Annotated in this window: 198 protein-coding genes, 1 tRNA gene, 6 pseudogenes and 2 other annotated features (2 of these 207 running past the window's edge); of the genes and pseudogenes, 106 read left to right on the top strand and 99 right to left on the bottom strand. The window is 63.4% G+C overall.

What is annotated here, in order from left to right:
* The 4 genes from ACZ1JX_RS07860 to ACZ1JX_RS07875 form a co-directional block, all read left to right on the top strand.
* Positions 1-451, top strand: partial view of a nuclear transport factor 2 family protein gene (locus tag ACZ1JX_RS07860; RefSeq protein WP_465126196.1) — the 3' portion only. Its footprint begins 20 nt before the window's first position; the window shows 451 of its 471 coding nt (coding positions 21-471); the start codon falls outside the window, past its left edge; its stop codon occupies positions 449-451.
* Positions 448-2,319 (top strand): acetyl/propionyl/methylcrotonyl-CoA carboxylase subunit alpha, encoded by a 1,872-nt coding sequence (locus tag ACZ1JX_RS07865; RefSeq protein ID WP_465126197.1) that lies wholly within the window; start codon positions 448-450, stop codon positions 2,317-2,319. Before ACZ1JX_RS07860 ends, ACZ1JX_RS07865 begins: the two co-directional genes overlap by 4 nt.
* Entirely contained in the window at positions 2,319-2,783 is a 465-nt protein-coding gene (locus ACZ1JX_RS07870; protein WP_465126198.1) for a MaoC family dehydratase, read from the top strand. The genes ACZ1JX_RS07865 and ACZ1JX_RS07870 overlap by 1 nt, the downstream gene beginning before the upstream one ends.
* A 150-nt stretch (positions 2,784-2,933) precedes the next feature.
* Positions 2,934-3,161 carry a hypothetical protein gene (locus ACZ1JX_RS07875; protein ID WP_465126199.1) on the top strand — a complete coding sequence of 76 codons (228 nt, stop codon included), beginning with the start codon at positions 2,934-2,936 and terminating at the stop codon, positions 3,159-3,161.
* A 31-nt stretch (positions 3,162-3,192) separates the two neighbouring features.
* Here the strand turns inward: ACZ1JX_RS07875 and ACZ1JX_RS07880 are convergent, their stop codons facing one another.
* Complete coding sequence (locus ACZ1JX_RS07880; RefSeq protein ID WP_465126200.1) at positions 3,193-4,122, bottom strand: LysR family transcriptional regulator; 930 nt, start codon at positions 4,120-4,122, stop codon at positions 3,193-3,195.
* A gap of 123 nt (positions 4,123-4,245) precedes the next feature.
* Between ACZ1JX_RS07880 and ACZ1JX_RS07885 the strand changes: the two genes are divergently transcribed.
* The 5 genes from ACZ1JX_RS07885 to ACZ1JX_RS07905 all read left to right on the top strand — a co-directional run bounded on the left by ACZ1JX_RS07885 (position 4,246) and on the right by ACZ1JX_RS07905 (position 8,949).
* Entirely contained in the window at positions 4,246-4,968 is a 723-nt protein-coding gene (locus ACZ1JX_RS07885) for a pirin family protein (RefSeq protein ID WP_465126201.1), read from the top strand.
* 59 nt (positions 4,969-5,027) lie between these two features.
* Positions 5,028-5,444 (top strand): DoxX family protein, encoded by a 417-nt coding sequence (locus ACZ1JX_RS07890; RefSeq protein ID WP_465126202.1) that lies wholly within the window; start codon positions 5,028-5,030, stop codon positions 5,442-5,444.
* Between the two features lie 91 nt (positions 5,445-5,535).
* Positions 5,536-6,114, top strand: coding sequence for a nitroreductase family protein (locus ACZ1JX_RS07895; protein WP_465126203.1), 579 nt, complete (start codon positions 5,536-5,538; stop codon positions 6,112-6,114).
* A gap of 43 nt (positions 6,115-6,157) precedes the next feature.
* Positions 6,158-7,777: an NAD(P)/FAD-dependent oxidoreductase gene (locus tag ACZ1JX_RS07900; protein ID WP_465126204.1), complete on the top strand. Its 1,620-nt coding sequence runs from the start codon at positions 6,158-6,160 to the stop codon at positions 7,775-7,777.
* On the top strand, positions 7,774-8,949 hold the full coding sequence (locus ACZ1JX_RS07905; protein ID WP_465126205.1) for a BaiN/RdsA family NAD(P)/FAD-dependent oxidoreductase: 1,176 nt from the start codon (positions 7,774-7,776) through the stop codon (positions 8,947-8,949). The genes ACZ1JX_RS07900 and ACZ1JX_RS07905 overlap by 4 nt, the downstream gene beginning before the upstream one ends.
* Before the next feature lie 9 nt (positions 8,950-8,958).
* Here the strand turns inward: ACZ1JX_RS07905 and ACZ1JX_RS07910 are convergent, their stop codons facing one another.
* Positions 8,959-9,162, bottom strand: a complete 204-nt coding sequence (locus ACZ1JX_RS07910) for a hypothetical protein (protein WP_465126206.1) — start codon at positions 9,160-9,162, stop codon at positions 8,959-8,961.
* 324 nt (positions 9,163-9,486) lie between these two features.
* Here ACZ1JX_RS07910 and ACZ1JX_RS07915 point away from each other — a divergent pair, with 324 nt between their 5' ends.
* Together ACZ1JX_RS07915 and ACZ1JX_RS07920 are read left to right on the top strand one after the other, a co-directional pair.
* Positions 9,487-11,022 carry a sensor histidine kinase gene (locus ACZ1JX_RS07915; protein ID WP_465126207.1) on the top strand — a complete coding sequence of 512 codons (1,536 nt, stop codon included), beginning with the start codon at positions 9,487-9,489 and terminating at the stop codon, positions 11,020-11,022.
* 5 nt (positions 11,023-11,027) lie between these two features.
* Positions 11,028-11,711 (top strand): response regulator transcription factor, encoded by a 684-nt coding sequence (locus tag ACZ1JX_RS07920; protein ID WP_465126208.1) that lies wholly within the window; start codon positions 11,028-11,030, stop codon positions 11,709-11,711.
* 542 nt (positions 11,712-12,253) lie between these two features.
* On the opposite strand, the gene ACZ1JX_RS07925 is transcribed toward ACZ1JX_RS07920, so the two are convergent.
* Positions 12,254-12,601: a hypothetical protein gene (locus ACZ1JX_RS07925; RefSeq protein ID WP_156309599.1), complete on the bottom strand. Its 348-nt coding sequence runs from the start codon at positions 12,599-12,601 to the stop codon at positions 12,254-12,256.
* Positions 12,602-12,752: 151 nt separating this feature from the next.
* Between ACZ1JX_RS07925 and ACZ1JX_RS07930 the strand changes: the two genes are divergently transcribed.
* On the top strand, positions 12,753-14,312 hold the full coding sequence (locus tag ACZ1JX_RS07930) for a long-chain-fatty-acid--CoA ligase (RefSeq protein ID WP_465126209.1): 1,560 nt from the start codon (positions 12,753-12,755) through the stop codon (positions 14,310-14,312).
* Here ACZ1JX_RS07930 and ACZ1JX_RS07935 read toward each other — a convergent pair.
* The 8 genes from ACZ1JX_RS07935 to ACZ1JX_RS07970 are packed head-to-tail and all read right to left on the bottom strand — an operon-like array spanning position 14,309 to position 22,237.
* Positions 14,309-15,418 (bottom strand): alkene reductase, encoded by a 1,110-nt coding sequence (locus tag ACZ1JX_RS07935; protein WP_465126210.1) that lies wholly within the window; start codon positions 15,416-15,418, stop codon positions 14,309-14,311. The genes ACZ1JX_RS07930 and ACZ1JX_RS07935 overlap by 4 nt on opposite strands.
* Positions 15,415-16,269 carry a MaoC/PaaZ C-terminal domain-containing protein gene (locus ACZ1JX_RS07940; protein WP_054121297.1) on the bottom strand — a complete coding sequence of 285 codons (855 nt, stop codon included), beginning with the start codon at positions 16,267-16,269 and terminating at the stop codon, positions 15,415-15,417. The genes ACZ1JX_RS07935 and ACZ1JX_RS07940 overlap by 4 nt, the downstream gene beginning before the upstream one ends.
* Positions 16,266-17,180 (bottom strand): SDR family NAD(P)-dependent oxidoreductase, encoded by a 915-nt coding sequence (locus ACZ1JX_RS07945; RefSeq protein ID WP_465126211.1) that lies wholly within the window; start codon positions 17,178-17,180, stop codon positions 16,266-16,268. Before ACZ1JX_RS07945 ends, ACZ1JX_RS07940 begins: the two co-directional genes overlap by 4 nt.
* Positions 17,181-17,190: 10 nt before the next feature.
* Positions 17,191-18,369 carry an acyl-CoA dehydrogenase family protein gene (locus ACZ1JX_RS07950; protein ID WP_465126212.1) on the bottom strand — a complete coding sequence of 393 codons (1,179 nt, stop codon included), beginning with the start codon at positions 18,367-18,369 and terminating at the stop codon, positions 17,191-17,193.
* Complete coding sequence (locus tag ACZ1JX_RS07955; protein ID WP_465126213.1) at positions 18,366-19,241, bottom strand: HpcH/HpaI aldolase/citrate lyase family protein; 876 nt, start codon at positions 19,239-19,241, stop codon at positions 18,366-18,368. The genes ACZ1JX_RS07950 and ACZ1JX_RS07955 overlap by 4 nt, the downstream gene beginning before the upstream one ends.
* Entirely contained in the window at positions 19,238-19,693 is a 456-nt protein-coding gene (locus ACZ1JX_RS07960) for a MaoC family dehydratase (protein ID WP_054121301.1), read from the bottom strand. Before ACZ1JX_RS07960 ends, ACZ1JX_RS07955 begins: the two co-directional genes overlap by 4 nt.
* Positions 19,694-19,706: 13 nt before the next feature.
* Complete coding sequence (locus ACZ1JX_RS07965; RefSeq protein ID WP_054121302.1) at positions 19,707-20,906, bottom strand: acetyl-CoA acetyltransferase; 1,200 nt, start codon at positions 20,904-20,906, stop codon at positions 19,707-19,709.
* Positions 20,906-22,237 (bottom strand): OB-fold domain-containing protein, encoded by a 1,332-nt coding sequence (locus ACZ1JX_RS07970; protein ID WP_465126214.1) that lies wholly within the window; start codon positions 22,235-22,237, stop codon positions 20,906-20,908. The genes ACZ1JX_RS07965 and ACZ1JX_RS07970 overlap by 1 nt, the downstream gene beginning before the upstream one ends.
* Before the next feature lie 329 nt (positions 22,238-22,566).
* On the opposite strand from ACZ1JX_RS07970, the gene ACZ1JX_RS07975 reads away from it, so the two are divergent.
* From ACZ1JX_RS07975 to ACZ1JX_RS08010, 8 genes are all read left to right on the top strand, one after another.
* Entirely contained in the window at positions 22,567-23,730 is a 1,164-nt protein-coding gene (locus ACZ1JX_RS07975) for an acyl-CoA dehydrogenase family protein (RefSeq protein ID WP_054121304.1), read from the top strand.
* Between the two features lie 74 nt (positions 23,731-23,804).
* The gene (locus ACZ1JX_RS07980) at positions 23,805-24,284 is read left to right on the top strand and encodes a MarR family winged helix-turn-helix transcriptional regulator (protein WP_054121305.1); all 480 of its coding nucleotides are present in this window, start codon (positions 23,805-23,807) and stop codon (positions 24,282-24,284) included.
* Between the two features lie 25 nt (positions 24,285-24,309).
* Entirely contained in the window at positions 24,310-25,071 is a 762-nt protein-coding gene (locus ACZ1JX_RS07985) for an SDR family NAD(P)-dependent oxidoreductase (RefSeq protein WP_465126215.1), read from the top strand.
* 43 nt (positions 25,072-25,114) lie between these two features.
* Positions 25,115-25,906, top strand: a complete 792-nt coding sequence (locus tag ACZ1JX_RS07990) for an enoyl-CoA hydratase-related protein (protein WP_054121306.1) — start codon at positions 25,115-25,117, stop codon at positions 25,904-25,906.
* Positions 25,907-25,925: 19 nt separating this feature from the next.
* Complete coding sequence (locus ACZ1JX_RS07995) at positions 25,926-27,170, top strand: acetyl-CoA hydrolase/transferase C-terminal domain-containing protein (protein ID WP_465126216.1); 1,245 nt, start codon at positions 25,926-25,928, stop codon at positions 27,168-27,170.
* A 1-nt stretch (position 27,171) separates the two neighbouring features.
* Positions 27,172-28,101 (top strand): 3,5-dioxohexanoate:acetyl-CoA acetone transferase, encoded by a 930-nt coding sequence (kce, locus tag ACZ1JX_RS08000; protein WP_054121308.1) that lies wholly within the window; start codon positions 27,172-27,174, stop codon positions 28,099-28,101.
* Positions 28,085-29,506 carry an AMP-binding protein gene (locus ACZ1JX_RS08005; RefSeq protein ID WP_465126217.1) on the top strand — a complete coding sequence of 474 codons (1,422 nt, stop codon included), beginning with the start codon at positions 28,085-28,087 and terminating at the stop codon, positions 29,504-29,506. The genes kce (ACZ1JX_RS08000) and ACZ1JX_RS08005 overlap by 17 nt, the downstream gene beginning before the upstream one ends.
* Entirely contained in the window at positions 29,503-30,684 is a 1,182-nt protein-coding gene (locus ACZ1JX_RS08010; protein ID WP_465126218.1) for an enoyl-CoA hydratase-related protein, read from the top strand. Before ACZ1JX_RS08005 ends, ACZ1JX_RS08010 begins: the two co-directional genes overlap by 4 nt.
* On the opposite strand, the gene ACZ1JX_RS08015 is transcribed toward ACZ1JX_RS08010, so the two are convergent.
* The 4 genes from ACZ1JX_RS08015 to ACZ1JX_RS08030 all read right to left on the bottom strand — a co-directional run bounded on the left by ACZ1JX_RS08015 (position 30,681) and on the right by ACZ1JX_RS08030 (position 35,788).
* Positions 30,681-30,983, bottom strand: a complete 303-nt coding sequence (locus ACZ1JX_RS08015) for a putative quinol monooxygenase (protein WP_054121311.1) — start codon at positions 30,981-30,983, stop codon at positions 30,681-30,683. The two genes, ACZ1JX_RS08010 and ACZ1JX_RS08015, sit on opposite strands and share 4 nt — an antisense overlap.
* Before the next feature lie 70 nt (positions 30,984-31,053).
* Positions 31,054-32,247, bottom strand: a complete 1,194-nt coding sequence (locus ACZ1JX_RS08020) for an LLM class flavin-dependent oxidoreductase (protein WP_465126219.1) — start codon at positions 32,245-32,247, stop codon at positions 31,054-31,056.
* A 94-nt stretch (positions 32,248-32,341) separates the two neighbouring features.
* Entirely contained in the window at positions 32,342-34,735 is a 2,394-nt protein-coding gene (locus ACZ1JX_RS08025; protein ID WP_465126220.1) for a TonB-dependent receptor, read from the bottom strand.
* A gap of 399 nt (positions 34,736-35,134) precedes the next feature.
* The gene (locus ACZ1JX_RS08030) at positions 35,135-35,788 is read right to left on the bottom strand and encodes a TetR/AcrR family transcriptional regulator (protein ID WP_054121314.1); all 654 of its coding nucleotides are present in this window, start codon (positions 35,786-35,788) and stop codon (positions 35,135-35,137) included.
* 240 nt (positions 35,789-36,028) lie between these two features.
* Here ACZ1JX_RS08030 and ACZ1JX_RS08035 point away from each other — a divergent pair, with 240 nt between their 5' ends.
* The 4 genes from ACZ1JX_RS08035 to ACZ1JX_RS08050 are packed head-to-tail and all read left to right on the top strand — an operon-like array spanning position 36,029 to position 39,514.
* A complete protein-coding gene (locus ACZ1JX_RS08035; RefSeq protein ID WP_054121315.1) occupies positions 36,029-36,775 on the top strand; it encodes an SDR family NAD(P)-dependent oxidoreductase in 747 nt (248 codons plus the stop codon).
* Positions 36,776-36,800: 25 nt separating this feature from the next.
* Complete coding sequence (locus ACZ1JX_RS08040) at positions 36,801-37,772, top strand: DUF7064 domain-containing protein (protein ID WP_465126221.1); 972 nt, start codon at positions 36,801-36,803, stop codon at positions 37,770-37,772.
* Between the two features lie 24 nt (positions 37,773-37,796).
* Entirely contained in the window at positions 37,797-39,014 is a 1,218-nt protein-coding gene (locus ACZ1JX_RS08045) for a phosphotransferase family protein (protein WP_465126222.1), read from the top strand.
* The gene (locus ACZ1JX_RS08050) at positions 39,011-39,514 is read left to right on the top strand and encodes a hypothetical protein (RefSeq protein WP_054121318.1); all 504 of its coding nucleotides are present in this window, start codon (positions 39,011-39,013) and stop codon (positions 39,512-39,514) included. The genes ACZ1JX_RS08045 and ACZ1JX_RS08050 overlap by 4 nt, the downstream gene beginning before the upstream one ends.
* On the opposite strand, the gene ACZ1JX_RS08055 is transcribed toward ACZ1JX_RS08050, so the two are convergent.
* The 4 genes from ACZ1JX_RS08055 to ACZ1JX_RS08070 form a co-directional block, all read right to left on the bottom strand.
* Positions 39,511-40,368, bottom strand: coding sequence for an aldo/keto reductase (locus ACZ1JX_RS08055; RefSeq protein WP_465126223.1), 858 nt, complete (start codon positions 40,366-40,368; stop codon positions 39,511-39,513). The genes ACZ1JX_RS08050 and ACZ1JX_RS08055 overlap by 4 nt on opposite strands.
* A gap of 5 nt (positions 40,369-40,373) precedes the next feature.
* Positions 40,374-41,786 carry an aldehyde dehydrogenase family protein gene (locus ACZ1JX_RS08060; protein ID WP_231624928.1) on the bottom strand — a complete coding sequence of 471 codons (1,413 nt, stop codon included), beginning with the start codon at positions 41,784-41,786 and terminating at the stop codon, positions 40,374-40,376.
* The gene (locus ACZ1JX_RS08065; RefSeq protein WP_054121321.1) at positions 41,783-43,849 is read right to left on the bottom strand and encodes a PQQ-dependent dehydrogenase, methanol/ethanol family; all 2,067 of its coding nucleotides are present in this window, start codon (positions 43,847-43,849) and stop codon (positions 41,783-41,785) included. The genes ACZ1JX_RS08060 and ACZ1JX_RS08065 overlap by 4 nt, the downstream gene beginning before the upstream one ends.
* A gap of 78 nt (positions 43,850-43,927) precedes the next feature.
* Positions 43,928-46,525 (bottom strand): TonB-dependent receptor, encoded by a 2,598-nt coding sequence (locus ACZ1JX_RS08070; protein ID WP_197274294.1) that lies wholly within the window; start codon positions 46,523-46,525, stop codon positions 43,928-43,930.
* A 356-nt stretch (positions 46,526-46,881) separates the two neighbouring features.
* Here ACZ1JX_RS08070 and ACZ1JX_RS08075 point away from each other — a divergent pair, with 356 nt between their 5' ends.
* From ACZ1JX_RS08075 to ACZ1JX_RS08110, 8 genes are read left to right on the top strand one after another with little or no spacing between them, the layout of a single operon-like run.
* Positions 46,882-48,822, top strand: coding sequence for a flavin-containing monooxygenase (locus tag ACZ1JX_RS08075; RefSeq protein ID WP_465126224.1), 1,941 nt, complete (start codon positions 46,882-46,884; stop codon positions 48,820-48,822).
* Positions 48,823-48,825: 3 nt separating this feature from the next.
* Positions 48,826-49,590, top strand: coding sequence for a crotonase/enoyl-CoA hydratase family protein (locus ACZ1JX_RS08080; protein ID WP_054121324.1), 765 nt, complete (start codon positions 48,826-48,828; stop codon positions 49,588-49,590).
* Positions 49,587-50,447 carry a 3-hydroxyacyl-CoA dehydrogenase family protein gene (locus ACZ1JX_RS08085; RefSeq protein WP_156309601.1) on the top strand — a complete coding sequence of 287 codons (861 nt, stop codon included), beginning with the start codon at positions 49,587-49,589 and terminating at the stop codon, positions 50,445-50,447. Before ACZ1JX_RS08080 ends, ACZ1JX_RS08085 begins: the two co-directional genes overlap by 4 nt.
* Positions 50,448-50,474: 27 nt before the next feature.
* Positions 50,475-51,653 carry an acyl-CoA dehydrogenase family protein gene (locus ACZ1JX_RS08090; RefSeq protein WP_054121326.1) on the top strand — a complete coding sequence of 393 codons (1,179 nt, stop codon included), beginning with the start codon at positions 50,475-50,477 and terminating at the stop codon, positions 51,651-51,653.
* 19 nt (positions 51,654-51,672) lie between these two features.
* Entirely contained in the window at positions 51,673-53,193 is a 1,521-nt protein-coding gene (locus ACZ1JX_RS08095; RefSeq protein ID WP_465126225.1) for a long-chain-fatty-acid--CoA ligase, read from the top strand.
* On the top strand, positions 53,190-53,990 hold the full coding sequence (locus ACZ1JX_RS08100) for an ester cyclase (protein WP_465126226.1): 801 nt from the start codon (positions 53,190-53,192) through the stop codon (positions 53,988-53,990). Before ACZ1JX_RS08095 ends, ACZ1JX_RS08100 begins: the two co-directional genes overlap by 4 nt.
* Positions 53,987-54,913 (top strand): 3,5-dioxohexanoate:acetyl-CoA acetone transferase, encoded by a 927-nt coding sequence (gene kce, locus ACZ1JX_RS08105; RefSeq protein WP_054121329.1) that lies wholly within the window; start codon positions 53,987-53,989, stop codon positions 54,911-54,913. Before ACZ1JX_RS08100 ends, kce (ACZ1JX_RS08105) begins: the two co-directional genes overlap by 4 nt.
* A 3-nt stretch (positions 54,914-54,916) precedes the next feature.
* The gene (locus ACZ1JX_RS08110) at positions 54,917-55,708 is read left to right on the top strand and encodes a cyclase family protein (protein ID WP_054121330.1); all 792 of its coding nucleotides are present in this window, start codon (positions 54,917-54,919) and stop codon (positions 55,706-55,708) included.
* Position 55,709: 1 nt separating this feature from the next.
* On the opposite strand, the gene ACZ1JX_RS08115 is transcribed toward ACZ1JX_RS08110, so the two are convergent.
* Both ACZ1JX_RS08115 and ACZ1JX_RS08120 read right to left on the bottom strand, forming a co-directional pair.
* On the bottom strand, positions 55,710-56,378 hold the full coding sequence (locus ACZ1JX_RS08115; protein ID WP_054121331.1) for a glutathione S-transferase N-terminal domain-containing protein: 669 nt from the start codon (positions 56,376-56,378) through the stop codon (positions 55,710-55,712).
* A 7-nt stretch (positions 56,379-56,385) separates the two neighbouring features.
* Positions 56,386-57,156 (bottom strand): SDR family NAD(P)-dependent oxidoreductase, encoded by a 771-nt coding sequence (locus ACZ1JX_RS08120; protein WP_465126227.1) that lies wholly within the window; start codon positions 57,154-57,156, stop codon positions 56,386-56,388.
* 138 nt (positions 57,157-57,294) lie between these two features.
* On the opposite strand from ACZ1JX_RS08120, the gene ACZ1JX_RS08125 reads away from it, so the two are divergent.
* Genes ACZ1JX_RS08125 through ACZ1JX_RS08155 form a run of 7 tightly spaced genes read left to right on the top strand, consistent with a single transcriptional unit; the run spans position 57,295 to position 65,266 of the window.
* Positions 57,295-58,920, top strand: a complete 1,626-nt coding sequence (locus ACZ1JX_RS08125) for a flavin-containing monooxygenase (protein WP_465126228.1) — start codon at positions 57,295-57,297, stop codon at positions 58,918-58,920.
* Positions 58,883-60,535: a class I adenylate-forming enzyme family protein gene (locus ACZ1JX_RS08130; protein WP_465126229.1), complete on the top strand. Its 1,653-nt coding sequence runs from the start codon at positions 58,883-58,885 to the stop codon at positions 60,533-60,535. Before ACZ1JX_RS08125 ends, ACZ1JX_RS08130 begins: the two co-directional genes overlap by 38 nt.
* Positions 60,525-61,406 carry a cyclase family protein gene (locus tag ACZ1JX_RS08135; protein WP_465126230.1) on the top strand — a complete coding sequence of 294 codons (882 nt, stop codon included), beginning with the start codon at positions 60,525-60,527 and terminating at the stop codon, positions 61,404-61,406. Before ACZ1JX_RS08130 ends, ACZ1JX_RS08135 begins: the two co-directional genes overlap by 11 nt.
* A gap of 4 nt (positions 61,407-61,410) precedes the next feature.
* Positions 61,411-62,436, top strand: coding sequence for a phosphotransferase family protein (locus ACZ1JX_RS08140; RefSeq protein ID WP_465126231.1), 1,026 nt, complete (start codon positions 61,411-61,413; stop codon positions 62,434-62,436).
* Positions 62,433-62,900, top strand: coding sequence for a hypothetical protein (locus ACZ1JX_RS08145; RefSeq protein ID WP_465126232.1), 468 nt, complete (start codon positions 62,433-62,435; stop codon positions 62,898-62,900). The genes ACZ1JX_RS08140 and ACZ1JX_RS08145 overlap by 4 nt, the downstream gene beginning before the upstream one ends.
* Positions 62,901-62,904: 4 nt before the next feature.
* A complete protein-coding gene (locus tag ACZ1JX_RS08150; RefSeq protein WP_054121337.1) occupies positions 62,905-64,032 on the top strand; it encodes an Rv3169 family protein in 1,128 nt (375 codons plus the stop codon).
* Positions 64,033-64,048: 16 nt separating this feature from the next.
* Positions 64,049-65,266 carry an acetyl-CoA hydrolase/transferase C-terminal domain-containing protein gene (locus tag ACZ1JX_RS08155; protein ID WP_156309603.1) on the top strand — a complete coding sequence of 406 codons (1,218 nt, stop codon included), beginning with the start codon at positions 64,049-64,051 and terminating at the stop codon, positions 65,264-65,266.
* 8 nt (positions 65,267-65,274) lie between these two features.
* Here the strand turns inward: ACZ1JX_RS08155 and ACZ1JX_RS08160 are convergent, their stop codons facing one another.
* From ACZ1JX_RS08160 to ACZ1JX_RS08200, 9 genes and pseudogenes are all read right to left on the bottom strand, one after another.
* Positions 65,275-65,919, bottom strand: a complete 645-nt coding sequence (locus tag ACZ1JX_RS08160) for a TetR/AcrR family transcriptional regulator (protein WP_465126233.1) — start codon at positions 65,917-65,919, stop codon at positions 65,275-65,277.
* On the bottom strand, positions 65,897-67,195 hold the full coding sequence (locus ACZ1JX_RS08165; RefSeq protein WP_054121340.1) for a flavin-containing monooxygenase: 1,299 nt from the start codon (positions 67,193-67,195) through the stop codon (positions 65,897-65,899). Before ACZ1JX_RS08165 ends, ACZ1JX_RS08160 begins: the two co-directional genes overlap by 23 nt.
* A complete protein-coding gene (locus ACZ1JX_RS08170; protein WP_054121341.1) occupies positions 67,192-68,112 on the bottom strand; it encodes an alpha/beta hydrolase in 921 nt (306 codons plus the stop codon). Before ACZ1JX_RS08170 ends, ACZ1JX_RS08165 begins: the two co-directional genes overlap by 4 nt.
* Position 68,113: 1 nt before the next feature.
* Positions 68,114-69,709 (bottom strand): flavin-containing monooxygenase, encoded by a 1,596-nt coding sequence (locus ACZ1JX_RS08175; RefSeq protein WP_465126234.1) that lies wholly within the window; start codon positions 69,707-69,709, stop codon positions 68,114-68,116.
* Positions 69,706-70,803, bottom strand: a complete 1,098-nt coding sequence (locus ACZ1JX_RS08180; RefSeq protein ID WP_082364531.1) for a CaiB/BaiF CoA transferase family protein — start codon at positions 70,801-70,803, stop codon at positions 69,706-69,708. Before ACZ1JX_RS08180 ends, ACZ1JX_RS08175 begins: the two co-directional genes overlap by 4 nt.
* Before the next feature lie 86 nt (positions 70,804-70,889).
* Complete coding sequence (locus ACZ1JX_RS08185) at positions 70,890-71,636, bottom strand: SDR family oxidoreductase (protein ID WP_465126235.1); 747 nt, start codon at positions 71,634-71,636, stop codon at positions 70,890-70,892.
* Positions 71,633-72,313, bottom strand: coding sequence for a TetR/AcrR family transcriptional regulator (locus ACZ1JX_RS08190; RefSeq protein WP_156309605.1), 681 nt, complete (start codon positions 72,311-72,313; stop codon positions 71,633-71,635). Before ACZ1JX_RS08190 ends, ACZ1JX_RS08185 begins: the two co-directional genes overlap by 4 nt.
* 46 nt (positions 72,314-72,359) lie before the next feature.
* On the bottom strand, positions 72,360-72,824 hold the full coding sequence (locus ACZ1JX_RS08195; RefSeq protein WP_082364532.1) for an enoyl-CoA hydratase-related protein: 465 nt from the start codon (positions 72,822-72,824) through the stop codon (positions 72,360-72,362).
* 299 nt (positions 72,825-73,123) lie between these two features.
* Positions 73,124-73,300: pseudogene (locus ACZ1JX_RS08200) on the bottom strand (homogentisate 1,2-dioxygenase); the annotation flags it as partial.
* Between ACZ1JX_RS08200 and ACZ1JX_RS08205 the strand changes: the two are divergent.
* Positions 73,301-74,108 (top strand): annotated as a pseudogene (locus ACZ1JX_RS08205) (aldehyde dehydrogenase family protein); the annotation flags it as partial.
* 42 nt (positions 74,109-74,150) lie between these two features.
* Here the strand turns inward: ACZ1JX_RS08205 and ACZ1JX_RS08210 are convergent.
* Entirely contained in the window at positions 74,151-74,588 is a 438-nt protein-coding gene (locus ACZ1JX_RS08210) for a MarR family winged helix-turn-helix transcriptional regulator (RefSeq protein WP_231624932.1), read from the bottom strand.
* 81 nt (positions 74,589-74,669) lie between these two features.
* Between ACZ1JX_RS08210 and ACZ1JX_RS08215 the strand changes: the two genes are divergently transcribed.
* Positions 74,670-75,509, top strand: a complete 840-nt coding sequence (locus tag ACZ1JX_RS08215; protein ID WP_465126236.1) for a p-hydroxycinnamoyl CoA hydratase/lyase — start codon at positions 74,670-74,672, stop codon at positions 75,507-75,509.
* 229 nt (positions 75,510-75,738) lie between these two features.
* On the opposite strand, the gene ACZ1JX_RS08220 is transcribed toward ACZ1JX_RS08215, so the two are convergent.
* Complete coding sequence (locus ACZ1JX_RS08220; RefSeq protein ID WP_231624930.1) at positions 75,739-76,686, bottom strand: alpha/beta fold hydrolase; 948 nt, start codon at positions 76,684-76,686, stop codon at positions 75,739-75,741.
* Positions 76,687-77,240: 554 nt separating this feature from the next.
* Positions 77,241-77,314 (bottom strand) — tRNA-Met (locus tag ACZ1JX_RS08225).
* Between the two features lie 429 nt (positions 77,315-77,743).
* Between ACZ1JX_RS08225 and ACZ1JX_RS08230 the strand changes: the two genes are divergently transcribed.
* From ACZ1JX_RS08230 to ACZ1JX_RS08245, 4 genes and pseudogenes are all read left to right on the top strand, one after another.
* Positions 77,744-77,947: a mechanosensitive ion channel domain-containing protein gene (locus tag ACZ1JX_RS08230; RefSeq protein ID WP_465126237.1), complete on the top strand. Its 204-nt coding sequence runs from the start codon at positions 77,744-77,746 to the stop codon at positions 77,945-77,947.
* Positions 77,948-78,025: 78 nt separating this feature from the next.
* Positions 78,026-78,346, top strand: coding sequence for a hypothetical protein (locus ACZ1JX_RS08235; protein WP_465126238.1), 321 nt, complete (start codon positions 78,026-78,028; stop codon positions 78,344-78,346).
* Between the two features lie 67 nt (positions 78,347-78,413).
* Positions 78,414-78,611 (top strand): annotated as a pseudogene (locus ACZ1JX_RS08240) (transposase); the annotation flags it as partial.
* 74 nt (positions 78,612-78,685) lie between these two features.
* Positions 78,686-79,330, top strand: coding sequence for a transposase (locus tag ACZ1JX_RS08245; protein ID WP_465126239.1), 645 nt, complete (start codon positions 78,686-78,688; stop codon positions 79,328-79,330).
* 240 nt (positions 79,331-79,570) lie between these two features.
* On the opposite strand, the pseudogene ACZ1JX_RS08250 reads toward ACZ1JX_RS08245, so the two are convergent.
* Positions 79,571-80,032: pseudogene (locus tag ACZ1JX_RS08250) on the bottom strand (glycosyltransferase); the annotation flags it as partial.
* A gap of 702 nt (positions 80,033-80,734) precedes the next feature.
* On the opposite strand from ACZ1JX_RS08250, the gene ACZ1JX_RS08255 reads away from it, so the two are divergent.
* Positions 80,735-83,221, top strand: coding sequence for a putative Ig domain-containing protein (locus ACZ1JX_RS08255; protein WP_465126240.1), 2,487 nt, complete (start codon positions 80,735-80,737; stop codon positions 83,219-83,221).
* A 199-nt stretch (positions 83,222-83,420) separates the two neighbouring features.
* Positions 83,421-83,717 (top strand): annotated as a pseudogene (locus ACZ1JX_RS08260) (IS630 family transposase); the annotation flags it as partial.
* A gap of 25 nt (positions 83,718-83,742) precedes the next feature.
* Here the strand turns inward: ACZ1JX_RS08260 and ACZ1JX_RS08265 are convergent.
* The gene (locus ACZ1JX_RS08265; protein WP_465126241.1) at positions 83,743-84,024 is read right to left on the bottom strand and encodes a hypothetical protein; all 282 of its coding nucleotides are present in this window, start codon (positions 84,022-84,024) and stop codon (positions 83,743-83,745) included.
* A gap of 246 nt (positions 84,025-84,270) precedes the next feature.
* On the opposite strand from ACZ1JX_RS08265, the gene ACZ1JX_RS08270 reads away from it, so the two are divergent.
* Positions 84,271-85,499, top strand: a protein-coding gene (locus ACZ1JX_RS08270) for an IS3 family transposase (protein WP_465123188.1) whose coding sequence is annotated in 2 segments (ribosomal slippage) — positions 84,271-84,559 and positions 84,559-85,499 — 1,230 coding nt in all. Because the reading frame shifts where the segments join, the coding sequence is not laid out codon by codon here.
* Positions 84,552-84,666 (top strand) — a sequence feature (AL1L pseudoknot). Its footprint overlaps the gene before it by 115 nt.
* Before the next feature lie 135 nt (positions 85,500-85,634).
* Here ACZ1JX_RS08270 and xrtE read toward each other — a convergent pair.
* From xrtE to ACZ1JX_RS08335, 13 genes are all read right to left on the bottom strand, one after another.
* Positions 85,635-87,350 carry an exosortase E/protease, VPEID-CTERM system gene (xrtE, locus tag ACZ1JX_RS08275; RefSeq protein ID WP_465126242.1) on the bottom strand — a complete coding sequence of 572 codons (1,716 nt, stop codon included), beginning with the start codon at positions 87,348-87,350 and terminating at the stop codon, positions 85,635-85,637.
* Between the two features lie 72 nt (positions 87,351-87,422).
* Positions 87,423-88,439: a tetratricopeptide repeat protein gene (locus tag ACZ1JX_RS08280; protein ID WP_465126243.1), complete on the bottom strand. Its 1,017-nt coding sequence runs from the start codon at positions 88,437-88,439 to the stop codon at positions 87,423-87,425.
* 142 nt (positions 88,440-88,581) lie between these two features.
* The gene (locus ACZ1JX_RS08285) at positions 88,582-90,090 is read right to left on the bottom strand and encodes a hypothetical protein (protein WP_465126244.1); all 1,509 of its coding nucleotides are present in this window, start codon (positions 90,088-90,090) and stop codon (positions 88,582-88,584) included.
* Positions 90,091-90,125: 35 nt separating this feature from the next.
* Positions 90,126-90,764 carry a hypothetical protein gene (locus tag ACZ1JX_RS08290; RefSeq protein WP_465126245.1) on the bottom strand — a complete coding sequence of 213 codons (639 nt, stop codon included), beginning with the start codon at positions 90,762-90,764 and terminating at the stop codon, positions 90,126-90,128.
* A gap of 257 nt (positions 90,765-91,021) precedes the next feature.
* Complete coding sequence (locus ACZ1JX_RS08295) at positions 91,022-91,720, bottom strand: M23 family metallopeptidase (RefSeq protein WP_465126380.1); 699 nt, start codon at positions 91,718-91,720, stop codon at positions 91,022-91,024.
* Positions 91,720-93,102, bottom strand: coding sequence for an O-antigen ligase family protein (locus ACZ1JX_RS08300; protein ID WP_465126246.1), 1,383 nt, complete (start codon positions 93,100-93,102; stop codon positions 91,720-91,722). Before ACZ1JX_RS08300 ends, ACZ1JX_RS08295 begins: the two co-directional genes overlap by 1 nt.
* The gene (locus ACZ1JX_RS08305; RefSeq protein WP_465126247.1) at positions 93,099-93,782 is read right to left on the bottom strand and encodes a hypothetical protein; all 684 of its coding nucleotides are present in this window, start codon (positions 93,780-93,782) and stop codon (positions 93,099-93,101) included. The genes ACZ1JX_RS08300 and ACZ1JX_RS08305 overlap by 4 nt, the downstream gene beginning before the upstream one ends.
* The gene (locus tag ACZ1JX_RS08310) at positions 93,772-95,988 is read right to left on the bottom strand and encodes a GumC family protein (protein WP_465126248.1); all 2,217 of its coding nucleotides are present in this window, start codon (positions 95,986-95,988) and stop codon (positions 93,772-93,774) included. The genes ACZ1JX_RS08305 and ACZ1JX_RS08310 overlap by 11 nt, the downstream gene beginning before the upstream one ends.
* A 19-nt stretch (positions 95,989-96,007) precedes the next feature.
* Positions 96,008-97,243 carry an outer membrane beta-barrel protein gene (locus ACZ1JX_RS08315; RefSeq protein WP_465126249.1) on the bottom strand — a complete coding sequence of 412 codons (1,236 nt, stop codon included), beginning with the start codon at positions 97,241-97,243 and terminating at the stop codon, positions 96,008-96,010.
* A 47-nt stretch (positions 97,244-97,290) separates the two neighbouring features.
* Positions 97,291-97,917 carry a hypothetical protein gene (locus ACZ1JX_RS08320; RefSeq protein WP_465126250.1) on the bottom strand — a complete coding sequence of 209 codons (627 nt, stop codon included), beginning with the start codon at positions 97,915-97,917 and terminating at the stop codon, positions 97,291-97,293.
* A gap of 73 nt (positions 97,918-97,990) precedes the next feature.
* The gene (locus ACZ1JX_RS08325) at positions 97,991-98,596 is read right to left on the bottom strand and encodes a polysaccharide biosynthesis/export family protein (RefSeq protein WP_465126251.1); all 606 of its coding nucleotides are present in this window, start codon (positions 98,594-98,596) and stop codon (positions 97,991-97,993) included.
* Positions 98,597-98,858: 262 nt separating this feature from the next.
* Positions 98,859-100,484, bottom strand: a complete 1,626-nt coding sequence (locus ACZ1JX_RS08330) for a TolC family protein (protein WP_465126252.1) — start codon at positions 100,482-100,484, stop codon at positions 98,859-98,861.
* Positions 100,485-100,618: 134 nt separating this feature from the next.
* The gene (locus tag ACZ1JX_RS08335; RefSeq protein WP_465126253.1) at positions 100,619-101,926 is read right to left on the bottom strand and encodes an HlyD family type I secretion periplasmic adaptor subunit; all 1,308 of its coding nucleotides are present in this window, start codon (positions 101,924-101,926) and stop codon (positions 100,619-100,621) included.
* 75 nt (positions 101,927-102,001) lie between these two features.
* On the opposite strand from ACZ1JX_RS08335, the gene istA reads away from it, so the two are divergent.
* Both istA and istB read left to right on the top strand, forming a co-directional pair.
* Positions 102,002-103,528, top strand: a complete 1,527-nt coding sequence (gene istA / locus ACZ1JX_RS08340) for an IS21 family transposase (protein WP_277788710.1) — start codon at positions 102,002-102,004, stop codon at positions 103,526-103,528.
* Complete coding sequence (gene istB, locus ACZ1JX_RS08345; protein ID WP_086740912.1) at positions 103,518-104,297, top strand: IS21-like element helper ATPase IstB; 780 nt, start codon at positions 103,518-103,520, stop codon at positions 104,295-104,297. Before istA ends, istB begins: the two co-directional genes overlap by 11 nt.
* On the opposite strand, the gene ACZ1JX_RS08350 is transcribed toward istB, so the two are convergent.
* On the bottom strand, positions 104,286-106,358 hold the full coding sequence (locus ACZ1JX_RS08350) for a beta strand repeat-containing protein (protein WP_465126254.1): 2,073 nt from the start codon (positions 106,356-106,358) through the stop codon (positions 104,286-104,288). The genes istB and ACZ1JX_RS08350 overlap by 12 nt on opposite strands.
* A gap of 92 nt (positions 106,359-106,450) precedes the next feature.
* Positions 106,451-106,582, bottom strand: coding sequence for a hypothetical protein (locus ACZ1JX_RS08355; protein WP_465126255.1), 132 nt, complete (start codon positions 106,580-106,582; stop codon positions 106,451-106,453).
* Between the two features lie 301 nt (positions 106,583-106,883).
* On the opposite strand from ACZ1JX_RS08355, the gene ACZ1JX_RS08360 reads away from it, so the two are divergent.
* On the top strand, positions 106,884-107,132 hold the full coding sequence (locus ACZ1JX_RS08360) for a hypothetical protein (protein WP_465126256.1): 249 nt from the start codon (positions 106,884-106,886) through the stop codon (positions 107,130-107,132).
* A gap of 82 nt (positions 107,133-107,214) precedes the next feature.
* On the opposite strand, the gene ACZ1JX_RS08365 is transcribed toward ACZ1JX_RS08360, so the two are convergent.
* The 8 genes and pseudogenes from ACZ1JX_RS08365 to ACZ1JX_RS08400 form a co-directional block, all read right to left on the bottom strand.
* A complete protein-coding gene (locus ACZ1JX_RS08365; protein ID WP_465126257.1) occupies positions 107,215-107,760 on the bottom strand; it encodes a MucR family transcriptional regulator in 546 nt (181 codons plus the stop codon).
* 569 nt (positions 107,761-108,329) lie between these two features.
* Entirely contained in the window at positions 108,330-110,747 is a 2,418-nt protein-coding gene (locus tag ACZ1JX_RS08370) for a sensor histidine kinase (protein WP_465126258.1), read from the bottom strand.
* Positions 110,747-111,148, bottom strand: coding sequence for a response regulator (locus ACZ1JX_RS08375; RefSeq protein WP_465126259.1), 402 nt, complete (start codon positions 111,146-111,148; stop codon positions 110,747-110,749). Before ACZ1JX_RS08375 ends, ACZ1JX_RS08370 begins: the two co-directional genes overlap by 1 nt.
* Before the next feature lie 52 nt (positions 111,149-111,200).
* Positions 111,201-111,431: a hypothetical protein gene (locus tag ACZ1JX_RS08380; protein WP_465126260.1), complete on the bottom strand. Its 231-nt coding sequence runs from the start codon at positions 111,429-111,431 to the stop codon at positions 111,201-111,203.
* A 126-nt stretch (positions 111,432-111,557) separates the two neighbouring features.
* Positions 111,558-112,319 carry a response regulator transcription factor gene (locus ACZ1JX_RS08385; protein ID WP_465126261.1) on the bottom strand — a complete coding sequence of 254 codons (762 nt, stop codon included), beginning with the start codon at positions 112,317-112,319 and terminating at the stop codon, positions 111,558-111,560.
* A gap of 275 nt (positions 112,320-112,594) precedes the next feature.
* Positions 112,595-113,038, bottom strand: coding sequence for a hypothetical protein (locus ACZ1JX_RS08390; protein ID WP_465126262.1), 444 nt, complete (start codon positions 113,036-113,038; stop codon positions 112,595-112,597).
* Positions 113,039-113,114: 76 nt separating this feature from the next.
* On the bottom strand, positions 113,115-113,996 hold the full coding sequence (locus ACZ1JX_RS08395) for a hypothetical protein (RefSeq protein WP_465126464.1): 882 nt from the start codon (positions 113,994-113,996) through the stop codon (positions 113,115-113,117).
* A 150-nt stretch (positions 113,997-114,146) separates the two neighbouring features.
* A pseudogene (locus tag ACZ1JX_RS08400) lies at positions 114,147-114,206 on the bottom strand (hypothetical protein); the annotation flags it as partial.
* 516 nt (positions 114,207-114,722) lie between these two features.
* Between ACZ1JX_RS08400 and ACZ1JX_RS08405 the strand changes: the two are divergent.
* The 3 genes from ACZ1JX_RS08405 (at position 114,723) to ACZ1JX_RS08415 (ending at position 119,325) form a co-directional block, all read left to right on the top strand.
* Positions 114,723-116,540: a sensor histidine kinase gene (locus tag ACZ1JX_RS08405; protein WP_465126263.1), complete on the top strand. Its 1,818-nt coding sequence runs from the start codon at positions 114,723-114,725 to the stop codon at positions 116,538-116,540.
* A gap of 258 nt (positions 116,541-116,798) precedes the next feature.
* Complete coding sequence (locus tag ACZ1JX_RS08410; protein WP_465126264.1) at positions 116,799-118,946, top strand: ATP-binding protein; 2,148 nt, start codon at positions 116,799-116,801, stop codon at positions 118,944-118,946.
* A complete protein-coding gene (locus ACZ1JX_RS08415) occupies positions 118,939-119,325 on the top strand; it encodes a response regulator (RefSeq protein WP_465126265.1) in 387 nt (128 codons plus the stop codon). Before ACZ1JX_RS08410 ends, ACZ1JX_RS08415 begins: the two co-directional genes overlap by 8 nt.
* Before the next feature lie 13 nt (positions 119,326-119,338).
* Here the strand turns inward: ACZ1JX_RS08415 and ACZ1JX_RS08420 are convergent, their stop codons facing one another.
* The 3 genes from ACZ1JX_RS08420 to ACZ1JX_RS08430 all read right to left on the bottom strand — a co-directional run bounded on the left by ACZ1JX_RS08420 (position 119,339) and on the right by ACZ1JX_RS08430 (position 122,854).
* Positions 119,339-120,646 (bottom strand): sugar transferase, encoded by a 1,308-nt coding sequence (locus ACZ1JX_RS08420; RefSeq protein WP_465126266.1) that lies wholly within the window; start codon positions 120,644-120,646, stop codon positions 119,339-119,341.
* 58 nt (positions 120,647-120,704) lie between these two features.
* A complete protein-coding gene (nusG, locus tag ACZ1JX_RS08425) occupies positions 120,705-121,325 on the bottom strand; it encodes a transcription termination/antitermination protein NusG (protein WP_465126267.1) in 621 nt (206 codons plus the stop codon).
* Between the two features lie 644 nt (positions 121,326-121,969).
* Positions 121,970-122,854, bottom strand: coding sequence for a sterol desaturase family protein (locus ACZ1JX_RS08430; RefSeq protein WP_465126268.1), 885 nt, complete (start codon positions 122,852-122,854; stop codon positions 121,970-121,972).
* A 216-nt stretch (positions 122,855-123,070) separates the two neighbouring features.
* On the opposite strand from ACZ1JX_RS08430, the gene ACZ1JX_RS08435 reads away from it, so the two are divergent.
* The 10 genes from ACZ1JX_RS08435 to ACZ1JX_RS08480 all read left to right on the top strand — a co-directional run bounded on the left by ACZ1JX_RS08435 (position 123,071) and on the right by ACZ1JX_RS08480 (position 135,542).
* Positions 123,071-124,150 carry a putative urea ABC transporter substrate-binding protein gene (locus ACZ1JX_RS08435; RefSeq protein WP_465126381.1) on the top strand — a complete coding sequence of 360 codons (1,080 nt, stop codon included), beginning with the start codon at positions 123,071-123,073 and terminating at the stop codon, positions 124,148-124,150.
* A 28-nt stretch (positions 124,151-124,178) separates the two neighbouring features.
* Positions 124,179-124,994, top strand: coding sequence for an ABC transporter permease (locus ACZ1JX_RS08440; protein ID WP_465126269.1), 816 nt, complete (start codon positions 124,179-124,181; stop codon positions 124,992-124,994).
* Positions 124,991-125,749 (top strand): ABC transporter ATP-binding protein, encoded by a 759-nt coding sequence (locus ACZ1JX_RS08445; protein ID WP_465126270.1) that lies wholly within the window; start codon positions 124,991-124,993, stop codon positions 125,747-125,749. Before ACZ1JX_RS08440 ends, ACZ1JX_RS08445 begins: the two co-directional genes overlap by 4 nt.
* Positions 125,749-126,222 (top strand): CopG family ribbon-helix-helix protein, encoded by a 474-nt coding sequence (locus tag ACZ1JX_RS08450; protein WP_465126271.1) that lies wholly within the window; start codon positions 125,749-125,751, stop codon positions 126,220-126,222. Before ACZ1JX_RS08445 ends, ACZ1JX_RS08450 begins: the two co-directional genes overlap by 1 nt.
* The gene (locus ACZ1JX_RS08455; RefSeq protein WP_465126272.1) at positions 126,219-127,067 is read left to right on the top strand and encodes an urea amidolyase associated protein UAAP1; all 849 of its coding nucleotides are present in this window, start codon (positions 126,219-126,221) and stop codon (positions 127,065-127,067) included. The genes ACZ1JX_RS08450 and ACZ1JX_RS08455 overlap by 4 nt, the downstream gene beginning before the upstream one ends.
* Positions 127,068-127,081: 14 nt before the next feature.
* On the top strand, positions 127,082-127,714 hold the full coding sequence (locus ACZ1JX_RS08460) for an urea amidolyase associated protein UAAP2 (RefSeq protein WP_465126273.1): 633 nt from the start codon (positions 127,082-127,084) through the stop codon (positions 127,712-127,714).
* Complete coding sequence (gene uca / locus ACZ1JX_RS08465) at positions 127,711-131,319, top strand: urea carboxylase (RefSeq protein WP_465126274.1); 3,609 nt, start codon at positions 127,711-127,713, stop codon at positions 131,317-131,319. The genes ACZ1JX_RS08460 and uca overlap by 4 nt, the downstream gene beginning before the upstream one ends.
* Positions 131,316-133,085 (top strand): allophanate hydrolase, encoded by a 1,770-nt coding sequence (atzF, locus tag ACZ1JX_RS08470; RefSeq protein ID WP_465126275.1) that lies wholly within the window; start codon positions 131,316-131,318, stop codon positions 133,083-133,085. The genes uca and atzF overlap by 4 nt, the downstream gene beginning before the upstream one ends.
* Positions 133,086-133,103: 18 nt before the next feature.
* Positions 133,104-134,030, top strand: a complete 927-nt coding sequence (locus ACZ1JX_RS08475; RefSeq protein WP_465126276.1) for a Vgb family protein — start codon at positions 133,104-133,106, stop codon at positions 134,028-134,030.
* A 93-nt stretch (positions 134,031-134,123) separates the two neighbouring features.
* Complete coding sequence (locus ACZ1JX_RS08480) at positions 134,124-135,542, top strand: sensor histidine kinase (protein ID WP_465126277.1); 1,419 nt, start codon at positions 134,124-134,126, stop codon at positions 135,540-135,542.
* A gap of 21 nt (positions 135,543-135,563) precedes the next feature.
* Here ACZ1JX_RS08480 and ACZ1JX_RS08485 read toward each other — a convergent pair whose 3' ends face one another.
* From ACZ1JX_RS08485 to ACZ1JX_RS08500, 4 genes are all read right to left on the bottom strand, one after another.
* Complete coding sequence (locus tag ACZ1JX_RS08485) at positions 135,564-137,216, bottom strand: FAD-binding protein (RefSeq protein WP_465126278.1); 1,653 nt, start codon at positions 137,214-137,216, stop codon at positions 135,564-135,566.
* A 96-nt stretch (positions 137,217-137,312) separates the two neighbouring features.
* On the bottom strand, positions 137,313-138,701 hold the full coding sequence (locus ACZ1JX_RS08490; protein ID WP_465126279.1) for a mannitol dehydrogenase family protein: 1,389 nt from the start codon (positions 138,699-138,701) through the stop codon (positions 137,313-137,315).
* Positions 138,698-140,098 (bottom strand): glucuronate isomerase, encoded by a 1,401-nt coding sequence (uxaC, locus tag ACZ1JX_RS08495; protein ID WP_465126280.1) that lies wholly within the window; start codon positions 140,096-140,098, stop codon positions 138,698-138,700. Before uxaC ends, ACZ1JX_RS08490 begins: the two co-directional genes overlap by 4 nt.
* Before the next feature lie 27 nt (positions 140,099-140,125).
* A complete protein-coding gene (locus ACZ1JX_RS08500) occupies positions 140,126-140,878 on the bottom strand; it encodes a FadR/GntR family transcriptional regulator (RefSeq protein ID WP_465126281.1) in 753 nt (250 codons plus the stop codon).
* A 102-nt stretch (positions 140,879-140,980) separates the two neighbouring features.
* Between ACZ1JX_RS08500 and manD the strand changes: the two genes are divergently transcribed.
* Genes manD through ACZ1JX_RS08515 form a run of 3 tightly spaced genes read left to right on the top strand, consistent with a single transcriptional unit; the run spans position 140,981 to position 144,638 of the window.
* Positions 140,981-142,189: a D-mannonate dehydratase ManD gene (gene manD, locus ACZ1JX_RS08505; RefSeq protein WP_465126282.1), complete on the top strand. Its 1,209-nt coding sequence runs from the start codon at positions 140,981-140,983 to the stop codon at positions 142,187-142,189.
* A 1-nt stretch (position 142,190) separates the two neighbouring features.
* Positions 142,191-143,711, top strand: a complete 1,521-nt coding sequence (locus ACZ1JX_RS08510) for a hypothetical protein (protein ID WP_465126283.1) — start codon at positions 142,191-142,193, stop codon at positions 143,709-143,711.
* Positions 143,712-144,638, top strand: a complete 927-nt coding sequence (locus ACZ1JX_RS08515; RefSeq protein WP_465126284.1) for a sugar kinase — start codon at positions 143,712-143,714, stop codon at positions 144,636-144,638.
* A gap of 166 nt (positions 144,639-144,804) precedes the next feature.
* Here ACZ1JX_RS08515 and ACZ1JX_RS08520 read toward each other — a convergent pair whose 3' ends face one another.
* From ACZ1JX_RS08520 to ACZ1JX_RS08530, 3 genes are all read right to left on the bottom strand, one after another.
* Complete coding sequence (locus tag ACZ1JX_RS08520; RefSeq protein WP_465126285.1) at positions 144,805-145,107, bottom strand: GIY-YIG nuclease family protein; 303 nt, start codon at positions 145,105-145,107, stop codon at positions 144,805-144,807.
* Positions 145,108-145,262: 155 nt separating this feature from the next.
* Positions 145,263-146,498: an MFS transporter gene (locus tag ACZ1JX_RS08525; protein ID WP_465126286.1), complete on the bottom strand. Its 1,236-nt coding sequence runs from the start codon at positions 146,496-146,498 to the stop codon at positions 145,263-145,265.
* Positions 146,499-146,527: 29 nt separating this feature from the next.
* Positions 146,528-149,215 (bottom strand): glycoside hydrolase family 2 protein, encoded by a 2,688-nt coding sequence (locus tag ACZ1JX_RS08530; RefSeq protein ID WP_465126287.1) that lies wholly within the window; start codon positions 149,213-149,215, stop codon positions 146,528-146,530.
* Between the two features lie 267 nt (positions 149,216-149,482).
* Between ACZ1JX_RS08530 and ACZ1JX_RS08535 the strand changes: the two genes are divergently transcribed.
* Positions 149,483-151,741, top strand: coding sequence for a TonB-dependent receptor (locus ACZ1JX_RS08535; RefSeq protein WP_465126288.1), 2,259 nt, complete (start codon positions 149,483-149,485; stop codon positions 151,739-151,741).
* A 112-nt stretch (positions 151,742-151,853) separates the two neighbouring features.
* Here the strand turns inward: ACZ1JX_RS08535 and speD are convergent, their stop codons facing one another.
* The 8 genes from speD to ACZ1JX_RS08575 are packed head-to-tail and all read right to left on the bottom strand — an operon-like array spanning position 151,854 to position 158,647.
* The gene (gene speD, locus ACZ1JX_RS08540; RefSeq protein ID WP_465126289.1) at positions 151,854-152,201 is read right to left on the bottom strand and encodes an adenosylmethionine decarboxylase; all 348 of its coding nucleotides are present in this window, start codon (positions 152,199-152,201) and stop codon (positions 151,854-151,856) included.
* Position 152,202: 1 nt separating this feature from the next.
* A complete protein-coding gene (locus ACZ1JX_RS08545; RefSeq protein WP_465126290.1) occupies positions 152,203-153,816 on the bottom strand; it encodes a flavin monoamine oxidase family protein in 1,614 nt (537 codons plus the stop codon).
* Positions 153,806-155,356: a polyamine aminopropyltransferase gene (locus ACZ1JX_RS08550; protein ID WP_465126291.1), complete on the bottom strand. Its 1,551-nt coding sequence runs from the start codon at positions 155,354-155,356 to the stop codon at positions 153,806-153,808. The genes ACZ1JX_RS08545 and ACZ1JX_RS08550 overlap by 11 nt, the downstream gene beginning before the upstream one ends.
* Entirely contained in the window at positions 155,349-155,558 is a 210-nt protein-coding gene (locus ACZ1JX_RS08555) for a DUF350 domain-containing protein (protein ID WP_144907729.1), read from the bottom strand. Before ACZ1JX_RS08555 ends, ACZ1JX_RS08550 begins: the two co-directional genes overlap by 8 nt.
* Positions 155,559-155,584: 26 nt before the next feature.
* A complete protein-coding gene (locus tag ACZ1JX_RS08560) occupies positions 155,585-155,731 on the bottom strand; it encodes a hypothetical protein (RefSeq protein WP_465126292.1) in 147 nt (48 codons plus the stop codon).
* Positions 155,728-156,978 (bottom strand): DUF4178 domain-containing protein, encoded by a 1,251-nt coding sequence (locus ACZ1JX_RS08565; protein WP_465126293.1) that lies wholly within the window; start codon positions 156,976-156,978, stop codon positions 155,728-155,730. The genes ACZ1JX_RS08560 and ACZ1JX_RS08565 overlap by 4 nt, the downstream gene beginning before the upstream one ends.
* On the bottom strand, positions 156,975-157,637 hold the full coding sequence (locus ACZ1JX_RS08570; RefSeq protein WP_465126294.1) for a DUF4178 domain-containing protein: 663 nt from the start codon (positions 157,635-157,637) through the stop codon (positions 156,975-156,977). The genes ACZ1JX_RS08565 and ACZ1JX_RS08570 overlap by 4 nt, the downstream gene beginning before the upstream one ends.
* A 26-nt stretch (positions 157,638-157,663) precedes the next feature.
* On the bottom strand, positions 157,664-158,647 hold the full coding sequence (locus tag ACZ1JX_RS08575; protein ID WP_465126295.1) for an SPFH domain-containing protein: 984 nt from the start codon (positions 158,645-158,647) through the stop codon (positions 157,664-157,666).
* 108 nt (positions 158,648-158,755) lie between these two features.
* Here ACZ1JX_RS08575 and ACZ1JX_RS08580 point away from each other — a divergent pair, with 108 nt between their 5' ends.
* A complete protein-coding gene (locus ACZ1JX_RS08580; RefSeq protein WP_465126296.1) occupies positions 158,756-159,208 on the top strand; it encodes a tRNA (cytidine(34)-2'-O)-methyltransferase in 453 nt (150 codons plus the stop codon).
* An 8-nt stretch (positions 159,209-159,216) separates the two neighbouring features.
* Here the strand turns inward: ACZ1JX_RS08580 and ACZ1JX_RS08585 are convergent, their stop codons facing one another.
* Positions 159,217-160,569: an aromatic ring-hydroxylating oxygenase subunit alpha gene (locus ACZ1JX_RS08585; RefSeq protein ID WP_465126297.1), complete on the bottom strand. Its 1,353-nt coding sequence runs from the start codon at positions 160,567-160,569 to the stop codon at positions 159,217-159,219.
* 245 nt (positions 160,570-160,814) lie between these two features.
* Between ACZ1JX_RS08585 and ACZ1JX_RS08590 the strand changes: the two genes are divergently transcribed.
* Both ACZ1JX_RS08590 and ACZ1JX_RS08595 read left to right on the top strand, forming a co-directional pair.
* A complete protein-coding gene (locus ACZ1JX_RS08590) occupies positions 160,815-163,607 on the top strand; it encodes a TonB-dependent receptor (protein WP_465126298.1) in 2,793 nt (930 codons plus the stop codon).
* Positions 163,607-164,680, top strand: a complete 1,074-nt coding sequence (locus tag ACZ1JX_RS08595) for a phytase (RefSeq protein WP_465126299.1) — start codon at positions 163,607-163,609, stop codon at positions 164,678-164,680. The genes ACZ1JX_RS08590 and ACZ1JX_RS08595 overlap by 1 nt, the downstream gene beginning before the upstream one ends.
* Here ACZ1JX_RS08595 and ACZ1JX_RS08600 read toward each other — a convergent pair.
* Both ACZ1JX_RS08600 and ACZ1JX_RS08605 read right to left on the bottom strand, forming a co-directional pair.
* Positions 164,677-165,393: a hypothetical protein gene (locus tag ACZ1JX_RS08600; protein WP_465126300.1), complete on the bottom strand. Its 717-nt coding sequence runs from the start codon at positions 165,391-165,393 to the stop codon at positions 164,677-164,679. The genes ACZ1JX_RS08595 and ACZ1JX_RS08600 overlap by 4 nt on opposite strands.
* Positions 165,390-165,836: an RNA polymerase sigma factor gene (locus ACZ1JX_RS08605; RefSeq protein WP_465126301.1), complete on the bottom strand. Its 447-nt coding sequence runs from the start codon at positions 165,834-165,836 to the stop codon at positions 165,390-165,392. Before ACZ1JX_RS08605 ends, ACZ1JX_RS08600 begins: the two co-directional genes overlap by 4 nt.
* Positions 165,837-165,967: 131 nt before the next feature.
* Here ACZ1JX_RS08605 and ACZ1JX_RS08610 point away from each other — a divergent pair, with 131 nt between their 5' ends.
* A complete protein-coding gene (locus tag ACZ1JX_RS08610; RefSeq protein ID WP_465126302.1) occupies positions 165,968-167,191 on the top strand; it encodes a S8 family serine peptidase in 1,224 nt (407 codons plus the stop codon).
* Between the two features lie 104 nt (positions 167,192-167,295).
* Complete coding sequence (locus ACZ1JX_RS08615; protein ID WP_465126303.1) at positions 167,296-168,186, top strand: PRC-barrel domain-containing protein; 891 nt, start codon at positions 167,296-167,298, stop codon at positions 168,184-168,186.
* 142 nt (positions 168,187-168,328) lie between these two features.
* Here the strand turns inward: ACZ1JX_RS08615 and ACZ1JX_RS08620 are convergent, their stop codons facing one another.
* From ACZ1JX_RS08620 to ACZ1JX_RS08630, 3 genes are read right to left on the bottom strand one after another with little or no spacing between them, the layout of a single operon-like run.
* A complete protein-coding gene (locus ACZ1JX_RS08620) occupies positions 168,329-169,279 on the bottom strand; it encodes a TauD/TfdA dioxygenase family protein (RefSeq protein ID WP_465126304.1) in 951 nt (316 codons plus the stop codon).
* Positions 169,280-169,316: 37 nt separating this feature from the next.
* Complete coding sequence (locus ACZ1JX_RS08625) at positions 169,317-170,663, bottom strand: MFS transporter (protein ID WP_465126305.1); 1,347 nt, start codon at positions 170,661-170,663, stop codon at positions 169,317-169,319.
* A 10-nt stretch (positions 170,664-170,673) separates the two neighbouring features.
* Positions 170,674-173,085 (bottom strand): TonB-dependent receptor, encoded by a 2,412-nt coding sequence (locus ACZ1JX_RS08630; RefSeq protein WP_465126306.1) that lies wholly within the window; start codon positions 173,083-173,085, stop codon positions 170,674-170,676.
* 700 nt (positions 173,086-173,785) lie between these two features.
* On the opposite strand from ACZ1JX_RS08630, the gene ACZ1JX_RS08635 reads away from it, so the two are divergent.
* A complete protein-coding gene (locus tag ACZ1JX_RS08635; protein WP_465126307.1) occupies positions 173,786-175,198 on the top strand; it encodes a sulfatase family protein in 1,413 nt (470 codons plus the stop codon).
* 99 nt (positions 175,199-175,297) lie between these two features.
* Positions 175,298-178,651: a PAS-domain containing protein gene (locus ACZ1JX_RS08640; protein WP_465126308.1), complete on the top strand. Its 3,354-nt coding sequence runs from the start codon at positions 175,298-175,300 to the stop codon at positions 178,649-178,651.
* Here the strand turns inward: ACZ1JX_RS08640 and ACZ1JX_RS08645 are convergent.
* On the bottom strand, positions 178,625-179,248 hold the full coding sequence (locus ACZ1JX_RS08645; protein ID WP_465126309.1) for a response regulator transcription factor: 624 nt from the start codon (positions 179,246-179,248) through the stop codon (positions 178,625-178,627). The genes ACZ1JX_RS08640 and ACZ1JX_RS08645 overlap by 27 nt on opposite strands.
* Positions 179,249-179,486: 238 nt before the next feature.
* Here ACZ1JX_RS08645 and ACZ1JX_RS08650 point away from each other — a divergent pair, with 238 nt between their 5' ends.
* The 3 genes from ACZ1JX_RS08650 (at position 179,487) to ACZ1JX_RS08660 (ending at position 184,662) form a co-directional block, all read left to right on the top strand.
* Positions 179,487-180,917: a DcaP family trimeric outer membrane transporter gene (locus ACZ1JX_RS08650; protein WP_465126310.1), complete on the top strand. Its 1,431-nt coding sequence runs from the start codon at positions 179,487-179,489 to the stop codon at positions 180,915-180,917.
* A gap of 28 nt (positions 180,918-180,945) precedes the next feature.
* The gene (locus ACZ1JX_RS08655; RefSeq protein WP_465126311.1) at positions 180,946-182,709 is read left to right on the top strand and encodes an MFS transporter; all 1,764 of its coding nucleotides are present in this window, start codon (positions 180,946-180,948) and stop codon (positions 182,707-182,709) included.
* A 69-nt stretch (positions 182,710-182,778) separates the two neighbouring features.
* A complete protein-coding gene (locus ACZ1JX_RS08660; RefSeq protein WP_465126312.1) occupies positions 182,779-184,662 on the top strand; it encodes an AMP-binding protein in 1,884 nt (627 codons plus the stop codon).
* Positions 184,663-184,728: 66 nt separating this feature from the next.
* Here ACZ1JX_RS08660 and ACZ1JX_RS08665 read toward each other — a convergent pair whose 3' ends face one another.
* Together ACZ1JX_RS08665 and ACZ1JX_RS08670 are read right to left on the bottom strand one after the other, a co-directional pair.
* Positions 184,729-186,087 carry an alkaline phosphatase family protein gene (locus ACZ1JX_RS08665; protein WP_465126382.1) on the bottom strand — a complete coding sequence of 453 codons (1,359 nt, stop codon included), beginning with the start codon at positions 186,085-186,087 and terminating at the stop codon, positions 184,729-184,731.
* Positions 186,088-186,089: 2 nt separating this feature from the next.
* Positions 186,090-188,399 carry a TonB-dependent receptor domain-containing protein gene (locus ACZ1JX_RS08670; protein ID WP_465126313.1) on the bottom strand — a complete coding sequence of 770 codons (2,310 nt, stop codon included), beginning with the start codon at positions 188,397-188,399 and terminating at the stop codon, positions 186,090-186,092.
* Positions 188,400-188,671: 272 nt separating this feature from the next.
* On the opposite strand from ACZ1JX_RS08670, the gene ACZ1JX_RS08675 reads away from it, so the two are divergent.
* Together ACZ1JX_RS08675 and ACZ1JX_RS08680 are read left to right on the top strand one after the other, a co-directional pair.
* Positions 188,672-189,880: an MFS transporter gene (locus ACZ1JX_RS08675; RefSeq protein WP_465126314.1), complete on the top strand. Its 1,209-nt coding sequence runs from the start codon at positions 188,672-188,674 to the stop codon at positions 189,878-189,880.
* Positions 189,873-190,586 (top strand): SDR family NAD(P)-dependent oxidoreductase, encoded by a 714-nt coding sequence (locus tag ACZ1JX_RS08680; protein ID WP_465126315.1) that lies wholly within the window; start codon positions 189,873-189,875, stop codon positions 190,584-190,586. Before ACZ1JX_RS08675 ends, ACZ1JX_RS08680 begins: the two co-directional genes overlap by 8 nt.
* A 19-nt stretch (positions 190,587-190,605) precedes the next feature.
* Here the strand turns inward: ACZ1JX_RS08680 and ACZ1JX_RS08685 are convergent, their stop codons facing one another.
* On the bottom strand, positions 190,606-191,745 hold the full coding sequence (locus ACZ1JX_RS08685; protein WP_465126316.1) for an FAD-dependent monooxygenase: 1,140 nt from the start codon (positions 191,743-191,745) through the stop codon (positions 190,606-190,608).
* A 147-nt stretch (positions 191,746-191,892) separates the two neighbouring features.
* Here ACZ1JX_RS08685 and ACZ1JX_RS08690 point away from each other — a divergent pair, with 147 nt between their 5' ends.
* From ACZ1JX_RS08690 to ACZ1JX_RS08700, 3 genes are read left to right on the top strand one after another with little or no spacing between them, the layout of a single operon-like run.
* Positions 191,893-194,340 (top strand): TonB-dependent receptor, encoded by a 2,448-nt coding sequence (locus ACZ1JX_RS08690; RefSeq protein WP_465126317.1) that lies wholly within the window; start codon positions 191,893-191,895, stop codon positions 194,338-194,340.
* 8 nt (positions 194,341-194,348) lie between these two features.
* The gene (locus tag ACZ1JX_RS08695) at positions 194,349-195,272 is read left to right on the top strand and encodes an NAD-dependent epimerase/dehydratase family protein (protein WP_465126318.1); all 924 of its coding nucleotides are present in this window, start codon (positions 194,349-194,351) and stop codon (positions 195,270-195,272) included.
* A 12-nt stretch (positions 195,273-195,284) separates the two neighbouring features.
* Positions 195,285-196,292, top strand: coding sequence for a LysR family transcriptional regulator (locus ACZ1JX_RS08700; RefSeq protein ID WP_465126319.1), 1,008 nt, complete (start codon positions 195,285-195,287; stop codon positions 196,290-196,292).
* 2 nt (positions 196,293-196,294) lie between these two features.
* Here the strand turns inward: ACZ1JX_RS08700 and ACZ1JX_RS08705 are convergent, their stop codons facing one another.
* Positions 196,295-196,726 carry a winged helix-turn-helix transcriptional regulator gene (locus tag ACZ1JX_RS08705; protein ID WP_465126320.1) on the bottom strand — a complete coding sequence of 144 codons (432 nt, stop codon included), beginning with the start codon at positions 196,724-196,726 and terminating at the stop codon, positions 196,295-196,297.
* 102 nt (positions 196,727-196,828) lie between these two features.
* Between ACZ1JX_RS08705 and ACZ1JX_RS08710 the strand changes: the two genes are divergently transcribed.
* The 6 genes from ACZ1JX_RS08710 (at position 196,829) to ACZ1JX_RS08735 (ending at position 202,937) form a co-directional block, all read left to right on the top strand.
* Positions 196,829-197,638 carry an SDR family NAD(P)-dependent oxidoreductase gene (locus ACZ1JX_RS08710; protein WP_465126321.1) on the top strand — a complete coding sequence of 270 codons (810 nt, stop codon included), beginning with the start codon at positions 196,829-196,831 and terminating at the stop codon, positions 197,636-197,638.
* A gap of 1 nt (position 197,639) precedes the next feature.
* Positions 197,640-199,226: a phytoene desaturase family protein gene (locus tag ACZ1JX_RS08715; protein WP_465126322.1), complete on the top strand. Its 1,587-nt coding sequence runs from the start codon at positions 197,640-197,642 to the stop codon at positions 199,224-199,226.
* Entirely contained in the window at positions 199,226-199,462 is a 237-nt protein-coding gene (locus ACZ1JX_RS08720) for a hypothetical protein (protein WP_465126323.1), read from the top strand. Before ACZ1JX_RS08715 ends, ACZ1JX_RS08720 begins: the two co-directional genes overlap by 1 nt.
* Before the next feature lie 127 nt (positions 199,463-199,589).
* Complete coding sequence (locus ACZ1JX_RS08725) at positions 199,590-200,612, top strand: VOC family protein (RefSeq protein ID WP_465126324.1); 1,023 nt, start codon at positions 199,590-199,592, stop codon at positions 200,610-200,612.
* 17 nt (positions 200,613-200,629) lie between these two features.
* Complete coding sequence (locus tag ACZ1JX_RS08730) at positions 200,630-201,748, top strand: FAD-dependent monooxygenase (protein WP_465123177.1); 1,119 nt, start codon at positions 200,630-200,632, stop codon at positions 201,746-201,748.
* Positions 201,749-201,848: 100 nt separating this feature from the next.
* Positions 201,849-202,937, top strand: a complete 1,089-nt coding sequence (locus tag ACZ1JX_RS08735) for a VOC family protein (protein WP_465123178.1) — start codon at positions 201,849-201,851, stop codon at positions 202,935-202,937.
* Between the two features lie 21 nt (positions 202,938-202,958).
* Here ACZ1JX_RS08735 and ACZ1JX_RS08740 read toward each other — a convergent pair whose 3' ends face one another.
* The 7 genes from ACZ1JX_RS08740 to hisD are packed head-to-tail and all read right to left on the bottom strand — an operon-like array spanning position 202,959 to position 209,640.
* Positions 202,959-204,002: a Rieske 2Fe-2S domain-containing protein gene (locus ACZ1JX_RS08740; protein ID WP_465123179.1), complete on the bottom strand. Its 1,044-nt coding sequence runs from the start codon at positions 204,000-204,002 to the stop codon at positions 202,959-202,961.
* Between the two features lie 51 nt (positions 204,003-204,053).
* Positions 204,054-204,716, bottom strand: coding sequence for a TetR/AcrR family transcriptional regulator (locus ACZ1JX_RS08745; RefSeq protein WP_465123180.1), 663 nt, complete (start codon positions 204,714-204,716; stop codon positions 204,054-204,056).
* Positions 204,717-204,760: 44 nt separating this feature from the next.
* On the bottom strand, positions 204,761-205,168 hold the full coding sequence (locus ACZ1JX_RS08750) for a VOC family protein (protein ID WP_465123181.1): 408 nt from the start codon (positions 205,166-205,168) through the stop codon (positions 204,761-204,763).
* A 4-nt stretch (positions 205,169-205,172) separates the two neighbouring features.
* Entirely contained in the window at positions 205,173-206,336 is a 1,164-nt protein-coding gene (locus ACZ1JX_RS08755) for an alpha/beta hydrolase (RefSeq protein ID WP_465123182.1), read from the bottom strand.
* Positions 206,337-206,347: 11 nt separating this feature from the next.
* Positions 206,348-207,550 (bottom strand): cytochrome P450, encoded by a 1,203-nt coding sequence (locus ACZ1JX_RS08760; RefSeq protein ID WP_465123183.1) that lies wholly within the window; start codon positions 207,548-207,550, stop codon positions 206,348-206,350.
* Between the two features lie 3 nt (positions 207,551-207,553).
* A complete protein-coding gene (locus ACZ1JX_RS08765; RefSeq protein WP_465126383.1) occupies positions 207,554-208,309 on the bottom strand; it encodes an SDR family NAD(P)-dependent oxidoreductase in 756 nt (251 codons plus the stop codon).
* A complete protein-coding gene (gene hisD, locus ACZ1JX_RS08770) occupies positions 208,309-209,640 on the bottom strand; it encodes a histidinol dehydrogenase (protein ID WP_465123184.1) in 1,332 nt (443 codons plus the stop codon). Before hisD ends, ACZ1JX_RS08765 begins: the two co-directional genes overlap by 1 nt.
* 163 nt (positions 209,641-209,803) lie before the next feature.
* Here hisD and ACZ1JX_RS08775 point away from each other — a divergent pair, with 163 nt between their 5' ends.
* Genes ACZ1JX_RS08775 through ACZ1JX_RS08785 form a run of 3 tightly spaced genes read left to right on the top strand, consistent with a single transcriptional unit; the run spans position 209,804 to position 212,018 of the window.
* Positions 209,804-210,748, top strand: coding sequence for a fumarylacetoacetate hydrolase family protein (locus tag ACZ1JX_RS08775; protein WP_465123185.1), 945 nt, complete (start codon positions 209,804-209,806; stop codon positions 210,746-210,748).
* Complete coding sequence (locus ACZ1JX_RS08780) at positions 210,745-211,257, top strand: cupin domain-containing protein (RefSeq protein ID WP_465123186.1); 513 nt, start codon at positions 210,745-210,747, stop codon at positions 211,255-211,257. The genes ACZ1JX_RS08775 and ACZ1JX_RS08780 overlap by 4 nt, the downstream gene beginning before the upstream one ends.
* On the top strand, positions 211,257-212,018 hold the full coding sequence (locus tag ACZ1JX_RS08785) for an SDR family NAD(P)-dependent oxidoreductase (protein WP_465123187.1): 762 nt from the start codon (positions 211,257-211,259) through the stop codon (positions 212,016-212,018). Before ACZ1JX_RS08780 ends, ACZ1JX_RS08785 begins: the two co-directional genes overlap by 1 nt.
* 302 nt (positions 212,019-212,320) lie before the next feature.
* Here ACZ1JX_RS08785 and ACZ1JX_RS08790 read toward each other — a convergent pair.
* Positions 212,321-213,549, bottom strand: a protein-coding gene (locus ACZ1JX_RS08790; protein ID WP_465123188.1) for an IS3 family transposase whose coding sequence is annotated in 2 segments (ribosomal slippage) — positions 212,321-213,261 and positions 213,261-213,549 — 1,230 coding nt in all. Because the reading frame shifts where the segments join, the coding sequence is not laid out codon by codon here.
* Positions 213,154-213,268: a sequence feature (AL1L pseudoknot), on the bottom strand. (Overlaps the previous gene by 115 nt.)
* Before the next feature lie 64 nt (positions 213,550-213,613).
* Between ACZ1JX_RS08790 and ACZ1JX_RS08795 the strand changes: the two genes are divergently transcribed.
* Positions 213,614-214,012: a GNAT family N-acetyltransferase gene (locus tag ACZ1JX_RS08795; protein WP_465123189.1), complete on the top strand. Its 399-nt coding sequence runs from the start codon at positions 213,614-213,616 to the stop codon at positions 214,010-214,012.
* 35 nt (positions 214,013-214,047) lie between these two features.
* Here the strand turns inward: ACZ1JX_RS08795 and ACZ1JX_RS08800 are convergent, their stop codons facing one another.
* The 4 genes from ACZ1JX_RS08800 to nusG (ACZ1JX_RS08815) all read right to left on the bottom strand — a co-directional run bounded on the left by ACZ1JX_RS08800 (position 214,048) and on the right by nusG (ACZ1JX_RS08815) (position 216,877).
* Complete coding sequence (locus tag ACZ1JX_RS08800; RefSeq protein WP_069311155.1) at positions 214,048-214,536, bottom strand: hypothetical protein; 489 nt, start codon at positions 214,534-214,536, stop codon at positions 214,048-214,050.
* A gap of 339 nt (positions 214,537-214,875) precedes the next feature.
* On the bottom strand, positions 214,876-215,907 hold the full coding sequence (gene galE / locus ACZ1JX_RS08805; RefSeq protein ID WP_465123190.1) for a UDP-glucose 4-epimerase GalE: 1,032 nt from the start codon (positions 215,905-215,907) through the stop codon (positions 214,876-214,878).
* A 22-nt stretch (positions 215,908-215,929) separates the two neighbouring features.
* The gene (locus tag ACZ1JX_RS08810) at positions 215,930-216,286 is read right to left on the bottom strand and encodes a VanZ family protein (protein WP_465123191.1); all 357 of its coding nucleotides are present in this window, start codon (positions 216,284-216,286) and stop codon (positions 215,930-215,932) included.
* Positions 216,287-216,331: 45 nt separating this feature from the next.
* Complete coding sequence (gene nusG / locus ACZ1JX_RS08815; RefSeq protein ID WP_465123192.1) at positions 216,332-216,877, bottom strand: transcription termination/antitermination protein NusG; 546 nt, start codon at positions 216,875-216,877, stop codon at positions 216,332-216,334.
* A 128-nt stretch (positions 216,878-217,005) separates the two neighbouring features.
* On the opposite strand from nusG (ACZ1JX_RS08815), the gene ACZ1JX_RS08820 reads away from it, so the two are divergent.
* The 13 genes from ACZ1JX_RS08820 to ACZ1JX_RS08880 all read left to right on the top strand — a co-directional run.
* Complete coding sequence (locus ACZ1JX_RS08820) at positions 217,006-217,572, top strand: plasmid partitioning protein RepB C-terminal domain-containing protein (protein WP_465123193.1); 567 nt, start codon at positions 217,006-217,008, stop codon at positions 217,570-217,572.
* A 184-nt stretch (positions 217,573-217,756) separates the two neighbouring features.
* On the top strand, positions 217,757-218,122 hold the full coding sequence (locus tag ACZ1JX_RS08825; RefSeq protein WP_465123194.1) for a MarR family EPS-associated transcriptional regulator: 366 nt from the start codon (positions 217,757-217,759) through the stop codon (positions 218,120-218,122).
* Between the two features lie 125 nt (positions 218,123-218,247).
* Positions 218,248-219,558 carry a UDP-glucose dehydrogenase family protein gene (locus ACZ1JX_RS08830; RefSeq protein ID WP_465123195.1) on the top strand — a complete coding sequence of 437 codons (1,311 nt, stop codon included), beginning with the start codon at positions 218,248-218,250 and terminating at the stop codon, positions 219,556-219,558.
* 22 nt (positions 219,559-219,580) lie between these two features.
* Positions 219,581-220,618 (top strand): NAD-dependent epimerase/dehydratase family protein, encoded by a 1,038-nt coding sequence (locus ACZ1JX_RS08835; protein WP_465123196.1) that lies wholly within the window; start codon positions 219,581-219,583, stop codon positions 220,616-220,618.
* Between the two features lie 227 nt (positions 220,619-220,845).
* Entirely contained in the window at positions 220,846-222,681 is a 1,836-nt protein-coding gene (locus ACZ1JX_RS08840; RefSeq protein WP_465123197.1) for an ABC transporter ATP-binding protein, read from the top strand.
* A gap of 222 nt (positions 222,682-222,903) precedes the next feature.
* Complete coding sequence (locus ACZ1JX_RS08845; protein ID WP_465123198.1) at positions 222,904-223,731, top strand: FkbM family methyltransferase; 828 nt, start codon at positions 222,904-222,906, stop codon at positions 223,729-223,731.
* 16 nt (positions 223,732-223,747) lie between these two features.
* On the top strand, positions 223,748-224,878 hold the full coding sequence (locus ACZ1JX_RS08850; RefSeq protein ID WP_465123199.1) for a glycosyltransferase family A protein: 1,131 nt from the start codon (positions 223,748-223,750) through the stop codon (positions 224,876-224,878).
* Positions 224,875-226,290 carry a Coenzyme F420 hydrogenase/dehydrogenase, beta subunit C-terminal domain gene (locus tag ACZ1JX_RS08855; RefSeq protein WP_465123200.1) on the top strand — a complete coding sequence of 472 codons (1,416 nt, stop codon included), beginning with the start codon at positions 224,875-224,877 and terminating at the stop codon, positions 226,288-226,290. Before ACZ1JX_RS08850 ends, ACZ1JX_RS08855 begins: the two co-directional genes overlap by 4 nt.
* Before the next feature lie 17 nt (positions 226,291-226,307).
* A complete protein-coding gene (locus ACZ1JX_RS08860) occupies positions 226,308-227,573 on the top strand; it encodes a polysaccharide pyruvyl transferase family protein (protein WP_465123201.1) in 1,266 nt (421 codons plus the stop codon).
* Positions 227,570-228,508, top strand: coding sequence for a glycosyltransferase family 2 protein (locus tag ACZ1JX_RS08865; protein ID WP_465123202.1), 939 nt, complete (start codon positions 227,570-227,572; stop codon positions 228,506-228,508). The genes ACZ1JX_RS08860 and ACZ1JX_RS08865 overlap by 4 nt, the downstream gene beginning before the upstream one ends.
* A 20-nt stretch (positions 228,509-228,528) precedes the next feature.
* Positions 228,529-229,296, top strand: a complete 768-nt coding sequence (locus tag ACZ1JX_RS08870) for an FkbM family methyltransferase (RefSeq protein ID WP_465123203.1) — start codon at positions 228,529-228,531, stop codon at positions 229,294-229,296.
* 325 nt (positions 229,297-229,621) lie between these two features.
* Positions 229,622-230,593 (top strand): glycosyltransferase family 2 protein, encoded by a 972-nt coding sequence (locus ACZ1JX_RS08875; protein WP_465123204.1) that lies wholly within the window; start codon positions 229,622-229,624, stop codon positions 230,591-230,593.
* Between the two features lie 10 nt (positions 230,594-230,603).
* Positions 230,604-230,686, top strand: the 5' portion of a protein-coding gene (locus ACZ1JX_RS08880; protein ID WP_465123205.1) for a glycosyltransferase family 4 protein. 1,132 nt of this gene lie beyond the right edge of the window; the window shows 83 of its 1,215 coding nt (coding positions 1-83); its start codon is at positions 230,604-230,606; its stop codon lies off the right edge, out of view.

Below are 230,686 nucleotides of genomic sequence, written 5' to 3' on the forward strand. Positions count from 1 at the left end.
GTTCGCACTTTCAGCTGACACCGCGCTGCCGAAGGCGGCCCCGCTCGCGCAACCGGACTTTGGCGACAAAGCGATATTGCAGGTGATCGACGCCACGTTTGCCTCGCTTGAAAGCGGAGATGGCGAGGCGCTCTTGAAGCTGGTCTATCCCGAAGGCCGAGTAACCGCCCGGGGAGCAAAGCCCGACGGAGCGGCTTTCATGCGCACGCAGACTTTCGCAGAATATGCCGCAAAGATGAAATTGGGTTCGGGTTTCATAGAACGCATCAGCAACCCGGTGATCGAGCAGGATGCCGATGTCGCGATGGTATGGGCACCCTTCACGACTACCGTCGGCGGCAAGGTCGTCAGTTGCGGATATGATCATTTCGATCTGATCCGCGAGAATGGCGCGTGGAAGATTCTGAACATCACTTTTTCCACCCGCACCACGGAGTGTCCGGGGCAATGATCAAATCCCTACTCATCGCCAATCGCGGCGAGATCGCCTGCCGGGTCATTCGCACTGCGCGGCGCCTGGGCATTCGCACGGTCGCGGTTTACTCCGACGCTGACCGCAACGCGCTGCATGTGCGCTCGGCGGACGAGGCGGTACACATCGGACCTGCAGCAGCGCGCGAGAGCTATCTGGTGGGCGAGCGGATCATTGCCGCGGCGCTCGCCACGGGAGTCGAGGCTATCCATCCGGGGTACGGGTTTCTTTCGGAAAACGCCGAGTTCGCGCAGGCGGTGCTGGATGCGGGACTTGTTTGGGTCGGGCCCAAGCCTGCCTCGATCACCGCCATGGGTCTGAAAGACGCGGCCAAGGCGCGGATGATTGCGGCAGGTGTACCGGTAACGCCGGGATATCTGGGCGAGGACCAAAGCCCTGAGCGATTGCAGGCCGAAGCCGATGCGATTGGCTATCCCGTGCTGATCAAGGCCGTGGCGGGTGGCGGCGGCAAGGGCATGCGGCGGGTTGAGCGCGCCAGGGACTTTGCCGAGGCCCTGGCTTCGTGCCGCCGTGAGGCTGCATCGTCGTTTGGCGATGATCGGGTGCTGATCGAGAAGTACATTCTCTCGCCCCGGCACATCGAAGTGCAGGTCTTCGGCGACAGCCATGGCAACGTCGTCCACCTGTTCGAACGTGATTGCTCGCTGCAACGGCGCCACCAGAAGGTGATCGAGGAGGCCCCTGCCCCCGGCTTGGACGCGGCTACGCGCAAGGCGGTGTGCGGCGCGGCAGTGCGTGCGGCCAAGGCTGTCGATTACGAAGGCGCGGGCACCATCGAATTCATCGCCGACGGGTCGGAAGGTCTGCGCGCGGACCGCATCTGGTTCATGGAAATGAACACGCGCCTGCAGGTCGAGCACCCGGTAACCGAGGAGATCACCGGGGTCGATCTGGTGGAGTGGCAGTTGCGGGTGGCTTCGGGCGAAGCGTTGCCCAAGCGACAGGATGAGCTGAGCATCAACGGCTGGGCGATGGAAGCGCGGCTCTATGCAGAGGACGCGACACGAGGCTTTCTGCCGAGCATCGGCCGCGTCGACGACTTCATCTTCCCGCACTACCGCGCCCGGATCGATACCGGCGTGGAAGCAGGCGCCGAGATCACGCCGTTCTACGATCCAATGATCGCCAAGGTCATCGTCCATCGCGACACCCGGTCAGAGGCCATCGCTGGCCTGCGCGAGACGCTCGAGGAAGGCGTCGTAGGACCGCTGATTACCAACAGCGGGTTCCTGTGGCGGCTGCTTGGCCACGCGGCGTTCGAAACGGGTGTGGTGGATACCGGGCTGATCGAGCGGAATCTGGAGACCCTTACAACGAGGCCCGAGCCTTCAGCCGAGGCTTTGGGGCTAGCGGCGATGCGTCTTGTTGGCACGCCCGGCCTGACGCCTTGGAGCAGCCAGAGCGGTTTCCGCATGAATGCTCCGGCGCGACGGGAGATAAGACTGTCGGACCAGTACGGGCGAACCTTCGCCGTGGACCTCCCGCAGGAGCAGGCGGTCGACTATTGGCCCGGCGAAGACGTGACCGGCATCGACGAGGGCGGTGAGCGGTTCCTTGTCAGGATGGCCCGGGCCGAAGGTGGTGCGGGTGGATCGGCTTTGGATGGTGCGATCCTCGCGCCCATGCCCGGCAAGGTCATCTCTGTCGACGTCTCCGCAGGGCAGTCCGTCACCAAGGGACAGAAGCTCATGGTGCTTGAGGCAATGAAGATGGAGCATGCCCTCACCGCTCCGTTCGATGGAATGGTGGCTGAACTGAATGCAGTCGCTGGCGCACAGGTTCAGGTCGAGGCGGTGCTGGCGCAGATCGAGAAGGCAGAAGTCTGATGGCGGGCAAGTTCTTCGACGAATGGCAGGTGGGTGACACGATCGAGCACGAAATCCGCCGCACGGTCACCGAGACCGACAATCTGCTGTTCTCGGTCATGACCCACAACCCGCAGCCGCTCCACATCGATGCCGAATCGGCAAGGGCGAGCGAGTTCGGTCAGATCCTGGTGAACGGCACATTCACCTTCGCGCTGATGGTCGGATTGTCGGTCGGAGACACGACTTTGGGCACGCTGGTGGCAAATCTGGGCTACGACAAGCTCGTCATGCCCTTGCCGGTTTTCATCGGCGACACGATGCGTGCAAGCACCGAGGTGGTGGAAATTCGCGAGAGCCGCTCGCGCCCTGACGCCGGGATTGTCACTTTCAAACATGAACTTATCAATCAGCGAAACGAGGTCGTTTGTCGCTGTCTCCGGTCTGCGCTGCTCAAAAAACGGCAGAATTCTGCGGAAAAATAAAGTCATTTCGGACTAAATTCTTATAGTTAAATTTAACTTAATTACGAATGTTGCATTTCGGTAAACCCCGCCGGGCTGAAACTTGCTACGACGAGCGAGCACGCGGGATCAGTGCACTCGTAGTATGAGACAACCTTCGGGGGGCTAAAAATGAATATGATGATCAAGCGGCTTGCCGCAACGCTTGCTGCTGCGAGTGTACTTTCCCCAGCCATTGCCATGGCCGGCACGAGAGCGGCAACTGCAGTTCCAGCATCGAAGGCATCGAGCCCGGCGCAGGGGCCAAAGAACGGATTTCCGGCCAGCCCAGGACTCGAGATTGCCAAGATCAAGGCCAACGGCAACGCAGCCTTCAAGCGCAAGAGCGCCAGCACCTGATTGTCTTGGGCTTGAAACGTGACGCGCCCCGTCAGCCTCGCTGTCGGGGCGCTGTCGCATCAGGACACTGGGCAAGTCGCGAGCGTAGCGCATCGAGCACCCAGGCACGTGCAGGTCCGATAGGACAGTCCCGCCGCCATAACGCGTGGAAGCGATAAGGCATTCCCGGAGCCTCGGGCAGAGCCAGTTGTACGAGGCGACCGGAGGCCAGGTCCGTCTCGACAAGATGTCGGGGCATGTTACCCCAGCCGATCCCTTCCCTTAGCAAGGCATGGCGCGATCCCAGATCGCCCAGCCGCCACGTGCTTGCCGCGAACACGGAGAAATCCCGTCCTTCGGTCAGTCGGGAACGGTCTGTCAGGACAAGCTGGCGATGCTTGCGCGCTTCTCCGGGTGGAATGACGCTCATCCGCGCCAGCGCATGGTCCGGCGCTGCGACAGGGATGAGATCCACCTGGCCAATGACTTCGCGTTCAAGTTCCGGAATGGCAACAAGTTCCGGGCCGGATATGCCGAGTTCGGCCGACCCATCGAGCACGAGCGCGGCAATGGCTCCAAGCGCTTCGACATTCAGGCGCAACTGGACAGTCGGGAATATCTGCTGAAATTCGCGCAGGACTTGAGCCACAAGGTGGGTCGGGAACATCACATCGATGGCCAGGCCAAGTTCCGCTTCGAGACCCTGATTGAAGTTCCGGACGCCCGCGATCAGCGCGTCGATATCGTCAGCCACGGCCCGCGCCTGCGCCAGCATTGCCTTGCCTGCGGGGGTAAGTACCGGCTTTTTCGACCCCTCGCGATCGAACAGCGTCACCCCTAACTGCGTTTCCAGCGTCACGATGCCATAGCTGACGACCGAGATGGCGCGGCCCAACTTGCGCGCTGCGGCGTTGAAGCTGCCTTCGTCCACCACAGCGAGGAACAGGCGGAGCTGGTCGAGTGTTGGCTGTCCGACGTCCATCGACGGGCCTTTCAAGTAATTCGAATATCCTGATTGAATTTATCGGGATATTCCGAACGGATCGCAAGGCCTATCTCCGCCCCAACAGGACGGACCAGACACCGCCCGTTTGGAGAAATCGCCATGACCCAGACACTTGCAAAAGCTCACATCGAACTGCGTCCCTTCGCCTCGCTCGGTGCAGCAAACCACGGTTGGCTCGATGCCCACCACCACTTCTCGTTCGGCGGCTACCATGATCCAGCGCGCGTTCACTGGGGTGCATTGCGCGTGTGGAACGACGATCGCATCGCTCCCAAGAGCGGCTTTCCCACCCACCCGCACAGCGACATGGAGATCATCACCTATGTCACCCAGGGCGCGATCACCCATCGCGACAACCTTGGCAACGAAGGCCGCACTGAAGCGGGTGACGTGCAGGTAATGTCCGCCGGCACCGGCATCGCGCATTCGGAATTCAATCTCGAAGGCGAGGAAACCCGCCTGTTCCAGATCTGGATCATCCCCGATCGCCGTGGCCACGCACCGAGCTGGGGCGCGCGTCCTTTCCCAAAAGACAGCCGTGAGGGCAGGTTCGTAGCGCTGGCCTCGGGCATCGCTGGTGACAGCGACGTGCTGACCATCAACGCCAACGCCCGCGTCCTTGGTGCAACGGTGAAGGCAGGCGAAACGGTTCGCTACGAGTTGACCGAAGACCGCCACGCCTACCTTGTTCCTGCCAAGGGCAAGATCCGCATCGGCGACGTCGAAGCCAATGCCCGCGATGGCGTGGCTATCACCGGCCTCACCGAGATCGTCATTACCGCACTTGAGGACGCCGAGCTGGTTCTCGTCGACGCGGCCTGACCGTGACCGAACTGTTCCCCCAAATTCCCCAATCCAGACTTCTGCAAAGGACCGATCCCATGACCACCATTGCCCTTGATGTGCCCCGCGCATCGTCCACCACGTCAGACCTGCTGGCAGCGACAGGCCGGGTACTGCTTGCCGCAATCTTCGTGCTGAGCGGTGTTTCCAAGCTGGCCGATCCCACCGGCACCATCGCCTATATCAGCAGCGCAGGACTGCCCGCCCCGAGCGTGGCTTATGCCATCGCGGTGATCGTCGAGCTCGTAGGCGGCCTGCTGCTGATCGCAGGGTTCCGCACCCGGATCGTCGCATCGGCCATCGCACTGTTCAGCCTTGCAGCTGCCGTCGGCTTCCACGCGAACCTCGCCGACCAGAATCAGTTCATCCACTTCTTCAAGAACGTGGCGCTGGCTGGTGGCCTGCTGCAGGTCGCCGCTTTCGGCTCGGGCCGCTTCGGCTTCGACCGCCGCTGATACCCCCCGCGGGCCGGAGTGCATTGGCCTCGTGCGATTGCGCTCCGGCCCCACCCCCCTATCTTTCCCATACCTCTCCAAGGAGCATCCCATGACCCGTACCGCTTCTCCCCGCGTCCTGCCGATCATCGTCAACCGCTGGAGCCCGCGCGCGTTCGATGGATCGGCTGTGCCGCAGTCGGACCTCGACGTGATCTTCGAAGCAGCAGGCCTTGCTGCCAGCGCCTACAACTACCAGCCGTGGCGCTTTGCCTATGCGCACAAGGGCGATGCCAACTTCGACAAGTTCCTTTCGGCGCTGGTGGAGTTCAACCAGAGCTGGGCCAAGGATGCGGGCGTGCTGGTCTATGCGGTTTCGGACGAATTCATGCGCAGCGACCGTGGCAACAACCCGAACCACAGCCACAGCTTCGATACCGGTGCCGCCTGGGCCAACGCTGCCTTGCAGGCCCTGCACCTCGGTTACCATACCCATGGCATGACCGGCGTTGACTTCGCCAAGGCTGCTGAAGTGCTCAACCTGCCCGAAGGCTACCGCGTGGAAATGGCCTTCGTGATCGGCAAGCAGGGCGACAAGTCGCAGCTGCCGGACATGCTGCGCGAGCGCGAAGTGGTCAGCAGTCGCAAGCCCGTCGGCGAGATCGCGTTTGCAGGTCCGTTCACGGCATAACGCACAAGTGGCGCCGCCCGCGCGATTTCGCTAGGGCGGCGCCATGCTTCGTATCAATGAACTGAAACTGCCACTCGATCACGCCGCAGAGGACCTCCCTGCGGCGATCTGCGCACGTCTGGATATCGCGCCGGCAGACCTCGAACGTTTCCAGATTTTCCGTCGCGGCAACGATGCCCGCAAGAAGCACGCAATCCTGCTGACTTATGTGGTCGATTGCGTCATTGCCAACGAGGCCGAGGTCCTGGCCCGCTTTGCCGACGACCAGAACGTCAAGCCGACGCCCGATACCTCTTACAAATTCCCGGTAATGGCCCCGCAAGGCTGGAACGGTGAGCGCCCGGTGGTAATCGGCGCGGGGCCCTGTGGCCTGCTCGCTGCCCTGATCCTCGCCCAGATGGGCCTCAAACCCATCATCATCGAACGTGGCAAGGCTGTGCGCGAACGCACCAAGGACACCTGGGGCCTGTGGCGCCGCTCGGTGCTGGAGCCGGAATCGAACGTCCAGTTCGGCGAAGGCGGAGCCGGCACCTTCTCGGACGGCAAGCTTTACAGCCGGATCAAGGACCCACGCCACCTCGGGCGCAAGGTGCTCGTCGAGTTCGTGAAAGCGGGTGCGCCCGACGACATCCTGACCGAAGCCCATCCACACATCGGCACCTTCCGCCTCGTCACCATGGTCATGTCCATGCGCGAGACGATCGAGAGCCTTGGCGGCGAATACCGCTTCCAGACCCGCGTCGAGGACTTCGAGATCGAGACTGCTCCGGATGGCGAGCGGCGTATCGCTGGCCTGCACCTCTCGGACGGCTCGTTCCTGCCCGCCCGCCATGTGATCATGGCAGTCGGCCATTCGGCGCGCGACACCTTCCAGGTCCTGTACGATCGCGGTGTCCACATCGAGGCCAAGCCCTTCGCCATCGGCGTGCGCATCGAACATCCGCAAAGCTGGATCGACACTGCCCGCTATGGCCCGAGCGCTGGCAACAAGATCCTTGGCCCCGCAGCCTATTCGATCTCGCACAAGTGCAGCAATGGCCGCACGGTCTATTCGTTCTGCATGTGCCCGGGCGGGCGCGTGGTTGCCGCGACGAGCGAAGAAGGCCGCGTCGTGACCAACGGCATGAGCCAGTATTCGCGGGCGGAGTTCAACGCCAACTCCGGCCTCGTGGTCGATATCGACCCCAATCGTGATTACCCTGGCGGGCCGATGGCGGGTATGGCGTTCCAGCGTCACTGGGAAAGCCTCGCTTTTGAAGCAGGTGGGCGCAACTACATGGCACCCGGGCAGAAGCTCGGCGATTTCCTTGAGGACCGGCCCTCCACCGAATTCGGCGACGTGATCCCCAGCTACAAGCCGGGCGTGCACCTGACCGAACTGAAGACGTGCCTGCCGGACTATGTGATCGAATCCATCCGCGAGGCACTGCCGGTGTTTGGCCGGATGGTTCCGGGCTACGATCACCCCGACGTGGTCATGACCGGCGTCGAAACCCGCACCTCCGCACCAGTGCGGATCACGCGCGGGCGGGATTGCCAGAGCCTCAACACGCGCGGTCTTTACCCTGCGGGAGAAGGCGCGGGCTATGCCGGGGGCATCCTTTCGGCTGCGGTTGACGGGATCAAGGTGGCCGAAGCGCTGGCCGCCGAAGTGCTCAAGTGAGCGCAACCTACGACGCGATCATCCTCGGCGCGGGAGCGGCGGGGCTCATGGCTGCGCTCACCGCCGGGCAGCGCGGGCGTCGGGTGCTGCTGGTCGACCACGCCGACGAGCCGGGGAAGAAGATCCTGATTTCAGGAGGCGGGCGCTGCAATTTCACCAACATTCACACCGCAGCCGATCGCTACATCTCGGAAAACCCGCACTTTGCGCGGTCTGCGCTGGCGCGATACACGCCTGCCGACTTCCTCGAACTGGTGAACTGCCACGGCATCGCCTGGCATGAAAAGACGCTGGGGCAGCTGTTCTGCGATAGCTCCGCGCGCCAGATCGTCGAGATGTTGATGGCCGAGTGCCGGGATGGCGGCGTGAGCTTTGCGTTTGGCCAGCCGGTCAGCGCGGTCGAGCATGTCGATGGCCAGTACCGCGTGACCATAGACGGGCGCGACCATTCCGCCCCCGGACTCGTTCTTGCAACGGGCGGTCTTTCCATTCCCAAGATGGGGGCCACGGGCTTCGCGCTGGATATTGCGCGCAAGTTCGGCCTGCCCATCGTGCAGACCCGCCCTGCCCTCGTTCCGTTTACGCTCGGCGAGGACGAAGCGCTGTTCCGGTCGCTTTCGGGCGTTTCGGCTGACGTGATCGCACGCTGGGGCAAAACTGCCTTCCGCGAGGCTGCCCTGTTCACGCACAAGGGGCTTTCCGGCCCGGCCATGCTGCAGATTTCATCCTACTGGCAGCACCGAACGCCGATCGAAGTGGACTTCCTGCCAACGGCAGAAAGCGATTGGCTGATCGAAGAGAAGCGAGCGCGCCCGCGGTCGGCTTTCCGCACGGCCCTCGCCCGCCGCTTGCCCGAGCGGTTGGCGGAGACACTTGTCGAACGGTTAGGGCTTGAAGGCGAGTTGTCCGCAATGCGCGATGCGGCGCTGCGCAAGGCGCAGGACCAGCTTGCACGCTGGCCGTTCCACCCGAACGGCACCGAGGGCTATGCCAAGGCCGAGGTAACCGCAGGCGGCATTTCCACACGGGCCCTCTCCCAGAAGACGATGGAAGCGAGCAATGTCCCCGGCCTCCACGCCATCGGCGAGGCGGTGGACGTCACCGGATGGCTCGGCGGCTACAATTTCCAGTGGGCCTGGGCGAGTGGCCGCGCGGCGGGTGAAGCGGTTTGACTTGCGGCGTTACGGATCGATGAGGTCAAGGTAAGCCACGACATCGTTGTCGGTTGCGATGAACAGGCCATCCTGCACCGCTTCGGGCTGTTCGGCGGCTATCTGCAGGGCACGGTACAACGGGCCATAGAAAAGCGTATTCGCCGATCCACCGTCAGGACCATCGGCCAGATGATAGAGCCGGACGCTCACCTCGTCGTGTGTGGTACGCATTTCATGCCGTTGGCACGGTGCAATCGGCTTGTCATCCCTTTCGGTGATGGATCGAGCGTCGACACCATGGCATTAGCCGTGCTGTAGCAGTCCTGTCATTCATGGAAATTTAATCGCCCGCTTCGTTGATCGATCAGCTCTTGCAAGACAATGTAATGCGCAGGACAGGGCCTGTACGAGCGTTCTATAAGGGCGCGAGAGATGCAGGCAGGGGAACACCGTTTTTATGCGTGAGGAGAAAGTTGGCGGGCCATCGTCTGCAGCCAGTCTGGCCAACTGCCAATTGCAGCCGGTTGCGCCTACTCCGATCGGATCTGAGCGAGAATGAACGCGCTTCGCCTCAAATTCTGGGTTGCACTGGTTATGGTGATCTTCGCGATCGCCGTGCCGGGAGTCATCGCCAATCATGCCGTCAAGGTCGTGCGCGCAGAGCAAGAACGGTCAGAAGCCTCTTCCCAGTCCCTGAGCTCGTTCCAGCGCCTGGCTGTGCTTGGCTACACCCTGCAGCAGGAACGCTACGTCAATCCTGAAGGCTTTGCCAAGGATCGCCAGCTCTACATCGATGGCGTGCGATCGCATGTCGTCAACGCGGAACGCTACATCAACGCCGAGATCAAGATCCTCAGCGAAACGCCGCTGCGTCGCAAGAAGCGCGCCGCGGCGGTCGAAGAGGAAGTGCACCAGCGTGAGATCCTCCACAAGATCGGTGCCAGCCTTGAACGGTCGCTGAGCGGTAGCAAGCCCGAAACCCTCTGGGAAGATCTCGTATTCGAGGCGATCAAGGTCGAGGAGCGCGAAGCGAAGGAATACCGGCGCAGTTCGGTTGAAGCCATTCAAGGGGTGATCGATACCCTGACCCTGACACTGTCGGTCGTTGCGATCTGTGGCTTGCTGGCGGTGTTCTGGGGACAACGCCAGATCATCCGCCCGCTTGGCAACCTTTGGCGCGGCACACAGGCCCTGGCAGCGGGGGACTACAATCAGCCGGTACCGGTGGTGGGAACGACCGAGTTTCGCACAATCGCCGAAAGCTTCAACACCATGGCGGCACGCGTCGCCGAGGCAGCGGACAGCCTGCGCCAGACAAACGAGGAACTCGAACGCGCCGTCGCGCGCCGGACCGCAGAACTCGCCGCGACCAACCGCTCGCTGGAACGCGCCAATCGCTTGCGACAGCAGTTTCTGGCAGATGCAAGCCACGAGTTGCGCACGCCGCTTTCGATCATGCGGTCCGAGGCGGAAATCACCCTGCGTGATGACAAAGCCCAAACCGAAGACCTTCGCGCAGGCCTTGACCGGATCGTGCGCCTGTCCGAGCTCATGGGCGAAATGATCGACGACATGCTCCATCTCGCCCGCGCGGAAGAGCCGATGCTGAAGACCAGCATCGAACCGGTCGACGCAGTTGCCGCAGTGCGCCAGTCAATCGATGATTTCCACCGTGTGATCGAAGCAGACGGGGGAAGCATCGTGCTGAACGATGCACCACCTTCGCTGATCGTCGAAGGCGATGAGATGCGCCTGAAGCAGGTCATTCGCATCGTTGTCGACAACGCTGTTTGCTATTCTACCGAGGCGCCGAAGGTTGACGTATCGGTTGAAGCCGAGGATGGGCATGCCTTGATCATCATTACCGATCATGGCGACGGAATTCCGAGCGAAGACATCCCGTTCCTGTTCCAGCGCTTTCGCCGGGGAAGCAGGCAGACCGGAAGCGGTCAGGGCCTGGGCCTTTCGATTGCACGATCCATCACCGAGGCCATGGGCGGCACCATCAGGCTCAAAAGCAAGCTCAACGTCGGGACAATCGTCACGATCCGACTCCCCCTCATGCCGGCCTATGCGATGGCTGACGGATAAGACTCATGAAACTACTGCTCATCGAAGACGAAGTCGAACTTGCGGCGACGCTGCATCGCGGTCTCACGCAGGAAGGCTGCAAGGTCACGCTGGCCACCGACGGTGTGACCGGACTGGAGCTTGCCAAGGGTCTCGCGTTCGACTTCATCCTGCTCGATGTCACCCTGCCCGACATGTCCGGGTTCGACGTCTGTGCAGAAATCCGGGAGTTAGGCGTGACGACACCGGTCATCATGGTCACGGCGCGAGACGAGATCGCGGACCGCATTCGAGGACTGAAAGGCGGGGCCGACGATTACCTGCCCAAACCCTTTGCGTTCGAAGAACTGCTGGCCCGGATGGACGCCGTCAAACGCCGGATGAGCCGCCCGCAGGTCAACCCGGTACAGGCCGATGGGTCCCTCACTGTGGGCGACCTGCACTTCGATCCGCGCACGATGACACTGACGCGCGGCGGCGCCCCGGTACAATTGACGGTCAAGGAAATGGGCGTCTTGCGCCTGCTAATGGAATCACCCGGCACGGTAATCTCCCGCACCGAAATCCTGCGCGCGGTGTGGGGTATCGAGGACGATCCTCTCACCAATATCGTCGAGGTGTACCTCAGCCGACTGCGCCGCAAGCTCCACGCGCTGGGACCGCCGGTCGTTGAGAACGTACGAGGCTTCGGCTACCGCCTCAGCGCCTGAGAAGCCGCTTCAAAACCAGCCTGCACAGAATCACGGTTGCCAAGCTCGCGGGATACCATCCTGCGCTCAGCAGCCGTGCTTGTGCCCATCGCAGCTTTGGGCAACCAGACGTGCGTAACGCCGAAGCCTCGGCAAATCGGCACGGCGACTGCTGCCAGACAGCACATCCAGGTCGTTGGGGTAATGGTAGCGGAGGAGGGATCTATAAGGCAGCCCTAACCATCTGATGTTGTTATTCATTATCTTAGAACAGGCGCAAATACCCCCACCAATACCCCCGCGAACTTCGTTTCTGCGATCGTATGTTTCGGCGATCAGATGGATAGAGTTTCGGTTGTTGAACTGATGTACCATCACAACAGGATACTGCCGCAACGCGAATGAGAGATCCTAGCGCAAGGCTACAACTGCACAGAAGCGCCGCCGTCCATCAGTGCGAAAGCGCGCATGCTCTTCTCGATCGACCTCGTGATGCCGAGGATGCTCGTGCCGGAAGTTGGAGACGCCGATGGCGCGCACTCTGCCCTCGTCGCGCAGCCAGATCAGTGCCTTCCAGGGCTCAACGTAGTTCTTGCGGGTAGGCAGTCGCCAGCGCAGCAGGTAGAGAGCGACCGTTTCGAGCCATGCCGATCGACTGTCCGGTCGAAAGCCGACAGCGCCTCCTCAGGACGGCTGCTGGAATTCCAGAACTTGGTTGTGGGGAGCAGTTCCTCGCGCAGCACTGCGGCTTTGCGCATGGCTTTGCCCACGACGTGTTCACTGCAATAGATTGGCGCGATAGCCAGTTGACCAGTGGCGATCGTCTGTTCGGCGGGAATCGCAAGGGTGCCGCGTTCGAGCGCCGGATAGCCCAGCGGGACATCGGCACACGATGGATCGAGTACAGTCATGGGCTCCTTGAATTTGGTAAATCAGTTGACATTTTTGAACCCTGCCCTAGTCACATAGTCAAGAGCACGCGGAAACGCTGCTGCGGACCGGCTCACCGGGAGACGTTTCGATGCCTATCGCCAAAGCCGCTGGCTGACACGGGACCAGGATATGTGGCTCTATCCAGAAGTGCGCACGCTCGGTGATACCATCGCCTATTTCGCACGACACGAACCGGATCGGCGAGCACTGGTACACGGCTCACGCACCATCGAGTTCACCGAGTTCGACCGCATCGCCAACCGCATCGCACGCGGACTTCTCGCAAGAGGCGTCGGTGCTGGCGATCGCATCGGATTTTTCGGTCTCAACAGTCCGGACCTCTACTTCGCGCTGATCGGCACGGCGCGTACACGCGCAACTTTCGTACCGCTCAACTGGCGGCTTGCTGCACCCGAACTGGCCGCTCTGATCGCCGATTGCGAAACAGGGCTGGTCTTTGCCGAGCGCGCCCTCGAGCCGCTCTGGCGGGAGGCTCTTGCAATGGCTGGCAGCGAGGTCGAGACGGTATGGTTCGATGACGAGGACACGCTGGAAGCGCGGTTCGCTGGCGAACTGGACAGCTATCCTGCAGTCGCCGTAAGCGAGGAGGACATCGCGCTCCAGCTCTATACCTCAGGCACCACCGGCGTACCCAAGGGGGTGATGTTGAGCCACGGCGGGTTGAACCGAATGCGCCTGTGCGAGCATCTGGAACCGGCCTATCAGTGGCAGCACGACGACCTGTTCCTCAATCCCTTGCCGAATTTCCATCTGCTTGCGCTCGGCATCGCGATCCAGTGCCTCTACAACGGCGTTGCAGTCGGGATCCTGCGCCAGTTCGATCCAGCCGTGATGTGTGCCGCGATCCAGCGCGACCGACCGTCGCTGCTGACGCTGACACCCACGATGATCCAGATGCTGATCGACCATCCGTCAGCGGAGCACACCGATTTTTCCTCGGTGCGCCTGACACTCTATGCCGGCTCGCCCATTTCGCTCGGGCTCATTCGGCGGGCGATCCAGCGAATGCCAGGGCAGTTCATGCAGTTCTACGGATCGACCGAAGCTGGCGGAGCGTTCTCGATCCTGCGGCCGGACGAACACGATCTGAACGATGAGGGCCGTCTGCAATCGTGCGGACGGCCACTGCCACTCATCAGCTTCCGGATCATCGATAGCGAGGGTGAGGACGTGCCCGATGGCGAGCCGGGTGAACTGGTCGTACGCGCGCCTGCGATCACGGCTGGATACTGGAAGCAGCCTGAGGCAACCGCAAAGGCGATCCAGCATGGCTGGTACCGTACCGGAGACATCGCCCGGCGCGATGCGCAAGGGTTCTACTACCTTGTCGACCGGCTGAAGGACATGATCGTCTCCGGCGGCGAGAACATCTATTCCGCCGAAGTGGAGAACGCGCTGTCGACCCACCCTGCGGTCGCGCAAGTCGCGGTGATTGGGGTGCCTGATGCGCGCTGGGGAGAGGCAGTGCTGGCCTGCATCATGCTCCGCCCGGGGAGCACGGCCGACGAGGCAGAACTCATCGCCCATGCGCGAACCCTGCTTGCCGCCTACAAGGCGCCCAAGCGCGTGGTTTTCATGGAAAGCTTCCCATTGGTGCCCAGCGGCAAGATATCAAAGAAAGACCTCCGCGCGCCCCGTTGGGCAGGCGAGAACCGCAGCATCTCCTAGAGCACCGGGTAGTCGGTGTACCCCCGCGCTTCCCCGACATAGGCATAATCGAAATCGGGTGCCGCGATCTGAAGCCCCTCGCGCATGCGGCGCACGAGATCAGGATTGGCGATGTAGGGGCGTCCGAACGACACCGCATCGGCCTGCCCGCTGGTGATACAGGCATCGGCACTGGCCGCATCGAAGCTGCCGTTCTGAATGGTGACCCCAGGGAAGGCCTTGCGTACCCGTTCGACCACAGGATTGTCCGGGCGCTCCATGAAACCCGAAGCAATGGGTTCGATGAGGTGGACATAGGAAAGACCGAAACGGCCTGCTATCGTGGCTACCCCTTCGGCGAGGGCGCCCGGATCCTCATCACCCATGCCTTTGCGCGCGCTGGTCGGGCTGATCCGCAGCCCGACACGATCCGCCGGCATCTCGGACGTCACCGCCTCCAGCACCTCCTCGAGCAGCCGTGTGCGGTTGGCAAGGCTGCCGCCATAGTCATCGCTTCGCCGGTTGCTCGCGCTTTGCAGGAACTGGTCGATCACGTAGCCGTTGGCGCCGTGGACCTCGACCCCATCGAAACCCGCATCCCGGGCGCGCGCGGCACCTTGCCTGAACGCTTCGACGAGCCGAGCAATGTCTGCGGTGTCCATCTCGCGCGGGATGACATAGGGCTTCATCGGCAGGAAACCGCCTTGATACCCTTCGCCGGGCGGGGCGAACGTCTCGCCCGTGGCAGCGATGGCCGATGGCCCCAGCGGCTGCGCACCGCCGATGTAGTCGGGCAGGACCAATCGCCCCATATGCCACAGCTGAAGTACGATACGCCCTCCCGCAGCATGGACCGCATTGGTGACTGCGCGCCAGCCTTCGACCATTGCATCGGTCCAGATTCCCGGGACGCGGTACCAACCCATGCCGAGCGGATCGACGGCCGTCGCCTCGGACACGATCAACCCGCAATCGGCACGCTGCGCATAGTAAATCGCCATCAGCGCAGTGGGCACATTGTCCACACTGGCACGGGCGCGCGTAAGCGGAGCCATGACGACCCGGTTCGGCAGCGCCAGCGCGCCCATCTGCAATGGACTGAATAGGCTGGGCAAGGCGATTGTCATGGTTTCACTTTCCAAGCGATCTGCCCGCCGTCGAGCACTTTGCGCGTGCCGACATGGGCGGTGAAACGGGCGGCGTGATTGCCATCGCGCCAGATGCACCAGTCGAGTTCGTCGCCCGGCATGACCACCCCCGAAAAGCGGCAGGCCAGCAGCCTGAGCCCCGCCGGATCGCGGCCCAGCGCGCGCGATATGGCTGCGCCAGCGACGCCGTAGCTTGCAAGGCCGTGCAGGATCGGTCTGGGGAAACCGGCCTTCGCCGCAACGGCAGGATCGAGGTGCAACGGGTTCCAGTCGCCCGAGAGCCGGTAGATCAGCGCCGCGCGCGAGCTCGTCGCAAAGCGCGCCATCAGATCGGGTTTGCGTTCGGGCAAGGCATCGACACTGCGCGGCGCGGGCAGGCCGCCAAAGCCGCCGTCTCCGCGTAGAAGCAAGGTCTGCTCAAGCCGGCAGAGCAGTTCGCCGCCGTCGGCATTGAAGATCCGCCGCTCGAGCACGAGCACCGCGCCCTTGCCTTCGCCGCGATCGGTCAGCGAGATGACCTGCGCCTCACCCCGCACGCGCGCCGAGGGCGGCAGGGGGGCGAGGAATTCTGCGGACTGCGCGGCATGGACCAGCTTGCCGAAATCGACGCCCAGCGCAGGTTCCTTGATCCACATCCCCGGCGAGCATAGCGTGACCGCAAAAGTCGGCAGGACCGAAAGCGCCCGCTCGTCCAGAAACGCCAGATCGGCCGCATCGCAGGGATCGCAGCCCAGCCCCACGCCCAGCGCATAGAGGATGGCATCGCGCGGGCCATAGGTCTGTTCCGGCCGGCCAAAATCATGCGCGAGGATCGCGGCTGGCTGGATCACACCGGATCCCAGCTGAACACATCGGCAGAGCGATGCAGCGGATAAAAATCGTTCGCGAACTGCGGGAAGACCCGCTCGGAGATCGCTTCTGGCGTCCAGCCCTCCGCCGTATGGGCCGCACGCATCGGACGCGGCTGCGAGAACAGGAAGATCTCGTTGTTGCGCACGCCGAAGATCTGCCCCGTAACCTTGGCCGCACCATCACCGCAAAGGGCGACGCACAGCGGCCCGATCTTGTTGGCATCGAGCTTCTTGAGGCCATCGACCCGCTTTTGCTGCTCGGGCGTATCGGTCGGGATGGAATCGATCATCCGCGTCCACGCAAACGGCGCGACGGCGTTCGAACGGACACCGAAGCGCTGCATATCGAGCGCAATCGACTTCGAGAGGCCGACGATCCCCAGCTTGGCGGCGGAATAGTTGGCCTGCCCGAAATTGCCGATCAGGCCGCTGGTCGAAGTCATGTGGACATAGGCCCCGCTGCCCTGCTCCTTGAAGAACGGGGCCGCCGCGCGGCTGGTGTGGAAGCTGCCCATCAGGTGCACGTCGATCACCGCGCGGAAATCCTCGGGGCTCATCTTGTGGAAGTAGACATCGCGCAAGTTGCCCGCGTTGTTGACCACCCCGTCGATCCGCCCGAAGCCATCGACGGCGGCCTTGACCATGCGGCAGGCTCCGTCCCATTCGGCCACGCTGTCGTGATTGGCGATGGCCTTGCCGCCCGCCGCGCGGATTTCCTCCACGACCTGCTCTGCGGGGGAGCCTTCATCGGCGCCCTCGCCGCTCAGCGCCACGCCCAGATCGTTGACCACGACCGCAGCGCCGGCCTCGGCCATCGCCAGCGCGATCCCGCGTCCCACGCCGCGCCCCGCGCCCGTCACGAGCACGGCCTTACCGTCCATCAATCCCATGGAATGTTCCTCAATAGCTCTTGGGCAGATCGAGCACTTTCTCCGCGATGAAGCAGAGGATCAGTTGCTCGGTGATCGGGGCGAGCCGGGTCAGTGCGCTTTCGCGGTAGAGCCGCTCGACATGGTATTCCTTGGCGTAGCCGAAGCCGCCGTGGGTCGCGACGGCCTGCCAAGCCGCATCATGGCAAGCACGCGCGGCAAGGAACTTCGCGGTATTGGCTTCGGCCCCGCAGGGCAGGCCCTGATCATAGAGGCGTGCTGCCTGCTGGGTCATCAGCCAGGCGCTTTCGAGGTACATCCACTTTTCCGCGAGCGGGTGCTGGATGCCCTGGTTCATGCCGATGGGCCGATCGAACACCACGCGCTCCTTGGCGTAGTTGACGCCCCGGCGCAGTGCATCGCGGCCGATGCCGATGGCTTCGGCGGCGATCAGGATGCGCTCGGGATTGAGGCTGTGGAGGATATAGCCGAAGCCCTTCCCCTCCTCGCCGATGCGGTCTTCCTCGGGAATGAACAGCCCGTCGATGAAGATCGCGTTCGAATCCACCGCCTTGCGGCCCATCTTGGGGATGAGGTGCACGTCGATCTTCGAACGGTCGAGATCGGTGTAGAAAATGGTGATCCCGTCGGTCGGCCGGGCGCAGTCTTCCAGCTTGGTCGTGCGGGTCAGCAGCATGATCTTGTTGGCGACCTGCGCGGTGGAGGTCCAGACCTTCTGCCCATGCACCACGTAGCCGCCGGGCACCTTCTCGGCGAAAGTCTTGATCCGGGTGGTGTTGAGCCCCGCATCGGGCTCTGTAAAGCCAAAGCAGCACTGGTCCTCGCCCGCGACCAGCCGCGGCACCCAGCGCGCCTTCTGCTCGGGCGTGCCCTTCACCACGATGGGGTGCGGGCCGAACAGGTTGATGTGGATGGTCGAAGCCGCCGCGAAGCCGCCGCCGCAGGCCGCAACCTCGTTCATCATGGTCATCGCCTCGGTCACCCCAAGGCCTGAACCGCCGAATTCCTCGGGCATGGTGATGCCGAGCCAGCCGCCATCGGCCATGGCGCGGTGAAACTCGCGCGGGAACTGGCCGTCATTGTCGCGGGCCAGCCAATAATCATCGCCAAACGGCGCGCAGGCAGCGCGGACGCCCTCGCGGATGGCCTGAAGGTCTTCCTCGGTGGGAAGCGGACGGGTGTGGATCATGCGGTTTCTCCGACAGCAGCGAGTGTCTTCAACGCGGCCTTGAGGTGCGGGATATCGACCATCTTGCCATCGATCCCCAGCGTGCCCGCATCGGGATTGGCAGCGAAGGCCTCAACGATCCGGCGCGCATGGGCGATTTCTTCATCCGAGGGGGTGAAGCAGCGGTTGATCGTGGCCACCTGATCGGGATGGATGGCGATCCGGCCAAGGAACCCGTCGCGGCGGGCGCGGCGGCAATCGATCTCAAGCCCCTCGGCATCGCGGAAATCGGTATAGAGCGTATCGACCGGCACCACTCCGGCCGACGCGGCGGCGAACAGGCACAGCGAGCGCGCGTAGCGATAGGGCTCTGTCCACTGCCCATCGGGTTCCTTGTTGTCGGTCGCGCCGATGGCAGCGGCAAGGTCTTCCGCGCCCCAGGTCAGGCCGACAAGGCGCGGGTGGGGCGGCGTGTAGCTGCCGAGGGCGAACATCGCCTGCGGGGTCTCGGTGGCGACGACCATGATCCTGACCGTGCCCGGCGCCATCCCGGCGGCGGCTTCCAGCGGATCAATCATCGCCGCAATGGTGGCAATATCGTGCGCGCCGTTGGCCTTGGGCACGAGAATGCCGGCAAGGCCGGGGCGCACCACGGCGGCAAGATCATCGGCGGTCAGCCCGGTGTCGAGCGGGTTGACCCGCACGAAGAGGCTGGCCTCGATATCGCCCGCCTCACCCAGCCATCCCGCGACCAGCTCGCGCGCCGCCGCTTTCATCGAAGGCGCGACGGCATCCTCGAGATCGAGGATCAGCACGTCCGCACCGGCCGCACGGCCCTTGGCGAACTTGCGCTCGCTGTCTCCGGGCACGAACAGAAGCGAACGCAGCCTCATGCCACCGGCTTCTTCATCATGAGCGCATTGCGCACGGTACGGCACACCACTTCGTCGCGCTGGTTGAGCCCGACATGCTCAAACGTCACGATGCCCTGCGTGGGGCGCGACTTGCTCTCGCGCAGTTCCAGCACGCGCGTTTCGGCGCGGAGGGTGTCGCCCGAGAAGACCGGCTTGGGGAAGGTCGTATCGGTCATGCCGAGATTGCCGACCGTGGTGCCCATCGTCGTGTCCTGCACGCTCAGCCCGATCACGAGACCCAGCGTGAAGATCGAGTTCATCAGCGGCTGGCCGAATTCGGTGCCTTCGCAGTAAGCGTGATCGATGTGGATCTGCGCCGGATTGTAGGTGAGCGATGAAAACAGGCTGTTCTCGTAATCCAGCACGGTCTTGCGCACCTCGTGCCGGAACACCTGCCCCACGGTGAATTCGTCAAACCAAAGACCCGCCATTTGCCTCTTCCTCTCAGTTCAGCCGGCCAAGGATCGCGACAGCGGCCACGCTGTTGAACGGCGATCCGCCAAGGTTGTGCGTCAGGCCGAAATCGACCTTGCCCCGCTGGCGCTCGCCCGCCCGGCCCTGAAGCTGGGTGTATACTTCATAGGCCATGCGCAGACCCGAAGCACCGACCGGGTGGCCGAAGCACTTGAGCCCGCCATCAAGCTGGCACGGGATCGCGCCGCCCGAATCATAGCGCCCATCGAGGATGTCGGCCGGAGCGCGGCCCTCGTCGGAGAGCCCCAGATCCTCCATGATCACCAGTTCGGTGATCGAGAAGCAGTCGTGCACTTCGGTCATGTCGAGCTCGGCGCGGGGATCGCGGATACCCGCTTCGGCATAGGCGCGCGCGGCGGCCGCGCGGGTGTTGGGCACCGAGGCCCCATCCCACGCGCCAAACTGCATTTCCCAGCCATTGCTCGCCGAAAGCTGGATCGCCTTGATCATGACCGGATCGGCCTTGCCGAGCGCGCGGGCGATTTCCGGCGTCGTCACGATGGCCGCCGCTGCGCCGTCCGAAACGCCGCAGCAATCGAACAGCCCCAGCGGATCGGCGATCAGCGGCGCATTGAGGATCTTGTCCATATCGACCGCGCCGCGCAGGTGCGCCTTGGGCGAAAGCGCGCCGTTCTGGTGGCTCTTCCACGAAACATGCGCCATCGCGCGTTTCAGATCGGCGGGAGCGATACCGTGTCGCGCGGCATAGGCCCCCGCGAGCTGCGCGAACGTGCCGGGGGCCGAACCATAGGGCATCCACAGATCGTTCTGCATGCCCTTGGTGCGCAGCGGCAGCCCGCCGTAGCCGGTGTCCTTCAGCTTCTCGGCACCGATGGCGAGCGCCACATCCACCGCGCCGGACGCCACGGCATAGGCCGCGCCGCGCAGCGCCTCGGTTCCCGTGGCGCACATGTTCTCGACGCGGGTGACCGGCACCTTGTCAAGCCGCAGGGCATGGGCCGCAGGCAGCGCGCTGTTGCCGACGTTGATATCGTCGAGCGCATTGCCGACCCACGCAGCCTCGATTCGCGCGCGCTCGATCCCGGCATCGGCCAGCGCTTCGGTGAAGGCTTCGACCATCAGTCCGTCCGCACCCATGTCCCAGCGCTCGCCGAAGCGCGTGCAGCCCATGCCGACGATGGCGACCTTGTCGCGAATACCCGTAGCCATCAGGCGTCTCCAAGCAGGGGCCGCGCCAGCGGCGCCGCCTTCCAGAAGTAAGTGCGAAAACCCAGACTGCGATTGTGGGACTTGATCCGCAGCCGCATCCGCACACGGTCGCCCACGCGAAAGCCCTCGGCCGGGCGGTTGACCATTTCCATGAGAACTCTCGCACCGTTATCGAACTGGACGAGGCCGAAGTCGAAGGGCGGATCGGGGCTGAAGTTCAGCCGGTCTGCGGTGATCGACACGACGGTCGCTGCCAGATCTGCAAGGCGGACATCCTCCATCGCCTCGACAGCGCCCAGCGCAGGATTGACCGGAAAGGCGCTCTTGGGAAACTGCACGTTGCCGGTGCTGTCACGCCCGCCGATGAAGCCGATCATGTCGCGCCCGACCCGCTCAAGCACGGTCGCCTGCGCCTTCTGCTCGAACTCGGCGCGCATGCCCCAGTCGAGTTCGACCGAGCCGGTCAAGCTGAGGAAGCGGGAATAGCTCGCAAGGATCTGGCCCTCGTCAAGCGCGCTGCGCATGGCTGAAGCGCCCGGTACCGGGCCGGTTACTTCGAAGATAAGCGCATCCGCACCGCTGCCGAAGCCGACGAGCAGCACGAACTCGCCAGCCTGCGCCGCATCGAGCGCAAGGCCGAGCCCGAAGAGCGCATGGGCGGCCCCCAGATTGCCGACCTTTTCGGAAACCACTTCACAATGATTGGCAGCCTTGCACCCCAGGGGCTTGCCCATCGCGCGCCAGCAGCCGCCAACCGGTTCGTGGACGGCGACATGGGCGAGCTGCGCCGAGGCAATCCCGGCGTTCTCGCAGGCTGCACGCACGACCGGCAGCAGCACTTCGGCGACCGCGGTATCGCGCACGAAGCGCTCCTCGTAGGCGTAGGAGACCTCGTGCTCGCGCGAGGCGTAGCGGTCCACCAGATCGTGCGAGAGGCTGGCGTAGCCGGCAAGGCGCACCGGGGCCCCGGCTCCGGTGCGCACGGCAGCAGCACCATCTCCGAAGGCCAATTGCGCCGCGCTGCCTGCCTGCGTGGGCCGCCTCTCGCCAGCCGTCACGATCTCGTCGCGGCCGCCAAGCAGGGCCTCAAGCAGCGCGGACGTCGCGGCACGGCGCGAATTTGCGGCATCGCTGGTGCGCACCGTGCGGGGGAGCGCCAGCGCATCCAGCGCCATTCCGCTTTGCGCCCGGTCTGTGAAATAGGCCGAGGTCGAGGCAAACCGCAGCGCTTCGGGCGCACTCAAGCCGCATAGGGGCCGCGCCGCTTCCACGGCCATCGTGAAGGCATCTTCATCCCAATCGGCAACCGCGCGTGTGCCGCTGCGCGGCATGGGGAGGCCCGATCAGGCCAGCTCGCGCGCCGCCGTCTTACGGTCCAGCCGCAGCAGCGGGACATAGCCGCCGAGCGCGGCAATGCCGAACGATTGCGCTGCTCCTGACATCCCCATCTCCTCGATCCGATATCCTGCCTTATCGCTCAAATATGGCGGTTTCCCTCCACTCGCGCTTGACAGCCTCGAATCATGTAGTAAACAGCTTAACATTATCTGGCAAGGGCAATTGGCCGCTGAGCCATGTGGAGCCAGCACGGAGACTACCATGACCTTTTCGACTGAAGGCACACAATCCGACCGTTCACCGCACGCTTGAAGGCTGCAAAATGATCGAACGTTCCCTCTTCCAGCCCGAGCACGAGATGTGGCGCCAGACCGTGCGCCACTTCGTCGAGAAGGAAATCGTCCCCTACCACGAGCAATGGGAGAAGGACGGCATCGTCCCGCGCGAGCTGTGGCTCAAGGCGGGCGAGGCCGGCCTGCTGTGCTGCACCGTGCCGGAAGAATACGGCGGCCTTGGACTTGACTATCTCTTCGATGTGGTTGTGTTCGAGGAACTGTGGCGCGTCGGGGCCAGCGGTCCAGGCTTCCTGATCCATACCGATCTCGTCGCCACCTATATCCTCACCTTCGGCAGCGAAGCGCAGAAGCGGCAATGGCTGCCGAAGATGGTGCGCGGCGAGGCGATCGGCTCGCTCGGCATGACCGAACCGCACGCTGGCAGCGACCTGAAGGCGATCCGCACCAAGGCCGAACGCGATGGCAATCACTTCGTGATCAACGGCCAGAAGGTGTTCATTTCCAACGGCCAGATGTGCGACGTGCTGGTGCTCGCCACCAAGACCGACACCGCCGCAGGGGCCAAGGGCGTCACGCTGTTCCTCGTCGATGCATCGCTGCCCGGCTTCAACCGGGGCAAGAACCTCGACAAGCTGGGGATGAAGGCACAGGACACTTCGGAGCTGTTCTTCGACAACCTGCGCGTCGATGCCGATGCCATGCTGGGCGAGGAAGGCCAGGGCTTTTCCCTGATGATGACCAAACTGGCGCAAGAGCGGCTGGCGCAGGCCATCCGCTCGGCCACCGTGGTCGAGACGGTGATCGACTACACCGCCCAGTACACCAGCGAGCGCAAGGCCTTCGACCAGACCATCGCCGATTTTCAGAACACCCAGTTTGTGCTCGCCGACCTCAAGGCCCGCAGCGTGATGGCACGTGTGTTTACCGACAAGTGCATCGAACTGTTCATGCGCGGGGAACTTGATCCGGTAGACGCTGCCATGGCCAAGATGGTGACCTCCGAGCTGCACTGCGAAACCGTCGACAAGTGCCTGCAATTGTTCGGCGGCTGGGGCTACATGTGGGAATACCCTATCGCCCGCGCCTATGCCGATGCGCGCATAGTCAAGATCGCGGGCGGCTCGATCGAGGTGATGAAGACGATCATCTCGCGCGACATGTTCAAGGGCAAGCTGGCGCGCAGAAAGTGAACTGGCTTACGCGGCCTCTTGCGCCCGGCGCGGCGACGGCTAGTCCGGGAGCATCCACTCCCGGAGATGCCCGCATGATTCAGAAAAACCTCGATTCCAGCCTGCGTTTCGGCTTCCTCATCCACGACGTCTCGCGCCTGCGCCGCATTGTCGTCGACCGCGCGCTCAAGCCGCTGGGGCTGACGCGCTCGCAGTGGTGGGTGCTGGCGTTCCTCTCGCGCCGTGATGGCATGACCCAGACAGCGCTTGCTGCCGATCTCGACCTCACCAAGGTCGCCATTGGCGGCCTGGTCGACCGGATGGAAGCCGCCGGCTTCGTCGAACGGCGCTCCGACGAACGCGATGCCCGCGCCCGCCGGGTTTACCTGACCCGTGCAGGCCAGCGGCTGGTCTCGACGATCCGCGAAAGCGTGGACGCTGTCGAAGCCGACATTCTGGCAACCGTCAGCGAGGACGAACTCGACGCAGCCGCGCTGGTGCTCGTGAAAATCAAGAACCGCCTGCTCGAACTGGCTGGCGGTGAAGCTGAAGGCGGGCAGGACTTAGATCTCTGACCGCCGTACCCGAATGGAGGATTGCTTGAGAGGACTGGACGGAAAAGTCGCGATTGTCACTGGCGGTGGCCAGGGCATTGGTCGTGCCCTGTCGCTGCGGCTCGCGGCAGAGGGCTGCAAGGTCGCCATCTTCGACCTGAGCACGGCAGCCGGTGAGGAGACCGCCAAGCTGGCAGGCCCCGGCGCCACGGTCCGCACCTGGCAGCTCGATGTGAGCGACCTGCCTGCGGTTCAGGCAGCGGTCGAGGCGGTCGAGGCGGAACTTGGCCCGATCTGGGCGCTGGTAAACAACGCCGGGTGGGACCGCCCTGCCCCGTTCCTCAAGACCACGCCCGAGTTCTGGGACAAGGTCATCTCGATCAACCTCACCGGCAATCTCAACACGCACTACGCCGTGGCGGGCCGGATGGTCGAACGTGGCGGCGGGCGCATCATCAACATCGCCTCCGATGCCGCCAAGGTCGGCACCGCGATGGAAGCGGTCTATTCGGCGTGCAAGGGCGGCCTCATCAGCTTCACCAAGTCGATCGCGCGCGAACTCGCGCGCAAGAACGTGCTGTGCAACGCGGTCTGCCCGGGGCCGACCAACACGCCGATGATGGCCGAAGTCGCCGGGACCGGCCCGGAGGCGGAGAAGTGGAAGGCTGCGCTTGAACGCGGCATCCCGCTCGGCCGCATGGGCGAGCCCGAGGACTATGCCGGCATCGTCGCGCTGCTCGCCTCGGAAGACGGCGCCTACATCACCGGGCAGGCCATCTCGGTCTCCGGCGGCATGAACATGGTCTGAGGCGCAGCTCTCTCAGCCTCGAAATCTCACGAAAGGATGCGCCATGAGCACTCCCGAATTCGAAGACATTCTCTATGAAGTGCGCGGCCGGGCCGCATGGGTCACGATCAACCGCCCCAAGCTCTACAACGCCTTCCGCGCGAAGACGATCGAGGAGCTGATCGCGGCGTTCAAGCTGGCGGCGGATGACAGGAATGTCTCCTCCGTCGTGCTGACCGGCGCGGGCGACAAGGCCTTCTGCACCGGCGGCGACCAGAGCGCGAAGGACGGCCAGTACGACGGACGCGGCATCGTGGGCCTGCCGATCGACGAGTTCCAGTCGATCATCCGCGACATCCCCAAGCCCGTCATCGCCCGCGTCAACGGCTTTGCCATCGGCGGCGGCAATGTGTTCGCCACGCTGTGCGATCTCACCATCGCCGCGGACACGGCCAAGTTCGGCCAGGTCGGCCCCAAAGTCGGCTCGGTCGATGCCGGCTGGGGCACGGCTTTCCTTGCCCGCCATGTGGGTGACAAGAAGGCGCGCGAGATCTGGTTCCTCAACCTCCAGTATTCCGCGCAGGAAGCGATGGAGATGGGCCTCGTCAACAAGGTCGTCCCGGCGGCCGAACTCGATGCGGCGGTCGATGAATGGACCGAGATGCTCGGCCAGCGCTCCCCCACCGCGCTCGCGCTTGCCAAGCGCAGCTTCAATGCCGACAGCGACAACATTCGCGGCATCTCGATGATGGCGCTGAATTCGGTGAAGCTGTTCTACGACACCGAGGAATCGAAGGAAGGCATGCGCGCATTCCAGGAACGGCGCGCGCCGGAATTCCACAAGTACGTCAAGTAGTCTCACCGGGGCGCAGCACATGACCACGCGCCATCTGCGCCCCGGAGACCTGCCCGGCGTCCTCCCGCCGGGCGGTCTCACGCTGGTCTCGTCGAGCCCGGCCGAGTCCGATCTGCTCGTCAGCGAAGTGGCCGCAGCAGGGTCCGCACTCGGCGCGATGACCTTTTCCGGCGTGTTCGTGCCCGGCCTCAACAAGGCGGTCTGGAGCGCTGGTCCCGAAGCAAGCGTGTTGACCTTTTTCCAGACGCCCGAACTGCGGCGCGAAGGCGCGCGAAGTGATTTCAGGCCGCTTTGCTATCAGGATATACTGCGGCTCTACCGGCGCGAACGGCCCGCCGCGGCCCTGTTCATGTGCAGTCCGCCGGATGACGAGGGCCATTGCAGCTTTGGTGCCGAGACGGGCTTCATCGCCGCGCTCTGGCGCGAAATCCCGGTCCGCATTGCGCACATCAACCCCTCGATGCCGCGCACGCCTGGCGATCCCGGCGTTCCCCTTTCCGCCATCACCGCCTGCTACGAACAGGACCAGCCGCTGCGGACCATGGCAGGGGGCAGCGACGCCGTCAGCGAGGCGATTGCCGCCGCCATCGCGCCGCTGATCCCCGATGGGGCGACCTTGCAGACCGGCCTCGGCAAGATCCCCGATGCGGTGCTGCGCGCCCTGTCAGGGCACCGCAACCTGCGGCTCCACAGCGGCCTCATCGGCGATGGCGCGCTCGCGCTCGTCCGCTCGGGCGCAATGGCCCCGGGCCGCTCGGCGCTGGCCGGTGTCGCGATCGGCAGCGCAGAACTCTATGCCGGGCTCGATCACGAGCACTTCCAGTTCCAGCCCGTCTCGGTGACCCACGATCCGGCAACGCTGGCCGGGATCGAGCGGCTGGTGACGATCAATTCGGCAATGGAAGTCGATCTCTACGGCCAAGTCCACGCCGAGGCGTCGTCGCGCGGGTTCCTATCCGGCCCCGGCGGCGCGGGTGACTATGCGCGCGGCGCACGCGCCAGTCGGGGCGGACTCCGCGTGATTGCCCTGCCCTCTGCGGCGGGTGGCGCCAGCCGCATCGTGCCAGCGGGGCACGGCCACGGCCCGGTTTCGCTGTCGCGCTTCGACGTCGATCTCGTTGTTACCGAACACGGCGTGGCGGACTTGCGCGAACTGGGCCACGAGGCCCGCGCGCGGGCGCTCATCGCCATTGCAGCACCCGATCAGCGCGAGGCCCTCGCCCGCAGTTGGCGTGACAGCATGAACGCGCTTCAGGAGAACTAGGATGTCGCAAGGCAAGGTCATCATCAGCTGCGCCGTCACCGGCTCGATCCACACCCCGTCGATGTCGCCGCACCTGCCGGTAACGCCGCAGGAGATTGCCGAAGCCGCGCTGGGCGCGGCCGAGGCAGGGGCCGCGATCGTCCATCTCCACGCGCGCGATCCACACGATGGCCACCCGGTCCATACGCCAGAGGACTTCGAACCCTTCCTGCGCGTGATCAAGCAGAGCAGCGATGTGGTGGTGAACCTTACTACGGGCGCCTCGCCCTACATGCCGGTCGAATACCGCGTGAAGCCCGCCGAAGTGTGGAAGCCCGAAGTCGCCAGCCTCAACATGGGCTCAATGAACTTCGGCCTGTTCCCGATGCTGAAGCGGTTCAAGGACTTCAAGCACGCGTGGGAACCGGAAATGCTGGAGGGGAGCCACGATCTCGTGTTCCGCAACAGCTTCAAGGACATCCGCTACGCGCTCGACACGCTGAACGCCACCGGCACGCGCTACGAGTTCGAGTGCTACGACACGAGCCACCTCTACAACCTGCACTACTTCTGGAGCGAGGGCCTCGTGCAGGCGCCGCTGTTCATCCAGACCTGCTTCGGCCTGCTTGGCGGCATCGGCGCGCATCCGGATGACGTGATGCACATGAAACGCACGGCGGACCGGCTGTTCGGCGACAACTACCGCTGGTCGGTGCTGGCGGCCGGGGCGAACCAGATGAAGGTGGCCGCCATGGCCGCCAGCATGGGCGGCCACGTGCGCGTGGGGCTGGAAGACAGCCTGTGGATCGGGCGCGGCCAGCTGGCGAAAAGCAATGCCGAACAGGTGACGCGCGTCCGTCAGATCATCGAGGGGCTGGGGCTTGAAGTCGCCACGCCCGACGATGCCCGCGCAATCTTGTCGCTGAAAGGCGCCGATGCCGTCGGCTTCTGATCCCTTCCTGCCCCTGGCTGACGTTTTCGCGCGGGTTCCGCCCGAACGCGAAGCGCTGCTTCACGGCAGCGAGCGGTGGACTTTCGGCGAGCTCGATGCGCGCAGTGCAGGCCTTGCGGCATGGCTTCTCGGCAAAGGCGTAGAGCCGGACGATCTGGTCGCCTTCCAGCTGCCCAACGGGCCGGATTTCCTCGCTCTCACCTTCGCGATCTACCGCTGCGGCGCAACCCCGGCACCGCTTTCGCACCGGCTGCCTCCGGCCGAGCGTGATGCCATCCTTGCTATCATGCAGCCGCGCTGCGCAATCGATGCGGCGATGCTGCCTGCGTCCTCGGCAACACGAACTGCCGTCGTGCCGCGCCCGGTCGCTGCCTCGTGGAAGGCCTGCACCAGCGGGGGCAGCACCGGCACGCCCAAGGTCATCGTCGATGGCCGCCCTGCCGGGTTTCCGGCCGGCACGAGCTTCATCGGCATCCCCGCCGAGGGCCGCGTCGTGGTTCCCGGCCCGCTCTATCACAACGCGCCTTTCAGCGCGGCGGTCTTCGCGCTGTGGAACGGCTCTACCGTCCACACCATGGACCGGTTCGATGCGGCGCAAGCACTGGACCTGATAGCCCGGAACTGCATCAGCTGGGCGCTGATGGTGCCCACCATGATGCACCGGATCATGGCCCTGCCCGCAGCCGTCCGCCCCGCCCATCGCTTCCCCGCGTGGAAGCAGGTCGTCCACACTGCCGCCCCCATGGCGCCCTGGCTGAAGCAGGCGTGGATCGACTGGCTTGGCCCTGATCACATCTGGGAAGTCTACGGCGCAACCGAAGGCCTCGTCCGCTGCTGGATCGGCGGGCGCGAATGGCTGGAGCGGCCCGGCTCGGTCGGGCGGCCCATCGGCAATGCCCGCATCCGCATCCTGCGCCCCGATGGTTCCGACGCCAAACCGGGCGAGCAGGGTGAAGTCTTTGCCATGCCGCCGGGCGGCCCCGGATCGACCTACCGCTACATCGGGGCCGAGCGCCGCGCCACGGCAGATGGTTGGGAAAGCGTCGGTGATATCGGCTGGCTCGATGCGGACGGCTTTCTCTTCCTCGCCGACCGCCGGGATGACCTCATCATCAGCGGCGGCATCAATATCTGGCCCGCCGAAGTCGAAGCCGCCATTCTTCGACACCCGGAGGTGCGCAGCTGCGCCGTTTTCGGTAAACCCGACCCGGATTTGGGAGCCGTGGTCCACGCCGTGATCGAAAGCGACGCGGCGCTGACCCTTGAAAGCCTCTGTGCCTTCCTCGCCGATCACCTCGCGCGCCCCAAGCATCCGCGCTCGATCGACGTTACCCGCCAGACCGTGCGCGACGATGCGGGCAAATTCCGCAAGCCGCGCATGACGACCACGGAGATGCCCGCATGACCCTGCCCGCCCTCACCCAGTTCCGCGTCGAACTCCAAGAAAATGGCCTCGTCCACCTCGTCTTCGATTGCCCCGACCGGTCGATGAACGTGTTCTCCAACAAGGCGATCCACGAACTTGGCGAATTCGCCGAATGGCTGCACCGGGCCGATGTGAAGGGCGTGCTGGTGCGATCGGGCAAGGCCACGGGGTTCTGCGCGGGCGCTGATCTCACCGAACTTGGCGTTGCCTACGACATGATCGTCGCCGCGCCCGCCGCTGATCGCTTCGATATCGCCTTCAACCATTTCTTCCCGCTCAGTCATGCCATCCGGCGGCTGGAAACTGCGGGCAAGCCCATAGCCGCCGCAATTGCGGGCGTTGCGCTCGGCGGTGGCTGCGAGCTGGCGCTGGGCGCGCACTACCGCGTCGTCACCCGCAATCGCCGGGCCATGCTCGGCCTGCCCGAATGCGCGGTGGGGCTGCTTCCCGGTGCTGGGGGAACCCAGCGGATGCCCCGTCTGGTTGGCGTGGAGCTCGGCCTTGAAGTGCTGCTGCTCGGACGCACGCTCGCTGGCACAGAGGCGCAGGAAGCGGGCCTCGTCCATGCCGTGGTAGACGAGGGCGAGGAAATCGCTGCGGCTGAGGCGTGGCTGCTTTCCGGGAACGCGCACGCCGTGCAGCCGTGGGACCGCGCCGATGCCGATCCGCTCGCCCATGCGGCCTATGCCGATGCCATCGCCGCGCACCGCGCGCGCGAAATGGCGCGCATGTCAGGCCACGAACCCGCCCCGCTCGCGATCCTCGATTGCGTCGAGCTTGGCCTCATGCAACCGCTGGACGGCGCAATCCGCGCGGAAATGTCGGTCTTCGCGCGCCTGATCCAGCGGCCCGAGCCACGCAACATGATCCGCACGATGTTCCTGGGCAAGCAGGCCTATGACAAGGCCAGCCGGGACGGCACACTTTCACCGGCGGTGATCGCGGCGAGCGAGGCGATTACCCGGCTGGTTGGCCCGGCCATGTCCGAGCATGCGGATCTGACCGCAGCGCTTGCCTCATTGGCGTCCGAAATGGGCAGGACCGTGGCGAAGGTTTCCGCAGCCGAGATGCTCCAGCTGGACCACGCCGTCACCTTGAGCGGTGCAATCCCGCCCTATCTGGGCGGGGTCAGCGGCGTGCTTGAGCGAGCGGCTTAGCCCTCGCCAACGCCACGCGCGTTCAGTGTTGAAACTTCGGGCGGTGCGCCAAGGTGGGCAATCAAGGCCTTGAAGGCAGCCTTGTCGATCCGCTGGCTACCCTCGGCATAGTGCGCCGCCGATTGCCAACGCTCGATGAAAATGCAGCGATTTGCATCTGCCTCATCCTGCCAGATATCGACCCCGACAACTCCGTCGAGAGCGGATAGCAGCTCTGACAGTCTGCCAAGTTCAGCCAGCAAGGCCTCAGCCGCGCCTTCCTTTGCCCGCAGCACATAATGCTTGATCAACAGGTCCATGGCCGCGTCCCGCTCGTGCTGCGAAGACGCGGGCAGAGCCACCGGCTCGGCCCGCGTCCTTCATGAGGGTTCAGGCTTTCGGAGGCAGCGCCGCGATCAGCTCGGGCGCAATGTCCTTCTTGCCGTGTTCGTCGATATGGCGCTGGATGCGCTCCTGGATCGCGGCACCGATCTGCCCGGCCAGTTCCGGCCGGTTGGCGCGGCATTCGGCTTCCGAAACAGCGCGGTTGTCGATCATGTCATCGACCTGCGGGATCACGAAGCGGGCAAACATCTCGTAAGACCGCTTGGTCTCGGCCCAGTCTGCCCAGTTGTGCGCAAACAGCACCAGCGTGCCGAAGCCGCCCGATTGTGCCTGAAGCCGTTTGATCTGCGCCACCGCATCATCCGGTGTGCCGATAACGGCCATGTGCGAGCTCATCAGCGCATCAATCACATCGCCGCCGCCGGGAACGATCGGCAAGGCCGCCACATTGCGAAGATAGTCGGCCCAGCCCTCGACGCCGAACTCGACTTCCTTGCGGGCCTGCTCGCGCGTCGGTGCGATATGCATCGGCGCGACGAGGCGCCAGTTCTTGCGATCCACCGTCTGGCCGCTGGCCTTGGCCACGTCCTCGGCAATGTTCCAGTTGGCCGAGAGCGCATCGAACGCGCCGCCGGAGGTGGCACCGAAAGAAAGCATGCCGATCCCGTTGCGCCCCGCCGCGCGCGAACCGGTGGGAGACACCGTGCTTGCCGCGATCATCTCGATCCCGGGCCGCGAATAGGGGGTCATGTGGATGCGCGCGTTATCAAGCGTGAACCAGTCGGTCTTGGCCGTCACCGTCTCACCGCGCAGCAGGCGGACGAGCACGTCAATGCCTTCGTCCATCATGTCGCGCTGCTTGGAAACTGGAATGCCCATCATCTTGGCATCGGACGCCAGCGAACCGGGCCCCATGCCGAGCATGACGCGGCCGCGGGTCATGTGATCGAGCTGGCTGTAGCGTTCGGCGATCATCAGCGGATGATGATAGGGTACCGAGGTCACCGCCGAACCCAGCTTGATGCGCTTGGTGCGCTCAGCCGCTGCCGCGATCATGATTTCCGGGCTGGCGATCAGCTCCCAGCCGGCCGAATGGTGCTCGCCGTACCACAGCTCGTCGAAACCGAGGTAATCGAGGTGCTCCGCAAGCTCGAGATCGCGCTGCAACGTCAGCGTCGGGTTTTCGTTCAGGGGATGGTGAGGACCGCAAAAAGCGCCAAAGCGAAGCTTGCCAGACATCCGTGTTCTCCAGACTAGTAGTCGTTTGACTGTGCCCCGTGACGTCCGGGGTGCTGTGAACCGGGCGGATGAGGGAACCCGCCCGGCCCTGACTTCAGAACTTGTAGCGCAGTTCAGCCATGAAGGTGCGCGGTGCGCCCGGAACCACGGTGTTGAACTGGAACAGCTCGCCAGTGGCGATACCGCCCACGTAGTAGACCCGGTTGAAGGCGTTCTTGAGGTTGGCCGCCAGCGACCAGCCCGCCTTGTTGTCCGCCAAGCCGAGGCGGAAGTTCACCAGCGTATACCCCTTAATGTTGGCGCCAGGGCTGCGGTTGCCGGTCGATGCGAACCAGAACAGCGACTGCGCATAGAGGTCTGACCGCAGGCTGAGATCAATCGAATCGCGAACCGGGACGGTGACTTCACCGAATGCCGAACCCGACCATTCCGGCGTATCGGGATAAGTGCCGAAAGGAACCGGAGTGCCGCCGCCAATCGAGACCAGATTGTCGGTGAACCGCGCATTGGTGTAGTTGAGCGAGCCGCCAAGGTTCAGCCACGAAGCCGGCCGGATGGAACCATCGAATTCAAAACCGGTGATCTTCGAGAAGGGTACGTTGACGGTCACGGCGGCAGGGGTCGAACCCAGCAGCGTGTAGGCCACGCGCTGCCCGTCCTTGATCCAGTTCTGGTATCCGGCCAGATTGAACTGGACCGGAACACCGCCCATCTGCCCGCGATACTTGATGCCGATTTCCGCGTCGGTCAGGGTTTCGAGCCCATATTCGTTGCCGCCCGTTGAACCGAGGCCGGGCTTGGGGTTCTGGATCCCGTTGTAGCCACCGTTCTTGTAGCTGCGACGCGAGGCGAGATAGACCAGCAGGTTCGGATTGACCTGATACTGGAGACCCAGCGTCCAGCTGAGGTTGCCGAAGGACTTGCGCTGATTGAAATCAAAGGTCGCACGGACTGCGGGGGGCTCGTTGTAGGCCGTGTCCGCCGGGAGCGTGTCGAACTTGATCTTCTCATGCGTGTAGCGCGCACCGATCGTGATACCGAGACCTTCGAGACCGGTCGCCTCGCTGAGATCATAGGTGCCCTGCGCATAGCCCGCAATCATGTCGCGCGTGGTCAGCTTGTTGTAGTTCGTCCGCGACGTGAGCGGGGGGAACTGCAGCAGCAGGCTGGTCGTGACGTTCTCGTTGGTTTCATGGCTGAGGAAGCCGCCGATCACGTAGTCGAGGTTTCCGTCGAACGCCTTGCCGACCAGCTGAAGCTCCTCGGAATACTGGCGCGTGTTGTCGTTCTTGCCGCCATCGCCGTTGTCATCGATGCCGAACGGCGTGCCGTCGATGTCGCCCCGGATGCCGTTCTGGAGATAGGTATAGCCGAAGATGTTGCGGATCTTGGTGTCCGGCCCGACCTCGAACGAGGTGATGTTGGAGATGATGATGTTGCGGCCGCGATACTCCGCCGGGCCATCCGATTCGATCTGATACGGACCGCGCGCCTTCTGGGTCGCCAGATAGGACGCAAGACCGCCGGGATCGAGCTTCGGGTTGGCCGCAGCATAGGCGGCAGCGCAGTTGTTCGTCGTGTCGTTGCAACCAGCGGCACCGCCGGTGAAGGCATTGATCAGGAAATTGTACTGCGCCTGATTGCCGAAATTGGTCAGCGCAATCAGCGGGATGAGCCCGGTCGGCTCAAGGCTGTCGATCAATCCGCTCAGGCTGTTGCCGCCCGAATGCAGGTAGTCGACCACGAGTTCGTTCTTGATGGTATCCGAAAGCTTGAAGGTCAGGCTGCCGCGCAGGCCATAGCGATCGACATTGCCGGCGCGCGTGTTGTTGAACAGGTTGCGCTGATAGCCATCGCGCTTTTCATAGAAGCCGGCCACGCGGGCCAGCACATTCTCGCCCGCCAGCGGCACGTTGAGCGCGCCTTCGAGCTGGTAGGACTTGTAGTTGCCAACGCGTCCGCTGAAGTACCCGCCGAAGTTCTCGTCCGGCTTGACCGACGTGAACAGAACAGCGCCGCCGGTCGAATTGCGGCCGAACAGCGTGCCTTGCGGCCCCTTGAGCACCTGCACCGACTGCAGATCGTAGAACGCCGAGGAACCGCCGCCGACACCATCGAGCTGGATTTCGTTGAAATAGGGCAGAACGCCGGGGCGCGTATCGCTGAAGGCATCAAGCGACTGGCCGCGCAGGGCGTAGTTCAGCTGGTTGGAATTGTAGCCCGCGCGGATGATCAGACCGGGGCTGGCCGCCTGCAAATCCGCCTCGGTCACGATGGCCCGCTTGGCAAGGGCATCGCCGCTGACCACCGAGATGGCCACCGGCGTGCGCTCGAGAGCTTCGGCGCGGCGCTGCGCGGTGACGATGATCTCGCCTGCAGGATCGCTGGCAGCAGCCCCGTCCTGCGCAGCCTGTGCATGTGCGGCAGTTGCATTGGCGAGGGCCAGTGCAGTCAATGCGGATGCAATGCCAATCTTGTGCTTGGTCATGGAAATCCCCTTCCCTTGTATGTCTTGGATTTTGCCTTTGCGCCGTTGCCCGCCGGACATGGCCGGCCTGGCAAGGACGTCGGGGATCTCTTCCGCCCGAACGGTTTTTGGTGAACCAGTTCACTGAATATGGTCCAATCACCATTCTGTCAACACACTAGTTGAAAAACTATCGCAAATGCCGGCGAAAGGCTGGAATTGAGCCAGCCCTCGGCGAGCCCCGTCAGGTGCTTGGCCGGAACAATTGGTGCGGTGCGCTGTGGACAGCGAGTCGGGCAGGGAAAGCGCGCTGCTATCCAGCCTAGCGATCCGGTCAGGATGCGCCTGCCGACCGCCCTCAGGCCCCGCCCCACACGCCGTGGAGGGAGCTAAAAAATCATCAAAAACAAATACTTGATGTCAGTAAGGCGACTCAAGACCCGACAGGATCATTTCCGCATAGATCTTGCCGATCTCCTGCGCGCTCGATTCGCTCTTATCGGGCCTGAACCAGCGATGGGTCCAACCAAGCACTCCGAAAATGCCATAGGCGACAACACGTGGAGATCCGATGTTGCGAAAGCTCTTGTCGGCATAACCTTCTTCGATGATCGAGATCACAGCCTCAGTCGTCTCGCGGTTCATCTCGCGCATTTCTCGCGACCAGGCGGCGCGTGATTGTTCGACATGGCTCAGATTCTCACGGATGTAGATGTAAAACATCGGATATTTTTCGCCGTAAGACGTCATGATCGCCATGATGAACTCCCTCAGCTTTCGCCTTGGGGTCATGTTGCTTTCGCATATGGATTTGGTGATTTTAAGATTTTCTTCAACTACCGATCGAACCACTTCGTCAAATAGGGCTTCTTTTGACGGGACATAGTAATAGAGCGATGCCCTATCGACCCCCATCTCATCAGCTACGGCCTTGAGTGTGGCACGCTGCAAGCCAACCCGGTTGAATACGCGGACTGCTGCCTGCGCAATTTCAATCCTGCGCTCCGCGTAGGCCTTGCTTGAATCCTCGCTGGCAGCAAGGCGCCGTGAGCCAATCCCGCTGATTTTCTTCAAAGATGCCTGCCCTCTTGAGAATGGATCGATGGCGGCTTTTTGGCCCCACCTGCCCCTCAACACCACGAACCACGCCCACCTACAAGTCGGATTTTATCAACGCCAACGTTGCCAAGCTAGTTTTTTCGTCGTAGTCAACAAAGGCGTAGATTCCAGGACTCCGGTTTAAAGCTCGTGGCAAAGGTTCGCGCCGCCAACGCAACGCATGCGAGGTCCGGCATACAAGTTGGGAGAGAACAGGTGAGCAGATTGTCCGGCAAGGTCGCCATCATCACGGGTGCGTCGCAAGGCATGGGCGAAGCGCATGCCAAGGCCTTCGTGGCCGAAGGCGCCAGCGTGATCCTCACCGACATCAATGCGGCGGCGGGCGAGGCGCTGGCTGAGGCGCTGGGCAGCAAGGCCCTGTTCGTGAAGCACGATGTCGCTAGCGAAGCCGGCTGGGCCGAAGTCGTCGCCGCCGGAGAAGCCCGCTTCGGCCCGGTCACCGTGCTGGTCAACAATGCCGGAATCATTGGTCCGATCGCCAAGGCCGCAGATCTTTCGGAAGCCGATTTCGCCCATGTCTGCGCAGTCAACCAGACCGGCGTGTTTCTTGGCATGCGCGCCGTCCTGCCTTCGATGATTGCTGCGGGCGGCGGCTCGATTGTGAACATCTCGTCGATCTCGGGCATGCTGGCCAATCTTGGCACGCCCAACCTCGCCTATGCCGGCAGCAAGTTTGCGGTGCGCGGCATGACCAAGCAGGTCGCGGTGGAATATGGCGGCCAGAACATTCGCGCCAATTCGGTCCACCCGGGATACGTCAAAACCCCGATGATGGTGGCCGCAACCGACGAGGATGGCGGTGGCGCAGCGGCGGCGATCCCGCTCGGCCGCTTTGCCGAACCCTCGGAAATCTCGCCGCTGGTGGTGTTCCTGGCCTCGGACGAATCATGGTTCATCACCGGCACCGAACACGTCATCGATGGCGGCATGATCGCGTGCTGAGCCGGTTGGCTTCGGAGGCCCTGAGATGATCACGGCACAGGATTTCGCGTTCCATCCCCGCGACCCGGCGGATGAGCATTGGACCGAGACGCTGTTCCTGATTTTCTCGGTGCCCGAAGCGGGGATCAGCGGCAATCTCTACAACCTCGCCCGCCCCAATCTCGGCGTGTGCCACAGCTCGATCGAAATCCACAAAGGGCTCAGCCTGCACCCCTGGCAGATCGAGCACAACGATGCGCAGATGCACTTGCCCTGCCCCGAGCGGTTCGACAATTTCACGCTCGCCAATGGCCTCTCGTTTCAGGCCCACAGCGCACGCGATTGCGCTTTCCAGTACCAGTCGCTCGATGGCAACTGCGCGCTCGACATCACCTACAGGGCGGTGTGCGATCCGTTCGATCCGCATGATCCGGCGGAAAACCCGCTGATCGCATCGTCCAAACTCGCCGGTTATGACGGGTGGAACACCGGCCATATGGAAAGCAAGGGCTGCGTTACCGGCACGCTTTCGCTTCATGGCCGCGAGTACGAAGTCGATTGTACCGAGGGCATGAACAAGAGCTGGGGCCCGCGCAAGGACTGGGGCAGCAAGGGTGGCACCTGGGTCCATGTCAACCTCGGCCCCGATCTCGGCGCGTTCCTCGTCCTCGGTCTGGAGTTCGAGAACAAGGAGGTCGTCTACGGCCCCTTCAAGTTCGGCTACGTGGTGGTCGATGGAGAGCGCCGCCCGCTCGTGCGGGCCGCCATGCGCGCGCAGCGGTTCGACATGCTTGTCACCCGCGCCGTGGTCGAGTTCGAGGACGAGCGCGGCAATTGCTGGGAGGCGGTGGGAACCACCGTTGCGGCGGCGCCGTGGTACAACTTCAACCCTTCGAGCGCTGCCTTCCAGACCCTGATGCGCTGGGAAAGCGGCACCCGCGTCGGACACAGCCATATCGCCGATTTCGCCGGCCTCGCGCACCTTTCGCGCGGCATGGCCGACAGGCACGACACCTGAAGCGCAGGACGACGGACCAAAGCCATGACCGACGACTCCATCCGGCAGCATCCCAGCGATCAGTTCATCGAAGCGATCCGCGCGCGGTTTCCCACCGAGCGCGAAGTGGACGCCGTGCTTACGCGCAAGATGCGCCGCCGCAATGGTCCGGGATTTCAGGCAGTCGCACTGGAAACGCTTGCGGAGGGCACGGAGCGCCTGATCACCAATCAGGTGGGGTATCCTGTCCGCATCGCCGATGCGCGCTGGCTCTCGGGCGGCGCATCGAAGTTGCAGATGCTGTTCAACCTGCACTGGCGCGGCGAGAACGCCGATGGTCAGGCGCACGTTGCCACCCCGATGGTGCTGCGCATGGAACCGGCAGCGTCGGTCACCGAATCAAGCCGCCGCCGCGAGTTCGAAGTGATCCGCGCGGTCGAAGGCACTGTGCCCGTCCCCCATGCCTACTGGATGGACCCGGATGCGCAGTTCTTGCCTTATCCGGCGATGATCTATGGCTTTGCCGCCGGCTCGGCCAAGCCTTCGCACGATGCCGGCAAGGTCACCGGGCTGGGCCAGAACTATGGGCCGGAGCTGCGGGCCAAGCTGGCACCGCAGTTCATCGATTACCTCGCCCGCATCCACAATCTGCCCATCGGCGCACCGCCAATGCTGGCCAGCTTCGACCGGCCTGAGGTGGGCTCTAACGCTTCGGTCATCCGGCAGGTCAATGCGGCGCGGCGAATCTGGGAAGAAGACCGGATCGAGGAAGAGCCGGTCATGGCGGTGGTCTACAAGTGGCTCATCCGCAACGCCCCGCCGATCGATCATGTCTCCATCGTCCATGCCGACTATCGCAGCGGCAATTTCCTGTTCGATGAGGCAAAGGGCGAAATCACCGCATGGCTCGATTGGGAAGGCGCGGTGGTGGGCGACCGGCATCAGGACCTGACTTACGCCGCCCTGCCGATCTTCCAGCACTACGCCGAGGATGGCGAGACGATCCTGGTCTCTGGCATGATGCCGGAGGCCGAGCTCTATGCGGCCTATGAACAGGCTTCGGGCCTGCCAGTCGATCCGGCGCGCATCCGCTATTTCGGCGTGTTCAACCGCTACCTCGTCTCGGTGCTGCTGCTGGCGGCCTCGACGCGCGCGGCACGCGGCGCGGCTACCCATCAGGATGTGCTGCTCAACCATGTTGCCGGAATGGGCTACCTCGCCCTCTCCGATCTGCTCGGCTATTTCCGGAGTGCGTCGGCATGAACCAGGATTTCGAAACCCAGCTGCAGGTTGTCCAGCGCGCGCTGCGCGAGGTTGTCCTCCCGGCGCTGGCGGGCGCGGACAAGCATGTGATCGAACAGCTCCACCTCTCGCTCGCAGCCATCGGTTTCATGCAGCAGCGCCTGCCGCTGGCGCGCAGCTACTATCGCGGCACGCTCCAGCGCTATCTGGCCATGGCAGGTGCGGTGTCCGATCTGCTTGGCACCAGCGCGAAGGGCCTCGCGGACGAGGCTGCGCACAGCAAAGCGGTGCTGGATGATCCCGCCGCCGCGGATGCCGATCTGCGCGCCGCGACCGCAGCCTTGCGGGCCGGGATTGCGGCACTGGTTGAAGCCGCGAAGGATACGCCGCAGGAAAGCGCCCTCGATGCGCTGGTTCTGGAGCACAGCGAGGCGATCCTGCTGGGGGACCGCTCGTGGTGCATCCCGCTGGGCTTTGAACTGCGGCCCGAGGATCTGCCCAAGGCGGATTGGCAGCCCTAGGCGAAGTGCTTTACCGCGAAAGTAAGCGGATCGGGGCCGGTGCGACCTTCCGGGCTGTCCAGCGTCGCAATCGCGGCAAGGTCGCCCTCATCGAGATCGAACGCCAGCGAAGCCATGTTATCGGCCAGATGCTGCGCTGACGTTGCCTTGGGAATGGCGGATGCGCCGGATTGGGTGAGCCAGCGCAGCACGACTTGCGAGGGCGTGCGGGCGTGCTTGGCGGCAATCTGCGCCAGCACCGGCTCGCCTAGCAGGGGGACGCCGCCCGTCCCGCCGCCGCCAAACGGCGACCATGCCTGCGAGATGATGCCATGTTCGCCGTGGAAGGCATGGAGCGCCCGCTGCTGGAAACGCGGGTGCATCTCGATCTGGTTGACCGCCGGTGCGATCCCGGTTTCCGCGATCAGCCGCCCAAGATGCGCCGCCGTGAAGTTGGAGACACCAATCGAGCGGACCAAGCCCTCATCCCGCAAGGCGATCAGCGCGCGCCATGTTTCGACATAGAGATCGTCCATCGGCAGCGGCCAATGGATCAGGTAGAGGTCGACGTGATCGAGCCCCAGCCGCTGCAAGCTGCCTGCGAGCGCGGCACGCGGCTTCTCGCGGCCATGTTCGGTGTTCCAGAGCTTGGTGGTGACGAACACTTCGTCCCGCGCCAAGCCTGATTGGCGCAGCCCTTCGCCCACCTGCTGCTCGTTGCCATAGACGGCAGCACTGTCGAACAGGCGATATCCGGCATCCGCCGCACTGGCGAGCACCGCTGCCGTTTCCGCTTCCGAACCGAACCGCATGAGGCCCAGCCCCAATTGCGGCATGCGGTGGCCATCGTTGAGGATCACATCCGGGCTCATCATGGCCCCTAGACCCTCGCCGCCTTGGCGTAGTTCATGACCTTCGCCTGCGTGAACTCCAGCAGGCCGTGCATGCCCATCTCGACCCCGACGCCCGACATCTTGGCCCCGGCAAACGGCGTGTCCGGCCCGATATCGCCATGCTTGTTGATCCACACCGAACCGGAATCGAGCCGCGCCGCAACCGCACCGGCGCGCGCCGGGTCCGCCGACCATACCGAATTGCCGAGGCCGAAGCTGGTGTTGTTGGCTCGCGCCACGACATCGTCGATATCGGCAAAGCGCAGGACCGGCAGCACCGGGCCGAACTGCTCTTCGGCAACAAGGCGCGCGTCATCGGAAATATCGCGCACGATGGTCGGATTGATGAAGTACCCCTCACCCTCCGGACTATCACCACCGGCGATGATCGTGCCCTCAGCGCGCGTCTCCTCGATCAGGGCCGTCAGTTTTTCGAACTGCACACGGTTCTGCACCGGGCCGAGCTGGGTACCCTGCTGCGATCCGGGGCCAATGACAGCCGCCTTCGCGATCTCGGCCAGCTTGGCGCAGACCGCATCATACTGGCTTTCGTGCACGTAGAGCCGCTTGAGCGCGATGCAGACCTGACCGTTGTTGACGAACGCTGCATCGAACAGTTGCTGGGAAACAACCTCAGGATCGCAATCATCGAGGACAATGCCGGAATCGTTGCCGCCCAGTTCCAGCGTCATGCGCTTGAGCGAGGCGGAACCGGCCGCCATGACCTTGCTGCCCGTGGTGGTCGAGCCGGTAAAGCTGACTTTGCGTACAAGCGGATGGCCGGTCAGCGCATCGCCCAGATCGTTGTTGTCGGTGACGACATTGACCACGCCCGCCGGCACTAGATCCTTCCACAGCGCCGCGATTTCCAGCGTGGCGAGCGGGGTAGTGGCCGCTGGCTTCACGACCACGGTGTTGCCGGTCAAGAGCGCCGCACCGACCTTATTCACCGCGGTGAGGACCGGGAAGTTCCAAGGCACGATGGCGGCAACCACGCCGAGCGGGCGGCGGTGCAGCTCGATGAGGCGGGCTTCGCTGTCCTCAATCACTTCGACCGGGATGGTCTGCCCGGCATAGTAGCGTAGGAAGTAGGCTGCCCCGCCCACTTCTGCCTGTGCATCGGGGATCGGCTTGCCCTGCTCGCTGGTGAGCGTGCGGGCGAGCGATTCCAGGTTGGCTTCGATCACTTCGGCCATTTTTATCAGCAACGCGCTGCGTTCTTCGGCGGTGGTCTGCGACCATGCCGGGAACGCGGCAGCCGCCGCCGTCACCGCATCCTCGAAGTCCTCGCGTGAACCGCTGGCGCAGCTGGAGAAGATCTGGCCGGTTGCAGGATCAACCACGTTCAGTGTGCGGTTTCCGGCGACGAGTTTGCCGCCGATCAGCATTTGCAGGCTCACTGGTCCGGCTCCTTCGCCAGCAACCGCGCACGATCAGCAACATAGGCCCGCACGGACTCGATATCCTCGGGCGTCATCCATTTGGCGAAGCCGACCATGCCGTTTTCCTTGAGCGCCCCGTCATGGACGACCGCCTGCCACGTCGCCTTGTCGCCCAGCACGCCAGAGCGGCGCAGATCGGGCAGCACGCCCGAGGAGCGCACGCCGCCGCCATGGCAGACCGAACAGGTGTTGCCGTAAAGCTCGGCGCCCCTCGCCACCGTTTCAGGCGTCCATTCATTCTGGACAATGACCGGGGGAGCCTGCAGCGCGCGCTCGATCTTGTACGAGGCTTTGCCGCCTAGCGCGAAGACCAGCAGGCGGCCATTGGGTCGGGGGCCCTGCAGCTCTGCAAACGCAGTCGGCAGGCCATATCCGCCGCCATAGCCTGCCATCACAGCCACATACTGAACACCCTTCACCGAATAGGTGATCGGCGGGGCAATGATGCCGATGCCTGCGTCATAGGACCATAGTTCCTTGCCGCTGGTCGCTGCATAGGCAACCAGCTTGCCCTTGGCATTGCCCGCGAAGACAAGCCCGCCCGCACTGGTCAGCACACCGCCGTTGCCGGGGCCGCCAAGATCGACGCGCCAGGCCTCTTTCTGCTCCACAGGGTTCCAAGCGATGAGATAACCGCGCAGCGTGGCGCGGATCGCCTTCAGCGCCGCCTTGTCATCGGGCAGCGAGTTGATCGCGAGATTGACGCCGAGGTTCCAGCCGCCGGGGCGCGCCACGAAGGGCTTGTCGCTGACATAGGCGAGCGGCACTTCCTGCGCCGGAATATAGGCGAGGCCTGCCTGCGGGTTATAGGCCATCGGCTGCCAGTTGTGCGCACCGTGGCCCGAAGGCGTGGCGACGAACACGCCCTTTTCGTAGCGGGCATCGGGGTTCTCAACCGGGCGGCCGGTCGCCATGTCCACGCCGCTGGTCCAGTTGACCGGCACGAAATTCTTGGCGGAAATGAGCTTTCCGTTGCTGCGGTCGATTACGTAGAACAGGCCGTTCTTGGGGGCCTGCATCATGACCTTGCGGTCTGCCCCGCCAATCTTGAGCGTGGCGAGAATGATCGACTGGGTCTGGGTGAAATCCCAGCTTTCGCCCGGAACGCCCTGATAGTGCCACTTGTACTCACCGGTATCGGCATCAAGTGCAACGACCGAAGATACGAACAGATTATCGCCCTTGCCGTTTGAACGAATGCGGCGATCCCACGGCGAGCCATTGCCGACACCAATCAGGATCTGATTGAATTCCTTGTCATAAACAATTGAATCCCAGACAGTACCGCCGCCGCCGAACTTGGACCAGTCACCGTCCCATGTGGCCTGCATCTTCTCGATGATCTTGTCCGAAGCCGCGCCATCGGGGCCGGCCCCCTTGGCGGGCGGCACCGTATAGAACCGCCATGCCATCTTGCCGGTCTGTGCGTCATAGGCACTGACATAGCCGCGCACGCCATATTCAGCGCCGCCATTGCCAATAAGCACGCGCCCCTTCACCACGCGCGGCGCGCCGGTGATCGTGTAGGGCTTGCTCTGATCGACGGTCAGCGTCGACCAGACCAGCTTGCCGGTCTTGGCATCGAGCGCGATCAATCGGCCATCGAGCGTGCCGACATAGACCTTGCCGTCGTACAGCGCTGCGCCACGATTGACGACATCGCAGCAGGCCTTGAACCCGGTCTCGCCCGGCACCTTGGGATCATATTCCCACAGGAGCTTCCCGCTCACTGCATCGAGCGCATAGACCTTGGACCACGCGGTTGTCGTGTAGATGACCCCGTCCGCCACCAGCGGCGTAGCCTCGAGCCCGCGCGCAGTATCGAATTCGTGGCTCCAGGCGAGGCCGAGGTTGCCGACCGTGCTGGCATCGATCGCCGTCAGCGGGCTGAAGCGCTGCTCTTCGGCGGTCCCGCCGTAGGTTCGCCAATCGCCCACCGATACCGACGTGACGGGATCGGCGATGGCCTGCGCGCAGCCCGCGAGCAAAACCGAAAGAACAACCGGATGAAACGTGCGCATGAATGCAGCCTATGTGCGGATGGGAAACGCTGAAAAAATGAGGGCACCTGCGCCGCAGATGCCCTCTTGGTCATGTCATCAGAACTTGGCGCCAACCTCGATGCCGAACTGGCGCGGTGCCGCGCGGATCCGGTAATCGCTGCCGTAGCTGCCCTCGACGTTGATTGCGTTGGGGTAGTAGAGCTTGTTGGTCAGGTTCTTCACGTAGCCGGCAATGCTGAAGTGCTGCGTGGTGTAGGAGATGCGGCCGTTGATCAGCCAGTACGGGGCCTGGCCTTCGCCCAGCGGGCCGCGCGCCGAATTGACCGAGCTGCCCTGCGGCCCGACATAGTCATACGAACCGAACACGTCGTAGTAGAAGCGGCCGGTGTAGCTGGTATCGGCGTGCAGCGTCAGCGTGCCGGCATCGGTCTTCACGGCATCCCAGTCCAGCCCGACGTTGCCGGAAACCTTGCTGGCATAGGGGAACGGATTCCCGCCCACGTCGATCTTGCCGCCGCCGGTCGAAATGCAGTTGCCGACCTGAGGGGGCGTGCCGCTGATCGGGGCCGCCGGGCAGGCGCCATTGTCGAACTTGCTGTCGAGCACGCCAAGACCCGCGTTCAGACGGATGTTGTCGGTGACGGCAACGATGAGTTCGGCATCCAGACCGGTCAGCTTCCCGTCGAGATTGATCAGGAAGGTCACCGAGCTCGGATCGAGCAGCTGCTGCTGCTGCGCCTTGTACTTGTAGTGGAACGCGGAGAGGTTGAACTGCACGCGGTTGTCGAAGAAGCGGCTCTTCAGGCCGACTTCGAAGGCATCGACCTTTTCGGGCTGCACGAAGTAGACCTGCGCGGCGGACTGGAACGCGAGGCCATTGTAGGTGCCGCCGCGATAACCGCGGCTGTAGCTGGCATAGACCAGCATGTTGTCGGCCGGCTTCCAGTCGATGATCGCGCGACCAGTCAGCGCGTTCGATGCGTCGCGGCGGTTGAGCGGCTTGATGCTCTTGTCGAGCGCCGGATTGTCACCGATGAAGTACTTCGACAGCACGCCGCCGGGCGCATAGTCGGACACGGTGTAGAGACGCGGCGCGCCGGTGTCGTCGTAGAACGTGGTGAGCGCATCGAGGTAGGCGAACTTGTCCTTGGTGTAGCGGAGACCGGCGGTGATCTTGACCGTGTCGGTCAGCTCGTAGCTGGCCTCACCGTAGATCGCGTAGGACTTGCGCTCCTGGGTGTAGTTCTGGGTGGCCTTGAGCGCGGTCGCCATGCCAGCCTCGCGGCCAAGTCCGGCGGGGTTGAAGTAGGTCTTGGGGTTGCCGATCGCGGCGTTCACGTCGCTGAGGAAGCCATAGAAGTCGGGCGTGTTGTTGGTGACGATCTTGTCCCAGCCGTAATAGACGCCCGCGATCGCCTTGAACCGGCCGCTCGCATAATCGAGGCGCAGATCCTGGTTGAAGCTGCGCGAGGTCGAAGCATAGCCGATCGAGCACACGTTATAGGGCGTGCCGTCGCAATCGATGCGGGGCAGCAGGCCATTGCGGGTCCGGTCGAAGCCGGTGATCGAGGTCAGGTTGAGCTTGTCGCCCAGTTCGAACTTGGCATTGAGCACGGCGCCGAAGGTCTTGGTCTCGGCCGTACCGATCGAGTTGCCCTCGATCTCGCGATCGGTCAGGCCGCGGCCCTTGGCGCTATAGGCGGGCGGCAGGAAATCGGTGAGGTCCTTGCCATTGCCGAACAGCTGGCTGGCGAGCGGCGTATAAAAGAAGCCGAACGCCGAATCTGCAAGGCTGATCGTGTCATTGGTGAGCGAGGGGCCATGGTTCTGCGGCGAATCCTGCCCGCCGACCGACTGCGCCACATAGGCCTTGAGGTTGAGATCGATCGTCTCGGTAGGCTTGAAGCGGATCTGCCCGCGAACGCCGAACGATTCATGTCCGCCCGGCGAGATGCCGGCGTTCTTGTCGCCAAACGCGACGTTGTCGGGAACGTTCGGGTTGGACTTGATCAGGCCGACCGGCTGCACGTTGCGCACGAACGGATCGGAATCGACATAGCTGCCGGCGATACGAATGCCGAGCTTGTCTTCGACCGGGGTCACTTCGATGGCGCCCTGCGCGCTGACGCGGTTGAACGAGCCGTAGCCCAGCGTGATCGCGCCGTTTGCACCCTGCAGCTTGGGCTTACGGGTGATGAAGTTGATCGCGCCGCCGGTGGTGTTGCGGCCATAGAGCGTACCCTGCGGGCCGCGCACGACTTCCAGCTGCTCCAGATCGAACAGCTGCTGGCCGTGGCTGGCGCGGAACGACTGGTACACTTCGTCGACATAGATGCCGACCGGCGATGCTGCGTTGGAGTTGTACTCGGTGCCGACGCCGATGCCGCGAACCGTGAAGTTCGGCTGCGTTTCACCATAGGCCGAGCTGACCTGCAGGTTCGGGATCGAGTTGTTGAGGTCCGTCGTCGAGAACACGCCCTGCTTGGTGAGCTGCGCCGCATTCACCGCGGTGATCGCCACCGGCACGTTCTGCAGGTTTTCGCTGCGCTTGGTTGCCGTCACGATGATTTCGCCAAGGCCCTCGGTGGGCGCGGCCTGCTCAGCCGGGGGGGCCGCCTGAGCGTGCGCGGTCGCGGCGAGCGACAGGACGCTGGCCGAAACGAGCGCAGCACGAAGAATGGTAGGTCTCGACATGGACATCTCTCCCCTTGGCGTTGGCACGACTTTGCAGCCGGCATTGAGTCGCCTCTCATTGATCAACACATCCGTAGATTACGGTGACGGGCCTCGTCAACAGTAGTGTAAAATTTTTCGGCTGCACCTACCGACATGGTTGCATCAGAGGGGAATTACCCTCATTTTTTCATATATTTGATCTGTTTTCCCGAGTCTTCCGGCTGCCACCCCCTGCCCGAGAAGCCCGCCTTTTCGACCGAACGCGCCTTTCATCAACATAGATGTTGACATTTCCCGCGTGGTTGCGGAGAGAGAGGCCAAGTCAGCTCCGCAACCGGAGCGCGACAGGCAATCACAAGCAGTGGCAGGTAGCTGTGCAGAACACCGAACATCCTGATTGGCTGACCGACGCGCTGGCGGCCGCGAATGTGCCAACCCTGGCCTGCCTGCTGGTGCAGCTGACGGGCGAGCGGCGCTGGATCGAAGGAAAGTTCATCCCCACCCGCACGCGCGGTATGGACGACAATGACAGCGGCGGCCTGCCCGATGATGTGCAGCGCGAAATCCGCGAAGCGGCCCACGCGGCGCTCACCGCGCACTTCGCGGGCGAACCGGCCCGCCTCGCCAATCCCTCCGATGCGCTGCTGGTCGAGCTGATGAGCGTTTCGCTCGGCGAGACGATCCCCGCCTCCTACGCGGCCATGATCCGCGCCGATCTCGATCTGCCTGCAGCCGATGGCGCCGAGATTGCCAAGGCGCCCGTTCCGGAAGGCTTCCGCGCACTGATCATCGGCGCGGGCATTTCGGGCCTGTGCGCCGCGATCCAGCTGGCCGAGGCAGGCATTCCCTATACCATCGTCGAGCGCCACGACCGGCCCGGCGGCGTCTGGCTCGAAAACCGCTACCCCGGTGCGGCCTGCGACGTGCCGAGCCACCTCTATTCGTTCTCGTTCGCGCCTTACGACTGGTCGCGCTACTTCGCCGGCAGCCGCGAGATTCACGCCTATCTCGAAAAGGTCGCGCGCGATCACGATATCCTGCGGCATATCCGCTTCGGCGTGGAAGTCACCGAAGCGCGCTTCGACGAGGGTGCGGGCGAATGGACCGCGCTTGTCTCCAACGAGGCGGGCGAGCCCGAAACCTTGCGTGCCGCGATCCTGATCAGCGGTGTCGGCGCGTTCAACAAGCCGCGCCTCCCCAATATTCCGGGGCTGGACACCTTCAAGGGCCCCAGCTTCCACACCGCAACTTATCCCGACGAAGGCGTGCCGCTCGAAGGACGCAACGTGGTCCTGATCGGCAACGGGGCGAGCGCGATGCAGGTCGCTCCCGCGATTGCGGACACGGTTGCCTCGCTCACCATCGTGCAGCGCACCCCGCAATGGGCCGCGCCCTTCCCCAAGTTCGGCAAGAGCATTCCAGAGCCGCTGCGCCGCCTGCTCGATGCCGTGCCGCTCTACCGGCGCTGGTATCGCATCCGCCTGAGCTGGGCGTTCAACGACAAGCTCTACGAAGCCTTGCAGCAAGACCCGTCGTGGGAGGGTCATGGCCGTTCGATCAATCCGATCAACGATGCCCACCGCAAGGGGCTTGAAGCCTATATCACCGTCGAACTCGGCACCGCCACCGATCTGCTGCCGCAAGTGCTGCCGGACTACCCGCCCTTCGGCAAGCGCATGCTGCTCGACAACGGCTGGTTCCGCACCCTGGCGAAGGACAATGTCACGCTCGTCACCGGCTCGGTCGTCGAGGCCCTGCCGGACGGGGTCCGCACGCAGGACGGCGCCGTGCACAAGGCGGATGTGCTGATCTGGGCGACGGGCTTCGATGTGGTCAACCTGCTCGCGCCGATGAAGGTCGTCGGCACAGGCGGGCGCGAACTGCACAAGGACTGGAAGGGCGACGATGCGCGCGCCTATCTCGGCACCGTCGTCCCCGGATATCCCAACTTCTTCTGCCTTTATGGGCCCAACACCCAGTTTGGCCACGGCGGCAGTCTGATCACCGTGCTCGAGCGTCAGATGCACTATGTGATGTCGCTCATTCGCCAGATGCTCAGCGAAGGCGCCACGCAGGTCGAAGTGCGCGAGGAGGTGCACGACGCCTACAACGTGAAGGTCGATGCGACGCACGCCGGGATGGTGTGGACTTATCCGGGCGTCGAAACCTACTACAAGAACTCGAAAGGCCGGGTCGTCGTCAACAACCCGTTCCGGATCATCGACTTCTGGTCCATGACCGAGGCCGCCGACCTTGGCGAATACCGCCTCGGCAAGGCCAAAGCAGCCCTGCCCGCAGCAACAGGGGCGGCCTGAGCCATGGACAGCCCCGTTCAGATCGAGCAGCACGGCGCGGTCCTCGTTATCGCGATCAACCGCCCGCAGCAGCGCAATGCGGTGACCCATGCGGTCTCGCTCGCCATCGCGGGCGCGCTCGACCAGCTCGATGCCGATCCGGACTTGCGCGTGGGCGTGATCACCGGGCGCGGCAGCTCGTTTTGCGCGGGCATGGATCTCAAGGCCTTTGCCGATGGCGAACGGCCCGAGCTGGAAGGCCGGGGCTTTGCCGGGATCACCGAAGCGCCGCCGAAAAAGCCTGTCATCGCCGCCGTCGAAGGCTTTGCACTGGCGGGCGGGTGCGAACTGGCGCTGGCCTGCGACATGATCGTGGCCGCTGAAACCGCGTGGTTCGGCCTCCCCGAAGTGGCGCGCGGCCTTGTCGCGGGTTCGGGCGGGCTGGTGCGGCTGCCGCGCCGCATTCCCGAGGCGATTGCGCTGGAATATGCGCTGACCGGCGCGCGCATGGATGCTGCCACGGCGCACCGCTGGGGCCTCGTCAATCGGATCACCCCCGAAGGCGGCGCGCTCGATGGCGCACTGGCGCTCGCAGAAGCCATCACCGCCAACGCGCCGCTCAGCACGGCGATGACCAAGCGCATCATCCGCGAATCGCGCGAGTGGCCCGAAGCCGAGATCTGGGACCGCCAGCGCCCGCTCGTCGACGGCGTGCTGGCCTCTGACGACGCAGCCGAGGGCGCGCGCGCCTTTGCCGAAAAACGCCCCGCACAATGGACCGGACGATGAACGAAGCTTTGGCAAACCAGCAGATCGCCGTGGTCGGCGGCGGCACGATGGGCGTCGGGATCGTCTATGTCAGCGCCATGGCCGGCGCGCATGTCACGGTCGTCGAACCCGATGATGCGCGCGCGGCGGGACTGCGCGACACGATCAGCAAGACCGCCGCTTCCGCCATCACGCGCGGCAAGCTCGATCCGGCAGGCGCGGCCGCGCTCGAAAGCCGGATCACGCGGATTGCCAATGTGGATGCGCTGCCGGAGGGCCTCGATCTCGTGATCGAGACCGTGCCCGAACGGCTGGAGCTGAAGCTCGACATTCTGGCGCGGATTGCTCGCCGCGCGCCCAGGCTCATCGGCAGCAACACCAGCGCGATGTCGATCGACCGGCTGGCGCAGGCCCTGCCCGATCCGGGCATCTTCCTCGGCATGCATTTCTTCAATCCGGTCTGGTCGATCCATCTGGTCGAACTGGTCGAAGGCGCGAAGACCCTGCCCGAGACGCTTGAAGCGGCCCGTGCCTATGTGACCGCCATCGGCAAGCAATCGCTGACCGTGCGCGATGTGCCCGGTTTTGCCACCAGCCGGCTCGATCTGATCGCCAGCCTCGAGGCCATGCGCATGCTCGAATCGGGTGTCGCTTCAGCCGAGGATATCGATCGGGCAGCCGTGGTTGCCTATCGCCACCCGGTCGGCCCGCTGCGGCTCAGCGACATCGTCGGCATCGACGTCCGGCTCGATATCGCGCGCACGCTGGAGGCCGCGCACGGGCCGCGCTTCGCGCCGCCGCAGATCCTCATCGACATGGTCGCCGCAGGCAAACTCGGCGCCAAATCGGGCCAGGGCTTCTTCACCTGGCCGCAGTAAACCATTCTAGTACCTGGAGCATTTCCAATGTCGTCTGATCTTTTCCAAACAACCTTGTGCGATACCGCAGACCATCATCGCGATCTGCGCGACAGCGTCAGCAAACTCGTCGGCAAGTTTGGCCGGAAGTATTTCCAGGACGTCGTCAACAAGGGCGAGCAGCCTGAAGCACTGTGGTCGGCGCTGGGCGAGGCCGGGTTTCTTGGGGTCCACGTGTCCGAAGCCTACGGCGGCGGCGGCGGCGGTCTTGCCGAACTGAACATCTGCATCGAGGAAACCGCGGCGCACGGCTGCCCGATCCTGTCGATGGTCATCTCCTCGATCACCGCGCCGATCATCGCGGGCTGCGGAAGTGAGGCACTGAAGCAGGAATGGCTGCCCGGCATCGCCAGCGGCAAGCGCAAGATGTGCTTCGCGATCACCGAACCCAACGCCGGTTCGAACACGCACAAGGTGACGACCCATGCCGTGCGCAAAGGCAACGGCTGGGTGATCAACGGCGCCAAGTACTGGACCTCGGACATCGACCAGTCCGATGCCGTCATGGTCGTGGCGCGTGACGGCGTGCCGGTGACCGATGGCTCGAAGCAGGGCCTTTCGCTGTTCATCGTGCCCACCAGCACGCCGGGCATTTCGATGACCCGCATCGACGCCGCGCTGCGCACGTCCGAAAAGCAGTTCTCGGTATTCTTCGACAATGTCGAGATCCCCGGCGATGCCTTGATCGGACAGCCGGGCGCTGGCCTCAAGCAGGTGTTCTCCGGCCTCAATCCTGAACGCATCGCGGCTGCCGCGATCAACAACGGCATCTCGCGCTTCGCCATTTCGCAGGCCGCGCAATATGCCAAGGACCGCTCTGTGTGGAGCACGCCGATCGGCGCGCATCAGGGCGTGGCGCACCCGCTGGCCGAGGCCTATATCAACGTGCAGGCCGCGCGCCTGCTCAATGCCCGCGCCGCGCAGCTTTGCGACGGCGGGGAAGACGCCGCCGAAACCGCCAACATGGCCAAGTTCGCTGCCGCCGAAGCCTCGCTCAAGGCGCTCGATCAGGCCATCCAGGTCCACGGTGGCAACGGCCTTTCGAACGAGTATGGTCTGTCGGATCTGTGGTTCATCGCGCGCCTGCACCGCACCGCGCCGGTGAGCCGCGAGATGATCCTCAACTATGTCTCGACGCACAGCCTGGGCTTGCCGAAGAGCTACTGACGAAAAGCTGCCGATCCCCGTGGAAACCAACCTGCTGACCCTGCTGCGCCGGCATGCCGCGCAAGCCCCCGATGCCCCGTGCCTGACATGCGGGGACGAGACGCAGAGATTCGCCACATTTGACGCGCGGGCCAGCCGGGTGGCAAACGCGCTGGCGGCGCAGGGCGTGCAGGCTGGCGACCGCGTCGCGATCATCGCGCGCAACGGGACGGCGCAGTTCGAGCTGTTCTTCGGCTGCGCCAAGGCGGGGGCGATCTGCCTGCCGATCAACTGGCGGCTGGCCCCGCGCGAGATTGCGGGCATTCTGGGCGACAGCACGCCTGCGCTGCTGATCGTCGAGGAAACCTTGCAGGGCCTGCTGGCTGAAACGCCATCGCCGCCCGCCACGATCCTGCTTGCAGACTATCCCACATGGCGCGATGCCGCCAGCAGCGCGGATCCGGGCACCCTGCCGACGCCAGATAGCCCGCTGCTGATCCTCTATACCTCCGGCACGACCGGCCTGCCCAAGGGCGTGGTGCTCAGCCACCGCAACCTCTCGTTTCTGGCGCGGATGGCCCACGAATTGTGGGACATGACGGGCGGCAGCGTCAATCTGGTGGCCAGCCCGCTCTTCCATATCGGGGGGATCGGCTATGGCCTGACCGCGCTGAGCCAGGGCGGCCACACCGTGCTGATGCAGCAGGTCGTGCCGACCGAAATCGTCGCGGCGATAGCAACCTACCGCGTCACCCACGGCTTCTTTGTGCCCACCGTGATCCAGATGCTGCTCGAAGTGCCGGGCGTGGCCGGGATGGACATATCGAGCATCAACCGCATCGTCTATGGCGGCGCGCCGATTGGCGAGGCCGTGCTCAAGCGCGCGATCGCGGTGCTCGGCTGCGGCTTCATGAACACCTACGGCATGACCGAAACCGCCGGTACGGTGATCATGATGCCCCCTGAGGACCATGATCCGGGCGGGCCGCTTGCGCACCGGCTCCGGTCCTGCGGGCGGCCGATGCCGTGGAATGAGTTTGCGCTGGTCAATCCGGCGACAGGCGAGCCGGTGGCGACAGGCGAGGTTGGCGAGATCCGCATCCGATCCGAGGCGATCATGCTCGGCTACTGGAACAAGCCTGCGGAAACCGCGAAGACGATCACGACAGATGGCTGGATGTGCACCGGCGACGCCGCCTGGCAGGATGCCGACGGCTACATCTACATCCACGACCGCTTCAAGGACATGATCGTCTCCGGCGGGGAGAACATCTACCCGACCGAGATCGAGAACGTGCTCTACGATCACCCGGCAGTGGCGGCGGTAGCGGTCATCGGCGTGCCGCATGAACGCTGGGGCGAGACGCCCAAGGCCTTCGTCGTTGCGCGGGCGGGCACTTCGCCGAGTGAGGCGGAGCTCATCGCGTTCACCCGCGCCCGCCTCGCGCACTACAAGTGCCCGACCGCCATCGCGTTCGTGGCGGCGCTGCCGCAAAACGCCTCGGGCAAGATCCTCAAGAAAGAGATGCGCGATCCGCGCTGGCTGGAAGAACAAGCATGACCCTCAGTCCCTCCGCGCGTCTGCTGCGCGGCTTTGCCGTCGATTTCCTCACCTGCCACAATGTCGCGGCGGTCGAGATGATCATGGAGCCCGACTACGCGCTCAGCATCGGCGGGTTCCTGCTGGCTGGCCGCGACAATACCTATTTGCCGGCGACGGCCGCGCAGCTCGACCAGTTTCCCGGGCTCTGCGTCACCGTCCACGATACGGTGATCGGCCCCGATGCGGTGGCGATGCGCTTTACCGAGCATGGCGCGTCGATCCGCCATGGCGGGCGGCTTTCGACCTGGGGCGGGGTCACGCTGTTCCGCATCAAGAACGGGCGGTTGCACCGGGGCTGGGCCGAGGAAGACTACTACGCCCGCAAGCGCCAGCTTGCCGGCAGCACGTGCGATCAGATCCGCGCGCCGCACCCCGCGCCGTGGGACGCGCCGTGCGAGGCACCCGATGCGGCGGTGGAAGCCCTTGCCGAGGCGTGGCTGACGACCCCCGCCAACTGGACGAACAGCGCCATGATCGACGAGATCAGCGCCGAAGGCCCGCGCTTTGCCGATCTGGTCGCCATCGAAGCCATCACTGTCGACCAGCTCTTCTCCGCCGGGCCGCGCGGGGCCTTTCACCTCACCTGCACCGGCACCTATCGCGGCGGGTTCGACGATATCGATGCCGCGCAGATCGGCCAGCCGGTGACTCTCGCGCTGGCAGGCCTGTTCGATACGCAAGGAGACCAGATCGTGCACGTTCAAGTCACCGCCGACCGGCTCGGCCTCAACCGCGCACTGATGCCGCCGCGATGAGCAAGGTCATCATCACGTGCGCCGTAACCGGCGGCGCGCACACCCCGACGATGTCGGACGCCCTGCCCTGCACGCCGTCCGAAATCGCCGAGCAGTCCATCGCGGCGGCGGAGGCGGGCGCGGCCATCCTGCACCTTCACGCGCGCAATCCCGCCAATGGCCAGCCGACCGGCGACCCGGCGATCTACGCGCAGTTCCTCTCGGTCATCAAGCAGCAGACCGATGCCGTGGTGAACATCACCACCGGTGGTTCCGCCACGATGCCGCTGGCCGAGCGGCTGAAGGCAGCGGTGCAGTTCAAGCCCGAGATGTGCTCGCTCAACATGGGCTCGATGAACTTCGCGTTCTTCGGCGCGGCGGCGCGCATCTCCGAATGGAAGCACGATTGGGAGGAGCCCTATATCACCGGCTCCGACGACTTCATCTTCCGCAACACTTTCCGCGATATAGCCGCGATCCTTGAAGTGATGGGCGAGGCCGGCACCAAGTTCGAGCACGAATGCTATGATGTCAGCCACCTCTACAACCTCGCGCATTTCGTGGACCGGGGCCTGGTGAAGCCGCCGTTCTTCATCCAGATGATCTTCGGGATTCTGGGCGGCATCGGCCCCGATCTCGAAAACCTGATGTTCATGAAATCCACCGCCGATCGGCTGTTCGGCCGCGACAACTTCCAGTGGTCGGTGCTCGCCGCCGGGCGCCACCAGATGCCGTTCCTGACGCAGGCCGCGCTGATGGGCGGCAATGTCCGGGTAGGACTGGAGGACAGTCTGTTCATCGAACGCGGAGTACTGGCCGCCTCGAACGCGCAGCAGGTGGAAAAGATCGTGCGGATCATCCGCGAGATGGGCCATGAACCGGCCACGCCCTCCGAAGCCCGCGCGATGCTGGGCCTCAAGGGCGGCGACAGGGTGGAGTTCTAGGGCATGGCACGCACGATTGTAGACCTCTCGATCTACCTCGAAAACGACGTGATTTCCGATCCGCCGCCCTACCGGCCGAAGATCGACTATATCGACCACAAGACCTCGATCCCCGATCTGGTCGGCTTCTTTCCCGGCCTGCAGCCCGAAGACCTGCCCGATGGCGAGGCATGGGCGATCGAGAAGATCGAGCTCATCACGCACAACGGCACGCACCTCGATGCGCCCTACCACTTCGCCTCCACGATGAATGGCAATTTGAAGGATGGGGGCGAGCGCGCGATCACCATCGACGAAGTGCCGCTCGACTGGTGCTTCCAGCCCGGCGTGAAGCTGGATTTCACCGCCCTGCCCGATGGTTATGTGGTGACGGCCGCCGATGTCGAGGCCGAACTGGCGCGCATCGGCCACACGCTGTCGCCGCTCGAAATCGTCGTGGTCAACACGGCTGCGGGCAAGCGCTACGGGCAGGACGACTATGTCACAGCGGGCTGCGGCATGGGCTACGATGCCACGATGTACCTGCTCGAACGCGGCGTGCGGCTGACCGGCACCGACGGCTGGAGCTGGGACGCGCCGTTCGTCCACACGCGCGAGGCCTATGAGGCGACAGGCAACGCGGGGCTCATTTGGGAAGGCCACAAGGCAGGCCGCGATATCGGCTACTGCCACCTCGAAAAGCTGCACAATCTCGAAGTGCTGCCCCCCACCGGCTTCACCATCGCCTGCTTCCCGATGAAGATCCGCGCCGCCTCGGCCGGGTGGACGAGGGCGGTGGCGATCTTCGAGGACTAGTTCAGACGATCTTCTCCTTCAGCGCGAACATCACCGGAGCCGTCGCGCGCACCGAGGGGCGGTCGCGGTGGAAGGCCTCGAACCGCGCGAGATTGGGGTAAAGCTCGTGCCAGGGCGCCATGTCCGGCGCGTAGGCCTGCCAGAGCGGGATCATGCCGGTCTCGATCACGATATCCTGATTGCCGAGCAGCGCGATCACCGCGATGTCGGCCAGCCCGAAGCGGTCTCCGACAATGTAGTCGCGCGCGCCCACCCGGCGATTGAGTTCGGTCAGCCCGCCCTTGACCTTGCGCAACTGCCGCTGGGCCCATTCCGCGCTGGGCTGGGGCCGCTGCATTTCCCAGAACAGCAGCACGGTCGCATCGAGCACGCCTTCGGCGATCACCTGCACCTGCTTGGCCTCCAACGCCGCCTCGGGCGCATCGGGCAGCATCGGCGGCGTGGGATAACGCCACTCGATCCATTCCATGATGTGCGAGGATTCGAACACCGGGTCCGCATCATCGGGGATCAGCACCGGCAGCTGCTCCAGCGGGTTGTAGCGCGATGTCTGGGTGTCGGCGTGCCAGGGCACCTCGTTTTGCAGGGTGAAGGGCACGCCCTTTTCCATGAGGGCGATGCGCACCTTGCGCGCAAACGGGCTGGGTGTGGCGCTGATCAGGATCATCATGGGTTCCTTAGTTCATCCAGTGTCCACCGGTGACGTTGATCGCCTGTCCGGTCATGTAGGCGGCGCGGTCCGAAGCCAGGAAGGCGACGAGTTCGGCAATTTCACCGGGGGTTCCGGCGCGGCGCAGCGGGATCGCCTGAACCCGTGTGGCGACATCCGGCAGACCCTGCGCGCGGTTCATTTCCTCGGCTTCCGCGCGCATTTCGGTATCGACGATGATGCCCGGGCACACCGCGTTGATGCGGATGCCCGAACTGCCAAATTCGCCCGCAAGGCTTTGCGTCAGGTTGATGATCGCCGCCTTGGTGGCACCGTAAGCGGCGTGGTTGGGCACGCCCTTCTTGCCGGTCCACGATGAGACGTTGACGATGGCTCCGCTGCGGCGCGCCACCATGGCGGGCAGCACCGCCTGCGAGCAATGAAACACCCCGTCGAGATTGATTGCGAACATGCGCCGCCAATCCTCCTCGCTCACATCGAGGAACGCAGCCGTGCGCAGGATCCCGGCGTTGTTCACGAGGACATCCACTGGGCCCAGTTCGTTCATGATTGTCTCAAGCCCGCGAATCACATCGGCGCGGCTTGAAACGTCACCAGTGACGACCACGGCCCGCTGCCCAAGTGCGGTGATCACCTCGGCCGTGGCGGCGGCACTTGCGGCATTCGTATCGAACAGGCCGACATTCGCGCCGTTCATCGCCAACCGCAGCGCAATGGCCCGGCCAATGCCCGCACCCGCCCCGGTCACCAGCGCCACCTTGTCTTTCAGATCATCCATGCCCATCACCTTACCAGTTGGTATTGATTTAATCCAACGGGTTTTCTATGTTTCAACATATGCGTTGATTCGACCTTGTGTCGAGCGCAAAATGCGGCCCAAGCAGCGCCGGAAGAATTGATGAAAGGGATCTCACTGATGTCCGAGCCTGCCAGCGCCGCGATCAAGGCAGACTACGATGCCGTCGTGGTGGGGGCAGGCTTTGCCGGGCTCTACATGATCCACAAGCTGCGCAGCCTCGGCCTTTCGGTCCTTGCCTTCGAAGCGGGCAGCGGGGTCGGCGGCACGTGGTTCTGGAACCGCTACCCCGGCGCGCGCTGCGACGTTTACAGCCTCGAGTATTCCTACTCGTTCGACGAGGCGCTGCAGCGCGAATGGGTCTGGACCGAACGCTATCCCGCGCAGGCCGAAATCCTGCGCTATATCGAGCACGTGGCCGACCGGTTCGACCTGCGCCGCGACATCCGCTTCAACACCCGTGTTGCTTCGGCGCACTACAACGCGCCCGCAAACCTCTGGCGCGTTGAAACGGAAACCGGCGAGGCCGTCACCGCGCGCTTCTGCATCATGGCCTCAGGCGCGCTCTCCGCCCCGCGCAAGCCCGATTTTGCAGGCCTCGATGACTTTGCCGGCACCTGGTATCACACCGGTCACTGGCCGCACGAGCCGGTCGATTTCACCGGCCAGACCGTTGCCGTGATCGGTACGGGGTCCTCGGGCATCCAGGTCACGCCGATGGTCGCGCAGCAGGCCAAGCGCCTGTTCGTATTCCAGCGCACGCCCAATTTCAGCATTCCGGCCTGGAACCACCCGCTGCCTGATCACGTGCAGGATGCCTGGAAGCGCGATGCAGCGCAGCTGCGGGCCAAGGCCAAGGCGACCAAATCAGGCGCGCTCTACGAATATGGCCAGCGCGGCGCGTTTGAGGTGAGCGAGGAGGAACGCCAGCGCGAGTTCGATGCGCGCTGGGCGCGCGGCGGTGCCAATTTCACTCATGCCTTCAACGACCTGTTCAAGGACCGGGCCGCCAACGATCTCGCGGCGGACTATGTGCGCGGCAAAATCCGGGAGATCGTGAAAGACCCGGCCATCGCAGCGAAGCTCACCCCCACCGACCATGCCATCGGCACCAAGCGCATCTGCGTCGACACCGACTATTACGCCACGTTCAACCGCGAAAACGTGACGCTGGTCGATGCGCGCGAAACCCCGATCACCCGCATCACTCAGGCGGGGATCGAAACCTCCGGCGGCCACTACGCGGTGGACAGCATCGTGTTTGCAACCGGCTATGATGCGGTGACCGGCGCGCTCACCCGCATCGACATTCGCGGGCGCGGCGGCGTCTCGCTGGCCGAGAAGTGGCAGGACGGGCCCAAGACCTATCTTGGCCTGATGGTCGCGGGTTTTCCCAACCTGTTCACGATCACCGGCCCCGGCAGCCCCTCGATCCTGACCAATGTGGTCATGGCGATCGAGCAGCATGTCGAATGGGTCGGCGATTGCCTGACCTACATGGCCCGCAACGCCGCCACGACCATCGAGGCCGAGCCCAAGGCCGAAGAAGACTGGGTGAACCACGTGCGCGAGGTGGCCGAGGCGACGCTGCATGTGCAGGCCAACAGCTGGTATATGGGCGCCAACATCCCCGGCAAGCCGCGCGTGATGCTGCCCTATGTCGGCGGGCTGGGCGTCTACACCGGCATCTGCAACGACATTGCAGCCGATGGCTATCGCGGCTTTGCCATGGCGCGCGCGGGCTGACATGCAACCGCCGCTCAGCCGTACTTTCCCGGAGCTCCTGCGCGAACTGGCGGCCACAGCGCCGCAGCGGTGTGCGGTCATCGATGGCGACGTGACGGTCACTTATGCCGCGCTGGCGCAGCGCGCGCTTGCGGTGACGAACGCACTCAAGGCCGCAGGCGTTCAGCGCGGCGACCGAGTCGGTGTGCTCCTGTCGAACCGGATCGAATGGCTGGAAATCTTTATCGGCGCGAGCGCGGCGGGCGCAGTCGCCGTGCCGATCAGCACGTGGTCCAAGCCGGCCGAACTGGAGTTCATTCTGAACGACGGCGGTGTCTCGGTGCTGTTCGCGATGCCATCGTCCGGCAAGGAAGATTTCTTCGCGGCGCTCCACACGCTGGTGCCGGAGGCTTTCGAGCAGGAGGAATGGGTCAGCGCGCGCCTGCCCGCGCTGCGCCTGCTTGTTGCCATGGCCCCCACCGCGCCCGGCGCGGGATGGCGCACCTTTGGTGGGTTCTGCACCGCCAAGTCCGCTCTGCCGCCCGGCGATGGGCCGGATCCGGCGGACGACGCGCTCATCCTCTACACCTCGGGCTCGACCAGCAAACCCAAGGCCGTCCGTCTCGCGCACGGCGCGCTGATCGAAAACGGTTTCAACATCGGCGAGCGCATGGGCCTCGGGCCGGACGACCGGGTGTTTGTCCCGGTCCCGCTGTTCTGGGCCTATGGCTCGGCCAATGCGCTCCCCGCCGCCATGAGCCACGGCGCGGCGATCATCCTGCAGGACCGGTTCGAGCCGGGCGGCGCGCTGGCGCTGATCGAGCAGCACCAGTGCACGGCGATCTACACTTTGCCGACCATGACCACCGCCCTGGTCGCGCACCCGGACTTTGCCCCGGCCCGCACCGCGAGCCTCAGGACCGGGCTCACCATCGGCAGCCCGCAAGATGTGATCGCGGCGGCCGCGGCGCTGGGCGCGGCGCATATCTGCAACGTCTACGGATCGAGCGAGACCTGCGGCAACTGCTGCGTCACGCCGTGGGATTGGCCGCTGGAGCGCCGCGCTGCCTGCCAGGGCCCGCCGCTGCCCGGTGTCAGCCTGCGCTTCATCGACGCCGACACCGGCGTTGAGGCCGCGCCCGGCCAGCCCGGGCTGATCGAGGTGACCGGCTATCTGATGGCGGGCTATGGCGGCCAGAGCGCCAGCCACAACGCGGCGGCCTTCACGGACGACGGGTGGTACCGCACCGGCGATCTTGGCCAGCTGAGCGAGACCGGAGACCTCGTCTTCCTTGGCCGCGCGACCGAGATGATCAAGCGCGCCGGGATCAATGTCTCCCCCGCCGAAGTCGAGGACGTGCTGCTGCAGCATCCGGCTGTTGCGCAAGTCTCCGTGGTCGGCGCGCCCGACGCCGCGCGCGGCGAGATCATCGTGGCATTCGTGGTTTCAGCCCAGCCCGTAACCGAAGCGGAAATCATCGCGCACGCCCGCGCGCTTGCCTCCACTTACAAGGTGCCCGACCGGATCGTGTTCCGCCGCGATCTTCCCGCCACCTCTACCGGAAAGCTGCAGCGCCAGCCGCTCAAGGCAGAAGCTGCCGCATTGACCATGAAGGACACAGCCCATGTCGCGTGATGCCTGGGGCCGCTGGGGCGAGGCCGACGAAGTCGGCGCGCTCAATCTCGTCGGCACGCGGCAAGTGCTGGCGGCCACCGGCCTTGTCCGGCAGGGCCGGGTCGTCAGCCTTGCGCAGCCGCTGTCGAAGAAGACCCCGGTCCCGAGCAACCGCACCGGTCTCCTCCATTTCATGGACCGCGACGGCGGGGATTATGCGGCAGGCGCACGCGTTGCCAACGGCTTCCAGTTTGCCGACGACAGCGTGGTCATGCCGCTCCACATCGGCACGCACATCGATGCGCTCTGCCACGTGTGGACCGAGGACCAGCTCTACAATGGCCACCCCGGCTCGGGCACCAACAGCACGCACGGCGCGAAGAAATGCGGCGTCGAAAAGCTGCCGCCCATCGTCACGCGCGGGCTGCTGCTGGATGTGGCGGCGCTGCACGATGCGCCGCTGCCGTTCGGCTATTCGATCGGCGTGGATGAACTGAAGGCCGCGGCCAGCCGCGCCGGGGTGGAGCCCGCGAGCGGCGATGCCGTGCTGGTCCGCACCGGTTGGCTGGAAAATCAGGCAGGCAAGCCTGCACATACTGTCGATTTCAACGAGGAACCGGGCATCGACGTCGCGGCCGCGCTGTGGCTGGCCGAGGCCGGCGTCGCGCTCGTCGGCGCGGACAACTATGCGATCGAGGCAATGCCGTTTCCCGCAGGCACGACCTTCCCCGTCCACCAGCGCCTCATCCGCGATTATGGCATCCCGCTGCTTGAGGGGCTGGTGCTGCAGGACTTCGCCGCGCTTGGCGTGCCCGAGTTCCTGTTCGTGGCCGCGCCGCTGCCGATCGTCGGCGGCACCGGCAGCCCGATCACCCCGCTGGCGATCTATTGAACCCATGGCATCGGACGCTCCTGAGACGGACACGACTGCAAGGCAGGTGGCCGATGGGCTGGCGCAGCTTGTGCGGCATGCCATCCCGTCGGCCCGCGATATCGCCTTCACCGGGCTCACCCGCTCCGCTGGCGGCCTCAGCCGCGAGAACTGGTCGTTCGACGCCAGCTGGACCGATGTCCAAGGACCCCACGCCCACCGCCTCATGCTGATGCGCGATGCCAGCGGCACGCTGCTCAAGACCGAGCGCCGCCGTGAATTCGATGTGCTGAAGGCGCTTGAAGGCAGCGCTGTGGCAGCACCGGCAGTGTTCTGGATGGATCCCGATGGGCAGTTCCTTGGCGCGCCCTCGCTGGTGATGGAGCGCGTTGCAGGCAGCTGCGACTACATGGTGCTGAATGGCGCGCGGCCGCTGGAAGAGCGGCTGGAGCTTGCCCACGCCTTCCTGCAGTTGCTTGTCGATATTCAGGCCGCCGATTGGCAGGCGCGCGGCCTTGGGCCAAGCCTGGGCGTGCCGGAAGGCTCGCCAGCCGAGATCGCGCTCGATGAATGGGAGGCGGAGTATCGCCGTGTGCAGATCGAACCCCATCCGGAGCTGGACTACGTGCTAGCGTGGATGCGCCGCACGGCCCCGCTGGCCCAAGCCATTGTCCTCGTCCACGGCGATTTCAAGCCGGGCAACGCGCTGATCGAAGGGACGCGGATCACCGCCAAGCTCGATTGGGAAACCGCGCATCTGGGCGATCCGCTCGAAGACCTCGGCTGGATCACCAATCCCGTGCGGCGGCGCGAGCACCAGATCCCCGGCCACTGGGAACGGGCGCAGATCGTCGAGGCCTATACCCGCCTGACCGGCCGCGCAGTGGATGACGCGGCGCTCGCCTGGTGGAACGTGTTCTCGTGCTGGAAGCTTTCGGTCATCCAGCTGACGGCGGTGAACGAGTTCGTCTCGGGCCGCTACAACCGCGTGTTCCAGACCCCTTCGTGGCTGTTTCGCCCCATGCTGCAGATGATGGAGCGCGCGGCATGAGGCCATCGGTCGAAGAGCAGCTGCTCGGCACGTGCCGCATTCTCGAAACCGTCGTCGCGCCCGCCGTGGCCGAGCCTTTCGCGCGCACCATTCTGGACAACCTGATCGCGAACCTGCGCATGGTGACCGAGGCCCTGCCCGCCGTGCCGGGCTTCCTGCGCTGGGACAACGCGGCGACGCAGGACCTGCTGCACAAACTGCGCGGCGCGGTGCCGCCGGAGCTGGCCGGGCGCATCGACGCCGCTGTGAGCGCCCCCGATCCGGACGGCGATGACAGCGCCGCCCAGACCGTGCGCAACGGGGTGCTGCGCGCCCTGTTCGCGGAGGCCGCCTGCACGGCGGACCTCGCCGCCGAACTGCACAGAGCCATTCAGGACCACATGATCGCCCGCGCCTCGCGCGTGCCCATGCGCTATGTGCCGACCGCCCCTTCGCCTGCCCCCACGCCCACCTTGAGACCGTAAACCCATGCTCACCGCGCTCGACGATACGCTCTGGCACCAGTTGCCGACCACATTCGATCACGTCTGGACCAGCGACCCCCGGTTCTTCGACCGCTACTGGTTCGCGATCTATTCGGGTGACGGACGGGTCGCGATCCAGATCACGATGGGCGCCTATCGCAACATGAACGTGCTCGATGCCGGGGCGGTGATGATAGTCGATGGCAAGCAGTACAACCTGCGTGTGTCGCGCTCGCTCAATGGCAGCGTCGAGACCGTCTGCGGCCCGATCCGCATCACGCCCATCGAGGCCCTGCAGACGCTCGACATCGTGATCGAGCCCAGCGAGGGCGTGCTCCACGGCCGCATCCGCTGGGACGGCGTGGAGCCCGCTCACGAGGAGCATCCCCACTACACCCGCCTGCAGAGCCGCACGGTCGAGGACTACCGCCGCTTCGACCAGATCGGCGTGGCCAGCGGCTATCTGGAGGTTGACGGCCAGCGCATCGAGATCGACAAGTGGTGGTCCTGTCGTGACCATTCGTGGGGCGTGCGGCGCGGCATGGGTGTGCCGGAACCGGTCACCGGCCCCAAGCTGCCGCTCTCCGAGAAGGGCCACGTCATGGCCTTCCTGTTCTTCTCGACCACAGCGATGAGCGGCAGCCTGCTGTTCTCCGGTCGCGGTGACGATACGCCCTACACCACCGGCGTGCTCACCTTGCGCGAGACCGAGACGGCGCACGATGTGACTCATATCGCGCTTGAGGTTGATCTGCACGAAGGCACGCGCCGCTTCCGCCGCGCGGCTGTCGTGGCCCAGTTGGAAGGTGCCGGGGAACTGCGGCTGGAACTCGATGCGCAAGGCGCCTCCATCGCGATGCAGGGCATTGGCTACAGCGGCGGCTTCAACGACGGGCGCGGGCTTGGCGCGTGGCGCGGCGAAACCTGGCTCGAAACCGATGTGTGGGACGTCTCGCACCCGGCCAAGGTGATCCTGCCGGACGGCACCGAGAAGGTCCACTGGCACCGCATCCAGCCCGTCTCCATCGCGGCCAGCCTGAACGGGGAAACCAGCGAGGGCACCGGCAGCATGACGCTGACCATCGCAGGCCAGTTGCCCGCGCATCTGCAAGTCCAGTCCGCTTCCAGCTAGACCGCAGGAGAGCCGCTTGTCCGCATCCTTGCTTGCCGAAGTCCTGCGCCCCGGCGACCGCGTGGTCGTGGGTCAGGCGACAAGCGAGCCGATCGGGCTGATCGAGGACATGTTTGCCGCAGCGGCACACATCGCTGACGTGTCGGTCTTCTGCGGTTTCTCGCTGAACCCGGCATGGACGGGCACCGTGCCTGACGCGCTGCGGATCACGACCTATTGCGGGCTGGGCACGATGGGTGCGCTGACCCGGCATGGGCGCGCGAAGATCATCCCCTTTGCGATGTCGCAGCTGAGCGCCGCGCTGGCCGCGCGCACCTTGCCGGTGGATGTGGTACTGCTGCAGGTCTCCCCCGCCGACGCCGATGGCTATCACAGCCTCGGCTTTGCCGCAGACTATGTGTGGGAAGCAGTACATCTGGCACGGGTCGTGGTGGTCGAGGTCAATGCGCGCGTTCCCATCACCCGCAATTCCTGCCGCGTCCATCGCAGCCAGATCGTGATCGCGCGGGAAAGCGATTGTCCGCTGCCGCAAGTGCAGCCCGAGCCTGCGGGCGAAGTGCAGACCCGCATCGCGCGCGAAGTGGCCAAACTCGTGCCCGATGGCGCAACCGTGCAGATCGGCATCGGCAAGCTTTCCGATGCGATTACCCATGCGCTGCGCGACCGGCGCGGGCTCAAGCTCCGCTCGGGCATGGTGGGGGACTGGTTCCCGGCATTGGTCGATGCCGGAGCCATCGACACCAGTGCGCCGGATGCCTGCCTCGCCTCGCTCGCCGTGGGCAGCGGCGCGCTGTACGATTGGCTGGGCCGCAGCGATCTGCTTGGTTTCGCGCTGCCCGAACGCCTGGTTGTGCCGATCCCCGGTTCCCCGTTCATGGCGATCAATTCCGGCATCGAGGTAGACCTGCGCGGACAGGTCAACGCCGAGTTTCTTGGCGACCGCTATGTCGGGGCGTCCAGCGGCCAGCCGGACTATTTCCGCGCCGCGCGCCGTTCGGCCGGCGGCCTCGCGATCCTCGCCTTGCCTTCAGCCAATGAGCGCGGCGACGTGAGCCGCATCGTTCCCCGCATCGCCAGCGGCTATGTCACCTCCTTGCAGAGCGATGTGGATGTGATCGTCACCGAACATGGCATCGCCGATATCCGCGCCACTGATTTCGAAGAGCGCAGCCGCCGTATCTTGAAGATTGCCGAACCGCGCCTGCGCAGCGGGCTGCTCCCGCCTACTTTGTAAGAGAAAGATCAGCGCTGACCGGCTGGCACAACCACGCCGGCCATCGCGAGGATCAGGCTTGCAACCTCATCGGCCAGCGCTTCCAGTGAAAGGCGGCCATGCGGGCGGTACCAGACATAGGCCCAGCTCACGAGCCCGCCGATCGACAGCGCCGCGACATCGGGGTCGTTCAGATGGAACTCGCCCGCATCGACCCCGGCTTGCAGCAGCGCCACCAATTTGCGGTCAAAATCCCGCCGAAGCACACTGAGCCGCTCGAAATCGGCGGGCTCCAGGCTCTTTTCCTCGCGCGTGAGGATCGCGATATAGCGCTGGTTGCTGAGCACGGCGGTGAGGAAGCCGCGCGAGAGCATCCTGAGCTTTTCGGTCGGCGACACGTTCGCCGCCAGCGCGGCCTCCATCGCGACGAGCGAGGCGCTGACCCCGCGTGTGCAGATATCGGCGAGCAGTTCGGCCTTCGATTTGAAATGGTTGTAGATGAACGGCTTGGTGACGCCCATGGACTCCGCGACAGCCTCGAGCGTCGTTTTCTCGTAGCCACGGTCGTAAAACAGCTGCGCCGCCGCCTCGACCGTGCGTTCGCGCTTCAGCGCTGTCACTTCATCCCGGATCGTCGCGAATTCAGCCATCTCAAACCGGTCGCTTAACGCCATTGGCGGCATAGTCCAGAGCCAGCCGCTTGCGATAGCGGCGCGGATCGAGTTCCAGCCCATAGCGCGGGCTATCGGGAAACTGGGTCTGCGCCCAGGCGCGTTCGGTCTCGATCGCCGCGAGCATGTCCTGCTCGCTCGGCCGCCGGATCGCGCCGGATGCCATGGCGGCGATATAGGCGGCCTGATCGTCCATCATGCGGATATTGCTGCCCCCGGTCACATCGAAGTAGCCGATGAAGAACAGCCCCGGCACGCTAGGATGCGCCACGCGGTTGTAGAGCGCGACATGGGTCGTCGCTTCCTCGACCGGCGAGATGGCTTCCGGCAGAAACGGAATGGCGGTGGTGTACCCCGTTGCAGCGATGATCGCATCGAACTGGTCCTCGCTGCCATCGCTGAACCGCACGGTCTTGCCGCTGACCGCCGTGATCCCCGGTTTCACCGTGATCCTGCCCCAGGCAATCTGCGAAATCAGCGTGGGATGGCTGATCGGGTGCGTCCGCGTCTTCGGCGTGCGGAAGCCCCACTGTTCCATGCGGCCATGGAACATCCGCGTCAGCGTGGTGCGGATCCAGACGCGCACCTTCCACGGCAGGAACGGCCGCTCCAGCTTCAGCAGCGTGCGCGAATTGGGTACTCCGAACATCATGCGCGGCATGATCAGCACCGGCGAGCGGGCGGAGAGGACCGTATGTGCGGTAACCGTGCAGATATCGGCCGCGATATCGACCCCGCTGTTGCCCGGCCCGATCACCAGCACGCGCTGGTCGGCATAGGGATCCGGCACGCGGTAGGCATGGGCGTGGGCGTAGTGCCCGGTAAAGCCATCAATCTGTGGCGGGTGGCGCGGCACGCTCTGGTGGCCGCTTGCGACCACGACCCCGTCGAAGGTCTCGGTGGTTCCGTCTTCCAGTTCGATGCGGAACGTGCCCTCCACCGGCGTGATCTGCTTCACGCGCGCCTTGAAGCGGATGCGGCGGGCCAGATCGAAATGATCGGCATAGCGCGCGAAATAGCGGCTCATTTCCGCATGATCGGGATAGAGCGGCGCACCATCGGGAAACGGAAAATCAGCCAGATTGCTGACCTTGGCTTCGGAATTGATGTGCAGCGACTTGTAGGCCGGGCTCATCCCGCTGTCGTTGTTGTAGACCCACAGCCCGCCGACCTGCGATCCTGCCTCGAACAGGGTCACCTCGATGCCCTGCGCGGTCAGATAGCGCGCCGCGCAGAGCCCGCCCGCGCCTGCGCCGACAATGGCGAAATGGCGGCTCATGCCTGCACCGCCAGCCAGGCACCGGCCGCCGCCATGGCTTCATCCGCGCGGTCCAGCGAACCGGCCATGCCCATGAAACCGTGGTTCATGTCGTCATAATGGACCAGCGTGGTATCCACCCCGGCGGCGGTCAGCCGCTCGGCAAAGGCTTTGCCCTCATCGCGCAGCAGATCGTATTCGGCGGTGATGACATAGGCGGGCGGCAGACCGGCGAGGTCCGGTGCGCGCAGCGGCGAGGCATGGGGATGCGCGCGGTCGGCCGGGTTGGTGATATAGAGGTCCCAGCCCCAGCGCATGGCATTGGCGGTCAGCCCGCAGTCCTCGCCGCGCTCGACATAGGAAACGGGCAGTGCGTCGGGATAGTCGGTCACCGGGTAGATCAGGAACTGCGCGGCAATCGCGGGGCCGCCCGCATCGCGCGCGCGCAGCGCGGTCACGATTGCCATCGTCGCCCCCGCGCTGTCGCCCGCCACGATAATACGCGCCGGATCGCCGCCAAAGCTGGCGGCGTGTTCGGCCACCCAACGCGTGGCCGCGAAGCTGTCGTCCGGTCCGGCAGGGAACGGGGCTTCGGGCGCGAGGCCGTAGTCGACCGAGACCACGACCGCACCTGATTGCAGGCAAAGGTGGCGGCACAGCACGTCGTGCGTATCGATGCTGCAGATCACGAAGGCGCTGCCGTGGAAGTAGGTGATCACCGCGTGGCCGTCTGCCAGATCGGGCCGATAGATGCGCACGCGGATTTCGCCGCGCGGGCCGGGGATCATGCGGTCTTCGACATGGGCCACATCCGGGCGCGGTGCCTTGGCGGTCAGCGCCTCGTAACTGGCGCGCAGCACGGCCGGCGCGACGCTCTCCATCGGCGGCATGCCGGCTGAGGCGTCGAGGATCGCCTGCAACTGGGGGTGTAAAGCCATGTCAGTCTCCACTCGTTATCCGAAAGCCGGCGTAGCCGCTGGCCGCAACTTCGTCGCAAATCGCCCGGTAGCGGCCGATGCCGCCAACAAAGGGCATGAAAACACGGGGTTTTCCGGGAATATTGGCCCCGAGATACCAGGAGTTCGCCTGCACGAAGAGCGTCTCAGCCGCTGCATCGTTGACCTGCTGGACCCACGCCGCTTCGGCCTCGGGTTCAGGCTCGATCCGCGTGGCACCGGCGCGGTCCAGATGCGCGATGCACGCCGCGATCCAATCGATGTGCTGTTCGATGCCGACGACCATATTGACCAGCACCGAGGGGCTGCCGGGGCCGGTCACGATGAACATGTTGGGGAAATCCGCCGTCATCAGGCCGAGATAATTGCGCGGACCATCGGCCCATCTGGCGCTCAGCGCCGCGCCACTGCGGCCGCGAATGTCGATCTGCGCCAAGGCACCGGTCAGCGCGTCATAGCCCGTGGCGCAGACGATCACATCGACCGGCAGCGCGGCGTCGGCAAGGTGGATGGCATACCCGCCGATCGCCGTGACGGGCCTCGCCTGCAGATCGATCAGCGTGACGTGGGGCCGGTTGAAGGTCTCGTAGTAGTCCGAGCCGACGCAGATGCGCTTGGCCCCCAGCGGATAGCCGCGCGGGCACAGCATTTCCGCTGTCTCCGGATCAGCAACCAGTTCGCGGATGCGGGCATGGACAAAGTCTGCGGCGGTCTGGTTGGCTGCCGGATCGGTCATGATATCGCTGAAGGCATGGACGAAGTTGACCCCGCCCAGCTCCCACCGGCTGCGATATTCCGCCTCGCGCGCCTCGGCACTGACGGACAGCGCCGGGGTCTGGCTGAAATCATAGAGCGTGCCGACCTGCCGCGCCTTCGCCCGGTATTCGCCGTGGGCTGCCTTCCATGCGCCCTGTTTCTCATCGCTCAGCGGCTGGTTGCGCGCTGGCACCACGAAGTTGGGCGTGCGCTGGAGGACGACCAGCCGCTCTGCCGAGCGGGCGATCTGCGGAATGGCCTGCACGCCCGACGATCCCGTGCCGATGACTGCGACGGACTTGCCGGCAAAGTCCACGCCGTCACGCGGCCATGCCCCGGTGTGCAGGACCTGCCCTGCGAACGTCTCGATCCCCGGAATATCCGGGAGGCGCGAGGCTGAGAGCGATCCGCTTGCCATGACGCAGAAGCGCGCGGTGACCGTATCGCCGCGATCCGTATGCACATGCCAGCGGTCCGCCGCCGGATCGAAATGCGCCGAGGTGACCCGCGTTCCGAACGCAATCAGCGGTCGCAAGGTGAACCGGTCGGCCACATGGTCGAGGTAGGCAAGGATCTCGCCCTGCTGCGCATAGCGCTCCGACCAGACCCATTCCTGCTGGAGCGGATCATCGAACGAATAGCTGTATTGCAGGCTTTCAACATCGCAGCGCGCGCCGGGATAGCGGTTCCAGTGCCACACCCCACCAACATCGTCAGCAGCCTCGAATGCGTGGACGGCAAACCCCAGCCCGCGCAGCTTGTGCAGCGCATAGAGCCCGGCGAACCCGGCGCCGACCACAACCACATCCAGTTCGCGCGTCATGCATCCGGTTCCCGGCGCAGCGGCGCACGCAGGGCGGTGCGCTGGCCGTTGAAGGTGGCGGGGAACAAGGTCTGCAGTGCGCCATCGCGGCGCTGGACGAGGCCGCGTGCACGCACCTGCTCTGATGAAAGTGCTTCGCCGAGATCGAGAACGGGCGAAAGGCAGCAATCCGCACTGGCGAACTGTGCCTCGATCTCGCTCAGGGTGCGGCCGGCAAAGAACGCGGTGACGTCTGCAATCAGGTTCGTCTGGGGCAGCGGATCACCCTGCCGCGCTGTCCAGTCCGGCCGATCTGCCGCCGCGCAGAAGTTGCGCCAGAAGCGGGGCTCGACCGGCCCCAGCATCACATGGCGCCCATCAGCTGTCGGGTAGATGTTGTAGTAGGCCGCCGCTCCGTTGAGGTAGGTCGATCCCCGCTTTGGCACGGTGCAGTTGGCGCCCCATTCGGCCACTTGCATCGCCTGCAGCGGCATCAGCGTATCGGCAAGGCCAAGCTCGATATGCGCCCCCTCACCCGTCCGCTGCCGCGCGTTGAGCGCACCGAGGATGGCAATCGCCGCATAGAGCGCGCCCGCGGTGTCCGCTATCGGCGGGTCGAAGAACACCGGCGCGTCGCGGCCATTGCGGTCCAGAATGCCGCTTTGCGCCAGATAGTTGCCATCATGGCCCGCCGCTTCGGCCAGCGGTCCCTCGGTGCCGTACCCGCTGATCGAGCAATAGATCAGCCCCGGATGGCGCGCCGCCAGCACGGCGTAATCAAACCCGAGCCGCGCCATGACACCGGGGCGGAAGCCCTCGATCAGCACATCGGCATCGGCCAGCAGGCCCTCCAGCGCACTGCGCCCGGATGCGGACTTGAGATCAAGCTGACGCAGCGATTTGCCTGCGTTGAGGCTGGCATAGAACACCGGCTCGCCAGCGGCATCACGCGGCCCCAGATCGCGCATCCCGTCGCCCGCTGGCGGCTCGATCTTCACCACTTCGGCACCCATGTCCGCCAGAATCTGGCTCGCGATCGGCCCTGAAATGTAGTGCGAAAGATCGAGGACTTTCACACCCGCCAGGAAGGAACCGACATCGCCCAAAGCGCTCACCCCAGCGGGACAAGCCCCCGCAGCTCTCTCAAGATTCTCATTGGATAGAAACCATACTGGTGGGTATTATGCAAGCATGAACGCCATCAATTCGACCAGCCGCCGTCGATTATGTGGCACTGCCCGGTGGTGAAACGGGCCGCATCGCTCGCCAGATAGAGCGCAAGGCTGGCGATCTCGTCAGCCTGGCCGAACCGGCCGAGCGGCTGGCGCGCGGCAAAGGCCGCGCGGGTCGCTGCATAGTTACCGATTGCCTGCATCCGCGCTTCGAGCGCTGGTGTCTCGATCGTGCCGGGGCAGATCGCGTTGGCGCGGATGCCTTGTGCGGCGTGGTCTGCCGCCAGCGCCTTGGTCATGCCGATGATCGCCGCCTTGGTTGCGGCATAGGCAAACCGGTCCGGCACCCCGCGCACCGAACTGGCGACCGAGGACATCGTGATGATCGCCCCGCCTCCCTGCGCGATCATTGCCGGGAGCAGCGCGCGGATCATGCGGAACATGGCGGTGACATTGAGGTCGAACGCGTGTTCCCAATCCGCATCGCTGCAATCGAGCACTGTGCCATACGGCACAGTCCCCGCGCAGAGGAACGCGATGTCCACCGCGCCCGCCGCCCGCGCGAAGGTTCCGATCGCGGTGCCATCCGTCAGATCAAAGGCAAATGGTTCGCACCCGCAGGCCGCTTCAAGCGATGCGAGGGCAGCCGCATTGATATCGACCGCCAGCACACGCGCTCCCTCGCGCGAAAAGCGTTCGGCACTGGCCCGGCCGATCCCCTGCCCGGCGCCGGTGACGACCGCCGTCTTGCCGTGCAGGACGCCGGTAGCCGTCAATAGGGCGATTCCAGCCCAGCCAGCACCATCTCTGCGTAGATCTTGCCGATTTCCTCGGCGCTGACATCGCTTTCCGCGGGTCGGAACCAGCGGTGCGTCCACCCGACGATGCCAAGCACGCCATAGGCCACAACCTTGGGCGAACCGACATTGCGGAACGACTTGTCGGCATAACCCTGCTCGATGATCGCGATCACCGCATCGGACATCTGCCGGTTGAGATCGCGCATGTAGAGCGACCATTCGGAGCGCTTGTCGCTGACATTGCTGAGGTTTTCGCGGATGTAGATATACATCAGCGGATAGTGCTCGCCGTAGGACGACATGAGCGCGATGATCAGGTCGCTGAGCTTGCGCCGCGGGCGCATGTCGCTTGCCTGGATTTTCAGCGCCAGTGCCACGTTGCGCTCGACCACGGTGCGGACGATCTCGTCGAACAGCTCCTCCTTCGACGAAATGTAGTAATAGAGCGAAGCGCGGTCGATATTGAGTTCGGCTGCGACGGCAGTCATGCTCGCCCGCTGGAAGCCCATCCGGTTGAACACCCGGATCGCCGCCTCGCTGATTTCCTTGCGGCGTTGCTGATGCGAGACGCTGGAATCCTCGCGCGCCGCCGTGCGCCGCTTGCCAATACCACTTTCGGAGTGTGCCATCATCGGCTTGCCATCTTTCATCATGCACCGCCGACTACGCGATCACTCGCGGAAGTTCCAGTTGCAGCCTTCATCCGCGCGGCCCTCCGGCCACATAAAGCACCTGCCCTGTCATAAAGCCCGCTGCGCAGCGTCGATGAACGACAGCGAATGTGCACTGGCGCAGGCGAAACAAGCGCATCCACCGCTCGCGTGAAAGCTGAAAATCGCGCCGCCACAAGAATGGATGGCGGCGATGCGGGCGGCGTTGCGGGCGGCGATGCACGGCGTTGATCGCGCTGTCGCAGAATTCCTTGAGAGCATAACCGGTTCCAAAATAGGCACCGTCGGCCTTAATCACGAGCAGACGCGCCTTCTCGTCATGATCGAGATTGACTATCACCCGATCAAACTCGTCGCGAAGCTGAACCGTGATAGCATTGCCGGTGCGCGGCCGGTTCAAGGTGACAGTCGCGATGCCGTTCAGCTCTTTCGTCGTTCCGGGCCTCAAATTGCATCGCCGACATCCTCGATTGGTCTGATCTGCGGGGAGCATGGCTATCGGTCAAGGACGCGTTAGTCAACATAAGTGTTGAATTAACCAGAAACGCCCAGGAATCTGGCCCTGAACCAAAGCCTGAAAGAGCAATATCAACGTATATGTTGATACTTCTTTCGCCGCATCGGTATCTGATTGTAGACGCCCGAAAACCAGATACACACCGCTGTTGATATTCTGATCGCAGGCGCCGGTCTCGCCGGGCTACGCGCCCTCCATTCAATCCGAGCGGCTGGCTTCTCGGTCGCCGTAATCGAGGCAAGCGATGATCTGGGCAGGGTCTCCAGCGCCCCCTCATTCGCGCCGATCGGGCCGAGATCAGGAAGTCGGAACAACGCCCCGTGGTTTTCGCAAACGTATCCGCGCGCGGCGCCGTCTGGCAGCTCGACGCGGAAACGCATGCCCCGATGCAACAGCAGGATCTGCCCGGGCGAAACGTCTAGGCGGCCCTGTTCCGTCGTGACCAGCAGGCGCTTGCGGCCCATCCCTTGATCGCCAAAGTCTCGTTCACGGCATCGACCGCAACCGGGAAGGCAATCGGCCATACTGCTGTCGAGAGCCTCAAGCGGTTCACGCTCGAAATGGGGGGGCAAGGCACCGCTGCTGGTCCTCGACGATGCCGATCTCGACGAGGCGGTGAAGGCGGCCGCGTTCGGCGCCTTCATGAACCAGGGCCAGATCTGCATGAGCACGGAGCAGATCATCGTGGTCGACGCGGTGGCCGATGCCTTTGCAGAGCGCTTTGCGGCAAAGGCGGCAACGCTGCTTGCCGGCGATCCGCGCGAAGGCAATACGCCGCTTGGCGCCGTGGTCGATCGGAAGACCATCGATCATGTCAACAGCCTGATCGACGATGCCGTAGCCAAGGGTGCCCGCGTGATCGCTGGCGGCAAGGGCACCAGCGTGGTGATGTCTGCAACCGTCGTCGACGGGGTGACGTCCGCCATGAACCTCTACCGCGACGAGAGCTTTGGTCCGGTGGTGGCGGTGATCCGGGCGCGTGATGCCAATCATGCGGTCGAACTCGCCAACGACACCCAGTACGGCCTGTCTGCCGCCGTGTTCACGAAGGACATCGCCAAGGGCCTGACCATTGCCCGGCGCATCCACTCGGGCATCTGCCACATCAACGGGCCGACGGTTCACGATGAAGCACAGATGCCCTTCGGCGGCGTCGGTGCTTCGGGCTATGGCCGCTTCGGCAGCAAGCAGGGCATCGACAGCTTCACGGAAACCCGCTGGGTCACGATCGAGACCCAGCCTGGCCACTTCCCGATCTGACCGGTCGATGCTGTCGCCATATCCAAACTGCTCGGACGCTTCTCAGTCCATCAGGGCGCGGAGTGCCGGGAGAAAATGGGGCCGGTGGCGCGCGGGAATGCGTGCCATCAGGTCGTCCTCGAACTTCTGCACCACGCAGCGAATTTCCGCCAGCATGTCGCGCCCGCGCGCGGTGAGCACGATGGCCTGCGATTTGCGGTCGATCGGCTCGCGTCGAATCAATCCGGCGGCATCGAGCCGATCCAGGATCGGCACCATGTTGGCCCGCTGGATTTCGAGGATCGTCCCGATTTCGCTTGATGTCATGCCGGTCTTTTCGCCGACGACCTGCAATACCGCCGAGTCCGAGATGCGCAGATCAAGGTCGGCCAGGCGTCCCGCGAGATCGGCCATCATGGCATTGGCCGCGCGGCGCAGCGCGTAGCCCGGTAATCCGGTAAGTCCCACGTGACTGGCAAGTATGGCTTGAGAGGGCTTCATCTGCACCTTTATTGCTATGTTTAATAGCATTTTTTCCTATATTTATCATAAACATCGTACACAGAAATGAAAGGGAATGCCATGTCGGAACGTGCCGAAGCAGATACTGTGACCTGCGTTGTCGAAAATCGCATTGCATGGGTTTCGTTTGCGCGTCCCGGGAAGCGGAACTGCATGGGCCCCAAGCTCAACCGCCAGATGAAGCGCGTGATCGAAGATCTGGAATTCCGCGACGATGTCGGCGTCCTGGTGCTGACCGGCGAAGGCACGTCATGGTCCGCTGGCATGGACCTGAAGGAATACTTCCGCGAGAACGAGGAGAAGGGTCTCGGTGCGATCCGGGGCGCCCAGCGGGAAGCCTACAGCTGGTGGGAGCGCCTTCGCTGGTTCGAAAAGCCGACCATCGCGATGATCAATGGCTGGTGCTTCGGCGGTGCCTACGGTCCGCTCTTTGCCTGCGATCTGGCGGTCGCGGCAGAGGATGCCCAATTCGGGCTTTCGGAGATCAACTGGGGCATTCTGCCCGGTGGCGGCGCGAGCAAGGTCATTGCAGAGCTCACCGGTTTCCGGAACGCCATGTACCACGGCATGATGGGGGAGAACGTCGACGGGAAGAAGGCTGCCGAATGGGGCCTAGTCAACGAGGCGGTGCCGGCGGACCAGCTCAAGGCGCGCGTTACGGAAATCGCCAATGTGCTGCTTGGCAAGAACCCGCAGGCCCTGCGGGCCACCAAGTGGGCAATCCGCCGCGTGCGCGAAATGACCTACGACAACGCACAGGACTACCTGATCCGCACCCAGGAGGCGGCCAACTCGTTCGACAACGAAGGCCGCAAGGAAGCCACCCGGCAGTTCATCGACGAGAAGACCTTCAAGCCCGGCCTCGGCGCTTATGACCTGAAGCGTTCCGGCAAGGAATAGAGACGCTCGAAAAGCAAGCCAAGCGGCTCAAGCTTGACTGAGAACTGCCAAAGAATGGCTCCCGTTGCACGGCGAAAGGCGCGCAATGGGGGCCTTTTTCATGCAATGTCGGCGAGCACTCTTTCAACACCAGCCCTGAAAACGGCATAGGCCGCGTCGAGCCGGCTACTGCAATTTACATCGGCAACATGTACTTCGCACTCCCCGGTGTTCCTGGGGTGATGCAAAGTCAGGTCTTGGCGCGTTCCATGATCCAGTCAGCAGTGATCAGGGGCTGTGTGAGCGGAAACATATGCCCACCTTCGATCAGCTTGAGTTCGGCACCCTCAATCGCGGCAACGGTCGGCTGGCCGTGTACGGAAGGATCCAGCAGGAGGTCGCCTTTCGCAAACATGACCCCGACCGGGATCGACAGCTCGCCATAGCGTGCGGCAATGCCCGCCATCTCTCCGCGAGCCGCCTCGACATCGCCGCAAGCCGCGACGAATGCCTCGGGGCGCAGGGTCAGCGCCGCGCCGCCCCGCGTTTCGAAATCGACAGGGAAAGGTTCGGGGCCGAAAACCTGGGCATTCGCCGCATCTGCGCCGAGGCGCCCTCCGGGCGCTGCCAGCGTCCAGGCCAGCACCGAGCGTGCAATGGGCGACTTGAGATCAAGCGCCTTGAACACTTGCGGGATAGTCTCAATGGGCTGGGTGAGCGGTGCGAGCAGCGCAAGGCCGCCAATCTTGCCGGGATTATCAAGCGCCATCGCCAGAGCAATCGCACCACCAAGCGAATGTCCGACCACCAATGGCCGATCCAGCCCGAGCTGGTCCATCAGCTCGACAATCATCCTCGCCTGCGCAGCAAGACCACGCTGGCCGTCATCAAGGTAGGTCGAATATCCCGATCCCGGCCGATCGACCAGGATGAGCCGATGGTGCGGCGAGAGAAGTTCGCTCAAGGCATACGTGAAGTTGCGCAGCTGGCCGCCAAGACCGTGTACCAGCACGATCGGTGGTCCTTCCCCAACGGCGAGGTAGTGCAGACGAGCGCCCTTCACATCGGCGAACTGCCCATCGGGTGGCACCAGCTCTTCGGCGCGCTTGCCGTTCCATGCGGTGAACGCAGCCAGCCCTGCGGCTGCTGCAAGCGTTGCGGCGCCACCGCCCATGATGGCCTTGAGAATCCTCGCCATAGCTTCGCCATCCTACCAATTGCCGGGGGCAGGCTGCATCTCACACCTATGCCGTTTCGGCAATTTCAGATAGCGCCACGGCGTAGCATGAACGGGTCTTCACGCCGCAACTGCTGAATGGCTTGATCTGGTCGTCGGATGCCATGGTTGTCGAAAGCGCCCTCGCATGACTACAAATATGGGCCGGAGGTCGAATTGCATTTGGAGCTTACTACAGCTGAGTGGTTCCCACTGCGGGACCCACATTCGAGCGGAAAACAAGGACCTTTGAAACGCTGCCTGTCGCAATGGCGACAAAGTCCGCTCGAATCAGATATCTGATTTCGCCTGAGAATTACGCAAATCTCTGCGCTGTGGACTTGGGGGTATCGTACAAGGGCGCGGGTAGCGAAAAGTACCCCCAAAATACCCCCACGAAACGCTGGCTACATGCGGACGCATCCAGCTTGTTGTGGACGGGTAACTCATCGAAATCCGCCGGATTTCCAAGCATTCTTGCTGATCGAACGGTCGTCTACGGCGCCATGCAGAACCATATGGCTGCATACGGACGGTAGCGGAGGAGGGACTCGAACCCCCGACACGCGGATTATGATTCCGCTGCTCTAACCAGCTGAGCTACTCCGCCCCATGGCTTGCCCGTCAGTGCGGAGTGGTTAGTTCCGCTGGGCAGGCCGCGCTCCTAACCTTGCCCGACGGGTCGGTCAACCGGGTTTGCGGGATTTTTTGCGCGAGGATCCGGATTGGTCCCAACCCTCAAGCTCGCGGCACGTTCCGCCTGCCTACATGCACCCTTTCCCCGCAGATGCAGGCGCCAGCGATGCCTGCATCATGACCCAGCGCGGGCGTGGACAAGCAAGCATCATCACCGATAATGGGCGGTGAATCGACGCCCAGATGCTCGACCATCGCCACAGCGCAGCACCAATCAGACCATCGGCCTGCATCACTCCTTGCCGCAATCAATGCGGCCGTGCACTCGGGCATGCTTTAAGCCAAATGGGCATGCCGCATCCCTGCGCTCATCCTCGACCTCCTGCGCCTGATCATCGTGCTGGTGGCCGCAGCCTTCGTTCTGGGGCGTCGATCTAGGCAACGTGCTGGCAGCGCTGGGGTCGGTTCGGTCGTGCTGGGGCTTGCGCTGCAGGATACCGTGTCGGACCTGTTTGTCGGCATCTCGCTGATCTCCGACCGCCATTTCAAGGAAGGTGACTTGATCGTGAGTGACGGAGTCGCCGGGCGGATCCTGCAGATGGACTAGCGTTCCGTCACGGTCCAGACGCTGGACGACGAACACCTTGTCGTCTTCCCGAACTCCGAACTCGCCAAGGCGCAATTCATGGTGATCAACACCGACATCCGGCCTTTCGGCCAGAGCGTACGTGTGAAGTTCGCCTACTCGGTACCCCCTGCCCGTGCCAGCGCCGCCATAGAACGGGCTCTGGGCGCCGTGGACTTGATCCTTCAGGAACCGGCGCCGGGCATCGACATCGTCAGCCTTGGTGACGACGGGATAGAGTTCGAGGTAACCTTCCACGCCGCCACGCGCTCCGATGGCGACGAGAGGCTGACCCACTTCTTCCGCAAGCTGTGGTACGTTTGCCAGCGCGAGGGCCTGGACTTTGCCGGCGCGCTCAACCGCATGTATCGCAGCGTATGACCTGTGACGTGACCCCCTGATTTTTCTCCAAGTTCGATTAGAGTCCGGCCATTGGAAGGACGGACAGATGAAGCGAACGAGGTTCATGGAAGAGCAGATCATTGGCGTACTGAAGGAAGCGGAGGCGGGTGCGAAGACCGCTGACCTGGCTCGGCGGCACGGCGTTTCGGAAGCGACGATCTATAACTGGAAGGCCAAGTATGGTGGGCTCGAGGTATCGGACGCAAAGCGGCTGCGGGCGCTCAAGGACGAGAATGCCCAGCTGGACACCCGCAAAAACCGATGGAGTTTCGGTGTCGATGGTGATTCATTGATCGAGAGCGATCATGGAGAGCCGTGGTGGATCCGAAGTCCCTGTTCAGTTTGAGCGATCATCTTGAAGCCTTGAGCAAGGACGGCGATCAGCTCGAGGTTCTGCAGCAGACGGTGGACTTTGAATATTTCCGGGGCTGGTTGGTCGAAGGGCTCGGCTACGGCGATGGTGCCAAGGGCGGGCGGCCGCCGTTCGATCCGGTTATGATGTTCAAGGCGCTGATCCTTCAGGCGCAGCACAACCTGTCGGATGCACGGATGGAGTTCATGATCCGGGATCGGCTGAGTTGGTTGCGCTTCCTTGGGCTGTCGCTCGGGGACCGGACGCCGGACGAGAACACGATCCGACATTTTCGCAATCGCCTGACCGAGACCGGAACCCTCAAGCGGGTGATGAAGGCCTTCGACTGGCAACTCCAGAAGAAGGGCTACATCCCGATGTCAGGGCAGATTGTCGATGCCTCGCTGGTGCCCGCGCCCAAGCAGCGAAATACCGAGGGTGAACGCGAGGCGATCAAGTCGGGCAAGAGTGCGAAGGATATCTGGCCCGATGAACCGAACAAGGCCGCGCAGAAGGACACCGATGCACGCTGGACGCTCAAGATTGGCGGCAAGGTGCGCCATCGGGCAACTACGCACGGTGCTTTCATCGAAGGCCGAGCGATTTGCTGAATCGGCAGGGCCGAGCAACTGGAACCGCGCGGCAGGCACGGCCTGACGCAAAATTCTTGCTGCCTCCACGAACTCAAGCACGCCCTTGTCTCGCAACATCCGGGCGATGAGCAGGAAGACAGGCGCATCCCCTCCCGGCAACGGCACGGGCGCAAAGTGTTCGAGATCGATCCCGGAACCGGGAAGCACCTGCGCCTGACTTTCGCGAACCAGCCGACGGTCAAGAAACAGCCCGCGATCCTCGCTGTTCTGGAAGAAGACGACAGGCAACCCGTCGAATGCGGTGCGGTAGAGATTCTCGACAAGGTAGCGCAGCAAAGGCCCGGACAGGAACGCGGTGCCCAGACCCGGCACGTTGGGCACGAACGGAATGCCAAGCGGCTTTGCGGCTAGAGCTCCGAAGATGTTGTTCTTGATGGTGTAACTCAGCACCACATCCGGTTTTGCGGCAGCAAAGGCTGCGCGCAATTGGCGCATCAGGGCAAAATCCGTCAAAGGATTGAGGCCCTTGACGTTCATATCGAGTGCCACGGTTTCGCAGCCGATGGAGCGAAGCCTGTCGACCGCATGATCCAGGGGCGCAACAACGGTGACCCGCCCGCCTCTGGCCAGAACGTCCTCGACTACCGGCCTGCGGAAGTTCCAGACGTTCCAGGCCGCATTCGCGGTCAGAAGGACGTAGATGGGACGGCTATCTGTCATTTCAGGAAGTGCAGCGACCCCGGAAAGGGCGCCGCCCGTGACGGGAGACCCGACGGAACGAGGACCGGACAGCCCGGACCATGCTTCATTGATTGCAATGCTTTGCAGTCAAGCTCGGGGGATGAGATTTGCCTGTCCGACGCAGAACCACGGCTACCGCACGGCAGGTGAAATTCACCGACCGTTGCGCGTCTCGTCGCGACGGATAGAGCAATCAGAACGCCTCGGAATGCGCTAAGTTTGCTACGAAAACATTATTTTTTTGACGAGAGATTACTGGGCAATGACGCCCGGACGAAGCCTTGGAACACGGCCCCGAACGAGAGTTCCTCCAACCTAAGGTTGTTGCCATTATATCGTTAGTTATCAGAAAAACACGGGCGATGAATTCTCCGTTCGGCAGTCAAGGGATCATAAAGAAACTCGGGCAGCAGCGCCGCAACCGTAAGGGATATAGCTCACGGCATTCCGCTCAAGGGTTCTGACCACTCGAACTATAGGTCGATAGCAATATGCCGTAGCCCATCGTGATGATTTCGGTGTTCCCAACGCCAGCCTACCGCACTGTTACCTTCAACTGCGTCCTGTGTCTTTTGAACGCGGGGCCAAAAACACGGGGTAACCATGCAACTCGATCGAACGCGTTTTGCGGCGCGCACGATACGGCAGATACTTCTGCTGTTATTCGCCGCGTTCGTCGCCATGACAACCACCGCATCGCCTGCCCTGGCGGGCAGTGCAACCAGCGGTGGCATGACGATCAATGACCTTTCCCTTCCCGCAGCACAGCGCGGAGTCGCCTACAGCTTTGACATCAAGGATCGTCTGAGCGGCGGTACGCCCAGCTACACATTCGCGCTGACCAGTGGGTCTCTGCCCACGAGCCTGTCGCTTTCCACCGCAGGCGTGCTCAGCGGCGTGAGCTGCGACAACACCAACGGGTCATTCCCGTTCACGGTCACGATCACGGATGGCAATGCCAACGTCGGCACCTTCAACTTGTCAGTCAATATGACGGCGGGTCCGGGTGGCGCATGCAGCCTCTCGGTCAATCCCGCCACGATCAACGATACCACCACGGTCGGCACAAGCTATTCCTCGACCGCGATCACCCCGTCGGGCACCGGTCCGTACACTTACACTCTGACGAGTGGCGCCCTGCCTGCAGGCCTGACACTCGACAACGGTGGCGCAACTGCGCAGATCACGGGCACCTCGACCGCAACCGGTACCTTCAATTTCACTTACGACATTACCGACACATCAACCGGCTTCGTCACGACGCTGACCGGCACCATTCAGGTCAATGCCGCAACGCTCGCCATCGGACCGGCTTCGCTGCCCAATGGCACGAATGGCACGCCATACTCCCAGACGCTGGTACCGACCGGCGGTAGCGGTCCCTACACCTGCACCGTGACCGCAGGTGCTTTGCCTGCTGGCCTCACGCTTGATGGCGTAACCGTCAGCGGAACGCCGACCTCGGCAGGCAGCTATGACTTCACCGTCACCTGCACCGACCGCTATGGCAGTTCGGCGACCAAGCGCTACACGCTTGTCATCGATCCGGGCCAGGTACTGACCCTCGGACCGGCATCGCTGCCCAACGGCACGAACGGCACGGCCTATAGCCAGACCCTCGCGGGATCGGGCGGAACCGGCACGGGATACGTGTACTCCCTGACGTCCGGAGTTCTCCCGGCGGGCCTGACGCTTGACGCGAACACCGGTGCCATCACTGGCACCCCGACAACGCCGGGCACCTACAACTTCACGGCTCGCGTCGTGGATTCCGCTGGCAACTACCAGACCCACGATTACTCCATCGTCATCGCGCCTGGCGCGCTCCTCAACCTCGGCCCCCAGTCGCTTGAATCGCCGACGCAGGGCATCAACTACTCCTCGCCCGTCGTCGCCACAGGCGGGTCGGGCACGGGTTACGTTTACTCGCTGGACTCTGGTTCGCTGCCCTCCGGCCTGACGCTGAACCCGTCGACCGGCGTGATCAGCGGCAAGACCCTGGCCAGTGGCACCTATACGTTCACCGTCCGCGCGGTGGACTCGCAAGGCAACTACGGCACTCGTACCTACGTCTTCACCATTCGCGAGCGGCCTGATCCGACTCTCGATCCGGAAGTCCGCGGTATCGTGGCCAGCCAGTTCAGCACCTCCTCGCGCTTTGCGCAGGGTCAGCTGAACAACGCCATGCGCCACATGGAAAGCCTGCACGGCGGTCTTCGCTGCGGTGCTAACAACGAACTGCGCGTCACCGACACCACCGGCGCAAACGCCAGCAGCCAGCCCTCGGCCGCTTCTGCGGACGATAAGGTATCGGCCAAGGCCAAGCCCACCGCTGTGGTCTGCGACGACAACGCACCCAAGATCGCTGCCTGGTCAGCAGGCTCGATCGACCGTGCAACCGACGACATCCATCACTTCAACGCTGATGCAGTGACATTCGGCTTCGACGTTCAGGTCGGTCCCAAGGTCATTGCCGGTGCGGCGTTCGGCTATGGCTGGAACAAGAGCACGATCGGCACGCACGGTTCGCGCACGTCGGACAATGCCAAGTCGGCCATGGGCTATGCCAGCATCAACCCCGTCAAGTCCGTGTTTGTCGACCTTGCGGTCGGTGGCACCTGGGTCGATCTTGGCGGAAGGCGCTACGTCACCTCCGATGCCAGCTTCGCCGGCTTCTCCCGCAAGGGCAACGTGACGTTTGGATCTGCAGCCGTCTCGGTCGAAAAGCCGGTGGGTGCAATCCTCGTCGCCGGAAAAGTCCGCTATGACTACATGAGGGCCAGCCTCGACGGGTTCAGCGAAACATCGTCCAGCCCGTATGCGCTGACCTACAATGACGCCAAGCAGACCACGCAGAACCTCACCGCAAGCCTGCGGATGGAGACCAACCTGTCCTATGACTGGGGCCGTCTCAAGCCGATGCTGCGCGCTGACCTGCGTCATCACGTCAGCGGGAACTACGATCAGGTCATGGCTTACAGCGACCTGCTCTCCCGCACCTACACGCTTCGCCATGCCACTTCGAAGCAGAACAACCTGTCGCTGGCAGGCGGTGTCACCGCCAACATCGATGGGACGGAACTGACTGCGGAGTACGGCACATCCTCGACGGCTGAAGACGGCCTGACGGGCGGTGAAGTCCGGATCATGGTGCGCCTGCCGTTCTGACGGCAGCCATCAGCTGATCAAAAAAATGCCGGGGGCGATAATCCGCCTCCGGCATTTTTCATTGGAGCGTTTTCCCAAGACTTTCAGATCCGAATCGGACCTTGAGGCCATTCCTTAATCGCCGCAGCATCACACGCAAAAGAGCGGGCCCGTCAGATCATGTAAGACCGCACAGACGTCCTGAAACAACGCAGCGCATGGTCCGCTCAATAGTGACTGGTTCGAAGCGTATGTCGTGTGGGTATCGATATCAAAACTACAGCCTGACGACGTTATGATCATGGACAGCTTGGGGTGCAACACCACGCTTCCTTCCACCCTAAAGTCGCAACTTCAAAACCTTCGAGAGTGTGCCATCACGGCTCAGAGAGTGATCCGTACGGCAGACGAAATAACCGTCTCCGGCCTATGAAGCCTCATCGGCAAGCTCGTCGACATCTTCACACCTGAAGAATGCACCAACACATTCCGATCGCGCGGCTATAATCCAGCATGATTGGAAAACGCTATTGCGCTGAAATTCATGCCCCCATTCCTGCAGTAACCTTAGGAGTGGATGAGTGGCGCGATGACTTGCCAATAACATGGCGCTCAATCAACCAATAATAGAAGATCCCGGCTACAGTGCCGAGTAAAGTCCCGATGCCAAACACCGCATAGGGATTTGATGGTGACAAGCGAGCGGCTGCTGATATCGCAGGATTGTGCACGAGATATAAGGCGTAAGAAGCTGTGCCTAGAAAGGTCAGCCAAGCTGGAACAGAGATAGCCATTCGGCGTTCCATGCGGATGACAGGTTGCATTGCAACTCCAAACGCAATCCCAACGATCGGGGACATGCTCCGGTCTGCCCCGAGGGCCAGCCATAGCGCGAACACGCCCGCACTTGGGATCAGTAGCCAGTTGGGGCCCCAGCCTCTACGTGCGAGCACTGCAGTGGCAATGCCCATGAAAAATTCGAGATTGATTGACGCAAAGGGCACGCTGTTGGGTAGCCTCTGAACCGCCCCGGCTTTCCCGGAGGCTCCTATCTGTGAGAAGGAGCCACGATGAGCGCTACAAGGAACAAGTTCTCGCCTGAGTTTCGCGACCGTGCGGTGCGGATGGTGGAGGAGCACCGGGGAGATTACCCGTCGGAGTGGGCGGCGATGACGTCGATCGCCGGGAAGGTTGGCTGCACGACCGAGACACTGCGCCGCTGGTGCCGTGAGGAGGCGAGCCGACGAGCAGGGCCAGCGGCGCAGGCTGTCAGTGATCGTGATCGGGTCAAGGCCCTGGAGCGCGAGGTCAAGGAACTGCGCCGGGCCAACGAGATCCTTCGCAAAGCCTCGGCATATTTTGCGCAGGCGGAGCTCGACCGCCACGGCAAATGGTGATGTCGTTCATCGACGCTCACCGGAAGGAATTGGGTATCGAGCCGATCTGCCGGGAACTGGCAATCGCCCCTTCCTCCTACCACGAATATGCCGCCCGCCTTGCCGATCCCGGCAGGCGCCCCGCCCGTGTCCGGCGCGATGACGAGATGCGCGAGGCGATCAAGCGCGTCCACGAGAACAGCTTTGGCCTCTATGGTGCCCGCAAGGTCTGGCACCAGATGCGCCGCGAGGGGATCAAGGTGGCCAAGTGCACCGTCGAGCGGCTGATGCGCACCATGGGCCTGGCAGGCGTGCGCCGGGGCAAGACGACGGTGACGACCATCAGCAACCCCAAGGCACCGTGCCCGCTGGACAAGGTCAACCGCGAGTTCCGCGTCAGCCGGCCCAATGCGCTGTGGGTGGTCGACTTCACCTACGTCCATACCTGGGCCGGGTTCGTCTATGTCGCGTTCGTGATCGATGCCTTCGCCCGCCGGATTGTGGGCTGGAAGGTCAGCACCAGCGCCACGGCGGGCTTCGTACTGGATGCCCTGGAGCAGGCGATCCATGCCCGCAGGCCAAGTCCAGATGATGGCTTGATCCACCACAGCGACAGGGGCGTTCAATACCTGGCGATGAACTACACGCAGCGTCTGGCCGAAGCCAACCTCGTGCCGTCTGTGGGCAGCGTCGGCGACAGCTATGACAACGCCTTGGCCGAGACCATCAACGGTCTCTATAAGGCCGAGGTCATCTGGCGGCAGCGCTCATGGCCGAGCGCATCGGCCGTGGAAATGGCAACGCTGCGCTGGGTGGACTGGTTCAACAATCACCGCCTGTTCGGACCCATCGGGCACATCCCACCCGCCGAAGCCGAAGCCAACTACTATGCGGCCAACGAGACCCTCGATATGGTCGCATGACTCAATTGAAAATGCCTCCGGGAAAGCCGGGGCGGTTCACACCGCCAAGGGAGTACCCTAACTGCCGGTATTGCCCCCTCAGAAACGCCACGCACTTTTGCAAAAGAGTGCCATTTCAGAGTCGCGTTTACGCTCTCACCAATACGACCACTGCCCCCAGGCTATCGCCTGCACCGAAAGCAGGAAGTTCGTAATGGCGTGGGCGTAGAACGCAGGAGCGATTGAGCCTCGGCGCAACGCAAGACCGCCATAGACCAGGCCCGCCAGCACGGCCGCCCAGAAATCGCCATGCATGGCTGCGAACGCCACGGTCGAGACGGTAAGCGACACGGCTGCCGACGCGTAACGAACATTCGGCAGTACGATGACCCTGCCAGCCATACGCTGCAAGCCACCCCGGAATGCCAACTCCTCGAACAAGGGCGTGACCAAAGTGGCGCCAAGAAGTCGGAACGCTATCCAGATCGCGGCAAGGATCGGCGGCGCACTGTCGAGCGCTTCCTGCATGAAGTCGCTGCGCTCCATGTCCAGAGGCACAAGCGCCAGCCAGATCAGATAGACCGCCACCCCGCCAAGGATATCCATGGGCTGGATGCGCTTTGCGATCTCCGAGGTGACGACCGCCCGGAACTTCCATGCGATGAAAAGACCGACCACCGCCTGCAGCGGATAGAGCCAGTTGAACTCGGTGGAAGCAAGTCCGACCACCATGCCTGCAAGGAGAAAGCCCGCAAGCGGAAGCAGCATGATCACGTCGGCCGGTCGCATCGAGAAATCGAGGCGCGGCATTTGCGAAGGAGACGAAGGCAACGGCTCGTCTTCAACGGCATCGCTTGATGCGAATGCCGGCGCACGCGAAAACCACGGCGATTGCATCAGCCAAAGGAAGCCGAACGTAACTGTCAGTGACGCCAACAAACCGAAATGCGAATGGAACCCGCCTACTGCAACCTCGGCCGAAAGGTACTTGCCGACGAGTATGAGCAGGGCAATCCGCAAGGCGTTCGACAGGAACACGGAAATGCAGGCCAGAACGAGCAGGATCGCTGCTCGCTTCAACCGCAACCGCGTCCGCGCCGCAAACATGTAGAGCGCGATAAGCCCGAAGCACAATGTAATGCCCTGCGCACCGGCACATGACGGTGCGATAAGGACCGAGAAGTCGCCAAGGTGCATGATCGGGTTTGCCATCGGGCCTGCCTGCGTGACCCTCGGGAAATCACCTGTCATCATCCAGATGATCCCTGCGCTGATATCAATCGTCAGTGCCAGCAATTTGTAGAAGATTCGGTCTCCGATCAAAGCGTAGATATCGAGTTGCGCGGCGATGATGAGCCAGAAGATGCCTGCATAGGCATGGATAATCCGGGGCGCTGCAAAATAGCTTACCGGCGGAGCGAGCGACAGCGCCGTACCCCATGCCATGGCCAGGACTAGCAGAAGCGGCACCGCCAGCACCGCTTCGGTCCCATGCATCTGCCCAGGGCATGTGCCCAGCCCGCAGAGCAGGCTCGGCAAGGCAAGGAAAAGCGCAAATGCACCGGCTGACAGTCCGATCCAGCGCATCCGTTGCCGCAAGGGATAGATCCGCCGCCGCTCCTGCGCCAGGAATCGGGTCATGAAGTAGACCATCGCCAGAATGATGACATTGGCTTTGGCAAAGTACTTCAGGACAAGAACCGGGTTGATGCCCTCCTCAGGCGTGATCCGGTTCTCGAAATTGGCGTGCCAGACAAGGTACACCGGGATCAAGCTCAGCAAGACCAGCACCGGCGGCACGATCGCCTGCCATCTGGAACGAGTCGGCAACAATGGCGTCATCGCCCCGGAATCGTCACCGAAATTCGTCATGCTCGATCTCCGCAAGCAGCGTCAGGTCGTAGGAGGATTGGCCCAAGCTCGGTGCGCCACCCGGGAGCCTTGTCAGCACTCGCCATATTCAGCGGTCCGACACGCGGCCGAGGCATTGCGCCCCTTGGCAATCTGCTTTTCCGACATGGCAGGAATGACCCTGTCGAGATTGCTGCGGCCGTCTGCCGATCCCAATCCTGCGGCCAGATCGAACCACATGAACGCGCTCGAAAGATCCTTCCGGACCCCGAGCCCTTGCTCATAGATGAGCCCAAGGTTGACCATTGCCTCACTATTCTTCTGCTGGGCCGCAAGTCGGCTCCAACGCAGTGCTTCAACGAAATCGAGCGGAACCACTTTCCCCTCGAGATGCAGGAAGCCAAGCGCTGCGGCCGCTTCCGGCACACCTCTGTCAGCCGCCGCGTGGAGGAGTTGAAGCACCTCGCCCTGCTGCTGATCCGGGACTTTCGCAGTCCTCAGGATAACGGCCAGATTGTACGTCGCCATGGCATCACCTGCCAGCGACGCCGACTTGTACCAGCGCAACGCTGCTTCCAGGTCCGTTTGTCCTGAAGCAGGATCGGCCAGCAGATCCCCAAGGTAGACCTGCGCCGTGATGTTGCCGCGTTCGGCATAGAACGCCAGCAGGCAACGCGCGCCGGACATATCCCGCGGAACGCCCAGCCCGAACTTCAGGCTGATCGCAAGATTGACCCCTGCTCTCTCTATGCCTGCCCGCGCCGCCCGGGCCCAAAGCTTCACAGCCTCGGATCGGTAAGGGGGAAGGCCCAAACCCTCGGCAAAGAGATCCGCCAGCGCGGCTTCGGCAAAGGGCATCCCCTGCGACGCCGCCTCACGATACCATCTCGCAGCTTCCGCATAATCCTGCTCGACGCCAAGCCCCCGCTCGTACAGCAACCCCAACGCAGCCTGTGCTCGCGGGTCCCCTTGCTGTGCTGCTTCGGATAGCTTGTTCCGCCGCGCAGCATCCACATCGCCGCCAGTGTCCTTGATCAAATCCAGCAAGTCGGGCCCGCGAACCGAGGCAGGGTCGATTGGCAAACGGTCGATCGGCTCGGCCTTCAGCACTTCAAGCGGGCATGCCGGACCAGCGCGACTGTCCTGCGCACTCGCTGCGACCGACCATAGTGCCGACCCAGCGAATACGAGCAACGACAAGCGCCGTAGCGTTATCATGACAAACCGGCGCTGTCCGGCGTGCAGTATCTGCTTAAAGATACCATGCGGCCGCGAACATGATCGGCAGCAGGAGTGGTATCGGCCAGAGCGCACGAACCCGATCTTCATGCGTAAGGAACGAAACCGTGCTCCAGGCATATGCCAACGCCCCGCCGACCAGCAACGCCCCGACGCTTATTGTGACGAAGGTTCGCACGCTAAGAACATGGAAAATCTCGGGAATGGCATAACCGAGGATCCACAACGTCGCGGCCCAGCCACCAGCAGACGACAGCGCGACGAGGTAGCGGTTCAACGACCAGCCATCCAGCTTGGAACCGCGCCCTCTTCGCCTTAGCCTGCGCCGAACGAAGAAATACCAGCGCGCGCAAACCCACAGCAGGAACGGCGCGGCTACCAGCAGGATGCCCAGATGCGCCGAGGCACGCTGGATTCGCACGTTCGTGGTCAGGCCCTTGCCCGTGATGATACTGGCCTGAGTTCCATAACTGCGGAACAGGTTCAGGACCGAACCATCACTTCCCGCCTTCGCGGCACGCGCTGCGACGTTCTTGTCGACATCGCCGATCACGTTCACAAATTGGCCATCATCCTTGCCCTTGGTCCGAAGGTCCCTCAGCGCAGCCGCCGCCAATTCGTCGATCAGGCGCTGCCGATCCGACTGCAACTGCGCATTTGCAAGGCCCTGGGCCACCTGCATGCGCATCTCCTCGGGATCGACAGGATCAGGAAAGCGGTCAAGCAGGACAATCATCCGGAAGGCACCCTGACCTTGCTGGATACGGATGAAGTCACGCGTACGGGCCATCTCCTCGAGCGTACCCAGCATCTCACGCGGCATGGCCTCGCTGCTGCGGAATACCTGCTGCCCGGCCATGGGAATGGAAAGCTGGCGCAACCGCGCCTTGAACGCGTTGACGCGCTCGATCGAAGGGGTTCCCGAAGCGCGCAACGCATCGACTTCGCGCTTGGCCGCGATGGCCTGAAAAGGTTGCCGCGTGATGACAATGAATTGGAAGAACCGGAACGTTGCCCGACCCGCGAACAGCTGTGGCTGGCTGATAATGGCCTGATCAATGGCTTCCGCAGGAGGCTGAGGCTTTTCGAGCTGCATGCCAAGGTAATAGTCGAGCAGAATCTGGCGTCGCGCCTCACTGATCTGACGCTCGATCATAGACGGCGGACGACGGCCACCGCTCGTCACGCGATCTTCGACAGCATAGGCCGCGATCAGTGAATTCGTCACCTGCTCCCGCAGCTTTGCAGGTGGCTGACCGCCGGTATTGCCAATCCGGACCAGAGCAGTGTCCACATCCGCAGTGGTGATCTCGCCGTTCGGAAAAGTCGCGATCACTGCAGACTTCTGGTCCTTGTCCGCAGCAATCGCCGCAGTCCCCGGCAGAACCAGAAACATTGATGCGAAAAGTACCTTCAGCAGTAAGCGCAAAACTGATCTCACAGAAACCTTGCCGGACAATTGGCCGCCGACGGAAAAGAACAAAGGCAGCGTAAACAGCAAAATCGCCCGACCGTACGCCATGTCCGGAGGGCGATTTCATTTGACTTGCGGCGATCTCAGGCCGTGAGCGCGGCACCCTTGCCGAACAAGCCTCGCAGCGAACCAAGACGCTGACGAAGCTGGAAGGCAGCCATCATAACGAATGCGACATACGCGAGCAGCCCAAGCTTGCTGCCATCAATTTCGGGCACTGAAGCGGTTGGCGCAGCCGTCGGCGTGGTACCCGAATTCTGCGGCGTGGCAGGATTGCCATTTGGATCGGTAGGTGCGCCAGAGCTGTTGAAGAACTGCGTAGCATAAATGAGATTATTGATCTTATAGTTATTGCCGATATTGCTAGCCTCCTTGCTGGTGAAGGAAGCATCTGGCGAAAAGCCAAAGTCGAAACCGCCAGCATTGACAGTGTTGGATCCACCAGAGAGCTGATAGTAATTGCCGTCTTGGAACTTGCCCGTTGCCGAGTTCAAGAAGTATACGCCAGCGGTCCCACTTTCCTTGTAGGTCGCCGTTCCAGTCTGGGACAACTGCTGGGCAGCCCCAAGCGCAACCCAGGAACCCGCCGAATTGCGATATCCCGTCACCCAAAGAGCATCAAAACTTCCACTGGTGCCAGTCAGCGTGCTCCCCTTGGTGGCATATCCCGAGAAAACAACATTGTTGCCGTTGGAAGATAATACGCTGAAATCATACTGCACTGCCTGCCCCGAAGCGGACACTGGTACGATTGCCACAGCCACAACGGTAGCGAGAGCGAGCTTGCTAAGGGTTTTCATTTGGCACCTTCATCAATGAATTTTCTAACCCCCGCCGCCATTCCGAACCGCGATTATGGCTCATAGACTCGGCGAGTTTTACAATTCTGTCAGCTAGCAATAGGCACTTCGGAAACGCCGGGACATAATCGTCTTGACTATACCTTTTGTTAAGTGCCCCTTGAAACACCGGAAAGTAATCAGAAAATCGACGCCTTGCGGCTCAGGTACGGCAATGGATTGACCGGGCGACCGGATATCCGGACCTCGTAGTGAAGATGCGGCCCGGTCGATCGTCCAGTCGATCCGACAAGCCCGATGATATCCCCCGCCCGCACGCTCTGCCCCGGGGTAACCAGTAGCCGCGACATGTGCCCGTACCGCGTCTCCATGGCCGGACCGGTGCGCAGCGCCACGAACAGGCCGTACCCCCCGAACCAGGATGCCTTCTCGACAACCCCGTCCGAAGTCGCCCTGACTGGAGTTCCGAACGCCGCGGCAAGGTCAATGCCATCATGATTGCGAAGCTCGCCACTCAGCGGGTGGACGCGCAGGCCGAAGCCGCTCGTCATGGTCACTCTGGGCACTGGCAACGCGCCCACGAAAGCCGATGCAGGACGCGGCGTAACGTGTGCGTCAGCGCGCAATGCAGAGTCGGAGAGGGCCTTTGCAGCAGCTTGCTGCCAAGTCCGCCCGCTTGCAGCGAGTTGCATGAACACTTCGCCGTTACTGCTGGCCAGCGCTGTGAGAACCATCGGAGCACGTGTTGCCAGGGCCGGCATGGCAAACTTCGGCGCCGAAGGAGCCACAAGAGCCGCTGCATCCTGTGCGCTGGCACGGCAGGGTAGCAGGGTAACAGCCATCGACAGTGCAACGGTCGCGATGCCGAAGCCCTGCATCACTCGACCGTACCTGATCGATGGCTCCACGATTGCGCGCAGCCAATGCCAAGCAGTGCCGCATAGATCACTGCAACTCCTGGCAATTGTAAGCTGAAATCTGCAAGGCTATGTATCGCCACCAGTACGCTGGCAGACACCGCGAGGACCGGAAAAATCCTTTCGCGCTTGCGCCGGAATGCTCCGAGAACGCAAAAGCCGAATAGCCAGACGAAGGCCCCGAGAGCGAGCACCGTTGCAGGTATGCCAAGTTCGAATGCCAACTCAAGATATACGTTATGTGCCTCGGTCACGTTCGTGCCAATGGCAAAATCGGCAGTGCGATAAGCTTCGAATGCGTGAGCGAAGGTTCCGTAGCCATGACCGGTCCAAGGCAATCGCGCTATCGCATCGACGCAGGTCTGAAAAAGAGGCCATCTCTCAGAGTCTTCTGATCCACTGAAGCGATCCAGAGTCGTCAACCCGCTGACGTAGAGATAGAAGAACAAAAGACCGATAACCACCGCGGCAAGCCGCCGATCCGCTCGGAAATACCCCAGCGCCGCAAGCAAGCTCACAGCAACGAGAAGCGCCACGATGAAGGACACCATTCCCATCCGCGAATGGCTCTGGAACAGCCCCATCACGCAAATGCTGGCGGCCAGAAAGTAAGCCGCCGGAGTCCCGGCAAAGGCCGATAGCGCGCGAACGAAAGACGACGGCAGATACGCAACGTCGACCCATCGCTTGCGAAACCCGATGAAGGCAAGGGCGGCATTTGCAAGAGCGCAAAGCCCTGCGTAAGTGGCAAAGTGATTGCGGTTGACGAATGTGCCAGTGACGTCGCCAAAACCACCATATCTCGCCTGAAACAGAAGATCGCGATTGCCCAGCGAGAAATTGACTATGCCGTAAAGCGAAAGCACCGCGCCGGACAATCCGATCCAGCGCAGCAGCACAACGGCGCGATCGGACTGTCGAGAAAACTGCAAGGCCAGCCAGAACGCGCCGAGATAGCTGCTCAACCGCACAAGCGCTTCAAGCGTTCCTGCGGGATAGATGCTGATCGTTCCACTGCGGTGAATCCCCAGTGCCGCGTTCGCCTTGTCCCATAGCGGATTGCCGCCCGGCATTCCCGGCACGATCGTAGCGACGATCCATGCGACAATAATGATCGCAATGATGAGCGCAGGCAGGAGTTGCCACGCATACTCAATGCTGCGGACTTCGCCGCGCGCAATCTTCCGCAACATCGACAGACACAAGAGAGCCGTAGTCAGCGCAATCGCATGCCAGAAGAATGGCCTGTTGCCCCCGAAGAACATCGGTGCAAGCAACATCAGCCAGCCAAAGGCCCTGAACTCCGTCAGATCGGCAATCTGGCGCTGAGCTGTCCGGCTCATACGGACTTTCTCCGCGCCGTATGCAGGGCATTGATGAAGTCGAGGTGCTCTCGCTGCCGACCGACAAGTGAACGGTGACAGAAGGTAACAAAGCCAGCATCGCGATTGAATCTGGCCAGATCGCGCGCACGATGTCTCGCTGCAAAGATAACCTGATCGCGGGCCAGGTCTTGAAGGCCGGCTTGTCCCTTCGCCGCCAGGCCGTAGGCAAGTCTGGCTCGCCAGGCTGCAATGTTCACCACATGCGGTCCTGTCTGCATCGACAGTTCCAAAGCCGCCACGGCCCCTTTGTTATCGCCACGCTGATTGCGAGCCCACGCTACCCGCATCCAGTTGTAGGTATTGGACGGATCCGCTTCGAGCGCGCGAGCGGCCACGGCAAGCAGTTCGTCGCCTTGTCCCTCGAGGCTGCCATGACCGTTCTGGGGCAAAGCCGTGATCGCAACCGCCGCGTTCGTCAGATTCTTCGCAGGATCGGTCAGACGCGCCGCTGCGACGCTGGTGTCGTAAGCGACACGCAGGCGGTCCTGGTCAACGACCTTTCCGCTGCGCAGCTCATCAACCACATCATTGGCCTCGAACGCCCATGCGTTTCCCAGTAGTCCGGCCAGTGACATGATCGCCACGGCAACTGCCGCTACCGTGGGAAACATCAGCGCGACCGACCGCTCAGTTACCATAAGTGTATGCTTTATAACGGTAGTAATAGTAATTGTAGCCAAGCCGGTCGTAGGACGCGTACTTGCGCAGGTCGACAAGGCTCATGATGGTCCCGGCCAGCGGAACTTCGAGCCGCTTCATGATGCCGACCACGTTCTTGACCACCGAGACCGGGGCCTTCGCCCATGCCACCGAGAGCAGAACCATGTCGACATGCTTGGAGATCACCTGGCTGTCACTGATGGGTGCGAAGGGCGCCGTGTCGATGATGATCGTATCGTAATGGTTGCGCAGTTCTGCCAGCAGCGCCGGAAACGCCGGCCTTAGGAGAAGCTCGTTCGGCGACCGCTGCCGAGCTCCTGCAAGCAACACGTCCAGATCCGAAAGCGTGTCCTTGACCAGTACGTTGCCCACGCTCTCCTGCCCGAGGATGACTTCCGCAAAGCCCGGACCGGACTCGAGGCCGATTGCAGAGCCCATGCGCGGCCGGCGCAGGTCGAGTTCCATCAGCAGCACGCGCTGCCCCCGCATCGCCAGCGAGCGCGCGTATGTGACCGAGGTGAAGGTCTTACCCTCACCCGCGATCGATGAGGTGATCATGACGATCTGGCGAGGCCAGTCGGACAACTGTGTCTCGATAGCCGCGCGCAGCGTTGTCAGCGATTCCGAAGCGGCAGAATGCGGGTTGGACAGAACGGTATCTTCAGGACTCTCGTCCCCCGCATCCGTCAACGAAACCATCGCCAGCATCGGGCGGCCAGTTATCTGCTCTACTTCTTCCGCCAAGCGGACGAAGGGATCGAGGTATTCAAGCGCGAATGCAACCGCTCCACCAAGCACCAACCCTGCAATCAGCGCCGCCACCAGCGTTGGCACCTTCTGGGGATAGCTGGGATAGAACGCCGGCCGGGCAAGGGTGATGATGCGCGCATCGGGCGACTGGATGCCCTGCTGCTCGCTCGTCTCCTTGTAGCGGTTCAGGAAGTTCTCGTAGAGCGACTTGGCCGACTGCGCATTGGTCTCAAGCTCGCGCAGCTTCACCGCTGCCATCTTCTCGCTGCCAGTCCGCCCAGTCGCCGCCGCAAGGCTGGCGGACAGCGACTTCTCGCGCGCCTGGGCAAGCGAAAGGTCATTCGCCGTCGCTGCAGCAATCTTGCGGATCTCGATCTTGATCTTCTCGCGGAGATCGCGAAGCTCGGCATTGGCGTTGATGACGCGCGGGTGCCTCTCGCCCAGGTTCGTCCTGAGTTCCGAAAGCTTGCGCTGAATGTCGATCTCCTGCTGCCTCAGCCCGGAGATGAAGCCCGATTGCAGGATCGCGCTCGAGCTTTCCAGTCCGGCTCCGCCATTGGCAAGAAGCTGGTTGACCTGGTTCAGCTGGGTCTGCTTCTCCGCGCGAGCCGCACGCGCCATCATCAGCTGCGAATTGACATCGGTGAGCTGCTGACCGACGATCGTGTCGTTCTCTCCCCCGCCCACGATGCCGTTCGCCACGCGATATGTCTCGACCGCCTTGTCGGCAGCGACCGACTGCTGACGAAGCTCCTCGACGCGCTTCTCCAGCCAGTTGGTGGCACGCCGAGTTGCCTCGAACTTGGTGCCGATCTGCTGCGAGATGTACTCGCTCGCCAGAGCATTCGCGAGACGCGCCGCCTTGTCGGAATCGCGCGAAGTGATCTTGATCAGCAGGACATAGGAATTCTTGATCTGATCGACCCTGAGGCGCGCGCCGAGGTTCGCCGTCGCGATCTCTTTGCGATGCGCAAGATCGTCAGGGCCACTGGCGTCACCCGCCTTCTCGTCATCCTTCGACTTGGACGGTCCAAACCACGTGCTCGGCGACCACCACTTGAAGCCGCCCTTCGCCTGCTGCCCCAGAAACTCGGGATCATCGTAAAGCCGCTGTAGGTCGACAATGCGCATGAGAATGTCGGGCGACCTGATCGTCTCTGCTTCGGTCGCAAGCGTCGCCATGTCAGGCTGCACCGAGGACACCACCTGCTCCACGTCAACGACCTGCGTCTTGCGCGTCTCGATCGCTACCGACGCCGCGCTTTCGTAGAGCGGCGTGATCTGCATGACGACGATAGTGGCGAGCACGCCGACGATCGCGGCTGTGCCCACGATGATCGCCCAGCGCCGCTTGGCAACTTCCAGCAGCCTCTTGAGATCGAAATCGCCCCCGTTCTCCTGAACGGGACCGTCATTTACCTGCAAAGTGTTCAAGACAAATTCTTTCCGAAGCTCACATCCGCCAGCTGAGCGACAGGTTCAACTTGTTGCGGCTGAAATCGAGAATTGATTGCGCCGAGTTCCTGTGCATCAGTGCATAGGAGAGACCGACTGCAAGGTTGCGCGGAAGCTTGTACCGCACGGTCGCATCGACCGAGTAAAGCATGTCGTGGCGCACTACGTTCGACAGCGTCCCCGTATCGAGCGTGAGAAAGTCGTTGCGCCCGATGCGCCCGCCAAGGCTGGCGGACAGGCGCGGACCAAACTCACGGTCAGCAGAAACTTCGAGTGTCGTGATAACGTAGTTCTTTGAACCGTTCAGCGCCGTTTCCTCAATGCGACGGTCCGCCGCGACGCGCACCTTGGTATTGGGCGCAGCCGACCAGATCAGCGCAGCGCCGAACACAGGAGAACGGAAACGCCTAAGGTCGCCTGAACGATACGTGCGCGAGTGATAACCGACGAAGACTTCCCCGGTCACAAGATTGGTCAGTGCGAGATAGAGCCCCGCTGTTCCGCGCCACGTCGTTGAATCGCGCTGGATCCCGAAATCGTCCCGTTCGATTAGGTAATTGATCTTGGTCCATTCGCCGCGCAGCACGACCGAATAGCCCGGCGAAAACTGGTATTGCGCACGGGAACGGATCTGCGTCGTCGTGCGGTTCCGGTCGCGGTTGTTGATCGTCCCACCGTCGTTGCGGGGGGTGTTCCGATAACTGTACTCCTGGACCGCGCCATCGAGGTTCATCTTGAGACGGCCGAGTTCGCGGCTAAGGCTCAGCTCGGAGTTCCAGAGGCCAAAGGGAGTAGGTGAGATCGAACTTGCATCGTTGTTCGGATCACCGCGATCCTCATGCGAAAACGAGTAGCTCGTCCGGGCTCTCAAAAAGGTGTCGCGGATAGGCTCGAGTTCGAGACCTCCATTGATATTCCTGTCCCAGCGGTTCTCACGCGTCCTTTGCGCATATTCATAGCGCGTGACCGCCCCGCCAAGGTTAAGCTTGTAGCGGGTCGTGTCCTTCTTGATGTTGAGTTTGGGCGAGGACTTCACGTATAAGTCACTCACTCCGCCATCGCGCGAGGCATAAATGTTGTCATCCAGATAGGCATCGACATCCATCGCCAGGGTGACGCGAAAGCCACCCACGTCCGCTCCTGCGGAATCCTGCCCGAACGCTATTCCGGGTGCGGAAAGTGCCAACGGCCCGAGAACCATCGCAATGCTGTACTTGGCGCACGGAGGGGCCATCTTGCTAACCTTTGTCTTGATTCAAGAAAGACGAGGACAACTGAAATTCACGAAGGACTGATGTTGTCCCGCGTCGGATTCTCGACAAAGTCGGGCGGCCCCTGATTACCGGGTCCCGGGTCGTCGAATGGAGAGTTTCCATTATTCCCGTTGTTGCCGTTGTTGCCGTTGTTGCCGTTATTGCCGTTATTGCCATTCCCGGACTGGTTCTCGGTCACTGCAGCAATCGCCTCTGCTGCGGCAGGCATCGCTTCGGCGATCTGCGGTGCAATGTCGGGAAGCTGCTGCGCCAGCGCGGCTGCGGCGGCAGGGTCGGTTAGCACGATCTGCAGGATGCCATCGACTACGCGATAGATGATGCGACCATTGCCGCGAACACCTTGATTGGCAATTTCCTCCTGCGACACGACAAGGATCTGGACCTTGAGCTTCGGATTTGCCTTGCGCAGCTGCTCGATCGATGGCGGCTCAACCGCATTCCAAGCCTGCGTCTTGCCATCGCCCGGCTGATTTTGCGCAGGATTTCCATCGTCCGGCTTTTCCGTAGCCGCTGGTGCCGGTGGGTTACCATCGGTGGACTGCCCGACTGCGACACTCCCGCATGCCAGTAACATCAATGACAGGCATGCCATGCCAACGACACGCGACCCCCGCCGTTCCTGCTTGGCCGCCAATGCACCCATCATTACACTGTCCACTGTCCAACCCCTTCATCATGCAGCCGGATCTGAAATTGCGATCCGGACATCAGAAGAACCTCTCATTGACTTTGATAATGTCGCCGGGAAGCACGGTTGCATTCACATCAACCGAGACCTTCTTGTTATCGGGTCCACGAATGAGCTCGAACTTCGATTGCTTCGCCCGGTACGTGTAGCCACCCGCAAGTGCGATCGCGTTGAGCACGGTCATGCCGGCCACGTAGGGATAGCTTCCGGGCTTGCCCACTTCACCAAGCACGTAGAACGGGCGGTAGTTCAACACGTCGATCGCCACTTTCGGCGAGATCATGTATCCCTCTTCGCGAAGCCGCCGCTCGATGAGAGCTGTCAACTGCGTGAGCGTAAGACCCACGGCCTTGACCTGCCCCAGCAGCTGAAGAGACAGATTGCCGGTGCTGTCCACCTCGTAGTCACCCGAGATGGTATCCTCGTTGTAGACCCGGATACGAAGCTTGTCGCCCGATCCGAAACGATACGCGACCTCATCTGCAGACTCCGCCGCGTCCTGCGCCACTTTGGCGCCCACGCCGACCAGCAGCGCATCCGCAGACGCAGCTTCCTGCGCCGCGGCCTGCTGGGCCGTCAGGCTAAGGCAAGTCACAAAAGACATGATTACGACGTCGATTCTCATTCAATACTCTTTGACCAACACCACAATACAGCGGATGCGTTCATGAAGTTCTGTACCAAGATCTATTAAAAGACCCAATTTGCGTTGGCTTTGCAAAGTCATGTGCTACGACGTTAATCGAAACGCTTGACCTTTTTCTGTCCCTATCCGCTGATTATTATGTGAATTGGCCCTTCACTATATCTAAATGCAACTTTCGATACCTACCAGACGCACAAGAAAATCCCATGCTGCCATTGGCTTACAAAAATAAACCATCGGACTATCTGAGCCCGGGTTTGTCGCCGTCGTTCTCTGCTGTCGCCGAACCCACGACTGTACGATCGAGGTAGTCGTCGATGTCACCGAGGGCATCGCCGCTGTTTTCGATCGCCCTATCCCCGGGAAGTGGCGCGGCCATGGTTGGAGCGCTATCGTGTCCGGAACTGTCGCGTGAAGGACGATCCGCCTTGGACCGCAGAGGCAACCGGTCAATTGCCTGCACCAGTGGCGTAAGCAGCGGCACGTCGCCGTCATTACGCGCTCGCGCCACTCGCTTGTCGATATCAGCTCTCATGAGGCCGGGGGCAAAGACGCCCCAATCAAGCAAACCTGCTGCCGCCAGGACCCGCGTTCTTGCATTCCTGGCAGTGGCTAGCGTCGCATTGTAGTTGATCTGTGCCGAAAGCAGGTCCCTCGCAAGATCGAGAACGTCCAGCGTCGTCCTCATTCCCAATTGCTCTTGCTTCACCGCACCTTCATGGGCCCTGCGCGCAAGCTCCACCGCATCGCCAAGGTTGACCAGCGAAGCTTCGGCACTGACCCATTCGTTCCAGGCATCGGAAAGTTCCGCGCGGGATTCCCGCAATGCCTGATCGATGAGACGCCAGTCCGCATCGTTGATCGCTTCGGCTTCATGCACCCGTGCCGTAAGAAGGCCACTCTGGAAGATTGAGCCGGAAAGCACGACCTGCCCGCTCATTTGCGAACGCTGGCGCCACTGAAGTCCGACAAGGTTGGTATCTACCCCGGCACGGCCTCTGAGATCGACCCGGACGCGGCCTTCCGCCTTTGCACCCTCGACCCCGGCCCGCGAAACCTGCTCGCGGGCGTAGGCAGCCTTCATCACAGGCAATTGGTGCTGTGCCACCGCAAATCCGTCTTCGATCGAACGGAAGGGGACTGGTGCTGAGGGTGGCGGAGCCAGATCACCTGGGCGCGCGCCTACCAGGCGCTGAAACAGCGCTTCTGACGCGGCGACAGAGCGCTGCGCCTGCAGCAACTGCGCTCGGCCAAGTTCGACGCGCGTCGCTACCTGCTGCACATCCGTGCGCGTGGTGTCGCGCGCCCTGTAGCGCGAGGCATTGTTGCGCAATTCGCGTTCAAGGAGTTGGAGGTTCTCACGCGCTATGTTCTCAGCCGCACGATCCCTTATCACACTGACGTAGGCTGCGAAGGTCTGCGCCACCAGTTGCTGCTCGGTCGCCTGAACTGCTGCGCGCTGATATGCGATCTGTGCCTTGGCCTCGCGTTCGCCCGCAGCATTGCGCCCAAATGTGAAAAGCGGTTGCGTCAGGATGGCCGATGCAGCAGTCGACCAGTCTGACCGTTTGACAAAGTTGCCAAGCAACTGCTCGACATTGTCGCGCTGATATCCGTAGCTCGCTTCGAACGACAGCTGCGGTCCCGACCGCGCCCTCGCCTGCGGTAGTCGATAGCCCACGCTTTCGAGCTTCGCGTATTGCGCAAGCAATTCCGGGTTGCTCTCATAGGCTCGCTCGAGCGCCTCTTCCAGACTGCGAACCGGTTGGTCGGCCCGATCCTCAGAGGCTTCTCCCGAAGTTGCCGGAGCGTCGGCTGCAGGTGACGAATTCCCATGCGCGTTCGACTGGGACGGCACAGACATCATCAAACCTAAGGACAACGCCTTCAGGCGGATCGAAGCGACCCTCGCCTTGCAGCGGCTATGCTCAACGAACATTCACTGGATCTCCAGGTGATCTTGCGCCGAACCGGCGCTGCCGGACCTCGACTGCACCGATTTCAGTCGCGGAACGCGCGCTCGAGTTGGTCGAAGAATGGCTTGGTCAGATAGGACAACAGCGAACGATCGCCCGTGGAGATGAAGACTTCCGCAGGCATCCCGACAGTCAGCTTGAGTCCGGTCTGCTTCTCGAACTGGCTCCGGTCAAAACTCAGTTTGACGCGGTAGAAAGTCGCGCCAGTCTTCTCGTCCGCAGCACGCTCTGGTGCGATGAAGGTCAGCACGGCGTCAGCCTCCGGAGTGGTCTGGGCATTGAACGCGGAGAAGCGCAGGCGGGCCTTCTGATTCAACTGCAACTGGTCGATGTCGGCCGGGCTGACCCTGGCGTCGACGATGAACCTGTCGCCATCCGGCACGATCTGAAGGATCTGTTGTCCGGGCGGGATAGCGCTGCCCGGCGTCGAATAGGCAAGACCGAAGACGATACCGTCCTGCGGCGCACGAATGACGCTGCGGTCGTACATGTCGCGAGCATCGGCGCTCCGTACCTCGCCTTGGTTCAGCGCCTCGATGACCTGAGCAAGCTCGATTCCCGCATCCGCCCGGCTTCCCTGCTTTACGCTCAGCATCTGCTCGCGGATTTCGGAAATCCTGGCCGTGATCTGTGCGACGCGCGCCTCAAGCGAGGCCGCTTCTCCCGAAAGGCTGACGGCAGTTCGCTCGATCTCGTTCAGGCGATTGATGGTTACGAGCTTCTCGCCATAGAGCTGGCGAAGGCTGCCCAGTTCGGGGGAAATGAGCTTTTCCTGCTCGCGGATCGCCCATATCTGCTTTCGCGTACTATCGATTTCCGAACGGGCCTGCGCCACGCGCTCGTCCAGAAGCGCAATCTGGCTTGCACGTTCGGACTGACGAATGGCAAAGAGACGTCGCTCGCGTTCAAGCGCCGCCACGATGGACGGGTCGCGCGAGGACAGCATGTCCTGCGGAAACGCAATCGCGCCACGCTCCGAGATTTCCGCCTCGAGCCTTGCCCGCCGCGCCCGCAATTCCGCCACGCTGGCGCCTGTCAGGTCGGCATTGACCGAGGTCACCGCATTGTCGAGCCGGAGCAGGATATCACCCTCCTTGACCCGCGAGCCGTCATGCACGAGCACTTCCGACAGCACGCCACCGCGCAGGTGCGACACCGATTTGACCTGCGACTCGACCGTCAGCGCGCCGCCTGCGACGACGGCGCCCGTCACCTGCACCACTTGCGCCATCAACCCCAGGACGACCACAAACGCACCAATGGCGCGGTAGGCCGTGCGGGTGCGTGACTGCAGTCTGTAGATTTCCGCTGAGAAGTGACCCGGTAAGGGCATAAATTTCCATTGAGAATTGACCCATGTTTGAACCCGCCCCTGGCTGACCAGTCAGGGGTATCGGGAGTGATCGACATGGATTTATTGAGTGTAATTCGCCGGTGGCGCCTTCGTGATAAGATCCCGCTTCGTGAGATTGAGCGGCGCACCGGTTTGTCGCGCAACACGATCCGCAAGTATCTGCGCGCGGATACGGTGGTGCCGCAGTTCAAGGTACCTGACCGGTCGAGCAAGCTGGACCCGTTTGCTGAGAAGCTGACGGGTTGGTTACAAATCGAGGCTGGCAAATCGCGCAAGCAGAAGCGCACGGCGAAGCAGATGCATGCTGATCTGGCCGTATTGGGCTACGAAGGGTCCTATAATCGTGTCGCTGCCTATGTGCGGGATTGGAAGGCAGGCCGTCTCTTGGCACAGCAGGCCAGTGGCCGCGGAACATACGTGCCTTTGGTTTTCCAGCCAGGTGAGGCGTTCCAGTTCGACTGGAGCGAAGATTGGGCAATTCTTGGTGGCGAGCGTGTCAAGCTGCAGGCGGCCCATACCAAACTATCACACAGCAAGGCGTTCATCGTGCGGGCCTATCCGTTACAGACGCATGAGATGCTGTTTGATGCACTGACGCAGGCATTCCGCGTGCTGGGTGGTGTGCCGCAGCGCGGGATCTTCGATAACATGCGAACTGCGGTCGATAAGATCGGCAAGGGCAAAGCCCGACAGGTCAACGCGCGCTTCACCGCAATGGCCAGCCACTACTTGTTCGAGCCTGCATTCTGCAATCCGGCCTCGGGGTGGGAGAAGGGCCAAGTCGAGAAGAACGTGCAAGATGCACGGCGGCGGCTGTGGCAGAAGTTGCCGAGCTTCCCGGATATCCATGCGCTCAATGCCTGGCTCGAGGAACAATGCATCGCGCAATGGGGTGAGATCCAACATGGCAACTTGCCCGGCACCGTAGCCGATGTACACGCCGCTGAGGTTGGTAGTCTGATGCCGCTGGGGCGGACCTTCGATGGTTTTGTCGAACACACCAAGCGGGTGTCCCCGATCTGCCTCATCAGCTTTGAACGCAATCGGTACAGCGTCCCGGCATCCTTTGCCAACCGCCCGGTCAGCATCAGGATCTACCCCGAGCGGATCGTGGTGGCGGCCGAGGGGCAGATCCTTTGCGAACATGCCAGAATCATTGACCGATCCCACCACACTGGCGGGCGGACAATTTATGACTGGCGGCATTATCTGGCAGTAGTCCAGCGCAAGCCGGGAGCACTGCGCAATGGCGCGCCATTCTTGCAGCTCCCAGAGGCCTTCAAGCAGCTGCAAAGCCAGCTCCTACGTCGTCCCGGCGGAGACAAGGAGATGGCGGAGATATTGGCGTTGGTGCTGCAACATGACGAACAGGCAGTGCTTTGCGCTGTCGAACTGGCGCTGGATGCGGGCGTCGCCACCAAGACCCACGTCCTCAATATCCTGCACCGCCTGATCGATGGTAAGGCTCCACCGGCAGCGCCGATTGACGCACCGCAGGCTTTGCGCCTTGCGCAAGAGCCGTTGGCCAATGTCGGACGTTATGATGCCCTGCGTGAGGGAGGGCTGCGTCATGCGTCATGACCCCGCCAGTGCCGCCGTTGTCGTCATGCTCAAGGCGCTGAAGTTGTATGGCATGGCCCAAGCAGTGGGGGACCTTATCGAGCAAGGCGCCCCAGCCTTCAGTGCCGCAGTGCCGATGGTCTCCCAGTTGCTCAAAGCCGAGATGGCCGAACGTGAGGTCCGCTCGATTGCTTATCAGATCAAGGCCGCCCGGTTCCCAGCTTACAAAGACCTGGCCGGGTTCGACTTCGCATCCAGCGAGGCCAACGAGGCCCTGGTTCGGCAACTCCATGGTGGCGAGTTCATCGACGGCGCTGACAACGTAGTACTGATTGGCGGGCCCGGAACCGGCAAATCGCACATCGCCACTGCGCTGGGAGTTCAAGCCGTCGAACATCACCGCAGAAAAGTGCGCTTCTTTGCCACGGTCGATCTGGTCAATGCGCTCGAACAGGAAAAAGCAGCCAACAAGGCGGGGCAGATTGCCGAACGTCTGCTCAAGCTCGATCTCATCATCCTTGATGAACTGGGCTATCTGCCGTTCAGCCCATCAGGCGGAGCTTTGCTGTTCCACCTGCTCAGCAAATTGTACGAACGCACCAGCGTCGTGATCACCACTAACCTCAGCTTCAGCGAATGGGCCGAGGTATTCAGCGATGCCAAGATGACCACAGCCCTGCTGGATCGGCTAACCCATCATTGCCACATCATCGAAACTGGCAATGACAGCTTCCGGTTCAGGGCCAGCTCTGCCTCACCAAAACCACGAAAGGAAAAATCACCAGCTTGACCCAAAACCCGCTCTGCGGGACATACCATCACCCGGGTCAATTCTCGATGGAAATACCGGGTCACTTCTCAGCGGAAATCTACAGCCGATGGCGAGATTGCCGTCGTTGGTGCCGTAGGTGATCGACGAGACGGTCGGGGCCGTCGCGTCGACGGCGACAGTGCCGGTCGGGTTGACGTTGTTGAAGCCGGCGGCAGTGACGGCGTTGCCGGCCGCGTCCGTGATCGTACCGGTCAGTGCGTTGGCGGCGGCAGTGGCGATGTCGGCCGTGGTCTGGCCTGCGGCGGGGGTGTAGCTGAACACCAGCGTGCTGGTGCCCGAACCGCTGACGTAGGACGCCGTGCCGCCGTTGGCGAGGGTGATGGTCGGCGTGCCGCTAACCGTGACGGCCTCGCTGAATGCGACCGAGAGGTTGATCGACTCTCCGACGGCAAGGTTGCCATCGTTGGTGCCGTAGGTGATCGACGAGACGGTCGGGGCGGTAACGTCGACGGCAACGGTGCCGGCCGGGTTGACGTTGTTGAAGCCCGAGGCGGTGACGGCATTGCCGGCCGCGTCCGTGATCGTGCCGGTCAGCGCGCTGCTGGCGGCAGTGGCGAGGTCAGCCGTGGTCTGGCCTGCGGCGGGGGTGTAGCTGAACACCAGCGTGCTGGTGCCCGAACCACTGACGTAGGACGCGGTGCCGCCATTGGCGAGCGCGATCGTCGGCGTGCCGCTAACCGTGACGGCCTCGCTGAACGCGACCGAGAGGTTGATCGATTCACCGACAGCAAGGTTGCCGTCGTTGGTGCCGTAGGTGATCGACGAGACGGTCGGCGCAGCAACATCAACCGCAACAGTGCCGGTCGGATTGACTGCGTTGAAACCGGCTGCCGTGACCGCCGTTCCGCTCGACACAGAGGTAATCGTACCCGTACCGGCGAGCGCGGCCGTCGTGGCCGTCGCAAGGTCGGCAACGCTCGTGTTGCCCGCACCAACCGTGTAGCTGAAGACCAGCGAAGTCGTACCGGTGCCGCTCTGATAAGTCGCCGATCCGCCGTTGTTCAGCGTAATCGCAGGCGTACCGCCGCTGACATTGACGGCTTCGGAGAAGGTTACGGTGAAGGTGATGACTTCACCCACACTCAGCGCACCGTCGTTCGCACCATAGGCGATGGACGACACGGTGGGGGTTGTAGCTGCGGCAATCGTCAGCGTTTGCGTGGTGTTCGGCAGAGCAGTTGCACCAGCAACAGATGCCGAGGTCGACGCAAAGATCGTGTATGTGCCTGCGGCGAGTGTGAAAACGGCTGACGTCCACGCAGCGTTCGTCTGCGTAGCAGCGAAGGTAATGGAGTCGACCTGCGTCGTCGTACCGGCGCCATTGGTCGCATAAATGTAGAGCTTGTCGTTCTTGGCGTTCGTCGCCAGGCCACTTACCTGAATGCTCGTGGAAGTCGTACGCCAGTCGCCTTGCGTACCGGTGTCATAGGTTGAAACCAGAGTCGTAAGCGTGACGGCCGAAAGGACGTTTTCTACCGTGATCGCCTGACCACCGACCGTCACGGTACCAAGGGATTCGCTCCCATAGAAACCAGCCAACGAGTCCGTGAGCGAGACTTCACCGAGCGCCAGGGCGGCGAAGATGCCGCCTTCTTCGCCGAGCGCATCGCGGCCGCCGTTGAGCAGCGTGTCGAAGGCGTGGCCGACTTCGTGGAGCAGCAGCTCGACGATGGCGCCGGTCGACGTGGCCTGCGCGAGGTAGTCGGCGTTGAGGTAGATGACCGGTGCGCCATCGGGACCGACGGCGGCGTAGGCACCGAGGGCGCCATGCATGTCCGCGCTGGACAGTGCTTCGACAGTGATGCCGAAATTGCCGCCGAGGATGAGGTCACGCAGCGTCAGGATGTTCTGTTCGAACGTGGCAGCGTCGGTGCCTGCGGTCGCATAGGCGGCGCGCAGGATGTCGTCGAAGTTGTCGGACGAAGCGAGGCTGACCAGAAGGTCTGTTACCTGCGAGGCTGCACCATCAAGAATGGTCTGCTGCCCGGTCGCAAATACATCGGAGTCAAACGAAAACATGCCCACCACCTACCTCAAGAACTAGAACACCGACGGGATACCCGCCCCTGATTGGACCAATCATCGTCAGGCAAGGAGCGACCTTGCCCTCTTCACTTCACTTTCTGCCCCGGCATTTGCAGCGTGCGCCGCCAGTCCAGATCATCGGGAAAATGATAAATTCCCGAAATCACTTCAGCATCATCATTCGACAGCACAGAGACATCAGTCAGAGAAGGAATCACACGAAACCAACTTTGGTTAAGATGAACGCCTGCAGACCTGCCCCACGCAGACTCCAGGTGTACGGCCCAGCCTTTGCCATTTCAGACAAATCACTGGAATGTTTCGATCTTCTACAAAATACCTGCGCTGTCTCTCCCCACATATCTTTAGTTAATCACGATTTTTCAGTGATATGCTTGACGACGTTTTTACTATTTCGGACCCCAACGAGACATAACCCGATGGTTTACACGCCGCTGGATGATGAAAGAATGATGTCGAATTCACTGCGAATTCGGAAGTCACAGAAGGCCATAGGGAATGTCGTTAATCCGCGACAGAGGGCGATATTCGCAACGAATCGCCGGTCCATATGACTTTGGCACGAGTGGACCGGTATTCCTGGCATGGCTCGCCGATGTCCGGCAGGCCCCCTCGCGTTCATCTGTTTTTAATGATGATTGGAGCGGCGAAGCAGCAAGTCGGGAAGAAAGGCGGCAAAACTGGGACATTCCAGAGCAATTCAGGGCACTGCTGGAACAATCCAGTCAGAAAAGCGCATGGCTGTAATATGCCAGAGCACAGGCCAGGCCTGATTCAGCAACTGTTGCTTCTGGCGCAAATCATCTGCGCAGCGCGCATACGACGCAATTCACGCGCCGATGCGCTTGCTCCCGGCTGATCCGGCCCGCGCCTTGGCAGGTGCTTTGGCTGGCCCCTTGGCAACCTGAGCACCAGCGGGTTTCGTCCGCTTTTCCGGATCGCGACGTTCCGACCATGTCCGGTTGGCCAGTTCGCGACGTTCTTTCGAGTACCGGGTGGCCACCATCGGATAGTCATCGGGCAGACCGAACTTCTGCCGATAGTCCGCAGGGCTCAATCCATGGCGCGAAAGATGGCGACGCAGTGCTTTGTAGGGCTTCCCATCGATCAGGGAGATGATGAAATCGTCAGATGCGAGCGATTGCTCTATCGTAACGGACAACTGCTGGGCCGAGGCTTCGGCGGCAGCGCCGGCAACCATGGCACCGGACTGCGAAGCGTGCCCATTGTCGAGTTGGCTGCCGGGCAGGTTCATGGGCTGACCGCAGACCTGGGTGGCAAGCTTTTCCACGACGCCGAACATCGAAGTCAGGAAGGACACGGCATCGTCCTGACCTGCCCTGGTGTTGGGATTGGACAGCCATGCGACCGTCAATTCGTTCGCAAATTGCAGCGACCGCGCCGCATTTACACTGTCCACCTGATCACCTGCGGGAAGCTACCTGTCCGTTAACCGTCGCATAACCCGCCAGATTAGCGATGTAAACGAAAGTGGCGCGTGATTCCGCGTGTTCGGGGATAACAGGAGCACATGCGCGCTAACCTTTGGCGAAATCATAGCCAATCAAGGGCGCTGCGTGAACGAACCGGCTATTTAACGTCCGGCACCGCTCATGCACAATCAGGTCACAGGCTTCCGATGCCCCAGTGGCTCTGTCCACCCCGCAGCACGGAAGCTGCGCCCCTCGCAGCTCTGCCACGATCACCGCGAGGGGCGCACTTTTTACAGAAACCGCAGAGCACCCTGTCCACGCCTTCGCGTAATCGTTGGGGCATATGTCCTTTGCAATGACCGATGCCGTTACGTGGTCATTGCGAGCGGAGCGAAGCAATCTAGAGCGTCGTGCATAAGACTCTGGATTGCTTAGTCGGCCCAAGAAAAACGGGCCTCCTCGCAATGACAAAGCTTGCTTTGCAAAAGGCATGATAGCCTGATCATTTGCCTCAGGCTGGCTGGACTGCCGGTTCACTGACCGCATGCCTGGGAAGCCGGACTTCGAAAAGCGCTCCCTGGGCCGTGTTGTGCAGTTCGAGCTGTCCGCCAAAACCGCTGACCAATCCGAACACGATGGACAGCCCCAACCCGGTCCCTTCCAGTGGCGGCTTGGTCGTGAAGAACGGTTCGAAGACGCGGTCGCGTATCCGGTCCGGCACGCCGCCGCCATCGTCGTGCACCGCGACCGTGACCCAAGTCTCGTCAGAATGGCAGACCACCTCAACCTGCCCGGCCGAGGCTCCCTTGCGCCTGGCTTCGATCACTGCGTCATGCGCGTTGACCAGCAGGTTCATCAAGACCTGCTCGAGCGCCAGGGCAGTGGCCTTGACGGCGTATTCGAGTTCCAGCCCAGTGGCCTTCAATGCAATGCCGGAAGCCTCGAACTGGGGCGTGACCATAGCGATGACAGACCTGACGGCCGCAGCGACATCGACTTCGACGATCTCGTCGACCGGCATTCTGCCGTAGAGCTTCATCTGCCGGATGATCGCCGCTGCGCGCTCGATCTGTCCGGCGACCACGTCAAGCTTGGCATGCAGGGCTTCTTCCGGAAGCTGGCCGATGCGGATGCGCTGGCGGATGTTGGTCACGGCCGCATTCATGATCTGCAGCGGCTGATTGAGTTCGTGCGCCACGCCAACGGCCATGCGGCCAAGGCTTGCCATCTTGTCTGCATGAAGCAGTTCGGCTTCGGCAGCCTTGCGGTCGGACACATCGATCAGCAGGCCCACGACTTCGAGATGCGCATCTTCGCCACGCTCGACCGACAGACTGTCGAGAATCCAGACATAGTGCCCGTCACGGTGTCGTAGGCGATATTCTACGGATGCCTGCAGGCCTTCCTGAAGGACCCTTCGCTGCCTGGTGATCTTGTCCAGATCATCGGGGTGATAAAGCTCTTCGAGCCGTTCCATCCGGGTGATTTCGGCGGGAGTGTAGCCAAGCAGGCGTTCGACCCCGCCGCTGACAAACACGATCTCGAAGCCGCCGCGCGCATCAAGATCGACAGCGTAGATCGCCACGGGGGCATTGCGCGCGATGCTGCGCAGACGCCTTTGCGCTGAACGCAGGCGGTCTTGTTCATCGGCGACGACTTCTCCTGCGCGTGCGATTTCGCGAGCGAGATCATCAAGCTCGACAAAGTATTCGTCATCCTTGCCAGTCGACAGATCATCGTCCCGCGCCATCGACATGCCAACTGCCGTCTGGAGCAGACGACGGACCGAGACCTTTATCTCGCGCGCGAAGACAGCGGTTAGCGCAATGATCGCGGCGATCATGACCGCGAGCAGGCCGAACAGTTCGAGCTGATAGACGCGGATCTGATCGATTTCGCGCGTGACGGGAACCAATACCGCAAGATGTCCATACCTGCCGGGCGCAGGTGCGGACTTGATGTAAACCGACGCGGACAGGCTGGTCATGATCGGCGTGCCGAATGCCGTTGGCGCAAGGAAGCCCTCCCCTGCCGGGTTCAGCATGGCATCGCGCACCTTGCCGCTGGTCGGGACATCACCGCCGTTGAGAGGCTCGATCCTGCGACCGGGCATCACGAGATAGATCTTGCCGAAGTCGCGGTTCGGCATGGGGTTTGCGACGAAATGGGCGCGCACTTCCATCGGGGCAGGGTCTGCCGCGAGAGATGGCGCCTGGCCCCTGCCCTGTCGGCGGGCATTGTCGGCAAGGTCGGTGAGGATCTGCGCGGCGATCCCCAGGCCTGCATCGGCCTTTGCGGTGGCCAGCTGGCGCAAGTCGGCCTCCTTTTCCGGCGCCGCGAGCCGGGTGAACCCGAGGACGGGAAGGATGCTGGCGATTGCGAAACTGGTGAGCACGAAGGTTTCGAGCGACAGCTTGGGCAGTTCGCTGGCCTGTCGACGACGGGTGGCGTAAAACAGGTGATAGAGCAGTTCGCCGATAGCGACGTTGAACACGCCATTGACCGCCTGCTTCACCGCAACAAGCTGGAGCGCGACGCCGCTCATGCCCATCAGCCAGCCATAGCTGGCCAGCGCCATCGGCGCGCCAAGCACGATCCAGAACAACGCATCGGCTGCAACGGGCACGAGGCGGCGCTGGAGACATGCCACCATCGCCACTTCTGCGGTCCAGATGGTGACCGCCCAGGGGTGATGCCAGATGAACAGCGTCGGCAGGCTGGCCAGTGCTCCGGCAAGGATCAGGAGGCGGCGGTCGAGCACTCTGGTCGCCGCCATGACGACCGCAAGTCCGAAAACGAGATCGAGGCCCCATCCCAGCGAGAGCGGGAGGAAATTCAGGCCCGCGCCGAGAGCCGCCACGATCGCGAACATCACCAGCTGTGACGCCAACGATGCCCTGTCGGGTTCTGGCGGACGCGGTCTGGCCATCAGGTGTTCAGTCGCTCACGGATCATCCGCAGGAGGAGATCGAAGTCGACCGGCTTGGCCAGTGCGGGGACGTCTTCGAGCTTCTGGTCGGGCGCGAGGTCGATCATGCCGGTGAGCATGATGAAATGGACCTTGCGCTCAGGCGGAAGCGACTGGCGCAGGGTCTGGATGAGGGTCACGCCATCGAGGCGCGCCATCCGCAGATCGGTGACTACGACCCGTATCGCGGCATCGGCAAGAACGCGCTCGCAGGCGGCAATCGGAGAGGTCTCGGTCGCCACTTGCAGGCCGAGCAGTTCGAAGAGTTCGGCATATTCCTCGAGCGCGGCAAGCTCGTCATCGATGATGAGAACTTCGCGGGCGGGCTCGGTGCCGACGGAGGCGTGGGACTGGGGGGTCACTCGCCCCTCCGTCCCAGCGATGACGGACCACGTGACGGGATGGCGAGCATGCTCAGGCGTTGTCCGAGCCTGGGGCGGGATCCTTGCCGTAGCGATCCACCACGCCCTGCGCACGCTCGATCTGTTCGTCGATGCGGGCGAGCTTGCGCAGGAGGTAGTCCTGCATGTCGTCAGGCATCTTGCCGCTCAGCGCATTGCGCAGGTTGGCAGTGGCCACGCTGATGACGTTGAGCGGCTGGCTCAATTCGTGAACGAACTTCCTGTCGATACCGCCGCTGGTCATGGCCGGACCCTCCCCTTGTCGCGGGTAGCTGTCCGCGCACCGTGTTTCGGAAGGATCGGGACATAGGACTGTCCGCAGGTTGGCGCAACACGGGTGCCATCGGCTGGTGCGAGTGTCATCGGGCGATCAGTCCGCTGGCGCTCTGGCGGACTTTGCCATCTCCACGATCTTGACCAGCTGCGCGGACGAGGTGACGCCGAGCTTGTTGAAGATCCGGAAGCGGTGGATCTTGGTGGTGTTCTCGCTGCGGTCGAGAAGGTTCGCGATCTGCTTGGTGACGTAGCCCTGGGCGATCAACTCGGCCACGCGCCACTCGGCAGGGGTGAGCGCCTGGACCATGCGGCCGACTTCCTCGACCGATTCCCGCCGACACGTCTTCATGCGGCCGGCACCGATTGCCGCGGTTAGCGCGCGGCGCAGATCGCCCTGCTTGATCGGCTTGACCAGAAACTCGACCGCGCCTGCGCGCATGCAACTGACGGCGGTCTCGATGCTCGATACGCCGGAAAGGAAGATCACGGGCAGGTTCGGAGCAACGGACCGGAGCCAGGTGTGCATCTCGATGCCATCAATGCCGGGGAGTTCGACGTCGAGCATGACGCAGCCCTGCAGGCTGGCGACGGACTCGCGCTGGAACTCGAGCGGGCTGCTGAAGCACTTGACGGTATAGCCGCACCACTCGACCAGTTCGCGCAGCTCTTCGAGGATTACCGGATCATCATCGAGGATGTAGACGGTCTCTCCCTGCACGCGGCAGATCTCGTTCTGCGGGCATGGCAGGCCGACGAGCGGAGCCTCACCGATGGCCTGGCACGGACGATTGAACGCCTCGATCCCACAACGGGTTTCGAGCGTATAGCCCCAACGCAGATTTTCCCTCGGCCGCAACAACGAAATTCCCCCAATCCCCAGTCATTTGATGACGACAACCATCATCGAAACAACGTGCTACGCCCCTAAATCCAGCGCCCCATGCCACACAGCTCTGCTACTCGCAAACGATTGAGGATTATGGCGATAGTCTAATTGGTTAGGTGGCCGACGAAAACAAGTGTTACGATCCCGAAAGGGGACAGCAGGTATCCCCGGGGCACGACGCAAGTTTCGGGGTGACGGCGAAGGCTGGCGGCTATCCGGCAGGGCCGGAGCCGTCACCGTGGCTATCACTGGGCCGCTGGAAGTTCGCTCTGCTGGCCGGTTTCGATGCGGCGGAACAGATACTGGTACATCTGTGGATCGGCCACGATCACTTCGGTCTTGGACCCCGTCACGCCCGGAATGCCGCGCGAGATGATCTGGACGACCTTGATGCTGAGAATGCTGTTTCCGCGCTGGCCAGGAAGGACCATGGCGTAGAACTTCAGGCCCTTCTCGCTGTGGGTTTCGTCGCCGGTACGTCCGCGCGTCCCGCTCATCTGGCCGGTCGCCCGGTCCACGACGTCGAGCTTGTAACCGCCCTCGCGGAACACGGCGGCCGCGCGGTCGAAGGTATCCTCGATGGAGAACGCGTACTCGTAGCGCTGGTAATTGCCGTCGAGCGAGAACAGGGCCCGGTCAGGCTGCAGCGTACCGTTAGAGACGCACCCTCCAAGGGTGCACGCAGCCAAGACTGCGCAGATCTTGCCAAGATGCAAAGCCACGTGATGCCTCATCGAATGCAGGACGAATGCGTCCGGTTCCGGCTCAACCCGCCATGGCCGCAAGCGCACGGGGCGCACTTGCAGACTCTACTGGCGTGCGCTCGGCAGACAGCTTCTCGACAGCCGCTTCCAGGGCTTCGCTATCGATCTGGTAACCTTCTTCACGAACGTTCCTGATCTTGAGCAGGCCGGAAAGCTTTGCGTTCAGCCTGCAGATCATGACCTGGATCGACTTGCGCGGATCGCCAGTCTTGGCCCGGCGCGTCATCTGACCAAGGGTGGTGTAGCTTACAGGCCGACCGGCGCTCTGCTCGAGCAGATGGATGAACTCGGCTTCGGCCCGCGTGAAGCTGTGCGCCCCCAGCAGCGCCACAAGCCGTGAATTGCTCACCGCCTTGGCGGGCACGGCGGCGAAGCTGTCCTGCCGCTTCATAGCGCTGGCAAGCCAGGCATCGGCAACGCCACCTTCGCTGAACAGATCATAGACCGCATCGGCGCCAGCACGATAAAGCAGCGCGCGCTCGGCCGCCCGTGCATGGGACAGCACCGCGATCATCAGCTTCGTGGGATAGACCTCGCGGAATTCGCGCAGCAAGTGGGCAACCCTGCGATCTTCGTCCCCATGAACGAGAATGACATCGAACCGCGTGCCTGCCTGCGCGAGCAACCCGGTATTCCAGGGGCTGTAGGTCATTTCACGCTCGACATTGGCCCATGCCGCAACCCAGTGAACACGTTCATCATAGGTCCGGCCCGGCAACCCGATCACACGGACAAGGGGAGAGCCGTCAAGCACAGGGGAATGAGAAGCTTCTTCGCGCCGAACAGGTTCTGCCGCCATGGCCTTGCCAACGAGTGGCCCTGCGCCATCATCGTAATCAAAGTGGCGTTCAAGGTCTGCCTGAAGCAGCACCGCTTCGCGCATATCAAGTTCTTGCGCTCCGGTTGCAGGATGGCCACCTTGACCCAGCAGTTCGGTACGAGGATCCGGCTGGAAATCGAAACCTTGCGTGATTGCAATCCGGACTGCATCCGCAACGTTTCTTGCACCGATACGGGCCAGCGCCTGAGCGCGGTGAAGTTCGACCGTGCGCGGGCTGATCTTGAGCCATTGCGCAATGTCATCAGCGCTCATCCCCCAGACGACAGCTCGCAGTATTTCGGACTGACGCCCGGTAAGGCCGCCGAAACGGCCCAGCCTCCAGGAGCTGGGTGCCGCCGTATGATTTTGATTCAACGCGATTTCCACTGCGACCACCTTTCCCGCTGATGGGGACTTGAAGCGATACGCAATTCCTTCGGGATCAATCTGCCTCGGCAAGATGAGCACCTTGCGGCACCTTGCAGGACAGCTTCTTTCCAGACCCGGAAAAGCTAAGACTTTTTAAGCTTAGTCTCGCTTTTTCCGATATATTACAATTTGGCTATAGAGGTCGACCATTTGCCTATGTAGCTGTATCGTCGATATGTACGCCGGTTTTCGCCAAACCAATGCCTTGCGAGTTTTCGGTTTTTCCCGCGTTCCCCTAGTCGGGCGCGGGTTGCCCGATCGGGCGATGGCCAAGCGACGTCGCGTCAGGCAAGGGAAGCCGAACATGAACGCTGGAGTTATAATCTGTTCATGAACAAGCCGGCATCTGGAGTCCATGGAATGTCACCGCGGCATGCCTTTCAAAAGCTCGAAGACAGCGCACTGGAAGTTCTTGGTCGGCTTGCCGCGCCGGTTCACATCTACAGCTTCGGGCAGCAGAGCATCTGTTGGGCAAATCGGCCAGCCGAAGCGCTTTGGAGTGCAAGCGGCCCTGACGAGCTGAGTTCTCGCGAAGTCTCTCCCCAGAGCACTGCCGTACGCCTCCGGCTCGAAGAGTATCGCGAGGCTTTTGCCAGAGGTGAGGAACGCACGGAAAGCTGGACACTCTATCCCAAGGGCAAGGCGACGACTGTCCTGTGCCATTGCCGGGGCGTCAGCATTGAAGGCCATCCCGAGGCGATGCTGGTCGAAGTGGTTCCCTTTGCGGACGCCACGCTTCCGGACGCCGAAGTGCGCGCCATAGAGGCCTTGCGGCATACGCCGCTGATGATTTCGCTGTTTGACGGCAAGGGCAATGTCCTGATGCGCAACCCTGCCGCAACCGCCGCATTCGGCTCCATCGACACAGCGACGCCCGGTGCGGACCACTTTGCCGAGATGTTCCTGGAAAAGGACGCTCCGGCACGCCTTCTCAACGCGGTAAGGGCTGGCGGCCATGCTATGGAAATCTGCCGGACCACTGCACCAGGCCATCCTTCACACAGCCTGCAGATCAACCGGCTGGCAGATCCGGCAACGGGCGAGGAGGTCATTCTCGTTTCACAGCAGGACGTGACCGAAACGCTTGAAGCGCGCCAGCATCAGGCTGAAAGCGAGGATGCGCTCGACCTTGTGCTTTCACTGAATGTTGCCCCACTACTGATCCTGTCGGAGACGACGGAAACCCTGCTGCGTTGCAACCGCTCCGCGCAGGACATGCTGGGGATCAGCGATGTCGGCAGTCTTGCCAGCGACAGGCGTTACTGGGACCGGGAGGCGCTGGCGGCACTCCACAAAAGGCTGGAACAGGAAGAATTTGCCAGCGGTGAAGTGGAACTGCGCAGGGCAGATGGCGAAACGCTGTGGGTCTTCCTTGCAGGCGTGCGCATTCATTACCGCGGCCAACCCTCGCTGATATTCACCGCGACGGATATCGACAAGCTCCACCGTGCCAATAGAGAGCTGGAAGCCGCCCTTGGCGTCGAACGGCGGGTCGGCGACCTCAACCGACAGATCCTCGCCATAGCATCGCACGAACTGCGCACCCCGCTGGCGATCATCGACAGCGCGGCGCAGAGAATCGAAAGCAATGCAGAGCGCAGCGCAAATGCCTTTGTCGTCAACGCGGCACAACGCATCCGGAAATCTGTGCAGGTCCTGGTCAGGGTCATGGACAGTACCCTTTCGCGGGTCGAACAGGCCCTGCCGCTGCAACAGGCGCCTCTGGTCGAGACCGACCTTGCCGCACTGATCGAATACTGCGCTCAATCCGTTCGCGACATCAATCCGGAAGCCAGGATCAGGGTGTCTCTCCCCTCCCTGCCGAAGGTGCGCCTTGATGGTTCGCTGGTCGAGGGGTTGTTCTTCAACCTGCTCGCCAACTCGATCAAGTACAGCAACGGACCTGCAAACATCGAAATCACCGGCGCCATCGAGGATGACAAGATATCTGTGGTCGTGCGTGACGAGGGCATAGGCATACCCGAAGCGGATCGGCCGGCCGTGTTCGAGAAGTTTGCACGGGCTAGCAATGTCGGCAGCAGGCCGGGCAGCGGCCTTGGTCTGGCGCTGGTGCGTGAAGCGATGGAGCGCCATGCCGGGACGATCAATCTGCTGCCGGATGACGGAACGGGCCTTGCGCTCAACCTGCAGTTTCCGCTTGTCCGGGAACTGTCGTAAACGATTTCCGACTCGTGTCTGATTAGATTCTAAATATTAAAATCAGATCAAAAGTAGGGTATGCGCGCGCCATTCACGCTACATACCGTTGTCACCAGTAGCCAAGGCGGTTAGAGGAGCGACGCTAGGCATAGTATCGAAAGCAACTTTTTCGCCTTGAGTGTGCGCTCGCGCACAGAATGCGTAGAGAGATGCCGTAAAGAATGCGCAGAGCAACGCTGTAAAGTCAGTTTACACAAAAAGGCGGGCGACGAAGAGATGGAGGCCGACAGCGAAGCGGAAAAGTCATCCCGCACGCCGATCCGGCGCTGGCTCTGGCTGTCTTATCTCAGGGCCGCAATCGTCCCGCTCCTGTTCATCGAAGTGACCTTCCTTGCGATCTTCGTACTGTCCAACTCAATCGTTCACGATGCCAATATCGAAGCACTCGAAGACGTATCGGGATCCTATCTCGACAGCGTCGCGCGGCTTGAGGCGCAAGGCATTGCGACCACGCTCGAAGGCGTATCCAGCAGCACCGGAATCCTTGCCGCCCAGACCAAGGTGGCACTCGATGGCGATTATCGGCCCTCGGCAGCGGAAATGGCGCGCTATGCCCGCACGTCCGACGGCGGCTTCTATACGCGCTACGGCATCGGGACGACAGCGAGCTACTATACCGGCGCGACACCGGTAGGCCCGGATGAGATCCGCAAGGTCTGGAAACTGGCCGCGCTAGATCCCCTGATGGCGGACCTTGAGAGCGCCAGCCCGCTCGTCGCTTCGGTCTACGTCAACACCTACGACAGCTACAACCGGATCTACCCCTACTTCGACGTGCTGGAGCAATATCCGCACAAGATGCGGATTCCGGACTTCAACTTCTATTACCTTGCCGACGCCAGGCACAATCCGGCTCGCAAGCCGGTCTGGACCGAAGCCTATCTTGATCCGGCCGGCCATGGCTGGATGATCTCTTCGATTGCGCCGGTTTACAGAAACGGCAAGCTGGAAGCGGTCGTCGGGCAGGACCTGACGCTCGGCAACATCATTTCCCACCTGCTCAATCTCAAGATGCCGTGGAATGCCTATGCGATGCTGGTCGATCGCGAAGGGCGCATCATCGCCATGCCGCAGCAGGGCGAAGTGGACCTAGGCCTGCGCGAGCTGACATCGTTCAAGTACTCGGACGCGGTTCGGGCCGACATGCGCAAACCCGAGGCGTTCGATCTCAACAAGCTTGCGGCGACCAAGGCCCTGGCCGAAGCGATGAGAAAGTCGGACCACGGGCGCATGCGCTTGTCGATAAACGGCCTCAGCGTTGCCAGCTATGCCCAGATCGCGGGACCGGAATGGCGGTTGGTGGTGGTGGCGCCACAAGCGAAGATCATCGCCGAAGCCGACAGCCTGCGCGACCAGCTTCACACCATCGGCTGGAGCATGGCGGCCGCGCTGGTCGTGTTCTATTTCGGCTTCTTCCTGTTCCTGTATCGTCGCGCAAAGGTGATGAGCAACGGCCTTTCCGGCCCAATCGGCAAGCTCATCGGCGTGCTCGACCGGATTGCCGCCGGCCATTACCGTCACGAAGTTCCCTCGACGGATATTGCCGAACTCGACGATCTCGGGCAGCGGCTGGTGATCACCGGAGAGAAGCTTGGCGAAGCGCATCGCCGTCTTGCCGACCAGCAGCGACTGACCGAGCAGGCGCTGCGGCGGCAGCAGCAGGCCAGCGTGGAGCAGATGCGCTTCATCCGCGTCCTTTCGCACGAGATACGCACGCCCCTGTCAGTGATCGACAGCGGTGCGCAGATCCTCGAGAAGAAGGCCGGCGACATCGGCGAGGCCGATCTGCGCAAGCGGGCGACGCGCTTCCGCGGGGCGGTGGAGCGGATCACCGGGCTCCTTTCGAAACTGGGCCGCAGCCTTGATGCAGGGAACGAGGGGGCCGAGCCTAACCTCGCCAATGCTGCGCCACTGGACGACATCGTCAGCGCGCTTGCCCTCGAGATCGTGCCCGAAGAGCGGCTCGTGCTCGAGACCGATGTGCGCAATGCGATCGTCAAGGACAGCGGCGCCATCTCGCTCGCGCTCCGCACCGTTCTCGACAACGCGGTCCGCTATTGCCCCGAGGGCAACATTGCGGTCTCGGCGGTTGCGACGCAGGACCTTGGCACGATTACCGTTCGCGATCATGGCTCGGGCGTGACGGCGGTGGAACTCGGTTTGATCGGCACGAAGTTCTTCCGCGGCAACAATGCGGCGAACCAGCCCGGCGCGGGAGTCGGCCTGTTTCTTGCGCGCCGCGTGCTGGAATCAGGCGGCGGGTCGCTCACGCTGGAATCGAACGCCAGCGGGACAACCGTTACCCTGACCTTCCCCATCACGACACAGGCCGACGAAAGCCCCGAGGTCATCGCGCATGCGTGATAGTGCGATCCGCATCCTGTGCGTCGAGGACGAACCCGATCTGCGCGATGATCTGGTCGATGTGCTGCAGGAATGCGGGTATGGCGTGGATGCCGCGCACGATGGACCTACCGGCTTCGCCATGGCGCAGGAACGGTGCTATGACCTCATCCTGTGCGATGTGCTGCTGCCTGGCATGAACGGTCACCAGCTTGTGTCGGAACTGCGGCAGAGCGTCGGCGCCAGCAGCAACTCGCCGGTGATCTTCCTGACCGCCTATGCCGACCGGAAGCTCCACGATGACTGCACCAGCCTGGGCAATGCGCAAGTGATCATGAAGCCGGTCGACTATCGCAACCTTGAAAGTCTGATCGCGCGGAGCGTTGTCGGCGCGCGGTGACCTCGGCCCAGCCCTAGCGCGAACCAAATCCGGTCAGGACCGTCCTGACGGTGAGCAGGATGACAAGAATGTCGAGCCACACCGAGCAGTGCTTGATGTAGTAGAAGTCATACTCGAGCTTGCGCCTTGCCGCGTCAGTCAGAGCAACGTTGCCCTGGTTGACCGCCGCCCACCCTGTGATGCCCGGCCGGACCGAATGGCGATAGGCGTAGTAGGGAATCTCGGCCTGGTACATTGTGGCGAGCGACACGGCTTCGGGGCGTGGCCCGATGAAGCTCATGTCGCCGCGCAGGACGTTGAACAGCTGGGGAAGCTCGTCGATGCGCCATTTGCGGATGAAGCGGCCAACCCGCGTGATGCGCGGATCCTTGGCTTCGGTGAAGGCAGGCCCCGGGACGTCCGAACGCATGGAACGCAGCTTGTAGCAGACGAAGACCTCGCCCTTGTAGCCCATGCGCGGTTGACGAAACAGCGCAGCACCCGGGCTTTCCAGCCGGATCAGCAAAGAAGCCAGCGCGATGACCGGCAATGCCAGCACGATGCCAGGAATGACCACAACCAGATCGGCAAGCCGCTTGACCCTGAGCAGCGGACGCGAAGGCATCAGCAGGCCGAAATACTCGATAGGATGCGTGGCAAGGCTCACCCGTCCGGAAAGCATTTCGGAGAAATCGCTGGCTTCATAAACCGGCAAGCCATTGAGAACGGCCTTGCCCAGCAGCTTCTCCGCATGCGGAGACATCGGCTGGCTCTTGTCGAAAACGACGCCCGATATCTCACCGGCCAGATCACTGGTCGAGAGGACAGTCCAGTCGATCTGGGCTCCGGCCAGCAAGGGATCGCGCGGCATACCTCCGACGAATGCGAGACGAGGCATGCCCGATCGGCTGCGCAGCATGACGACGGCGAAGTACCAGACGATCGCACAAACGAAGCTCGCGACAGCGACATAGCGAAGGAAGGGCAGTCGCAGCAGCGAGGCTGCCGAGAAGAACACGAAGTAGTTGCCGAGGAATGCCGGGAGAACGAGAGCCTTGTCCGCTGCAAAGGCGAGCATGCTGACCTGGCGCAACGCGACATGCGCGCCGGTCAGGGCCAGCCCGCAGACGACCAGCGTCAGTATCTCGACCAGCGTCATCGGCGGGCGTTCGATGTGACCGTACTGGTTCACGACGTGGCCCAGCCAGGGCAACCCCAGACCTGCAAGATAAAGACCGCCGAGCGTGAACCTGTTCGAACGGATCAACGCGTCCCAGCGACCATCGGCGTAACCCGATTTCCCGGTAAAGCCGAGCATCCGGTCAGGGAAGTGCATCTTCATTGCAGTGGTCCGATGGAAATCGAGGAAGGCAGAAGTAAACAGGCGGCGGAGGACGGCATCAGATCGCCGGTTCCGGCGAGATATTTCGGGCACTAACCCGGAGCCTTGTTGCCCGGCCAAGTATGTCGAGAAGCACGCTGACGCGGCCCCTGTCATCGAGATGCTCGATGGTCGCCAGATGATCGGCGAAGGCGTGCGAGATCAGGCGGACCGGCATTCCGGGGCGCAAGGACGCCTCCGACGCGCCGACGCACCTGTCCAGAAGGGCCTGCATTGCAGCGCGCGGCACGGCCTGCGGCCTTGTGCTGTCGGGTCCGACAATGCGGCGGACGCCGCGGGTCCCGTTGATCGAGCGCCAGGCGTGAAGTTCGGGATTGAACTGGACGAAGGCATAGCCTGGAAAGAGCGGCACCAGCGCTTCATCGACGCGCCGCGCATGCCTGCGGACCTTGCGCATCCTCGGGAGGAAGCAGGAGAAACCCTGGCGCACGAGATTTTCCTGCGCACAAAGTTCGAGACGGGGAAGGGTCTCGACTACGTACCACGATGCGGGAGAGGCAACTGAGGGTACCTTCTCACCTGTCGGACGCACCTTATCGGCGCACGCCACCGGATCGACGGCAAAAGCGTTCCGGGCACAGCCTTCGAGCTGTGCGGAATTGCTTGCAGAAACAAGCATTTTATATCGAAATCCCCTTGCAGCGACCAAGTAGTTCGCTCTCGGACTTCGTTATAATTCACCGCACCAACCATAAGTTATCGCCGGTTCGGTTACTTGGCTCATGATTTCGCCAATCCTGTCGCCGCACGGGCTATGCCAAGCCACTCACCCGGCATGAGCTCTATTGTCCAAATTCGACGCCAAGCAATCCCGTCACTGCGGCGAAGGCCGGGGGCCGGTACTTAGCGGCTTGAGGCGGTGAACATTGGGCAAACTGCTGGTGCGGTTGGCGCCCTCGGAACTGCGTTTGAAGGAAAGGCCTTGGGCCCCGGCCTTCGCCGGGGTGACGGATTGAGTCGCCAGAGTCATATGCCCCACCCCCCGTCGTCCCGGCGTAGGCCAGGGCCATTACGGCGAAGCATTGCGCGGCGCTTCCGGTTTCCACGGCGCCTGAGGCTTGCAACTCCAGTCCTGCCCTTGCACGACAGGGCATGGCCCCCGGCCCGCGCCGGGGCGACCTGGCTTGAGGGGCGGCAGGCGATGCTCATCGTTTTCCCCCGTTTGCCTGAGCGGCAGGAGGGGGATCAGACAAGCGTGTCCGACACGCGCGTGACGGGTGTCACGGGGTCATTCTTCCGGGATTCTTTCCGAGAAAGGGTGGATCAGTTACCGGCGGCGACCGCGCCGCGCCGCGCCCGCCATGCCTTGACCAACGGCATGAACGGGAAAACCCACTGTTCGTAGATCGACAGCCGCCGACGGTCATCCTGCCCCACTACGGCGGCTTCACCTTCCTTGTAGGTCCCGAAGATGCGGTCGCACAGGATCAGCGAGTTGCCATAGTTGCAGCGCGTGTCCTCGTAGGGGACCGAATGGTGCAGGCTGTGGTGGCGGATCGTGGTGAAGAAGTACGAATAGAACTTCGGCGGATCGGACCGCACGTTGGCGTGGGCGAAAGTCGAGATCACGCCCGTCGCCCCGAATGCTCCCATGATCGCGGCCTGCGACACGTCGAACATCACCACGATGCTCAGGCTGATCAGGACCAGCTCGATCGGATTGCCGACCGCGCCCTTCATCGCATTCAACTGCGTGATGTGGTGGTGCGGCGCGTGGGTCAGCCAGAACGGCGTCGAGTTGTGCATCAGGCGGTGCATCCAGTACTGCCCGAACTCATAGACGAACAGCACCAGCGCCACTTGCGCAAGGAACGGCATTTCCCCCGCCCAAGGCGTCGCGATCCCGGCAGCCTTCTTGAAGGCCATCAACGGCGCATCGCCGACCATCTGCGAAACCTTCGAGATCAGCGTGGCGTTCAGCACCATGTAGAACAGGTCGGTAAAGAACTCGCGCCGGTTCATCCGCCAGCCTTCGTGGCGTTCGAACACCAGTTCGAGTCCCAGAACCCATGTCGTGACCAAAGCGGTCATGATGATCGCGGTCCATGTGCTTTCGACCCACGCCTTTGGCGCAAGTCCCCAGAAGGAAACGACAATCACCAGCGTGACCGGCGGCAGCATGTCGACTGCAAGCTTCCTGATGTTCATGACGATGCTCGCTGAAGCCCCATAGCCTGAGTGTTCTGCAGCAATTGGCACGAAGCGGCCACGACAGCCGCTACGTCAATCGACGTATCCGCACTTTCAGGCAGGCAGGTATTACCAACGCAGCTGTTCGTAATACCAAGGACCGCCGGTCCCCGACAGCGATGACGCTCACTCCACGAAGGGGAATGGCTGGTGCTTCATGCTTTCAGGGCGCGCTTGGGTGCCCATCTCGGCAAAGTCGGGAAAACCGCACTGATCGCCGCAACTCTGGCTCTCGCCGCGTGCTCGGGTGGCGGGAAGGTTGCCGAAAAGCGCACCGAATTCAGCATCGGCTGGTCGATCTACGCAGGCTGGATGCCCTGGCCCTACGCCCAGCAGGCCGGCATCGTGAAGAAGTGGGCCGACAAGTACCACATCAAGATCAACGTCGTGCAGGTGAACGACTACGTCGAATCGGTGAACCAGTACACGGCGGGCAAGTTCGATGGCGTGACCGTGGCCAACATGGATGCCCTCACCATCCCTGCCGCCGGTGGCAAGGACACCAGCGCGATCATCGTCGGCGATTATTCCAATGGCAACGACGGCATCGTGCTCAAGGGGGCGAACAGCCTCGCCGCGATCAAGGGCCGCCAGGTCTATCTCGCGGAGCTTTCGGTCTCGCACTACCTGCTGGCCCGCGCGCTTGGCAGCAACGGCATGGCGCTGACCGACGTAAAGACGATCAACACCTCCGACGCCGACATCGTCGCCGCCTTCGCTTCGCCCGACGCCACTGCGGCGGTCGCATGGAACCCGCAGCTTTCGGTCATGGCCGCGCAACCCGGCGTCTCAAAGGTCTTCACTTCGGCCGACATCCCCGGCGAAATCCTCGACCTGCTGGTGGTCGACACCGCCACGCTCAAAGCCAACCCCGACCTCGGCAAGGCGCTGGCCGGCATCTGGTACGACACGATGAAGGTGATGATCGCTCAGGACGAGCAGGGCAAGCAGGCCCGCGCGGCCATGGCCAAACTCGCCGGGACGACGCCGGAAGTGTTCGAAGCCCAGCTCAAGACGACCTTCCTCTATGCCCAGGCCAAGGATGCCGTCGCCGCGACGCAGGCCCCCAAGCTGATCGAGACGATGACCCGGGTGCGCGATTTCAGCTTTTCCAAGGGGCTGTTCCCCGGAGCATCCTCGGCCGATGCAGTCGGCATGGCCTTCCCCGGCGGCAAGACGCTTGGCGATCCGGCCCACGTAACCCTGCGCTTCGACGAAAGCTTCATGAAGCTCGCCGCCGACGGAAAGCTCTGATTTCCTTTATACTTCGGGATAGTTCCTCATGCGCTGGGTAAACCGCGAACCGGATCGCAAGCAGCGCATCGCGCTGGGCGCCGTGCCGATCCTGCTGCTGGTGATCGTCTACCTCTTCGCCGCCTATGCCCGGCACGCGGTGAACCCGGTCGACAAGATCCTGCCGCTCCCTTCGGGCATTGCGACTGCGCTCTGGGCGCAGATGACCAAGACCGACGTGCTTTCCGGCACGGTGGTGTTCTGGGCCGATACTTTGGCCAGCCTGCAGCGGCTCGGCCTCGGGCTTGCCATTGCCACACTCATGGCGCTGCTGGTCGGCCTCCTCCTCGGCGCGCTGCCCCCGGTACGCGCCACCTTCGGCCCGCTCGTCACCTGCATTGCCGTCATCCCGCCGATCGCACTGCTGCCGATCCTGTTCGTTGCCCTGGGCCTGGGTGAGACCGCCAAGGTTGCGCTCATCGTCATCGGCATCGCTCCGGTGATGATCCGCGATGTCGCAGGCCACGTCGGCACGCTCCCGCGCGAAATGGTGGCCAAGGCGCAGACGCTGGGCGCGGGCAGCTGGCAGATACTCATCCGCGTTGCCCTGCCTCAAGCCATGCCGCGCCTGATCCTCGCGCTGCGCCTAGCGCTTGGCCCGGCATGGGTGTTCCTGATCTCGGCAGAGGCCATCGCGTCGGATGTCGGCCTTGGCTACCGCATCTTCCTCGTCCGCCGCTACCTCGCGATGGACGTGATCATCCCCTACGTCGCGTGGATCGCGCTGCTCGCCATCGCCATGGACTGGGGCCTCAACTCCCTGAGCCGCAAGGCCTTCCCCTGGGCACACGGAGAGAAGCATTGAGCGCGCTCCTCTCCCTGCGCAACGTCTGGGTCGAATATGGCGACCGCATCGTCCTCGAGAAGGTCGATCTCGACGTCGCCCAAGGCTCTTTCGTCTCGGTCGTCGGCCCCTCGGGCGCGGGCAAGAGCACGTTCCTGCGCGTGGTGCTCGGGCAGGAAGTGCCGACGCAAGGCACGATCACGCTCGACGGCGAACCTCTGGCGCGCGAATGTGGCCCCGATCGCGGCGTGGTGTTCCAGCGCTACTCGGTCTTCCCGCACCTGACCGTGCTGCAGAACACGATGTTCGGCCTCGAATGCACCAAGGCGCCGCTGCTCGCCCGCCTGTTCGGCAGCGCGAAGAAGGCCGCCGAGGGCGAAGCTGTCGCCATGCTCCAGTCCGTGGGTCTGGGGGACAGCCTGCACCTCTACCCCTCGCAGATGTCGGGCGGCATGCAGCAGCGCCTCGCCATTGCGCAGGCCCTGATCATGCGCCCGCGCATCCTCCTGCTCGACGAGCCGTTCGGCGCGCTCGATCCCGGCATCCGCGCCGACATGCACGTGCTGATCCGCAAGCTGTGGCAGGATTTCGGGCTGACCATCATCATGGTCACGCACGACATTAAGGAGGCTTTCTCGCTCGGCACCCGCGTCCTCGCGCTCGACAAGCGCCGCCACGATCCGCACGCCCCGCACCGCTATGGCGCAACGGCGGTCTATGATCTGGAGCTGCGCAAGGACGCGCTGGAGCCCGAGCCGGAACCGGAAGCGGCGTGATGTCCAGCGAACCCGCCAGCCTCGCCCGCCTCAGCATGAGCCTGTCCGCGGACCTGTTCCGCAAGCTCGACATGATGGTCGAGGAACGCCAGCTCCCCTCGCGTTCGCAGCTGATCGCCGAACTGATCCGCCATGCCCTCGCCGCGCACGAGGCGCTGACCCGGCCCGAGGAGATGCTCGCGGGCACCATTACCCTCGTCTATCGCGGAGACCGGGGCCGCGTCCGCCAGCAGTTGGCCGGAACGCAGGCCGAATTCCAGACCGAGGTAATCTCCACCCAGCACGTCTTCCTCAAGGACGACCAGTCGCTTGAAGTCCTGCTCGTGCAGGGCCCCGCCGCCCGCCTCAAAGGCCTTGCCGACGCGCTGCGCCGCGTGCGCGGGGTCCAGCAGTTGCAACTCGTCACCACCACTGCCCTTCTGCCGCCTCTGTCCGAGGCAGGCCCCGGATCGAAGAAAGGAGCGGCCGCATGACCGACGCCCCCACCTCAACCCCCTCCTCTACACTCGCAAACCCCAACGCCGCCCGCGACCATGCCCGCTCGATGGCGGGAACGGTCGTGGAATCGATGCCGATCCTGCCTCCAGCCGCATCCGACCTGCCTCAGGGCATCAGCGCCGATGACCTGCTGTGGGAAGAAACCGTCGCCCCCGGCGGCTACGCCACGCGCCGCATCGCGCGCGGCACCCGCCTGCGCCTGATCGACGTGAAGGGCGATGCCTGCGCTTCACTGAACCTGTTCAATGCCGAGATGCCGACCGAGCGGCTGAACTTCGCCGATACGGTCAAGGTCCAGTGGAACGCCTACCTCGGCACCGGCAAGCTCCTCCTGTCCGACATGGGCCGCGTGCTGATGTGCATCGAGAGCGATGATGCCGGCACACACGACTGCTTCTGCGGCACCTCCAACGCTGCCACCAACCTCGCCAAGTACGGCGAAGGCCGCAACAGCGGGGCCTATCCCAACGGGCGCGACCGCTTCCTGCTGGGCGCGGCCAAGCACGGCCTCGGTCGCCGCGACGTCCACCCTTGCGTCACCCTGTTCAAGGGCACCCGGATCGAGGACGACGGCAGCATCACCCCGCTCGTCGGCCCCTATGCGCCGGGCCGCAGCGTGGTGCTGCGTGCCGAGATGGACGTGATCGTGGTTGTCACCAACGTCCCGCATGTTCTTGATCCAAGGCCGGAATACGCGGTCACCCCGCTGCGCGTCACCGCCTGGCGCGGCGCCGTGACCACCGAGGCCGACCCCATCCGCAACGCGACGCCGGAGGGCCAGCGCGCCTTCCTCAACGTCGAAGACTACTACCGCCGCTGAAAAGGACAGGCCTCATGACCGATCCCCACCTCTCCGGCCTTTCCGGCAGCATCGTCCACGACGAAGTCGTCCCCGCCCGCGCGCCTTGGCTGCACCATGTGAAGCAGGGCGAGACGCTGCGCATCGTCGATCTCGAAGGCAATCAGGCGGTCGATTTCCTGATCTATAGCGCCGCCGACGATTCCGAACGCTACAGCGCGCAGGATACCGTGGCGGCGCAGGGCAACCTGTTCCTACGCGAAGGCACCCGCCTGCTGTCGAACGAAGGCCGCTCGCTGATGACCATCACGGGCAGCGCGGTCGATTATCACGATACCATCGGCGGCGCTTGTTCCTGCGAATCCAATACTCTGCGTTACGGACATCACACCAAGTCGCAACACGCCTGCGTCGAGAATTTCCTTGAGGCCAATCTCTGGGAAGGCCGCGGCAAGCGCGACATCGTCTCGAACATCAACTTCTTCATGAACGTGCCCGTCGAGGCTGACGGTGCGCTGGGCATCGTCGACGGCATTTCCGCCCCTGGCCTCACGGTGGACCTGCGCGCCGACATGGACGTGATCGTCGTCGTCTCCAACTGCCCGCAGATCAACAACCCCTGCAACGCGTTCAACCCCACCCCCGTCCGCATGATCGTGAGCGCATGACCGCCCTTCCCGCATTCGACACCGTCCTCATTGCCAACCGCGGCGCCATCGCCACCCGGATCATCCGCACTCTGCGCAAGATGGGCTTGCGCTCGGTCGCGGTCTATTCCGAGGCCGACGAGGCCTCGCTCCATGTCGCGCAAGCGGACGAGGCCGTGTTCATCGGCGGCGCGCGGCCTTCGGAAAGCTACCTCAACATCGCCGCGATCATCGACGCGGCCAAGCGCACCGGCGCGGGCGCAATCCATCCCGGCTACGGCTTCCTGTCGGAAAACACGGAGTTTGCAGCCGCTTGCGCCGAAGCTGGCATAGTGTTCATCGGCCCCACGCCCGACAACATCCGCACCTTCGGCCTCAAGCACAGCGCCCGCGAACTCGCCGCCGCCCATGGCGTACCGCTTGCCCCCGGCAGCGACCTGCTGACCAGCGAGGACGAAGCGCTTTCTGCGGCAGACGCCATCGGCTTTCCCATCATGCTCAAGGCCACCGCAGGCGGCGGCGGCATCGGCATGCGCGTATGCGAAACCGAAGCCGATGTGCGCGAAGGTTTCGCTGCCGTCGCCCGTCTGGGCCAGAGCAATTTCGGCGATGCTGGCGTCTTCCTAGAACGCTTCGTCCGCCGTGCCCGCCATGTCGAAGTACAGATCTTCGGCGATGGTGAGGGCCGCGTCGTTGCCTTGGGCGAGCGCGACTGCTCGCTCCAGCGCCGCAACCAGAAGGTCGTCGAGGAAGCCCCCGCGCCGCTCCTGCCCGAAGCGGTCCGGCAAGCGCTCTATACCGCAGCGATCCGCCTTGGCGAAGCCGCGTGCTACCGCTCGGCAGGCACCGTGGAGTTTCTCTACGATGCTGAGCGCGAAGAGTTTTTCTTCCTAGAAATGAACACCCGCCTGCAGGTCGAACACGGCGTGACCGAAATGGTCATGGGCGTCGATCTTGTCGAATGGATGATCCGAGGCGCTGCGGGCGATTACAGCTTCCTCAATACCGCTCCCACCACCCCCAGCGGCCACTCGGTGCAGATCCGCCTCTATGCCGAGGACCCCGCGCTCGACTATCGCCCCACCTCGGGCACACTGACCTGCGTGGAGTTTCCCGCCGACATCCGCGCCGAAACATGGGTCATGGCGGGCACCGAAGTCAGCGCCTGGTACGATCCGATGCTCGCCAAACTGATCGTCCACGCGCCCACCCGCGCCGAGGCCGTGACCGCCATGCAGGAAGCGCTGGCCAGGAGCCGCGTCGATGGCATCGAGACCAACTTGCGCTGGCTGCGCAGCGTCGTCGCCGCGCCTGCCTTCACTTCAGGTGAAGTCTCAACACGCGCGCTCGAAGACGTTGTTTTTACGCCCCAATCGATCCGGGTGATCAGCGGCGGCACTGCCACCACCGTGCAGGACTGGCCCGGTCGCCAGCACCTCTGGGCCGTGGGCGTGCCGCCATCCGGCCCGATGGACGACCAGTCCTTCCGCCTCGGCAATCGCCTGCTCGGCAATCCCGAGGGTACGGCGGGGCTGGAAATGACCGTCACCGGCCCCACCCTGCAGTTCGCAGCCGACGCGACCCTGTGCCTGACCGGCGCAGACTTCGGGGCAAGTCTCGAAGGCAAGCCGGTAGCTGTCGGCCGCCCCTTCGATGTGAAAGCAGGGCAGACACTCAGCATCGGCAGGGCAACCGGAGGCGGCATGCGCGGCTACCTGCTCGTTGCCGGAGGCCTCGACATCGCCCCCTACCTCGGCAGCCGTAGCACCTTCGAACTGGGCCAGTTCGGAGGCCACGCCGCCCGCCGTCTCGTTGCCGGAGATGTCCTGCATCTCGCCAATGAACCGATCGGCGAACCGCTCAGCCCCCCACCGTTGCCCACGCTCCCGACAGACTGGTGCGTGCGCGTGCTTTATGGCCCCCATGGCGCGCCGGACTTCTTTACCGAAGACGACATCGACATGGTCGTCACCGCCGAATGGCAGGTGCACTACAACTCCAACCGCACCGGCGTGCGTCTTGTCGGCCCCAAGCCCGAGTGGGCGCGGCGCGATGGCGGGGAAGCGGGGCTGCACCCCTCCAACATCCACGACAACGCCTATGCCATTGGCGCGGTGGACTTTACCGGCGACATGCCGATCATCCTCGGCCCCGATGGCCCTTCGCTCGGCGGCTTCGTCTGCCCCTTCGTGGTGATCGCGGCGGATCGCTGGAAGATCGGCCAGCTCGTACCCGGAGACCGCGTCCGCTTCGTTCCCGTGACCATGGCCGAGGCAGTGGCTGCGGATGAAGCGCAGCAACTCTACCTTGAAACCGGCAAGAAGCCCGGTTCCAGCCGCCCTTGCGATACCGCCACGCAGACCCCGATCCTCGGGCAAATCCCCGCAGGCCCCAGCCGCCCCGCCGTGGTCTATCGCCAACAGGGTGATCGCAACATCCTCGTCGAATACGGCCCCATCGTCCTCGATCTCGAACTGCGTATCCGCGTCCACGCGCTGATGACCGAGCTTGAGCGCATGGCCCTGCCCGGCGTGATCGATGTGGTGCCCGGTATCCGCTCGCTCCAGCTGCACTTCGACGGCCGCTCGCTCAGCCAGTCTGAGGCGCTTGCCGCGCTGAGGGCGGCAGAAGAGCGTCTGGGCGATCTGGAAGACTTCGCGATCCCCTCGCGCATTGTCCACCTGCCGCTGAGCTGGCGCGATCCGGCCACGATCGAGACCATCGAGAAGTACATGAGCGCGGTGCGCGACGATGCGCCGTGGTGTCCGGACAACATCGAATTCATCCGCCGCATCAACGGGTTGCCCGATGTTGCTGCGGTAGAAAATCTGATCTTCGAGGCCAGCTACCTCGTCATGGGCCTGGGTGACGTTTACCTCGGCGCGCCTGTTGCCACCCCGGTCGATCCGCGCCACCGCCTCGTCACCACCAAGTACAACCCGGCGCGCACCTGGACCCCGCCCAACGTCGTCGGAATCGGCGGGGCCTATATGTGCATCTACGGGATGGAAGGCCCCGGCGGTTACCAGCTGTTCGGTCGCACCGTGCAGGTGTGGAACACGCACCGGCAGACGGCGGATTTCATCGAAGGCAAGCCGTGGCTGCTGCGGTTCTTCGACCAGATCCGCTTCTACCCAGTCAGCGCCCAGGAGCTGGCCGAATGGCGCCGCGATTTCCCCAGCGGCAAGCGGGCGTTGAAGATCGAGCCCTCCGAATTCCGCCTGTCCGACTACCGCAAGTTCCTTAGCGATAACGCGGAAGCCATCGCCAACTTCGAAGCCACCCGCAAGGCCGCCTTCGATGACGAACGCGCCGAATGGGAGCGCCGTGGCGAGTTCGACCGGGTGAACGCGCTGGCAGAAAGCGATGCCCCTGCCGAAAGTGCGGTCGACGTACCCGAAGGCGCTGATCTGATCGAAGCCCCGTTCGGCGGCAGCGTGTGGAAGCTGCTCGTCCAGCCCGGAGATGTGGTGAAGGCGGGTGAGACCATCGCAGTGATCGAGGCGATGAAGATGGAATGCCCGGTCGAAAGCCCCGGTGCCGGCACCATTGCCGCGCTCTACATCAAGGAGCGCCAGTCGCTCCAGCCCGGAACCCCGATGCTTGCCCTGCGGAGGAGCGCATGACCCTGCTCGACCGTCGCAGCGCCGCAGCCATTGCCGCAGGGGTCAATGCCGGCACCACGACCGCGGTCAGCGTGATCGAGGAAACCCTCGCCCGCATCGCCACATATGATGCGATCCAGCCACAAGTGTGGATCAGCCGCGCTTCGGCAGAGGACCTGCTGGCGCAAGCCCGTGCCATCGATGCCCGCGTGGCAGCAGGCGAAGCCCTGCCCCTTGCGGGCGTGCCCTATGCGGCCAAGGACAACATTGACGTAGCGGGTCTTGAAACCACTGCCGCCTGCCCCGCCTTCGCCTATTCACCCGCCGAAGACGCCAAGGTCATCGCCCGCCTGAAGGCCGCAGGGGCAATCTGCGTCGGCAAGACCAATCTCGATCAGTTCGCCACCGGGCTCGTCGGCACGCGCAGTCCCTATGGCATTCCGCGCAATGCCTATAACCGCGACTACGTCAGCGGCGGATCCAGCTCCGGCTCGGCCATTGCGGTTGCCGCAGGGCTCGTGCCGATTGCGCTCGGCACCGATACCGCAGGTTCGGGCCGCGTTCCGGCTGCTTTCAACCATCTGATCGGCTTCAAGCCGACCAAGGGTCGCTGGAGCACCAAGGGCCTCGTCCCCGCCTGCCGTTCGATCGATTGCATCACTGTCTTCGCGTCCGACACCATCGATGCCCGTCTGGTGGACCATACGCTGGCAGGCTTCGACGCAGACGATCCATGGTCGCGGCAGCTTGCTGAAACCCCGCTCGCCGCCAGACGCATCGGCGTCCCCCGCCGTGACCAGCGCGCCTTTTTCGGCGATAGCGAGTCAGAGTTCTTCTACGAACAGGCCCTCGCCACACTGGCCGAGCAGGCCGAAGTGGTCGAGATCGACATCGCGCCGCTGCTCGAAGCCGCACAACTGCTCTACGGTGGCCCATGGGTCGCCGAGCGCACTGCCGCCATGGCCGCGCTGCTGAAAGACGATCCCGAAGCCATCGATCCCACCGTTCGCAGCGTCGTCGAAGCCGGATGGAAGAAATCCGCCGTCGAGCTGTGGAACGGCATCTACCGCATGGCCGAGTTGAAGCGCCATGCCGACCAGCTGTGGGACAGCGTCGACATGCTCGCCTTCCCCACCACCGGCACGACCTATCGCGTGGCCGAACTGGCGGTGGCCCCGGTCGCGCTCAACAGCAACCTCGGCTTCTACACCAACTTCGTGAACCTGCTCGACATGGCCGCAGTCGCCGTGCCCGCCGGCATTCGCCACAACGGCACCGGCTTTGGCATCACCCTGATCGGCCCCGCCGCCACCGACCGCGCCCTGCTCGATGCTGCTGACGCGTGGCTCGCTTCGGCCAACCTCACTCCCCCACCCCCGCTTGATCTGGAGGGCAAGATGCAGACAGTGAAACTGGCCGTTGTCGGCGCACACCTCGAAGGCATGCCACTGCACTGGCAGCTGACCTCGCGCGATGCGAAGTTCGTCGGCGCGTTCGAGACCGCCCCTACCTACAAGCTCTACGCCATCGCCGAGAGCGTGCCGCCCAAGCCCGCACTGATGTTCGACGAAGGCGGTGCGGCGATCAAGCTGGAGGTCTACGAACTCGGGATCGCCGAATTCGGCAGCTTCACCGTCGAAGTCCCGGCACCGCTCGCTATTGGCACGGTTACGCTGGCAGACGGCAGCAGCGTCAAGGGCTTCGTCGCCGAACCGCGCGCGCTGGCCGGGGCCGAAGACATTACGCACCTTGGCGGATGGCGCGCCTACATCGCCTCGCGTAGCTAAGCCTCAGGAAGGATTTCCATGCTCCGCAAACTGCTTCTCACCGCCGCCGCTCTGGTCCCGACCCTCGCCCACGCGCAAGTCGAGCAGTCCCAGACGGTCCCCGGCTTTGCCGATTTCCTCGCGGTCGATGGCGACGCGGTCTGGGCCACCAATCGCGGCAAGGTCGAGAAGTGGTCGCGCAGTGGCAAGCTCGCCGAAGTCGCCATTGCCCGCCCCTGCGGCGCGATGACCGTGGCGTTCGGCTCGCTGTGGGTCGCAAACTGTGCCGATGGCTCGCTGGTGCGGATCGATCTCGAAACCGCGAAGATCACCACCACCATCCCTACCGGCATCGCCAACCAGAAGCAGGGCGAACTGATCGTCGCCAATGGCGCAGGCTCGATCTGGCTGGCGAGCAAGCCTGAAGGTGCCGTCGCACGCGTCGATCCGGAGACGAATACCGTCGTCGCCTCGATCCCGGTCGATGCCGACACCTGGTACGTGACCTTCGGCTATGACGCCGTCTGGGCGGTCAGCGCCACCAAGCAGACGCTCCAGAAGATCGATCCAGCCACCAATACCGTCGTCGCACGCGCCGCGCTCGGCACGATGCCGGGCTTCCTCGCTGCGGGCGAAGGCGGCGTGTGGGTGCAGGAGCAGGGCGATGGCACGCTCGTCCGCGCCGATCCTGCCACCGGACAGGTCGTCGGCCGGGTCAAGGTCGGTGCAAACCTCAAGTGGGGCGATATCGATACCGGCGACGGCAAGGTCTGGCTGCGCACAACCGACGATCAGGTCTGGGCCGCCATCGATCCCAAGACGATGACCGTGGCCCAGCGCGGCGGCAAGCCCGCCGGAAGCGGCGCACTGCGCTATACGCCCAAGGGTATGTGGACCTCGGCGCATGACGTGCACACCCTGTCGTACTGGCCGGTTTCCGGATTGAAGGCGCAGCCAAAGCCCTGAATGCGACAAAGCGGGATTGCGCCTGAGGCAAAGTCGGGCAAGATAGCCTCCTGAGCCGTCCGGTTGGCGGAGAAGGCCAAGGGAATCAGGGGCATGGCGTCGGACCGCCAACAGCGCGAGACGCAACTGTTCGGTCATTGGCCGTTCTCGCTCTGCCACGCCCTGCTCGGACGCCCGATTCCCGGCATTGCCGCTGCCTTGCTGCTCGTCTGCTCGTCATTCGGCGTGCGCCTGATGATGGGCCAGCCTGCGCCTGCGCCGCTGCTGCCTTATTACCCGGCCATCGTGGTGGCCACGTTCCTTGGCGGTCGCATCCCCGGATACTTCGCAACCGTCCTGGCATGGGTGCTGGCATGGTACCTCTTCCTGCAGCCATCAGGCGGCTTTGAACTCCGGGATGGCGCTGTCGTCGCCCTGATGGTCTTCGTGCCGTCAACCGTGATCGTGCTTGAGGTGGTCCACTCGCTGAGCACCAGCGCGATGGACCTCATCGCCGCAAAGCAGCAGCTCGAGCGGGACGGCGAATGGCAGGCCGAGCAGCGCGCCCATCTGCTCGGCGTGATCGATGAGCTTCAGGCGATTTACGATGAAGCCCCGGTCGGCCTCGGCCTGCTCGATGCCGACCTGCGCTTTGCCCGCATCAACACCGCGCTCGCTGAAATGAACGGCTTTACGGCGGAGGATCACATCGGCCGCAATGTATGGGATCTCCTGCCCGATCTCAGGTCATCGGCCGAACCGCTTTTGCGCACCGTGCTAGAGGGCGGCGAAGTCATGCGCGGCGTCGAGATCTCGGGCGAGACGCCAGCCCGGCCGGGGGTCAAGCGGACATGGTCAGAAGTGTTCTATCCGGTCCATGGCCCCGATGGCCAGCGCCGCGGCGTGGGCATCTTCTGCATCGAGATCACCGACCTGAAGCAGGCTCGTGAACGCGAGGACTTGCTGACGCGCGAAGTCGACCACCGCGCCAAGAATCTGCTCGCCGTGGTACAGTCGATCGTCCAGATGATGAAGGCGCAAGGCTCGGTTGCCGATTTCAAGGAGGCCCTGATCGGCCGCATCGCCGCAATCAGCCGCGCGCACAGCCACCTGTCGGAAAACCGCTGGGATGGCGTGAAGCTTCAGGCGCTGATCGCCGACGAGTTGACGCCCTATGGCATCGCCGTGGACCTTGATCCCGTCGTCAACGATCTCGTGCTCAGGTCGAGCACCGCTCAAGCCATGGCCATGGTGCTGCACGAACTTGCCACGAACTCGGCGAAGTATGGCGCGCTGTCGGCAGATGGCAGCGTCGAAGTCTTGTGCCGCGCGACCGCTGCGGAGGACGAGGCGCTGGTCGTGCAATGGCGCGAAACCGGCGGCCCCATCGTGAATGCGCCAAAGGCGCGCGGCTTTGGCACGCGCCTGATCGAACGTTCGGTCACCCATGGCATCGGGGGGAAGCTGGACTACCAGTTCCTCCCCGAAGGCGTGTTCTGCCGCATCAGCATCCCGCGCTCGGCACTGGGCTGAAGGACTGCGCTGCCCGTCTCGTCAGTGGTTCGAAATGTGCTGTCCTAGGTGCTTTCCGGCAAGGTAGCCGAACGTCAGCCCTGGCCCGAGCGTACCGCCCGCCCCGCCATAGACCTCGCCCAGCACCGCCGCCATCGCATTGCCCGCAGCATAGAGGCCGGGGATCGCATTGCCGCTCCAGTCGACGACCTGCCCGTCAGCATTGGTCTTCGGCCCGCCAGCCGTGCCGAGCGCGCCCGCTTCCATCTTCACCGCATAGAACGGTCCCTGATCGATCAGGCCCAGCGTGCGGTATGGCGGGTCGAACGCCATGTCGCCCCACATGTAGAAGTTGTCGTAGGTGCTGTCGCCACGGTTGAAATCGTCATCATGACCGTTGCGCACCATCTGGTTGAAGCGCGCGACTTCGGCCTCAAGGCCTGCCGGATCGATGCCCGCCTTTTCCGCCAGTTCGGCCAGCGTTGCCGCCTCGATCGCATAGGACGGCGTTGGGCTGCCCGGCTGCGAATTGAACAGCGGGTACTTGTCGCGATAGCGCTGGTCGATGATCAGCCAGTACGGCAGGTTGGCGTATTCATGGGTGCCGCCATCGAAGGCGTGGAGCGACTTGCCCAGAGCGTTGTAGTTCGCCGCCTCGTTGACGAAGCGCTTGCCCTTGCGGTTGACGAGGATCGCGCCGGGCCGCGCGCGCTCGTCGGAACCCAGCATGTAGTTGGGCTTGGCATTGCGGTGCTGCGGCTTGAATTCCAGCACGCTCTGCATCCAGAACGCGTTCTGCATGTTGCCAAGCTGCGCGCCCGCCTCGATCGCCATGAGCAATCCGTCGCCCTCGTTCTCGGGCACGCTCACCGGGCCGGTCAGGGGGCCACGGATGAAGGCCTTGACGAGCGTCTCGTTCCATTCAAACCCGCCGGTCGCGATCACCACGCCACGGCGCGCGCGAACGCGGAAGTCCTTGCCGTTGGCGTCCTCGGCCACGACGCCGATGATCCGGTCGCCATCCTTGACCAGCTTGCGCGCACGCTTTTCAAACTCGACCGGAATGTCGCGCTCGATCACGCCAAGGAACAGCGATCCGATCAGCGCTTGCCCAAGCCCGCGATAATCGCCCGCTTCGCGCTCGGCCAGCGTTGCCTCGTCCAAGGTGCCGCGCGTCGCCTCGATCAGGCTGCCGCGCAAGGGATAGGCCATCTTGCTCGGGTTGACCCGTGCTGCCCACTTGCCGAGCCGCGCAAAGCTGAACGCCTCGTTGTCGAGCGAGCGCCCGCCATCGGGCTTGGCGCCTGGAGAGTAATGCTGATAATCGGGAAAGTCCGAGAACGAGCACATCCGCACCGGCGTGTTGTCCTCGAGGAAGCGCAGCATCTCCGGCCCGCCCTGCATGAACGCCCACAGCGTTTCGGGGTCGAGCGCGCCGGGGGCAAGACCATCGAGATAGGCGACGACATCCTCGTCCGATTCCTCGATTCCTGCGGCCAGCTGGTGATGGTTGCCGGGGATCCACAGCATCCCGCCAGACATCGCGGTGGTGCCACCGACCATCCCCGAGCGTTCGAGAATGACCACGTCCTTCGCGCCATGATCGTGCGCAGCAATCGCTGCCGTCAGCGCCGCACCGCCCGAGCCGAGCACGACAACATCAGCCTCCCGGTCCCACTCCAAAGCACTCGCCATCGGTCATCTCTCCACATGCGGCTGACAAAACCGGCACTACCGCCTTTTTTTGCAGGTGTAGATGCGAGGCCGAAGCGAGAACCACTGCCACTTGTCCTAGGCAGATGCGAGGACAGCGATTTCCTGCGGCTGAGGTGACCAGATTCCACCCAAGGGCCCGTCTTCGTGGAAGATTTCGGTGATGGCCTTTGCGGGGGCATCTGCGCGCGCAACCATGGTCGTGAGCCTTTCGGCCATGGGATCATCCACCGGGCCGTTGGCGCCTGACAGGTGGTGTATCCATGCGCCGATGCCTTGGAGGATGGCGGGGCATTGACGGCCTTGGGCGACATTGGCGGCGAGGGTTTGGAGCCAACGCTGGGGGATTTTCTGGGAGCCGTCCATGGCGATCTGGATCAGGCGGTGGTTGAGGCTGGGGTTGGCGAAGCGGGCGATCAGGGCGTCGGCGTAGGCTTCAAGGTCCTGGCCGGGGGCGGGCGCGATCGTCGGGGCGGCTTCCTCGCGCATCAGGCGATTGGCGAGATGGCGCAAGGCCGGATCGGCCACGGCCTCGTGAACGTACTCGTAACCAGCCTTGAGGCCACAATAGGCAAGCAGCGAGTGCGCGCCGTTGAGCATCCTGAGCTTGGCGGTTTCGTAAGGGCCGACTTCGCTGACCAGCTGCGCGCCGACCGCTTCCCAGCGCGGGCGCGGTCCGGCAAAGCGGTCCTCGATAACCCACTGGCTGAACGGTTCGGTCACGACGCAGGCTTCGTCTGTGAGGCCGCCCAAGACCTGCGCCACCATCGCCCGGTCCTCGTCGGTCGTGGCGGGCACGATGCGGTCGATCATCGTCGAGGGGCAGGTGCAGTTTGCCTTGAACCACGGCACAAGATCGGGCTCGTGCCGCTCGAGGTACTGCAGCATCAGGGCATTCAGCTTCGCGCCGTTGTCGGCAAGGTTGTCGCACGGCAGCAGCGTCAAGCCGGGCAGCCCCGCCTTGGCCCGCGCCAGCAGGCCTTGCGTGACGAAGTAGTAGAAGCTCAGGGAGTGCGCGAGTTCGAAGTCGAGCGTGCCGTCCGGGCGGCGGCAGTAACCCTTCTCGGTCACGGTCAGGCTGACGATCCGCGTGGTGGGCGCGGCCACGGCGGCGATCACCGCATCGGGTTCCTCGCTCGCCACCAGCACGTTGCGGACAGAGCCCACGATCCGAAGCGCAGCACCCTCGCCCGACTGTTCGGCAACCGTATAGAGCCCGCCTTGCGGGTTCATCTGTCGCGCCACACCGGCCGAGCGCAGCGAGACGCCGGTGATGGCCCAGTCGGCGTCGCCGCTGTTCCCATTGTCCAGATTCAGGGCAGCATCGGTGTACCAGGCCTGATGCGCACGGTGGAACGCGCCGATGCCGAAGTGGACGATGCCGACGGCCTGAGCGTCGCGGTCATAGACCGGGCGCGCAACCTCGGCGGGGAGGCTGGCGAGCGTGTCCGGAGACAGGCGCGTCACAACTTGTACGCCTTCTTCGCGAGGTTGTACGACAGGTCCTGCGCCAGCTCCGCCGCTTCCCAGTCCTCGATGCGGTGCTCGGCGACCAGCTCTGCAAGGAAGCCGCAGTCGATGCGGCGGGCAACGTCATGCCGCGCCGGGATCGAGAGGAACGCGCGGGTATCGTCGTTGAAGCCGACGGTGTTGTAGAAGCCCGCCGTCTCGGTGGTCATGCGGCGGAAGCGCTTCATGCCCTCGGGGCTGTCGTGGAACCACCATGCGGGGCCGAGCTTGAGGCAGGGGTAATGTCCGGCAAGCGGCGCGAGTTCGCGGGCATAGGCGCTCTCGTCGAGCGTGAAGAGAATGATCGACAGGTCCTTCTCGTTGCCGAACCTGTCGAGCAGCGGCTTGAGCGCATGGACGAAGTCGGTGCGCGTGGGGATGTCCGCGCCCTTGTCGCGGCCGAAGCGCTCGAACACGGCGGCGTTGTGGTTGCGGAAAGACCCGGGGTGGATCTGCATGACGAGGCCATCGTCAAGGCTCATCCCCGCCATCTCGGTCAGCATCTGCGCGCGGAACAGTTCGGCGTCGGAGGCATGGAACTTGCCCGAGGCGACGCGGTCGAACAGCGCGGCGGCCTCGCTGGCAGAGAGGTTGGCAGTGGCGGCGGTCGGATGGCCATGGTCAGTGCTGGTCGCGCCCATCGCGGCGAAGAAGGCGCGGCGCTGGCGGTGCGCGGCAAGGTAGCCGGTCCAGCTGCGGCAATCCTCGCCGGTCAGCTGCGAGAACAGGTCGAGGTTGGCCTGGAAGCCTTCAAAGTCCGGGTCGATCACCGGGTCGGGACGATAGGCCGTGATGACCTTGCCGCTCCATCCGGACTCGCGGATCGCGGCGTGGTGCTCCAGCGTGTCGAGCGGGCTTTCGGTCGTGGCGATCACCTCGATGTTGAACCGCTCGAACAAGGCGCGCGGGCGGAAGGCATCGGTCGCCAACATCTCGGTGATCGTGTCGAAGTAGAGGTCGGCCGTCTCGGCGCTCAGCTGCACGCCCATGCCGAAGGCCTCGGCGAAGACCCAATCGAGCCACATCCGCGAAGGCGTCCCCCGGAACAGCCAGTAGCGCTCGGCAAACAACCGCCACGCCGCGCGCGGATCGACACCGCGATTGCGCACGCCCAGGTCCTCAAGCGACACCCCTTGCGAATAGAGCATGCGGAAGACGTAGTGATCGGGCACCAGCAGCAGCTCGGTCGCATTGCCGAACGATCCATTCTCCGCAAACCAGCGCGGATCGGTGTGCCCGTGCGGGCTGACGATCGGCAAGTCCGCCACGCTCGCATACAACTCACGCGCAAGGCCGCGCACAGAGGGATCGGCCGGCAGCAACCGGTCGGGATGAAGGTCAAGATCGCGGGGCATGTCAGCTCTTTCAGATAACGGAAAATCTCACGCCATGGCGCGCGAATAGCGGTCGCGCTTGGCCTGCGTAGCCTTGCGTGCTTCGGCCAGCAGGCGCTCTTCGGTCGCAAACAACAGGCCGTCAAGCACGGCGGACAGGTGCGCGCGCATTGCCGCCCGTGCCGCGTTGGGATCACGCGCGCGCAGCGCTTCGAGCACCGCCGAATGCTCCTCGACCACCGGCTTCACGTTGGCGTGGCGCGCCTTCTCGTGCAGGAGCGCCGCTTCCGGCGAGGTGGCGCGCAAGTCCCACAAGTGCTCGATCGCATTGTACACCGCCACGTTGCGCGTCGCCCGCGCAATGGCGAGGTGGAACTCGCGGTCGGCGCTTTCGGTGCCGTTGGGGTCCTGGTTCTCCTCGGCAATGCGCTGGACCAGCACCTCGATCTCGGCGATGTCGGCATCGTTGACCTGCGTTGCCGCCAATGCCGCCGCCTCGCCTTCGAACAGCAGCCGTGCCTCGGTCAGTTCGAACGCGGTCACGTTGAAACCGGGACGGTCCTCTTCGCCCGGCAAGCGCCGCACGTAGGCGCCCGAGCCGATCTTCACCTCGACCAGCCCTTGCACTTCCAGCGCGATGATCGCCTCGCGCACCGTCGGGCGGCTCACGTCATAGCGAAGCGCCAGATCACGCTCGGCGGGAAGCCGGGTGCCCACCGGATACTTCCCGCTGGCCAACTCCTCTAGCAGCGAGCGGGCGAGGTCCTGATAGAGCCGGTCGTTCGATTTGAGGTTTGCCATGGCGCCTTTCTGGTATTACCAATTTTTCTGAACTTGACAAACCAAAATTGGTCAGTCAATCGGTATTACCACATTCGACCAACCAAAGCGAGTTTTCGAGTCATGAAAATCACCGCCGCCCGCGTCATCGTCACCTGCCCGGGCCGGAACTTCGTGACGCTCAAGATCGAGACCGATCAGGGCGTCTACGGCATCGGCGATGCCACGCTCAATGGGCGCGAGCTTTCGGTCGTCGCCTATCTGCAGGAGCACGTCGTGCCCTGCCTGATCGGCATGGACCCGCGCCGGATCGAGGACATCTGGCAGTACCTCTACAAGGGTGCCTACTGGCGCCGCGGCCCGGTGACGATGCGCGCGATCGCCGCAGTCGACATGGCGCTGTGGGACATCAAGGCCAAGATGGCCGGCATGCCGCTCTACCAGCTGCTTGGCGGGCGCAGCCGCGACGGGGTTATGGTCTATGGCCACGCCAACGGCTCGGACATTGCCGAGACGGTCGAGGCGGTCGGCCAGTACATCGACATGGGCTACAAGGCGATCCGCGCCCAGACCGGCGTCCCCGGCGTCAAGGACGCCTATGGCGTGGGCCGGGGCAAGCTCTACTACGAACCCGCCGATGCCAGCCTGCCCTCGGTCACCGGCTGGGACACGCGCAAGGCATTGAACTACGTGCCCAAGCTGTTCGAGGAACTGCGCAAGACCTACGGCTTCGACCACCACCTGCTGCACGACGGCCACCACCGCTACACCCCGCAGGAAGCGGCCAATCTCGGCAAGATGCTCGAACCCTACCAGCTGTTCTGGCTGGAGGACTGCACGCCTGCCGAAAACCAGGAAGCGTTCAAGCTCGTCCGCCAGCACACCGTAACCCCGCTGGCCGTGGGCGAGATCTTCAACACGATCTGGGACGCCAAGGACCTGATCCAGAACCAGCTGATCGACTACATCCGCGCGACCGTCGTCGGCGCGGGCGGCCTCACCCACCTGCGCCGCATTGCCGATCTCGCCAGCATGTACCAGGTCCGCACCGGCTGCCACGGCGCGACCGACCTGTCGCCCGTCACCATGGGCTGCGCGCTGCATTTCGACACCTGGGTCCCCAACTTCGGCATCCAGGAATACATGCGCCACACCGCCGAGACCGACGCGGTCTTCCCGCACGACTACTGGTTCGAAAAGGGTGAGCTGTTCGTCGGCGAAACCCCTGGCCACGGCGTCGACATCGACGAGGAACTGGCCGCCAAGTACCCCTACAAGCCCGCCTACCTCCCGGTCGCCCGACTGGAAGACGGCACGATGTGGAGCTGGTAAGATGATGCGCAATATCCTGCTTTCGGCAACCGCCCTCGTTGCCCTTACCGGCGCAGCGCCTGCGCCCGCCCCCTCGCTCCAGCTCGGCACTCTCGCCAAACTCGGCACGGTCAGCGAACGCTACCAGTCCTACAACATCGAGATGGTCGAAGTGACCGGCGGCCGCTTCTGGGCACCCTATGGCGGCCCGGCCGACGAACGCTATCGCCAGCGCCCGCCGATCGACCTGACCGACCCGAAGCTGGTTGCACTGGCCAAGGCGCTCGGCCCCAGCCTCGTTCGCGTCAGCGGCACCTGGGCCAACAACACCTATCTCGAAGCCGAGGGCGAGAACCTTTCCGCTCCGCCTGCAGGCTTCGTGCAGGTCCTGAAGCGCGACCAGTGGCGGAACGTCGTGGCCTTCTCCAAGGCCGTCGACGCGCCCATCGTCACCAGCTTTGCCGTCAGCAATGGCACCCGCGATGCCAATGGCGTGTGGACGCCCGCGCAGGCCCAGCGCCTCGTCGACCTGACCCGCGAGGCGGGCGGCACCCTCTACGCTGCCGAATTCTTCAACGAAGCCAACATGCCCAGCGCCGCGCCGCAGATGCCCAAGCCCTACACCGCGGCCAATTACGGCGCCGAATTCCGCCTGTTCCGCGATTGGGCACGCAAGGCCGTGCCCGACATGAAGATCCTCGGCGTCGGCGGCGTCGGCGAAGCGGGCCTGCTCAAGGACGTTCCGGTTCCCGCCGAAATGGGCAGCCACGTCAGCAGCGAGGACATGATGCAGGCCAACCCGAACAGCGTGGATGGCGTGTCATACCACTTCTACGGCTCGGTCTCGCAACGTTGCACAGGCCTCGGCATCGGCACGGCGCAGAAGCACGACGCGCTCACCGCGAAGTGGCTCGACATGACCGTGCGTGACTATCGCTATTACGCGGCCCTGCGCGACAAGTACGAGCCGGGCAAGCCGATGTGGAACACCGAGACTGCGCAGGCGGCCTGCGGTGGTAGCCCATGGGCTTCGACCTTCCTCGATACCTTCCGTTACCTCAACCAGAACGCCGCCCTTGCCCAGCAAGGCCTGCAGGTGGCCATGCACAACACGCTGGCCGCGAGCGACTATGCGTTGATCGATCGCGACACGATGACCCCGCGTCCCAACTACTGGGGCGCCGTGCTGTGGAAGCGCACGATGGGCAGCACCGTGCTGGCATCGCCGCGCTCGCCCTCGCCGGCACTGCGGCTCTATGCGCATTGCCTTGCGGGCAAGCCCGGCGGCGTTGCGGTCATGGCGCTCAACACCGGCGAGGCCGCACAGAAGATCAGCCTTGGCGGCAAGGGCCTTGGCTGGACCATGACCGGCCAGCCGCTCGATACCCCCACCGTGCTGGTCAATGGCAAGGCCCCTGCCCTCTCGGCAGACCTCACGCTGACCGGACTCGATGGCGCTCCCGTTGCAGGCAAGGTCACCATTCCCGGCCAGTCCATCGCCTTCTACGCCATCCCCGGCGCGGCAAACCCGGCCTGCCGTTAAGTGTCTGACCAGCGCGTGCGGGTCACCCCCTATACCGTCCTCGTTGGTGAAGCCATGCTGGAGCTGTCGCAAGACGGCTCCAGCCAAGGCGGTTCAGGCTGGCATCTGGCCTATGGTGGAGACACGCTGAACACCGCGATCCACCTCACCCGCAACGGCCTGGATGTGGCCTACCTGACGGCGCTTGGCACCGATCCCTTCAGCGAGGACCTGAAGGCCCGCTGGAGGGCCGAAGGGCTGGATACCACTCTCGTGCTTGCAGATCCGGCCCGCAATCCGGGGCTCTATGCGATCACCACGGACGATGCGGGCGAGCGCAGCTTCACCTACTGGCGCGGCGAGAGCGCCGCACGACACCTGTTCGCTTGCCAGCACATCGATACCGCGCTCGAAGATGCTGCGAATGCAGACCTCCTGGCATTCTCACTGGTCTCGCTGGCAATCCTGCCCGAAGAGGGCCGGCAGGCGCTGATCTCGCTTGCCCGCAAGGTGCGTGCGCGCGGCGGCCTTGTCGCCTTCGACGGCAACTACCGCCCTCGCCTCTGGCCCGACCGGCAGACCGCCCGTGCCGCGCGCGATGCCGCCATTGCCACAGCCTCCATCGGCCTGCCGACGCTCGAGGACGAAACCATGCTCTCGGGCGAGACCGATGCCGCCGCCGTTGCCGCGCACTGGCAGCGCCTTGGCTGCGCCGAAACCGTGGTCAAGCTCGGCGCGCAAGGCTGCCGCCTGCCCGATGGCGCAATCGTCGCCCCCGAACGCGTGCTTGCCCCTGTCGACACCAGCGGCGCGGGCGATGCCTTCAACGCCGGTTACCTCGCCGCGCGCCTGCGTGGCGAAGCCCCAGCACAGGCCGCAATCGCGGGCCATGCGCTGGCAGGCTGGACCATCATGCGCCGGGGCGCGATCCCAGCGCGGGATTTCTAGGGCGCGAGGGCAAATTCCCGGATGGTGGGGACGTCAGCTATCCGCCATCTTTTGCTAAAAGTGGCCTGTCAGGATACGACGCCATTGCGGACACTGGCGCCATTTCTCTCACACCCCTGCCGTCACCCCGGGCTTGACCCGGGGTGACGCTTTCTCTTCGCGCAAGCTATCCAAGGATCACGTTGTAAAGATCCAGCCAGTCAGGATTGCCGCGCTCGATTAGGTCGAACTTGAACGCTCTGCGCCAGCGCTTCACGCGCTTCTCGTGCGCTATGCAGTCCTCGATCCGATCACCGCGTTCTGCCCAGACCAGCCGCTTCAAACCATAGCGGGCACAGAAGTCCGATCCCCGGTCCTCTCGATGCTGGTGGATGCGCGCCGCAAGGTGCGAAGTCACGCCAACGTACATCGCGCCTCGGTAGCGATCGGCCATGATGTAGACCCAACCGCCGAGCCTTTCCCTATCCATGGCGCAAGGAGAAAGAAAGCGGGACCCCGGGTCAAGCCCGGGGTGACGATAATGGTGCTGTTATGGAAGCAACAGCAGAAATCCACCCCTTTCCTGCCACTCAGTGCCCTGTCGGAGATCCACAATAGCTGTCATCCCGTCAGTGCTAAAATCTCCTAGGATCTCGCTCTCAACAGGCTCCACAGCACCACCGCCGCCAGCAGGTCCAGCCCCGCCAGCGCCACGAACAGCGGATTGTAGCCGAACACGTCGGCGCTCTGCCCGATCAGCAGCGTGAACAGCATGCCGCCAACCCAGGCAGACGTGCCCGCCATGCCGCTCGCAGTGCCCACGGTGCGGCTGTCGAACACGTCGGCGCAGAGCGTGATCAGCGCACCGTTGAGCATCTGGTGGGCAAAGCCGCCCACGCAGAACAGCGCAATCGCCATCTCCGGCGACGTCGCAAGGCCGATGCAGGCTGGCCCCACCATGCACAGCGCGCCAAGCGTCATGGTGATCTTTCGCGATGACAGCATCGAGGAGCCGCGCTTCATCAGCCATGGCGGCAGGAGGCCCGCTGCAAGACTGCCGAAGTCTGCGGCAAGGAACGGCATCCAGCCCCACATCGCGATGGATTTCAAGTCAAGCTTCCACACCGCCACAAGGTAGAGCGGGATGAAGAAGTTGAAGGTCTGCCATGCAGGCTCGGCCAGGAAGCGCGGTACGGCAATCGCCCAGAACGAGCGGCTGCGCAGAACGTCGCCCTTGGTCGCGGGCTTGGTCGCGTCGGGCTGGTTCATCGCCACGATCGCATCGCGCTCGGCTTGCGAAAGGCGCGGATGCACGGCGGGATCGCGGTAGCCGAACCACCACAGCCCGGCCCAGACGAGGCTCAGCGCGCCGGTCACGATGAACGCCGCCTGCCAGTTCCACGCAAGGATGCAGAACGCCACCAGCGGCGGCGCGATCATGTTGCCAACGCTCGTCCCCATCTGGAACAGGCTGGTGGCGAGCGGACGCTCCTTGGGCGGGAACCACTGCGAAACCGTCTTGGTCCCCGCCGGAATCGCAGCGGCTTCGGTCGCGCCGAGCAGCGAACGGAAGAAGGCCAGGCTCATCCAACCGGTCGAAAAGGCATGGGCCATGTTGCTCAGCGCCCAGCCCACCGCGAACACGAAGAACCCCACCCGCGTGCCCAGCGCATCGAGCACCGCGCCCGCCACGGTCTGCATCACCGTGTAGCTCGCCTGAAAGGCCAGCACGACCCAGCTGTACTGCTCGGTCGACATCGCAAATTCGGTCTTGAGCGTAGGCGCGGCGACCGAGAGGGTCGAACGCGCAAGATAGTTGAGGATCGTGCCGAGCGTGATCAGCGCGATGATCCACCAGCGCAGCGGGAGCTTCCTGAGCATGTGTCTTTATCCGTTGGCTTGGGGGAGGATCAGCGCAGCCGCTCGATCTCGATCATCGAGACGCGCGGCTCTGCGGTGCCGGGCACGAAATCGAGTGCGAGGGTGCCCTTTGCCTTCAGCGTAATCGCCTTGGCTTCCGCCACGGCACCGGACGCCGGAATGGCAGGCTGGAATTTGCGCAGCAGCGCCTTCTTCCCGCTCCTGACTTCAAAGGTTCCCGGCTTCTGGTCGGCCGCCGTGGCAAACCACAGCGTCACCTTGTAGCGGCCATCGGACACCGGCACGCGGTAGGAGAACGTGCCCTTGCGATAGGTCGCCAGCGCGTCGCGCTCGTTGGTGCCTGCGATCTCGGTCGGCACCGATGGCCTGCCGAAATCGGCCGGCTTGTCGAGCGTCCCGGTGCTGCCGCCTTCGAACCAGTTGTCGGAGCCGAGGATCCGCTCCGCCCCGCGGCTTACCACCAACGCGCCGGTATCGATCACGAAATGCTGGCGGGTCCGGGGCGCCAGCGTCCACTCGGTCCGGTCCTCGACCTGTCCGCCGGCGTGGGTTCCGCGTGCCACCAGAGCGTTGGCGCCATCGTCCAGCGCCACCGCCGTCCACACGCAGGCCTTCTGCGGGCAATCACTCTTCACGCCCAGCGAACGGCCATTGAGCAGCAGTTCGGTGCGCGCGGTGTTGCTGTAAACCTTGACGTCGGCCACCGGATAGGCGCGGTTCGCGTAGCGCTTGGAGGTGATGTGGACCATCGGCTCCGCGTTCCAGTTCGCCTTGTAGAAGTACCACGCGTCCTTGCGGGTCTTGTGGTCGTAAGCGACGAGGCCCTTGGTGTTGATGTCCTGCGCATCGCCCTCGGTGCGCACGGTCGTGGCAAAGTCGAACGAGTTCCACAGCCACGTCGCATAGAGCCACGGCCTTGCATCGAGCTGCGCGAGCGCGGTTTCGTGAATGTAGCTTTCGTACTCCTCGGGCTGCGCAAACCCGCGCGAGTCCACAGGAGCGCCGAGCACGTAGTCGGTGTGGATGGTCAGGGCGCCGCCAGCGCCATATTCTGTCACCGCCAGCGGCTGCAGCGGACGCCTGGCGCGAAGCCCATCGAGATGCGGCCCGAGGTCGCCCGGCTGCCCGAAGTACCAGCCGAAATAGCGGTTCGCTCCGCCAAGATCGGCCGCTACCGCCGTGGTCGGAATCTCGATGTCGCTGCCGAACGCCCGCGCCTCGCAGCAGGTGGCAAGTGCGGTCGGACGCGAAGGATCGAGCGCCTTGGCGGTCTGCTGCAACACGTTCAGCAGCGGCATCGGATCGACCTCGCGCCCATTGACGCCGCCGAACAGGAAGGCCGGCAGCGAATTGCCGAAGTCCACCTCGTTGGCGATGCTCCAGATCGCGCTGGCCGCGTGGTTCTGGTTCTGCCTGACCAATTCGGTCAGCTGCGCCTTGGCATTGGTAACCAGCGCCGGATCGGCGTCCTTCTTGCCACCCAGCGTCCAGACCGAGACCAGCGGAATCTCGTCCCACACCACGATCCCGGCCCGGTCGGCGATGTCATGGACATCCTGTCCGTGCTGGTAGTGGGTCAGGCGGATCGTGTTGGCGCCCATCTCGCGGATAGTGGCGACATCTTCCTCGACGTCGGCGCGCGAAATCGCCCATCCTTTTCCGTCACGGTCCTGATGGTAGCCGACGCCCTTGAGGCGATAGGGCTGGCCATTGAGCAGGAATCCGCGCGCGGGATCGAACGCCATGGTCCTGATGCCGTAGAGTTGGCTCACTGTATCGGAGAGTTGGCCCTCTGCCTTCGAGAGTTGCCCGTTTGCCTCGGAGAGTTGGACTTTGAGGTCATAGAGGTAGGGATCGCTAGTGCCCTGCCACAGGCGGGGGTTTGCAACGGTGAGCTTCGCATTGATTTCACCAGTTTTTCCTGCCGCCAGCGTGGCCGGAACCACCGCACTTGCCACCTCGCGCCCGTCACGATCGACCAGTGCGACGCGAACCTGCGCCTTCGCCGCCTTGACCCCGTCATTGGCTACGCGCACGGCCACATCGACCACCGCTTCCTGGGCCGAGGCCGAAACCGTGGTGGCCCGCACGCCGGGGCCGCCGAAGTCCGCCAGATCGATATGCAGCGCCGAAGTCGTGACCAGACGAACGGGGCGATAGAGCCCGCCATGCACGAAGAAATCCCCGGAAAGCGGCAGCACATCCGCAGTCGGCCCGCCTGCCTTGGGCTGGGAATTGTCGACGCGCACGACCAGAACATTGTCGCCATCGCCCCGCATCGCCGCCGTGGCATCGAGCCGGAAGCGCGAGAAACCGCCGCGATGCTCGCCGAGGTACTTGCCGTTGAGCCAGACCTTGGCCACCCGGCTGGCGGCATCGAACTCGAGCCACTGGCGCTTGCCCGCACTGGCGGCGGGCGTGGCGAAATTGAGGCGGTACCAGCCCACACCCTGGCGCTTGTCGACTGTGGCCTGGCTGTTGGTGCCACCCAGATCGTGATGATAGTAGCCGACGCGGTTCCAGGTGTGCGGGACGGAAACGCTTTCCCAAGCGGCATCGGCAAAATCAGGAGCGACCGCATCAGGCGCATCGCCATCGAAGAATCGCCAGCCCGAATCGAGCTGCGTCACCGCACGCGCCTCTTGCGCAAGGACGTGAGTCGGCCAAAGGGCGAGCGCAAGCCACGAGACCGGCCCGAAAATCCTGCGCTTCAGCATCGCTTTTCCCCTTTGCACTTTTTTCGTTAAGATTGGTCAGGCCGATAATAGAGCGATATTCTGGCGATTTTGCAAGACTTTCATTCCAAGTTTGATAGATTTCTGCTCCGAGCGGCTAACCAGAATCCGGACTGTTCGCAAAAAATTGGCTTGACAGGCGCTCGATCAGACGCAATTCGGTCAGACCAACAAGCTTTGCCAAATTCCAGACGGGAGAGAGTTATGTCGGTCCACAGGCTACTATTGTCAGCAGCGGCGGTCGCGCTGATGCCCGGTTTCGCTTATGCGCAGGACGCTGGCCAGACCGATACCAGCCAAGCTGCTCCCGAGCAGAGCGGTGAAGGGCTTGAGGAAATCATCGTTACCGCGCAGAAGCGCGAGCAGAACATGCAGGATGTGGCCGTTGCGGTCACAGCGCTGAGCGGCGAAGCCCTGACCAATCGCAACGTTGCGACCGTCGGCGACCTTCCCCGTCTCGCCCCCAGCCTCACCCTGACGCAGGGCAACGTGCCCACCAACAACTCGCTCAACCTTCGCGGCATCGGCACGGTCTCGTTCAGCACCGCGATCGAGCCTTCGGTTGCCGTGATCGTCGACGATGTGCCATTGCTCCAGCAGGCCCAGGCCTTCTCGGGCCTGAGCGACATCGCCCGCATCGAAGTGCTGCGCGGCCCGCAGGGCACCCTGTTCGGCAAGAACGCCTCTGCCGGTGCCGTCAACATCGTATCGCGCGGCGCATCGAAGGACCTGACCGGCGCCGTGACCGGCACGGGTACCACCGATGACGAATTCCGCGTAGAAGGCTCGCTTTCCGGTCCGCTCGGCACCGGCGTCGGCTTCCGCGTCAACGCGTTCTATGCCGACCGCAAGGGCTACATCCGCAATCTTCAGAACGGACAGCGCCTCAACAACGACAAGAGCTACGGCGTGCGGAGCCGCCTCGAGTTCGAACCGACGGACAACCTGAAGTTCGACGTGATCGCCAGCCACTCGGTCAGCGAAAGCAACGGCTTTGCCCGCACCTATCGCGCAACTCCTGCCGGCGCGAACATCTTCGGCACCCCGCTGACGGCTAGCCTTGTTGGCGTCACTCCGGGCGAGGACAACTACAACGTCCGCCTGAACAAGCCGCTGTTCAACAAGAGCAAGCAGACCACCGTTTCAGGTCGCGCGACACTCGACCTCGGCTTTGCCGATCTGGTCTCGGTCACCAGCTACCAGGACTGGAAGTTCCGGTTCGAAGAAGACTTCGACTACACCATCTCTGACGTGCTGGGCATTCCCGGCGGCATCACCGCCAACAGCACCTATGCCGCAACCCAGTTCACGCAGGAACTGCGCCTCGTTTCGCCTTCGAAGTCCGACCTGACCTATGTCGTCGGGCTGTTCTATGCCAACGGCAAGACGGACCGCCAGTTCGCACGCGGGCCGTCAGGTCCGGTCGTCGCGAACTGGACTTCGCGCAGCACGACGAAGAGCTACGCTGCGTTTGCCCAGTTGACCTACAACCTGTCCGACACGACGCACGTCGATGCAGGCGTCCGCCTGAACCACGAAGACATCGGCGCGCGGTTCCTGAACAACGTGCCGAATGCCAACCCGCCTGCGAACAATGCGACCTGCCTCAGCGCCTGCGTCGGTGCGGCCAAGGACACTGTCGTCACCTGGAAGACCTCAGTGCGGCAGGACCTTTCGGATGCGGTGATGGTCTATGCCTCGTTCGCGCGCGGCTACAAGGGTCAGGGCTTCGACATCAGCACCGGCTTCAAGCCCGCCCGTGCAGCAAGGCCCGTACGTCCGGAAACCTCCGATGCCTATGAAGCGGGCATCAAGTCGCGCTTCCTCGACAACAAGGTCCAGCTCAACGTCTCGGCATTCTGGAGCAACTTCCGCGATTTCCAGGCGCAGTCTGGCCTTGTCCTTCCGGACAACACCATCGAGCTGACCCTGAACAACGTCGGCCGGGTGCGGACACGCGGCTTCGAAGTCGAGCTTTCGGCGCGCCCTATCCCGACGCTGACGCTGGACAGCGCGCTGAGCTTTACCGACACGCGCATCATGTCGTTCCCGGGCGCGCAGTGCTATGCCGGGCAGACGACGGGTTGCGTCGATCTTGATGGTGCAGGTCCTTCGACCGTCAAGGGCCAGAACCTTGCCGGCAAGCGCCTTCCCAACGCACCGCGTCTGAAGTTCAACGTCGGCGGCACCTACGACATCCTGCTGCCTTCGCTGCCGTTCGACGCGTTCATCCAGACCGACGTTTCCTATCAGAGCGCGGTCAACTTCGACCTGCTGGCGAACCCGCTGACGGTGCAGAAGGGCTATACCGTGGTCAACGGCAGCATTGGCATCGACCAGAACGATCGTGGCGGCCTGCGCGTCGCCCTGTTCGTGAACAACCTGTTCGACAAGCGCTATGCCTCGAACATCTCGGTTTCGCCTGGCGGTTCGCTGGGTCTGCTGCAGCAGGCTCTCGACCGCAATTCGCGCCGCTACTTCGGCATCAAGGCGCGCTTCGAGTTCTGATCGCAGCGCATCGCCAAACGAGCCACCTTGCTACTGCCGGATCTCCCAATGGCGGTGGCACCCCTCAAAGGCCCCGGAGTGAAAGCTCCGGGGCTTCTTTTTTGGTCACTTCTCAGAGGCGTTTGACGGCCTGCTTGTGCACAACCTCACCGCCCAGCAAGTCCACGATCCGCGCAAGGCCTGCCTCTGCATCGGCCGAGACGCCGCAGACGAACAGGTCAACGGCGGCCACGCCGGTTTCGGGCCAGGTGTGGATCGAGATGTGGGATTCGGCGAGCATGGCGACTGCGGTCAGCCCCATGCCTTCGCCGAAAAGGTGCATGTGCAGGCCGACGATGCGGGCGTTTGCGGCGCTCGCCGCTTCGCGCAGGGCCTGTTCGATCAGCGCGGCATCGCCCAGCCCGTGGCATTGCGCGAGATCGGCGATCAGGTGCACGCTGGTGCCGGGCGGGTGGGCCATGTCAGGCAAGACTTTCGAACGGATGCGCGAGGTGGGCAAGCACGCCTTCCGCTGCAACTACGCCGCGATAGTGGGCTTCCTCGAACAGCGAAAGGCCGGAGATGTCGGAGTGGGCGAACCAGACCGGCGGCTTGCCCCGGGCGGCGGCGATGCGGGCGGGATCATCGAGGAAGCCGGGCACGGGGCTGGCCATGGCGTGGCCCCAGCGCCAGACGTCGATGCGCTCGATGGCTCCGGCAAGGTCGGGGTTCATGGCGAGCAGATCGTCGGTTATGATGGCCTGCCATGCCTCCAGGCTGCGCGTCATCAGGATCTTGCGCGCCTGAGCGGGCGTTTCCCGGCTTAGCGGCAGATACCATGTTAGCACGGTGGCGCCGCTGCCAGCAGACGACGTCTGGTGCGTGGCGACGACATAACCCAGGCTTTCGCTGGCGGCCGAGACATTGTCCCATGCGAGCGGCGTGCCCTTCCCTGTCGGTGGGCGATTGACGGTGATGTTGGCGACGACCCACGGGGCGTAAGCGAAGCTGTCCTTGGCTGCGAAATCGGGCGCAACGCGGGCGGCGACGAAGTGCGGCATGGCGAGCACGGCGGCGCGGGCGCGGATGCGGCGGTTCTGTTGCTGGCGGTGATCGAAGATGTCAGCGAGCACCTTGTCGCCCTCGCGGACCACGCGGACGACCGATTGCGCGGGGCGGATGTGGCCGGAAAGGCGATCGGCGAGGAGCGCGGCAAGGCGGCCATTGCCTTCGGGCCAGGTCAGTTCGCGATCCCCATCGCCGCGCGCTGCCCATCCGCGACGCCCGGCAAAGTAGTGAAGCCCCGCCCATGCCGAGACGCGCTCGGGCTCGGTGCCGTAATCGTCACGGACGCAGTAGCGCAGATAGGCGCGCAAGGGTTGGGAGGTGTAGCGTTGTGCATCGAGCCAGTGGGCGAAGGACTGCTTGTCCAGCGCGCGGTATTGCGGGTCTTCGCTGGACAGGGCCATGGGCACGGCGAAGGCGGGCTTGCCATCGCTTCCGCTGGCGCTGCGGAACTTGGCCATGGCGGCATCGAAGCGGCTGCGCTGGGCGCGATCGTCGGGCGACAGGGCGGTCTGCGGATAGAGGCCTTCCTGCCACTTGCCGCGCCACAGCAGGCGTTCCTCAAGGTCGGCGCAGAGTTGCAGCGGGTCATAGACCGGCGCGCCGTGCTCCTCGCCCACGATCATGCCGAATTGCCTGAGCATGTGGCGCAGCGCGCGGGCCTCGCGGTTCGGGACCGGCAGGTAGTGCGCGCCGAGGGGATAGGCGCTGACTGCATTGCGCCCGGAGCGGGCGTTGCCGCCGGGAGTGTCTTCCAACTCGCACAGAGCGAAATCGGCAAAGCCCGCCTCGGCCAGACGCCAGCCGGTGGAGAGTCCGGCGATCCCGCCGCCAGCGATCAGCACGCCGATGTCCTCGACCGGGCCGGTGGGGGCGGGAAACCTGCCCTCGCGGATCAGGTGGCCACGTTGCCAGTTTGCGCCGCCGAGTTCTCCGGGGAGGCTGCTGCTGGTGCAGCCGGGCAGCAGCGCAGCGCCCGATCCCACCAGTGCCGCGCCGATCATTTGCCGACGGGTCGGCTCAACCTTCATAGCGGCCCCATTCCTCGGCAAAGCTGCGCACGAGGGCCTGATTGTCGAGCCGGTTCACTGGCGTGGGCCGCCGCGCCATGTCGGGCGGGAAATCGAACATGGCGCGCTCGGCTGCGGGATCGAGGAAGCGCAAGTCCGGCGGCAGGCGCACGGCATCGCCGATGGGCTGGTGCGCGGCCATGGTGAAGCCCCACTCGCCGAAACTCGGCACATAGGCGTGATCGCCGCGCGCGGTGAGGCCTGCGGCTTCGAGCGTGCTGGCGACGGTCCAGTAGGAGCGCGGGGCGATCAGCGGCGAGGTGCTCTGCACGGTCATCACGCCTTGCGGGGCCAGCAGGCGGGCGACTTCGCGGTAGAAGCTTTCGGTGTAGAGCTTGCCGAGCGAGAATTCGGTGGGATCGGGGAAATCGACGATGATCGCATCGTAGCGGCGCTGCTCGGCGCGCACCCAGCGGAAGGCATCGGCGTTGACCATGGTCAGGCGCGGCGAGGCGAGCGCCTGGCTGTTCAGTTGCGCGAGTTGCGGCGTATCGCGGAACAGGCGGGCCATTTCGGGATCGAGATCGACCAACGTGACATGGCCGACGCGGGCATCGCGCAGCACCTCGCGCGCGGCAAGGCCATCGCCGCCGCCGAGGATCAGGACGTTGCGGGGCTGCGCGACGCGCCCGAGCACCGGCCAGACCAGCGCTTCGTGATAACGGTATTCGTCGCGCGTGGAGAACTGGAGGTTGCCGTTGAGGTAGAGGCGCAAATCGCCATCGCGGCGGGTGATGACGATGCGCTGGTAGGGGGTGGAGCGGGCATAGACGACCGGCTCGTTGTAGAAGGCGACCTCACTCATCCGCTGGAGCCGGTCAGCAAAGAAGAGGCCTGCGAGGAGCGAGGCGGTGACGATCAGCGCGGCTGCCATGTCGCGGGCGATGCGCTCCTGCTTGCGCAGTGCGACTAGCAACGCGATGGCGACGCCGACGTTGGCGAGGCCGAAAACGAAGCCGGTGCGGATCATGCCAAGCTGCGGCACCAGCACCAGCGGGAACAGCAGCGAGGCGATCAGCGCGCCGACGTAGTCATAAGTCAGCACGTTGGAGACCAGCTCGCGGAAGGCGAAGCGGTGGCGCAGGATGCGGATGAGCAGCGGGATTTCGAGCCCCACCAGCACGCCGATTGCCATGACCAGCGCGTAGAGCACGATGCGAAAATCGCCGACGAGCGGGAACAGCAGGAACAACCCGGCCGCCGACCATCCGCCCAGCGCGGCGATCAGGATCTCCACCCGCACGAACACCGCCATCTCGCCGACACGGACATGGCGCGAGAGCCAGCTGCCCACGCCCATTGCGAAAAGGTAGGTGCCGATGACGGTGGAGAACTGGGTTACACTGTCGCCCAGCAGGTAGCTTGCAAGCGTGCCTGCGAGCAGTTCGTAGATCAGACCGCAGGTGGCAACGACGAGAACCGAAACGAGCAGGATGACCGCGAGCGAGGCAGGAGCGGCATCGCCCCCGCCTGCCGTCGCGGCTTCGGGCATGTCATCCATGCACGGCGGCGGCGATGATGTTCGAGATACCGATGGCAACCGCTCCTGCAAGCAAAGCGACGGCCATGTTCTTGCGCTCGATGATCTCGCGCCACAGCTCGCCGGGGGTCAGCCGGTCCACCAGCACAAAGCTGACGATGAAGATCACGATGCCGAGCGCGGCATAGAGCATCGTGGCGATGATGGTGGTGGCAGAGAGCATGACAGGCTCCTTTCAGGATCGCGGGATCACTTGTGGGTGGGGCCGACGTGGCCGGATGCGGATGGGCGGTCCTCGTCGTCACTGTAGAACGAGTAGGCGTTGAACGCGGCGAACAGGGCTGCGGCGAGCAGGCCGAAGCACAGGATCGCGAACAGGATCAGACGCTTGGTCATTTGTCGCGGTGCCTCCACCACAGGATCGAGACGGGCCAGAGGAAGAGCGCGATGACCAGCGTCCACCACATGCCCCACGACATCGCGCCGGTGCGGGCCTCGACCCAGACGTTGATCGTCTCGGCCTGCCCCCAGGCGTCGTTGGGCGCGGGATCGACCGGCCAGCCATGGGCAGTGCCGCTGGCATAGACGTCGTAGGTGCCGCGCGGAACGTGCCCGAACATGGTGTCGCCATGGTAGCTGCCTTCGGTCCAGTAGCCGTCGGAATCGCGGCCTGCGTAGTGCTCGACCAAGCCGAACGCATCGATGGATTGCTCGCTCGACCGGTCGACCAGATTGTATTCGAGATCGACCCAGCGGTTCTCGAACATGTTGGTGTCTGCGTTGACGGTGACGAATTGCCACGGCCTGCGCACGGTGATCGTGCCGATCTTGACCGGCGCGATCTGCCCGCCGACCGGCACCTGGATCATCGAACTGGTCTTCGTGCTCGGCCCCGCCAGCAGCGCCATGGCGATGGCGGCGAAGAGCGAGACGGCCATGGCCAGCAGGAACATGCGGCCAAGATCGTCCTGCTCCATGCCCGGTGCGGCCTTGAACTGCATCAGGCCCTGCGCGGCCTTGCGCCGGGGCAGGCTGCGGCGGTTGAGGCCGAAGGCGTTTTCGATCTCGGCTTCATCAATCGGGACCAGTTGCGTCCAGTTCTCCTTGCCGTCCGAGACTTCGCGCGAAAGGATCGTCTCGCCCGACTGGAACAGGGTGGCATTCGCCGTGTCGCCTGCCTTGACCCGCCAGTAGAACTCGCCAGCAACCGCCGTGGTCGAGGTAGGCTGATCACGCCCCAGCCGAGAGAAGTTTTCGCCTCGCCAGAACACCCGGTTCCGGTCCCCCTGCGGACGATCTGCCAGAGGCGTGCCGAACTGCCATTCGCCATCGGCCACAACCAGCCAGCGATAGCCAAGGTAGGGGTTGAACAGCAGGAACTCCTGCCAGATCGTGATCTGGTCCTTGCGACGAAGCGCACCGACCACTTCCCACTCTTGCCCGAACACCGTGCCGCGCTTGCCGATTTCAAGCGCGAAGCTGGCCTTCGCCTTCTCGTGCCGTCGGATGAGCGCAACTTCTGGCCGCGAGACATCGAGAACCGAGCCGCAGTTCTGACAGATCAGGTTTACCGAGAAACCGGCGGCGCGCACTTCGATGGTCCCGCCACAGGCCGGACAGGTTATGGCCTTTCCGCCACTCACCTCAGCTCTCCGGGGATCGTCCAGCCATCAAGCTGGCGCAAGTTGCCGGGCTTCAGGCTCAGCAGGTTCCAGCTATCGCCGAACCACGCGGTCGTCCCGGTTTTGTCACGCTGAAGCGAGAGGACTTCGCCGCTGGCGGAGCGGAAATCGACGCTGGTCATGCGGGTGCCGACCAGCGTGGAAATCGGCAGATCGCCTTCGCTGCCGAGGCATTCGACCTGCTTGATATCGCTGGCAAAGAGCTTTCGACCTTCAACTTCGATAACATCGCCCCGGGTTATCGCCTCACCTTGCGCAAAGGCGCGAACCTTGGGCTGATCGAGCAATTGCGGCCATTCGGCGGTCAGCATGAACATGCCCGCAGCCTCGGCCAGCCAGAACTGCGCACCGGTCTCGGCAATGGCGAGCCATTCGTTCCACGATCCACCGGACCACGCCCAGCGCACCCTGCCCACGACCGTCATCCCGCGCCCATCCGCAACCAAGGTGGTGCCAAGCTGGATCGGGGAGACGTCGAACGGCAGCACCGCTACCTTGCCCTTGTCCTCCACGCGCAGGCCTTCGCGCAGGATCAGCGTCTGGCAATAGGGGCACGTGCCATAGGGCAAGGACGGCCCGCGCACCGGCACTTGCGCTCCGCACGACGGACAGTTCAGCACCGCTTGCAATTCCCCCGTTGCGGCAATCAGCGAATGCGCGAAAGCAGCTCGGCTTTCTTCGCATCGAACTCCTGCTGGCTCAATGCGCCGAGCGTGACCAGCCTGTGGAGTTTTTCGATGGTGGCCAGCGGGTCTTCTTCCGGGGCAGCAGGAGCCGCTGCCCGGCTAAGACCCTGCGCCATCGCGCCGCCAAGTGCGGTGGCAGCAGCCACGCCCGCGCCGATCCCGGCCACACCGCCGCCTTCCTGGTTCGCTGCATCTTCAATTGCTTCTGCGGCCTGAAAACGCGTGTAGTTGCCAAGGTCCCCCAGCACGCGCATCGAACTCGCCTTATCGAGATGGGCCTGCACCTCATCGGGCAGCGAGACGCTTTCGACGTAAAACGACAGGCAGGTGAGGCCCCACTGCGCGAAGGCCTTGTCGACTTCCGCCTTGATCCGGTCCGACAGTGCCTGCTGGTTGGCGGCGAGATCGAGGAAGGCAATGCCGCTGCCGCCGAGCGCAGTCGCCATCGCGGTCTGGATCGCGGCGCGCAATTGCGGCTCGAGCGTCGGCACGGCCACGCCTTCAAGCGTACCGAGCACACGCGAGACGAACGGGGCGACCTCATTCACGCGGAAGGAATAGGAGCCGAATGCGCGCAGGCGCAATGCGCCGAACTCGGCATCGCGCACGGTCACGGGCTGCGCGGTGCCCCACTTGAGGCCATGCTGTTCCTTGAGCGAGAGGAACACGACGTCCGACTTGAACGGCGATTTGAAAGCCTTGTCCCAGTTCATCAGGTTTGACAGGAGCGGCAGATTGGCCGTTTCCAGCGTGTGCAGGCCGGGGCCGAAATAGTCCGCCACTCGCCCCTCGTTGACGAAGGCTGCGATCTGGCCCTCGCGCACCGTCAGCTGCGCGCCGTGCTGGATTTCGCGGTCGGCAAAGGGCACGCGCCATGCGAGCTCGCCGGGGCGCTCCAGCCACTCGACGACATCAACGAACTGCTTGCGAAGGAAATCGAACATGGCTGTCCCCGCTGGAATGAGCGGGCAGATTAGCGGTGGCGACGCGCGCTGCAACCGGCAAACGCCTCCGCCCTTGCGAAGCCTGAGCGGCGATGGCTATCAGGCGCCATGCGGATCGCCCTCTATGAACCCGAAATCGCCGGCAACGTCGGCGCCGTGATGCGTCTTGGCGCGTGTATGGGCGCGCAAGTCGAACTGATCGAGCCCATGGGCTTTGCTTGGGACGACCGCCGCGTGCGCCGCACGGCGATGGACTACATCGACCATGTGACCGTGCGCCGCCATGCCGGCTTCGAGGCCTTCCGCAAGGCGGTCGACCCTGCGCGGCTCGTGCTGTTCACCACCAAGAGCAGCGCGTCGATCTATGACTTCGCCTTCGATCCCGACGATATCCTGCTGTTCGGCAAGGAAAGTGCGGGCGTTCCGGCAGAAGTCACCGAAGCCTGCCACGCCCGGGTGCGCATTCCGATGCGGCCACAGGTCCGCTCGATGAACCTCGCAACCTCTGCCGCCGTGGCGCTGGGCGAGGCGCTGCGGCAGACGGGGACGCTACCGGGCTGAGCTTGGCATCAGGCCCTGCCCTGCCGCCCTTCGATCCAGTCGTTGAGCACTTCGTGGAAGAAACGGATGCGGGTTTCCTGGTCTGACAGATATGCGTCGCGATAACCGCGCGAGTGCATGCCCGCCTGCATCGCCTCGGCCAGTGCCATGTCCTGATAGACGATCTGCCCGGCAAGCTCTGGCACCCCGCGCCCGCCATCGAACACCCGGTGCTCGCACTCGGCAACCTCGCGCAGGGGCTTCATGCCCGCCATGATCGACTGGACCTCGGCCTGCCCTTCCACCGGGAACGCCATGCACCACAGGTCGAAATAGCACTTTTCCGGATCGGTCGCGTGCGGTTCGCTGCGGAACAGGATCAGGTTGTCGGGCAGGAAGCTGATCGTGACATTGGGGAACATCACCGTGTGCGGGCTGTCGGTGATCTCCTCGTCATCCATGTGCTCGTAGTGGAGATAGCCCTTCTCGCGCCACAGCTTCTGCTTGGCGGCCTTGAGATCGAGCCAGCCCTGCATCGCGAAGTCCTCGTAGGTCGCGTAGCGGGCCGGGTCGATGTCCCACTTGGCCAGTTCGGCCTCGAACATCGCATTGCCGCTTCCTTCAGGTCGGTCGGTCAGCGAGGGGCGCATCGGCTGCACGGTGCGGCCATGGCCCTTTGGCCACATCTCGTGCCGCGCGGAATCGACGTCCTGATCGATCCATGGCGGCACTTGCGGGTGCGCGGTGCGGGTGTGGTAGCTTTCCGAGAAGTTGTCGGTGACGAACTTCCAGTTGGCGTTGATCTCGATCCGGTACCACGCCACCCGCACGGCCTTGTCCATCGGGTAGTTGCGATAAAGCTCGGGCATCGGCTCGAGGAAGTCCATCAGCGAAGGGCTGTCGTCGGACATCGTGTACCAGACAAAGCCGCCCCACACGTCGCAGCGAAGTTCGTTGAGTTTCAGCTTGCCGCAAGGGTTGCCCTTGCTGAAATCGACATCGGCGTCCTGCGCGTGTTTCAGAACGCCATCGATGCCCCACTTCCAGCCATGGTAGGGGCAGTGGAACGCCTCGACCGAGCTGGAATCGTGGACCATGCGCATCCCGCGATGGCCGCAGGAGTTGTAGAAGGCGCGGACCGAGCCGTCTTCCTGCCGCACGGCGATCACCGATTCCTTCATGAAGTTGTGGACGAGGAAATCGCCCGCCTCGGGAATGTCGGCAGTGCGCCCGGCAATGTGCCAGATGCGCGTCCACATGTGGTCCCATTCCTTCTGCGCGAACTCGGGCGAAAAGTATCGGTCACCCGTGATCGGATCGCCACGCAAGTGCGAAGGATCGCGGCCATCCATCGGGGTCGGAACGGGGCCTCGCAGGCTCATGGGACTATCCTCTCTACCGGCATCGCAACCTTGTGAGAGGACTATCGGCAGCGCCACCACATGCGACAACTGCACTTTGTGTGAACGGTGCGACGAAGCGCACTCACCCGAGTGGAAGCCTATCAACGCAGTGCAGCAACAATCTGGAAACACCTTTCATCGAACTGTCTCCGAACTGACGCCGGACCGTCAATCTTGTCCCCTAGGCGCGGGCTCAGGCAGAGCTTTCAGGGGGTTACCAGACAATGACATTCTCGCGCACCAGCCGCATTGCACGCGCACGTCTTTCGCTGCTCGGCACCGCCGCATTTGCCTTCGCCGCGCCAGCCCTTGCGCAGGAAGCGCCCGCCGAAGAGGCTCCCGGCGATGTCATCGTCGTCACCGGCGAGCGTCCGATTGCCGAATCCGAAGCGGCCGCGTTGCAGATCCAGAAGATGTCGGATTCGCTGGTCACTGTCCTGTCCTCGGACGGCGTGGGCCGCCTGCCCGACCAGAACATCGCGCAGGCCACCAGCCGCCTCCCCGGCGTCGCCATCGAGCGCGATCAGGGCCAGGCGCGCTACATCAGTCTTCGCGGTGCGCCGAACTACTGGACCACGCTGAGCTTCGACGGCATCAACGTCGTCAGCCCCGAAGGCCGCGATGCGCGGTTTGACTCGATCCCCTCGGCCATTGCCAAGCAGGTGATCGTTTCGAAGGCGGTGACGCCGGACATGCCGGGCGAGACCGTTTCGGGCAACATCAACGTCATCACCCGCTCGGCCTTCGATTTCGACAGCCTCCATGTGCAGGGCAAGGCCGGCATCGGCTATGCTGAACTGGGCGACCGGCGCGAATACGAAGGCTCACTGGTCGTTTCGGACCGCTTCAAGGCGGGCGACGGCGAGATCGGCGTGCTGCTTTCGGGCAGCTTCTTCGAACGCAACATGGTGACCGATAACTTCGAGATCGACTGGGAGCGCGTCAGCCAGGACCAGCGCCCCGGCAACGGCACCCGCTTCTGGGCGCGCGAGACCGAAAACAAGCTCTATCGCCTGCGCCGCCGCAACTGGTCGGTCTCGGGGCGGCTCGACTGGAAGCCCGACGGCGACAACACGGTCTCGCTGCGCTCGGTCTACACGATCTTCACCGACGACGAAGCGCGCGACAACTACATCTTCGACCTAGACGACCGCCAGAGCGACCTGTCGAACAGCACGGATGCCTGCCCGACAACCGTCAACACCACGCCGCGCACCACCGGCTATGCCGATGTCTGCATCGGAAATACCCCGCTCAAGGGCACGGTCTACGGCATCGACATCAACCAGCGCTCCACCCTGCGTGCGTTCCGCCAGTCGATCTTCACCAACACTCTCGAAGGCACGCATGAGTTTGGCGAAGGCTGGAAGGTGAACTGGCTGGGCAACTACACTGAGTCCAAGGATGACCGCTCGGTCGTCGGCGAAGCGCGCTGGAACAGCCCTTCGACCCGCTCGGCGCGTCCGACCGTGGTCTATGATTTCACCAATCCGAACCGCAACACGCCGCTGCTGTTCACCACCGTCCAGCTGTCGAGCCCGACCCGCTACACCGCCGGGACTGCCGTCACGGCAATCGACACTTTCACGAAGCCGCTCGCGTCGCTGCGCCTGCTAGATGCGGTGGACACGACCAAGGCCTATACCGGCCGCCTCGTCATCTCGAAGGACACGAGCTTCCTTGGCGGCGACGCTACCTTCAAGCTCGGCTTCCAGTTCGACCAGCGCACCAAGGTGGTGGACGAGAACCAGCTCGAAATCACGTCCGGCGCAGACTTCGCCAAGATCGGCCTGTCGACCAACTACAGCGACTTCTCGCTCGACAAGGCGTTCCTCGGCGCGCTGCCGATGGGCTATACCTTCCGCTACTTCGATACCGACAAGATGCGCCAGTACGCCGATGCAGCGCGCGAGAACTTCGCTTTCGCTCCGGTCACCGGCAACATCTACGACGTGCGCGAGCAGGTCTTCGCAGGCTTTGCCATGGGCACGCTGCGCTATGACTGGGGTTCGATTGTTGGCGGTGTGCGCGTGGAGCACGTGAAGAACCGCGGCATCGCCGAAGCCAACATCGCCGGGACGACCGGGCTGGTAACCGCGGAATCGAGCCAGACGCTCGCCTTCCCCAGCCTCCACCTCAACTACAATCTCGCCGAAGACAAGAAGCTGCGCCTCTCGTTCAACAGCGGCGCGGCGCGGGCCGATTACGACCAGATGCGCCCGAACGTGACGGTTAACGACGCCAACCTGACGATCTCTGGCGGCAACCCTGCAGTGAAGCCCGAGCGCGCCTATGGCGTCGATGCCTACTTCGAATGGTACGTGCGCCCGCAGGGTTACCTGATGGCCGGCGCATTCTACAAGAAGGTCGAGGACGTGCTCTATTCGCAGCGCCGGACCTTCAATTCCGACGTGCTGAACAGCAATGGCGTCGACCGTTCGCAGTACACCTTCACCGGGATCGCCAATGGCGGCAACGGGCGCATCTTCGGTTTCGAAGTGGCCGCACAGCTTCAGCTCGAACCGTGGACCGAAAGCCTTGGTCTGCCCGACTTCATGGGCGGGTTCGGGGTCAGTGCCAACCTGACCTACAATGATAGCGAAGTGACCAAGCCTGCGGTGGGCGACGTCCCCGCCCGCAAGGTCCGCCTGCCCGGCACGTCGGACTGGGTCTATAACCTTGGTGCATACTACGAAAAATACGGCCTCTCACTGCGCCTGCAGTACCAGCGCCGCAGCACCTGGCTCGACGGTTATGCCGACGACCTGACCGACGCTGGCGACACCTACTGGGCGGCGGATGACGAGCTGGATTTCTCGGCGCGCTATGCGGTCACGAAGAACTTCGAAGTCTATTTCGATGCCTCGAACCTGCTCAACAATCCGGGTCGGCGCTATGCGGAGCCGGGCAATCTGCTGACCGCAACCGGCACGCCGACCAAGGCGACCGACATCTACACCATCGAATGGGAACGCTTCGGCCGTCGTTATGCCGCTGGCGTGCGGATCAACTTCTGATGCGCGCAGTGCGACACGCCATGGCCCTGATCCCGGCACTCGCCCTTGGGGCTTGCGCCGGGATGCGGGAAATGCCGCGCCCGGTCTATCCGGCAGTGAACATTGCCGCGACGGGTGAAACCACGCCGGTCGGCTCGGCCAATGCCGATGCGGCCGATGATCCGGCAATCTGGCGCAATTCCGCAGATCCGGCAGCAAGCCTGATCCTTGGCACCGACAAGAAGGCCGGGCTTTACGTCTATGGCCTTGACGGCAAGGTGCGCGATTTCGTTGCGGCAGGCGCGCTCAACAATGTCGACTTGCGCGAAGTGCGCCCCGGCTTCGTGCTGGTCGGCGCGAGCGACCGCAGCGACCTTGCCGAACCGAAGATCGCACTGTTCCGGCTTGATGGTGCGTCGGGGAAGCTCTCTACGTTGGGCGCGCTGCCCTTCCTCGGTGCTGGCCATGCCCCGGCCGAGGCATACGGCTTCTGCATGGGCAAAGGCCTCGCTCTTGGCGAGCTGGCCCGCGCCTATGTCGTGCTCAAGGACGGCACCGTGGCCGAGAGCGTACTGACCGAGGACGCGGGCACGATCACCGCACGGCATGTCCGCTCGGTAAAGTTCGCCACGCAATCGGAAGGTTGCGTGGTGGATGACCGGACCGGGCGACTCTACCTTGCCGAAGAGGACGTCGGCATCTGGCAAGTGGACTTGCGTGCGGCGGTGCTCAAGCCGCTGGAATTTGCCATGGTCGGCAAGGAGGCAGGCCTCGTCGATGACGTCGAAGGGCTTGCCCTCGCGCCCGAAGGGACGGACAGCGGAATGCTTGTTGCGTCGAGCCAGGGCGACAATGCCTATGCCCTGTTCGATCTTGCTACTGCCGCCCCGCGCGGTCGCTTCCGCATTGCCGCCGGCCGCTTTGGCGCGACGAGCGATACCGACGGTATCGAGCTTGCGACTGGCGATTTCGGACCGGACTGCCCGGGCGGCCTGTTCGTGGCGCAGGATGGCGACAACGCGCCGTCTGCGCAGAACTTCAAGCTGTTGGCGTGGGACGCGATCTTGCGGGCGGTGGCTGCAAGCAAGCCCTAGTCGGACGGGCCGCGCCAGCCTCTGGCGCGCGCGGCCCTTTCCGCTGCGGCATCGAGTGCGGGTCCGGCGGCGAGCGCTTGTGCCTGCGCCATGATCTCGGATTCGCTGCCGGCCTGCCGATATTCCCCTGCTTCCGGTCTTGCGCCAGCAGAAACTGCGCCTTGCAGCTTCCAGCCTTCGCGGTCGCGGCACGCTATGCCTGACGCTTCGCTTGCCGAGTATGCACGACAATAGGCTCCACCTGAATCGCGGAAACTCAGCAGCACCCGCACCGGGGCGTTCGCTGGCTGTTCCCCGACAAGCTGGCTGTCGAGCGCTGCGGCAATCTGGTCAGGGGCATAGTCCGCGCCTGTGCCGCCGCCTCGGCCAAGCGTAACGGCGAGAACCAGCGAGGCGGCAAGTGCGGGGCCTGCGGCCCATATCCACCGGGGCAAGCCGCTACGCCGCGCGCGGACTTGCGCGAGGTCCACGACCTCGGACTGCGGCGGTGCGAGCAGCGCTGCGAGGCGATCGGGGACCGGTTCGCTGGCAACGGGCGCGAAGTGGCTGGAGAGGCGCGCGCGCAAGGCCTGGTGTGCGGCGACCTGCGCGACCATTGCGGGGTAGGCGTCGATGGCGGCGGCGACGTCGGCGTGCTCTGCTCCTTCGAGCTGACCGTCGGCGAAGGCGGCGATCTGTTCGGGGGTGGGCTGTTCGGGGGTGGGTGTCGTCATGCCGCTTCTCCCAGACGCGCCAGCAGCGCATCGCGTCCGCGCACCAGTCGTGAATTGAGCGTGCCCACCGGACAGCCGACGATCTCCGCCGCTTCCTTGTAGGACCACCCCTCGATCATCACCAGCACCACCGCCTCGCGCTGCTCATCAGGCAATCCGGCCAGCGCGCGGTCGACATCGCCGAGCGCCGCACTTTCCTCCTGCCCGCCCGAAGCGCCGATGCCGAGCCCGGCTTCCTCGTCGACGAAAGTCTCGCCCCGCCTGCTGCGGGCGCGGACTTCGTCTATCCATATGTTGCGCATCATCCGGTACATCCAGCTGTCGAGCCGGGTGCCCGCCTGCCACTTGTCGCGGTTGCGCAGCGCCCGTTCGATGGTCGTTTGGCAAAGATCGTCAGCCTCCCCTGCCCCGCCACGCGACAGGCCTGCGGCGAAGCGCCGCAAGCGCGGAAGCAGGGCGAGGATGCCGTCGGCGAAGGGATCAGCCAGTGTCGTTGCCTTTCTGATGGATAGAACGGGCGGGCTCGTCCGTTTAATCCCATAGACAGACAGGTTATGACAAAAAGCCCATGAAAATGAAACGCTTCGCCCTTGCCGCCATGCTCCTGTGCACCGTAACCGGCCCCGCCGTGGCGCAACTGGCGCTGCCCGACGTGCGCGGCAGCGTAAATCCAACTCTCCGAGGCATAGAGGCAACTCTCCCCCAACTCTCCGAGGCACTGGGGCAAGTCGAGGGCATCTCGAGGAGCCTCTTGCAGGTCAGGCTCGACCGTCTCACCCGCATCCTCGATCGCAACCGGAAGATCATCGAACGCGACGCATCGGGTGACCTTGCGCGCAAGGGCGAACTGCTCCTGACAGACCCTGCGCCCGGCGCGGTGGAACGTGCCGAGGCCGCCGGGTTCACGGTCCTGTCCACCGAGACGCTGGACACGCTGGAGATCACCGTCGTCCGCCTCGCCGTGCCATCCGGCATGAGCCTCGCCAAGGCGCAGGCGCTGCTGAGCGCCCGCCTGCCCGATGCAACGATTTCCGCAGATACGCTGAGCTTTGCCAGCGGTGGCACTTCTGGAGGACGCGTGAAAGGGAGCGGAAGTGCGATGCCGCCGATTGCGACGCCGGTCGGGGTGATCGATGGGGGGGCCGGGGCGGCAGTCGCTGTTGCGGAAACCAGAGGATTTGCGCGGGGTGCGCCCAGGGCCAGCGATCATGGCAGCGCCGTGGCCTCGCTGCTGCGTCATGCGGGCGTGCAGCGGATCGTGGTGGCCGATGTCTATGGCGACGATCCGGCAGCGGGGAATGCGCTGGCGGTGGCGCGGGCGCTGAACTGGCTGGTGGGCAAGGAGGTGCGGGTCGTTTCGATAAGTCTCGTCGGCCCGGCCAATCCCGTTGTTGCCCGCGCCGTGGCGGCGGCGCAGCGGCGGGGTGCGGTGATCGTGGCGGCGGTGGGCAACGATGGTCCGGCAGCGCCACCCGCCTACCCTGCCTCCTACCCCGGCGTGCTGGCGGTGACCGCCGTGGACGGGCGCAATCGTGCGCTGATCGAGGCAGGGCGCGCACTGCATCTCGATTACGCCGCGCCCGGTGCCGACCTGTTCGCGACCAATGCTGCGGGACGTAGGGTGAGAGTGCGGGGCACCTCGTTTTCAACGCCGCTGGTGGCATCCCGGGCGGCGCTTGCCATGGGCGGCAATATCAGGGCGCGACTTGATGCCGAAGCCATCGATCTGGGCCCGCGCGGGGCAGACGGCACCTATGGCCGGGGCCTGCTCTGCACCATCTGTAGGCCGACGCGCTGAAAAAATTTTGCGAAGCCATGCATTAAACCTCTGACGCGATCCGTTTTCCTTTCGAGAGGCAGTCAACGCGACGCCTCGGACAGTTCGAGGAAAGGAAAATCGAGATGCGTGCATTTCTGGCAACTTCGACCGCACTCCTGCTGCTGGCCGCCCCTGCCGCACAGGCCCAGATCCTTGGCGGCGCTGGCGGCGGCCTGGGCGGCGCGCTTGGCGGCGGAATCGGCGGGACGCTTGGCGGCACCCTGAACGGTGGCACGATCGGGGGCGGCACCATTGGCGATCCGATGGGCAGCATCGAGAACACCACGCGCGGAACGGTCAATGGCAAGGGCCGCGCATCGGCCAACAAGTCGGTCGACCGCAAGAGTGGCAAGGTCCACGCCGATGGCAATGCCGATGGTTCGCTGACCGGCAGCGTCGGTCAGGCGCTTTCCACGCCCAGCCGGATGGTCGGCACCAGCGGTTCGGCCAGTGGCTCAGGCTCGGCTGCCGGCAGCGCCGATGCACAGTTGATCGGCACCGATGCAGTGCGTTCGGCCGCCGGACAGGTGGGCAGCACTGCGCGGGGCACCGTGCGTGGCGGAGCCGAGACGGCAGGATCGCTGGCTTCGAGCGGCCGTGCGATGGCTGGGAATGCTGCAGGGTCGGCCAGCGGAGCCGCAAGTGGCGCCGGCAGCGCGGCGACTTCCTATGGCTCCGGCTCGCTTGCACTGGCAGGAAGCCTTGCGTCTTCGGCCAATGGTGCATTCTCGCTGAGCAAGGGCATGACCGTGCTTGGCCCCGATGGCGAAAAGATCGGCAAGGTGCGCGAAGTCATCGCCGACGGTCGCGGGCAGGTGCGCTCGCTGCTGGTCAAGGTCGATGGCGAGAAGGCGCTGCTGCCCGCCGCCAACTTCAGCGGCAGCGGCAACGCGGTCGTCTCGGCAATGGGCGAAGGCCAGATCAAGCAGGTTGCGCAGCAGCAGCAGGGCAAGGCCGAACCGCGCAAGAACTGAGCGAGTTCGTCGCGATGGAGTGGCACGGTTCCGAAAAGGGCGCCGTGCCACTCTGTTCTTGCGCACGCTTCACGGCGAAGAGCGAAGATGCGCTCAATGGGTGCGGGGCGGCGGTGAGGGCCGCCACCCCGCTCACCTGCGCTCACGCAGGCTGGTATTCGGTGGCCTTCTCCTTGCGCACGGTGCGGCTGTGGCGGCCGTCGATGCCGACCGGCACTTCGCCCGCGATAGTGGCACGACGCAGGGTGCGGCGCTGCAGGCCGAAGTCGGCGACGGCGCGGTGCTGGGTCGACTGGTTGTCCCAGAACGCCACGTCGCCCGGCTGCCAGCGCCAGCGCACGACGTTTTCAGGCCGGGTGATGTGGTCCTGAAGGATCTGGAACAGGCGCTGCGAATCCGCTTGGTTCAGCCCGACGAACTGCTTGACGAAGTGGCCGAGCAACAGGCTGCGCTGGCCCGATACGGGGTGGACGCGGACGACCGGATGTTCGGTCTCGTAAACCGTCGAGGCAAACACGCTCTTGTGAAAGTTGGTGCGCTCGCGCTCGCTGTCGTCTCCCTTGGGAGCATTGAGCACGGTGGCATAGTCATAGAGATTGGTGTGGACGGCCCAGAGGTTGTTCACCAGCTGGCGCAGGGTTTCCGGCAGGCTTTCATAGGCTGTCTCACCATTTGCCCAGACGGTATCGCCACCTGCTTCGGGAATGGTGATCGCGCGCAGGATCGAGCCCTTGGGATAGGCATCGACGAAGGTGACGTCGGTATGCCAGCTCGATGCGGCATAGCCTTCCTTGCTATCGAGTTCGAGCAGGTAGCGCGAGCCTTCGGCCACCGGAACAGTCGGGTGTGCCACCGGATCGCCGAACAGCGAGGCAAAGCCTTCGTGGCGGGCATCGTCCAGCTCCTTCTGGCCCCGGAAGAACACGACCTTGTGGCGGACGACGGCATCCTTGATCGCCTGCACGGTCGTCGCATCGAGGTCGCCCGAGAGGGTAACGCCCCGGATTTCCGCGCCGATCGTCCCGGTGATCGGTACGATCTCGAGCGGGGAACTGGGGTCCTTGGCATTGGCATAAGTGGTGATGGCATTCATGGCAGGTACTCCTTGAGGGGATTGGAGATCGGGGGGATTATTCGGCAGGCTGGAGCGCGGGGTCGGCAGCGGAGTCCAGACGGCGGCGAATGGCTTGGTGCTGCTGCGCATCGAGCGAGAAGCCCGAGACGAGAGCGGCGGAAAGGGCATGGGCAAGCGCAGGGCCGAGCGCGAAGACCAGCAGCACGCCCTGCAGCGCAGCCGGGCTGTTGGTCGCAAGCTTCGGGTCGAAGCCGAACCAGGCGACGAGCGGCAGGGCGATCCCGGCGGCAAGCGCGCCGCCGATCTTGTCGGCCAGCCCGAAGACCGAATAGTACAGCCCTGCCCGCTCCTCGCCGGTGTCGGCGCGATACTTGTCGGCAACGTCCGCAACCATCGAGCGCAGCATGATGTTGCCCGAACCCTGCGTCAGACCCTGTGCCAAGGCGAGCGCGAGGACCAGCCAGAACCGGTCGGGCGTGGTCAGCACCAGACCGAGGTTGATCAGGGCCTGCAGCACTTCGGCAAGGATGGCGGCGTCACGCTTGCCGAGCCGGACGCCGATGCGCTGCCAGATCGGCGCCGAAAGCATGCCGAACGCATACTGGAACAGGAACAGCCCGGCGCCCCACTCGGGACGCCCGAGATAGAAGGTCACGTAGAACAGCAGCAGCGTGGTGCGGATGCCCTGCCCGGCGCGCACAGCAGCGTCGGACGCGAGCACCCGCAGCAGCAGCGGATTGCCGAATACGGCGCGCAGGGCAGCCGCGGGGGAGAGCGGGGCGGAAAGGAGCACAGGCTGGCTCTCGTCGCGATTGGACAGGGTGAGCCACAGCGCCGGAAGGGCGGTTGCCAGCACGAGCAGGCCGAACAGCGTGAGTTGAAGCTTCCCGTCGCCGGGCCGCAAGTGCTGCGCCAGTGCAGCAAGGCCGAGCGCGCCGACCAGCGCGACCGATTGCCACAGGGTGAAGATCGAGGCGGCGCGGGTGCGGTCGTTGTAGTCGGGCGCGATCTCGCCGCTCCACGCAAGCAGGGGCGTGGAGAGCAGGGCAAGACCTGCGTAGTAGGCAGCAAGCGCTACGGTCAGCCAGCCGACGCCGGGGCTTGAGGGCGGGAAGAACAGCAGCGCTGCGCCTCCCGCAAAGAGCACCCCGCCGCCCGCAATCCAGGGACGCCGCCTGCCGAACCGGCTCTGCGTCCGGTCGCTCAGCGCGCCGACGACCGGGTCGAGCAGGCAGTTGAGCAGTTGGCCCGCGAGATAGAGCGTGCCGACCAGCGTCAGCGGCACGCCGTAATCACGCGCGAGGATGGCGGGGAGCCAGGCTGCGACGGGCTGTGCGGCCGCTGTTACGGGCACGTAGATCGCAGCGAGGCGGTGGAAGCGGGCGGTGGAGTGCCGGGTCATGTGCGGGTCCTCACAGGCGCGTCCGCAGCGTGACGCCGTAAGTGCGCGGCTCGCCCGCCTGGGCAGTGACCACGCCGGTGTTCGCAGCGGAGAGGTTGAGGAAGTAGTCTTCGTTCAGCAGGTTGCGCGCCCAGAGCGACAGGTCCCACAGACCGTCATCGGTCTTCAGTCCGATGCGGGCGTTGGCGATGCCGAAGCCGGGCACTTGCGCCCAGGCCGAGTTGGTGGCCGAGGTGTTGAAACTCGACCGGTGGGCATAGTCTGCATGGCCATAGAGGCTGATTTCCCGCCCGCCGATGCTGCCGAGCGGTGCGGCGGCATCTGCTCCCACCGACCAGGCGAACTTGGGCACGCCGGACAGCGGCTTCCCAGAAAGGTCCTGAATTCCCCCGAGATTGAGGTTCTCCACCGCCTGTGGAGCATTGGCATATTCGACGTACTTGGCGTCGGTGTAGCTGGCCGAAGCGGTGAACGAGAGCGCGTCGCTGGCGCGGAAGGCGAAGTCGCCCTCGATGCCGCGCGAGCGCACCTTGGGGATGTTGGCGATGTACTGCCGGAAGGTCACGGCGTTGGCCACCTGCTCGGTGATCGCGGTCTGGTAATCGCGGATCTCGGTCCAGAACGCGGCGGCATTGAGCGTGGCGCGGCGATCGAGGAACTGCGACTTGAAGCCCAGTTCGAAGGCATCGACCTTTTCCGGCGCGACTTCGGGCTGGATGCCTGCGGGCAGTGCCGTCAGGTTGAGCCCGCCCGACTTGTTGCCGCGCGAATAGGTCGCGTAGATGTTGGCATCGGGCGAGACCTTCCAGTTCAGCGTCACCAGCCCCGAGAGGTTGTTCTCGCTGAACTTTGTCGAAAAGCTCGTGACCGGATTGAACTGCGTCCGGATGGCGTTGATTTCGGTGATCTGCGCCGGGGTGAAGCCGGAGAGGTCCGCGCCGTCGACCCAGAACTGGCTGAACGCGCCCGACTTCTTCTCATGCGTCCAGCGCAGGCCCGTGGTCAGCGTCAGCGCATCGGACAAGTGCCAGTCGGTCTGGCCGAACAGCGCAAAGGTGCGCGTTTCGGGCGTCGAGGTGGAATTGGCCTCGAAGCCGTCGAGTGCGGCATTGGCGATCGTCTGGTTGGCGGCGGGCAGGTTCCACAGCGCCGCAGCCGGCCCATAGCGGGTCGCGCCATAACCCTTGACGATCTGCCAGAAGTAGTAGGCACCGATGACGTAATCGACCGTGCGGTTGCCCTTGGAGGCGAGCCGCAGTTCCTGGCTGAACTGGCGCTGGCGGTTGGCCTGCTGCGCCTTGGTGGTAATCGGCAAGGAGGTGCTGTCGCCGTCGTTGGCCGGGTTCCAGTCCCACCAGCGATAGGCGGTGATCGAGGTCAGCGCGGCGCCGCCGAAGTCCCAATTGACCTCGCCCGAAACGCCATAGCCTTCCATGTTCGACTGATAGTGACTGTCGGCCTCGCCGATGCGGTCGAACGGCTTGAAGGCGGGCAGCGTGTAGCCGGGGAAGCGGGCGGCGCGCAGGGCGAAGTTGTTGGGGATGGTCGCGCCATTGGCATAAGTCGTGTGCAGGTCTGCAAAGACCGAGAGCACATGGTCCTGCTCCTGCTTGGCGTAGTCGCCGATGATCCGCACCTCGAAGTCGGGCTCGGGCGTGAACAGCAGCTGCCCGCGAATGCTTTCGTTGCGGTAGTTCTGGGCGCGGGTCTTGGTGGTCTTGTTGAACAGGAAGCCGTCGTTGCCGCTGATCGCACCGGAAAGGCGCACGGCCAGCAGATCGGGCACGATACCGGCCGAGGCCGAGGCGCGGATCTGGCGGAAGCCGTAGTTGCCGATGCTCGCCTCGCCCGAGAATTCCGGATCGAAGCTCGGCTTGCGCGAGGTGATGTTGATGACGCCCGAGGTGGTGTTCTTGCCGAACAGCGTGCCCTGGGGCCCGCGCAGCACTTCGATGCCCTGCAGGTCGACCAGATCGAACTGCGAGAGGCCGACGCGCCCGTAATAGACGTTGTCGATGTAGAAGCCGACGCCGTTCTCCAGCCCGTCGTTGGTCAGCGCGACGTTGGAGCCGAGGCCGCGAATGTTGATGTTGGTGTTGCGCGGGTTGAAGCTGAACACCTGCAGGCTTGGCACCTGCTGCTGGATCTGGCCGAGCGTGAAATCACCCCGCTTTTCAAGCGCATCGGCACTGATCACGCTGATCGCGACGGGAACGTCCTGGACGTTCTCGTCACGGCGGCGCGAGGCGGTGACGACGATGGCCTCGCCGCCGTCTGCGGCATCGGCGGCAGCGGCCGGGACCGCTGCCTCCGCCGCGCCGTCGGTCTCGGCCGCAAAGCCGGGACCTGCGCTCAGAAGCGCTGCAATGGCCACGCCCGAGAGGATGAGCGGACGCTGTGCCTTGAGAAAAATCGTTTTCATTCTGTTACTTCCCTGAACCCAAGTATGCTGCCGCGCTGCTGTTGCGGCGGTTGAAAGTGGATGGAACGGGCACGGTTTCGCGCTGCGTGTCGCCGGGGGCGACGCCGCAAAGGGCAACAATCGTCTGCTGCAGGGACGCGGGATACCGGGCCAGTTCCGCGAGATCGGAACTGGTAAGCGGTCGCATGACGCACTCCTCCGGGCGGCGACCCGTGCGGATCGGCGCCGAGCTGGCGTTATGAATGGAAGGCCGCAGGACGCGGGCCGCGCCCCTCGTGGGTTGCGCGGATCGTGCTGTCGGCTGTCAGGTACGCGTCAGGCGCGGATGGTCATGATAGTCTGCATCGTATCACCTCTGGTTGAGGGGAACACGATGCCTGGCGCTGTCGCCCCAGCATCGCGCGCTTTAGCGGTTGGTAACGCGGAGCAAGCTGCTTCCCGATCAAATGCCGCGGATCAGGACCCTCGAACTGCATGCCGGCCTGATCACTGGGAGCCATGCGGGTTAATCTCTACCTATCTAGTTGAGTCTTTCCGGTCAACCGGGTGCGAGCCATTTCAACGCAAAAGGAAAACTACCCGACAGACAAGATCAATTGTCTATCGATCTAATAGACATTGATCTGCGCGGCGATAGGCTCATTCTGCCTTACGCGACCACGCGCAGGTCCACCTGCCAGCAGCAACCACGGACCGCACCATGACTTCGACCTTCAATCTCACCCGCCGCGCTACCATCGGGGGTGCCGCCGCTACTCTGGCCCTAAGTGCTGCGCCCGCGATTGCCCGCAAGCGCGCACGCCAGTCCAACATCCTCTACATCATGGCCGACGACCTCGGCTTTGCCGACCTCTCCTGCTACGGCCGCCGCGATTTCGAGACGCCGGTGCTCGACAAGCTGGCGGCGCAAGGCCTGCGTTTCACCAGTGCCTATGCCAACAGTGCCGTCTGCACGGCAACGCGGGTCGGGCTGATCACCGGGCGCTATCAGTACCGCTTGCCCGTGGGCCTTGAAGAGCCCCTCGCCTTCCGCCCGAATATCGGCCTGCCGCCATCGCACCCGACACTGCCATCGCTGCTCGCCAAGGCGGGCTATCGCACCTCGCTGATCGGCAAGTGGCACCTTGGCAGCCTGCCCGATTTCGACCCGCTCAAGAGCGGCTACAACACCTTCTGGGGCATCCGCAGCGGCGGGGTGGACTACTACACTCACGCAACGAGCAACGGCCAGCTCGACCTGTGGGACGGACCGACGCCGGTCGAGCAGGCAGGCTACCTGACCGACCTGCTCGCCGACCGCGCGATTGCCGAGATTCGCGAGGCCTCTGCAGGGAAAGCGCCATGGTTCATGTCGCTCCACTTCACCGCGCCGCACTGGCCCTGGGAAGGGCCTGACGACGCCAGCGAATCCGCGCGCATCGCCAAAATCAAGGACCCCCGGGCCCTGTTCCACTTCGACGGTGGCAGCGCGGCGATCTATGCCGCCATGGTCCGCCGCCTCGATTACCAGATCGGACGCGTGCTCGCCGCGCTCAAGACCAGCGGAGCCGAGGAGGATACCATCGTGGTGTTCACCAGCGACAATGGCGGCGAACGCTTCTCCGACACCTGGCCGTTCAGCGGCCGCAAGACCGAGCTGCTCGAAGGCGGCCTGCGCATCCCCGCCATCGTGCGCTGGCCCGGCGTAACAAAGGCTGGCTCCACGAGCGATGCACAGATCATCTCGATGGACTGGCTGCCCACGTTCCTTGGGGCAGCAGGGGCAGCGCCTGACCCGGCCTATCCCAGCGACGGTATCGATATTCGTCCCGCCCTGACCGGTCAGGCCTTGCCGCAGCGGACGCTGTTCTGGCGCTACAAGAACCATGCCCAACGCGCTGCGCGGCGCGGGAATCGCAAGTACCTCAAGATCGGCGAGAACGAATTCCTGTTCGACGTGGCCGCCGATCCGCTGGAGCGCGCCAATCTCAAGGATCGTGAGCCTGACGCGTTTGCCGACCTCAAGGCGGGGTGGGAGCGATGGAATGCCACCATGCTGCCTCTCGACCCGCAGTCCTACACCCATGGGTTCGGCCCCGGAGAACTGGCCGATCACTTCAATCCGGAGCACTGATCCCGATTCCGGTGGCGGCCGGCGCTGCGAAGGTTTTGCCCTTGCCGTTCCTGCCTTTGCAGGCCTAGCGTCAATCCCACGGGGGACGTTGACGGCGGAATGAGCGCGCAGATTGCAGCAGTGATGACCGTGGCGCTGTTCGCGCTGATGTTCGGCGTTGCCGCAATGACCGAGCGCGGACGCGTGCGCTGGCGATATCAGGCGCGGCTGCGACATGGCGCCTATACTCTTGCGCTTGGCGTCTATTGCTCCAGCTGGACGTTCTACGGCTCGGTCGGCACGGCGGTGAGCCAGGGCTGGAACTACCTGCCGATATATGCTGCGCCTGCGCTGCTGCTTCTGCTCGCTCCGCGCTTCCTTGCCCGGCTGGCAGAGGAAGTTCAGCGCGAACGCACATCGACCATTTCCGACTTCATCGCCGCGCGCTTCGGCCATGACTCGGGCGTTGCCCGCCTGATCACGGTGATCGCGCTTTGTGGCACGATCCCCTATGTCGCGTTGCAACTCCGCTCCATCGGAACGGCATTTGCAGCGACCTCCGGGCAAGATGTAGCAGTGCCGGTCATGGTTGCCAGCGCCGTGGTACTGACGGCTTTCGCCATTCTGTTCGGTGCCCGGCGCTACGAAATCGCGGGCCGCAGCGAAGGGCTTGTCTTCTCGATCGCGCTCGAGTCCCTGATCAAGTTCGTTGCGCTGGCCATGGTCGGCGTCGTCTCGGTCCTGGTTCTGCTCGATGCAGACGGTCCGGCCCTTGCCCGGGGCCTGCAGGAGATGGGCCGCGAGTTCGCCCCCGATCACGTGACGACCGAGACCGTGGTGATCGCGCTGGTCTCGGCCTTCGCGATCATCGTCCTGCCGCGGCAGTTCTACATGGGGCTCGCCGAAGCGCACTCGGCACGCGACCTGCCCAGAGCGCGTGTGGGCCTTGCGCTCTACATTCTGGCGATGGCGGCGCTGGTCGTTCCGATTGCGCTTGCCGGACTCGTCGCGCTCCCGTCAGGCACATCGCCCGATCGCTACGTGCTGCTGTTGCCCGCAAGCGGCGGCTACGGCCCGGTGGCGGTTGCAGCACTCCTCGGAGGCCTCAGCGCCGGCTCGGCCATGGTGATCGTCGATGCCACTGCGCTTGCGATCATGGTTTCCAACGACTTGATCTTTCCGGCTCTCCTGCGCAGCGAAGGACAGGCCGAGGCGGGCGATCTGGGCCGCCGGATGCTCACGGTCCGGCGCGGAGCGATCGTCGGCATCGTCGTGCTCGCCCTGTTGTGGGCGCTGCTTGTCGATCCGGCACGTTCACTGGCCTCGATCGGTCTCGTCGCCTTTGCCGCAATGGTCCAGTTCGTGCCGCATCTCCTGATGGCGGTATCATCGCCCGGCCACGACCCCGTGGCGGCACGGGCAAGCCTGCTGACGGGCCTCGTGTTGTGGCTCTACACTCTGGCGCTTCCGCCCGTCATGCCCGCACAATGGCTGGCCGCGCTGGAAGGAACCCTGTTCGATCCGGTCCGCCTGCTGGGTATCGGGAATGCGAGCCCGCTGGTCCATGGCGTTGCCTGGAGCCTGAGTGCCAATCTCGTGGTCCTTGCACTGGCACGGGCGCGCAAAGGGCGTGCGCCACGGCTGCCAAAGCTGTTCTCCGGCAATCGGCAAATCGCCAACATCGGCGATCTGGCATCGCTGATCGCGCGCTTCGTCGGCGAGGAGCGCGCTGCTGCCGCCTTTCCCGCCGACCGTCACGGACAACCGGTCGATCGCTACTCGGCACGCCTTGCGCAGGACATGATCTCGGGGGTGATCGGCAATTCCTCGGCACGCACCCTTGTCGCCTCGGCGCTGGCCGGTGCGCGGATGAGCGTCGAGGACGTCACGCGGCTGCTTGACGAGGGAGGCCAATCGCTGAGCTTCTCGCGCCAGTTGCTGGCTGCGACGTTCGAAAACCTGCAATCGGGCGTCAGCGTCATCGATGCCGACCTCAACCTCGTTGCGTGGAATACCCGCTACGTCGAACTCTTCGACTATCCGCCGGGTCTGGTCCGGGCCGGCGTTCCGATTGCAGAACTGATACGGTACAATATCTTGCGCGGCAGTTTTCCCGGCTCGACGCAAGTCGAAGTGGACAAGCGCATCCACCACCTGCGGGCTCGCCGGGCCTATGCTTCCGAGCGCGTGCACCGCGACGGTCGCGTGATCAAGTCGGTGGGAGGGCCGATGCCCGGCGGGGGCTACCTGACCTCGTTCACCGATATCACCGACGAAGCCGAAGTCCGCCGCGAACTCAACCGTACGCTCGAGGAACTGGAACGGCGGGTGGATGAGCGGACCCGCGAGTTGAGCGAGGTGAACAGGCAGCTGGCTTCGGCCACGCAGGAGAAGACCCGCTTCCTTGCTGCGGCAAGCCACGACCTGCTCCAGCCCCTTCATGCCGCGCGGCTGTTCGTGTCGGCTCTCGAGCGCAATCTCGAGGGCCCCGGCCAGATGCTCGCCCGCAAGGTCGACCGCTCGATCATTTCGGCAGAAGCCTTGCTGCGCGCGCTGCTGGACATCTCGAAGCTTGATGCAGGCGGGGTGCAGCCGAGCCCTGAACCTGTCCAACTCGCCCCGTTGCTCGACGAAGTGGTCGAAACGCTGCGCCCACTGGCCGAAGAGAAGGGGCTTGGCCTGCGCCTGGGGCCGATGTCCGGATCAGTGATGACCGATCCGGGTCTGCTGCGATCGGTCATGCAGAATCTGGTGACCAACGCGATACGCTACACCACAGATGGCGGCGTGGTGGTGGGCGTGCGCCGGAGGGTGAGCGATCTGCGGATCGACGTGATCGACAGCGGCGTCGGCATTCCGGCCGACCGGCAGCGCGAGATCTTTGCCGAATTCACCCGCATCGGCGCCGTGGAAGCCGAAGGTCTCGGGCTGGGCCTTGCCATTGTCGATCGCATCGTCCGCCTGCTCGGTGCGAGGATCGAGGTCGCATCGACCGAGGGTCAAGGCAGCCGCTTCAGCATCTTCATGCCCGCCTTCGCGATTGCCGGGGCCAATGCGCCGCGTCCTGACGCGCCGTCGGTTGCGAACCGCGCCATGGAGCGCCAGCTTCGCGTGCTGGTCGTCGACAACGATCCGGACATTGTCGAGGCAACCGTCGCCATGATCGAAGGGCTGGGCCATATCGCCATTGGCCTGCGCAAGGCGGAGGACGCCCTCCCCCGGGTGATGGAAGTCGACGTCCTGTTCGCCGACTATCACCTCGATGCCGGTGAAGACGGCCTGCGACTTCTCGATCAGGCACGCTCGCGCAATGCGTCGCTCGCCGTAGCGATGATCTCGGCGGAAAGCGGCCCTGCCTTGCGCAATCGGCTGCGCATGCGGCGCGTGCCCCTGTTCGTGAAGCCGGCGTCTCCGCAGGCGTTGGAAGCGTTCCTTGCCGAGTGTGCCTCAGCTGGTCAGATCGAGCCCGAGTGAACGGGCGATCAGCGCGGCCTGCGTGCGGTTCTGGACATCGAGCTTGCGCATGATCGCGGTCATGTGCGCCTTTACCGTGGATTCGCTCATGCCAAGATCATAGGCGATCTGCTTGTTCAGCTTGCCGTCCAGCACGGCCAGAAGCACCTTCAGCTGGGTCGGCGTCAGGTTGGCAACTTCGCGGCGGACCTCCTCGACCGGCTCGGCGCTCACCTGCGCGGGCGCTGCCCCGCCCAGCGCGCTGCGGATCGCATCCTCGATCCGGGCAAGATCGGAATCCTTGCGCAGGAAGCCTACCGCACCAAAGGCTCGCGCCTCGTCGGCAACCTTGGCGCCTTCTGCACTCGAAACGACAAGGATGGGGACATCCGGCCGTTCGGCGTGAAGCAGTGCAATGCCGGAATATCCGATTGCGCCGGGCATCTTGAGATCCAGTGTGATGAGCGCAAGGTCCGGCGCTTCGCTGGCGGCGCGCGCAGCAGCGGTGAGAGTTCCGGCCTCCACCACACGTGCCCGCGGCGCAACATTTGCGACCGCAAGCGCCAACGCCTGCCGGAACAGCGGATGATCGTCGGCAACCAGAATTGTCTCGCTCACATCACTCCCCCGCCAGGACGATCTGCCCTCGCCCTGCGGCAAAGGTCGAACGCGCTCCGTTCCGGCACAGCTTATCTGCTGGCTCGACATCGGCAAGTCCGCTGTTTCGCATGGCAGACCGACACCGGGACCCGCGACTTTGGTCGAATGGCTACGACCAATCGCGCTCTGTCGGGAACGGCCATTCGCGCCGAGGCTGCAATCCGGAAAGTGCGAAGTGCGCACACCTGGAGAGGGAATGATGTCTGTGAAGATCGCGAGGAATCTGTCCTTGCTCCTTGCCGCTACAAGCCTGAGCTTGCCGACGCTGGCCCATGCCGCCGCACCATCGCAGCGCGAAGCCGAGCTTGTTGCCCGGCTCGAAAGGCTCGAGGCAGAGATGGCCGCGATGAAGAAGGATCTGCAGGAGGCGCGCGCACAGCAAGCCAGCGCCGCGAGCGTGGTCCAGGTAGGGCAGGCCGTCGAAGTCGCCGAGGCCGCTTCGGCAAAGGCAGACGCCGCGACTGCCAAGGTCGCCGCGCTCGAAGCCAGGCCGCAGCCTGAAGGCTTCAGGGTCGGCGCGACCACGGTCAAGCTTGGTGGCTGGATCAAGCTCGTGGCCACGAACAGCCGCTTCAGCGATGGGGAAGTCGCCAACAACGCGTTCGGGCGGGATTTCTGGCTGCCGCAGCAGATTCCCGTGGGCGGTGCTCACTCCGCACGCGAACAGGATTTCAGCGCGCGCCAGTCGCGCTTCTGGCTGAACCTCGATACGACCGTCGCAGGCCACAGCCTCAAGGGTTACGTCGAGACCGACTTCGAGACCTCGCCCGGCACGCAAGGCACGCAGCGCACAACCAACGGCTACAACCTCGCCCTGCGCCGCGCCTACCTGCAGTTCGACAAATGGACCTTCGGTCAGGACTGGTCGACCTTCCAGTACACCGGGGCGCTGCCGGAAAGTACCGACTACGTCGGCACCACCGAAGGCACCGTCTTCGTGCGCCAGCCGGTCATCCGCTATTCGACCAAGGTAGGCGACGGGCTGACCCTGCATGTCTCTGCCGAAAACCCGGAAAGCGCGACCGCGACAGCAGGCTCTGCAACGCTCGTCGAAAACGGTGACGACCGCATTCCCGATTTCGCCGCACGCCTTGCGTGGAGCGGCAAGAAGGGCGAACTTTCGCTAGCAGCCCTTGCCCGCGAACTGCGTGTCGAGACCAACGGCGTTGCCGACAGCCGCTTTGGCTGGGGCGTGAGTGCCGCGGGCAAGCTGTTTCTCGATGACGCCAAGGTCAGCGACTTGCGCTTCATGGCGACTTACGGACAGGGAGCCGGGCGTTACATCGGCGTCAACTTCGCTCCGGACGCCGTGTTCGTCGGTGCCACAGGGAAGCTCGAGAACGTCACCGTCGCTTCGGCGATGCTGGCCGCGCGCATCGGCATTGCACCGGGACTTCGCGCCAACCTGATGGGCAGCTGGCAGCGCGTGACATACGCCGATGCCCTGACCGCCGCGATGGTCGGCACCTACAACAAGCAGGCCTGGAGCCTTGCCGGCAACCTGTTCTGGTCGCCGATAAAGAATGTCGACCTCGGGATCGAGGTCCGGCACGGTGAGCGCAAGCTCGTCAACGGTGCGAGCGGCGCGCTCGATCGCATCGAATTCGCCGCCAAGTACGGTTTCTGAGAGCCCACCAGAAAAAGGGGGAGAGGATATGTCCAACGTTCCGATTACGGATGATCTTTCGGCTTTGCCGAAGCATCACAAGGCCACCCACAGCGAGAAGCTGATCATTACTGCCTCGTCGCTCGGCACGGTGTTCGAGTGGTATGACTTCTACCTCTACGGACTTCTCACCGCGATCATCGCGGCCAAGTTCCTGACCGGCCTAAATCCGACCACATCGTTCATCATGGCGCTGCTAGTCTTTGCCGCAGGCTTCATCGTCCGCCCGTTCGGCGCGCTGGTGTTCGGGCGCATCGGCGACATGGTCGGCCGTCGCTATACCTTCATCGTGACCCTGCTGGTCATGGGCCTTTCGACCTTCCTCGTCGGCTGCCTGCCCACTTATGAAAGCGTCGGCGTGGCCGCGCCTATCATGCTGGTGGTGCTGCGCATGTTCCAGGGTCTTGCCCTTGGTGGCGAATACGGCGGCGCGGCGACGTACGTTGCCGAGCACGCCCCCGAAGGAAAACGCGGGCTCTACACCAGCTGGATCCAGATCACGGCTACCGCAGGTCTTGCGATGGCCCTGCTCATCGTCATTCTCGTGCGCTCGCCGGTTACCGGCGTGGGCGAGGAGGCGTTCAAGGACTGGGGCTGGCGCGTGCCATACCTGCTCTCGGGCCTGTTCCTGTGCGTTGGCCTGTGGCTCCGCCTCAAGCTGCATGAATCGCCCGTGTTCCAGAAGATGAAGGACGAAGGCACCTCTTCCAAGCGGCCGCTGGGCGAAGCCTTTGGCGAATGGAAGAACCTGAAGATCGTGCTGATCGCCTTCTTCGGCGCCATCGCGGGTCAGGCCGTTGTCTGGTACACCGGCCAGCTCTACGCGATGTATTTCCTTGAAAAGATGCTCAAGGTCGATGGTCTGACCGCCAACATGCTGATCATCATCGCGCTTGCCTGCGCCACGCCGTTCTTCCTGTTCTTCGGCTGGCTCTCGGACAAGATCGGCCGCAAGAAGATCATCCTCAGCGGTTGTGCGCTGGCCGCACTGACCATGTTCCCGACCTTCCAGGCACTGACCGAAGCCGCCAACCCGGCCCTCGCCCATGCCCAGGCCAATGCGCCGGTCAAGGTCATGGCCAATCCAGCGGAGTGCTCATCGCAGTTCGATCCGGTCGGCGCGAACAAGTTCGACACGACCAGCTGCGACATCGTCAAGAACGCGCTCGCCAAGGCGGCCGTGAACTACGAGAACGTCGCTGCTCCGGCGGGCACGATCGCCTCGATCCAGATCGGCGGCACCACCATCGTCGCTCCCGATCCGTCGAAGGTCTCGGGCGACGAGAAGAAGGCTGCCATTGCCGCCTTCACCGCCAAGGTCGTCGGCGCTCCCGCCGTGGCGGCAAAGCCGGCCGAGGGGGACAAGCCTGCGGTCGAGGCCAAGCCTGCGGTCGAGGGTGAACTTGCCAAGGTCGGCTATCCGGCCAAGGCCAACCCCGACCAGATCAACAAGCCGCTGGTCGTGGCGATCCTGTTCTACCTCGTGCTGCTGGTGACCATGGTCTATGGCCCGATCGCGGCAATGCTGGTCGAGCTGTTCCCCAGCCGCATCCGCTACACCTCGATGAGCCTGCCTTACCACATCGGCAACGGCTGGCTCGGCGGTCTGCTCCCCGCCATCGGCTTTGCCATGGTGGCGGCCAACGGGGATATCTACCACGGCTTCTGGTATCCGGTGATCGTTGCCGCCGCCACTTGCGTGATCGGTCTGGTGTTCCTGCCGGAAACCTACAAGCGCAGCATTGACGACTAAGGTCTTACTGGAGCGGGTAGCGGTTTGCGCCGATACCCGCTCCAACCGTTTCAAGAGTCGGGTGAGGACATGAGCGAAGCATACAACCGGGCATGGCAGGCCAGCATCGACGATCCGCAAGGCTTCTGGGGCGAAGCAGCCAAGGCGCTGGACTGGGTCACGCCACCATCCGCCACTTTCGCAGAAGGCGAAGGCTGGTTTCCGGGCGGCACGCTCAACACCGCCCACAACTGCCTCGACCGCCACGTTGCGGCAGGGCGCGGCGATGCCATCGCTCTGGTCTATGACAGCCCGGTCACCTCGACGATCCGCCGCTACAGCTATTCCGAACTTCTCGCCGAAACCGGCCGTGTCGCCGCCATGCTGGCCTCGCTCGGGGTGGGCAAGGGTGACCGGGTCATCATCTACATGCCGATGATCCCCGAGACGGTCTTCGCCATGCTCGCCTGCGCGCGGCTTGGCGCGATCCATTCCGTCGTCTTCGGTGGCTTTGCCCCGCTCGAACTGGCCAAGCGCATCGACGATGCCAGCCCCAAAGTGCTTCTGACCGCCTCTTGCGGTATCGAGGGCAGTCGCACAATTGCCTACAAGCCGATGGTCAACGAAGCGCTCAAGCTTGCGCATCACCAATTGGAGCGCGTCGTCGTGTTCCAGCGCGAACGGCTGCCCGGCGATCTGTCCGGACCGCGCGATCTCGATTGGCAGGCCCTGCGCGCGGCGACTGCGGATGATCCGGTTCCCGCGCCCGTGCCGGTGGCATCTTCCGATCCGCTCTATATTCTCTACACTTCGGGCACGACCGGCACCCCCAAGGGCGTGGTGCGCGAGAACGGTGGGCATGCAGTGGCCCTCGCCTGGTCGATGCAGAACATCTACGGCATCGGCGAAGGCGATACCTTCTGGGCCGCATCGGACGTCGGCTGGGTCGTGGGCCACAGTTATATCGTCTATGCGCCGCTGCTCGTCGGCGCGACCACCGTGCTGTTCGAAGGCAAACCGGTCGGTACGCCCGATCCCGGCACCTTCTGGCGCGTGATCGAGCGGCACGGCGTGAAGACCTTCTTCACCGCACCCACAGCCATCCGCGCGATCCGCAAGGAAGACCCTGACGCGACGTTCCTTGCGCAGATCGGCACGGGCCAGTGCGAGGCCATATTCCTCGCAGGCGAACGCGCCGATCCCGACACCATCGGCTGGCTCGAGGACAAGTCCGGCCTGCCGGTCATCGATCACTGGTGGCAGACCGAACTCGGCTGGCCGGCAATCGCCTCGTGCTTTGCACTGGGCGACCTGCGCCGTAAGCGCGGCAGCGCGGGCTTTCCGGTGCCCGGCTATGCCTTCGCGATCCTCGACGAAGGCGGGCACCCTGTGCCGGTGGGGCATAGCGGCGCCGTGGTCATCAAGGCCCCGCTCGCGCCCGGCGCGTTCCGAACGCTGTGGAACAACCATGCCGGTTACGCGAAGAACTTCGCCTCCTTCGATGGCTACTACGAAACGGGTGATGCAGGCTTCGTCGACGAGGACGGCTTCGTCCACATCATGGGGCGCACCGACGACATCATCAACGTTGCGGGGCACCGCCTGTCCACCGGACAGATGGAGCAGATCGTCGCGGCGGTTGATGGCGTGGCCGAATGCGCGGTCATCGGCGCCGAAGATGCGATTAAGGGCATGGTTCCGATGGCCTTCGTCGTGCCGCGCGCGGGCTTCGACACGGATGCGACGCTGGAAAAGCGGGTCGTTGCCGCAGTGCGATCGGAACTTGGTGCCGTGGCGGCGCTGAAGATCGCCTTCATTGCGCCGGGCCTGCCAAAGACGCGTTCGGGCAAGATCCTGCGCAACCTCCTGCGCAAGATCGTCAATGGCGAGACCTGGAGCGTGCCTCCGACGATCGAGGATCCCGAAGTGCCCAATGCCATCCAGCAGCTTGTCAGGCAGCACATTCCCGCCTGACGGATGACAAGTAACCCGAAGTGGCGGCGCTGCCGGGCGATAGGCCGCCCGACAGCGCCTGCCGAATTACCGGGCAGAAATTGACGCCGGGGCAACCTGCGCGTCGGGCATGGCAACGCCCAGCTGTCTGGCCAGCGTCGGGGCGATGGCGCGCATGTCGATTTCGCCGAGGTTGCGTGCTTTGGCCACGCCCTTGCCCATGATCAGGAACGTGGAGCGCATTTCGGGCATGGCGGGGAAATAGCCGTGCATGCCCTTGTAGCGCGAGGGCTTGGCGAGGGGCGCGTCGGCGGCGAAGTTGCCTGCAAGGGCGCCCGGCTTGAGGTCGACGTAGAAGCTCGCCTCGGGGTTGCCGCCCATCTTTTCGATCTCGGCGCGGGTGGCGACCCTGGCGATCATCGCCTTGGGATCTGCGGCCAGCTTGTCGAGCAGCGCGGCGACCATGCCGGTCAGCGCCGGGTCTTGCGGGCGGGCAAGGACGACGGCGATGGAGCCGCCCGAGGGCCAGGGCATGGCATCCCATGAGGCGACCTTGCCATCGGGTCCGAGCTTTATCAGCCCGGCGTCGATGAACGGACGGAACAGGTTCACCTCGATATCCGTGCCGACGAAACCGTGATCGCTGACGACAGCGACGGTCGCATCGGGGCGCGCGGCGAGTTCGGCGGCGACGAGCTGGCCGACAGCGGCATCCAGGCGTTCGAGCACGGCATTGGCCTGTGCGCTGCCGGGGCCGAACAGGTGCTCTTCGTGATCGAGCGCGGCGAGATAGACGGTGACAAAATCGGGCTTCTTCGTCTCGATCAGGCGGACGGCGAACTTCGCGCGGGTCTCATCCCCTGCAATGCCCTCGTCGATGCCATCGGCATAGGCGCCGCAATCGTGTTCGAGAGCGTCGTAGAGACCTTCGGTCGAGAGCGCGCGGACGAGCTTGCGGTCGTCAGCGTGGCCCGAGCGCCAGATCTGCGGCAGATTGTATGTCAGCGACTTCACGCCGACGCTGACCGGCCAGTGGACGTTGGCGGTGGAAAGCCCGGCAGCGTGGGCGGCATCCCACAGCGTGGGCGCCTTGATGTCCTGCGCGAACCAGTACCACCCGCCGTAGTTGATCTGCTTCGGATCGAACGTGGTGTTGGAGACGATGCCATGGCGTGCAGGCGCGACGCCGGTGATCAACGTGGTGTGGCTGGGATAGGTGACGGTCGGCAGGTTGCCCATGACGCCGGTGGCGTAAGTGCCCTCTGCAAGAAAGCGGCGCAGGTTCGGGATCTTGAGGCCGCGCTTTTCGGCTTCGAGCACATCGCCGGGGCGAAGGCCGTCGATCGAGATCAGCAGGACAGGTTCGGCCTTTGCGACGACGGGCGCCGTGCTGCCAAGCAGCACGACGCCCGCGATCAGGGCCTTTGCGGTGGAAAGGCCGCGCATCATCAGAAGCCCGCCTTGAGCGTGACGAAGACCTGGCGCGGGGCGGCCGCGAGCAGGGTCTGGTTGTCACCGCTGAAGCCGAAGCCGTTGGACCCGATCGTTGCGACATAGCGCTTGTCGAACAGGTTCACGGCGTTCACTTGCAGTTCGATCGGCTGACGCTGGCCGATGTTCAGGCGGTAGCCGATGGTCGCGTCCACCAGCGCACGGCCCGGGACTTCCTTGTCATTGAGGTAGGTGAAGTAGCGCTTAGACATGTAGTTCACCCCGATGCGGCCGAACACGGTCTGGCTGTCATAGGACAGTTCGCCGCGCAGCAGGTGCTTGGGCGTATCGACCACGGTCTTGCCCCTGGTAGCACGGATCGTGGTGACGCCACCTGCGGTGATGACGACGTCGTCGCGGTAGGTCGTGTCGTTGTAGCTGTACGATGCGAAAGCGCCGAAGCCGCCGGGGAGCTTGACGTCCACCGCCGCTTCGATGCCGAGCGCGCGGACCGAGCCGACGTTCTGCAGCGCGTTGGTCGCGCCGACGATGCCGACCGAGGTCGGGATCACCAGCAGGCGGTCGCGGAAGTCGACATAGTAACCGGCGAGCGAGGCATTGATGATCCCGCTGTTGTAGCGCAGGCCCGCTTCATAGGTGTCCGAGCTTTCCGGCTTGATCGTGTTCTTGATGGCGTTGAAGCCATCCTGCGTGGCCGAGAACGGACCGCTGGTGGTCGAAGCCTGGAAGGCGCGCGTGACCTGGGTGAAGCCGGCGAAGGCTTCGAGCCCGTTGCCGAACTTGTAGTTGAGGCCGACGTGCGGCTGGAACCAGTCCTCGACCTTGAGATCACCCGTGGCGCGGCTGTTGGTGTTGACCAGCGAGAAGGCATTGGTGTCGACCGAGTAGCCCTTCCAGCCAAGATTCACCTTGAGATCGCCGAGGTCGATGTCGTCGGTGACGTAGTACTGCAGCGTGTCGGTCTCGAACGCGATCGACCACTGGGTGAAGAACGGGTTCGTCTGGAATTCGAGGTGATCGCGGCCCGGATTGGTGCGGCTTTCATAGCCATAGAACTTGCGCGACTGGATGAAGTCGTTCTTCTCGTACCAGCCACCAACGGTGATGTTGTTCACGCCAAAGCTGTTGCTGATCGAAGCGAAGACGCCCTTCCGCTTGATGTCGTATTCGGTGGTGCGCAGCGCCATCGGGACGCCCGTCGGGCTGTTGACGTAGGGGCTGCCCCAGGTGCCCTGGCCGTCGTTCTCGTGGTAGTAGCCCTTGATCTTGAACACCGCCTTTTCGGCAAAGGGCACGGTCAGGCCAAGCGCTGCAAGCGTGTCCTTGCGCAGGCCAGAGGCGTCGTAATAGGCATCGTCCGCGGTGGTGATCGGCGAAGGATAGGTCGTGCCTGCGGCGGGATTGAGCGGAGTGGTGCCGGTGTCGCCACGGTTGGCGGCGATGTCGGCCACGCGGATGGCTTCGGCGTAGTTTTTCGGGCCGAAGTTGTCCCAGTCGTAGCCGAGGCGGTTCAGCTGTTCGAGGCTGAGGTCCTGATAGTCCTGCTCGGCGCGGTCCGAATAGCTGATGTAGCCATCGAGGTCGGCACCGCCCAGCGGCAGCACCGCCTTGGCATTGGCCATGAAGGTGCGCTGCTTGCCATCGCCCTTCCACTTCTCGCCATCCTGGTACTGGACCGAAGCATAGCCGCGCAGGCCGTCGGTGGTGCCCAAGGCTACGCGGGCAAAACCGCGATAGGTGTTGGCCGAACCGTAGGATGCGCTGACATCGGCGCCGAGCACGTCCTTGGGGTCCACCGAAAAGAACTCGAGCGTGCCACCGAGGTTGTTGGTCGACTGCGTGGCGATCGAGCCCGAGCCCTGGCTGACGCGGGTCACGCCGATGTTTTCCGAAGTGATCGCACGGCTGATGTGCAACCCGTTGCTGTTGCCATAGGACATGTCGCCCAGTGGAATGCCGTCAAGCGTGAAGCCAAGCTGGTTCTGGTTGAAGCCGCGGATGGTGACGCGGGTCGACCATTCGTAGTTGCCGAAAGCGTCGGCCGACTGGAAGTTGACCGAAGGCAGCTTCTCGATGGCCTTCAAGGGGCTGGTGCCCGAGGCGAGGATGGTCAGGTCAGCGGTCGAAAGTTCCTGTACCTGGCGGGTCTGACCCGATCCGAGCACGACGATTTCAGCGTCTGCGGACTCAGCGGGCGCAGCGGCTTCAGGTGCGGGGGCGGCGGTTTCGGCAGCGAAGGCCGGAGCAGCAGGGGCCAAGGCAGCAATGGGCGAAGTGCTGGCAAGCAGCACGGCGACGATACGCATGGTGAATTTCCCTCATAGACCACATCGGTGTGGCGAGGTGCTGCTAGGCCCGCGCTGTTGCAGCATCGTGCAATTTCAGGGACAGATCAGCGACATATCGGTGACCATGGCTTGACGGAGGCTTTGCTGGAGCCGCCGCACGTCCGATCCTGTGCGGCGGATAAGTAGCGTGCGGTTGTATCGATTGGACAGGAAACGCCCGGGCGCGTCTAACCTCTCCAATAGAGATAAGCCCCATGCGGGCCCGATCGAGCGTGGGAGAGAGTCAGGTCATGCACAGGCATCGTGAACCGGGAGTCATGACCGGAATAGCCCTGCTGCTGCCGATCACCCTGACGACCATGGCAATCGTCCTGCTCGCCCCGGTCCTGCCCAAGCTGATGGCCGAATACGCGGACGTTCGCGGCCACGAATACCTCGTGCCAATGGTGCTGACGCTGCCGTCGCTCTGCGTCGCCGTGCTCTGCCCCTTTGCCGGAATGCTCGGCGATTACTTCGGGCGCAGGCGGCTGCTGCTTGCCTCTTTCGTGCTCTACGCGGTGGTCGGGGTGGCCCCCTTGTTCCTCACCGATCTCGTCCACATCCTGATCTCGCGCCTTGGCGTGGGCATCGCCGAAGCACTGATCTACGTCCTGTCGACAACGATGATCGGCGACTACTACGAGGGCGAAAAGCGGGACCGCTGGCTGGCCGGACAGACCGCCTTCGCATCGGTCTCGGCCCTGCTGTTCTTCAATGTCGGAGGCGTTCTGGGCGAGATCGGGTGGCGCGCACCGTTTGCGGTCTATGCCTCCGCGCTCGTCATGTTCGCGCTGGTCCTGAAATACACGTGGGAGCCGACCGGCGACGCATCTGCCGAAACTCCACCCGCCGCGCCACGCAACCTGAGCTGGGCGGGCTTTCCCTGGGGGAAACTGGCGGTGATCGCCGGCATCACGATCTACGGCTCGATCTTCTTCTACACCGTGCAGATCCAGGCTTCGGCAGGGCTGGCCGAGCTCGGGCTGTCGAGCGCGGCGCGGATCGGCTTTCTCACCTCGCTGGCCAGCCTCGGCGTGCCGCTGGGCACTTTCATCTATTCGCGCATCGGCAGGCTCGGCGTCGGCAGGCTGCTGCTTGCCGAGTTCGGCCTGCTCGCTTTCGGCTTCCTGCTGATGGGGCGCAGCGGCACGACGGGCGGCTTCCTTGCCGGGTGCTTCATCAACCAGCTTGGCGCGGGGATGCTGCTGCCGACACTGCTGGTCTGGTCGATGAGCATCCTGCCCTTCGAAGTGCGCGGGCGCGGCACCGGCTTCTGGCAATCGGCGTTCGCGCTTGGCCAGTGGCTCAGCCCGATAACCGTGACGTTCTTCGCAATGCAGCTGGGCGGGCTGATGAAAGGCCTCGAAATGCTCGGCTACATGGCCGCTGCGGGCTTTGCCGTCGCGCTGGCCGTCCGGCTCCTTGCCGGTCGCACCGGAGGAGAAACGGCCCATGCCTGACCGGCTTGCAGGCAAGATCGCCGTCGTCACGGGCGCGGCTGCCGGGATCGGCAAGGAATGCGCCCGCATGTTTCGCACAGAGGGCGCTCGGGTCTTCGGCCTCGACCTTGCAGGCGCCGACCTTGACATCGACCTGACCGATGAGGCTTCGGCCAATGAGGCATTTGCTACGCTGATCGCAGAGCATGGCCGCATCGACATTCTGGTCAACGCCGCCGCCTTTGCCGTGTTCGACTGGATCGAGACGATGTCGCTGGCTGACTGGCGGCGCACGCTGACCGGCGAACTCGATACCGTGTTCCTGCCCACGCGCGCGGCGTGGCCGGGCCTCAAGGCGAGCGGCGCTGCCAGCGTGATCAACTTCGCCAGCGCCAATGCGCGCCATGCTCTCGAAGGATCGGCCGCTCTGGCTCACTGCGCCGGCAAGGGTGGCGTGCTGGCCATGACACGTCAGCTGGCCATGGAAGGCGCCCCCCACGGCATCCGCGCCAACACGATCTCGCCGGGCTTCATCAGGACCGAAGCCACCGGGCGCCATCTCGCCGAAGTGCCTGAATTGCGGGAGAAGGTCCTCGCCAAGAACATGGTCAAGCGGCTTGGCGAACCGGCCGACATCGCCTGGTGCGCCACCTGGCTGGCCAGCGACGAGGCAGGCTATGTGACAGGTGCCGACATCCCCGTCGATGGCGGCGCGACGGCCTGGTAGCCGCCGCGCACCTTGATTGTCAGAACGGTTCGTTAAGTCGGCCCAGCGCGCCTTCGAGCATGTGGGCGTGGACCTTCGGGTCACCATGTTCGAGTTGCAGCTTGCCCACCGCCACGCTGGTTTCAATCACGTCGCGGCAACGGTCGAAGCGGCGCTCCTGATAGGCCTTCAGCGCATCCCCGACATCGCCGGTACGGGCCAGTTCCTCGGCCAGCACGATGCCGCTTTCCACGGCCATGCCCGCGCCCGACGCGAGATGCGGGGTCGTGGCATGGACGGCATCTCCGAGCAGAACGATGCGCCCATTGAACCAGTCCCTCGGCTGCAGCACTGCCGCCAGCGGGCGATAGTTGATCCAGTCCTTGCGCGTCATGTTGTCGCGGATCCAGCCGGCATTGCCGCCGAAATCGGCGAGCAGCGCCTTGAGCGTAACGAAGAGTTCCTCCTCGTCCATGTAGCTCTCACGCTCCTCGTGCGGGGTGAGCATCCACATGTAGACCGTATCCGGCGCGCACGCGGTGATGCCGCAGGGGTTGGCGTGGCCCAGGAAGAATTCGCCCGCATCGAGGCCGGGCGGCTTGGCGATCGAGATGCGCCAGCACCCCTGCCCCGTCGGTTGCGCCGGACCCATGTGCGGAAATGCCAGTTCGCGTACGCGCGAGAAAATGCTGTCGGCCCCGACCACGAGATCGTAACGCTGCTCGGTGCCGTCGGAAAAGCGCACGGCAACGCTCTGCCCTTCGTTCTCGAGCGCATCGACCGTGAGGCCGAGGCGGACCGGAATGGCCAGTTCGCGCACGCGTGCCTGCATGATCTGATGCAGCACCGGACGCATTATGCCACCTGTGGCGGGCAGCCCTTCCTCGATCACCGGTTCATCGAGATCAAGCATGTGCGTGCCGTCAAAGCGGAACAGCCGGGTCTTGCTGGTGATCGCGCCTTCGGCCTTGATCGCATCGAGCAGGCCAAGCCGCCGATAGGCGCGCAGCGTCGGGCCGGTGATGGTGATCCCCGCCCCGTAAACGCGCCAATCGGGGTCGATGTCGATCAGGTCGACCGCGACTCCGCGCTCGGCCAGGCTGATCGCCGTGGCCATGCCGCCGATACCCCCGCCAACGACAAGCGCCGTGGCAATGCTGCTGATGGTCTCCCGTGTCATGGCGCCCTGACCTAGCGAATGGCGCCGCACGCACAAATCCGAACTGTGGATAGGAACCCATCCATACAAACGGCGGGATGTTCGTCGCCTGGCGGTCTATCGGCTCGAGCAACAAATCTACACAAATGCGCCAAGGGGAGGAAACCAATGCGCCTTGCACTTCTAGGCTCCACTGCACTCATTGCCGTGGCCATCGCCACACCGGTCGCCGCGCAGGAAGCGCAGGCAGAGGCCGGTGCCAACGACGGCATCACCGAAATCATCGTCACCGCCCAGCGCAAGGAAGAATCGCTGCAGAAGGCCGCGATCGCCATCGACGCGGTGTCAGGCGCGGATCTGGGCTCGCGCGGCATCACCAACGCGCTCGACATCACCAAGGCCGTGCCCGCGTTGTCCGTCCCGGCCAACGGCGGCAACATCGCCTCGATCTTCATCCGTGGCGTCGGCAACATCACCACCAGCAGCTACAACGACCCCGCTGTCGCCCCGAACTACGACGGCGTCGTGCTTGGCCGTGGCGGCGGCGTGTTCGGTGCTGCCTTCTATGACCTGTCGCGCGTCGAAGTGCTCAAGGGCCCCCAGGGCATTCTGTATGGCCGCAATGCCACGGGAGGCGCGGTCAACATCATCCCGGCGCGTCCCGAGATCGGCCGCAATTCGGCAGGGTTCAACCTGTCCTATGGCAACTTCGACGCTGTTGACGCCGATGCACATGTCAATCTTGGCGTCAGTGACAAGAGCGCCCTGCGCCTTGGCGCGGCCTACACCTCGCGCGATGGCTACAACCGTGACGGCACCGACGATGCAGAGCGGGGCTCGCTGCGCGCTCAGTACCTGATCGAACCGTCGAGCGACCTGTCGCTGCGCATCGGTGCGGATTACACCCACCTGGGCGGCAAGGGCGTGGGCGGCAGCTACGTGGGCGGTTACGTGCCCAACGGCACCGGAGGCTACATCTTCATTCCCTCGGGCCTTGATGAGAGCGAAGGCTTCAACACCCCTGCCGCCAATGCCTTCCGCAGCCATAACCTCGGCGCTCCGGCCTTTGCGTTCCTCAGCCCGATGAACCGCGACCAGAAGCAGGACAGCACCTACTGGGGCGTCAACGCAGAGCTGAACTGGAAGACCGGCATCGGCAAGCTCACCGTCATCCCGGCCTACCGTGAAAGCACCGACGCGACGTTCTTCTACGGTCCGGCCTTCAACGTGGCCAACACCAACGAGAAGGTCCGCCAGACCAGCCTCGAAGCGCGCCTCGCCGGCAGCGCGGGCATGTTCGACTATGTCGTCGGCGCATTCTACTTCAACGAGAAGATCAAGGCGAACAACCAGTACAACCAGGAGTTCGTGCTGCCGATCCAGAACTACAGCCACAAGACCGACAGCTACGCCGGGTTCGGCCAGCTCACCGCGCATGTATCGGACCGCTTCCGTCTGATCGGTGGCGCGCGCTACACGCATGACAAGAAGTCGATCGACGGGCTGATCAACAACTTCATCACCTTCTGCGGTGGCCTGCCGCCTGCGCTGATCACCCCGCCGGGATCGTTTGCCCAGGGCTGCGCGACGCCAGGCAACATCCCCTACTACCCCAATTTCCTGAACACGACCGACACCATCAACTGGCTCAAGTCCAACGGCTGGATCGCGGCAAACAGCACCGATCAGGCCGGCTACCAGGTCTTCCCGCTGGTCAACGGCGTCGGCGCGATCCTCAAGACCTACAACCCGGTCAAGGACAGCAAGGGCTATTCGCGCGTCACCTGGAAGGCCTCGGCCGAATTCGACGTGACGCCGGACAATCTCGTCTATGCAACGGTCGAAAGCGGCTACCGCGCGGGCGGCCTTCAGATGACCGAGAGCAAGACCACCTACAAGCCGGAGTTCATCACCGCCTATACCATCGGCTCGAAAAACCGCTTCCTCGACAATCACCTGCAGCTGAACCTCGAAGGGTTCATCTGGAAGTATCGTGACCAGCAGATCACCTACTTCACCGTCGATACCTCGGGCACGCTGATCAGCTCGAACGAGAACGCTGGCAAGTCCTCGATCAAGGGCTTCGATGTCGATCTCCTCGCCAAGCCGACCCGCGGCACGACGCTCAGTGCCAAGTTGCAGTACCTCGATACCAAGTACGACGACCTGCACCTGTTCACTGCCGCACCGCGCGACAACTTCGGCTGCCCGTTCACCTTTACCGGTGCCACGGCAGGCGGTGCGCCGGTCAAGGACTTCGACTGCTCGGGCAATCCGCTGCTGTTCAGCCCGAAGTGGACCGTCAACCTCGGCGCGGAACAGGTGCTGCCGCTGGGTGACAGCCTCGAACTGGTCGCCAACGTCGACACCGCGTGGCGCGACAGCCAGTGGGGCGCATTCGAATATCTCGATTTCGAACGCATCCCCGCCTATTGGACGACCGATGCTGCGCTGACGATCCGGCAGTCCGATGGTACATGGGCGCTGACCGGCTTTGTCCGCAACATCGAGGACAAGCGTCGCAATCTTGCGCCGCAGGCCTCGCCCATCGGTGTCGCGGTCGGCCACTACTCGGCACCGCGTACCTATGGTCTGCGCCTGTCTGGCAACTTCTGAAGGACGACATGACGATGAACTTAGTGGTCACCGGTGCAGGCGGTTTCGTCGGGCGCGAGCTTGTGCGGATACTTCTGGAACGGGGCCACCGCGTTGTGGGCATCGATAGCGCGGCGGGCGGCATTCCCGAGGGTGCCGAGGCCATCGCGGGCGACCTTGGCGATCCGGCGATCAGGTCAAAGGCCCTCGCCCAGGGCTGCGACGCCCTGATCCACCTCGCCACGGTGCCGGGGGGCGCGGCCGAGGCCGATCCCGCCGCCTCGCGCCGCATCAACGTCGATGCGATGTACGATCTTCTGCTGGAAGCCTCTGCGATCCAGCCCGGCCTGCGCGTGGTCTATGCCAGTTCGATTGCGGTCTTTGGCGATCCGCTACCGGCGCTGGTCGATGATGACACTCCGCTCAGCCCGAAGATGATCTACGGCGGACACAAGGCGATGATGGAGGACGCAGTGGCGATGTTCTCCAACCGTGGCGTGATCGACGGGGTCTCCGTGCGCCTGCCCGGCATTCTTGCCCGGCCCAAGGGACCATCGGGCATGAAATCGGCGTTCATGTCCGACCTTTTCCATGCGCTCAAGGCCGGCGAAGCGTTCACCTGCCCGGTCTCGGCCGAGGCCACGATCTGGGCGCAATCGTTGCGTCAGTGCGCTGCAAACTTTGTCCATGCACTCGATCTCGACAGCGCCCTGCTGCCGCCCACCCGCGCAGTCACGCTTCCTGCCCTGCGCGTCACGATGGGCGAGCTTGCGGCCGAGATCGCGCGCCAGTGCAGCGTCTCGTCGGACCTTGTCACTTATGCCCCCGATGCCGCGCTCGAAGCGGCCTTCGCCAGCCAGCCACCGCTCGAAACGCCCGCCGCGTTCCGCGCCGGTTTTGCGCATGACGGCGATTCTGCTATGCTCGTAGCCAACGCGCTCGCAACGATCTGAGGCGCGGCGGAGATGGCAATGCGGTTCGGACGGCTTGACCTCAACCTGCTGGTCGCACTCGATGCACTTCTGACCGAGCGCAGCGTCAGCCTTGCGGCCGATCGCCTGTGCCTTTCGCAGTCCGCCACCTCCAGCGCGCTTGGCCGCCTGCGCGAGTATTTCGGCGACGAACTGCTCGTCGTCAAAGGCCGCAACATGATCCTCACCGCCCGCGCCGAGGAGCTGATCGAGCCGGTCCGTGCAGTGCTCGAGCAGATCCGGACGACGGTTGCCGTCGCGCCGCCATTCGATCCTGCGACGGCTGAGCGCACGATCCGGATCATGGCGTCCGACTACTCCACGGAAGTGCTGCTGGCCGGGGCCTTGGTTGATCTCGAACGCGAGGCGCCTGGCCTGCGCTTCGAGATACAGCCGATGAACGATACGCCGATCGAGGCGGTCGAACGCGGCTATGTCGACCTGCTGCTGACCATCGACCTTGCCGTGTCGGCTGACCATCCGACGCAACTGCTGTTCCAGGACGATTATGTCGTTGTCGGCGCTAGCGACAATCCCGCGATGGCCGGTCCGATGACGCGTGACCTCTATTTCAGCCTTGGCCATGTCACGGCGCGGTTCGGCAAGGCGCGCGTGCCTGCCTTCGAGGACTGGTTTGTGCGGCGGCAGAAGCAGCAGCGGCGGATCGAGGTCGTCGCGCCGTCGTTCCTTTCGTTGCCCGGCCTGATCGTCGGCACACGCCGGATCGCGACCATGCACCGCCGCATGGCCGAGCGCGTCGTGCGCAACATGCCGCTGGTCCTGCGCGAGATCCCGTTCGACATCCCGCCGATCCGCGAGACGATCCAGTGGAACCTCGCCAACAACAACGACCGTGCCTTGCGTTGGGTGGTCGAACGGCTGCAGGCGGCAGCCGGTGCCGGCGAAGAGACGTCAGCCAACGTCGTTCCGCTGACTCCCGGCTCGTCGGTAGAGCGTGACGAGATCGAGGTCGAATACCGGATGAACCACCCGCAGCGTTAAGCTCAGTCGGCAGCCCGATCGAAAGCCTGACGCGCTGCCCTGATGGCTGCCGTGCGGCCATTGCTCCAGTCGATCAGCCGCCGTGCCTCGGCATGGAGTTCGCGGCCCAGCGGCGTCAGGGCATAGCTCACCTTCGGTGGCACATCTGCGCTGACCGTGCGCTCGACGAAACCGTCGCGCTCCAGCGTGCGCAGCTTCAGCGTCAGCACGCGCTGCGAGATGGCCTGTTCAGCCGAAAGCTCGCCCAAAGTGCGCCGCAGTTCGGCATGACGCCATGCGCCCGTGGCCAGCACCAGCAGGATCAGCGTGGACCAGCGATCGCCAAGCAGGCCCATCACTTCGCGCGCGGGATCATCGCGATCCTTGCCGTGCTGCGCCATCTCCGCAGCCAGTTCGGCGATCTGTTGCGCCGTCTCGGTCGATCGATGCCCCACGCGCCCGTCCAACATTCTCGAAGGCACAAAAAAGTGCCGTCTTCCGCTGTTCCTTCGCTGTCCTAAGACGCTGCGCAAGGCAAGAAACAATGGGAGTTGTGCATGGCAGCCGATGCAATTCGCATGGAGGGCAAGGTGGCGATCGTCACTGGCGGCGCAGGCGGGATCGGTGCCGCCACGGCACGCCTGCTGACCGCACGCGGCGCTCGCGTCGCCATTGCCGATATCGCCAGCGACCGGGCACAGGTGCTCGCCGCGGAACTTCCCGGCGCGCTCGCCATCACGCTCGATCTCGAACAGGAAGCCTCGGTCGAGGCGATGGTTGCGCAAGTGGTGCAGCATTTCGGCAGGCTCGATGTGCTGCACAACAATGCGGCGCTGCTCGGCCCCGATATCGCTCTGGCCGACGGCGACATTGAGCACATGGCCACCGCGCTGTGGGACCGCACTTACGCGGTCAACGTGCGCGGCACGATGATCGCCTGCCGTGCTGCGCTTCCGCACTTGCGCCAGACGCGCGGCTGCATCGTCAATACCGTCAGCAACCTCGCCCTGCAGGGCCACCTGATCCAGGCCGCCTATTCCAGCAGCAAGGCCGCCGTGATCCAGATGACCCGCGCGATCGCCGCAAGCCACGGCAAGGCCGGGGTGCGCTGCAATGCTGTCGCCCCCGGCATGACCATGACCCCAGCCCTGCGCGAAGCCTTCCCGCCCGCCTTGCGAAAGGTGGTCGAGGACGAAACCTTGCGCGACCAGCTCGGTGATCCCGAAGACATCGCCGAAGCCATCGCTTTCCTTGCCTCCGACGCTGCAAGCAACATCACCGGCCAGGTCATCGTGTGTGACGGCGGCGGGGCAAGCCACGTGCCGGGCCTCGCGGGCTTCCGCAGCTTCTTTTCGGGAGAACATTGAGATGAGCCAGTACGACATCGTGGTGATGGGCGCGGGGCACAATGGCCTCGTCGCTGCCGCCTACATGGCCAAGGCCGGAAAGAAGGTCCTCGTCCTCGAACGCAAGCCGCACTACGGCGGCGGCGTCTCGACCCGCGAATTGCTGCACCCGGGCTTCTGGCACGACGAGCACTCGAACGTGCACATCATGATCCAGGGCAACCCGATGCTGCGTGAGGACGAGCTGGGCCTGCTCTCGAAGTTCGGGCTCGAATACATCTATCCCGATCTCGTCCATGTCTCGATCTGGGAAGACGGCACGGTCATCCGCTCCTACAAGGACCTGGACCGGACCTGCGAGGAACTGGTCCGCGTCGCGGGTGAACGCGATGCCGAGGCTTATCGCCGCTTCGTCGGCATGAGCATGACCGCGCTGCCGATGCTGATGAGCGGGATGTACGCCCCGCCCTTCCCGCTCGGCGCGTTCGTGGCGATGATGGACCAGTCGGACGAGGGCCGCTTCCTGCTAGACCTGATGCAGCGCAGCGCGCTCGACATCGTCGACCAGTACTTCGAAAGCGACATGCTCAAGCTGCACATCGTGCGCATGGTCACCGAGAACCTGCAGATGCCCGATGAACTCGGCACCGGCATGGGGGCATTCGTGATGCCAGGGATCATCCACACTTTCGGGTGCTCGATGCCCAAAGGCGGATCGGGCCAGCTCAGCCACGCGCTGGTCCGCGCGATCGAGCATTTCGGCGGCGAAGTGCGCTGCAATGCCGAAGTGCGCCGCGTGATCGTTTCAGGCGGCAAGGCGGTCGGCCTCGAACTGACCGATGGCGAGAGCTTCATGGCGCGCGATGGCGTGATCGGCGCGATCCACCCCCACGTGCTGCGCAAATTCGTTGGCGAGACGCCCGAGCCGGTGCTGCAGCGCGCCGAGCGCGTCAGCCAGTCGACCTTCTCGATCAACCTCACCCACCTCACCCTCAAGGAGCGGCTGCGTCTCAAGGTCGGCAACGATTGCAACGCGATGATGACCGAACTGATGGACTTCTATTCGGTGCGCGACATGTGCCTCGAGTACGACAAGCTCCGTCGCGGCGAAGTGAGCGAGCGGCTGATTGCGGGCGGAGACAACACGATCTTCGATCCCACCCGGGCACCTGAAGGTGCAGGCGTGTTCTACGGCGTGAACTTCGCCCCCTATGACCTCCACCCCCACGGCCCCGGATCGTGGGACGAGCGCAAGCACGAAGTGGCAGACAAGGCGCTGGCGCAATACCGCAAGTTCTACGCAAACCTCACCGACGACAACATCACCGGCCGCCTGATCCGCTCGCCCGTCGATCACGAGCGCGACAGCCCGGCCAGCTTCGTGCGCGGCGACATCCACGGCTGTGCGCCGTTCTTCTACCAGTCCGCCGGCCACCGTCCGACGCCCGACCTCGGCTCGCTGCGGGTACCGGAGATCGATGGGCTCTATCTCGTCGGGCCGTTCATGCACCCGGGCGGCGGGATGTTCGGCGCAGGCCGCGCCACCGCGATCCAGATGATGGACGATATGGCTATTGATTACGACAAGGTCTGCGGAGGGCCGATCTGATGAGCAACGCAAAGCCCAAGGTGCCGGTGGCGCGCATCCTCGACGCGCAGGACAAGGAACTCATGGCGATCCGCAAGATCGAGCCGGATGGCAATACTCTGGTCATTCGCGGCAAGATCTTCGGCGCGATGCCGATGGTTGCCAAGCTGACGCCCGCCGAAGCGCGCGCTGCGCTGAAGCTGATCGACTTCAGAACGTTTCTCTTCCTGCTGACGATGCTGTTTCGCAAAAGCTGACGCGCAAATCTATTGATTTGGCAGATGCATGGGCGTCAAAACAATTCATGGTAACGATTTGCGCTACATCAAGAAGCGCAAGCCCCGTCCATCGCAAAACGCTCCCGGTAATCACGGGAGACTTTGCATGGCGATCATCGGCATCAGGCGGCTGACATGGATGGTGGAGGACGTGCCGGCGTGCGTGCGCTTCTTCACCGACTTTGGCCTTTCGCTCATCACGCGGGACGAGACTTCGGCACTGTTCGAGGCCGCTGACGGTTCGCAATCGCTGTTTCTCAAGGCCGGTCATCCGCGCCTGCCTGCCGGGTCGGTACAGACCAAGCGAGGCGTGCACGAGTGCGTCTGGGCGGTCGATAGCGAAGAAGGCATGGCCCGGCTCAAGGCGCGGCTCGCGCCGCTGGTGAAACTTGCCACCGACGACGAAGGCATCGTCCATTTCGTCCCCCCGTTCGGCCAGGCCATCGGGCTTCAGGTGTGGCAGCCGCGCGCCGTGTTCGGCGCCCCGACGCCGCAGAACACCGTGGGCCGCATCGCCCGGCTGAACCAGCCGCGCAAGTGGATCGACCGCGCCGTGCCGAAGCGGACCCACCACTGCGTCTGGACCTTTCCCGACGTGCAAGCGGCGGTCGATTTCTATCGCGACGTGCTCGGCTTCCGCATCACCGACATGCAGAAGGGCTTCGGCGTCTACATGCGCGCCGATGGTTGCTACGAGCACCACAACGTGTTCCTCGCCGATGCCCATGCGCCAATGCCGGGCTTCGACGGTACGCTGAAGTTCCATCACGCCAACTGGGAAGTCGAAGACATCGACGAGCTGATGGTCGCGAAGAACTACCTCGACCGGCGCGGCTACACTTACGGCGACTGGAACTGGGGCTTCGGCCGCCACCGCCTGACCTCCGCCGCGTTCTTCTATGTCCCCTGCCCTGCAGGTGGCGAGGCCGAGTACGGCGCGGACTGCGATTGCGTCGATGATGGCTGGCGCCCGCGCATCTGGGACGGCGCGTTCGGCACCGCGATCTACATGACCAACCTGCCAGATTTCATGAAGGGCGAACCCAACTGGGACGTCACCTATGCCCGGCCCGACCAATTGCACTACCACCCGGCAGACCCGGCCCCACTGGCCGAAGCTGCCGAATGAACGAGAGGATTTGGCACATGAACAAGGCAAGGAAAATTCTTGTCATCGGCGGCGGCGTGGGCGGCCTGTCGGTAGCGATCGGTCTGCACCAGCGCGGGCTGGACGTGGAAGTTGTCGAACGTGACAAGGACTGGAAGGTCTATCACGTGGGCATCATCGTCCAGGCAAACTTCGTCCGCGCGCTGAACATGCTCGATGTGGGCGAAGCTGCGGTGAAGGCAGGCTATGCCTATCGCGGGGCGCGGTTCCTCGACATCGACGGCAGGGTGATCGAAACGCTCCCGGGCGATACGGCTGTTGACGGCCTTCCCTCGGACCTCGGCATCACCCGGCCCGCGCTGCACAAGGTTCTGACCGACAAGGTGCGCTCGCTCGGCATTCCGGTGCGGCTTGGTGTCACCTTTGAAAGCCTCGACGATCACGGCGACGGGGTGGACGTGCTGTTTACCGATGGCACGCACGGCACCTACGACCTCGTGATCGGCGCTGACGGCAACTATTCGGCCGTGCGCAAGGTCCTGTGGCCCGAAGCAAGGCCGCAATACACCGGGCAAGGCGTGTGGCGCTACAACGTGCCGCATCCCGAAGGCCTTGAGTGGTCCGACATCTATCTTGGCAAGAGCAAGGGCAAGGCCGGCTACTGCCCGCTCACGCCCGAGGAGATGTACATCTTTGCCGTGTTCGAGGAGCCGGGCAATCCCCGCTTCGCGCCCGAAACACTGGCGGACGAGATGCGCGCGCGGCTGGAAGGATATGGCGGCCTGCTGGCAGATGCGGCACGCCATGTCACCGACCCGGCGCTGGTGGTCTATCGTCCGCTCGAGGCCTGCATCATGCCTGCACCGTGGTACAAGGGTCGCGTCGTGCTGATCGGTGATGCCGCCCACTCGGCCACGCCGCATCTTGGCCAGGGCGCCGCGATGGCGGTCGAGGATGCTGTCGTCCTGTCAGAGGAACTGGCCGAACGCGATGTCGATGATGCACTCGCCGCCTTCATGGAACGCCGGTTCGAACGCGCAAAGCTCGTCGGCACGAGTTCGATCCAGCTTGGCGAATGGGACATGCATCCCGAAGCCGCTGGCGATCCTGTTGCCCTGACCGACCTGATCCGCAAGAAGCTGGGCGAACCCGTCTGATCCATCTGCACGGTCGATAGCTTGGGTCCGGAAACTTGCGTTTCCGGACCCGTTGCTGGTTGGGCATGAAGAATGGGTTAGAGATAGCCCGGGAGAATTCATGCCCCTCAAGTCAACAAATGCCGTGCTCGGCGTCGAAAGCGTCGTCTTCGGCGTGACCGACATGGCTGAGAACGTCCGCTTCTGGACCGATTTCGGACTGCCGCTGGAAAGCGAAAGCGCAAGCGAAGCGGTGTTTCGCCTGCAGTCGGGCAGCCGCGTGATCCTGCTGCTGCACGGCGATGCCCGCTTGCCCGTGCCCGATCCCTTCGCTGGTGACGGGATCAAGGAAACGGTCTGGGGCATCGATACCGCCGCCAACCTTGAAAAGATCGCCGCCAGCCTCGCCACCGAAGTACCGGTAGTGCGCGATGCCGATGGCACCGTCCATTGCGTCTGCCCCGATGGCCAGCCCATCGCCCTGCGCGTGTGGGACAAGCGTCCGGTGGTGTCCGAGGCCAGCCCGGTCAACACGCCGTCGAACTGGCCGCGCTTCAACCAGCACCGCATCTGGCGCAAGAAGGCCATTCCCAAGACGATCAATCACGTGGTGTTCTTCAGCCCCGATTATGTCGGCAGCTTCGAGTTCTATGAGCGCCACCTGGGCTTCCGCTATATCGACCATTCGAAGGGTACCGGCATCTTCGCACGCGCGGGCGGCACGTTCGAGCATCACTCGATCTTCTGGGTCAACTGCGACCTGCCGATTGCGCCCGATCACTTCAAGTTCATGCACATCGCCTTTGGCTGCGATGACATCGACGAAGTCATGCTCGGCGCGAACATCATGGACAACAAGGGCTGGAAGAACACGACGATGAACACCAGCGGCGGCATCTCGCGCCACCGCATCTCCAGCGCGATCTATTACTACTGCGAAATGCCGGGCCATGCCGGGGAAGCGGAATACCACGCCGACACCGACTACGTGGACGACAACTGGGTGCCCCGTGCCTGGGACTTCAAGTTCGGCTCGCTATTATGGTCGCACAACGCGCCCGCGATCTTCCGAGGCGACGATATCCCCTGGGACATGGTCTTCGACCATGACCGCAAGAGCTTCGAACCCTACCGCCGCGCCAAGCCCGGCAAGCAGCCGATCACCGGCGACCTGGCGAACCTGACCGAAGAGGACGAACACGCGATCTGATGCGCCCGTAGCAGGCGGCGGTTACCCCGTCGCCTGCTCGCGCGCGATCATCCGCTCCAGCAAGCGCCGCGCGCGAGTACCTCCCTGGTCGATCCCCAGCGACAGCGGCCTTTCCTTCCAGAAATCCCCGCCTGCCTCGAGATTGTCGCGCACGTTGGCATAGGCCGCCTCGATCATCGGCTTGTCTTCGAGGTCGAAAGCCTCGCCGAACAGCGCCAGCAGCATTGCGTCGACTTCGGTGCTCTCGAGATCGTTGTAGCGGGTCGATGACCAGAAGTAGTGCGTCGTGTGCGCATCTGCCGGGGTCAGGATGTGAGCCTGCGGCACTTCGAACCCTGCCTCGCGCCCGGCACCATGCGGAGCAACGCCGACGTTTAGCCGCATCGAGGCAGGCGCGTTCCAGCGCATGTCCAGCCAGTGGTCGACCTTGGCCTCGGGCGGGAACACACCTTGTGCCACCGACGGCGGCGCGATGTCGGGCATCCACCAGTTGGAATGCAGCGTTTCCCCCTCCACCTGCACCGTGTGCTCGCCCGCGAAGATCACGCCTTGCCCGGCGAACGTGCCCTTGTGGACGAACTCGATATGCGAAAGGTCGAGCAGGTTGTCGGTGCCGTATTCGTAGTTCGCCTGCATCAGCGTGTAGCCGCGCACGGTGCGGCTGTGCGGCGTGTCGGGGATGAAGCCGAAGTCGGGGATCAGCGCCGCATCGGCCGCCTCTGCCGCTCCACCCCACAGCCAAACGATGCCGTCACGTTCGGCGACGGCAAACACAGGGATGTCGGAACCTGCGGGCACGCGCTCACCGAACGGATTGCGCACGCACTTGCCCTCAGTCGAAAACGCCAGCCCATGATAGCCGCAGACCACGGTGTCGCCTTCGCGCGTGCCTCTGGACAACGGCGCAAAGCGGTGCGGGCAGCGATCGAGCAAGGCCGCAACGGTTCCGTCAGCCTTGCGGAACAGGAACACCGGCTTGTCGATGATCTTTCGCGCAAGGCCCGTCGCCCCGACCTCATCGGACCAGCCCGCCATGTACCACGCGTTGCGCAGATAGCTCGTCATGCATCTCTCCATATGTGTACCATCGGTACATATTGGAGATGCGATGCCGGATCAAGCGCTTCGTGCTGCTAAGATCGCCGGCAAGACAAGCGAAAGCGTGGCAGCAATCCGCGCTGAGACAGCAGCATCGTCGGCTGCGCCGTCAAGGCCGATCAGGGCTTTCTCGTAGACTCCGGCGCGGATGGCATGCAGCAATTGATCGGCCACATCCTCGCAATCGAGCTCGGCTCGCACCTCCTGCGGCTTGCGCGCTTCGAGCAGCGCCGCGATTGACGCGACGATCACACGATGACCATGGACGTAGAATGCCTCCGCCGCACCGTTCGAACCGGTCGCCGCGCTGATCACCGCGCGATAGAGAGCCAAGGACCCCGGCGTCAGGTAGAAGCGCAGTACGCCCGAGAGCGCTCGCGCAAGCGCCCTGTCCAGCGGCTCGGCGCGCGCCTCGTCGCTGTCGAGGTCGAGCCTTGCCATGACGCCGAGCGCTTCCTCGTGGATGGCAGCAGCAATCAGGCCATTGCGATCGCCAAAGTACTTGACCAGCGTCGCCTTCGATCCACCGGCCAGGCGCAGCACTTCATTGACGCTGAAGCGGTCCACGCCCACCGCCATGATCTGGGCCCGGGCATGACGGACCATCGCGTCGCAGCGCTCCTGCGCCGCGCGCTGCTTCGCTGAGACGGGCGGATCTGCCATGGCAACGGAAAAACGCATGCGCCTTGCTTGCCCCCGTGCGCACGACGGAGCAAGGGCGTAGGTCAATCGGCTGGTTCTTCCACGAACTCTATCAGGTTACCCGCACAGTCGCGGATGAAGCAGCCCTTGCCGAATGCCTCGCGCACCACGAACGCCACGTCCGCGCCTTTTTCTTCCATCTCGGCAAGAAAGGCATCGAGATCAGCCACCCGAAAGGCGACGTGCTTGTTGCCGTGGGTCCGCACATCACGCGGCGGATGGCGGCGGTCGTCGGGCAGAGGTGCTGCACCTTCCACCTCGAAGATCTCGAAGCGCAAGGGCCCCTTGCGCACCATGGCGGTGTGGCTGCGGGCGGCTTCGATGGTGAAGAGCTTCTCCACCTCGAAGCCCAGCACCCGCCCGTACCAGTCTATCGCCTCGTCAAGCGATGGAACCGAGACGCCGCCATGGTGGAAGGTGAACTCGGCCACGCCCTCAGCCCTTGTTCGCGGCTATCTCGGCAAATGTCTGCGCGCACCAGTCGGCGATGTAGTCGCGCATGCCGGTGCCGTTGTCGGCCCCGCAGTGCTCAACTTCGAAATCGGCCTTGGTGAAGATGCGCAAGGTGCGCTTCGGGCTGTTCACCGCCTGATCGTAAGACATCTGCGCGTTGAAGGCCGGGATCTGGCGGTCGTTTGCGCCATGGGTGATCAGGAACGGAACGCGGATCTTTTCGACCTGTCCGTCGAGCGTGATCTGGTCGGCATAATCGAGGAACGCCTGCTGGCTGTCGATCCCGAACACCCACATCACGTGGTCCCAATAGTGCGGAACCGGGTTCTCGCCCTCGTTGGCCACGCGCTCGCGCTGGCGCTGGCCCCATACATGGTTGGCCCCCATCACCGCACACAGCGCATAGCGCGGATCGTTGGCGGCAATGCGCGGGGCGTGATAGCCGCCGAATGAAAGGCCGAAGATGCCGATTTGCGAATGGATCACGTCGCTGCGCGTCAGCAGGTAGTCAAACGCCGGACTCCCCCAGCGCTCGGCATCGTAAACGGCTGGCAGATTGCGCTTGCGGATCGCCTCGCCGGTGCCGGGCTGGTCGAGGAACAGCGTGTTCATGCCCCTCTCGAGATTGACTGACCCGTGCCCTGCCATGTCGACCTGCTCCTTCATCGAGTCGAGCCCGTTGACCGAGACCAGTGTGGGGCGCGGCGTGCCGCTGCCATCGTGGACGAAGATCGCCGGATAGCTCGATCCTTCGTAGGGAATCTCCACCTTGTCGACATGCAGGCCGCGCAGCGCGCAACCCTTGTGATAGAGTTCCAGCCCCTTGTCATAGGCCACCCAGCGCGGCGCATAGTCGCGGCTCTGCAGGCGCTCGGCACCGAGGTAATAGCCGGAGGCGCGCAGGTACTTCGCGCCTGCAGAAAGCAGGAAGCCCTCCTCCTCGTCGCGCTGCGAATTGCGCGCGACCTGATCGGCCACCGCGATCCAGCTATCGAACAACTGGGCCGAGCCCGCATCTGCCCCGGCCTTGGCAGCCTCGCGCACCGGGCGACACACCTCGTCCAGCTCGCCATGGTTTCCGCCGGCAATCAGCGCAAGATTGATGCCGAGGTTCCAGACGTAGTTTCCGGGAAATGGTTCGAACATGGTATCTCTCTTCAGGCAGGTATAAGTTCAACCGGCAATTCGCCGATCGCATGGAGGGTGTTGTTGAGACGGCGACGCAGCGGGCCTGCCGGGCGGATCTCGGAAACGTGCTTCAGCAGCGCCACGGCCACCGCTTCGGATTCCATCCGCGCCGCCATCTGTCCAAGGCACTGATGGATGCCGAACCCGAAGCCGACATGCCCGCTCGCCTGCCGGGTGATCATGAACCGGTCCGGATCATCCCACTTGCGCGGGTCGCGGTTGGCCGCTGCCAGAAACAGCAGGACCTTTGCGCCCTCGGGGATGACATGCCCCGCAATTTCAACATCGCGCGAGGCCGTGCGGAAGAACGTCTGGACCGTTCCGCCCCAGCGCAGCGATTCCTCGACCGCTTTCTTCGCCAGACCCGGCTCCGCGCGCAGCCGCTGCCATTCCCCGGGATACGCGGCGAAAGCGTGGACCAGCGTGGCGATGCCATTGACTGTGGTATCGACCCCTGCCGTCAGGAACGAGCGGACGAGCCGCTCGGCTTCCTCATGCGTGCACTCGCCCCGATCGGCCGCCTCGAACACCTGCATGCCCCAGCCACCGTCTTGCAGCATGTCGCGCTTGCAGCTTTGCGCCACCCATTCGGTTGCCTCGCGTGCCGCTTCCATCGTCTCGGCCAGCAGCGCGTTGCGCGGTCCAAAGGCATTGAAGGCCACCGTGGCGTAGGGAATCAGGTTCTCGCGCCCGTCCTCGCGCAGGCCGATCAGGTCGGGGAACACCGCAAGCGGAAAGGCCTCGGCCAGCGCCGGGACCGCATCGAACGCGCCCTGCCCCACCAGCCGCTCGACCAGCGCATCGGCCTTTGCCTGCCACTGCGGCATCACGGCGCGCAGACTGGCGAGCGATGCCACGCGGCTCATGAGCCCGCGCGTGCGATCGTGCGTGGGCGGATCGGTTTCCAGCAGCAGCGATGGCGGACGCCATGGCGTTTCCTTCAGGAAATCAGCGAGACCGACCCCGCGTCCGGAGACAAACGTTGCGAAGTCCTTGAGCGCGGCTTGAACTTCGGCATGGCGCGCCATGGCAAAGCAGCCGATCGCCGGCAGGAACACCACCGCCCCGGCATCGCGCAACCGGGGATGTGCCGCAAAGGGATTGGCAAGGAATGCCGGATCGAACGGGTCGATGTCGAGGTGTGGAATCTGCGAGGCCGCGCTGTTCGCCACGTGCTACTCCGCCGTCCAGCCGCCATCGACGACAAGGCTTGTCCCGGTCATCAATGCCGAAGCATCGGAGGCAAGGAACAGCACCGCGCCCATCAGGTCTTCGACTTTGCCGATGCGCCCGAGCTTGATCTTGGAGAGCACGCTCGCCTTGAACGCGGCGTCGGCGAACATCGGCTCGGTCAGCGGGGTTTCGATGAAAGTCGGCGCGATGGTGTTTGACCGGATGCCATGGCTGGCAAGATCCAGCGCAAATGCCTTGTTCATCCCCTCGAGCGCCCACTTGCTCGCGCAGTAGAGGCTGCGGTTGGGCCCGCCGACATGGCCCATCTGGCTGCCCATGTGGATCAGCGAGCCTTGCGTGCCCGTCTCGATCATCCGGCGCGCGCAGGTCTGCGCCACGAAGATTGCCGCTTTCAGGTTCAGATCAAGCACCGCGTCATAGTCGGCCTCGGTCACGTCCCACATCGGCTTGGGCCGGTTGGTCCCGGCATTGTTGACCAGCACGTGGAACGGCTCACGTCCGGCAAAGAACGCCGCCACCGCAGCCGTGTCGGACACGTCGAGGGTCGCGGCCTCCGCGCCGTTGCCGATGGCGCGGGCGGCCTCCTCGATCTCGCCCGACGAGCGCGCCACGAGTGTGACCGCCGCCCCGGCTTCAGCCAGAGCGGCGGCCATCGCCAGCCCGATCCCCCTGCCCGCGCCTGTCACCAGAGCGCGGCGCCCATCGAGCCGGAAAGACGGCGTGCGCGGCAGCTTCATCACGCGCGCGTAAGTTCGCTGGGTTCGGCCTGCCCGGCATAAGGAACGTTGCGCCCGCCATAGCGGCGCACGCGGACGTTGGCCTGCTCGCCGTGCCCGGCAAAGCCCTCCAGCGCGCAGAGGCGGCTGCAGTACTCGCCGACCAGCGCCGAAGCCTCGTCGGTCACGACCTTCTGGTAGGTGCAGGTCTTGAGGAACTTGCCGACCCACAGCCCGCCAGTATAGCGCGCCGCCTTCTTCGTCGGCAGCGTGTGGTTGGTGCCGATCACCTTGTCACCATAAGACACGTTGGTGCGGGCGCTCAGGAACAGGGCGCCGTAGTTGGTCATGTTCTGCAGGAAGTAGTCGGGATCGGCGGTCATCACCTGCACGTGCTCGCTGGCGATCTCGTCGGCGATGCGCACCATCTCCTCGTCGCTTTCGGCCACGATCACTTCGCCATAGGTCTCCCACGCCTTGCGGGCATGGTCGGCGGTCGGCAGGACCTGCAGCAGGCGTTCGATCTCGGCCATCGTCTCGCGCGCCAGCTTCTCGGAATTGGTCAGCAGCACGCCGGGGCTGTCCGGTCCGTGCTCGACCTGTCCGAGGATGTCGGTGGCAGCCAGTTCCGGATCGCAGCCGATCTCGTCGGCGATGATCAGCGTCTCGGTCGGCCCGGCGAAAAGGTCGATCCCCACGCGGCCGAACAGCTGGCGCTTGGCCTCTGCCACAAAGGCATTGCCGGGGCCGACAAGGATGTCGACGGGATCGATGCTCTGCGTGCCGATGGCCATCGCGCCGATCGCCTGGATGCCGCCGAGCGCATAGATCGCGTCGGCCCCGGCCATGGCCTGTGCCGCAACAATGTGGCGCGCGATCTTGCCCTGAAACGGCGGCGCGCAGGTAATCACGCGCGGAACGCCCGCTACCTTGGCGGTGATCACGCTCATATGCGCCGAGGCGAGCAGCGGATACTTGCCGCCGGGCACATAGCAGCCCGCGTTCTGGATCGGCAGGTTCTTGTGACCCAGCACCACGCCCGGCATCGTCTCGACCTCGACATCGGTGATGCTGGCGCGCTGGATCTGCGCGAAGTTTTTAACCTGCGCCTGCGCGAATTCGATGTCCTTGCGCTCCTGCGGCGTCAGACTGTCGACCGCAGCATCGATCTCGGCCTGTGAAAGGCGGTAGTCATCGCGGTCCCAGCCGTCGAACTTCACGCTCATCTCGCGAATGGCGGCATCGCCGCGCCGCTCGATGTCGGCCAGCGCCGCTTCCACCGTATCGCGCACCTTGCGGTCGCCTTGCGCCTTCACGTCCGCAGCTGCGCCGCGCTTGAGCCAGATCGCCATGTTTCTCCCCGCAAGGTTGTTTGCAATGGAGCAGCCCATTGCAACACCCTCCCGGTTGCGACCATCGCATTGTATCGATGCAAGCCTATCGACCGAATGCCTTTGTCCTGTTCAAGCGCCCTGCCTAACGGCAGGATCAACAGCTGTCGGGGAGAGAACACACATGCGTCTGGCCACATTGCGTGATGGATCGAAAGACGGACGGCTCGTGGTCGTCTCGCCCGATGGCACGGCTTGCGCGCCTGCGCCGGTCGGCACCTTGCAGCAGGCACTCGAGGCGTGGACCGAGGTCGAACCCGCCCTGCGCGCGATCGATGACTTCCCCGAACCTCTCGATCCCGCGGGCATCATGGCTCCCCTGCCCCGCGCCTGGCAATGGCTCGATGGCTCGGCCTTCCAGAGCCATGGCGACCTCATGGACGCGGTGCTGGGCATAACCAAGCCCAAGACCGACCTGCCGCTGATGTATCAGGGCACGTCCGACAAATTCTACGGCCCGACCGACGCGGTGAAGTTCCCCGACGAAGCGCTCGGCATCGATTTCGAGGGCGAATTTGGCGTGATCGTCGATGCCGTCCCGATGGGCGCGACCGCCGCCGATGCAATGGGCCACATCCGCCTGATCGTCCAGATCAACGACTGGTCGCTACGCACTCTGGCAGGGCCCGAAATGAAGACCGGCTTCGGCTGGATTCAGGCCAAGCCCCCCTGCGGCATGGCGCCTTTCGCGGTGACGCCAGAGGAACTGGGCGACAACTGGCGCAACGGACGCGTCTGCCTCAACCTCAATGTCGACTGGAACGGCCAGCGCTTCGGTGCCGCCAATGGCGAGCCGATGGGCCATGGCTTCCATGAACTCGTCGCCCACGCCGCGCGCACCCGCGATCTGGTCGCGGGCACGGTGATCGGATCGGGCACCGTCTCCAATCCCAACTTCCGCGAGATCGGCTCTTCATGCATAGCCGAGCGGCGCGGCATCGAAGTGCTGGACCAGGGCGAGCCGAGAACCCCATTCATGACCTTCGGCGACACGGTCCGCATGGAAGCGGTCGATTCAAACGGGCGCGCCCCGTTCGGCGCGCTTGAGCAAAAGGTGATCAAGGCATGAGTGAACAGGTCCTTTCGGATTCCGGCCTTCCCCCCGTCCAGCGCGTGGTTACCGGCCACGATGCAAACGGCCGCGCCATCTTCAAGTCCGAAGACGTCACCCCCACGAAGATGATCCCCTCGGGCGATGCTTCGTTCCTGCTGATCTGGACCACGCCCACGGTCCCTGCCGACAACAACGACGAGACCGACGGTCGCCACCGCGAGGCGGGCCTTACGCTCGAAGGCGGTTCGGTCATCCGTATCGTCGACATGCTGCCGGGCAAGGAAAGCCCGATGCACCGCACCAACTCGATCGACTACGGCATCGTGCTTGAAGGCGAGGTTGAGCTGGAACTGGATGATGGAGCCAAGCGCACCATCGGCCAGGGCGGCATCATCATCCAGCGCGGCACCAATCACCTGTGGCGCAACACCAGCGACAAGGTCTGCCGCATCGCCTTCATCCTGATCGAGGCGCCCGCCTATATCCACAACGGCCAGCCTCTGCCAGAGGACAAGCCGCACTGATGCCCGGAACGATGTTCGACCTGTCGGGCAAGCGCGCCATCGTCACCGGCTCCACCCGTGGCATCGGCCGCGCCGTTGCCGAAGCATTGATCGGGCAAGGTTCGCGCGTCGTCATCTCCAGCGAAGACGCCGCCGATACCGCGCGCGTCGCGGCGGAACTGGCCATGCCCGGCCTTGCCTGCGACGTGACCGACGACAACGCACAGAAATCCCTCGTCGATTTGGCGCTCGAAGCCTTCGGCGGCCTCGACATTCTGGTCTGCAATGCCGGCATCACCGGCAAGCCCGGCCCTTTCGCCGAAGTGGACATGGACGATTACGCTCGCGTCATGGCGATCAACCTGCGCAGCCAGGTCGTGCTGTGCAACCTCGCCCTGCCCCATATCGCGGCGTCTGGTGGCGGGGCGGCGGTGCTGATGGCGAGCCTTTCCTCGCTGCGCGGAAACGGCCGGATCAACGCCTACGCCCTGGCCAAAGCGGGTGTTGCCCAGCTCGCCCGCAATCTCGCGGTCGAATGGGGGCCGCAAGGCGTGCGCGTCAACGCGATCTCGCCCGGCTTCATTGCCACCGAACTCTCGCAGCCCCTGCTCGACGACCCGGCCTTCATGTCCCGCCGCATGGCGATGACCCCGCTGCGCCGGCCCGGCACTCCGGCCGAAGTCGCAGGCGCCGCTGTCTTCCTCGCGTCGCCTGCGGGGGCCTTTGTCACCGGTCATAATCTCGTCGTCGATGGCGGAACGCTGATTACCGACGGGTCCTAAAGTAAGTCCCGGACCGGAAACCTGCCAGTAATCAGTTTGCGTACCCGACCTATAGACCTGAAATAACGAGGGATTTCTTCCTTTTAAGGTATTGTTGCAGCGGCAACCTTGAAAGCAGCGGCGGATATTCTCCTGCGGAAGGCCCACAATTCGCATTGGCCGATCCACAGCCTGTTGGATTGGCACGCCGTATTGCTGGATTAAACCAATCAGCTATATCGACGCTATCCTCTATAGGCCAAACTTCAACCTTTGATAGGGGTTGAACCGCCCCGGCTTTCCCGGAGGCATTTTCAATTGAGTCATGCGACCATATCGAGGGTCTCGTTGGCCGCATAGTAGTTGGCTTCGGCTTCGGCGGGTGGGATGTGCCCGATGGGTCCGAACAGGCGGTGATTGTTGAACCAGTCCACCCAGCGCAGCGTTGCCATTTCCACGGCCGATGCGCTCGGCCATGAGCGCTGCCGCCAGATGACCTCGGCCTTATAGAGACCGTTGATGGTCTCGGCCAAGGCGTTGTCATAGCTGTCGCCGACGCTGCCCACAGACGGCACGAGGTTGGCTTCGGCCAGACGCTGCGTGTAGTTCATCGCCAGGTATTGAACGCCCCTGTCGCTGTGGTGGATCAAGCCATCATCTGGACTTGGCCTGCGGGCATGGATCGCCTGCTCCAGGGCATCCAGTACGAAGCCCGCCGTGGCGCTGGTGCTGACCTTCCAGCCCACAATCCGGCGGGCGAAGGCATCGATCACGAACGCGACATAGACGAACCCGGCCCAGGTATGGACGTAGGTGAAGTCGACCACCCACAGCGCATTGGGCCGGCTGACGCGGAACTCGCGGTTGACCTTGTCCAGCGGGCACGGTGCCTTGGGGTTGCTGATGGTCGTCACCGTCGTCTTGCCCCGGCGCACGCCTGCCAGGCCCATGGTGCGCATCAGCCGCTCGACGGTGCACTTGGCCACCTTGATCCCCTCGCGGCGCATCTGGTGCCAGACCTTGCGGGCACCATAGAGGCCAAAGCTGTTCTCGTGGACGCGCTTGATCGCCTCGCGCATCTCGTCATCGCGCCGGACACGGGCGGGGCGCCTGCCGGGATCGGCAAGGCGGGCGGCATATTCGTGGTAGGAGGAAGGGGCGATTGCCAGTTCCCGGCAGATCGGCTCGATACCCAATTCCTTCCGGTGAGCGTCGATGAACGACATCACCATTTGCCGTGGCGGTCGAGCTCCGCCTGCGCAAAATATGCCGAGGCTTTGCGAAGGATCTCGTTGGCCCGGCGCAGTTCCTTGACCTCGCGCTCCAGGGCCTTGACCCGATCACGATCACTGACAGCCTGCGCCGCTGGCCCTGCTCGTCGGCTCGCCTCCTCACGGCACCAGCGGCGCAGTGTCTCGGTCGTGCAGCCAACCTTCCCGGCGATCGACGTCATCGCCGCCCACTCCGACGGGTAATCTCCCCGGTGCTCCTCCACCATCCGCACCGCACGGTCGCGAAACTCAGGCGAGAACTTGTTCCTTGTAGCGCTCATCGTGGCTCCTTCTCACAGATAGGAGCCTCCGGGAAAGCCGGGGCGGTTCAAGGTCAAGGACGGCATGGTCACCGCGTGGATCGCGACGGCGGACGAAGATAGTGCAGTACTCGGGTTCTATACGCTTGGCGCGATGGCCGTGAGATCGGAATTTGGCCCGAAGAAATGGCAGCGAGCGCGGGTTCCAGATGTCCCGGTCATTTACATTCGAGCGGTAGCCGTCCGCGAGGACATGCAGGGCAAAAGCCTTGGCACCGCCCTCGTCATTGATGCGATGAAGCGATGCGCCGGCATCGCCGACCAGATGGGCGCAGCCGCCATCGTGCTGGATGTGCTAGATGGCGACCACTTCGATCGGCGATGGAAATTCTACGCTGATCTCGGCTTCTTGCCGCTGGGTGATCCAGAGAATCCCCGCCGGGTGTTCATTCCAATAGCTAATGTCAGGGCCACACTGGCATAAGGTCGTGGCAAGCCGAACCTGTGAGCCATCAGGATTTATACCTGCTCCAAGCTCACACGCGCGTTGATCTTCTGTGCGGCGGGTGCAGATGCAAACCAACCACGCGCGTTCTGGAGAGCATCCCTTACCTTTCCAGGCTGCGCTTCCAGAGCGGGCAGCATTTCAGATGCGCGGAACAAGCCACCTAGCGACGGTGGTGGCATATCCCGTTTCTGAAGCGCTTGGCGTGAAACCTGAAGCCGAGCAGCAACATCGGCAAGGCTCACGAGATCAGGCTTCACTTCACGCAGTTTCGCACCCTCAGGGAAAGCAGACAAAACCTGTTTTACAGTCTCCAAAATGACTGATTCAGCGTCAGCCCCGGAACGCGTGAAACCAAGACCCACGAGTCCAGCATTGCCCAAACCGACCACTGCATCATCGCATCCCGCATCAAACAGGCTATCCAGGATGATGGCTTCGTCAGGCGCGCCCTTCGGCAGTGAGACAACGATGTCGAATTCGAATTCCATATCATCAGTCATCGTCATTTCCCTTGAACACACAGCCCACGGCCTTGCGGAGCAATTCACGGGCGTGGTTTTGAGGATTGGTCGGCGTACTCCAGATCGACATTCGGCAGAAAACGCCAGATCTGCAATCGCTTTGCATATTCCTCGGACAAAGCACAAAACCCCACGAATGGGCACTACGGCCTTTGGCCTCCTCTACCATCCAACCCAAAGCCTCGAGTTCTCGAAGGGCATTTTCGATCTCTTTGGATGGATGCTTTCGTCTGGCCATTAGATAGTCCTGCTAAGGTCTGGTTGTCAAGTGACAACCGCAATTGGGTCTGGCAAGGATGCCTTGCGGCTTCTCGTTCCCTATGTCGCTGTGGCTTGCGGCGAATTGCTTGTCGCCAGCATCCGCTCGAACCGCCACATTGAAGCGCACATGTCCTCCAGGCCGAGGACCGCCTCCCAGCCCAGTTCAGCTTTTGCCTTGTCAGGGCTGGCATAGCAGGAGGCAACATCGCCGGGCCGACGATCTGCGATTTGGTAGGGCACGGAGACCCCGTTCACGCGTTCGAAAGCGTCGACCATTTCCAAAACAGAATAGCCCTGGCCTGTTCCCAGGTTCCAGGTCGAGATAGGATCGTTGTGGCTGGAGATAGCGCCCAGAGCCGCGAGATGGCCGGCCGCCAGGTCGGTGACATGGATGTAGTCACGCACGCCCGTGCCATCAGGCGTGTCGTAGTCGTCGCCGAAAACCGACAGCCTTTCCAAGCGCCCCGACGCGACCCGGCTGATAAACGGCATCAGGTTGTTGGGAGTTCCGTTCGGGTCTTCACCAATCAGACCGCTCTCATGGGCGCCTACCGGATTGAAGTAGCGCAGCACCGCGATACGCCAATCAGGATCGGCCGCCGCGATGTCGGTCAACATTTCCTCGATCATCAGCTTTGTCCGGCCATAGGGATTGGTGGCCGACGTCGGGTGAGTTTCATCGAGCGGCAGATACTGCGGTTCGCCATAGACGGTGGCACTGGAAGAGAACACCAGCGTCTTAACGCTACAGGCGATCATCGCCTCAATCAGGCTAAGTGTGCCCCGAACGTTATTGTCATAGTAGATGAGCGGCTTCGCGACCGCTTCACCCACGGCCTTCAAGCCCGCAAAATGGATCACTGCTTCGATGGCGTGGCTCCGCATTGCCTGTTCCAGCGAAGTCCTGTCACGAATGTCGCCAACGATGAGCGGAAGGGACTGTCCAGTAATGTTTTCCAGCCGGTCCATGACTGCGGCTCGGCTGTTGGAGAGATTATCAAAGCAGACGACCTCGTGGCCGGCAGCGGATAGCGCCACGGCAGTGTGGCTGCCGATGTAACCAGCTCCACCGGTCAGAAGAATGCGCATGCCTGGATTTCTCCTAATTTGTTTATGACTGCTCTGCAGGTGCGTTGCCGACAGGCCCGACAACTTTACCCACAAAAGTCATAAGTCCCATAATTATAGCGACTGCGCCGCAGTCGGCCAGCCAGTCGAGCAGGCTGGCATCGCGGTGCAGCATAGGGATTGCCTGGAGCGCCTCAATCAGCGCGCCCAGGAATGCAAGGCTAACAAAGAGCCTCCAGCGCGTTGTGGCTGGATATGCAAATCGGGCCAGCAGGGTCAGCACCGCAAAGGCGGTGATATGTTGCACCTTGTCGGAAGGCTGGCCTGGGATCTGCGGTGGCTGCGGCAGGCTCGCCATAATCACCGCGAACAGCACTGCCCCGAAAAACACGAAGCGCATGAATAGGATTCGAGTGCGTTGTTGGCCAGCCATGTCGCCGCCCTATCAGCCGGCGAGACGTAAATCAGCAGACCTGATGGCCACGCGGGTATTTTTGCCAAGGATGTCGAGAAGAACCCAGATCCGCTGATCGGGTGCGATCTGCTCGACGGTTCCGATGAAGTCGGCAAACGGGCCACTGGTTACGCGCACAACGTCGCCGCCATGCAGAAACCGTGGCGGGAGCAATTTGCCGGACGGGTCACAGCGACGCATCAGACTTGAAATCAGCCCGAGCGGCACTTGCGCAGGCCGGTCTTCGGCAAAGCTCACCAACCGGTTGACCCCAAGGGTGCTGTTCACCGTCCGCCATCGAACGGTGTCTTGGTCAAAGCTGACAAACAGATAGCCCGGGAACAACGCCTTGCAGGTTTGGATCAGCTTGCGTGCCTTGCGGGAGGTCACTTCTTCAAATGGCGCGAAGATCTGCATGCCTTGCCGCAGGAGATTGCGCTTCGCGATGGCCTCGGCATTCGGCTTGAGCTGAACCACAAACCACGGCTGTGTCACGCTTACGAGGGGTTTTGCAGCGGCAAGAGTAATCTCGTTCATGGATGAACGAACTGCTTGGATAGCTCCAAGAAGCCAACGTAGATCAGGTGCACATCAAGTGATATCAAACTCAATCCCAGACATGGCATTGAAAGAAATGGAGAACGTCTTGAATTGAGTTGCTAGCGTTGCCGAGGCTGGCGCGAGCCTTCAACGTCAACCTCTCCAGCATCAACCGCAGGGTCAATTTGCTCCAGGGGATCTGCCCCAAGGCGGTCGAACTTCTCCAGGATCAGCAGTTCCCGCCCGATGTGACCCGTATCCTGCGCAAGATGAAGGCGGCCCGCCAAATTGAGGCGGTCGAGTTGATGATTGCGTCCAACACCCTGACCTCAGCCGATGCTGACGCGCTTTACAAAGCGACGCCGCCCGAACAGCGCACGGACTACACCCCGCCTGCGCGGGAAAAGCCAACGGGCGATCCGCTGGAGCAGATCGTCAAGCTTGAGCGCGAAATGAGCCAGGTGCAGACCAAGTACAAGGATGCCGAGCAGTCGTATGGCTCGGAGCTCCTCAATCTGGTCGTGGCAAGGGGCTTTCTAGCCAAGCTGCTAGAGAATGAGGCAATCCAGGAGTTCATTGGCGGCGCACAACCCGAGATCCTGGCGCATTTTCAGATGATCGTGAACGCCGCCACCATTGAGGAGGAGATCGCTTCGCAATCTGGAGATGACCTGCTCAACGCAGCCGAGTAGGGGATCGCCTCGCGGAGATTTTATTAAGGGGGCGTCGGAAAACCCTTTTCGAATCTGACGGGATCGCCTAGGCGTTCAGGAATGAACGAGAGGCTTCAGCTTGCTCGTAGATCTCAGCAGTCACGGAAGGTGCAGTGTCACCCTCCGTGCGGTAGCTTTGGTTCGAGCTGTATCGGTCGATCCCATGGTCAGTGACAAAATCGCTCAGCAGCGCGAGGATGTGCATTTCAGGGTCCTGCGCCTTCTTGAAAGCCGCCCAGACGCATCGCAGCGGGAGATAGCCGAGGAGCTGGGCGTGAGCCTTGGGGCGATCAATTTCTGCGTAAAAGCGCTGATCGGCAAGGGGCACATCAAGCTTGCCAACTTCAAAGCTTCAAAGAGCAAGCTTGGTTATGTTTACGTTCTGACTCCGGAAGGCATTGTGCATCGCGCCCAGCTTGCCGCCGGGTTCATCAAGCGCAAGATGGCCGAATTTGAGACGATCCAGGCTGAGCTCGAGCTGCTGCGCGGCGAATTTGACGAAGACCAGGCGGGCTTGGCGCGCGACTGAGAGGAACAGGTTGTCCGGGTGTTTGATCCGAGGACTATCCATGCCCTGCTTTACCAGCAGTTTGCAGATTTTAAACCGTTGAGTATGGCAGTGACCTCAACCTCGCAAAATATTGAAATCATGTCATGAAGATCGCAATGGTTGGCTCGGGCTACGTCGGGCTGGTTTCCGGTGCCTGTTTTGCCGACTTTGGGCACGAAGTGGTCTGCGTCGACAAGGATCCGGCCAAGATCGACAGCCTGAAAGCCGGGATCATGCCGATCTACGAACCCGGCCTGGCCGAACTCGTGGCCGGTAACGTCAAGACCGGCCGCCTGTCCTTCACCACCGACCTGGCCCAGGGCATTGCCGGTGCCAGCGCGATCTTCATCGCGGTGGGCACTCCCAGCCGCCGCGGCGATGGGCACGCCGACCTGTCATTCGTCTACGCCGTTGCCAAGGAAATCGGCCAGAACCTGAAGAGCGATGCGGTGATCGTCACCAAGTCGACCGTACCGGTCGGCACCGGCGACGAGGTTGAGCGGATTTTGCGGGATAGCGGCCTCGCCGTGCGCTTCGCCGTCGCCTCCAACCCTGAATTTCTGCGCGAAGGCGCGGCGATCGGCGATTTCAAGCATCCCGACCGGATCGTGGTCGGCACCGAGGACGAATGGGCCAAGGGCGTGATGACCGAGGTTTACCGCCCGCTGTTCCTCAACAAGTCGCCGATCCTTTTCACCAGCCGCCGCTCTTCCGAACTGATCAAATATGCTGCCAACGCCTTTCTGGCGGTCAAGATCACTTTCATCAACGAAATGGCCGATCTGTGCGAAAAGGTTGGCGCCGACGTGCAGGATATTGCCCGTGGGATCGGCATGGACGGCCGCATCGGGCCCAAGTTCCTGCACGCCGGCCCCGGCTATGGCGGATCGTGCTTCCCGAAGGACACTCTGGCCCTGCTCAAGACCGCCGAGGACTATGAAGCGCCGACCCGGATCGTCGAGGCGGTGGTCAAGGTCAACGATGCCCGCAAGCGCGCGATGGGCCGCAAGGTGATCGAAGCGCTGGGCGGGATGAAAGCCGCGCGGGGCAAGAAGGTCGCCCTGCTGGGCCTGACTTTCAAGCCGAACACCGATGACATGCGCGACAGCCCCTCGATCCCGATTGCCATGGCGCTGGCCGATGCCGGGGTGCAGGTCTCTGCCTATGATCCCGAAGGGATGGAGCTGGCCCGCCCGCTGTTGCCCGAGGTGACGATGTGCACCAATGCCAATGCCGCGATCGAAGGGGCTGATGCGACCGTGATCGTCACCGAATGGGACGTTTTCCGCGCGCTCGATTTGGAACGAATCAAGCAGATCGCCAAGGCCCAGGTGCTGGTCGATCTGCGCAATATCTACGAACCTGCCGAAGTCCGGGCCAAGGGCTTTACTTACCTTAGCATCGGACGCTGCTGACCTCCCTGCGTAAAGATTAACAATGTCAAGCTCAGAACAATCCTCGTCCCGCCGCATCCTGGTTACCGGGACTGCCGGGTTCATCGGGTTCCACCTTGCGCGGCTGCTCCTCGACGAGGGCTTCTTGGTGCACGGCTACGATGGCATAACCGATTATTATGACGTCGCGCTAAAGAATTGCCGGCACCAGATGCTCAAGCAGATGCCCGGCTTTGCCTGTACCGAGGGCATGCTCGAAGATGCTAACCTGTTCGCACGGGTCGCTGCTGAGTTCGCACCCGATGTCATAGTCCACCTCGCGGCGCAGGCGGGCGTTCGTTATAGCCTTGAGAACCCTCGCGCTTACATAGATAGCAACGTCGTCGGCACCTTCAACGTGATGGAGGCGGCGCGCGAGCACAAAGTCCAGCACCTGCTGATGGCGTCAACATCTTCCGTTTATGGCGCGAACGAGGAAATGCCGTTCAGAGAGCTCGATAAGGTCGATACCCAGCTCACCATCTACGCCGCCACCAAGAAAGCTAACGAGAACATGGGCCATTGCTACGCCCACCTATGGAATCTGCCGGTGACGATGTTCCGCTTCTTCACCGTCTATGGTCCGTGGGGCCGGCCCGACATGGCACTCTACAAGTTCGTCGATGCCATCCTCGAAGGGCGGCCTATCGACATCTACAACTACGGCGAGATGTTCCGCGACTTCACCTACGTCGGTGACCTAGTGCGGGCCATCCGTCAGTTGATCGATACACCACCAGTCCGGCCAATTAGCCCTACTGACATTGATGCGGGTGACAGCCTGTCGCCGGTGGCCCCCTTCCGCGTGGTCAATATCGGCAACTCCGACAAGGTTCGCCTCACCGATTTCATAGAGGCCATCGAGAAGCAATTGGGTAGGAAGGCTATCCGCAATTACATGCCGATGCAGATGGGTGATGTTCCTGCGACTTGGGCCGATGCCTCTCTGCTGCAGCGTCTGATCGGATACCTCCCCCAGACGGATCACCGCGACGGGATAGCCCAGTTCGTGACTTGGTTCCGCGACTACTATCAGAAATAGTATTGAGCATGCATGATAATGATACTTGGCTAGATGGCGCGCGTTTAGGGGTTATCGGCCATGGCAGGCTGAGATCTTTCAAATGAATTTGAAATATTTATTACTGTGAAGAAGCAATCTCAATTCGATATTTCGAGTCTATTTTATTTGCAATTAGTTGCTTTCTCTCCAGATGTATCCAATCCCGTTGCATCGCCGTCTCTGAACACTCACGGAAACACCCGAATATGACCAATAAATCATCTGTGAGAAAAGCTTGGGATCTGCTCGACACGTGCGAGCGGCGTAATGCGTTCATTGTACTTGGTGTGATGATTGCATCGGCCTTCGCTTCAGCGGCTATGGTGCTCTCAATCTTCCCATTCCTCTCGGTACTATCCAATCCCGAGATCATCGCCGAACGGCAGCTGATTAAAACTGTCTACGATTGGGGTGCGTTTGAGAACGAATACGACTTCGTGGTCGTACTGGGCCTTAGTTCGATCGGCGTGATTGTCTCGGCCAACCTGCTTCTGATCCTCAATACCTGGGCGGTGACGCGTTTCTCACAGATGCGCGTTCACACGATAAGCCAGAGGCTACTGGCGCACTACCTGTCGCAGCCTTATGAATTCTTTCTTGAACGCCACTCGGGAGACATGTCGACCAATATTCTTTCTGAAGCCTCGCAAGTGGTGATGGAGGTTATCCGGCCCCTGATGTTCCTCATCTCGTCTTCACTGACAATCCTTTTGGTAATCGTGGTGCTTTTGGTTGTTAACCCCTTGGTGGCGGGCCTGACCTTCGGGGTAATTGGCCTAATTTATGCTGCGACATTGCTTGTCGCGCGACGATTTGCACTACGGATGGGCGAGGAGCGAGCGGCAGCTAATCAATTGCGATTCCGCACAGCAGGTGAGGCGCTAGCCGGCGTGAAGGACGTTAAACTCCTCGGGCTCGAGGCGGCCTACGTCGATACCTACAGCACGCCCTCCCGGGCTTGGGCGCAGACACAATCCGCTGTGTTGATCTTGGGCCATACGCCTCGCTTTGTCATTCAAATCGTTGGGTTTGGGGGCATTATCATTCTCGCCCTTGCGTTGCTGGACCCAGCGACCTTCGGCGAACGCAGTGCGCTGGCGCGGCTGCTGCCGTTGCTTGGTTTGCTCGCCTTTGCCGGGCAGCGACTTCTCCCTGAATTGCAAACTGTTTACCAGGCGATCACCAGCCTCACCTCGGGCAGTGCGGCACTTGAGCGGGTTCATGGTGACCTGCAAGGCTACGTGAGTGGTGCGCTTGAGCGTCGTCTCGCTCCGCGACTGGGCCTCGTGCAATCACTCACGCTCGAGGGCGTCACTTACGCCTATCCTGGATCCCCGCGGCCCGCGCTTGATGGCCTCTCTCTTGAAATCAAAGCGGGCGAGCGCATTGGCGTGATTGGCTCGAGCGGTGCAGGCAAGACGACGCTTGCCGACATTATCCTGGGTCTGCTGCAGCCAAGTGGCGGGGTGATCTGCGTTGACGGACAGAGGTTGACGGACAATAATTTGCGCAGCTGGCAGAGGTCGGTAGGGTATGTGCCCCAAGATATTTTTCTGTCTGACGCGAGCTTGGCCGAGAATATCGCCCTTGGCCTCAGCGTTGAAAATATCGAAAATGAAAGAATTGAGAGGGCTTCACGCACGGCCCAATTGCATGAATTCGTAGTGAAATCTTTGCCCAAAGGCTACCAGACCGCCATCGGGGAGCGGGGCGTTCGTCTATCGGGCGGACAAAGGCAACGCATCGGTATCGCGCGGGCGCTTTATCATGACGCGGACCTGATCGTATTTGATGAGGCCACCAGCGCTCTCGATAACCTTACTGAGGCCGAAGTAATGTCCGCGATCGAAGCTTTGCCAGGTGACAAGACAGTGCTGATTGTCGCCCACCGGTTGAGCACTGTGCGGCGCTGTGATCGGATCATCATGCTTCATGAGGGGCGCGTAGCCGCGTCGGGGAGTTGGGATGATCTTGCCCGCGAGAGCACAGAGTTCCGCGCCCTCACCGCCGCCGCTGACGCCATTCCCTTGGTGGCAGAATAAGCTGCACCTGCCTCCACGGATAACCCACTACTCTTAGCAGAGCTAGACGCCACAATGCGTGAAACTAATTGCTGGCTTCCGCGTGCGCGCGACGCGATCCCATAGAGCATCGCTCTGGGACAGCCTCGCGAAGATTAGTGTCATGTGTCAATTTACCCGCGAGCGTGACCTGGTGCGCTCAGCCAGTATTGATTGCTAGATTGTCATAAGAAAGATTGTGCCATGAGGAAACTCGCTGCGCTGATATCGAGCATTTTCAGGGACGGGCCGATTGTCGGCTATGGTTCCTATCTTCAATACAGGCTCGGCCCGGTGTTCGGACGCACTGAACCAATGCAGGTGACAGTTGGCGGGCAGAAGATCTGGGTCCGGCCAGGTACGCCGGACCTGCGCGTAGCCTTCCAGAGTTTGCGGGCGGAGTTCGACATTTTGTCTGACCTGTTGCCGCCAGACTTCGAAGGACTGATCATCGATGCGGGCGGATACATTGGGACTGCTGCATTGAAATTATCCAAGATGTATCCCGATGCGACCGTCGTGACGATTGAGGCGTCGTCGCGCAATTTCGAGATGCTACTGCGTAACGTGGCTGAAAACGAGAAAATCGTGCCCATCAAAGCTGCCCTCCACGCTGAGGCGGGCATGTCATTTGAATTAGCAGACCGCGGCACCGGCGCTTGGGGATTATCGATCGCGACTTCGGCTGCGGACGGCACCGGTGTCGAGACTGTGACAACGGTGACGCTGGCCGAGATCATGGCGCGCTTTCCGGGCAAGGAGACGGGGATTATGAAGATCGATATAGAGGGCGGTGAGCATGCGCTGTTTTCCAAGACTGACCCCGTTCTTGAGGCGGTTGAAGTAATCTTTATCGAATTACATGACCGCATTGCCTCTGGCTGCACCGACTTGTTCAAAGCATTCAGCATCGATCGTTGGCTACTGAACCCGGGGGGAGAAAAGTTCCTATCCCTGCGCCGTTATCTTCCAAATTTATCAAATACGACGGCTACTTGCAGTGCAGATGTCGGCGTCGTAAAAAATCAATAACAGTCTGATTTTAGCGATGACTGCAAGAAAAAATTCCTCTTCCTGCCCGCCTTTGGTTGACGGTCGCGTAAGCCTATTGGTGCCATGTTATAATATAGAAGAATACTTCGGCGATTTTCTTCAATCGGTTTTACAGCAGAATTGGCAGGACCTCGAAGTGATATTGGTTAATGATGGCGCCAATTCCGCCACTACCTGTGCGTTACACAATGCCGTCCCTAAACTGGAAGCGAGGGGCTGGCACGTCGAGCTGATTGAGCAGGCGAACAAGGGACTAGGCGGTGCTGTGGACGCTGGTCTCAAGAAGGTTTCTGGGGAATTCCTTATGTGGCCCGACCCTGACGATTGGCTGCTGCCCAATTCGATCGCTCGGCGCGTGGAATTGATGCGCGGCCACCCCGACGTGGGGCTTTTGCGTTCGAATTGCCAGCTATTCATTCAAGCGAAGGAAGAATTTGACGGGCACTTTCTGCCCACAAACCAACCTCCACGGCGCGTGCCTGAGCTCTTTGAGGACTTGGTCTACCAGCGCTTCTTTTTTGCGCCTGTTTGCCATTTTGTGCGCTGCGATATGTTCTGGCAGGTGCACCCCGACCGCAGCATCTGGTATTCGCCCGCGTCATCGCAAAATTTTCAGCTGCTAGTCCCATTTGTGGAACGCTTTCCAGTGCTGCAGGTGTCAGAGCCATTGGCTGTCTATCGTGTCCGCGAGGACAGCCGATCTCGAGCCAACACCAAGACGCCAGAAAAGCTTATGTCGCGTCACGAGCAACTTTACGAGCTCACGCTGCATACGCTGCCAAAGCTGTGCACCTACACTACGAGTCGCGCTGCGCGGCTGCAGAACCAGCATTGGCGAAACAAGATGCTGCCGACTGCTATCCGCGGAAAGATGATGACTAGAGGTCTTGATCTTATTCTCAAAGCTGATCTTCCCAAGTGGCGTAAGGTGGTGGCGCGGGCCTGCCTGCAATTGCGCTGCAACTCTGCGCTTGACGCGTTAGACGCTCGTACAGGGCGATTCTTGTCGCGGGTGCTAGCGCGAACGCTGGACGCGGCTGTGCGGATGCCTGAACACGAAGCGATCTGGGGCACCGGGCCGCTGTGGGATGCGGCGGGTGCGCGCCGCGAGACGGCAGCAGCATGACCGACGCTTTGCGACAGGTGATCGAAGGTGGCTATTGCGTTGGCTGCGGCGCCTGCGCCGCGCTGGATCCGAACATCGTGATGGGGTTCGATGACACCCTCCGTCTGCAAGCCCGGCTGCCACAGGACCGCACGCCGGATACGGCCGCCGTGCAGGCCTGCCCCTTCACCGATGAGGGACCCGACGAGGATGCGCTGGCTCTCGATCTTTTCACCGATCCCGCAGTAGTAGCGGACAGACGTATTGGGCGGCACCTCGCCTGTTTCGCCGGTTGGGTCGATGAGGGCGACCTGCGCCAACGGGGTTCGTCGGGTGGCATCGGCACCTGGCTGCAGCGCGAACTGCTAGCGCGCGGGATGGTTGACGCAGTGCTGAACGTGGCGCCGTATGACGGACAGGGTGAGGGACCTTTGTTCTCCTTCACAGTGGCGAAAACGCCCGAGCAGGTAGAGGCCAATGCACGCACCCGCTATTTCCCGGTCGAAATGTCGGGCGTGATCCGCCACGTGATTGACCATCCTGGCCGCTACGCGGCAATCGGCATTCCTTGCTTCGTCAAAGCGCTGCGGCTGGCTGTGCGCCAGTCGCCCGAATTGCGCGAGCGTATGCTATTCGTGCTCGGGATTGTCTGTGGGCACCTCAAGACCGCGGCATTCACTCAGACACTGGCATGGCAATGCGGAATTGATCCAAACCGTGTGGATACGATCGACTTCCGCGCTAAGTTGGAAGGCAGGCTCGCCAGCCGCTATGGTGTATCGGTAACCGGCACGCCTGTGAGGGGTGGCGCAACGGAAACCATTACACGACCGATGGAGGGGCTGATCGGTGCCAACTGGGGACATGGTCTGTTCAAATACAAAGCCTGCGAATTCTGTGATGACGTGCTGGCCGAGACAGCTGACGCTGTGGTGGGCGATGCATGGCTTCCGACCTATGAAGGTGATCACCGTGGAACCAATGTTGTCATAGTACGTCATCCGACGATTCATGAAATGCTTCTCGAAGGGTGCGAGGCGGGTCAACTGCATCTGGATAAAGTGGCGGCTGATGCCGTCGCAGAGAGTCAGGCGGGCGGGCTGCGTCATCGCCGTGAGGGATTGGCCTATCGTCTGTGGTTGACCGACCGTGCCGGACTATGGCGTCCGCGCAAACGCGTGGCGGCTTCAGAAAGGCATTTGGCGCCATCGATGCGGCGCATCCACGCTGCGCGCTACGTACTGGGTCAGGCGAGCCACGGTGCGTGGCAGGCAGCGCGGGCAGCGGGCGACCTGACGCTCTTTGTTAGAGTCATGGGCCCCATGATCGCGGCCTATGATCGACTCATGAAACCCGGCTTTGCGGCTCGCACGCTGCAACTGATCGAACGCAAGATCGAAAATGTGTTGTTCCGAGCGGGCATGCGCCGATGAGTCTTGAGGATATGGAGGTGAGCATCGAGGAACAGGGTGCCCTCGTCGACCGCCCGCTGCTATTCGTCGGCAACGGCCCCTACCGTAATCGCGGCTGCGAGGCGATCGTCCGCGGGACGATGGAGATATTGTCGGAGACCTTCGGCCCCGATCTGAGCGCACGCTCTGGCGTAATGGCCTCGCCTTCTACCGTCGCCGCTCAGAAAACGGAGGAAATCGACCCCCGCGTAGGCAACTTCCCGGTATCCCAGGTCGGGCCGAGGCTGTCGCGCAAATGGTGGATGTCGCAGGCCAATGTCCGGCTGGGGGCGAACCTGCATCCGCATGTGCGCGACCTGTATGGACCGGCGCAGGGCGTGGCCTGCGCGCTGCAACTGGGCGGCGACAATTACTCGCTCGATTACGGTCGCCCGTGGGATTACATCTCAATGGACCGCTGGCTGGCCAGGCGCGGCGTGCCGGTGGTGCTTTGGGGCGCCTCGGTCGGGCCGTTCGAGGCCGATGCCGAATTCGCCCCAGTCATTCACGCGCATCTCAAGACGCTGGCGGGGATTTTCGTGAGAGAGACTGCCTCTCTCCACTATCTGGCGCGGCACGGTATTTCTGCCAATGTTCATTTGGTGGCCGACCCGGCGTTCTGCATGACCCCGTCCGAGCCTGCCAAACCAGCCCTGCGCGAGCTGGTGATGGAGGGGATGATCGGGATTAACATCAGCCCGCTGGTGGCGCGGTTCTCTGATACCGCGGGCAATATCGAAGCGTGGCGGAGAAAATCTGCCGACATGATCGCGCAGGCAGCCGAACGCACTGGTCGGCCTCTGCTGCTGGTCCCGCATGTCGGCTCGCCCAAGCCCGACGAGGACGATTATGCATTCATGGACAGCCTCGCGGCGATGGTCGCGCCGCGCGTGACTGTGCCGGTGCGGGTCGCGCCAGCGGGCCTCAGCGCGGCGGAGCTCAAATGGTTGATCGCGCAATGCTCGGTGTTCGCAGGCGCGCGCACCCATTCGACCATCGCGGCTCTCTCTTCTGGCGTCCCCACCCTAAGCCTCAGCTATTCGTTGAAGGCGATCGGGATCAACCAGGACATTTTCGGCAACTTGGATTTCTGCAAGCCGGTCAAGACGATCGGGGTCGAGGATTTTGCCGGGACGATAGCGCAGATTGTTGCCGACGAGACCGCGATCCGCACTGATCTGGCGGTGCGCCTGCCCAAGGTGAAGGCCCGCGCCCGTTCGGCCGGGCCCCTGCTCGCGCGGATCATCGGGGCGCAGTCGGCATGAGCCCGCGCGTGTCGATCGTGATCCCGTGCTACAACAAGCGCGCCTATGTAGCGGCCGCGATCGAGAGCGCGCTGGCGCAGACCGCGCCTTGCGAGGTGATCGTGGTCGACGACGGCTCGACCGATGGCAGCCTCGACGAGCTGCGCCGCTTTGAGCAGCGCATCTTTCTGGCAACGGGACCCAATCAAGGGGGCAGCGCGGCGCGCAACCGCGGACTGGCGCTGGCGACGGGGGACTATGTGCAATTCCTCGACGCTGATGATCTGTTGCCCCCCGACAAGATCGCGATGCAACTGGCCGAGCTGGCCGATGCTCCCAAGGACGCAATGGCTTTCTGCCCCTGGTCGCTGTTCCGCGATGACGGCACCATCCTGCCGCCGGGAATGCGCCGCTACTGGCGCGACTATCCCGACGGGCTGTCGCTTCTGATCGACATGTGGACCTTCGGCGGCTTCTTCCCTCCGCATGCCTGGCTCACGTCGCGCGCGCTAATCGAGCGGGCGGGACATTGGGACGAGGCGCTGACCGGCGACGATGACGGCGAGTTCTTCGGTCGGTTGCTGACGCATGCCGGGGCGGTCCACTTCTGCGGGGGCACGAACGTGCTCTACCGAGACCCACCCGAGGGCTCGGTCAGCCGCAACCGGTCGCAGAGATCGGTTGACAGTTTTCTCTCCGCGTATCTTTCGGTTTCTAATGCGATCTTGAGACAACGCGATGATCCTGCAGCAAGAAGAGCGTGTCTGGGCCGAGTCCGCGACCTCGCCTACCAGCTCCGCCAATTCGACGATCTGGTAGCGCGCGCGGCAGCGGAAGAACGGCGACTGAACACGTTCGGCTTCAGCGTTCGTCTTCCGATGCCGACCCGGATTATCGTGGGGCTGCTCGGCCTCAGGCGCGGACTTGCTTTGTATCGACTGCTCGAAAAGGCATAGATCGATTTGAAAGGCTAACAATGCAGATAATTTCTCGAGGCAAGAAACTTGTAAATATCGTGTTGGGCGCTTGGGATCAGGTTCTTACCAACAAACGATTCGTACCTTTGCCCGAGCGTCTGACTGCCATACTCAAGGCCTATGATCAGGTTCCCCAGACCGTATTCGACGTAGGCGTTGCCGAGGGAACACCTTGGCTCTATGATGCCTTTCCGAAGGCGAAATTCCACCTTATCGACCCGACCCGCGAATCCTTGCCACATATGAAAAAATGGCAGCGGGTGCTGGATGCCGAAGTGCATCCGATCGCGCTTGGTGCCGAAGCAGGCACGATGCACATCCACATGCGTGACACGATCAAGCACGCCAGTCTGATGACTGACCTCACATCGCCCGACATCTCTTCCAGCTACGAAGTACAGGTGGAACGCTTCGACGAACGTTTCGCAACCTTCGCGGGGCCCGCGTTCTGCAAGATCGACGTGGAGGGCGCCGAAATGCTAGTGCTGAAGGGAATGGCGGATCGACTGACGAAGTTCGCCGCTGTGGTCGTGGAGACATCAATGAACAGCCTTTACAAGGATGGGGCTGATTTCGGCGAAATCATGCAATTCATGACGGCAAACGGAATGCGCTTCTTTGACTTCATCGGCCTATCGCGGCGACCGTCTGATCTTGCGCTTCACCAGATCGACGCAGTTTTCGTGCCTGACGATTCGCCGCTAAGGGTTAAGATCTGGGATGAAAAGGTTGCCGTCCCATTGGCTGGATACTCTCTCAAAGCCTAGTTGAACGCATCTCCCTTCAGATGATGAGGTTCCCCGACTTTGTCTGGCTGCGCGCGGTCGCGATCCAGCCGGCACGGATCATATATATCATGTTCTACGTCATTTTCATCTTGACCTGCGAAGAGCTGACGAACTTGGTGGTGTCATTGACAAGCTCGACATTCTTCGCACTCTAAGACCAAGCGAGCTATTTCGACCTCGCCGCCGAGAGCAATCCGCTGCTGCCAATCATGTATGCTTGGTAACGGCCAAGGTGGTTTGTAAGTGCTGCCGCGCCCGTTGAACGAAACCCATAAGGCTTCATTTAAAGACCACAATTAGCATCATGCCCGAGATTAGTGTCATCATCCCCGCATTTCGTCCGCAAGGTTTCGCGACGCTGCTGCAAAGCATGGCTGAGAACGCTGAAGCCGATGCCGAGTGGATCGTGATAGACGACGGATCGGGGGCGGGGTTCGATCTCGTCTATGCCGAGCTCGATTCCACCCCGGCGCGAGTGATCCGGCAACCACAAAACCGCCGCCAAGGCGCAGCGCGCAATGCGGGATTGAGTCAGGCTCAAGGGCATTGGGTCAAGTTTCTCGATGCGGACGACAGACTGGATAGAGGCCATTTGTCGGCACTGCTTGAGGCGGCCACGGCAGCGCCCGCTGGAGCGATCCCGTTCGCGCCCACGCGACACGTATTCCCCGCCGGCGCGACCTCGGTCAACGACAGTTGGCGCGACTTGCCGACCGAGGCGGAGGCACAGCTCGAACGTCTCCTCCAGCGGCCGTTCATCCACCATTGTGGAGCGCTATTCCCGCGCCAGCTGCTCCTAGATCTCGGCGGCTACGACGAGGGCCTCGTAACCGACGAGGACGGCGACCTGTTGCTGCGGGTGCTGATGTCGGGCGCGCATTTCTTCGCCGTTCCCGCGGTGCAGTATCACTACGTGCATCGTCACAGAGGAAACCGCGTTTCCTCTGATGTTGGCCCAGCGAAGCTGGCGGCGCGCTTGCGGGTCTGCGGCAAGGTCGAAGCAGCTTTCGCTAATGGCGGGCGCACGATGCCCGATCCCATCCGCCACGGGCTCGCGGTGCGGCTCGACAAGATTGCCCTGGCCTGGTGGAGAGAGGATCGCGCGGCTGCCCGTGCTGTGCTGGAGCGCGCCCGCGTGCTCTCGCCAGGATATCGCGCTGACGATCGATTGCCAATGCGGGCGCTGCGGGCCATTGGCGGTCCGGGCGCAGTAACGTGGGCTGTGCGAATGTACCGCAGCCTGCGCGGCCGGCCCGTCGGTGGCGCGCAGGGATGACGGTACCACGATGAAGCTTCTGGCGATCAGCGAACATTACTTCCCGCGCCTCGGCGGCACGGTGAGCTATCTGCACGAGACGCTGTCGGCGCT

This window comes from Novosphingobium sp. BL-A-41-Hi4A-0G, assembly GCF_055521735.1.

Coding starts and splice junctions, on each gene's coding strand:
- ACZ1JX_RS07865 (WP_465126197.1), top strand. CDS start 448: ATGATCAAATCCCTACTCATCGCCAATCGCGGCGAGATCGCCTGCCGG.
- ACZ1JX_RS07870 (WP_465126198.1), top strand. CDS start 2,319: ATGGCGGGCAAGTTCTTCGACGAATGGCAGGTGGGTGACACGATCGAG.
- ACZ1JX_RS07875 (WP_465126199.1), top strand. CDS start 2,934: ATGAATATGATGATCAAGCGGCTTGCCGCAACGCTTGCTGCTGCGAGT.
- ACZ1JX_RS07880 (WP_465126200.1), bottom strand. CDS start 4,122: ATGGACGTCGGACAGCCAACACTCGACCAGCTCCGCCTGTTCCTCGCT.
- ACZ1JX_RS07885 (WP_465126201.1), top strand. CDS start 4,246: ATGACCCAGACACTTGCAAAAGCTCACATCGAACTGCGTCCCTTCGCC.
- ACZ1JX_RS07890 (WP_465126202.1), top strand. CDS start 5,028: ATGACCACCATTGCCCTTGATGTGCCCCGCGCATCGTCCACCACGTCA.
- ACZ1JX_RS07895 (WP_465126203.1), top strand. CDS start 5,536: ATGACCCGTACCGCTTCTCCCCGCGTCCTGCCGATCATCGTCAACCGC.
- ACZ1JX_RS07900 (WP_465126204.1), top strand. CDS start 6,158: ATGCTTCGTATCAATGAACTGAAACTGCCACTCGATCACGCCGCAGAG.
- ACZ1JX_RS07910 (WP_465126206.1), bottom strand. CDS start 9,162: ATGCGTACCACACACGACGAGGTGAGCGTCCGGCTCTATCATCTGGCC.
- ACZ1JX_RS07915 (WP_465126207.1), top strand. CDS start 9,487: ATGAACGCGCTTCGCCTCAAATTCTGGGTTGCACTGGTTATGGTGATC.
- ACZ1JX_RS07920 (WP_465126208.1), top strand. CDS start 11,028: ATGAAACTACTGCTCATCGAAGACGAAGTCGAACTTGCGGCGACGCTG.
- ACZ1JX_RS07925 (WP_156309599.1), bottom strand. CDS start 12,601: ATGACTGTACTCGATCCATCGTGTGCCGATGTCCCGCTGGGCTATCCG.
- ACZ1JX_RS07930 (WP_465126209.1), top strand. CDS start 12,753: ATGTGGCTCTATCCAGAAGTGCGCACGCTCGGTGATACCATCGCCTAT.
- ACZ1JX_RS07935 (WP_465126210.1), bottom strand. CDS start 15,418: ATGACAATCGCCTTGCCCAGCCTATTCAGTCCATTGCAGATGGGCGCG.
- ACZ1JX_RS07945 (WP_465126211.1), bottom strand. CDS start 17,180: ATGGGATTGATGGACGGTAAGGCCGTGCTCGTGACGGGCGCGGGGCGC.
- ACZ1JX_RS07950 (WP_465126212.1), bottom strand. CDS start 18,369: ATGATCCACACCCGTCCGCTTCCCACCGAGGAAGACCTTCAGGCCATC.
- ACZ1JX_RS07955 (WP_465126213.1), bottom strand. CDS start 19,241: ATGAGGCTGCGTTCGCTTCTGTTCGTGCCCGGAGACAGCGAGCGCAAG.
- ACZ1JX_RS07960 (WP_054121301.1), bottom strand. CDS start 19,693: ATGGCGGGTCTTTGGTTTGACGAATTCACCGTGGGGCAGGTGTTCCGG.
- ACZ1JX_RS07965 (WP_054121302.1), bottom strand. CDS start 20,906: ATGGCTACGGGTATTCGCGACAAGGTCGCCATCGTCGGCATGGGCTGC.
- ACZ1JX_RS07970 (WP_465126214.1), bottom strand. CDS start 22,237: ATGCCGCGCAGCGGCACACGCGCGGTTGCCGATTGGGATGAAGATGCC.
- ACZ1JX_RS07975 (WP_054121304.1), top strand. CDS start 22,567: ATGATCGAACGTTCCCTCTTCCAGCCCGAGCACGAGATGTGGCGCCAG.
- ACZ1JX_RS07980 (WP_054121305.1), top strand. CDS start 23,805: ATGATTCAGAAAAACCTCGATTCCAGCCTGCGTTTCGGCTTCCTCATC.
- ACZ1JX_RS07990 (WP_054121306.1), top strand. CDS start 25,115: ATGAGCACTCCCGAATTCGAAGACATTCTCTATGAAGTGCGCGGCCGG.
- ACZ1JX_RS07995 (WP_465126216.1), top strand. CDS start 25,926: ATGACCACGCGCCATCTGCGCCCCGGAGACCTGCCCGGCGTCCTCCCG.
- kce (WP_054121308.1), top strand. CDS start 27,172: ATGTCGCAAGGCAAGGTCATCATCAGCTGCGCCGTCACCGGCTCGATC.
- ACZ1JX_RS08005 (WP_465126217.1), top strand. CDS start 28,085: ATGCCGTCGGCTTCTGATCCCTTCCTGCCCCTGGCTGACGTTTTCGCG.
- ACZ1JX_RS08010 (WP_465126218.1), top strand. CDS start 29,503: ATGACCCTGCCCGCCCTCACCCAGTTCCGCGTCGAACTCCAAGAAAAT.
- ACZ1JX_RS08015 (WP_054121311.1), bottom strand. CDS start 30,983: ATGGACCTGTTGATCAAGCATTATGTGCTGCGGGCAAAGGAAGGCGCG.
- ACZ1JX_RS08020 (WP_465126219.1), bottom strand. CDS start 32,247: ATGTCTGGCAAGCTTCGCTTTGGCGCTTTTTGCGGTCCTCACCATCCC.
- ACZ1JX_RS08025 (WP_465126220.1), bottom strand. CDS start 34,735: ATGACCAAGCACAAGATTGGCATTGCATCCGCATTGACTGCACTGGCC.
- ACZ1JX_RS08040 (WP_465126221.1), top strand. CDS start 36,801: ATGATCACGGCACAGGATTTCGCGTTCCATCCCCGCGACCCGGCGGAT.
- ACZ1JX_RS08045 (WP_465126222.1), top strand. CDS start 37,797: ATGACCGACGACTCCATCCGGCAGCATCCCAGCGATCAGTTCATCGAA.
- ACZ1JX_RS08050 (WP_054121318.1), top strand. CDS start 39,011: ATGAACCAGGATTTCGAAACCCAGCTGCAGGTTGTCCAGCGCGCGCTG.
- ACZ1JX_RS08055 (WP_465126223.1), bottom strand. CDS start 40,368: ATGATGAGCCCGGATGTGATCCTCAACGATGGCCACCGCATGCCGCAA.
- ACZ1JX_RS08065 (WP_054121321.1), bottom strand. CDS start 43,849: ATGCGCACGTTTCATCCGGTTGTTCTTTCGGTTTTGCTCGCGGGCTGC.
- ACZ1JX_RS08070 (WP_197274294.1), bottom strand. CDS start 46,525: ATGTCGAGACCTACCATTCTTCGTGCTGCGCTCGTTTCGGCCAGCGTC.
- ACZ1JX_RS08080 (WP_054121324.1), top strand. CDS start 48,826: ATGGACAGCCCCGTTCAGATCGAGCAGCACGGCGCGGTCCTCGTTATC.
- ACZ1JX_RS08085 (WP_156309601.1), top strand. CDS start 49,587: ATGAACGAAGCTTTGGCAAACCAGCAGATCGCCGTGGTCGGCGGCGGC.
- ACZ1JX_RS08090 (WP_054121326.1), top strand. CDS start 50,475: ATGTCGTCTGATCTTTTCCAAACAACCTTGTGCGATACCGCAGACCAT.
- ACZ1JX_RS08100 (WP_465126226.1), top strand. CDS start 53,190: ATGACCCTCAGTCCCTCCGCGCGTCTGCTGCGCGGCTTTGCCGTCGAT.
- kce (WP_054121329.1), top strand. CDS start 53,987: ATGAGCAAGGTCATCATCACGTGCGCCGTAACCGGCGGCGCGCACACC.
- ACZ1JX_RS08110 (WP_054121330.1), top strand. CDS start 54,917: ATGGCACGCACGATTGTAGACCTCTCGATCTACCTCGAAAACGACGTG.
- ACZ1JX_RS08115 (WP_054121331.1), bottom strand. CDS start 56,378: ATGATGATCCTGATCAGCGCCACACCCAGCCCGTTTGCGCGCAAGGTG.
- ACZ1JX_RS08120 (WP_465126227.1), bottom strand. CDS start 57,156: ATGGATGATCTGAAAGACAAGGTGGCGCTGGTGACCGGGGCGGGTGCG.
- ACZ1JX_RS08125 (WP_465126228.1), top strand. CDS start 57,295: ATGTCCGAGCCTGCCAGCGCCGCGATCAAGGCAGACTACGATGCCGTC.
- ACZ1JX_RS08130 (WP_465126229.1), top strand. CDS start 58,883: ATGGCTATCGCGGCTTTGCCATGGCGCGCGCGGGCTGACATGCAACCG.
- ACZ1JX_RS08135 (WP_465126230.1), top strand. CDS start 60,525: ATGTCGCGTGATGCCTGGGGCCGCTGGGGCGAGGCCGACGAAGTCGGC.
- ACZ1JX_RS08140 (WP_465126231.1), top strand. CDS start 61,411: ATGGCATCGGACGCTCCTGAGACGGACACGACTGCAAGGCAGGTGGCC.
- ACZ1JX_RS08145 (WP_465126232.1), top strand. CDS start 62,433: ATGAGGCCATCGGTCGAAGAGCAGCTGCTCGGCACGTGCCGCATTCTC.
- ACZ1JX_RS08150 (WP_054121337.1), top strand. CDS start 62,905: ATGCTCACCGCGCTCGACGATACGCTCTGGCACCAGTTGCCGACCACA.
- ACZ1JX_RS08160 (WP_465126233.1), bottom strand. CDS start 65,919: ATGGCGTTAAGCGACCGGTTTGAGATGGCTGAATTCGCGACGATCCGG.
- ACZ1JX_RS08165 (WP_054121340.1), bottom strand. CDS start 67,195: ATGAGCCGCCATTTCGCCATTGTCGGCGCAGGCGCGGGCGGGCTCTGC.
- ACZ1JX_RS08170 (WP_054121341.1), bottom strand. CDS start 68,112: ATGGCTTTACACCCCCAGTTGCAGGCGATCCTCGACGCCTCAGCCGGC.
- ACZ1JX_RS08175 (WP_465126234.1), bottom strand. CDS start 69,709: ATGACGCGCGAACTGGATGTGGTTGTGGTCGGCGCCGGGTTCGCCGGG.
- ACZ1JX_RS08190 (WP_156309605.1), bottom strand. CDS start 72,313: ATGATGAAAGATGGCAAGCCGATGATGGCACACTCCGAAAGTGGTATT.
- ACZ1JX_RS08195 (WP_082364532.1), bottom strand. CDS start 72,824: ATGCTCCCCGCAGATCAGACCAATCGAGGATGTCGGCGATGCAATTTG.
- ACZ1JX_RS08210 (WP_231624932.1), bottom strand. CDS start 74,588: ATGAAGCCCTCTCAAGCCATACTTGCCAGTCACGTGGGACTTACCGGA.
- ACZ1JX_RS08215 (WP_465126236.1), top strand. CDS start 74,670: ATGTCGGAACGTGCCGAAGCAGATACTGTGACCTGCGTTGTCGAAAAT.
- ACZ1JX_RS08220 (WP_231624930.1), bottom strand. CDS start 76,686: ATGGCGAGGATTCTCAAGGCCATCATGGGCGGTGGCGCCGCAACGCTT.
- ACZ1JX_RS08235 (WP_465126238.1), top strand. CDS start 78,026: ATGGTGATCAACACCGACATCCGGCCTTTCGGCCAGAGCGTACGTGTG.
- ACZ1JX_RS08255 (WP_465126240.1), top strand. CDS start 80,735: ATGACAACCACCGCATCGCCTGCCCTGGCGGGCAGTGCAACCAGCGGT.
- ACZ1JX_RS08265 (WP_465126241.1), bottom strand. CDS start 84,024: ATGCAACCTGTCATCCGCATGGAACGCCGAATGGCTATCTCTGTTCCA.
- xrtE (WP_465126242.1), bottom strand. CDS start 87,350: ATGACGAATTTCGGTGACGATTCCGGGGCGATGACGCCATTGTTGCCG.
- ACZ1JX_RS08285 (WP_465126244.1), bottom strand. CDS start 90,090: ATGGCGTACGGTCGGGCGATTTTGCTGTTTACGCTGCCTTTGTTCTTT.
- ACZ1JX_RS08295 (WP_465126380.1), bottom strand. CDS start 91,720: ATGCAGGGCTTCGGCATCGCGACCGTTGCACTGTCGATGGCTGTTACC.
- ACZ1JX_RS08300 (WP_465126246.1), bottom strand. CDS start 93,102: ATGAGCCGGACAGCTCAGCGCCAGATTGCCGATCTGACGGAGTTCAGG.
- ACZ1JX_RS08305 (WP_465126247.1), bottom strand. CDS start 93,782: ATGGTAACTGAGCGGTCGGTCGCGCTGATGTTTCCCACGGTAGCGGCA.
- ACZ1JX_RS08315 (WP_465126249.1), bottom strand. CDS start 97,243: ATGGCCCCTCCGTGCGCCAAGTACAGCATTGCGATGGTTCTCGGGCCG.
- ACZ1JX_RS08325 (WP_465126251.1), bottom strand. CDS start 98,596: ATGAGAATCGACGTCGTAATCATGTCTTTTGTGACTTGCCTTAGCCTG.
- ACZ1JX_RS08330 (WP_465126252.1), bottom strand. CDS start 100,484: ATGATGTCTGTGCCGTCCCAGTCGAACGCGCATGGGAATTCGTCACCT.
- ACZ1JX_RS08335 (WP_465126253.1), bottom strand. CDS start 101,926: ATGCCCTTACCGGGTCACTTCTCAGCGGAAATCTACAGACTGCAGTCA.
- istA (WP_277788710.1), top strand. CDS start 102,002: ATGGATTTATTGAGTGTAATTCGCCGGTGGCGCCTTCGTGATAAGATC.
- istB (WP_086740912.1), top strand. CDS start 103,518: ATGCGTCATGACCCCGCCAGTGCCGCCGTTGTCGTCATGCTCAAGGCG.
- ACZ1JX_RS08350 (WP_465126254.1), bottom strand. CDS start 106,358: ATGTTTTCGTTTGACTCCGATGTATTTGCGACCGGGCAGCAGACCATT.
- ACZ1JX_RS08360 (WP_465126256.1), top strand. CDS start 106,884: ATGTCGTTAATCCGCGACAGAGGGCGATATTCGCAACGAATCGCCGGT.
- ACZ1JX_RS08370 (WP_465126258.1), bottom strand. CDS start 110,747: ATGGCCAGACCGCGTCCGCCAGAACCCGACAGGGCATCGTTGGCGTCA.
- ACZ1JX_RS08380 (WP_465126260.1), bottom strand. CDS start 111,431: ATGACCAGCGGCGGTATCGACAGGAAGTTCGTTCACGAATTGAGCCAG.
- ACZ1JX_RS08395 (WP_465126464.1), bottom strand. CDS start 113,996: ATGCGCGAAGCGGTGCTGCTTCAGGCAGACCTTGAACGCCACTTTGAT.
- ACZ1JX_RS08405 (WP_465126263.1), top strand. CDS start 114,723: ATGTCACCGCGGCATGCCTTTCAAAAGCTCGAAGACAGCGCACTGGAA.
- ACZ1JX_RS08410 (WP_465126264.1), top strand. CDS start 116,799: ATGGAGGCCGACAGCGAAGCGGAAAAGTCATCCCGCACGCCGATCCGG.
- ACZ1JX_RS08415 (WP_465126265.1), top strand. CDS start 118,939: ATGCGTGATAGTGCGATCCGCATCCTGTGCGTCGAGGACGAACCCGAT.
- ACZ1JX_RS08420 (WP_465126266.1), bottom strand. CDS start 120,646: ATGAAGATGCACTTCCCTGACCGGATGCTCGGCTTTACCGGGAAATCG.
- nusG (WP_465126267.1), bottom strand. CDS start 121,325: ATGCTTGTTTCTGCAAGCAATTCCGCACAGCTCGAAGGCTGTGCCCGG.
- ACZ1JX_RS08430 (WP_465126268.1), bottom strand. CDS start 122,854: ATGAACATCAGGAAGCTTGCAGTCGACATGCTGCCGCCGGTCACGCTG.
- ACZ1JX_RS08440 (WP_465126269.1), top strand. CDS start 124,179: ATGCGCTGGGTAAACCGCGAACCGGATCGCAAGCAGCGCATCGCGCTG.
- ACZ1JX_RS08450 (WP_465126271.1), top strand. CDS start 125,749: ATGTCCAGCGAACCCGCCAGCCTCGCCCGCCTCAGCATGAGCCTGTCC.
- ACZ1JX_RS08455 (WP_465126272.1), top strand. CDS start 126,219: ATGACCGACGCCCCCACCTCAACCCCCTCCTCTACACTCGCAAACCCC.
- ACZ1JX_RS08460 (WP_465126273.1), top strand. CDS start 127,082: ATGACCGATCCCCACCTCTCCGGCCTTTCCGGCAGCATCGTCCACGAC.
- uca (WP_465126274.1), top strand. CDS start 127,711: ATGACCGCCCTTCCCGCATTCGACACCGTCCTCATTGCCAACCGCGGC.
- atzF (WP_465126275.1), top strand. CDS start 131,316: ATGACCCTGCTCGACCGTCGCAGCGCCGCAGCCATTGCCGCAGGGGTC.
- ACZ1JX_RS08475 (WP_465126276.1), top strand. CDS start 133,104: ATGCTCCGCAAACTGCTTCTCACCGCCGCCGCTCTGGTCCCGACCCTC.
- ACZ1JX_RS08480 (WP_465126277.1), top strand. CDS start 134,124: ATGGCGTCGGACCGCCAACAGCGCGAGACGCAACTGTTCGGTCATTGG.
- ACZ1JX_RS08485 (WP_465126278.1), bottom strand. CDS start 137,216: ATGGCGAGTGCTTTGGAGTGGGACCGGGAGGCTGATGTTGTCGTGCTC.
- uxaC (WP_465126280.1), bottom strand. CDS start 140,098: ATGCCCCGCGATCTTGACCTTCATCCCGACCGGTTGCTGCCGGCCGAT.
- ACZ1JX_RS08500 (WP_465126281.1), bottom strand. CDS start 140,878: ATGGCAAACCTCAAATCGAACGACCGGCTCTATCAGGACCTCGCCCGC.
- manD (WP_465126282.1), top strand. CDS start 140,981: ATGAAAATCACCGCCGCCCGCGTCATCGTCACCTGCCCGGGCCGGAAC.
- ACZ1JX_RS08510 (WP_465126283.1), top strand. CDS start 142,191: ATGATGCGCAATATCCTGCTTTCGGCAACCGCCCTCGTTGCCCTTACC.
- ACZ1JX_RS08520 (WP_465126285.1), bottom strand. CDS start 145,107: ATGGATAGGGAAAGGCTCGGCGGTTGGGTCTACATCATGGCCGATCGC.
- ACZ1JX_RS08525 (WP_465126286.1), bottom strand. CDS start 146,498: ATGCTCAGGAAGCTCCCGCTGCGCTGGTGGATCATCGCGCTGATCACG.
- ACZ1JX_RS08530 (WP_465126287.1), bottom strand. CDS start 149,215: ATGCTGAAGCGCAGGATTTTCGGGCCGGTCTCGTGGCTTGCGCTCGCC.
- ACZ1JX_RS08535 (WP_465126288.1), top strand. CDS start 149,483: ATGCCCGGTTTCGCTTATGCGCAGGACGCTGGCCAGACCGATACCAGC.
- speD (WP_465126289.1), bottom strand. CDS start 152,201: ATGGCCCACCCGCCCGGCACCAGCGTGCACCTGATCGCCGATCTCGCG.
- ACZ1JX_RS08545 (WP_465126290.1), bottom strand. CDS start 153,816: ATGAAGGTTGAGCCGACCCGTCGGCAAATGATCGGCGCGGCACTGGTG.
- ACZ1JX_RS08550 (WP_465126291.1), bottom strand. CDS start 155,356: ATGGATGACATGCCCGAAGCCGCGACGGCAGGCGGGGGCGATGCCGCT.
- ACZ1JX_RS08555 (WP_144907729.1), bottom strand. CDS start 155,558: ATGCTCTCTGCCACCACCATCATCGCCACGATGCTCTATGCCGCGCTC.
- ACZ1JX_RS08560 (WP_465126292.1), bottom strand. CDS start 155,731: ATGACCAAGCGTCTGATCCTGTTCGCGATCCTGTGCTTCGGCCTGCTC.
- ACZ1JX_RS08575 (WP_465126295.1), bottom strand. CDS start 158,647: ATGTTCGATTTCCTTCGCAAGCAGTTCGTTGATGTCGTCGAGTGGCTG.
- ACZ1JX_RS08580 (WP_465126296.1), top strand. CDS start 158,756: ATGCGGATCGCCCTCTATGAACCCGAAATCGCCGGCAACGTCGGCGCC.
- ACZ1JX_RS08585 (WP_465126297.1), bottom strand. CDS start 160,569: ATGAGCCTGCGAGGCCCCGTTCCGACCCCGATGGATGGCCGCGATCCT.
- ACZ1JX_RS08590 (WP_465126298.1), top strand. CDS start 160,815: ATGACATTCTCGCGCACCAGCCGCATTGCACGCGCACGTCTTTCGCTG.
- ACZ1JX_RS08595 (WP_465126299.1), top strand. CDS start 163,607: ATGCGCGCAGTGCGACACGCCATGGCCCTGATCCCGGCACTCGCCCTT.
- ACZ1JX_RS08600 (WP_465126300.1), bottom strand. CDS start 165,393: ATGACGACACCCACCCCCGAACAGCCCACCCCCGAACAGATCGCCGCC.
- ACZ1JX_RS08610 (WP_465126302.1), top strand. CDS start 165,968: ATGAAACGCTTCGCCCTTGCCGCCATGCTCCTGTGCACCGTAACCGGC.
- ACZ1JX_RS08615 (WP_465126303.1), top strand. CDS start 167,296: ATGCGTGCATTTCTGGCAACTTCGACCGCACTCCTGCTGCTGGCCGCC.
- ACZ1JX_RS08620 (WP_465126304.1), bottom strand. CDS start 169,279: ATGAATGCCATCACCACTTATGCCAATGCCAAGGACCCCAGTTCCCCG.
- ACZ1JX_RS08625 (WP_465126305.1), bottom strand. CDS start 170,663: ATGACCCGGCACTCCACCGCCCGCTTCCACCGCCTCGCTGCGATCTAC.
- ACZ1JX_RS08630 (WP_465126306.1), bottom strand. CDS start 173,085: ATGAAAACGATTTTTCTCAAGGCACAGCGTCCGCTCATCCTCTCGGGC.
- ACZ1JX_RS08635 (WP_465126307.1), top strand. CDS start 173,786: ATGACTTCGACCTTCAATCTCACCCGCCGCGCTACCATCGGGGGTGCC.
- ACZ1JX_RS08640 (WP_465126308.1), top strand. CDS start 175,298: ATGAGCGCGCAGATTGCAGCAGTGATGACCGTGGCGCTGTTCGCGCTG.
- ACZ1JX_RS08650 (WP_465126310.1), top strand. CDS start 179,487: ATGATGTCTGTGAAGATCGCGAGGAATCTGTCCTTGCTCCTTGCCGCT.
- ACZ1JX_RS08655 (WP_465126311.1), top strand. CDS start 180,946: ATGTCCAACGTTCCGATTACGGATGATCTTTCGGCTTTGCCGAAGCAT.
- ACZ1JX_RS08660 (WP_465126312.1), top strand. CDS start 182,779: ATGAGCGAAGCATACAACCGGGCATGGCAGGCCAGCATCGACGATCCG.
- ACZ1JX_RS08665 (WP_465126382.1), bottom strand. CDS start 186,087: ATGCGCGGCCTTTCCACCGCAAAGGCCCTGATCGCGGGCGTCGTGCTG.
- ACZ1JX_RS08670 (WP_465126313.1), bottom strand. CDS start 188,399: ATGCGTATCGTCGCCGTGCTGCTTGCCAGCACTTCGCCCATTGCTGCC.
- ACZ1JX_RS08675 (WP_465126314.1), top strand. CDS start 188,672: ATGCACAGGCATCGTGAACCGGGAGTCATGACCGGAATAGCCCTGCTG.
- ACZ1JX_RS08680 (WP_465126315.1), top strand. CDS start 189,873: ATGCCTGACCGGCTTGCAGGCAAGATCGCCGTCGTCACGGGCGCGGCT.
- ACZ1JX_RS08685 (WP_465126316.1), bottom strand. CDS start 191,745: ATGACACGGGAGACCATCAGCAGCATTGCCACGGCGCTTGTCGTTGGC.
- ACZ1JX_RS08690 (WP_465126317.1), top strand. CDS start 191,893: ATGCGCCTTGCACTTCTAGGCTCCACTGCACTCATTGCCGTGGCCATC.
- ACZ1JX_RS08695 (WP_465126318.1), top strand. CDS start 194,349: ATGACGATGAACTTAGTGGTCACCGGTGCAGGCGGTTTCGTCGGGCGC.
- ACZ1JX_RS08700 (WP_465126319.1), top strand. CDS start 195,285: ATGGCAATGCGGTTCGGACGGCTTGACCTCAACCTGCTGGTCGCACTC.
- ACZ1JX_RS08710 (WP_465126321.1), top strand. CDS start 196,829: ATGGCAGCCGATGCAATTCGCATGGAGGGCAAGGTGGCGATCGTCACT.
- ACZ1JX_RS08715 (WP_465126322.1), top strand. CDS start 197,640: ATGAGCCAGTACGACATCGTGGTGATGGGCGCGGGGCACAATGGCCTC.
- ACZ1JX_RS08720 (WP_465126323.1), top strand. CDS start 199,226: ATGAGCAACGCAAAGCCCAAGGTGCCGGTGGCGCGCATCCTCGACGCG.
- ACZ1JX_RS08725 (WP_465126324.1), top strand. CDS start 199,590: ATGGCGATCATCGGCATCAGGCGGCTGACATGGATGGTGGAGGACGTG.
- ACZ1JX_RS08730 (WP_465123177.1), top strand. CDS start 200,630: ATGAACAAGGCAAGGAAAATTCTTGTCATCGGCGGCGGCGTGGGCGGC.
- ACZ1JX_RS08735 (WP_465123178.1), top strand. CDS start 201,849: ATGCCCCTCAAGTCAACAAATGCCGTGCTCGGCGTCGAAAGCGTCGTC.
- ACZ1JX_RS08740 (WP_465123179.1), bottom strand. CDS start 204,002: ATGACGAGCTATCTGCGCAACGCGTGGTACATGGCGGGCTGGTCCGAT.
- ACZ1JX_RS08745 (WP_465123180.1), bottom strand. CDS start 204,716: ATGCGTTTTTCCGTTGCCATGGCAGATCCGCCCGTCTCAGCGAAGCAG.
- ACZ1JX_RS08755 (WP_465123182.1), bottom strand. CDS start 206,336: ATGTTCGAACCATTTCCCGGAAACTACGTCTGGAACCTCGGCATCAAT.
- ACZ1JX_RS08765 (WP_465126383.1), bottom strand. CDS start 208,309: ATGAAGCTGCCGCGCACGCCGTCTTTCCGGCTCGATGGGCGCCGCGCT.
- hisD (WP_465123184.1), bottom strand. CDS start 209,640: ATGGCGATCTGGCTCAAGCGCGGCGCAGCTGCGGACGTGAAGGCGCAA.
- ACZ1JX_RS08775 (WP_465123185.1), top strand. CDS start 209,804: ATGCGTCTGGCCACATTGCGTGATGGATCGAAAGACGGACGGCTCGTG.
- ACZ1JX_RS08780 (WP_465123186.1), top strand. CDS start 210,745: ATGAGTGAACAGGTCCTTTCGGATTCCGGCCTTCCCCCCGTCCAGCGC.
- ACZ1JX_RS08785 (WP_465123187.1), top strand. CDS start 211,257: ATGCCCGGAACGATGTTCGACCTGTCGGGCAAGCGCGCCATCGTCACC.
- ACZ1JX_RS08795 (WP_465123189.1), top strand. CDS start 213,614: ATGGTCACCGCGTGGATCGCGACGGCGGACGAAGATAGTGCAGTACTC.
- ACZ1JX_RS08800 (WP_069311155.1), bottom strand. CDS start 214,536: ATGACTGATGATATGGAATTCGAATTCGACATCGTTGTCTCACTGCCG.
- galE (WP_465123190.1), bottom strand. CDS start 215,907: ATGCGCATTCTTCTGACCGGTGGAGCTGGTTACATCGGCAGCCACACT.
- ACZ1JX_RS08810 (WP_465123191.1), bottom strand. CDS start 216,286: ATGCGCTTCGTGTTTTTCGGGGCAGTGCTGTTCGCGGTGATTATGGCG.
- nusG (WP_465123192.1), bottom strand. CDS start 216,877: ATGAACGAGATTACTCTTGCCGCTGCAAAACCCCTCGTAAGCGTGACA.
- ACZ1JX_RS08825 (WP_465123194.1), top strand. CDS start 217,757: ATGGTCAGTGACAAAATCGCTCAGCAGCGCGAGGATGTGCATTTCAGG.
- ACZ1JX_RS08830 (WP_465123195.1), top strand. CDS start 218,248: ATGAAGATCGCAATGGTTGGCTCGGGCTACGTCGGGCTGGTTTCCGGT.
- ACZ1JX_RS08835 (WP_465123196.1), top strand. CDS start 219,581: ATGTCAAGCTCAGAACAATCCTCGTCCCGCCGCATCCTGGTTACCGGG.
- ACZ1JX_RS08840 (WP_465123197.1), top strand. CDS start 220,846: ATGACCAATAAATCATCTGTGAGAAAAGCTTGGGATCTGCTCGACACG.
- ACZ1JX_RS08845 (WP_465123198.1), top strand. CDS start 222,904: ATGAGGAAACTCGCTGCGCTGATATCGAGCATTTTCAGGGACGGGCCG.
- ACZ1JX_RS08850 (WP_465123199.1), top strand. CDS start 223,748: ATGACTGCAAGAAAAAATTCCTCTTCCTGCCCGCCTTTGGTTGACGGT.
- ACZ1JX_RS08855 (WP_465123200.1), top strand. CDS start 224,875: ATGACCGACGCTTTGCGACAGGTGATCGAAGGTGGCTATTGCGTTGGC.
- ACZ1JX_RS08865 (WP_465123202.1), top strand. CDS start 227,570: ATGAGCCCGCGCGTGTCGATCGTGATCCCGTGCTACAACAAGCGCGCC.
- ACZ1JX_RS08870 (WP_465123203.1), top strand. CDS start 228,529: ATGCAGATAATTTCTCGAGGCAAGAAACTTGTAAATATCGTGTTGGGC.
- ACZ1JX_RS08875 (WP_465123204.1), top strand. CDS start 229,622: ATGCCCGAGATTAGTGTCATCATCCCCGCATTTCGTCCGCAAGGTTTC.